We start from the raw sequence: 230,686 nt of genomic DNA on the forward strand, positions 1-230,686 counted from the left end.
GGTGACCTCGGCGCCCAGGCCCGTCAGGTCGGCGACCAGCTCGGCCGCGCCCGGCGCGTCCGGCCCGCGCCTGCTGGTCAGGACGAGGTGCCGCACTCCGTGCTCGGTCACCAGGTGCCGGGCGAGGGCCCCGCCGAGGTCCCCGGTGCCGCCGGTGATCAGCACGGTGCCGTCCGGCTCGGGACCGGCCGGGATCGTCAGCACCAGCTTGCCGATGTGCTTGGCCTGGCTCAGGAAGCGGAACGCCTCCGGGGCGCGCCGCACGTCCCACACGCGGGTCGGCAACGGCGTGAGCACGCCGCGGTCGAACAGCTCGACCACCTCGGACCACATCCGGGTGAGCAGCTCGGGCTCGGCCTCGATCAGGTCGAAGGGCCGGTAGAGAACCCCGGGATGCCGCGCGGCGACCTCCTCCGGGTCGCGCAGCCCGGCCTTGCCCATCTCCATGAACCGGCCGCCCCGCGGCAGCAGCCGCAGCGAGGCGTCGACGAAGTCACCGGTCAGCGCGTCCAGCACGACGTCGACGCCCCGCCCACCACTGGTGGCCGTGAAGTGCTCCTCGAAGCCGAGCGTGCGGGAGTCGGCGATGTGGCCGTCGTCGAGCCCGGCCTCGCGCAGGACGTGCTGCTTGCCGGTGCTCGCGGTGGCGTAGACCTCCGCGCCGAGGTGGCGGGCGATCTGGACGGCGGCCATGCCGACGCCGCCGGCGCCCGCGTGGACCAGCACCGACTCGCCCGCGCTCAGCCCTGCCAGCTCCTTGAGCCCGTAGTAGGCGGTCAGGAACACCAGCGGGACCGAGGCCGCGGTCTCGAACGACCAGCCCTCCGGAACGCGCGTGAAGTAAGGGCGGGGAGCGATGGCGACCGTGCCGACGCCGCCGGCGGCCACGCCCATCACGGCTTCGCCGACCGCCAGGTCCGTCACCCCGGATCCGATCTCGACCACCACGCCCGCCACCTCGTTGCCGAGGGGGCCGGGCTCGCCGTCGAACATGCCGAGCACGTTCAGCACGTCGCGGAAATTCAGGCCGGCCGCGCGCACGGCGACGCGGACCTCGTTGGGCGCCAGCGGTTCCGATGCCTGCGGGTGCGGCTCCAGGCGCAGGTTGTCCAGGGTGCCGCGACCGGTCATGCCCAGTCGCCAGGCCGGGCCGGCCGGGGCGACGAGCTCGTCGGCCGCCGGCAGCGCGGCCAGGCGCGGTGCGGCGAGTTCACCACCGCGGGAGAGCAGCTGCGGCTCACCGGTGGACAGGGCGGCCGCCAGCTGTGCGGCGGTCGGCTCCGCGTCGGTGTCGATCAGCACGAACCGGCCGGGGTACTCGGACTGCGCCGAGCGCACCAGTCCCCAGACCGCGGCGGCCGCCGGGTCGACCCGGTCCGTGCCGACCGCGTCGCGGGTGAGCACCACCAGGGTGGTGCCGTGCAGGCGCTCCTCGGCGTTCCACCGCTGGAGCACGGCGAGAACCCGGTTGGTCTCGGCCAGCGCGGTGCCCGCCACGTCGGTGCCTCCGGGGCGCACCGGGAGCACGACGACCGGCGGGGGCGGGACGTCGTCGTCCAGGTCGTCGGCGTACGCCCACTCGACTTCGTTGCCACCAGTAGTGGATAGCGCTTTCCACTCAAGGTGGAACAGCGAGTCCGATCCCCCGGTTCCGGCCGTTCCGAACTGGTCGGCGCTGATCTCGCGCAGCAGCAGCGCACCGATGGTGGCCACCGGCGCACCGACGCCGTCCGCGACCCGGAGCGTGACGGCGTCCGACCGGCCGGGGGTCAGCCGCACCCGCAGCGTGGTGGCGCCGACCGCGTGCAGGGCGACGTCCTGCCACAGGTGGGGAACCCGGGGACCGGAGTCCTCGGCTGCCGTGAGACCGATGGCGTGCAGGCAGGAGTCGAGCAGCGCGGGGTGCAGGCCGAACTTCTCCGCGTCCTTGCGCGCCTCCCCCTCCTCCGGCAGCCGCAGTTCCGCGTAGACCTCGTCCCCGAGGCGCCAGGCCGCCCGCAGGCCGCGGAACACCGTCCCGTACTCCAGGCCGTTGCGGGAGAACGCTTCGTACACGCCGTCCAGGTCGACGGCGGTGGCGCCGCGCGGCGGCCACTCGGCCAAGTCGAAGTCCGGCGCCGCGACGGACGGGGTCAGCGTGCCGGAGGCGTGCCGGGTCCAGGGTCCCTCGCCCGCACGGGAGTGCAGGGACACCGACCGGCGGCCCGACTCGTCCGGCGCGGCCAGCACGACCTGGACGTCGCGCGGACCGTCGAGGAACACCGGCTCCAGCAGGGTGAGCTCCTCGAGGTGCGGGCACCCGGCCTCGTCGCCCGCGCGGAGCGCCAGCTCGACCAGCGCCGTTCCCGGCAGGAGCGCGGTGCCCGCGACGACGTGGTCCGCGAGCCACGGGTGGGTCGTGAGCGAGACCCGGCCGGTGAGGACGACCCCGGAGTCGTCGGCCAGCGCCACCGACGCGCCCAGCAGCGGGTGGCGGGCGTCGGACAGACCCAGCCCGGCCGGGTCTCCCGCGCCGCCCGCGGACTGCAGCCAGTAGCTGGCGTGCTGGAACGCGTAGGTGGGCAGCTCCGCCGTGCGAGCCCCGGTGCCCTCGTAGAACGTCCGCCAGTCCACGCGTCCGCCGCGCACGTGCAGTGCGGCCAGTGCGGTCGTCGCCGTCACCGGCTCGGGGCGGCCGCCCCGCAGCATCGGCACCGCGAGCACGTCCTCGTCGGGCAGGACCCGTGCGACCAGCGCGGTCAGCACCGAGTCCGGTCCCAGCTCGACGAACCGCGAGACGCCCTCGGAGCGCAGCCAGGCGATCGAGTCCGCGAACCGGACGGGCTGGCGGACGTGCCGCGGCCAGTACCCCGGCGCGGTGACCTCGTCGGTGCCGGCGAGCTTGCCGGTCACGTTGGACACCACCGCGATGCTCGCGGCACCGTAGGAGACGCTCTCCGCGACCGCGGTGAACTCGGCGAGCATGCCGTCCATGCGCGCCGAGTGGCACGCGTGCGTCATGCGCAGCCGCTTGGTCTTGCGGCCCTGCCGGGCGAACGACTCCGCCACCGCGAGGACCGCGTCCTCGTCGCCGGACAGCACGATCGCGTCCGGGCCGTTGACCGCACCGATCTCGACACCGTCGACGAGCGCGGCGCGGACCTCGTCCTCCGCGGCCTGGACGCTCACCATGGCGCCACCGGCGGGCAGCGCCTCCATGAGCCTGCCGCGCGCGGCGACCATCTTCGCCGCGTCCCGCAACGTCCAGACACCGGCCACGTGCGCGGCGGTGAGCTCACCGATGGAGTGACCGGCGACGAAGTCGGGACGCACGCCCCAGGACTCCAGCAGCCGGAACAGCGCGACCTCGACGGCGAACAGCGCCGGTTGCAGGTAGCTCATCCGGTCGAGCAGGTCCTGGTCGTCGCCGAAGACCACGTCGGCCAGCGACCGGTCAAGGTGCTCGTCCAGCGCCGCCACCACCGTGTCGAACGCCTCGGCGTAGGCGGGAAAAGCTTGGTACAGCTCACGGCCCATGCCGCAGCGCTGGCTGCTCTGCCCGGTGAACAGGAACGCCGTGCGCCCGATCAGCGGCGTGCCCGTGACGACGGCGGGGGAAGGCGTCCCCTGCGCCAGCGCGGTCAGACCGGCCACGAGGTCGTCCCGGGTGGCGCCGACCACCGCGGCCCGACGGTCGAGCGTGGACCGGCCGGTCGCGAGCGAGTGGGCGACGTCGAGCGGATCGGCTCCGCCCACGGCGTCGAGCAGGCGGGAAGCCTGTGCCCGCAGGCCGTTCTCGTTCTTGGCCGACAGCACCCACGGCAACACCGGAGGAGGCGTCCGTTCGACGTCCTCCCGCTCCTCCACGACCTGCTCCAGGATGACGTGGGCGTTGGTCCCGCTCAGGCCGAACGACGACACCGCACCACGGCGGGGCCGGTCGACAGCGGGCCAGGGACGCTCGCCGGTGAGCAGTTCCACCGCACCCGCCGTCCAGTCGACGTGGGGCGACGGCTCGTCGACGTGGAGCGTGCGCGGCAGCACCCCGTGCCTCATGGCCTCGACGACCTTGATGATCCCGGCGACGCCGGCGGCCGCCTGGGAGTGGCCGATGTTGGACTTGATGGAACCCAGGTACAGCGGCACGTCGCGGTCCTGGCCGTAGGTGGCCAGCAACGCCTGTGCCTCGATCGGGTCACCGAGCCGGGTGCCCGTGCCGTGCGCCTCGACGAAGTCCACGTCCGATGTGGACAGACGGGCGTTCTTCAGCGCCTGGCGGATCACCCGTTGCTGGGACGGACCACTGGGCGCGGTGAGGCCGTTGGAGGCCCCGTCCTGGTTGACCGCAGAACCGCGGACGACCGCGAGAACGCGGTGCCCGTTGCGGCGGGCGTCGGACAACCGTTCCAGCAGCACCACACCGGCGCCCTCGGACCACCCCGTGCCGTCGGCGGCGGCGGCGAACGCCTTGCACCGCCCGTCGACGGCCAGCCCGCGCTGGCGGGAGAACTCCACGAACGTCTCGGGCGTGGACATGACCGTGACCCCGCCGACCACGGCCAGCGAACACTCACCGGTGCGCAGGGCGTGCCCGGCCAGGTGCAGTGCGACCAAAGAGGACGAACAGGCGGTGTCGACGGTCACCGCCGGCCCTTCCAGGCCGAACGTGTAGGACACCCGGCCGGACAGCACGCTGTTGGACGAGCCGGTACCGATGAAGCCCTCGATGTCCTCGGACACCGACGTCAACCCGGACACGTACTCCGCGCGCATCGCGCCGGCGAACACCCCGGTGGCGCTTCCCCTCAGCGAGGAGGGGGCGATCCCGGCGCGTTCCAACGCCTCCCACGTGACCTCGAGCAGCAGGCGCTGCTGCGGATCCATGGCCAGCGCCTCGCGGGGGGAGATCCCGAACAGCTCCGCGTCGAACCTGTCCGCCTCGTGCAGGAAGCCGCCCGCGGTGGTGTACGTGGTGCCGCGGTGGTCCGGGTCGGGGTGGTAGAGCGCGTCGGCGTCCCAGCCCCGGTTGTCCGGGAAGCTGGTCACGCCGTCACCGCCCCGCGCCACCAGTCGCCACAGGTCCTCCGGCGAGTCCACCCCGCCGGGGTACCGGCAGGCCATCCCGATGACGGCCAGCGGCTCGGATGCGCTCTCCTGGACCTCGTCCAGGCGACGCCTGGTGTCGCGGAGCTCGGTCGTCAACCGCTTCAAGTAGTCGAGCGTCCGGTCGTCGCTGGTCATGCCGCTTCCTCCTTGTGACGGCGTCCTGTGTGGACGCCGCCACGAACGGAAAGGTCGAAGTGGGTCAGAGTTCGTTGTCGAGCAGGGAGAACATGTCGTCCAGCGTGGCGGCCTCGATGTCCGTCCCGTCGTCCGCGCCGGAACGGGTCTTGTCCCGCCACAGCGCGACCAACCGGCGCAGCCTCGTCTCCACGTGCGCCCCGTCGGTGGTCGCCGGGTCGAGCGCGGTCAGCGCCGCCTCCAGGTGGGTGATCTCGCTGTCCACACCGGACATTGCGGCGGCGGCCGCGGGTACCACCTCGGCCTGGAGGAACTCCGCCATCGCGTCCGGGGTCGGGTAGTCGAAGATCAGCGTCGCCGGCAGCCGCAGACCCGTCGCCTCGCCGAGCTGGTTGCGCAGCTCGACCGCGGTCAGCGAGTCGAAGCCGAGGTCGGTGAACGCCCGCTCGGGCTCGATCGTGTCCGGCCCGGCGTGACCGAGCACGGCCGCCGCCTGGCGGCGGACCACGTCGAGCAACGCCTGCCGGGCGTCGGCCTGCGACAGCCCGGCCAGGCGCCGCCTCAGCTCCTCCGCCTGTCCCGCGTTCTCGGCCGAGGCCGCCCGGCGGGCGCGCTGCGGCCGCACCAGCGCCCGCAGCAGCGGTGGCAGGGAGGCGTTCTCGGCGATCGCCCCGAGCCTCGCCACGTCGAGCTTCACCGGCACCGTCGCCGGTGCGGCCATGGACGTGGCCAGGTCGAACAACGCCAGGCCCTCGGGCGCGGTGAGCGCACCGAAGCCCTCGCGCGCCATCCGGCCGGCGTCCGTCGCCGCACCCATGCCGTCGGCCCAGAGGCCGTAGGCGAGGGAGGAGGCGGGCAGGCCGAGCGAGCGCCGGTGTTCGGCGAGCGCGTCGAGGAAGGTGTTCGCCGCGGCGTAGTTCGCCTGACCCGGCGTGCCGAGGACACCCGCGGCCGAGGAGAACAGGACGAACATCGTGAGGTCCCGCCCCAGGGTCAGCTCGTGCAGGTTCCAGGCCGCGTCCACCTTGGGGCGCAGGACCTTCTCCAGCCGGTCCGGCGTCAGCGAGGTGAACAGGCCGTCGTCGAGCACGCCGGCCGCGTGGACGACGCCGGTGAGCACCGGGATGCTCTCCAGCAGGTCCTCCAGCTGGGACCGGTCGGCCGCGTCGCACGCGACGACGCGAACCCGGGCACCGAGCCCGGCCAGGTCGCCGGCCAGCTCCGCGGCACCCGGCGCGTCCGCGCCACGCCGGCCCACGAGAACGAGGTCCCGCACGCCGAGCTCGGTCACCAGGTGCCGGGCCACGACGGCGCCGAGGCCACCGGTACCGCCGGTGACGAGAACCGTCCCGCTCGCGTCGAGCACCCGCGGCACGGTCAGCACGACCTTGCCGGCGTGCTCGGCGTGACCGAGGAAGCGGGCCGCCTCGGGAGCCTCGCGGATGTCCCAGGAACGGATCGGCAGGGGGTTGAGCACTCCCGACTCGAACATCGTGACCAGCTCCTCCCACATCGCCGCGATCCGTTCGGTGCCGGCGTCCTCGACGTCGCACACCCGGTGAGTCACATCTGGATACTGCCCTGAGAAATCGCTCGCCGGGCGAAGATCGGCCTTCCCCATTTCCACCATCCGCCCACCGCGCGGCAACAGCCGCATCAACGCGTCGGTGGTGCCGCCGCCGAACACGACGTCGACGCCGCGGCCGCCGGTGGAGCCGAGGAACCGCTCCTCGAAACCGGGAGCCCGCGAGGAGTCGATGCGGCTGTCGGGCAGACCCGCCGCGCGCAGGACGTCCCACTGGCCTTCCTCCGCCGTGCCGTGGACCTCCGCACCGAGGTGGCGGGCGATCTGGGTGGCGGCCATGCCGACGTCCCCGGCCGCACCGTCGATGAGCACCGACTCCCCGGCGGACAGACCGGCCAGGTCGTGCAGCGCGTACCAGGCGGTCAGGAACGCCCGCGGCACGGAGGCCGCCTGCTCGAACGTCCACCAGTGCGGAACCCTGGTGACGAGCGAGCACCCGGTGCGCACGACCGGCCCGAAACCGTTGGGCACCAAGCCCATCACCGGATCGCCGACGCGGAGGTCGGTGACGCCCTCCCCCACCTCCACGACGATGCCCGCGGCCTCGCGGCCGAGCAGGCCTCCGTCGCCGACGCTGACGCCGGCGGCACGGACACCGATCCGGACCTCGTGCGCGTCCAGGGGCGCGGCGGCTTCCGGGAACGGCTGGAACGTGAACCGGTCCGGCGTCCCCCCGTCCGCCGGGTCCAGCAGCCAGGTGCGCTCACCCGGCGGCGGGACCAGTTCCGGCGCGCTGCTCGCCCGGACCAGGCGGCAGGCGTGCACGACGCCGTCGCGCACGGCCAGCTGCGTCTCGTCGCCGAGCCCGGCGAGCGCGAGGTCGACGTCCTGCTCGGAGGCGTCCACCAGCACCAGCCGGCCGGGGTTCTCCGCCTGGGCACTGCGGATCAGGCCCCAGACCGAGGCCGCGACCGGGTCGACCTCGTCGCAGCCGTTCACCCGCACCGCGTCGCGGGTGAGCAGGACGAGCCTGCCGTCCGCGTTGCGCTCGTCGGCCAGCCACGCCTGGACGGTGGCGAGCGTGCTCGTCAGCACGTCGTGCACGGCGCGCGGGAGCTCCTGGGAGAGCGGCCGGACCCTGAGCACCGCCACCGGGGGCGCGGTCTCCCCTGCCTCGTCGTGGAAGGCCCAGGCCACCAGGGCACCGCCACCCGCGACCGGAACCCAGTCCGCCCGGAACAGCCAGTCCGAAGTGGACGGACCGCTGCCGAGCTGGTCCGCGGAGACTTCGCGCAGCAGCAGGGATCCGACGGTGAGCACCGGTGCGCCCGCGGTGTCGGTGAGCTCCAGCCGGACCGAGTCGGGACCGGTGGGCGTCACCGTCACGCGCACCGCGGTCGCGTTGGTGGCGTGCAGCGAGACGTCGCGCCACAGGAACGGCAGGCGTGCGGTCGCCTCCCCGTCGAAGCCGAGCAGCCCGATGGGGTGCAGGGCCGCGTCGAGCAACGCCGGGTGGATGCCGAAGCGGGCCACGTCGCCGTGCGCCGCCTCCGGCAGCACCACGTCGGCGAAGATCTCCTCGTCGCGCAGCCAGGCGGAGGCGAGGCCCTGGAACACCGGGCCGTAGCCCAGGCCGGTGGCCTCCAGGTCGGAGTAGAGGCCTTCCACCTCGAGGACTTCCGCGTCCGCGGGCGGCCATGCGCCCGCCGCCTCCGGGAGGCGGTTCTCGTCGGGCACGAGCACACCCGCCGCGTGCTGCGTCCACGGTTCCTCGACGGAGGCGTCCGCCGGCCTCGAGTACACCGCGACCTCGCGCCCGCCGTCCTCGGCCGCGGCGCCGACCACGACCTGGACGGCCAGCCCGCCCTGGTCAGGCAGCACCACCGGGGCCGCGAGGGTCAGCTCGGCCACCCTCGGGCAGCCGAGCTCGTCACCCGCCCGGACGACCATCTCGACCAGGGCCGCGCCGGGGACCAGGACCGCGCCGAGCACGGTGTGGTCCACGAGCCACGGCTGGGCGGCGCGGGACAGCCTGCCGAAGCAGACCAGCCCGTCGCCGTCCGGCGTCGACGTGATGGCGCCGAGCAGCGGGTGCTCGGTCGTCGTCAGTCCGAGCCCGGCGGCGTCGCCGGTCGCCGGACCGCTCTCGAGCCAGTAGCGCTCGCGCTGGAAGGCGTAGGTCGGGAGGTCGACGCGGCGTGCACCGGTGCCCGCGAAGAACGCCTCCCAGTCCACGGTGACGCCCGTCGCCACCAACCGGCCGAAGGCGGCTTCCGCGGACTGCCGCTCGGGGCGGTCCTTGCGCAGCAACGGGACGAACACCGCCGCGTCGCTCGCGCAGTCGTGGCCCATCGCGGACAGCACGCCGTCCGGACCCAGCTCGACGAACCTGGTGACGCCCGCGGCTTCCAGTTCGCGGACGCCGTCGGCGAAGCGGACGGTGTCCCGCACGTGCCGCACCCAGTAGTCCGGGTCGGTCAGCCCGGTCGCCAGCCGGCCCGTCACGTTCGACACGACCGGCACCGCGGGCTCCCGGTAGTCCAGCGAGCGCGCGACCTCCGCGAACTCGGCGAGCATCGGGTCCATCAGCACCGAGTGGAAGGCGTGTGAGACCGCCAGTCGCCTGGTGCGGCGGCCCTGTGCGCGGAAGCTCTCGGCCACGGCCAGCGTGGGAGCCTCCACACCGGACAGCACGACGGCGGAGGGACCGTTGACGGCGGCCAGGCCGACCTCGGCGGTGAGGTGCTCGCGCACCTCGTCCTCGGTGGCCTCGACGGCCACCATCGCACCACCGGTGGGCAGCGCCTGCATCAGCCGTCCGCGCGCCTCGACCAGTTTCGCCGCGTCCGGAAGCGACCAGACGCCGGCGACGTGCGCCGCGCTCAGCTCGCCGATGGAGTGACCGGCCAGGTAGTCCGGCTTCACGCCCCACGACTCGACCAGCCGGTACAGCGCGACCTCCAGCGCGAACAACGCCGGTTGGGCGTTGCCCGTCCGGTTGAGCACCTCGGCGTCGTCGATCTCCCGGATGCCGGGCAGCAACGCCGCGATCTCGTCGTACGCCTCGGCGAAGACGGGGAACGCCTCGTACAGCTCACGACCCATGCCCAGGCGCTGGGAACCCTGCCCCGTGAACAGGACGGCGAGTTTGCCCGTGACGGCGCGGTCCACGGTCAGGTTCGCCGCGGGCTGCCCCTCCGCCAGGGCCGCGAGCCCCGCGCGCAGGTCGGCGGGACGTCCCGTCACGACGGCACGCCGCTCGTGCACGGTGCGGCTGGTGACCAAGGAGTACGCGACGTCCACCGGTTCCGCGAGCTCGGCGTTGAGCAGACGCTCCGCCTGCGCCCGCAGGGCTTTCTCCGTCCGTCCGGAAAGGACGTACGGCAGCATCGCGGGCGTCTTCACCTCCCGCGCGGGCGCCGGGACGTCCGGTCCCTGCTCGAGGATGACGTGGGCGTTGGTGCCGCTGATGCCGAAGGCCGACACGGCCGCACGGCGGGGGCGGTCGTGCCGCGCCCACGGCCGCGCCTCGGTCGCCAGCTCGACCGCGCCCCCGGCCCAGTCCACGTGCGGGGACGGCGAGTCGATGTGCAGGCTCGCCGGGATGGTCCCGTGCCGCATGGCCTCGACCATCTTGATGATCCCGGCGACACCGGCCGCGGCCTGGGTGTGCCCGATGTTGGACTTGATCGAGCCGAGCACTAGCGGCACGTCCCGGTCCTGGCCGTAGGTGGCCAGCACCGCCTGCGCCTCGATCGGGTCGCCCAGCGCGGTGCCGGTGCCGTGCGCCTCGACCGCGTCGACGTCCGAAGTGGACAGACCGGCGGCCGCGAGGGCCTGGCGGATCACGCGCACCTGGGACGGGCCGTTCGGCGCGGTCAGGCCGTTCGACGCGCCGTCCTGGTTCACCGCGGAACCCCGGACCACCGCGAGGACGCGGTGACCGTTGCGCCGGGCGTCGGACAACCGCTCCAGGAGCAGGAACCCGGCGCCCTCCGACCAGCCGGTGCCGTCCGCCGCCGCGGCGAACGGCTTGCACCGGCCGTCGGCGGCCAGGCCGCGCTGCCGGGAGAACTCGATGAACGGGTTCGGCGTGGCCATCACCGTCGCGCCACCGGCCAGCGCCAGGTCGCAGTCACCCGACCGCAGCGACTGCGCCGCGAGGTGCAGTGCCACGAGCGACGACGAGCACGCGGTGTCCACCGACACCGCGGGACCCTCCAGCCCGAAGGTGTAGGCGACGCGGCCGGACAGGACGCTGTTCGCGCTGCCGGTGCCGAGCAGGCCCTCGAACCCGTCGGGGGTGCTCGTCAGGCGGGAGGCGTAGTCGTTGTACATCACGCCGGCGAACACACCGGTGGAGCTGCCCTTGAGCGCCGCCGGGTCGATCCCGGCGCGTTCGAAGGCTTCCTGGGCCGTCTCCAGCAGCAGGCGCTGCTGCGGGTCGACGGTCATCGCCTCGCGGGGCGAGATGCCGAAGAACTCGGCGTCGAAGTCCGCCGCGTCGAGCAGGAACCCGCCCTCGCGGGTGTAGCTCTTGCCGGTGCGGTCGGGGTCCGGGTCGTACAGGTCCTCGAGGTCCCAGCCCCGGTCGGACGGGAACGGCGTGATCGCGTCGGTGCCCTCGGAGACCAGTCGCCACAGGTCCTCCGGCGAGCGGACGCCACCGGGGTAGCGGCAGCTCATCGCGATGATCGCGACGGGCTCGTCCGACACGGCGGAGCGCGCCGCCGGGACGGCCTCGGTGGCCGTCGCGCCGAGGAGCTCGGTGCGGACGTACTCGGCCAGCGCGAGGGGCGTCGGGTAGTCGAAGATCAGCGTCGCGGGCAGCCGCAGGCCGGTCGCCTCGCCGAGCCGGTTGCGCAGCTCGACCGCCGTGAGCGAGTCGAAGCCCAGCTCCGTGAACGCACGTCCCACCTCCACCGCGGCCGTCGCGCTGTGGCCGAGGACCTCGGCGACGCGCGTCCGGACCAGGTCCGTCACGTGCGTGCGCTGCTCGGCGTCGGAGAGCCTGGACAGCGTCTCCAGCAGTGCCGACACCGCCTGGGCGTTGACGGCGCTGCGCAGGCGCGGAACCCGCACCAGGCCGCGCAGCACGGCCGGGATCGGCGAGGTGCGGGCGTGGACCTGCAACGTCGCGAGGTCCAGCTTCACCGGCACCGGCACCGCCGTCTCCGCGGCGAGCGCGACGTCGAACAGCGCCAGACCCTCCTCCGTGGACAGTGCGCCGAAGCCGTCCCGGCTCAGCCTGTCCACATCGGACCCGTTGCCCATGCCGTCGGCCCACAGGCCGTAGGCCAGGGACCGGGCGGGCAGGCCTTCGGCGACCCGCAGCTCGGCCAGGGCGTCGAGGACCGCGTTCGCCGCGGCGTAGTTCGCCTGCCCCGGGCCACCGAGGAGGCCGGAGACCGAGGACAGCAGGACGAACTGGCTCAGCGGCCGGTCGCGGGTCAACTCGTGCAGCGCCACGGCCGCTTCGGCCTTCGGGCGCAGCACGGTGTCCACCCGCTCCGGCGTCAGTGCCGTGACCACGCCGTCGTCGAGCACACCGGCGGCGTGCACGACCCCGGTCAGGTCGGGGATGGAGTCCAGCAACGCCTTCAGGGCGTCCCTGTCGGCGACGTCGCACGCCTCGACCACCGCGCCCAGCTCGGCGGCGAGTTCCGCCGCACCGGGCGCTTCCAGACCTCGGCGGCTGGTCAGGACCAGCTTCGTGACGCCGTGCACCCGCGAGAGGTGCCGGGCGACCGCGGCGCCGATCCCACCCGTGCCACCGGTGACGAGGACGGTGCCCTCGCCCCACACGGCCGGCTCGGCCGCGCGCGCCCGGACGAGCCGGGGCGCCAGCGCCTCGCCGTCCTGGACGCGGACCTGCGGCTCGCCCGTCGCGAGCGCCGTGCTCACGTCGTCGCCCTCCACGAGGACGAACCGGCCGGGGTTCTCCGACTCCGCGCTGCGGACCAGGCCGCGCACGGCCGCGCCGGACAGCGACCCGTCGGTCACGACGACCAGCCGCGCATCGGCGAACCGCTCCTCGGCGAGGAACTCCTGGATCGCCGCCAGCGTGCTGTGCAGGACCTCCCGGGGGTCGCCCGCCGCGACGTCCAGGACCAGCGCCGGGGGAACGTCGTCGCCGGCCTCCCTCAGCGGCAGGTGCTCGACCGGGGTCCCCTGTGCGGGCACGGGAACCCAGGACAGCTCGTACAACGGCTCGTCGGTCGCGCGCAGCTGCTCGGCGGAGGCGGCGCGGACGACCAGCGAGCCGATCGTCGCGACGGGGGCGCCGGTGCTGTCGGCCACGAGGACGGACACCCTGTCGGTGCCGGTCGAGGTCACCCGGACGCGCAGCGTGGTGGCGCCGGTCGCGTGCAGGGTCACCGAACCGAACGAGAACGGGAGACGGGTCTCCTCCCCCATCAGCCCGATGGTGTGCAGCGCCGCGTCGAGCAGCGCCGGGTGCAGGCCGAACCTGCCGGCCTGGTCGTGCTCCGCCTCGGGCAGCGCGACCTCGGCCCACACGTCGTCGCCGGAGCGCCAGGCGGCCCGCAGGCCCTGGAACACCGGTCCGTAGACCAGTCCGGCGGCGGCGAGGTCGTCGTACACGCCGTCGAGCTCCACGGCCTCGCCCGCGGGCGGCCAGGCCGCCAGGTCGATCGCCGGGGCGGACGCGACGGGCGACAACGTGCCCGCCGCGTGCTCGGTCCACGATCCGTGCGCACCTCGGGAGTGCACGGATACCGGTCGTCGGCCGGCGCCGTCGGCCGCGCCGACGAGCACCTGCACGTCCAGCGATCCGGACGCGGGCAGCAGCAGCGGTGCCTGGACCGTCAGCTCGTCGACCGTGCCGCACCCGGCTTCGTCGCCGGCGCGCACGACCAGTTCCAGCAGCCCGGTTCCCGGCATGAGCACGGAACCGAGCGCGGCGTGGTCCGCGAGCCACGGGTGCGTGGCCAGCGACAGCCGGCCCGTGAGGACCCAGCCGTCACCGTCGGCGAACGGCACGGCCGCACCGAGCAGCGGGTGCTCGGCGGGCACGAGACCGACGGCGGAGACGTCCGCGCCCGCGCCGGTGGAGGCGAGCCAGAACCGCTGGTGCCGGAAGGCCGACGTCGGGAGGTCCACGACCCGCGCGCCGCTGCCCGCGAACACCGCGGACCAGTCGACCTGCTCACCGCGGGTGTACGCGGCGGCCAGCCCGGCCAGCGCGGACGTGGCCTCGTCGCGGTCCCTGCGCAGGAACGAGGTGAAGAGGCCGTCGGCACTGTCAGCGCCCATCGCCGACAGCACGCCGTCCGGACCGACTTCGAGGAACCGCGTGACGCCCTTGTCCCTCAGGCAGGACACGGCGTCGGCGAACCGGACGGTCGCCCGCACGTGCTCGACCCAGTGGCCGGGATCGGTCAGCCGGTCGGTGACGAGCTCCCCGGTGACCGTGGAGACGACCGGGATCGACGGTGCCGCGTAGGTCAGCGACTCCGCCACCGCGCGGAACTCGTCGAGCATCGGCTCCATCAGCACGGAGTGGAACGCGTGCGAGACGGTCAGCCGCTTGGTGCGGCGGCCGAGCTTCTCGAACTTCTTGGCGACCTTGAGGGTCTGCGACGCCGCGCCGGACAGCACGACGGCGTTCGGGCCGTTGACCGCGGCCAGCGACACCTTGGGCGACAGGTGTTCCCGGACCTCGTCCTCGGTCGCCTGAACGGCGACCATCGCGCCACCGTCGGGCAGCGCCTGCATCAGGCGACCGCGTGCGGACACCAGCTTCGCCGCGTCCGGGAGCGACAGGACCCCGGCGACATGTGCCGCCGCGATCTCGCCGATCGAGTGCCCGGCGAGGAAGTCCGGCGTGACACCCCAGGACCGGACCAGGCGGAACAGCGCCACTTCCAGCGCGAAGATCGCGGGCTGGGCGTTGGCGGTCTGGGCGAGCACGTCCGCATCGGTGATGTCCCTGATGCCGGGCAGGTGGGCGCAGACCTCGTCGTACGCCTCCGCGAACACCGGGAACGCCTCGTACAGCCCGGAACCCATGCCCAGCCGCTGGGAACCCTGACCGGTGAACAGCACCGCCGTCCGTCCGGAAAGGACCCTGCCGGTCGTGACCGACGTCGCGGTCTCCCCCGCCGACAGCGCCGTCAGACCGGCGCGCAGCTCCTGCGGGGTCGAGCCGACCACCACAGCGCGGTGGTCGTGCGAGGTGCGCGTGGTGGCCAGCGACAGGCCGAGATCGGCGTGCTGACCGTCGACGGCCAGCAGCCGGGCCGCCTGCTCGCGCAGTGCCTCCTCGCTGCGCGCGGAGAGCACCCACGGCACGGCCGGGAGCTCCGGGTCCTCGCGCGGCGGCACGGGCTCGTCCGGAGCCTGTTCCAGGATCACGTGCGCGTTGGTGCCGCTGATGCCGAAGGACGACACGGCGGCGCGGCGCGGGCGGTCGACCTCGGGCCAGGCGCGCTGCTCGGTGAGCAGGCTGACGTCACCGGACGCCCAGTCGACGTGCGGGGTCGGCTCGTCCAGGTGCAGCGTCGCCGGCAGCACGCCGTGGCGCAGCGCCTGCACCATCTTGATGACACCGGCGACACCGGCCGAAGCCTGGGTGTGGCCGATGTTCGACTTGATCGAACCGAGGTAGAGCGGCTCCTCCTCACGCTCCTGGCCGTAGGTGGCGAGCAGCGCCTGGGCCTCGATCGGGTCGCCCAGCGGGGTGCCGGTGCCGTGCGCCTCGACGACGTCCACCGTGGACGACGGGATGCCCGCGCTGGCGAGCGCCTGGCGGATCACCCGCTGCTGCGACGGGCCGTTCGGCGCGGTCAGGCCGTTCGACGCGCCGTCCTGGTTCACCGCGGAACCCCGGACCACCGCGAGGACGCGGTGACCGTTGCGCCGGGCGTCGGACAACCGCTCCAGCACCAGCACACCGACGCCCTCGGACCAGCCGGTGCCGTCGGCGTCGGCCGAGAAGGACTTGCACCGGCCGTCGGCGGCGAGACCGCGCTGGCGGGAGAAGCCGATGAACGTGTCGGGAGTGGCCATGACGGTGACACCGCCCGCGAGCGCCATCGAGCACTCACCGGAGCGCAGCGCCTGCATCGCCCAGTGCATGGCGACCAGCGAGGACGAGCACGCCGTGTCGACCGTGACCGCGGGGCCCTCCAGGCCGAGGGTGTAGGCCACGCGCCCGGACAGCACGCTGCCGGACGTGCCGGTGCCGATGAAGCCCTCGACACCGTCGGGCAGCACGCCGAGGCGCGCGCCGTAGTCGTGGTACATCAACCCGGCGAACACACCGGTCTGCGAGCCCTTGAGCCCGCTCGGGTCCACCCGTGCGTGCTCCAGCGCCTCCCACGAGACCTCCAGCAGCAACCGCTGCTGCGGGTCCATGGCCAGCGCCTCGCGCGGCGAGATGCCGAAGAACTCCGGGTCGAAGTCGCCGGCGTCGTGCAGGAACCCGCCCTCCCGCGTGTAGGTCTTGCCCTGCGCGTCGGGGTCGGGGTGGTAGATGCCGTCGACGTCCCACCCGCGGTCCTCGGGGAAGCGGGTGACCCCGTCGCGGCCGTGGAGGACGAGGTCCCACAGGTCCTCCGGCGACCCGACGCCACCGGGGTAGCGGCAGGCCATGCCGACGATGGCGATCGGGTCGTCGGCGAGCGCCACGGGGGCGAACGCCGGCGTCGCCGGATCGGCCAGCTCGTCGACGAACTCGGCCTGGACGAACTCGGCCAGCGCGAGCGGCGTGGGGTAGTCGAAGATCAGCGTGGCGGGCAGCCGCAGACCGGTGGCCGCGTCGAGGCGGTTGCGCAGCTCGACCGCAGTGAGCGAGTCGAAGCCCAGGTCGCCGAACGCGCGGTCGGTCTCGACCGCGTCCGGGCTGGTGTGGCCCAGCACGAGCGCGACCTCGGTGCGGATCAGTTCGAGCAGCTGCCGCAGCCGTTCCGCCGGCGGAAGCGCGCCCAGCCGCTGGCGCAGCCCGGCACCTTCCTCCGTGCGCGCGGTGCGGCGTGCACGCACCTTGACGAGGCTCCGCAGGACGTGCGGGACCACGCCGGTGGCCTTCGCGCCGTCCCTGACCGCGGCGACGTCCAGCCGCATCGCGACCGGGTTGGCGTCGTCGCCGAGGGCGACCAGGTCGAACAGCGCCAGGCCGTCCTCCGCGGACAGCGCCGCGAATCCGGCCGCGCCGGTGGTCTGGCCGTGGCCCATGCCCTCGTCCCACAGGCCGTAGGAGATCGAGGTCGCCGGCAGCCCCTGCGCGCGGCGGTGAGCGGCCAGCCCGTCGAGGAAGCCGTTCGCCGCGGCGTAGTTGGCCTGGCCCGGCGCGCCGAGCGTGCCCGCGATCGAGGAGAACATGACGAACAGGTCGAGGCCGTCGGTCAGCTCGTGCAGGTGCCAGGCGGCCTCGGCCTTCGGGCGCAGCACGGCTTCCACGCGCTCACGGGTCATCGCGTCGAGCACGCCGTCGTCGAGCACACCGGCCGCGTGCACGATCCCGCGCAACGGCTGGTCGGCGGGAACGAGGGCGAGCGCGGCCTGCAACTGGCCGCGGTCGGCGACGTCGCACGCGGCGACCGTCACCTCGGCACCGAGCGCGGTCAGCTCCCGCACCAGCGCGGCCGCGCCGGGGCTGTCGCCGCCGGAACGGCTGACCAGCAGCAGGTGCCGGACGCCGTGGTTCTCGACGAGGCGGCGGGCGACCAGCGCGCCCAGGCCGCCGGTGCCACCGGTGACCAGGACGGTCCCGTCGAGCGACCAGTCGTCGCGGCCGGTCGCCTTGGCGCGCACCAGGCGGGGGGCCTTGAGCGCGCCGTCGGCGAGCAGGACCTCCGGTTCACCCGTGCTGACGGCGGCGGCGACGTCACCGTCGCCGTGCACCAGCACGAACCGGTCGGGGTGCTCGGCCTGCGCGCTGCGCACGAGTCCGCTCACCGCGGCGTGCGCGGGAACACCGGGGGTCGTGCGCACGACCAGCTTGGCCTCGCGGTCCTCGGCCAGCCACGACTTCAGCAGGTCCAGGACCTCGGCGGTCAGGTCGCCTGCCGTGCCCTCGGGAACGGTGTGGACGACCGCGTCCGCCGCGACCTCCCGGGCGGCGGCCGTGACCGGCACCCACTCCACGGTGAACAGGGCCTCGCGCTCCGCCGCGTCGGCGGGGCGCAGCTGCTCCTCGCTGATCTCCCTCAGCGCGAGCCGGTCGACCGACAGCACAGGAGCGCCGGTGAGGTCGGCCACGTGCAGCGACAGAGCCGAACCCGCCGGGGCGAGCCGGACCCGCAGGGCGGTCGCACCGGCCGCGTGCAGGGTCAGACCGGCCCACGAGAACGGCAGCCTCGCCTGACCGCCGGAGAGCCCGACGGCGTGCAGCGCGGCGTCCAGCAGGGCCGGGTGCAGGCCGAACCGGCTGACGTCGGTGCCGTCGGGCAGCTCGACCTCGGCGAACGTCTCCTCGCCCCGGCGCCAGGCGGCACGCAGGCCGCGGAACACCCCGCCGTAGTCCAGTCCGGCCTCGGCGAGGTTCGGGTAGAAGCCCTCGAGGTCGACCGGTGCGGCGTTCTCGGGCGGCCACACGGTCTGCGGCTCTCCCGGCTCGTCGTCACCGCGGACCAGCGTCCCGGTGGCGTGCAGGGTCCAGTCGTCGTCGGCGCCCTCGGGTCGCGAGTGGACGGTCACCGTGCGGCGACCGTCCTCTTCGGACGCCGAGAGGGACACCCGGAGCTGCAGGGCCGCGCCGCCCAGCACCAGTGGCGTCTGGAGGACGAGCTCCTCCACCGTGTCGCAGCCGACCTCGTCGCCCGCGCGGACGGCCAGTTCGGCGAACGCGGTGCCGGGCAGCAGGACCGTGCCCATCACCCGGTGCCCGGCCAGCCACGGCTGCGCGTCCAGCGACAGCCGGCCCGTCAGCACGAGTCCCCCGCTGTCCGGGAGCGTGACGGTGGCGCCGAGCAGCGGGTGGTCCAGAGCGCCGAGACCCAGGCTCGGGGCGTCACCCGCGCCGGGCGTGGAGTGCAGCCAGAACCGCTGCTGCCGGAACGGGTAGGTCGGCAGGTCGACGACCTTCGCGCCGCTGCCGGCGAAGTACTCCTCCCAGCCGACCTCGACGCCGTTGCTGTGCAACGTGCCCAGTGCCGACACCAGCGAGGTCGCCTCGTCGCGGTCCTTGCGCAGGGACGGGACGAAGACGGCCTCCGCGGTGTCCTGCCCGAGCCCGGACAGGACGGCGTCGGGACCGATCTCCAGGAAACGGGAGACGTCGAGGCCCGCCAGCGCCGTCAGGCCGTCGGCGAACCGCACCGGTTTGCGGACGTGCTCGACCCAGTACTCCGGCGACGTCACCACACCGGGCTCGACCAGCGCGCCCGTCACGGTGGACACGATCGGGACGGCCGGTTCGCGGTACTCGATCGTCTCGGCCACCGCGCGGAACTCGGCGAGCATCGGCTCCATCAGCACGGAGTGGAACGCGTGCGAGACGGTCAGCTGCTTGGTGCGGCGGCCGAGCTCCTGGAACTTCGCGGCGACCGCGAGCGTCGGCGCCTCCACACCCGACAGCACCACGGCGTTCGGGCCGTTGACCGCGGCCAGGGACACCTCGTCGGACAGGTGTTCCCGGACCTCGTCCTCGGTCGCCTGGACGGCGACCATCGCGCCACCGGCGGGCAGCGCCTGCATCAGACGGCCTCGTGCGGACACCAGCTTGGCGGCGTCCTCCAGTGACATGACGCCGGCGACGTGCGCCGCCGCGATCTCACCGATCGAGTGCCCCGCCAGGAAGTCCGGCGTGACACCCCACGACCGGACCAGGCGGAACAGCGCCACTTCCAGCGCGAAGATCGCGGGCTGCGCGTGGGCGGTCTGGCCGAGCACGTCCGCGTCGGAGATGTCCCTGATACCCGGAAGATGGGCGCAGACCTCGTCATAGGCCTCGGCGAAGGCCGGGAACGCCTCGTACAGACCCGAACCCATGCCCAGTCGCTGGGAACCCTGGCCGGTGAACAGGAACGCGAGCCTGCCGGGAGCGGCCAGACCGGTGACGACGCCGGGGGCCTGGCCGGTGGCGGCGAAAGCCGAGAGCCCGGCGAGCACGCTCTCGTGGTCGGCGCCCACGACGACGGCACGTCGTTCGTGCGACTGGCGGGACGTGACCAGCGAGTAGGCGACGTCCAGCAGGGACGCCGGGTCCGCGGCGGCGGCGAGCCGACCGGCCTGCTCCCGCAAGGCGTCCTCGGAGCGGGCGGACAACACCAGCGGCACGACCGCGGGCGGAGTGGTCTCCGCCTCCTCGGCGGCCGGTGCCGGGACGTGCTCGAGCACGACGTGCGCGTTGGTGCCGCTGAAGCCGAACGACGACACGCCCGCCCGGCGCGGCGCACCGCTCTGTGGCCACTCGACCTGCTCGGTGAGCAGCCGGATCGCGCCCCTGTCCCAGTCGACCTGGCTGGACGGCTCGTCGATGTGCAGCGTGCGCGGCAGCACGCCCCTGCGCATCGCCTCGACCATCTTGATGACACCGGCGATGCCCGCCGCCGCCTGCGTGTGGCCGATGTTCGACTTCACCGACCCGAGCCACAGCGGTTCCCGCCGGTCCTGGCCGTAGGTGTTGAGCAGCGCCTGCGCCTCGATCGGGTCGCCGAGCCGGGTGCCGGTGCCGTGCGCCTCCACCGCGTGGACGTCCGAAGTGGACAGACCGGCGTTCGCCAGCGCCTGCCGGATCACCCGCTGCTGCGACGGACCGTTCGGCGCGGTCAGACCGCTGGACGCGCCGTCCTGGTTCACCGCGGAGCCCTTGAGCAGGGCCAGCACCGGGTGGCCGTTGCGCCGCGCGTCCGACAGCCGCTCCAGCAGCACCATGCCGACGCCCTCGCCCCAGCTGACGCCGTCGGCGCCGTCGGCGAAGGCCTTGCAGCGGCCGTCGAGCGCCATGGCCTGCTGCTTGCTGAAGTCGATGAACGGGCCGGGCGTGGACATGATGGTCACACCACCGGCGAGGGCCAGCTCGCACTCGCCCGAGCGCAGCGAGTGGGCCGCCATGTGCAGCGCCACCAACGACGACGAGCAGGCGGTGTCGACGGACACGGCCGGCCCCTCGAAACCGAAGGTGTAGGCGATCCGTCCCGACATCATCGAGCCCGAGGTCCCGGTGCCGAGGAACCCCTCGACGTCGTCGGGGATCGTCTTCAGCTGCGAGGCGTAGTCGTGGTAGATGGCGCCCGCGAACACACCGGTCGCGCTGCCGCGCAGGTCCGCGGGCTTCAGCCCGGCCCGCTCGAAGGCCTCCCAGGAGACCTCCAGCAGCACCCGCTGCTGCGGGTCCATCGCCAGCGCCTCGCGCGGCGAGATGCGGAAGAACTCCGGGTCGAAGTCGCCGGCGTTCTCCAGGAACCCGCCGACCCTCGTGTTGGAGACGCCCTGCTTGCCCGGCGTGGTGTCGAACAGCGCCGCCAGGTCCCAGCCGCGGTCGTCCGGGAACGGGGAGATGCCCTCGCGGCCCTCGGCCACCAGCGACCAGAGGTCCTCCGGCGAGCGCACCCCGCCGGGGAAGCGGCAGCTCATGGCGACGATCGCGATGGGGTCGTCGGAGGCGGCGACCTGCGCCCGCACCTGCGGAGCGCCCGCCACCCCCAGCTCGCCCAGCAGCTCGGCGCGCAGGAAGCTCGCCAGCGCGACGGGCGTCGGGTGGTCGAAGGTCACGGTCGACGGCAGGCGCAGGCCGGTCGCCGAGCTCAGGCGGTTGCGCAGCTCGACCGAGGTCAGGGAGTCGAAGCCGAGGTCCAGGAACCCGCGGCCGGGCTCGATGCCTCCCGGCGTCACGTGGCCGAGCACCAGCCCGACCTCGGTGCGGACCAGGTCCAGCAGCTCGTGGTCCTGCTCGGCCTCGGTGAGCGAGGCGAGGCGGCGCGCGAGCGAGGAACCCCGCCCGGCGCCGGACTGCGCGACGCGCCTGCGCGGCGTGCTCACGAGGCCGCCGAGCACGGCCGGCAGCGAGGTGCTCCGCGCGGAGGCGCGGAGCGCGGGCAGGTCCAGCTTGATCGGGACGGCCACGGGCGCGTCGGCCGCGATCGCGGCGTCGAACAGCGCCAGGCCCTCCGGCACGGTGAGCGCGGGGGTGCCGCCGTTGCGCAACCGGGCGAGGTCGGCCTCTCCGAGCGCCTCCCCCATGCCGGCGGCCCACAGGCCCCACGCCATCGACTGGCCGGGCAGGCCGAGGGCGCGCCGGTGCTCGGCGAGCGCGTCGAGGTAGGCGTTCGCGGCCGCGTAGCTGCCCTGCCCCGGAGCGCCGAGCACGCCGGCGGCCGAGGAGAAGGTGACGAAGAAGGCCAGGTCCTGACCGGCGGTCAGCTCGTGCAGGTACCGGGCGGCGTCGGCCTTCGGCCCCAGCACGCCCGCCACCCGCCGCGGGGTCAGCGAGTCGACCGTGCCGTCGTCGAGCACGCCCGCCGCGTGCACCACGCCGGTCAGCTCGACGCCGTCGAGCAGTGCCGCGAGCGCGTCGCGGTCCGCGACATCGCAGGCCACGGCCGACACCTCGGCGCCCAGCGCGGTGAGCTCCTCGGCCAGCGCCGCCGCACCGGGGGCGTCGAGCCCGCGGCGGCTGGTCAGCAGCAGCTTGCGCACGCCGTGGGTGGCGACGAGGTGCTTGGCCACGACAGCGCCCAGACCGCCGGTGCCCCCGGTCACCAGCACCGTCCCGCCCGGCTCCGCGGCCCGCGGCATCGACAGGGCGACCTTGCCGATGTGCTTGGCCTGGCTCAGGTAGCGGAACGCCGCCCGTGCCTGGCGCACGTCCCACACCTTCACCGGGAGGGGTTCGAGCGCCCCCCGGTCGAACAGCTCGACGAGGGCGGTCCACATCTGCGCCGTGCGCTCGGGCCCCGCCTCGCTCAGGTCGAACGCCTGGTAGCGCACGTCCGGGTGGTGCACGGCCACGTCGTCGCGGACGTCGGCCTTGCCCATCTCGAGGAAGCGGCCGCCCGGCGCCATCGTCCGCAGCGAGGCGTCCACGAAGTCGCCCGCCAGCGCGTTGAGCACGACGTCGACCCGGCCGAACCGCTGTTCGAAGTCGAGCGTGCGGGACGAGGCGATGCGCTCGTCGGCGATGCCCGCCTCCCGCAGCACGTGCTGCTTGCTCTCGCTCGCCGTGCCGTACACGACGGCGCCGAGGTGGTGCGCCAGCTGCGTCGCGGCCATGCCCACACCACCGGCGGCGGAGTGGATCAGGATCGACTCCCCCGCCTTCAGCTCGCCGAGGTCGCACAGCGCGTAGTAGGCGGTGAGGAACACCAGCGGCACGGTCGCGGCCTGTTCGAACGTCCACGCCGCGGGCTTGCGGGTGATCATCTGACGCTCGACCACCGCCGCCGGGCCACCGCCACCGGCGACCAGGCCCATCACCTCGTCGCCGGGCGCGAGGTCGGTCACGGACGCGCCGACCTCGGTGACGACGCCGGCGAACTCGCTGACGAGCAGTCCGGCCTCGCCGCGGTACATGCCCAGGACGTTCAGCACGTCCCGGAAGTTCAGGCCCGCCGCGCGCACGGCGACGCGGACCTCGGTCGGTTCGAGCGGCTGGGCCGCCACCGGCTCCAGCACCAGGTGGTCGACCGTGCCCTTGCCGGACATGCCGAGCCGCCAGCCGCCCGCGGGCGGGACCAGGCGACCGGTGGTCTCCGCGGCGACCAGGCGCGGTACCAGCAGTTCGCCGTCGCGCACGGCCAGTTGCGGCTCGTCGGACGCGAGGACGGCGTCGGTGATCTCGGCGGCGTCCACCAGCGCGAAGCGGTCGGGGTGCTCGGACTGCGCGGAGCGCACCAGGCCCCAGACCGCGGCCACCGCCGGGTCGACGGCCGGGTCGTCCGGGCCCGCCGAGACGGCGCCGACGGTCTGCACGAGGAGCTTCGCGTTCTCGAACCGCTCGTCGGCCAGCCACTGCTGCAGCACTCCGAGGGTGGCGGAGACCGCGTCGTGCACGTCCTCGCCGCCGGCGCGGTGCACGACGACCGGGGGGACCTCGTCGCCCAGGTCGTCCCACCACGTCCAGCCGGGTGCGTCACCGGAAGCGGGGGTGACCGGGTTCCAAGCGAGCTCGTAGAGGCCGTTCTGCTCGGCGGACGTGCGGATCTGCTCGGCCGACACCGGCCGCACGGCCAGCGAACCGACCGTGGCGATCGGCGCGCCCTCACCGTCGGCGACCCTCAGGGTGACCGCGTCGGTGCCCGCCGGGGACAGCTTCACCCGCAGGTCGGCGGCGCCGGCGGCGTGCAGGGTGACGTCCGCCCAGGCGAACGGCAGCCGGGCCTGGCCGCCCTCGTCGGCGGCCAGGGCGTGCAGGGCGGCGTCGAGCAGCGCCGGGTGCAGGCCGAACCGGCCCGCCTGGTCGCGCGCCCGCTCGGGCAGCGCGACCTCGGCGAACGTGTCCTCGCCGCGCCTCCACACCGCGCGCAGGCCCTGGAACGTCTCGCCGTAGTCCAGTCCCAGTGCGGCGAGCTCCCCGTAGTGCCCGTCGAGTCCGACCGCCTCCGCACCGGCCGGCGGCCACTCGGCGAGGTCCCAGTCGGTGCTCGGGCTCGCGGCGATCAGCGAACCGGAGGCGTGCAGCGTCCACGCGCCGTCGACCGCGGCGCCGCTGGGGCGCGAGTGCAGGGTCAGCGGACGACGGCCCGCCTCGTCCGCGGCGCCGACCCACAGCTGCACGTGCACACCCGCGTTCTCGGGCAGCACCAGCGGGGCCTGGAGGGTGAGCTCCTCGATGGCGGTGAGGCCGGTCTCGTCGGCCGCGCGCACGGCCAGTTCGACCAGCGCCGTGCCGGGCACGACCACCGCGCCCATGACGACGTGGTCGGCGAGCCACGGGTGGGTCCTGGTGGACAGGATGCCGGTGAACAGGAACCCGTCGGCGTCGGCGACCGAGACGGCGGCACCGAGCAGCGGGTGGTCGAGCGAGCTGAGGCCGAGCCCGGACGCGTCGCCCGCGGGCGCGGTGACGGGCAGCCAGTAGCGGTCGCGCTGGAACGGGTAGGTGGGCAGGTCGACCACGCGGGCACCGGAGAAGTACGCGGCCCAGTCGACCCGGCCGCCGTGGACGTGCAGCTGCGCGAGACCGGACAGGATCGTCGCGACCTCGTCGCGGTCGCGGCGCAGCGCGGGGACGAACCGGCCGTCCGCGCAGTCCTGGCCGGCGGCGGACAGCACGCCGTCCGGGCCGAGCTCCAGGTACCGCGTGACACCGGCCGCCGCCAGGGTCGCGACGCCGTCGGCGAACCGGACGGCCTCGCGGACGTGCCGGACCCAGTAGCCGGGGTCGCGGATCTCCTCGGTGCGGGCGAGCCGACCGGTGACGTTGGAGACCAGGGCGATCTTCGGCGTCTGGTAGGTCACCCCGCGCGCGACCTCGGCGAACTCGTCGAGCATGGCGTCCATCAGCGACGAGTGGAACGCGTGCGAGACCGCGAGGGCCTTGGTCCTGCGGCCGGAGGCGGCGAAGCCCGCGGTCACCTCGGCGACGGCGTCCGCGTCGCCGGAGATCACGACCGATCGGGGACCGTTGATCGCGGCGATGTCGACGCCGTCGCGCAGCGCGGCCCTGACCTCGTCCTCGTCGGCCTGGATCGCGGTCATGGCCCCGCCGGTGGGCAGCGCCTGCATGAGCCTGCCGCGCGCCTCGACCAGCTTGGCCGCGTCCGGAAGCGACCAGACGCCGGCGACGTGCGCCGCGGCCAGCTCGCCGACCGAGTGGCCGATCAGGAAGTCCGGCTTCACGCCCCACGACTCGACCAGCCGGTACAGCGCGACCTCGAGGGCGAACAGCGCGGGCTGCGCGTTGCCCGTCTGGTTGAGCACCTCGGCGTCGTCGATCTCCCGGATGCCGGGCAGCAACGCCGCGATCTCGTCGTACGCCTCGGCGAAAACGGGGAACGCCGCGTACAGCTCACGCCCCATGCCCAGGCGCTGGGAACCCTGCCCCGTGAACATGACGGCGAGCTGGCCGCCCACGGCCTCGCCGGTGGTGACGCCGGGGGCGCCGGCCCCCCGGGCGACGGCGCGCAGGCCCGCGCGCAGCGAGTCGAGGTCGGTGCCGGTGACGACCGCGCGGCGCTGACCGGTCGCCCGCGTCGCGGCCAGCGAGTAGCCGATGTCGACCGGGTCCTCGTCGACCCGCAGCAGTGCCTCGGCCTGGGCGCGCAGAGCGGCGTCGGTCCGGCCGGACAGCACCCAGGGGATCAGCGCGGGCGCGGGCCCGCGGTCGGGCAGCTCCGCCGGCTCCGGTGCCTGCTCGAGGATGACGTGGGCGTTGGTGCCGCTGATGCCGAACGACGACACACCCGCGCGGCGGACGCGGTCGGCCGGCCACGTGCGGTTCTCGGTGAGCAGCGAGATCGAGCCGGACGACCAGTCGACCTGCGGGGTGGGGGCGTCGATGTGCAGGCTCGCGGGCAGCACGCCGTGGCGCAGCGCGAGGATCATCTTGATGACGCTCGCGACGCCGGCGGCGGCCTGCGTGTGGCCGATGTTCGACTTGACCGAGCCGAGGTGCAGGGGGCGGTCCGCCTCCCGGTTGCGGCCGTAGGTGGCCTGCAGCGCCTGGACCTCGATGGGGTCGCCGAGGGTGGTGCCGGTGCCGTGCGCCTCGACGGCGTCGACGTCCTTCGCGGTCAGGCGGGCGTCGGTGAGGGCGGCGCGGATGACGCGTTGCTGCGACGGGCCGTTGGGCGCGGTGAGGCCGTTGGACGCGCCGTCGGAGTTGACCGCCGTGCCGCGGATGACGGCGAGGACCCGGTGGCCGTTGCGCTGGGCGTCGGACAGCCGCTCGAGCACGACCACGCCCGCGCCCTCGCCCCAGCCGGTGCCGTCGGAAGCGGCGGCGAAGGCCTTGACCAGACCGTCGCGGGACAGCCCGCGCTGGCGGGAGAACTCGACGAAGGCGCCGGGGTCCGACATCACCGTCGCGCCACCGGACAGCGCCAGGTCGGATTCGCCCGCGCGCAGCGAGCGGACCGCGAGGTGCAGGGTCACCAGCGACGCCGAGCACGCCGTGTCGACCGTGACCGACGGACCCTCGATCCCCAGCACGTAGGAGATCCGGCCGGACAGGACGCTGCCCGCGGTGCCGGTGCCCAGGTAGCCCTCGACGCCTTCGACGCCCCTGGGGATGTCGCGCGCGTAGTCCACGCCGTTCGTGCCCATGAACACGCCGGCGCGGCTGCCCTTGAGCGAGGTGGGGTCGATCCCCGCCCGCTCCAGCGCCTCCCACGAGGTCTCCAGCAGCAGGCGCTGCTGCGGGTCCATCGACACGGCCTCGCGCGGGGAGACGCCGAAGAACTCCGGGTCGAACTCGTCGGCGTCGTGCACGAAGCCGCCGAGCCGCACGTAGCTCGTGCCCAGGTGGTCGGGGTCGGGGTCGAACAGCGCGTCGACGTCCCAGCCCCGGTTCACCGGGAACTCGGTGACCCCGTGCCGGCCGGTGACCAGCAGGTCCCAGAACTGCTCGGGTGTGCGCACGCCGCCGGGGAACCGGCAGCCCATTCCCACGACGGCGATCGGCTCGGCTTCGCGGTCCTCGACCTCGGCCAGCCGGTTTCGGGTGCGCTGCAGCTCACCGGTGACCCGGGTCAGGTAGTCGCGCAGCTTGGCGTTCTCATCCACGGTTGCCCCACTCATTGGTCAAGATCACGAGCGCCGGCTCAGGTGCCGAGCTGTTGGTCGATGAAGGCGAAGAGCTCGTCGTCGGACGCCTCGGTGAGGTCGGTCCGCGCCACAGCTCCGCGGGAAGGCACTGGTGCGGAGCCGAACTCCGCGACGAGCGCGTGCAGGCGCTCCAGGACGGCGGCGCGCGCCTCGCTGCCGGCGTCGAGGCCGCCGAGCACGTCGGCCGCCCGGTCGAGGTCGCGCAGCAGGGCGTCCGCCGCGCGCTCGGGGCCCGCCAGCTCGCCCCACAGGTAGTCCGCGAGCGCGAGCGGTGTCGGGTGGTCGAAGACCAGGGTCGACGGCACCGACAGCGACGCCGCCGCGTCGAGGCGGTTGCGCAGCTCGACGGCGGTCAGCGAGTCGAAGCCGAGCTCGCCGAAGGCGCGGTCCGGTTCGACCGTCGCGCTGCTCGGGTGTCCGAGCACCTTCGCGACGACCTCGCGGACCAGGTCGAGCAGCAGGCGGCGCTGCTCGGGCTCGATGAGCCCGGCGAGCCGTTCGCGCAGGTCCGGTCCGGCCGTCGCGGCAGGGGTCTCCGCCCGCGGGCGGGGGATCTCCGCGAGGACCGGTGCCGGTCGCGAGGTGTCGAGGTAGGCGGGCCAGTCGAAGTCGGCCACCGTCACGGCGGCGTCGCCCGCGGCCAGCGACTCGACCAGCGCGTCGACGGCGGCCCGCCGAGCCATCGGCCGCAGTCCCATCCGGCGCACGCCCTCGTCGAGCGAGCCGGCCATGCCGCCCTCGGCCCACGGTCCCCAGGCCACCGCCGTGGCGGGCAGGCCGTCGAAGCGCCGCTGCTCGGCCAGCGCGTCGAGGTGCGCGTTGGCCGCGGCGTAGGCGGCCTGGCCACCGTTGCCGAGCACCCCGGCGACCGAGGAGTACAGGACGAACGCGTCCAGTTCGAGGTGCCGGGTGAGGTCGGCCAGGTGGTGCGCGGCCTCGACCTTGGGCTTCGCGACGGCGGCGAACCTCTCCGGGGTGAGGCTCGCGATCAGGCCGTCGTCCAGCACGCCGGCGGTGTGCACGACGACCCGCAGGTCGTCGAGCTCCGCCACGACCGAGGCCAAGGCCTCGCGGTCGGCCGCGTCACAGGCGTGGACGTCGACGCGCGCACCGAGTCCGGTGAGTTCCGCGGCGAGCTCACGCGCGCCGGGGGCGTCCTCTCCCCGGCGCGACAACAGGACCAGGTGCCGCGTGCCCGCCTCGACCAGCCGCCGGGCGACCACGGCCCCGAGCGCACCCGTGCCACCGGTGACCAGCGCGGTGCCGCTCGTGGTCCACGTGCCGGTGGCGGGCTCGGAGGGGACGAAGCGCCGGGCGTGCACGCCGGACGGGCGGATCGCGACCTCGTCCTCGCCGCCGGACAGCACCTCCAGCAGCCGCGCGACGGAGCGGGCGTCCGGGACCTCCGGCAGGTCGACGCAGCCACCCCAGGACCGGGGTTGCTCGATCGCCGCGACCCGGCCGACACCCCACACCTCGGCCTGCCGCGGCGAGGCGACCCGTTCGTGCCCGCCGACCGCGACCGCTCCGCGCGTGGCGCACCACAACCGGGTGTTCTCCCGCAGCAGCGCCGCGGCCGCCACGCCGTCGCCGACGAAGGCGAGGACGTTGCCCTCGCGGGCCTCGGCGGCGCTGACGACGGTCGTCCCCAGCGCTCGCGCGGCGGCCTGCGCCCAGGCGTCGTCCTGCTCCGCCACGACGGTCCAGGGTCCGGCCGGGCGGCCTGCCGAGGTCGGGACGGGCGTCCACCGGACGTGGTGGCGCCAGCCGCTCGCCCGCTTCGCCGGTGCGGGCGCGAGCCAGAACCGCTCCCGCTCGAACGGGTAGGTCGGGAGGTCGACCGGTTCGGCACCGGTGCCCGCGAAGATGCCGAGCCAGTCGAGCTTGACGCCGTTCGCGAACAGGGTGGCCTGCGCGTGCGCGGCGGTGGTGACCTCGTCGCGGTTCTTGCGCTGCACGGGCAGGAACAACCCGTCCGGCACGCAGTCGGCGCCCAGCGCGGACAGCGCCGAGTCCGGGCCGATCTCGACGAAGCGGCGGACTCCCGCGCCGTGCAGGGCGGTCACCCCGTCGGCGAAGCGGACGGTGCCGCGGACGTGCCGCACCCAGTACTCCGGGTCGGTGACCTGGTCCGCAGTGGCGAGGGCGCCGGTGAGGTTGGAGATCAGCGGGATGCGCGGCGCGGAGTACTCGACGTCGCGGGCGATCTCCCGGAACTCGGCGAGCATGCCGTCCATGTGGTGCGAGTGGAAGGCGTGGCTCACCGCGAGCCGCTTGGAGCGCTCGAACCGGGAGGCCATCCGGAGGACGGCGTCCTCGTCACCCGACAGCACGAGCGACTCGGGGCCGTTGACCGCCGCGATGCTCACGCCCGGCAGCAGCTCGATCCCGGCCTCCGCGGCCCTGACCGCGACCATCGCGCCGCCCGCGGGCAACGCCTGCATGAGCTTGCCGCGGGCGGCGACCAGCCTCGCCGCGTCCTCCAGCGACCACACGCCCGCGAGGTGCGCGGCGGTCAGCTCGCCGATGGAGTGGCCGAGCAGGTAGTCGGGCCGCACGCCCCACGACAGGACGAGCTCCGCCAGCGCCACCTCGAACGCGAACAGGGCGGGCTGGGTCACCGCCGTCTGGTCGAGGGCTTCCGGCACGGTGCCGTGCACGACGTCGAGCAGGGAGAAGCCGGTGTGCTTGTCGAGGTGTGCCGCCACCTCGGCGAGCTTGCCCGCGAAGATCGGGTACGCGGACAGCTCGCGTCCCATGCCGAGCCGCTGCGCCCCCTGCCCGGTGCACAGGAACGCGACCTTGCCGGTGCTCTGCGTGCCGGTCACCACCTCCGGCGACTCCGCACCGGACGCCAGGGCGGCCAGCCCGTCCTCGCCGAAGACCACCGCGCGGTGCGCGAGCGCGGCGCGGCCGGTGGCGAGCGTGAAGGCGACGTCCACGGGGTCGAGGCCGGGCACCCGGCCCGCCAGGCGCCCGGCCTGGCGGCGCACGGCCTCCGCGCTGGTCCCCGAGAGCACCCAGGGGACGCGGGCGGGCGGTGCGGGCGGTGCGGTCGTGCGCTCGGGGGCCGTGCGCGGCGGCGCCTCGCGGAGGATGACGTGGGCGTTGGTGCCGCTGATGCCGAAGGACGACACCGCCGCGGTGCGGGGGTGCCCGGTGGCGGGCCAGTCGCGGTGCTCGGTGAGCAGGCGCCCGTTGCCCGAGCTCCACGAGACGGCGGGCGAGGGCTCGGTGACGTGCAGCGTGCGCGGCAGCTCGCCGCGGCGCAGCGCCTCGACCATCTTGATGATCCCGGCGGCGCCGGCGGCGGACTGGGTGTGCCCGATGTTGGACTTGATCGAGCCGAGCCAGAACGGCTCCTCGCGGTCCTGGCCGTAGGTGGCCAGCAGGGCGTCGGCCTCGATCGGGTCGCCCAGCCTGGTCCCGGTGCCGTGCGCCTCGACGACGTCCACCTCGGTCGCGGGCAGCCGGGCGTCGGCGAGCGCGGCACGGATGACGCGTTGCTGCGACGGGCCGTTAGGTGCGGTGAGGCCGTTGGACGCGCCGTCCTGGTTGACCGCGGAGCCCTGGATCACGGCGAGCACGCGGTGACCGTTGCGCTCGGCGTCCTCGAGCTTCTCCAGCAGCAGGATTCCCGCGCCCTCGCCGAAACCGGTGCCGTCGGCGGAGGCGGAGAAGGACTTGCAGCGGCCGTCCGGGGACAGCGCGCGCTGCCGGGAGAACTCGACGTAGGTGTCGGCGATGGGCATGACGCACACGCCCCCGGCGAGAGCCATCGAGCACTCCCCCGTGCGCAGCGCCTGAACGGCCAGGTGCACGGCGACCAGCGAGGACGAGCAGGCGGTGTCGACCGTCAGCGCCGGTCCCTCCAGGCCGAGCGTGTAGGCCACCCGGCCGGACAGGACGCTGCCCTGGGTCCCGTTGCCCAGGAAGCCCTCGACGCCGTCGGGCAGCTCCCCGACGCCGGTGCCGTAGTCGCTGTACATGAGCCCGGCGAACACGCCGGTCGCGCTGCCCTTGAGCGTCGTCGGGTCGATGCGGGCGTGCTCCAGTGCCTCCCAGCTGATCTGGAGCATGAGCCGCTGCTGCGGGTCCATGGCGAGCGCCTCGCGCGGCGAGATCCCGAAGAAGCCCGGGTCGAAGTCGCCGGCGTCGTGCAGGAAGCTCCCCTCGCGGGAGTACGAGGTGCCGCGGTGGTCGGGATCGGGGTGGAACAGCTCGGCGAGGTTCCAGCCGCGGTCGGCCGGGAACTCCGACACCGCGTCGGTGCCGGAGGCGACCAGGTCCCACAGCTGCTCCGGCGACTCGACGCCGCCGGGGTACCGGCAGGCCATGCCGATGATCGCGACCGGTGCGTGGGCGTCGTCGACCAGCTTCCGGTTGCGCGCGGCCAGCCTGGTGCTCTCCTTCACCGACTCCCGCAGTGCCGCGACAAGTTCTTCGTTGGAGGGCATCAGGAGTTCTCCGAACCAGAGGTGAGTGACACGGTCTTGTCCCCGGCGGCCGCCATGACGCGCTTCACCAGTTCGTCGGCGTCCAACTCGTCGACCAGGTCGTCCGCGGGGGCCACCGCGTCCACGAGCTCGGCGGCGGCCTGGTCGTTCGCCAGCCGCACCAGCGCGTCCAGCACCCCGGCCGCCCGGAGCCGGTCGAACGGGACCGCGGCGAGCACGCGGCGGATCCGCTGCTCGTCCACCGGACCGTCGTCGGCCGGCTCGTCGAGGCCCGGCAGCAGCGACAGGACGAAGACGGCGATCGCGCGGGGTGACGGGTGGTCGAAGACGACCGTGGCGGCGAGGCTCAGCCCGAACGTCGTGTTGAGCCTGTTGCGCAGGTTCACCGAGGACAGCGAGTCGAAGCCCAGCTCGGTGAACGCGCGCTCCGGGTCGATCACCGCTCCGGAACGGTGCCCCAGCACGTCGGCGACCAGTTCGAGCACGACCTCCAGCACCGCGTCCCGCCGTTCGGGGGCGGGCAGCGCGGCGAGCCGTTCGAGGAGGGAGAGCTCCCCCGCCTCGGTCGTCGTCGCGTTCCGGCGGCCGGCCGTGCGCACCAGGCCGCGCAGCACGGGCGGGATCTCGGTGGTGCGCGCCAGACGGTTCAGGACGGTGAAGTCGAGCTTCACCGGCACCGCCAGCGCGTCGCCGGCCGCCAGTGCCGCGTCGAACGCGCGCATGCCTTCCGCGCGGTCCAGCGAGGAGAAGCCGTCCCGGCCGAGGCGGTACGCCTGCGCCTCGTCCAGGTGCACCGTCAGGCCCCGGTCCTGCTGCCACGGTCCCCACGCGAGCGACCGGGCGGCGAGACCGCGGGCACGGCGGTAGCCCGCCAGCGCGTCCAGGAAGGAGTTGGCCGCGGCGTAGCCGCCCTGCCCGGGAGAGCCCAGGACGCCGGCGGCCGACGAGTACAGGACGAAGTGCTCGAGGCCCATGTTCTGCGTGAGCTCGTGGAGGTGCCAGGCCGCGTCGACCTTCGGGGTGAGAACTGCGGCGAGCCGTTCCGGGGTGAACGCGGTGACGACGCCGTCGTCGAGCACGCCCGCGACGTGGACGACGCCGGTCAGCGGGTGCCCGTCCGGGATGCGGCCCAGCACGGCGGCGACGTCCCGGCGGTCGGCGGCGTCGCAGCGCTCCACGACGACCCGGGCGCCCAGGGCGGTCAGTTCGTCGCGCAGCTCCGCCGCTCCCGGTGCGTCGATCCCGCGGCGGCTGGTCAGGACCAGGTGCTTCACGCCGTGCTCGGTCACCAGGTGCCGGGCGGCCAGCGCTCCCAGGTCTCCGGTGCCACCGCTGATCAGCACGGTGCCCTCCGGGTCCCACGTCGCCGGGTCCCCGGCGGCCGCGGCGGGGACCAGGCGCGGCACGACCAGCTCACCGCCGTGTGCGGCGACCTGGGGCTCCCCGGTCGCGACGGCCTCGCCGACCGCCTCGGCCGGACCGTCGAAGAGGACGAACCTGCCGGGGTGCTCCGACTGGGCGGAGCGGACCAGGCCCCACACCGCGGCGGCGGCCGGACCCGGTTCGCCGGGCCCGGTCGCGCCGCTGGTGCGCACGACCAGGGTCGCCGCGGCGAACCGGTCGTCCGCGAGCCAGGTCTGCAGGACGTCCAGCACGGTCGCGGTGAGCCGGTGCGTGTCGGCGACCGGGTCGTCACCGGTCGGCGCGGAGAACACGACGTGCCCGGCGACGGGGCCGTCCGCGGGCAGGTCGGCGTAGTCCGTCCACGGCTCGGCGGCGCGGGCCGGCGTGCTCGACCATTCGACGGTGTAGAGGTTCTCCGGCGCGTCCGCGCCGCGCAGCTGGTCCGCCGCGACGGGCCGGACGACGATCGATTCGACGGTGAGCACCGGCTCGCCGGCGTCGTCGACCGCGGAGAGCGTGCCCGAGGTCCCGTCGGTCCCCGTCAGCCGCACCCTCAGCGTGCGCGCACCGGTGGCGTGCAGCGAGACACCGCCCCACGAGAAGGGCAGAGCCGGGGACTCCTCCGCGCCGGGAACCAGGAACAGGGTGTGCAGCACCGCGTCGAGCAGGGCCGGGTGGACCGTGAAGCCGTCGGCGCCGGCTTCCGGCAGGGCGACCTCGGCGAAGATCTCGTCGCCCCGCCGCCACGCCGCCCGCAGCCCCTGGAACACGGGGCCGTAGTCGAACCCGGAGTCGGCCAGGCGCCGGTAGAGGTCGGTGACGGCAACCGGGTCAGCCCCGGCGGGCGGCCACTGCACCGGTGTCCAGTCCTGGTCGGTGGCGGTGGGCCGCAGCCAGCCGTCGGCGTTGCGGGTCCAGGCGTGCCCGGCGGGAGCGCCGCGGTGGCGGCTGTGCACGGAGATCGGCCGCCGGCCGTCCTCGTCGGCGTCGCCCACGACCACCTGCAGCGCCAGCGAGGCGTCGGAGCTCAGCAGCACCGGCGTGTGCAGGGTCAGTTCCTCGACCGTCCGGCAGCCGACCTCGTCACCGGCGCGGATCGCGAGTTCGACCAGCGCCGCCCCCGGCACGATCACGGTGCCCAGGACGGCGTGGTCGGCCAGCCACGGGTGGGACGACAGCGACAACCGGCCGGCGAACAACGCCCCGTCCCCGTCGGCGGGCAGGATCGACGCCTCGAGCACCGGGTGTTCCGCCGAGGCGAGCCCGATCGAGCTCAGGTCGGCGGGAGCGTCGTCGTTGGCGAGCCAGTACGAGCTGTTCTGGAACGCGTAGGTGGGCACGTCGACGCGACGGGCACCCGTGTCGCCGAAGAACGCCGTCCAGTCGATCGGCGCGCCGCTGATGTGCAGCCGCGCCACCATCGTCGCCAGGTCCAGGCCCTCGGCGTGGTCCCTGCGCAGCGACGGGACGAACGCGGCGGCGTCGGGCCGCTCCACGATCTCCATCGCGGCGGCGGTCAGCACGCCGTTCGGGCCCACCTCGACGTAGCGGGTGACGCCTTCGCGTTCGAGCACGTTCACCGCGTCGGTGAACCGGACGGGCCGGCGGATGTGCCGCACCCAGTACTGCGGGTCGCCGACCTCGTCCGCGCCGGCCTGCTTGCCCGTGAGGGTGGAGATGATCGGGATGCGCGGCGCGGAGTACGTGAGCTCCGCGGTGGCGCGGCCGAACTCGTCGAGGATGTCGTCCATCAGCGCGGAGTGCGACGCGTGGCTGACGGCGAGCTTCTTGGCCTTGCGCCCCCGGTCCTTGAACCGCTGGGCGATGGCCGTGGCGGTCTCCTCGTCACCGGAGATCACGACCGACGTCGGCCCGTTCAGCGCCGCGAACCCGACCAGGCCGGTCAGCTCGGGCGCGACCTCCTCCTCGGAGGCCTGGATCGCCACCATCGCACCGCCCGGCGGCAACGAGTTCATCAACCGGCCGCGGATCGCGACGATGCGCGCGGCGTCGGCCAGCGACCAGACGCCGGCGACGTGCGCCGCGGCGAACTCGCCGATCGAGTGCCCCGCCACGAAGTCGGGGACGACGCCCCACGACTCCAGCAGCCGTGCCACCGAGACCTCGATGGCGAACAACGCGGGCAGCATGTAGTCGATCCGGTCGAGCAGCGCGGAGTCCTCGGCGAACACCACCTCGCGCAGCGGTCGCGGGAGGTGGGCGTCGAACTCCGCCGTCACGGTGTCGAAGATGGCGGCGAACGAGGGGTGGGTCGCGCAGAGTTCCCGGCCCATGCCGAGGTACTGCGCCCCTCCGCCGGTGAACAGGAAGGCGGTCTTGCCGCCGCTCGCGCCGCCCCGCAGGACCTGGTCGCTCCTGCCTCCCTCGGCGAGGACGGCCAGGCCGTCGAGCAGGCCGTCCCGGTCGGTGGCGAGGACGGCACCGCGCTCGGCGAGTGCGGTCCGGCCGGTGGCGAGCGAGTACGCGAGGTCGAGCGGGTTCGCGGCGGGGTCGGCCTCCACGGAGGACCGCAGCCGCCGGGCCTGCGCCGCGAGCGCTTCGCGGTTCGTCCCGGACAGCACGACGGGAACGGGCGGGTGCTCGCGGTCACCGGAGGAGCCCTCGGCGTCCGCTTCGGCGGGAGCCTCTTCGAGGATCAGGTGGGCGTTGGTGCCCGAGATGCCGAAGGACGACACGGCGGCGCGGCGCGGCTGGTCGCGCCGGGGCCACTGCTGAGCCCGCGTCAGCAGCTCGACGGAACCCGACTGCCAGTCCACGAACGGCGTCGGGGTGTCGACGTGCAGGGTCTTGGGCAGCGTGTCGTTCTGCAACGCCATGACCATCTTGATGACGCTGCCGACACCCGCGGCGCACTGCGTGTGGCCGATGTTGGACTTGAGCGAGCCCAGCCACACCGGCCGGTCGCCGGGGCGGTCCTGCCCGTAGGTCGCGAGAACCGCCTGCGCCTCGATCGGGTCGCCGAGCCGGGTGCCGGTGCCGTGCGCCTCGACCACGTCGACGTCCCTGGTCGAGAGCCGGGCGTCGGCGAGGGCCTGCGCGATGACGCTCTTCTGGGCGGGTCCGCTGGGCGCGGTGAGCCCGTTCGACGCACCGTCCTGGTTGATCGCGGAACCGCGGATGACCGCGAGCACGCGGTGGCCGTTGCGGCGGGCGTCGGAGAGCTTCTCGAGCATCACCATGCCGACGCCCTCGGACCAGCCGGTGCCGTCGGCGGCCTCGGCGAACGACTTGCACCGCCCGTCGGGCGACAGGCCCCGCTGACGGGAGAACTCGACGAAGACGCCGGGCCCGCCCATGATGTTCGCGCCGCCCGCCAGAGCGAGGTCGCACTCACCGCTGCGCAGTGCCTGCACGGCGAAGTGCATCGCCACGAGCGACGACGAGCAGGCGGTGTCCACCGAGATGGCGGGGCCCTCGAGGCCGAGGCTGTAGGCGATCCGGCCGGAGTGCACGGAGCACGTGGTGCCGGTGAGGAGGTATCCCTCCACCTCCAGGGCCTGCTCGTGCAGACGCGGTCCGTACTCCTGCGACGAGACACCGGCGTAGACGCCGGTCCTCGTGCCGGCCAGGGAGCCGGGGGCGATGCCCGCCCGCTCGATCGCCTCCCACGTGACCTGCAGCAGCAGGCGCTGCTGCGGGTCCATCGCCAGTGCCTCACGCGGGGAGATGCCGAAGAAGTCGGCGTCGAACTGGTCGGCCGTGTGCACGAAGCCGCCGGTGGTCGCGTAGCTGCTGCCGGAGCTCTCCGGATCGGCGTCGAACAACCCGTCCAGGTCCCACCCGCGGTTGGTGGGGAACGCGGAGATCCCCTCCCGCTCCTCGTCGACCAGCCGCCACAGGTCCTCGGGGCTCTCGACGTCACCGGGATAGCGGCAGGCCATCCCGATGATCGCGATCGGCTCCCTGTCGCGGGACTCCGCCTGGCGCAGGCGCGTCCTGGTCTGCTGAAGGTCCGCGGTCAGCTTCTTCAGCAGACCGACCAGCTTCTCTTGATCCGCCATCTCACAACCTCAAAAGGAATGTTGACCAGGACAGGGGCGTGCTCGGTCAGGACAGGCCGAGCTCTCGTTCCAGGTAGTCGACGAGCTCGTCGGCCGACGCGTCCGCCAGGTCGCCGCCCCCGGCGTCGACCGGCCCGGCCGCCGTCGCCGAGAACGTCGACAGCAGCTCCTCCAGCCGCAGCACGATCGTCAGGTGACCGTCCCCGTCGACGGCCGACAGGCTCGTCTCCAGGCGGTCCAGTTCGGCGAGCACGGCGGCCGCGGACAACTTCGCCGCACCTTGCGGAGCCAGCAGCTGCTTCAGGTGGGACGCGAGCGCGACCGTCGTGGGGTGGTCGAAGACGGCGGTCGCGGACAGCCGCACCTCCGCCGCGGTGTTGAGCCGGTTGCGCAGCTCGACCGCGGTCAGCGAGTCGAGGCCGATGTCCGTGAACGGCTTGGTCGTCTCCAGCGCGGCCACGTCGCTGTGCCCGAGGACGGCGGCGGCGTGCCCGCGGACCAGGTCGACGAGGAAGGCGTTCTGCTCCGTCTCCGTCAGGGAGGCGAGCCGTTCCGCGAGTGAGGACGACTGGGGCGCCTCGGTGACCCGGCGGGCCGCGGCGCGACCGAGGTCGTGCCACATCTGGTTGATCTCGTTGTGCTTGGCGAACCGGCGCAGTGCGGCGCGGTCGAGCTTCACCGGGACGGCCAGGGGCTCGTCCGCGCGGAGCGCTTCGTCGAACAGGGCCATGCCCTCGGCGAGGGCCAGCGCGCCGAAGCCCTCCTGCTCCATCACGTCCAGGTCGGCGCGGGACAGGTTGGCTCCCATGCCGTCCTCCCAGAGGCCCCACGCGTGGGCCTGGCCGACGAGACCGTGGCCGCGGCGGTGCTCGGCGACGGCGTTGACGAACGCGTTGGCCGCGGCGTAGTTCGCCTGTCCCTCGGTGCCGGTGATGCTGCTGATCGAGGAGAACGCGACGAACCGCGCCAGGTCGAGGTCCCGGGTGAGTTCGTGCAGGTGCCAGAGCGCGTCCACCTTGGCGCGCTGGACCGCGTCCAGCCGTGCGGGCGTGAGCGATCCGAGCAGTCCGTCGTCGAGCACACCGGCGGTGTGCACGACGGCGGTCAGCGGCCGGTCCCGCGGGATGCCGTCCAGCACGCCGGCCAGCGCCTCGCGGTCGGCGGTGTCGCAGGCGGCGATGGTCGCGGTGGCACCGAGCCCGGCCAGGTCGGCGCGCAGCTGCTCCGCGCCCGGCGCGTCCGCTCCGCTCCTGCTCATCAGCAGGAGGTGGCGGACGCCGTGCTCGGTCACGAGGTGACGGGCGACCGCGCTGCCGAGCGCACCGGTGCCACCGGTGACCAGGACCGTTCCGCCGGGGTCGACCGGCCTGGGCAGGGTGAGCACCACCTTGCCGACGTGCTTGGCCTGGCTGATGAACCGGAACGCCTCCTGCGCCTGGAAGACGTTCCAGCTCCGGGTGGGCAGCGGCGTGAGCTCCCCGCGCTCGAACAGCTCGTCGAGCTCCGCCCAGATCTCCGCGATCCGGTCCGGTCCGGCGTCGATCAGGTCGAACGCGCGGTAGGTGACGTCACCGTGGTCCGCGCCGACCTCGGCGGCGTCGCGGACGTCGGTCTTGCCCATCTCCACGAAGTGGCCGCCGGGGGTGACCAGGCGCAGCGACGCGTCCACGAACTCGCCCGACAGCGCGTTGAGCACGACGTCGACGCCGCGTCCGAGGGTCGCCGCCGTGAAGACGTCCTCGAAGTCGAGGTCGCGCGACGACGCGATGTGCAGGTCGTCCAGCCCGGCCGCGCGCAGGACGTCCTGCTTGCCGGCGCTCGCGGTGCCGAAGACCTCCGCACCGAGGTGGTGCGCGATCTGGGTCGCCGCCATGCCGACACCGCCCGCGGCGGCGTGGATCAGCACGGACTGGCCCTTCTCGAGCCGGCCGAGGTCGCGCAGGCCGTAGTACGCCGTCAGGAACACCAGCGGCACCGCGGAGGCCTGTTCGAACGTCCACCCCCGCGGCATGCGGGTGACGAGCCGGCGGTCGGCGTCGGCGACGGGACCGATCCCGCCGATGACCAGTCCCATCACCCGGTCGCCGGGGCGCAGGTCGGTCACGTCCGAACCGACCTCGAGCACCACTCCGGCGGCCTCGTTGCCGATCGTCCCGGCGTCGCCCGGGTACATGTCGAGCACGGTCAGCACGTCGCGGAAGTTGAGCCCGGCGGCGCGGACGCCGATGCGCACGTCACCCGGCGCGATCGGTTCCAGCACACCGGGGTTGGGCGTCAGGACGAGGTGGTCGAGCGTGCCCTTGCCCGACATCCCCAGCCGCCACGCGTCTCCCGGCGGGGGCGACAGCCGGTCCTTGGCCGCGGGCACGAGCCGCGGCGCGAAGGCCTGGTCGCCGCGCACCGCCAGCTGCTGTTCCCCCGACCCGATGAGCCTGCCCAGCAGCTCGGGCCCGATCGCCGCGCCGGGTTCGGCGTCGACGAGCAGGAAACGGCCGGGGTACTCCTGCTGCGCGGTGCGGACGAGGCCCCAGACGACCGCGGTCGCCGGGTTGTCCACCGCGGAGTCGACGGCGACCGCGCCCTCGGTCACCACGACCAGCCGGGAGCTAGCGAACCGGTCGTCCGCCACCCAGCGCTGGACGACGTCGAGCGTCCGGTGGGACAGCCTGCGCGCCGCCTCCGGCACGTCCACGTCGCGGTCCACCGGCAGGTGCAGGACGACGTGCGCGGGAGCCCGGCCGTCGACCGCCTCGTAGTCCGTCCACTCGACGGCGTCGCCGAGCACCGCCGGCGCCCACTCCACGCGCAACGACCAGTCGCTCTGCCGCTGCGGCTGCAGCCCGTCGGCGGAGACCTCCTTCAGCACCAGGGACTCCACGGTCATCACCGGCTCGCCGGCGCTGTCCGCCACCCGGATCGACCAGGCGTCGCCGCTCTCTTCGCGCAGCCTGACCCGCAGTGCGCCGGCACCGGAGGCGTGCAGCGTGACGCCGTTCCACACGAACGGCAGCGACAACGGCCTGTCCTCGGCGAGGCCGATCGCGTGCAGCGAGGCGTCCAGCAGTGCCGGGTGCAGCCCGAAGTCCGCGTGGCTCGCGTCGTCGGGAACGACGACCTCGGCGAGGACGTCGTCACCCAGCCGCCAGGCCGCGGTCAGGCCCTGGAACGCGGGACCGTAGGACAGACCGGTGGCGGCGAGCTCCTCGTAGCGGCCGGTGACCGCCACCGGCTCGGCTCCGGCCGGCGGCCACTCCCGCAGGTCGAAGTCCGGCGCGGGCGCGGCGGGCACCAGGGAGCCCGTGGCGTGCCGCGTCCAGGGGTCTCCGGTGAGGGAGCTGGCCGGGCGCGAGTGCACGCTGATGGAGCGACGGCCGTCCGCGGCGGCGGGACCGACCTGCACCCGGATGTCCACGGCGCCGGACTCCGGCAGCACCAGCGGGGTCTGCAGCGTCAGTTCCTCCACGGTGCCGCAGCGGACCTCGTCCGCGGCGCGGACGGCCAGCTCGACCAGGCACGCGCCGGGGACGATCACCTGGTCCAGCACGACGTGGTCGGTCAGCCAGCCGTGGGTCGCCCGCGAGAGGCAACCGGTGAAGAGGAACCCGTCCCCTTCGGCGAACTCGACGGCCGCACCGAGCAGGGGGTGCTCGGCGGAGGCGAGCCCGAGGCCGGTCGTGCCGGCCTGCGTGCGCGGCTCCTGCAGCCAGTACCTCTCGTGCTGGAAGGCGTACGTCGGCAGCGGCACCCGCCGGGCACCGGGGAACATGGTGTCCCAGGCGATGGTCACGCCGTGCGCGTGCAACCGCGCGAGCGCCGTGGTGAACGACTTGACCTCGTCGTGCTTCTTGCGCAGCAGCGGAACGAACACGCTCTCCTCGGCGCTCTCCGCGCCCATGCCGGACAGGGAGCTGTCCGGGCCCAGCTCGACGAACCGCGCCACCCCGAGCTCCGCGCACGCGGCCACCGCGTCGGCGAACCGCACGGGCTGCCGCGCGTGCCGGACCCAGTACTCCGGTGACGTCACCACACCGGGCTCCACCAGGGCACCCGTCACGGTGGACACCATCGGCACCACCGGCTCGCGGTACTCGATCGTCTCGGCCACCGCGCGGAACTCGTCCAGCACCGGCTCCATCAACACCGAGTGGAACGCGTGCGACACGGACAACCGCGTGCACTTGCGGCCCCGCGCGGTGAGCTCCTCGACCGCGGCCAGCACCGGACCCTCCACACCGGACAGCACGACCGAACCCGCGCCGTTGACCGCGGCCAGCGACACCTCGTCCGACAGGAACTGCCCGACCTCGTCCTCGCCGGCCCGCACCGCCACCATCACGCCGCCGGACGGCAGGTCCTGCATCAACCGCCCGCGCGCCACGACCAGCCGGGCCGCGTCACCGAGCGACATCACGCCGGCCACGTGCGCGGCCGCGATCTCGCCGATCGAGTGCCCCACCAGGAACTCCGGCCGGACACCCCACGACTCCACCAGCCGGAACAGCGCCACCTCGACGGCGAACAACGCCGGCTGCGCCACCGCGGTCCGGTTCAACGCCTCCGCGTCGGTGCCGAACACCACCTCGCGCACGCCCGGCAGCAGCTCGCACACCTCGTCGAAGGCCGAGGCGTAGGCCGGGAACTCGTCGTACAGCCCGCGGCCCATCGCCAGCCGCTGCGAACCCTGACCTGCGAACAGGAACGCGACAGGTCCACTGAGGACAGAGCCTTCCACCACGTCGGTGCCGGCCCCTCCGTCCGCGAGGACGTCCAGGGCGGCCACCAGTTCCTCGCGGTCCGCTCCGGTGACGGCGGCGCGCGCCTCCAACGCGGCACGGGTCGTGACCAGCGAGAAGCCGACGTCCGCCGGGGAGAGGGTCTCGTCGGCGGCGACGAAGGCGCTCAGCCGCCGCGCCTGCTCCCGCACCGCCGCCGGCGTCTTGCCCGACAGCACCCAGGCGATCCTGGAACCGGACGTACCCCCGCCCGTCGCGCGGACGCGAACGTCCACCGCGTCCACCGACTCGAGGATCACGTGCGCGTTGGTGCCGGAGATGCCGAACGAGGAGACGGCCGCCCGCCGCGGCCGGTCCCCCGCGGGCCAGGGAACCTGCTCGGTCAGCAGCGACACCGCGCCGGTGTCCCACTCGACGTGCGGCGTCGGGGCGTCCACGTGCAACGTCGCGGGCAGCGTCTCGTTCCGCATCGCGAGCACCATCTTGATCACGCCCGCGGCGCCGGCGGCGGCCTGGGTGTGGCCGAAGTTGGACTTGACCGAGCCCAGCCACAGCGGCGGCCGCCCGTCGCGGTCCTGCCCGTAGGTGTTGAGCAGCGCCTGCGCCTCGATCGGGTCGCCGAGCCGGGTGCCGGTGCCGTGCGCCTCCACCGCGTCGACGTCCGAAGTGGACAGACCGGCGTTGGCCAGCGCCTGCCGGATCACGCGCTGCTGCGACGGACCGTTCGGCGCGGTCAGACCGTTCGACGCACCGTCCTGGTTCACCGCGGAGCCGCGCACGACGGCCAGCACCTCGTGGCCGTTGCGCCGCGCGTTCGACAACCGCTCCAGCACGAGCACGCCCACGCCCTCGGACCAGCTGGTCCCGTCGGCGGCGGCGGCGAAGGACTTGCTGCGCCCGTCGGCGGCCAGGCCGCGCTGGCGGGAGAAGTCGACGAACGTCTCGGGGGTCGCCATGACCGTGACCCCGCCCGCGAGGGCCAGCCCGCACTCCCCCGACCGCAGCGCCTGCGAGGCGAGGTGCAGGGCGACGAGCGACGACGAGCAGGCGGTGTCGACGGTGACCGCCGGACCCTCCAGCCCGAGCGTGTAGGCCACCCGGCCGGACAGCACGCTGGCCGAGGTGCCGGTGCCGATGTAGCCCTCGACCTCTTCGGGGATCGAGTGCAGGCTGTGGGCGTAGTCGTAGTACATGACCCCGGCGAAGACGCCGGTCCTGCTGCCCTTCAGCGCCAGGGGGTCGAGACCGGCGTTCTCGAGTGATTCCCACACGACTTCCAGCAGCAGGCGCTGCTGCGGATCCATCGCCAGCGCCTCGCGCGGGGAGATGCCGAAGAACTCTGCGTCGAACGCGTCCGCCTCATGCAGGAACCCACCTTCGGTCGCATAGGAGGTACCCCTGTGGTCGGGGTCGGGGTGGAACAGGGTGTCGAGGTCCCAGCCGCGGTTCACCGGGAAGCCGGAGATGGTGTCCGTGCCCGACGCGACGACGTTCCAGAGGTCCTCGGGCGAGCCCACCCCTCCGGGGTAGCGGCACGCCATGCCGACGATCGCGATCGGCTCGTCCGTCGCGGCGGTGGTGAGGACGGGGGCGGTCGGGTCGGGCTCGTCACCGGAGAGCTGGACGTGCAGGAACGTCGCGAGCGCGGCGGGCGTCGGGTGGTCGAAGACGACCGTGGCCGGAAGCCGCACGCCGGCGGCGGCGCTCAGGTTGTTGCGCAACTCGACCGCCGTGAGCGAGTCGAAGCCGAGGTCGGTGAAGGCCTTGTCCTGGTCGACGCGGTCCGCGGTGGAGTGTCCCAGCACGGCGGCGACCTGCGCGCGCACCAGGCCGAGCAGAGCCGCCTTCTGGTCGGACCTCGTCGTGCCGGCCAGCGGGCTCGCGGCGGGCGAGCCACCGGCGGCGCGCCGCAGCCTCGTCTTGACCAGCCGCTCGAGCAACGGCGGGAGGAGGGCGTCGCGGGACCGTGCCTCCACAGCGGCGAGGTCGAGCCGCGCGGCGACCGTGAGCGGCAGGTCGCGGGCCAGCGCCGCGTCGAACAGCGCGAGGCCTTCGTGCTCCTCCAGTGCCGGGAAGCCCTGCCTGGCCGCCCGGTCGGCTTCGGCCGGCGTCAGGCCGCCGCCCATGCCGAGCTTCCACAGCCCCCACACGAGGGACTGGGCCGGCAGGCCGTTCGCGCGGCGGTGCAGCGCGAGCGCGTCGAGGAAGCTGTTGGCGGCGGCGTAGTTGCCCTGCCCGGCGCCGTCGAAGAGCCCGGACGTGGACGAGTAGAGGACGAACAAGCTCAGGTCGAGGTGACTCGTCAGCTCGTGCAGGTGCCAGGCGCCGTCGACCTTCGGGCGCAGCACGCGTTCGACGCGCTCCTCGTCGAGCGACGTGACGACGCCGTCGGCGAGAGAGCCCGCGGCGTGCACCACGCCGACGAGCGGGCGGTCCGCCGGGATGGCTCCGATGACGGAGGCGAGTGCCGCGCGGTCGGCGACGTCGCAGGCGCTGATCGTGACGTGCGCACCGAGTTCGGTCAGCTCTGCGCTCAGCTCGGCGGCTCCCGGCGACCGCGTGCCGCGGCGGCTGGTCAGCACCAGGCTCGTCACGCCGCAGGCGGACACCAGGTGCCTGGCCAGTGCCGCGCCGAGCCCACCGGTGCCACCGGTGATCAGGACGGTGCCGTCGGCGGGCAGGACCCGTTCGGTGCCGGCCGCGGCAGGAGCGCGCACGACACGGGGCGCGAGCAGAACGCCTTCGCGCACGGCCAGCTGGGGTTCACCGGATCCGGCGGCGGCACCGGCGAACTCCTGCGGGCCGTCGAGGAGGACGAACCGCCCGGGGTGTTCGGCCTGCGCCGCGCGCACCAGACCGCACACCGCCGAGGACGCCACGTCGGTCACGTCCGGCCCGGCCGCGCCGCTGGTCACCACGACGAGGCGGGAGTCCGAGTACCGGGCGTCGGCGAGGAAGTCCTGCACGGCCGCGAGCACGGTGCGGGTGGCCTCCCGCGCACCGGCCGGACCTCCGCTCTCCGGTGAGACGGCCAGGGCGAGCACGCCGGGGGCGGCGTCCACCGCGCCGTAGGTCGTCCACGCCGGCGAGTCCCCGGCGGGCACGGACACCCAGTCCACCGTGTACAGGCTCGTGGGCGACGTGACGGTCGCGGACGGTGCGCGGGACACCAGCGAGTCGACCGTGAAGACCGGTGCGCCCGCCGGGTCGACGGCGTGCAGGCTGACCTCGTCGGCGCTCTTGACGGTGATCCTGACGCGCAGAGACGTCGCGCCGGTCGCGTGCACCGACACGCCGGACCAGGAGAACGGCAGCCGTGCCCGCCCGTCGTCGTCCCCGGCTCCGCCGAAGCCGATCGCGTGCAGGCAGGCGTCCAGCAGGGCGGGGTGCACGGCGAAGTCCGCCGCGGTCACCGCGGCCGGCTCCGGCAGGGCGACCTCGGCGAACACCTCGTCGCCGGCGACCCACGCGCCGCGCAGCCCGCGGAAGACGGGGCCGTAGGCCAGGCCGGTGGCGGCCAGGTCGTCGTAGACGCCGTCGAGCGCGACCTCCCGCGCTCCGGCGGGCGGCCACGACGTCGTGGTCCAGCCGTGCGGTGCCGACGGCTCCACGGCCAGAGCGCCCGAGGCGTGCAGGACCCACTCGTCGGACCCGGGCAGCCTGGAGTGCACGCTGATCGCGGACCTGCCGGCGGGGTCGGTGGGGCTGGACCGCAGCTGCAACTGCACCGAGCCGGACTCCGGGAGCACCAGGGGTGCCTGCAGGGTCAGCTCTTCGACCGAGGCGCACCCCGCTTCCCCGGCCGCCCGCACCGCGAGGTCGAGCAGCACGGCCCCCGGAACGACGACGCGGCCGAACACGACGTGGTCGGCGAGCCACGGGTGCGTCGCGAGGGACAGCCGTCCCGTGAGCACGTGGCCCTCGCCGCCGGCCAGCGCGACGGTCGCGCCCAGCAGCGGGTGGTCGCCGGGCTCCAGGCCCAGCGTGGCCGCGTCGCCCGCGGCCGCTCCGGACAGCCAGAAGTGCTCGCGCTGGAAGGCGTAGGTGGGCAGCTCGACGGTGGCCGCGGACGCCGGGAACACCGCGGGCCAGTCGACTCGCGCTCCGCGCAGGTGGGCGTGGCTCACGGCGCTGAGCGCCTCGACCTCCTCCGGGCGGTCGCGGCGCAGCACGGGCCGGACCAGCACGTCGGCCTCGTCCGGGAGGCAGTCGGCGGCCATCGCGGAGAGCACGCCGTCGGGGCCCAGCTCCAGGCACGTCGTGACGCCGGCCGACTCGATGACCCGCACGGCGTCGTGGAAGCGCACGGCCTCGCTGACGTGCGCCACCCAGTAGTCCGGTGTGGACAGTTCGTCCGGGCCCACGAGGCGGCCCGTGACCGTGGAGACGAACGGGATGGCCGGGGCGGAGAAGCCGAGGAACTCGAGGAGCGTGCGGAACTCGTGCAGCATCGGCCGCATCAGCGGCGAGTGGAAGGCGTGGCTGACGTTGAGGCGCTTGGCCTTGCCGCCCTCGGCCTGCCACCGGTCGGCGATCCGCAGGACGACGTCCTCCGCGCCGGAGATCACGACGGAGCGAGGCCCGTTGACCGCCGCGATCCCCGCGGCGTGCTCGTGCCCGCTCAGCAGGCTCAGCGCTTCCTCTTCCGTGGCGCGCAACGACACCATCGCGCCGCGCACCTCGAGCTCCTGCATCAGCCGTCCGCGGGCGGCCACCAGGGTCGCGGCGTCCTCGAGGGTGAGCACTCCCGCCACGTGCGCCGCGGCGATCTCGCCGATGGAGTGCCCGCTGACGTAGTCGGGCTTCAGGCCCCACGACTCGAGCATCCGGTACAGCGCGACCTCGATCGCGAACAGCGCGGGCTGGGCGTAGGAGGTCTGGTCGACCAGGGCGGCGTTCTCGCTGCCCTCCTGCGCGAACAGCACCTCCCGCAACGGGATGTCCAGCTGGATGTCCAGGTAGCCGAACGCGTCGTCCAGCGCACGGGCGAACACCTCGTTGCGCTCGTACAGCTCGAGTCCCATCGCGCGGCGCTGGGAGCCCTGGCCCGCGAACAGGAACGCGAGGCCGCCGGTTCCCGCGACGTCCCGCAGAGCAGGGGGGGCCGGGTCGATCACGGCGTCGAGGCCCGCGAGCAGCTCGTCGCGACCGCGGCCGACGACGGCGGCGCGGTGGTCGAGGGCGGCACGGGTGGTGGCGAGCGACAGGCCGATGTCGGCCGGGCTGAGCGCGGGGTTGTCGCCCACGAAGGCCTTCAGCCGTTCGGCCTGGGCGCGCAGGGCTTCCTGCGTCTTGCCCGACAGCACCCACGGCACGGCGACGCCATCGGTGTCCCGGGCGTCACCGATCCGCTCGCCCTCCGCGGGCGGCGCTTCCTCGATGATCACGTGGGCGTTGGTGCCGGAGATGCCGAAGGAGGAGATCCCGGCACGGCGCGGGCGGCCGGTCACCGGCCACGGCTGCGCTTGCGCGAGCAGTGAGACGGCGCCCGCCGACCAGTCCACGTGCGGCGTCGGGCTGGTGAGGTGCAGCGAGCGCGGCAGGGTTCCCCGGCGCATCGCCATGATCATCTTGATCACGCCGGCGGCACCGGCGGCCGCCTGGGCGTGGCCGATGTTCGACTTGATCGAACCGACCCACACCGGCTTGTCCGCCTCGCGCTCCCGGCCGTACGTGGCGAGGATCGCGTGTGCCTCGATCGGGTCTCCCAGCCGGGTGCCGGTGCCGTGCGCCTCGACGGCGTCGACGTCGGCGGCGGTGAGCCGGGCGTTGGCCAGCGCCTGGCGGATCACGCGCTGCTGGGCGAGACCGTTCGGTGCGGTCAGGCCGTTGGAGGAGCCGTCCTGGTTGATGGCCGACGCACGCACGACCGCGAGCACGGGGTGGCCGTTGCGCCTGGCGTCGGAAAGCCGTTCCAGCGCGAGGATTCCGACGCCCTCACCCCAGCCGGTCCCGTCGGCCGACTCGTCGAACGGCTTGCACCGCCCGTCCGGCGCGAGCCCCCGCTGCCGGGAGAAGGCGATGAAGTTGCCGGGGCTCGCCATGACCGCGACACCACCGGCCAGCGCGAGGTCGCACTCACCGGACCTCAGCGAGTGCGCGGCGAGGTGCAGGGCGACGAGGGAACCCGAGCAGGCGGTGTCCACGCTCAGGGCGGGGCCCTCGAGGCCGAGGACGTACGCGATGCGGCCGGACACCACACTCGGCGTGTTGCCGGTCAGCAGGTGCCCTTCGAACCCCGCGGGGGCGTTGGCCAGCCTCGGGCCGTACTCCTGCGGTTCCACGCCGATGAACACACCGGAACGGCTGCCGCGCAACGAGGTCGGGTCCACACCGGCGCGTTCCAGCGCCTCCCAGGCGACCTCGAGCACCAGGCGCTGCTGGGGGTCCATGGCGGTCGCTTCACGCGGGGAGATCCCGAAGAACTCGGCGTCGAACTCGCTCGCGGCGTCGAGGAACCCGCCGTGCCGGCTGTAGGTCTTCCCCGCCGCGTTCGCGTCCTCGTCGAAGATCCCCTCGACGTCCCAGCCCCGGTCGGACGGGAAGCCGGTGACGGCGTCGACACCCTCGTCGACCAAGCGCCACAACGCTTCCGGCGAGTCGGCCCGCCCCGGGAACCGGCAGCCGACACCCACGATCACCACGTCGTCGTCGTGCTCCACGACCGGGAACGCCGGAGCGGTACCGAACTCGTCGCTCTCCCCTCCCAGGCGGGCGGCCAGGGCCACCGGGCTGGGGTGGTCGTAGACGGCGGTCACGGGGAGCTCGAGACCGGTGGCCGCGACGAGACGCGCGTGCAGCTCGACCGACGCGAGCGAGTCGAACCCGAGGTCGAGGAACGACCGCGTGCCGTTCCCCAGCGCCGGTGCGCCGGGAACCATGTCGGCGAGGACTTCCGCGGTCACCCGCAGGACGAGATCGCGCATCGACTGTGCCGCCACCGGATTTCCCGCAGGCAGCTCGTTTCCCCGGTCCACCACCTCACCGGCAGGACGGAGGTCATCGAACTCGCTCAAGAGTGCACTCCCCAACTACTCCGTGGGACGTCAGTGGTGGCGAACGACAGCGCCGGCCGATCCCGCCAAAACACATCGGGACGCAGAACTGGCGTAACGTAATCACAGGACGGGGAATCCGGGGGATGTGCGCATTCCACCAGGCGACCACCGGGAGAGAACTCCTCGTCCACCTGAACCGGCCACTGCGGCGCAGAATGGATCGGCAGCGATCACCGCGATTACCTGTCGATGACCGATGCGCGGAATCGCGACATCGATCGGCACGCCTGCCACTTCATAGGATCCAGCCTTATTTCTCCTCGGCCGCTGAAAGCAGCTTCCCGCCCGTGCGGCACAGGCTGAGACGAGGTGGATCACATGCATCTGGAGGCGTCGCCGTGAGCCGTGCAGCAGTTGTCTTTCCGGGAATGGGTCCGTCGAGGTTCGCCGATGTCGGCAGGTTCATGACCGTCAGCCCGTTCGCCAGGCGGAGACTGGCGGAGGCGGATGCCGCGCTCGGGTACTCGCTGCTCGAAGCGCTGCGCTCCGGTCCCGACGAGTACAGCGCCGCGCAGCAGATCGCCTTCCTGGTCAACTCCGTCGCGCTGGCCGACTGGATGGAGAAGTCCCTGGGCCTGCGCCCGGACCTGTGCGTCGGCTCGAGCTTCGGCGAGCGCGCCGCGGTCGCCTACTCGGGGGCCATGCCGTTCGCCGAGGTCGTCCGGCTCACCGCCGAGCTGGCGCGGTGCGAGCTGGACTACTTCCGGGAAGAGCACCGGGACCTGGTCAGCCAGCTGGTCGTGCGCACGCCCTCGGACCGGCTCGCCGACGTCCTCGCCACCATGGCGCAGGACGGCGAGTGGCACGAGATCTCCGGGTACTTCGACGACACCGTGCACCTCGTCACGATGCACGAGGAACACCTCGCGGGGTTCAAGGCGAAGATCAGCGATCGCGGCGGCTACTGCCTGACGACGATGCGGCCCGCGGCGCACGCCCGGGTGTTGGCGCCGTTGCGCGCCCGATTGCGAGAAGAAGTTCTGCGGAATTTCTCCTTCGCCTCGCCGGCGGTGCCGATCATCTCGGACCAGGACGGTTCGCTCGTGAGCGGAGCAGCCGAAGTCGGCGCGATGCTCGACGCGGCCACCGTGAACCCGGTGCAGTGGGGGCACATCCACGACCGGCTGGTGGACGAGGGGACGACGAGGATCTGCGTGGCGGGTCCGGACTACCTGATCCACCGCCTGGACCTGCTGAAGAAGAACTTCGAAGTGGTGACGGCCAGCCCGAAGGACGCTTTGAAGCCCCGTCGGCCTTCCCAATAAGCCCTCGTACGCGCGCGTTGCGCCGTCCAGCGCATTCACCCACCGATCCGCAATTCCGTCGAACCGCTGAAACCCGACGAATCATCGAGGTCGCACAATGGGATTCACGTCGATTGTCACAGACGACGAGCCGGCACCAACCACAGGTTTGTCCCCCGACTTCCCCTTCGTCTACGACGAATGGCTGAGCCACCCGGCGGGACTGGGTGCGGTGCCACCGGATCGCCACGGCACCGAGATCGCCGTCATCGGCGGAGGGATCTCGGGCGTGGTGACCGCCTACGAGCTCATGAAGCTGGGTCTGCGCCCGGTGGTCTACGAGATCGAACAGCTCGGTGGGCGGATGCGCACCGTGGGGTTCGAGGGCCACCCGGAGCCGAGGGCGGAACTGGGGGCGATGCGCTTCTCGCCGTCGGCCACGTTGTTCCACTACGTGAACAAGTTGGGCCTGAAAGCCGTGCCGTTCCCCAATCCGCTGGCCGAGGCCACTCCCAGCACGGTCATCAACCTGCGGGGGCAGACCCACTGGGCGCGCGGCCCCGAGGACCTGCCCCTCGCCTTCCAGCAGGTCTCCGACGCGTGGTCCAAGGCGCTGTACGAGAAGGCGGACCTGCCGGTGATGATGGGCGCGATGGAGCGCCGCGACTTCTCCGTCATCAAGGCCTTGTGGAACCGCACGGTCCGGGAGTTGGAGAACCAGTCGTTCTACGGTTTCCTGTCCTCCACAGCGGCTTTCTCGTCGTTCGAGCAGCGGGAGATCTTCGGCCAGGTGGGCTTCGGGTGCGGCGGCTGGGACACCGACTTCACCAACTCCGTGCTCGACGTCCTGCGCGTCGTCTACACCGAGGTCGGCGACAAGCAGTACCGGATCGTCGGTGGCAGCCAGCAGATCCCGACGGGACTGTGGCACCACGAGCCGGACGACCTCGTGCACTGGCCCGCGGGCACCTCGCTCGCCCGGCTGCACGACGGGACTCCGAGGCCCGGCGTGATCGGCATCGGCCGTGCCGCCGGCGGAACCGGGTACGTGGTCGAGGACGTGTCCGGCAGCGTGCACGAGTACCCGGTGGCCGTCTTCACCGCCCAGAGCTGGAACCTGCTGTCGCGGATCAAGTGCGACCCCGAGCTGCTGCCGTCCGACCTGTGGACCGCATTGGAACGAACGCACTACATGGGCTCGTCGAAGCTCTTCGTGCTGACCGACCGCCCGTTTTGGCGCGACCGCGACGAGACCGGCCGGGACGTCATGGGGATGACGCTGACGGACCGGCTGCCGCGGGGCGTCTACCTCTTCGACGACGGCCCGGACCAGCCCGGCGTGATGTGCCTGTCGTACACGTGGAACGACGACTCCCTGAAGGTCGCCACCCTCACCGCCGAGGAGAGGCTGGACGTGGTGCTGGCGTCGCTCGCCCAGATCTACCCGGACGTCGACATCCGCTCGCACATCATCGCGCCGCCGGTCGCGGTCACCTGGGAGACCGAGCCGAACTTCATGGGCGCGTTCAAGTCCAGCCTCCCGGGGCAGTACCGGTACCAGCGCGCCCTGTTCACCCACTTCATGCAGGACGGGTTGGACGAGAAGCACCGGGGGTTCCTCATGGCGGGCGACGACATCTCCTGGCTCGGGGGTTTCGCGGAGAACGCCGTGGAAACGGCCTTGAACGCGGTCTGGGGCGTGGTGCACCACCTCGGTGGCGCGTCCCACCCCGACAACCCCGGACCCGGTGACCTCTTCGACGAGCTGGCACCGGTCGTCATCTGAGACACGTCCCAGGTCGTGGCCGCGGGTCCGGCCAGGACCTGGGACAGGTCTCAGTACAGCTCGGGACGCCGGTCGGCGAGGTAGGTGGTCCCGGCGCGGGCCTCGGCGATCAGCGAGACGTCCACTTCGGACACCAGCAGCCCGTCCCGGGTCCCGGCGTCGATCGCGGCGACCCGGCCGTCCGGTCCCACGACCCTGGTGAGGCCGCAGTACTCCAGGTCGTGTTCCCGTCCGGTCCAGTTGGTGTACGCGACGAACAACTGGCTCTCGAAGGCGCGAGCCGGCACCACCGTCTCGGCGACGAAGTGCCACGGGGTCATCAGAGCGGTAGGCACCACCAGGAGTTCGGTGCCGCGCAACGCATGCGCGCGAACCAGTTCCGGGAACTCGACGTCGTAGCAGATGACCAGGCCGACGGTCAGTCCGTCGAGGACGGCCTGGACGACGCCTGTTCCACCCGCGCTGAAGCTCGACCGGTCGATGTCGCCGAACAGGTGCGTCTTGCGGTAGGTGGCCAGATGCGTTCCGTCGGCACCGACCAGGCGCACGGAGTTGTGGACGCGCTCTCCGGCCAGTTCCGGCCAGCCGTGCACGATCGCGATCCCGGTCTCGGCGGCGATGCGCGCGACTTCGCCGCACATCGGCCCGTCCTCCGGCTCGGCGAGCTCGCGCACCGCCCGGCTGCCGATGTTGTAGCCCGACAGCGACATCTCCGGTGTGACCAGCAACCGCGCGCCGGCCGCCGCGGCCTCCCCCGCACGCGCCCGCAGACGGGCGAGAGCACCGGCCACGTCCGAAGGGTGCGTGGAAGCCTGCCAACAGGCGATTCTCATCACGGATGTCCTCCTGCGCCGCACCACCGCGTCCGGCGCGGTGACGGCGGAGGGCGGTGGCGCGGTCAAGGTCGATGATCAGCCGATGTGCGTCTTGTGGAAGCCGCTGCGCGGACGCGGCGGGCGAATCGTGGTCAGGAGCGGACCGAAGACGAACCAGGCCGCACCCGTGCCCGTCATGATCGGCATGGCGACCTTCCACATCACCTCGGTCTGCGCGGGCGTGCTCACGAAGAAGACCAACGCCGCCATGATGACGACCGAGATGAGCCACGCGACCACGAACCGGCCGAACTGCTTCCACTCGTACCGCACCTTGGCCCGGCCGTACTTCGGCGGGGCGACGGGAGGCGGGCCGCCGGCGAAGCGGTGGTGGAAGCGCTGGTCGGCCCACCGCATGATGCCGTGGCCGAACCCGAGGGTGAGCCCGAGGTAGATGGCGGCCGCCGCGTGCGCCCACGTCGCCTCGCCGCCCGAGCGCAGGTCGAACACCGTGACGACCAGCAGCACCACGTCCACGAGCGGCGTGCAGAGCAGCAGCGCGGCGCCGAGCCGGGGGCTCCGCATCGGATAGCGCACGACGAGTCCGGCGAGCAGGAAGACCCAGAACGCGATCTCGCATCCGATGATGAGTGCGAGGATCAGGTTGTCGCGGGCATGACCGAGAATGTCCACCATTCCTCGATCTTGACATCGCGATCTATTCTTTTTCTATCGTTCCATTCTTCTGCTGTTCGCCCCAGGCGCCTGGACGCTTTTCGCGGGCACCGGGAGCAAATCACTCGCCGCCCCACCCACGGCGATCCCCTCGCACACCGCCCCGCCAGGCACTCCTCCCGAGTGCGCTCCCCGTCGCGGAACTCGGCCCGAGCCACGAGGAGGTCTTCGCAGAAACACCGTCGCGGCTCGGGCGAGTTGTCTTTAGTCGTAGCCGCGAACGTGCCCGTCCTCGTCGGCGAGAATCTCATATCCGTCCATGGCACCCTCCTCTCGACAGTTCCCGGTCTCACAGGTCGGAGCCACCCGGCATCTGCGGAAGAGGAACGGCTACGCGAGGAGCCGGAGCCGCGATTCCGCGGCGGTTCGTCGGCCTCACCCTCAGTTGTCGCAGTGCGGTGTAACCCCGATCACACCATTCGACCCCGCGCGGCCATCAGCCGACTATCCATCCGCCATCGACGCGCCCGACGCTCGTTCCCCGCCGCACGCCTGCGGCGGGGAAGGACCGACGACCCGCTCGTGGCTCACCCCAGAACGTTGCCGGGCGAATCCGCGGTCAGCCGGGTACGTCGCGATGCCGCCCCACGTCGTCATACCGGTTGTACGGGAGCGTGGGGCGGTGCGGCGAAACGCCCGCTGAGCGTGAATCACCCAGCCGACGTTCTCGGTCGACCCGTCAGATCCGGCCGAGCAGGTGGCGGGCGGCCTCGAAGTCGCGCTCCCCCACCAGGAACTCGCGCAGCGCCTGTTCCAGCTCGTCGCCGTGGATGGTGCCGTCACCGTCGTGGTCGAGTTCGCGCATGGCGGCGATCAGTTCGTGACGGCGCGGGCTGCGGTCGAGCAGGCGGGTGTACTCGTCCTGCCGCACCTCGCCGTTGCCGTCGCGGTCGATCAAGCGGCGGACCGTCGCCGCCACGGCACCGCAGCCCCGTTCGCGGTCGGGCGGGCCGGGGTAGGTGCCGTCGGCCAGGGCCGCGTTGTACGCGGCGGCGGTCACCGAGCCGTCCACGGGCGTGCCGGTGACCGTGGCCAGCTGTTCCCACCACGAGTGGAAGGCGTCGTGGACCGCGTCCTCGTCCTTCTCGTCCAGATCGAGGTGGGTGCTGATCTCCCGGGCCATCGCGAGCAGGTCGCTCCACCGCAGCACGCCGTCGCCGCTCTGGTCGAGCACGGTCTCGAAGAACGACTCGGGGACGACCTCGGCCCGGCGCACCCCGGCGGCCCTGATCGACGCGGCGGCGATCGGCTGGTAGCGCCACGGCTTGGGCAGCAGGTCGGTGACCATCCGCACGGCCAGGTGCAGGCCGTGCACCACCAGGTCCGCGCCGGGGACCGACGGCAGCCGCAGCCGTTCGCGGTACACCGGCGGCAGCGTGGCGGCGGTGGCCTGCACGGCGGCCGTGACCAGCGCGAAGCGCACCGGGGCCCAGAGGAGTTCCGGGATCGGCAGCCCGGGCGGTGGTGGCACGCGGTAGACGCTGCCGGACAACAGGTCCCTGACGGTCGCGTTGTCCTCCAGGACCTCGGCCACCACGCGGTCGAAGTAGGTCCGGAACTCCTCCGGCGTCGCGGGCAGGTCTTCCTCGTGCAGGCCGAACTGCCGGCCGACCCGGCGCCACTCGTCGTAGAAGCGAGCGGTCTCCTCCGCCGGCAACGGGTCTCCGCCGAGCCGCTGCATGGTCAGCACGGCCTCGAACAGGGTCAGGTGCACCCACGCCCTGGCCCTCGTGTCCCCCGCGTCGAACGCCCTGCCGTACCCGTCCTGGCCCTGCATGCGGCGGTGGAGACGTTCGAGGCGGGCGAGCTCACGGCGTTGTTCGGAGGCACTGCCGTAGACGTAGGTGTGCAGGCTTTCGATGGTGCGGAACAACCTCCGCCACGGCCGGGCGTTGTAGACGGAGAACTCGGCGACGGCCGCGCCGACAGCCGGATGCGCTGACTGGAGAACCAGCGCGCGGTGCATCACCAGCAGGAACCGCCACTGCCCGAGACGTTCCCACGTGCTCGACCCCGGTCCCAGCGCCACTTCGACAGTCATTGCGCCGAAGCTAGTCGTGGCGCCGGGCCCGGAGAACGATCTTGCTCGCGATTCACCTCATGAGGTGGCGGACTCCACCCGCTTGAAGCAGAGGATCACCGCCGGTAGATCCCGAACTCGTACAACGAGTAGCCCCACCCGGTTCCGCGCTGCGTGGCGTGCAGGCGGACGTACCGGCCGGTCGCCGTCACGTCGATCGAGTCCACACCACCGTCGCCCGACGTCGTTCCGCTCACGGAGCGCCAGCCGGTGCCGTCGTCGGACACCTGGATCTCGTAGGCGCGGCCGAAAGCGCCCTCCCACACCAGGTGCACGTGCTGGAAGGTGGTGACGGCGCCGAGGTCGACCCTGATCCACTGCGGGTCGGACCAGTCGGTGGCCCAGCGGGAGGCGGCGTCGCCGTCCACGGCGTTGGACGGCGGGTAGGGGGCGCCGTCGCCGGTCTGCTGGTGCGACGAGGCGGTCACGGGCCTGCCCCGCGCCACGTCCACGCCGGCCGGCTGCGGCGCGACGACCCGCACCGACCGGGTCTCGATGCCGATGTTGCCGCGGCCGTCCTCGGCCAGGACGTAGACCTTCCACACGCCCAGGCGGTCGGGAGCCGTGACGGTGAGCCGGTTCCCGCCGACCCGCACGGGAGTTCCGGCGAGACCGCCGCTGTCGTCGATGTACCTGCTGTTGAACGCGGCCGACCAGGAGAGCGGGTCCCCGTCCGGGTCGGAGGCGGCGACGTCGATGGTCAGCGGGGCGCCCGCGGCGACGGTCCGGGGCACCGTCATCGACGAGATCACCGGCGGCGTGTTGGCCGGGGTGGCGCCGCCGAACGCCCGTTGCACCGCGTAGAACGAGAGCCGCTTCTTGCCCGCGGGCGTCAGGTTGAACCAGACCGCGCCGAAGTCGTGCTCGGTGCCGTAGTGGAAGAGCGTGCCGCCCAGGGAGACCCCGGTGTGGCCGGTGATGCAGTTCCACGCCTGCGTGTAGCCGTCGCGCTTCTGCACGTCGGTCGGCTCCGCCGGAACGCCGTTGGCGTCGTTCGGCACCTCCCACTCCCCCGCCGGACCCGCCTCGGTGAGGAGGTACGGCTTGGTGTGGCCGCCGGAGATCCAGTCCTGGCGCACCTGGCAGACGTTGCCGTAGGAGTTGACCGAGTACAGGTCCAGGTCCGGGGTGTGCGCTTTCAGGTACGCCCACGCCCCGGTCCACGCGTCCGTGCTCGTCACGGGGTGGTGGGCGTCGATGGCGTGGATCGCCCGCGCGGCCTCGTTGAGGAATCGGGCATAGGCGACGCGCTGGTTCTCGAGCTGGGTGCCGGAGTAGCAGTTCTGCAGGCCGAGGAGGGACTCGTTGCCGACGTTCCACATGAGCACGCCGGGGTGGTCCCGGTAGGTCGTGACCCAGTGGCGGATCTGGCCGAGCACGTCGTTCTTGTAAGCGGTGCCGGTGACGTAGTCGACGCAGCCACCCGAGCCGGGACCGCCGCCGGGTTGCAGCCAGAAGCCGTTGACGACGCGCAGCCCGTGGGCCGCGGCGGCGTCGAGCAGCGGGCGGGTGGAGGCGTCCGTGCCCCAGGTGCGCAGGGTGTTGACGCCCATCGACGTCAGCTCCGGCATGTACCGGGCGGCGTCGGCCGCGGGTGGCCCCCAGGTCAGGCCCTTCACCGTCCACGGCCGGCCGTCGACCACGAGCCGCCAGTCGCCCTGCGAGCCGGTGACGTGCACGCCGCTGCCCGGAACCGGGCCTTGCGTGCCGTGGACGCGGAACTCCCAGAGCGAGACGCCGTAACCGCCGGCCCGCTGGGTGGTGTGCACGCGGACGTACCGGCCGGTGCCGGTGACGTCGTAGCCCTGCCGGCCGCCGGCCGCACCGGTCACGGAGCGGATGGTCTGCCACGTGTCGCCGTTCGCGGAGACCTGGATCTCGAACGCCGTGGCGTACGCGGACTCCCAGTCGAGCTCCACGCGCGTCAGCGACGAGGAGGCGCCGAGGTCGACGCGCAGCCACTGCGGGTCGCTCCACGCGCTGGACCAGCGCGTGCCGCCGTCACCGTCGACCGCCGCCGAGGCGGGGGTTCCGCCGTTCTCGGTGGACGACGCCACCGCGGGTTTGCCTTGCGAGAGCGGAACGGGCGCGGCCTGCGCCGGGGCCACCGCCAGGCCGAGCAGCACGGCGAGCACCGTGCCGATGGAGCGGACGCGAGCCATCGCGCCTCCTGCCACAGGTAGGGATGTAGGAGGAGAGCGCTCTCACAACCCTGCCGACGAACGGTACGACCAGACGCGGGCGGTGTCAAAGAACCGGTCTTGACACCTCGCGCGGCCTGGCGGGACGCTGTTTCGGAGAGCGCTCTCCAAGCCGGTTCCCCACGTCGGCAGGAGGACACAGGTGTCCAGAAAACTCAGCGCGATGGCGATGTCGGCTGCCCTGGTGGCAGCGGTCGTCGTGGTGGCGACGCGGTCGGCGCAGGCCGACGACCTCGTCACGCACCACGAGTTCCAGGCGAACTGCTCGGTCACGACGCACCTCCCGGACGACCCGATCGTCTTCCCGGGACTGCCGGGCGCGTCGCACCTCCACACGTTCCTCGGCAACAGCTCCACCAACGCCCGCAGCACCAACGACTCGCTCAAGGCGGGGCAGACCAACTGCCGGACGCCGGACGACAGGTCCGCGTACTGGTTCCCGTCGGTCCTCAACGGCGACCAGGTGGTGCCGCCGAACTTCCCGCAGGTCATCTACTACAAGTCCGGCATCCTGAGGTACCAGGACGTCGTGCCGTTCCCGCCGGGCATCCGGTTCGTGGTCGGCAGTCCCTCGGCGTCGCAGGAGGAGTTCCGCACGGCACCGGGCGCTGTCGAGGGCTGGGAGTGCGGCGACAGCTTCCACAACTGGGACATTCCCGCCCACTGCACGCCCGGCAGCCAGCTCAACGTCCGCTACCAGGCGCCGAGCTGCTGGAACGGCCGCGACCTCGACTCCGCGGACCACAGGTCCCACATGGCCTACCCCGACCGCGCGACGCTGGCCTGCCCGCCGTCGCACCCGGTCGCGGTGCCGATGATCGAGTTCAAGATGGCGTTCCCGGTGTCCGGTGACATGTCGCGCGTCCGGCTCTCCAGCGGCCGCGGCTACACCTGGCACTACGACTTCATGAACGCCTGGGACGCGCCCACGCAGGCCGCGCTGGTCCGCCATTGCATCAACGGCGGCCTGCAGTGCGACCCCCGCGGGTACGACCTGTACAAGCCCCACCGGGGAGCCGCGCTCGGACCGGACTACCGGTTGCCGCGGTAGAGGACGAACATCCCAGGGCGCGTGTCCGCGTCCTGGGATGCTCTGCGTCCTGGGATGCTCCGGGCCGGGGATGGACCACTACGCGGCGGGCACCAGCACGATCGCGTTGATCTGCGGCTGGTTCACCGCACCGCGCACGAGGTCGACGCGGACCTTGCCGTCCGCGTCGGCCGTGACGGCGAAGTCCTCCTCCACGCCGAAGGCGGTCAGAGGGGCGTCCGCTCCCGCGGCGACGGCGGTCCCGACGATGTCGAAGTCGCTCAGCACGCGCCGGCCGTTCACGTCGACGTCGAAGATCCGCTGGCCGGGACGGGTGAAGTACCAGTCGAGGAAGTACAGCCGCAGCTCGTACGACGCGCCCGCGGTCAGGCCGGTGAGCTCGTAGGACGACTCCAGGTACCGCGAGGTGTTCCAGAGCGAGCTGTCGATCCGGTTCCGGACGGTGCGACTGAAGACCACGTTCGACCGCTTGTCCGCTGGCTTGGTGTCCGTGAGACCACCGACGCCGATGTCACCGGGACCGCCGGCGTCCACCACGACGGGGTCGGCCGCCAGCGAGACCTGCGCCGTGCCGAGCAGCAGAGCGGCCGCCGCGGCGGTCGCCGCGACCATCCGGATGAAGTTGCGCATGCGTGAAGAGCACCACCTTGTTCGAGTTCAACGGAAGGCTCGGCGTCGCTGCCGATGTCGTGCAGCAGTCGGTGAGAGCGCTCTCGCAGGCCTGATCCTCAATGCTATGAACCACCTCGGACGCTGTCAAACGACCGTTCTCCGCGCCGGAACCCCAGACGTGGCAACGGTCAGTGCCGCATCGGTGCCGCCCGTGAAGTCGCAGCTCCCGACGAAGCCGAGGACGGCGCACAGGCGCGGGTCGCTGCCCGCCCCTGTGCGCCGCGTGTCCGATGCCCGTCGGAGAGCGGGTGCTCTCAGATCAGGCTCACGGGTAGTTCACGACGTACCGGACCTGGTTCGCCAGGTCCGCCTGACCGCCCGTGCCGTTGATGACGTTGGCGATGGTGCCCACGCCACCCAGCGACACCGCCACGAGGTGCGTGAACCGCACACCGGGCCGGTTCGGCGCCTCGAACGCGTTGTCCGTGACCACGCTCGGGTTCGCCTGGTTGAAGCAGTACACGCCGACGCCGAACGCCTGGTGCGTCGTCACGGAGTCGGCGACCTTGTAGCCGGCCCAGCCCCGCTGGGACCCGTTCATCCACGCGGCCTGGTTCGGCGGGTCGTACGGCAGCTCGTTCTGGTACAGGTAGACGCGGCCGCCGTTGCCGTTCCAGACCAGGTTGTGCTGCTGGTAGTGCTCGACGAACAACCCGTACGCGGTGACGTTGTCGCCGTTGACGACCACGCCGTTCTGGCCGGGGTTCGCGGTCCAGCCGACGCCCTCGCCGTGATCCGCCCGCCACACCCAGGTGTGGTCGATCAGCGTGTCGCGGCTGTTGACGCGCATGCTGACCGTCGCCTTCCCGGCCTGCGACCCGCCGACGCGCAGGTACACGTCGTGCAGCGAGGTCGGGTTGGCCGCGTGGGAGTTCGCCCCGGAGTCACCGATCTCCAGCAGCACCGGGGAGTTCTGCACGCCCGCGTCGACGAGGAACCCGGCCAGCCTGACACCGTCCACATCGGACGTCGTCAGCGCGGCCCTGCCCGTGGTCGGCGTCAGCGTCGCGAGACCGAGGCCCAGGACGACGGTGTTCGGGCGCGTGACCCGGATGGTGTCGTCGAGCTGGTGGACGCCCGGCGTGAGCAGCAGGTGCTTGCCCTGCTGCAGCGCCGCGTTGATCGTCGCCGCGGGGGTGCCGGGCTTGACGATGAAGAAGTCCGCGAGCGACACCGACGAGCCGGGGTTGCCGTTCTCCCAGCTCGTGCCGCGCGAGTTCTGGCGCAGCGCGGGCAGGAAGACCCGGTACTCCCCCGAGCCGTCGAGGTACAGGTACGGCTTCTCGCGCGTCACCGGCGAGGTGTCGACGGTGGTGTGCGACGGGTTCGGGAAGTGGTTCGCGGGTGCGCCCTGGGTGCCGGCGAACACCATGTTCCACACCGAGCCCGACCAGCCGCCCGCCAGGTTGCTGTTGCGGGTCAGGAACTGCTGCTGCGAACCGGAGACCACGACGCCGTCGATCTTGCTGTCCACGATCAGACCACCGCTGGCCCAGCCGTCGTAGCCGTTCCACAGGTGCGCCTGGCCGCGCAGGTGCATCCGCCGGTACGCGGTGGCCTGCGAGACCGCCCAGCGCTCGATCTGGTTGGCGGGCAGGGTGACAGAGAGGTTCTCGGTGCCGCGCCAGAAGTTCTGCGTCGCGTTGCCGAGGTTGTTCGGGTCGTCGCCCTGCTGCAGCCAGTCGGCCTCGACCCGGATGTGACCGTTGATGTTCACGTCGTCGGGCATCAGCCCGAGACCGGCGATCTGCGTGTAGAACCGCAGGTTCACGTCGGCGTTGTAGGTGCCGGGCTTGAACAGCACGGCGTAGCGCTGCGGCCCGAACTGGTTGGTCTTCATCTGCGCGGCGATGGAGTCGAGCCGCGACTGCATCTCCGACTGCGACGAGCCCGGTCCGTAGACGAACACGTTCGGCCCGAAGTCGGGGTTGCGCGGGTCGGTCGGCGTCACGGCCGGCGTGTCGGGCGTGGTGGCGAAGACCCCCAGCTCCCACAACGAGTAGCCCCAGCCGGTGGCGCGCTGGGTGCCCAGCACCCGCACGTACCGGCCGGACCCGGTGACGTCGAGCGACTGGGTGCCGCCCGTGCTCGTCGTGGTCGAGTAGACGTCACGCCACGAGTTCGCGGCGGCCGTGTCCGACACCTGGATCTGGAAGGCCTTGCCGTACGCGCCCTCCCAGCTCAGGGAGACGCGGCAGACCTGCTGGGTGGAGCCGAGGTCGACCTGGAGCCACTGCGGGTCCGAGAACTGCGACGACCAGCGGGTGCCCGCGTTGCCGTCGACGGCGGCCGACGCCGGTGTACCGCCGTTCTCGGTGGAGGACGCGGTGGCCGGGCGGTGGAGAGCGACGTTGCCGGTGCCGCAGGCGGCCGCACCGGCCTGCGACGCAACACTGACTGAGGTCACCGAACACAGAGCGGCAGCGGCGAACGCGGCGGCCCTGGACAGGGTCGAGCCCATGGTCCTGCCTGACGGGGAGGGGCTGAAAGCCTTGGACAGGGGCGTGAGAGCGCTCTCCCAAGGGACGTTAACGCCGGGTGCCGGCCAGGTCAATCATGCGGAGGCCCGTACGACGAGTTCCGGTTCGAAGATGACGGATCTCGGTCGTCGTCCCGGTTTTTCCAGGTCCGCCAGCAGCAGGGCGGCCATCTCCGCCGCCATCCGCTCGACCGGCTGCCGGATGGTGGTGAGCTGAGGCCGGCAGGCCAGGGCGGGAGCGCTGTCGTCGAACCCGATCACGGCGACGTCGCCGGGGATGCGCAACCCGTGCGCCTGCAGCACGTCCACGGCCGCCTGCGCCATCAGGTCGTTGGCGGCGAACACGGCGTCGAGGTCGGGGCACTCGGTCAGCAGCCGCTGCATGGCGGTGGCGCCGCTCTCGAACGTGAACCCGCCTTCCGCGCTCGGCACGTACGGGAACCCGTGGCGGGCCATGGCGTCGCGGAACCCGGCGTGCCTGTCCTGGCTCGCCAGGACGTCGAGCGGGCCGGAGATGGTGGTGACGTTGTACCGCCCCGCGGCCACGAGGTGGTCGGCGGCCATCCGGCCGCCCGCGCGGTGGTCCATGTCGACGTAGCTGACCGGCATCGGCCGGCCGGGCCGCGCGTAGAGCACCGAGGGGACGCCCGCGTCCAGGAGCCGGGCGGGCAGCGGGTCGGCGGGGTGGGTGGAGACCAGCAGCGCGCCGTCGGCGCTGCCCTGTCTGAGGAACTCGACGACCTCGGTGCGCGCCGGGTCGGAGTCGGCGAGCATGAGCACGGGGTGGACGCTGTGGCCGCGCAGGAAGTCGACCACGCCCGCCGTCACGCGCCCGAAGAACGGGTCGGTGAACACGTCCGATCCCCCGCCGGCACCGGAGATCACCAGGGCGACGGTGCCCGTGCGCCGGGTGACGAGAGACCGGGCCGCGCGGTTGGGCGTGTACCCGGTCTGCTCGATCGCGTTGCGCACCGTCTCCTGGATGCCGGGGTCGACGTTCCGCGTGCCGTTGACGACACGGGAGACCGTCGCGCGAGACACTCCCGCGACTCGCGCGACGTCCTCCAGCGTGGGCGCAACCTTGCTCATGCCACGGTTGTACCACGCCGGAGAGCGTTCTCCCGTGATCAGGAGGTGACGCGCACGTCCTTCACGGCACCTCGCCAGAAGTCGACGTTCTGGCCGTTGTACTTGGCTCGTCCCACCGCGAAAGCGCCCGTGCTCTCGACAGCCGGTCCGGCGGTCGCGGTGGCGACGAGCGCGCCGTCCACGTAGAGCCGGATCTCGCTCCCCTTCCGCTCGCCCTTGAGCTCGTACCAGCGGCCGATCTCCGGCGTGGTCTCGAACCGGGCGCGGTTGCCGCCCGGCGTGCTGAACGCGAAGGCGCCCTGGCCGTACTGCAGGTAGAAGGGGTTCTCCGCCTGACGGCCGTCCTGGCTCACCGCGGTGGCGTAGTTGCCGGGCAGCTCGTCCAGCCGCACCTTCGCGGACACGGTGTAGTCCTTGGTCGTGTCGACGACCGGACCGTAGGTCTCCGCCGAGCCGTTGCGGAGTTCGAGCGCGCCGTCCTTCCACGTGGCGCCGGTCGGGCTGAGGGTCAGCGGGTTCTTGCCCGTCGAGTCCTCGGCCGTGGTGCCCCTGGTCTCGTCGAGCTTCCACTCGCCGCTGCCCGCGTACGGGTAGGGCTTGCCGGCGTCGGCACCGGCCTGGATCACCCGCCGGTTGATCTCGCGCACGGGACCGGGGTCGACCTTGATGCGCTTGCGGTCGTAGGTCCAGAGCCCGTTGAGCTCGCCTTCGAGGTCGGTGACCTGGGTGTAGACCGACGCGGACATCTCCGCGCGGGCCTGGCCGAGGTAGAACGTGCGGGTGTTGTCGACGTACTTCGCCGTCAGCGCCGCCTTGTCCGCCACGCCGCTGTAGATGGCGATCGGGGCGCCGGGCCACTGGTGCCCCGGCGTGCGCAGCGTGAAGCCGCCGTGCTCGCCGTCCACCACAACGCGCTTGCCGTCCGGCCGGGCCGGGTCGGTGTTGTTGTAGTCGTGGTGGTCGATGACGTCGCCCCGGCCGCTGTCACCCTTGGAGGCGCAGCAGTTCACCCCGCTGTGCGCGTTGACGACCCGGCTCGGGTCGGCCGCCTTCACCTGGTCGGCGATCTGGCCGGTGGCGGTGCGGTCCCACTCGCCCCAGCCCTCGTTGAACACGATCCACGAGTAGATGGACGGGTAGTTGTGCAGCTGGTCCATCAGCTCGCGGCCCTCCTTGACGAAGGCCTGCTGGGCGGCGGGGTCGCTGCCGTCCTCGAGGGACACGAAGTCCTGCCACACCATGAGTCCCAGCCGGTCGGCGTGGTAGTACCAGCGGGCGGGCTCGGCCTTGATGTGCTTGCGGACGGAGTTGAAGCCGAGGTCCTTCTGCGCCTTGAGGTCGAAGACCAGCGCCTCGTCGCTCGGCGCGGTGTTCAGGCCGTCCGGGTAGAAGCCCTGGTCGAGCTGCATCAGGTGGAAGATCGGCTTGCCGTTGAGCGTGAGCTTCGGCGTGCCGCCGACGTTGGCGACGCCGGTGGACCGCATGCCGAAGTAGCTCTTGACCCTGTCCCGGCCGAGCGTGACGTCGATCTTGTAGAGGTACGGGTCGTCCGGCGTCCACAGGTGCGCGTTCGGCACGGGCAGGCTGAGGGCCGTGTTCGCCGGTCCGGTGACGGTGCCGACCTGCCGGCCCGCGACGTCCCTGGCGACGGCCGTGACGGTGGCGTTCCCGGCGGACCGGACGGTGACCGTGAGCGAGCCGGTGGCGAGGTCCGGCGTCGTCTTGAGGTCGTCGATCCCCTGCTCCGCCACCGGTTCCATCCACACCGTCTGCCAAATGCCCGACGACGGCGTGTAGAAGATGCCGCTGGGGTTCGGCGACTGCTTGCCCTTGGGCTGGTGCGGCCCGGTGGTGTCGGTGACCGCGACGACGATCTCCTGCTCACCGCGCTTGAGGGCGTCGGTGATGTCGGCGCTGAACGCCGTGTAGCCGCCGGTGTGCTCCGCGACGAGCTTGCCGTTGACCCACACCTTGGCGTGGTAGTCGACCGCGCCGAAGTGGAGCTTCAGCCGCTGGCCGCCGCCGATCCGCCAGTCGTGCGGGACGGACACGGTGCGGCGGTAGAACATGTGGTCCTCGTGCCGCTCCAGCCCGGAGAGCTGCGACTCGATCGGATACGGCACCACGACCTTCTCGCGCAGCTTCTTGCCGAACACCGGCTGCTCGCCCGCCTTGGCGGCCGCGAACTCCCACAGACCGTTGAGGTTCAGCCACTTGTCGCGTTCGAGCTGCGGGCGCGGGTACTCCGGCAGCGGGTTGCGCGCGTCGAAGTCCTCACCCCACGGCGTCCGGAGCCGTTCGGTGGAGACGTTCCCGGTCGTGCGGGCGGTCTTGGCGACCTTCCGGCCGTCGACCGCGAGCGCTCCGGCACCGTCGTAGTAGATCCGGACCCGCTGGCCCTTCAGGACCCGCTCGCCCAGCCGGATCGTCGCCCGGTTGCGGCTCGTGGTGATGAGCGAGATCGGGAACGGGGTGGCGTCGACCTCGATCCGCAGGTGGTCCTCCAGGTCCTGCGTGCCGGTGACACGACCGCCGAAGTCCGCGGTGAGCGTGCGCCCGTCCCGGGAGACCTCGGCCGTGCGCGGCACGACCTGGAAGTCCGGGGGCGGCGTGAACGCGGTCGTGGGCACGAGCTGCTTGGCGGTGGTCGCGCTCGACCAGCGCAGGAACATGTTGGCGCCGCCGGTGTCCTGGAACATCTCCAGCTTGAACGCGTACTGGCGCCCGGCGGTGAGCGCCACCGGTGCGCTGGTCTGCTCGCGGTCCCAGTCGCCGACCCAGTGGTCGATCACCGGCTGGTCGTCGATCAGCAGCCGGAACCCGTTGTCCCCGATGGCGTGGAAGGTGTAGTCACCGGACTGCGGCACCGCGATCTGCCCGGTCCAGCGGGCGGTCGTGTGTTCGGTGCGGCCGTTCAGGAACCCGAAGACACCGGTCAGGTCGCCGTGGTTGACGTCGGCGTCCAGCACGGTGCCACCCAGCGTCGCGAAGTCCCGCGCGCCCGGTGCCGACATGCTGAAGTACTCGCCCTTCAGGCCGTGCACGGGCTCGGCGGCGCTCGCGGGTGACGTCCCGGGCGCTATGCCCAACGCCAGCAGCAGAGCGACGAGTACGGGGGCGGCTTTCTTCATCAGCGAAGATCCCCTTCGTTTTACAACGTTGTAAGAGCGCTCCCACACATCAACGCACACGATTCAACAGTCGGGCTACGGCCGTTCGGAGGCAACAGGCATGTCAAACCGGACAGGTTTCCGGGAAACCGCGCTGTTCGGCGCCGGGGTCTGGACGTGGTCCAGATCTCGGCGGGCGTGTGGTTCGGGAGGGGCCGCGGAGGTCCCCGACGCCGTGGCGCGGTCGGCGGTCGCTCACGAAGGCCGGCGGAGCTCCCCCGACACCTCGACCCCGTCACCGGCCCACCGGACCGAACGCAGATCCCGCACCACCACCGGCGCCGGCGTCCGCAGCGCGTCCTCACCGACCCCGACGACGGTGGCCGCCCCGGCGGCGAGGCCCGCCGCGATCCCGTTGCCGCTGTCCTCGAAGACCAGGCACTCCCCGATCGGCACGCCGAGCTTGCGCGCCGCGGTCAGGTAGCCCTCCGGGTCCGGTTTGCCGCGCGTGACGTCGTCGCCGTTGACCACCACCGGCGGCAACGGGATCCCGACGGCGGCCAGCCGGACCGCCAGCAGTGCGGGCGGGGCGGAGGTGACCAGCGCCCAGTTGCCCGGCAGCGAGTCCACCAGCTCGCGGGCTCCGGGGATCGCGGTGGTCGAGCCGGCGTCGGCGGTCTCGATGTCGTTGATCCGCCGCAGTGCGTCGGCGTGCGCGGAGGCGGGTACGTGCAGGCGGACGGTGTCCGTGGCGCGGCGGCCGTGCAGGCCGCGCAGGACCTCGGCCGGGTCGACGCCGTACTCGTGCGCCCACCGCGTCCACGCCCGTTCGGCGGCGACCGTGGAGTCGGTGAGCACGCCGTCCATGTCGAACAGGACGGCCCGGCAGGTCAGCGTGGTCGTCACGGCAGCGGGATCTCCAGGCTCACGGTGCCGCGCAGGTCGAGCCACGCGCGGTCGCGGCCGCGGACGAGCCGCAGCACGACCTCCTCGCAGTGCGGGCAGCGCGCGACGGCGCCCGGGGCGTCGCGGTAGACGCGCAGGGTCGCCACCGACCCCTTGTAGCCGCAGCCCGAGCACTGCCCGGTCGCCGCCGTCAGGTCCACCGCGAAGATCTCCCGCAGGTCTCCCGCCAGCGCGTTGCCGTCGACGTGGCCAGCGGCGTGGTCGTCGCTCATCGGTGCTCTCCTGTCAGCCGAAGCGTTCGGTGCGGACGCGGCGCGGGTCGTGCCCCAATGCCACGAGGACGTCGGACACCGTCTCGACGAACCCGGTGGGTCCGCACACGAAGACGTCGGGGGTGAACTCGGCGGGCCATCCGTGCGTGTTGAGGGTGGCCACACCCAGCCGGCCCGGCGGCTCCGGAGAACCCTCCGGGGCCTGCCGGGTGTACACGACCCGCACGTCCAGACCGGCGTCCTCACGGGCGCGGCGGCGCAGTTCGTCGGCGTAGAACACGTCCTCGGGCGTGCGCACCGAGTAGATCAGCCGGAACGGCACGCGACTGCCCTCGGCCGCACGCGTGCGGACCATCGCCATCAGCGGCGCGATGCCCGAGCCGCCCGCCACGAGCGTGACGGGTGACTGACCGGTCGCGCGCCACACGAACCAGCCGCCGACCGGGCCGCGCAGCTCGACCTCGGCGCCGACGGGCAGCACGTCGCACAGGTACGGCGACACCTCGCCGTCCGCGACCCGTTGCACGCTCAGCTCGATGCGCTCCCCGTCCGGCGCGGAGGAGATCGAGTAGCTGCGCTGCACCGAGTAGCCGTCCTCGGCGGTGAGCCGGACGTCGACGTGCTGGCCCGGCAGGTGGCCGGGCCAGCCGGGCACGTCGAACACCAGGCTGCGCGCGCTCTTCGTCAGGTCGGTGGCCTCGGCCAGCCGGGCCACCCGCCAGGTCAGTCGCCCTGGTACCGCTGCTCGCGCCATGGGTCTCCGTAGTCGTGGTAGCCCGCGCTTTCCCAGAAGCCGGGTTCGTCCTCGAGCAGCAACCGGATCCCGCGAACCCACTTCGCCGACTTCCAGAAGTACAGGTGCGGCACCAGCAGCCGCGCCGGGCCGCCGTGCTCGGGCGTGAGCTCCTCGTCGTCGTAGCGGTAGGCGATCCACGCCTGCCCGTCGAGCAGGTCCTCCAGCGGCAGGTTCGTCGTGTAGCCGCCGTAGGACTGCACGAGCGCGAAGTCGGCAGCCGTCTCCACGTCCTCCAGCAGCACGTCCAGCGAGACGCCCTTCCAACGGGTGCCGAGCTTGGACCACTTGGTGACGCAGTGGATGTCGGTCGTGATCTTCTCCGCCGGCAGCTCGACGAGCTGCTGCCACGACCAGTCGTGGCGCTGACCGGCCTCCGTGCTGACGGTGAACTGCCACCGGTCGGTCGTGACGCGGGGCGTCGGTCCCGCGGTGAGGACCGGGAAGTCCTCCGCCAGGTACTGGCCGGGCGGGAGCTGCGCGTCCGGTGACCGGCGTCGCCCGGCGAAACCGGGAGAGACGATTGGCATCGTGCCAGTAGACGACAACGGGGCGCCGGGCGCCACCGATGATCTCGGAGGTCACATGGACGTGCGGGTCGAGACGACCGGGACCACCACGGTGATCCGGATGAACCGCCCGGACCGGCGCAACGCGGTCGACGGTCCGATGGCGGCCGAGCTGCGGGACGCGTTCCTCGCGTTCGAAGCCGATCCCTCGCAACGGGTCGCGGTCCTCACCGGCGAGGGCGGCACGTTCTGCGCGGGCGCGGACCTGAGCTCGGTCGGTGATCCGGCGCGGCGCAACGAGCTCGACCCGTCCGGTGGCGGTGCGGGCCCGATGGGGCCGACGCGGTTGCTGCTGGGCAAGCCCCTGATCGCCGCCGTCAGCGGCTACGCGGTCGCGGGCGGGCTGGAGCTCGCGCTGCTCGCCGACCTGCGGGTGGTGGAGAGCGACGCGGTGTTCGGGGTGTTCTGCCGGCGGTGGGGCGTGCCGCTGATCGACGGCGGCACCGTGCGGCTGCCGAGGATCGTCGGGCTGGGTCGCGCGTTGGACCTGATCCTGACCGGACGGCCGGTGCACGCCGACGAGGCGTTGGCGATCGGGCTGGCCAACCGCGTGGTCGAGCCCGGCCAGGCGCTGCCCGCGGCGCTGGAGCTCGCCGCGCGGATCGCCGCGTTCCCCTTCGAGTGCGTGCTCACCGACCGGGCCTCGACCTACGCCGGGCTCGACCTGCCGCTGGCGGAGGCGTTGCGGGCCGAAGGGGCGGCCGGGGTGCCGGTCGTGGCGCGGGAGGGGGTGGCCGGCGCCGCCCGGTTCGCGGGCGGCGCCGGTCGTCACGGCGCCGGCGAAGGCGGCGCACGGTGAGGTCGGGGTTGCGGGCGATCCGGCGCCACGGCCACAGCGGTGGCCTGCCGGGGTCGTCGACGGCGTGGCCGCGCACGACCGGGACGTCGTGCTCGGCGGCCATGTCCGTCGCGGCCGCCGCCGGGCGCGTCTTGCCGATGCCCGCCTCCCGGCGACCAGCAGCGGCGTAGTAGCCGCTCACCCAGTCGATCATGCCTGAACTCCGCGTTCGCCGACCCGAGGCGCCGACCCGGACCCGAGGTCCTCGCGACCGGGGTGCCGCCGTGCCGACCACAGCGTCAGCGCGGCGGCGCCCAGGCCCAGCAGCAGTGACGTCCAGATGTTGAGGCGCAGGCCCAGAACCGTGTTCGCCGCGTCGATCCGCAGCGCCTCGATCCACAGCCTGCCCAGGGTGTAGAGCACCACGTACAGGCCGAACGCGCGGCCGTGCCCGAGCCGGAACCGGCGGTCCGCCCAGATCACCGCGGCGGCCACGCCGAAGGTCCACAGCAGCTCGTACAGGAACGCCGGGTGGAACGTCCCCAGCACCACCGGCTGACCGTCCGCGCCGACGACCGCGCGGCCGGCCCGCAGGTCCCACTCGTGGATCGTCAACGCCCACGGCAGGTCCGTCGGGGCGCCGTAGACCTCGTTGTTGAACCAGTTGCCGAGCCGGCCGATGCCCTGGGCCAGCGCGATTCCCGGCGCGGCGGCGTCCGCCAGCGGAGGCAGCGCCACGCCCGCGCGCTTCGCACCGATCCACGCCCCGAGCGCGCCGAGGGCGATCGCGCCCCACACGCCCATGCCGCCTTCCCAGATGTGGAGGGCTTTCACGGGATCGCCGCCGGGGCCGAAGTAGGGCTGCCACGTCGTCGCCACGTGGTAGAGCCGGGCGCCGACGATGCCGAGCGGGACGCCCCACGTCGCGATCTGACCGACGACCCCGGGCCTGCCGCCGCGCCGGACGTAGCGGCGTTCGGTCAGCCAGGCGGCGACGAGGACGCCCGCGATGATGCAGAACGCGTAGGCGCGGATCGGCACGGGACCGAGGTGCCAGACGCCCTGGGTCGGACTCGGGATGGCCGCGAGCAGCATCGCGCCAGGCTGGTGAAGCCGGGGCTCGCGCGAGGTGAAGTGCGCGGGCCCCGGCTCCCCCGGTCAGCCCACCGTTCCGCCGACGATCGGCAGCACCACCTTGCTGGCACCCAGCGACACGTCGAGCGCGACGCCGTTCGCCGCGGTGTCCGAGGCGATGTAGGCGTTGTGGTTGGTGACGAGCACGATGCCGATCCGGTGCCCCGCCGGGATGAGCGCGTCCCTGGCGTGCAGCTTCCAGGTGACGTCCGCGGTGGTCCCGCCGGTGGGCAACGGGGTCGCGGACTCCAGCGACAGGCGGTTCTTCGCGTCGATCGACCCCTTGGTCAGCATCGTCGCCGTGACGGCCTGGAGCGAGACGTCCGGCGGCCGCGCGCAGCCGGTGCGGTCGCGCAGGTCGTTCTTGCCGCAGACCTCGGTGGACAGCTGCAGCGGGCTGCGTTCGGACAACACGGCCCGGGTGCTCGGGCCGTAGTCCACCAGCAGCGCCGTGAGCGGCACCGACGCGCGGTTCGACGCGACGCGGACGGTCAGGCTGACCTCACCGGACAGCCGTGCGGCCTTCGTCAGCGGCGCCGTCACGTAGGCCAGCCGGCCGGAGGTCGCGGTCTCCGGGTTCGCCATCATGCTCGCCTCGTTGATGTTCGCGTTGTTCGCGAGGCGCTGCGTGCCGCTGCCGGCCGCGGTGGTGGTCAGCGAACCGGACATGCCACCGGACGCCGGACCGAAGTACAGCGTGGTGTTCTTCGTGTCCGGGCGCGGCCAGGACGCCGCCTGCTCCCAGCTGCCGTCGGGCTTCTGCACGTCGGCCATGGGCTCGTTCATGATCCCGTTGTTCGCGCCCTTGAGCCAGTGGTCCATCCACAGGCCCATCACGCGCTGCCACTCGGCCTGGCGGAACGAGATCGGGTCGAGGTGACCGCCGCGGTGCAGCCAGATCTTGCGCGGCACACCGCGGTCCGCGAGTTCCTTCCACCAGCGGCCGAACTGCGACGGCTTGACGTTCCAGTCCGCCTGTCCGTGCACGACGAACACCGACGCTGTCGTGTTCTGCGCCCCCGGCCGGTAGTCGCGGGTCTTCCAGAACGACGTGTAGTCCCAGGACTCGTCGCCGTCCTGGGCGGCGAGCCTGTCGAACACCGGCTTGCACCTGGCCTTCTGCGCCGCGCTCACGACGTAGCCTGCGAGGAACGACGGGTAGTTCGACTCCCAGCCCTTGTAGCCGATGCCCTGGTCGCGGGCGTACTCGTACCAGCTCGAGATCGCGGCGATCGGCACGATCGTCTTCACGCCGGGGATGTTCGCCGCGGCGGCCGCGTTGGGCAGCGTGCCGTTGTAGGAGACGCCGAGCATGCCGACGTTGCCGGTGCTCCAGCTCGCGACCGCTTCCCGGCCGTCCGCGTAGAACGCCTTCGCCCGGCCGTTGAGCCAGTCCACGACCGCGCGGACGCTCGCGGTGTCTTCCGGACCGCCGCTGGTCGGGCAGCCGGTCGAGCGGGAGGTGCCTTGCATCTCCATCTCGACCACGGCGTACCCGCGCGGCACGAAGTACTCGTCGTACCAGCGGCCGAAGCCGCGCGGCAGCGCCGCCGACGACGCCGCCGCGCCACCCAGCCCGTAGTAGGGACTGGCTTCCATCACGATCGGCACCCGGCCCGGCGTGTCCGGCCGCATGACGTCCGCGGCGATCCGGTCGGGCTTGCCGTCCGCGTCACTGTCAATTGTGGACTCGACGTAGACGGTCTCGGTGATCGCCGCCGCGGCCTCCGGGGCCGCGTTCGAGGCAGGCGTGTGGATCGTCGCGGCCGTGAGCAGGGCGGCCGCGACGAGGTAGACCCTTCGCATAGGTTCCTCCGTCGGAGGGCCCGATCGAGCAGCAGGGGTACAACGTCTCGGGCCCTACGGAGGAATCTCACCGGTTCCGGCGTGCCCGCCGGTACGGCCGAAAGATCTGAACCGCTGATTGTCCAGTCCAGGTCCGGCCGTCAGGCCGCGACGAGCTCCTTGTCGCGGCTCGGCGCCTTCACCTTGGGCTTGCGGTTCGGCAGCGACAGGCGGAACACCTTGCGCCACGCGGAGAAGACCTGCTTGGGCAGCGGACCGGTCACGTACTCCAGCTCGTACTTCTCGAACAGCGCCTTCACCTTGACCGCGACCTCGGCGTACCGGTTGCTCGGCAGGTCCGGGAACAGGTGGTGCTCGATCTGGTGCGACAGGTTGCCGGTCATGAAGTGCATCGCCTTGCTGCCGCTGATGTTCGCGGAGCCCATCATCTGGCGCAGGTACCACTGGCCGCGCGTCTCGCCCTTGATGGAGCGGCGCTCGAAGACCTGCACGCCCTCCGGGAAGTGACCGCACATGATCACCGAGTGCGACCACAGGTTGCGGATCAGGTTCGCGGTGAACGTCGCGGCGAGCGTGGTCAGGAACGACGGGCCCGACAGCAGCGGGTGGATCACGTAGTCCTTGAGCACCTGCTTGCGGATCTTGCGGCCCACGGCCTTGGCCCGCGCGCGGAACTCGGGGTTCTTGCGGCGGCGCTTGTGCAGGTTCTTGCCCAGCTCCAGGTCGTACGCGGCGATGCCGTACTCGAAGAAGCAGGCGTTGATGAAGTTCCACACCGGCTGCCCGAGGTGCATGGGGTGCCACTTCTGGTCCTCGTCGACGCGCATGATGCCGTAGCCGAGGTCGTTGTCCTTGCCGATCACGTTCGTGTACGTGTGGTGCAGCTCGTTGTGCGAGTGCTTCCACTGGTCGGCCGGCGAGACGTGGTCCCACTCCCAGGTGGTGGAGTGGATCTTCGGGTCGCGCATCCAGTCCCACTGGCCGTGCAGGATGTTGTGACCGATCTCCATGTTGTCCATGATCTTCGCCACGGACAGGCCGGCGGTGCCGATGATCCAGGCCGGCGGGAAGAACGAGAACAACAGGATGCCGCGGCTCGTCAGCTCCAGCTTGCGCTGCGCGGAGATGACCTTGCGGATGTAGGCCGCGTCCTTCTCGCCACGGCTCGCGATGATCTCGTCGCGAATCGCGTCGAGCTCGCGGCCGAGCTCCTCGATCTGCTCGTCGGTGAGGTGCGCGGTGGGGTCGATGGCGGTCATGAAGCTCTCTTTCGAGGGGTCCGTGGCTGGGGGGTGGCCACTTCGCGGAGAAGGAAACGTCTGTGGTGGGGTGCGCCGGCTAGCGTTCGAGCTCGCAGGGGCCCGCCGCGGCGGACACGCAGGTCTGGACGAGCACGCCGTCCTCGGCCTCGGTGATCTCGCCGGTGCGCAGGTCCCTCACCGCGCCGGACTTCAGCGGCGTCACGCAGCCGAAGCAGATGCCCATGCGGCAGCCGGACGGCATCAGCACGCCCGCCTCCTCGCCGACGTTCAGCAGCGGCGTGGCGCCGTCGGCCTCGACGGTCTTGCCGGTCTTGCCGAACGTGACCTCGCCACCCTCGCCCGCCACGACCACGGTCGGGCGGAAGCGCTCGGTGTGGAGCTTGTCGGCGATGCCGTGGGCGGCCCAGTGGGCCTCGGCGGCGTCCAGGAGACCGGCCGGCCCGCAGGCCCAGGTCTCGCGCTCGGCCCAGTCGGGCACGAGCTTCTCGAGCTCGGCGACGTCGAGCATGCCGTGGGTGTCGGTGTGCAGCTCGACGAGGGTGAGGGCCTTGTCCGCGACCAGGTCGTGCAGGTCGTTGCGGAAGATCACGTCTTCCTTGCGCGGCGCGGAGTGGACCATCACGACGTCGGCGAGCCTCGTGTCGCGCAGCATGCCCATCACGGGCGTGATGCCGCTGCCGGCGGTGAGGTAGAGGACCTTCGCGGGCGTGGTCTCCGGCAGCACGAACTCGCCGGTGGCCTGGTCGAGCTGGATGACCGTGCCCGGCTTCGCCCTGCGGACCAGGTGGTTGCTGACCTTGCCGTCCGGGATGGCCTTCACGGTGATCGTGATGCGGCCGTCCGCGCGGCTGGTCGGCGACGTCACCGAGTAGGCGCGCCACAGCCGGACGCCGTCGACGTCCACGCCGACCCGGACGTACTGCCCGGCGACGTGACCGCGCCAGCCCTTGCCGGGCCGGATCACGATGGTCGCGGCATCGTCTGTCTCGCGGTGCACGGCCTCGATGCGGCCGCGCAGGTCAGCGCCCGCCCTGAGGGGGCTGACCAGGTCGAGGTAGTCGGACGGCAGCAGTGGCGTCGTGACCAGCTCCAGGAACTTCCACGCCCTGCTGCGGAGGGCGGCACTCGTCATGACTCCAGCTTGATGCGCCTCAGGGCGTAAAGTCCTGTCCGCAAGACGTGAATTTATCCAGCCACATTGTTCGCGGGGAACAAATCGTGACTCACGCAATGCAGAGGGCCACCGAACTCGCCCTCGACGAGAAGACCGTGACCGCGTTGCGAGCGGTCCTGAAGACGACCGCCGACGAGGTCGTGCGCGCCATCATCGACGAGGTGCCGAGCTACGCCAACGCCCTCTCCGGCCGCATGGGCGGCACGATCCGGCGGGCCGTCCGCACCGCCCTCGGCCACTACCTGGACTTGGCGAGCGGCACCGGCGGTGGCGGAGACGCCAGCGACGCGGCCTACGAGCTGGGCCGCGGCGAGGTGCGGGACGGGCGTTCGATGGACGCTCTCCTGAGCGCCTACCGGGTGGGCGCCCGCGTCGCGTGGCGCGGCCTGGCCGCCGGGGCCGTGCCCGCCGGTCTCCCCGCCTCCGAGGTGGCGAAGTTCGCCGAGCTGACCTTCGCCTACATCGACGAGCTGTCCGCCGCCTCCGCCGCGGGTCACGCCGACGAACTGGCAGCCCGCGGCCTCGCCCACGAGCGCCACCTCGAACAACTGGCCCGCGACCTGCTCGCCGGCGCCACCCCCGAGGTGCTGCTGGCCGACTCGCAACGCGCCGGCTGGTCCGCGCCGACGACGCTGACCGTGGTGCTGCTGCCGTCGTTCCAGGCGCGACCCGCGTTCCGCCGGCTCGACCCCGGCACCCTGGTCCTGGACGACCTGCCCGACTCGACCGGCGTGCTGCTGGTGCCGGACACCGACCGCGCCCACCTGCTGCGCCAGCTGACGGGACGTGACGCCGTCGTCGGCCCTTCCCGCCCCTGGATGCGGGCGTCCGCCTCCTACGAGCGGGCGGCACGGGCCCGTGCGTTGTCGTCCCTGATCCGCGACACCGAGGAACACCTCCCCTCACTGGTGCTGAGCGCCGATCCCGAGGCCTACGCCGACCTGCGCGCCCGCGCGCTGGCACCGTTGCACGCCCTGCCGGCCAGCTCCGCCCGGCGACTGGAGGAGACGTTGCGGGCCTGGTTGCTGCACCACGGGCGGCGCGAGGAGGTCGCCGCCGCGCTGTTCGTGCACCCGCAGACCGTCCGGTACCGGATGCAGCAGTTGCGGGACATCTTCCCGGACCTGGGGTCTCCGCAGCGGGTGTTGGAGTTGACGCTGGCGGTGGGATTGCCGGTGGCGGCCGACTGATTCGTTTTGGTCAACACTGAAGCTATAGAGACAACTTGTTGAGCGCGCTCGATCTCCCGCGCCCACGGGGCGAGCAGACCGCAGTAGTGCCCGTAGGCCTCGGCCGGCCAGGGGCCTTCGCGGTGCAACGACGTCCAGCCGCAGCGCTCTCGCCTCCAACCAGGCGACGCCACACCAGCGCGTCGCCGTGACCCACACCACACCATCGCGAGAACCTGGGCCCACCACCCCGACGTCTTGCGGAGTGTGAGAGCCATCCGGGGTGAGCCGGCCGACCTCGACGAGGAACAACTCGTGCGCCGAGTCGCACGGGGTGACCGCCGCGCCTTCGAAGAGCTGTACCGGCGCACGTCGCCCTGGCTGGCCGTGCGGTTGCGCAGACGCTGCTCGGACGAGCAGATCGTCGCCGAGGTGCTGCAGGAGACCTATCTGGCGGTGTGGCGCGCGGCGGGCGCGTTCGCCGGTGCGGCCGCGGGTGGCAGCGCGGCCGGGTGGCTGTGGACGATTGCCGCTCGCCGACTGATCGACGCCTTCCGCAGGCGTGCGCACCACGCCGCGCCGCCCGTGGCCGCCGCGCCCCGGCACACCGCGCCCGCCGCCGACGAGGCCGTGCTCGACGGGGTGGTCGGGGACGAGGTCGGGGACGCGTTGCGGCGGCTGGCGCCGGAGTTGCGGCAGGTGTTGCAGGCGATGGTGCTCGACGGGTTGTCGGTGCGGGAGACGTCGTTGCTGCTCGGGGTGCCGGAGGGGACGGTCAAGACGCGGGCTCGGCGGGCTCGGATCGCGATGAGGGAGGCGTTGGCGTGAACGCACGACACGAAGACTCGACCGCCCATCCGAGCGAGCGGCTGGTGCGCCGGTACGCGCGGGGTGACGTGGACATCGCCGCCGACGAGCTGTGGGCCGTCGAGTCGCACCTCGAGGCTTGTGCGCCGTGCCGCGCGCGCCTGGCCCCCGACCCCGTCGCCGAGGCGGTGTGGGCGGAGCTCGCGCCGCGGCTCGCCCTCACCCCGCAGATGCCGCGAGCGGGGCGGTGGCGCGGGCGGGTCAACGGGTGGGTGTCGCCCGCGGCCGGGCCGTGGCTCGCGATGATCCTGCTCGTCACGGCCGCGGCGGTGGCGCTGGACAGGCTCGGGGTCGCGGTGGGCGACCGGGTGTCGCTCGTGCACCTGGTGGCGCCGGTGCTGCCGGTGCTCGGGGTGGCGGCGTCGTGGAGCCGGGCGCTGGACCCGGCGTACGAGCTCACGGCCGCCACGCCGCGGGCCGGGTTGCCACTCGTCTTCCGGCGCACGGCGGCGGTGCTGGCCGTGGTCGTGCCGGGGCTCGCGGCGGCCAGCCTGGTCACCGGTGCCGGGCTGACGCAGTGGCTGTTGCCGTGCCTCGCCTTCACGACCGGAACGTTGGCGCTGGGAGCGTTCGTGGGGATCACGAGAGCGGCAGCCGTGCTCATCGCGGCGTGGGCGGTGGTGATCGTGGCGCCGACGATCGCGTTCAGCCGCACCCCGACAGCGCTCGACGACGCCGCGGCACCGCTCTGGGCCGCGGTCCTCGCGCTGGCGGTCACCGTCATCGTCGTGCGCAGGATGGCGTTCACGCGACTGGAGGCCGGCCGATGACCGCACCGACCACCTACGCGTGGGAGGTCGAGGCGCTCGACCTGGAGGTCAGGGCAGGCCGCAGGACGGCGGTCGACGGCGTGACCCTCCACATGGGACGCGGCGTGCACGGCCTGCTCGGCCCCAACGGCGCGGGCAAGACAACGCTCATCCGCGCGCTCGCGACGGTGCTCCAGCCGGCACGAGGAGAGCTGCGGCTGCTGGGCGGCGGGAACCTCCGCGAGACGAGGAGGAGGATCGGCTACCTGCCGCAGGAGTTCGGGCACTACCGCCGGTTCACGGTCCGCGAGTTCGTCGCCTACGTGGCGTGGCTCAAGGAGGTGCCGGACCGGCACGTCCCCGCGGCCGTCCAGCGCGCGGTGGACAGGGTCGGGCTGGCCGACCGGGCCGACGACAGGCTCAGGACGTTGTCGGGCGGCATGCTCAAGCGGGCCGGCATCGCGCAGGCCATCGTCAACGATCCCGAGGTGGTGCTGCTCGACGAACCCACGGCGGGTCTGGACCCCGCGCAGCGCCTCAGGTTCCGCGAACTGCTCACCGAGCTCGGAACGGACGCGTGCGTGGTCGTTTCCACGCACCTGGTCGAGGACGTCGCCGCCGCCTGCACGGACGTGCTGCTGATGGACAAGGGAAAACTCGTCTTCCGCGGCACTCCGGCGCAGCTCGTGGCGAAGGGCTCGGACCACCACCCCGGCGACAGCCCCATCGAACGCGGCTACAGCGCCGTGCTCGCGTTCCCGGACAAGCACGGGACGTGGTGACATTCCACAAAGGACAGCGTGTGCCACGTCACAGCGATCGGAGAACCGCGGCGGCCGCACCACCGTCTTCCCGGTCGTGAGCATCGACTCGAAGGAGAACGGGATGCGGGCGATCGAAGCCGACAGCCTGGTGGTGCGCGTGGGCGGCAGGCGGGGCCGCACCGCGGTGAACGGGCTCGACCTGCGGCTCGGGCGAGGCGTGCACGGGCTGCTCGGCCCCAACGGCGCGGGCAAGACGACGTTGATCCGCACGCTGGCGACGGTCCAGAAGCCCACCGCCGGAACGCTGTCGCTGCTCGGAACCCCGTTGCGGGGCACCGGCATGCGACCGCTGCGCAGGAGGCTCGGCTACCTGCCGCAGCACTTCGGCTTCTACAAGCGGTTCAAGGTCAGGGAGTTCGTCGAGTACCTGGCGTGGCTCAAGGAGGTGCCGGCGGCCGAGATCCCCGGCGCGGTGCACCGGGCGCTGGACAGGGTCGGGCTCGCCGACCGCGCCGAGGACAGGATGAAGTCGTTGTCCGGCGGCATGGTCCGGCGCGTCGGCATCGCGCAGGCCATCGTCAACGAGCCGGAGGTGCTGCTGCTCGACGAACCGACGGTCGGCCTGGATCCCGCGCAACGCCTGAGGTTCCGCGAGCTGGTGGCCGAGCTGGGCCGGCAGTCGTGCGTGCTGATCTCCACGCACCTGGTCGAGGACGTCGCGGCGGCGTGCACGGACGTGGTGCTCGTGTCGGAGGGATCTCTCGTCTTCCAGGGAACCCCGGCGGAGCTCGCCACCAGGGGCACGCGGGAGCACGTGGGTGACAGCCCCATCGAGCGCGGCTACTCGGCGCTGATCAGCTCGGGGGGTGCCTGGTGACCGGACTGCGCGTCGAACTGCGCCGCTCGGCGGCGCTCTGGGCCGGGCTGGTCGTGCTCGTGTCCGGCGCCGGCATGCTCTGGCTCGTCACCTCGGAGAGCTCGCGGTGGAAGGCGAACAGCACGTCCGCGGTGCTGGAGCTCAGGCTGCCGCTGGCCTACGTCTGGGCGCTGGTCGTCGGTCTCGCCGTCCTGCAGGGCATGCGGGACAGCCGGGCGGGCGTCACCGAGCTGTTCACCGCCACGCCCCGGCCCGGCTGGGTCCGGCTCGGCGCGCTCGCCTCGGCGGTGAGCGGAGCCGTCGCCGTCGCCGCGGTCCTGCTGTGCGCCGCGGTGGTGGCGACGGTCGCGTTCGGCGGTGGGCTCGTCTCGGCCGGGTTCGTGCCGCTGGTGGTGACCGTGGTGCTCGGCCTGGCGTCGAGCGTCCTGGTCGGGCTCGCGATCGGCAGGCTGCTCCCCCACCCGCTGACCGTGCCGGTGGCGCTGGTGGCCACGTTCATGGTCGCGACCACCGCGGGCCGGGCCCTGGAAGTCCGGTCACCGGACGACGAGATCTCCAGGTTCGCGCTGCTCACGCCGGTCATGGACGCGCCGGACACCGACCTGCTCACCACGTCGGCGCCGGTGGACCTCGGCCAGGCCGCGTGGTTCACCGGCCTGGGCGTGACGGCGTTCCTGCTGCTCGCCGCCCGCACCTGGCTCGGCCGGCTGGCCGCGCTCGCACCGGCGGGGCTGGCGCTCGTCCTGGCGCTCTCGATCGTGCCGGCCAGGTACTCCGACGTGCTGGTCGTGGACTCGACCGCGGGTGAGCAGGTCTGCGACGGCGCCGTGTGCGTGAGCCGGGTGCACGCGGACCGCCTGCCCGTCGTGGCCGCAGCGGGCAGGGCCGCGCTGGCCGAGCTCGCGGCGTTGCCGGACGCGCCCACCGGGGTCCGCGAGGACACCTCCGCGATGGCGCACCTCACCGCGCCCCGACGGGATTCGAAGATCGTCTACATCAGTGCGTCGGGTCACCCGCGCGTGCTGACGATGTCCGAGGACGAGGTGCGGCTCGAACTGCTCGCCGGAGCGGGTGTCCCGAGCTGCTCTGCTCCGAACAGCGTGAACTACTGGGAGGCCGCCGTCCGGTACGTGACCGCCGGCTACTTCAACGGTGGTCTGGCCGAGCTGGCGTCCGAACGCCTCATGTGGAACAACGAGCGGATGCGCGCCGAGGTCGACCGGGCGTGGCAGCGGTTCAGCGCCGCCTCCCCGCAGGAGCAGCGGGATCGCGTCGTGCGGGCGCGTCAGATGTTGCTGACCTGCCAGGACGCCGAACGCGTGCTCGAGGTGCTGAAGGCCGGCCGATGAGGCCGCTCGCGCTGTACGCGCACTCGCGCGGCGTCCCGGCCGCACTCGTGCTCCTGCCCGTCGTGGTGCTGCTCGCCTGGGCGGCGCTGCACACACCGTGGTCACCGCTCAGCGCGTCGCTGACCGCGCTCGCCGCCGTGCTGGTCGGCACGACCGGCTTGGCGGGCCAGGACCCGGAGCTCGACGCGTCGACCGCCTTCCCCTGGCCGTGGTGGCGCTTCGGGCACCTGGTCTTCGCCGCGGTGGTGGCCGCGTCCGCCGTCCTGCTGGTGCAACGGCTCGGGGACGAGCCGTTCCCGGCGGCGTTCGTCGTCCGCGACGTGGCGGGCCTGACCGGTCTGGCCGGACTCGCGGCGGCACTCGCCGGGGCGAGGTTCGCCGCCACCGCACCGGTGCTGTGGTGGGCGGTGGCGGCGATCATGCCGCCCGCCGGGTCGGTGCCCGGCCGGATCGTCACGTGGCCGCTGGGGGCCCCGGACGACCCGGCGACCACGTGGACGGCGGGTGTGCTGGCCGTGAGCGGGATCGCCGCGTACAGCGCACGCGGCGCACGCCGCTAAGCGATCGTCTCCAGGGCGATGTAGTCGGCGATCGCCTGCTGGCCCCTGATGTTGGCGTGGACGCCGTCGCCGGTGTCGTACGGGGCGTTGATGCTGTTGGGCCGGAGCGGGTCCTCCAGCACCTGGTCGAAGTCCTGCACCGTCGCGCAGGTGTCCGAGCAGTCGCCGCCGCGCTTCACGAAGTCGTTGACGGCGTGGCGGTCCAGGTTGTTCTGGTCGCTGTAGCCGGGCCGGGGCGTGATCGGCGTGACGTGCACGGCGATCCCGGCCTGGCGCAGCCGCCCGAACACCGCGCGGTAGCTCGCGGTGATGTCCGCGGCCGAGCAGCCGTTGGCCAGGTCGTTCGTCCCGTAGTAGTAGATGACGTCGGTGACGCCGTGCAACGCGAGAACATCCCTTTCCAGGCGCGACAACGCGTCCAAGCCGACGAACGGCGCCGGGGTGCGCGGGCACACGGCACTCGTCGTACCGCTGATGCCGGCGTTGGCGACGGCGAGCTGGGGCCGCGAGGAGGCGACGATCCGGCGGGCCAGCACGTCGGTCCACCGCTTGTCGGTACCGAGTTCCGTGCAGCCAGGCCCGCAGTTGGTGCTGCCCACGCCGTCGACGACTGAGCTGCCGAACGGCACGACCGTCCCCCTCAGCCGTGGGTTGAACACGTCGACCGCACTGACCACATAGGTCGATTGCACCTTTTCGGTGTAGGCCGTGCCCGCATCCGCGGTGTGGTCGCCCGAGCCGGCCGGGGTGAGGTAGTTGTCGCGGAACGCCGACTCGTGCCGTCCGGGCACGACGTCTCCGGCGACGTGCATGCTGATCGCGAGGTTCGTGTCCGGCAGGGTGGCGAGCGACGTGCGGTCGCTCCACACCGACCCGCCCGCGGGGACGGTGACGGTGCGGGAGCCGCTGAACGTCACCTCCCGCACCGACTCGACGGCGGAGCCTCCGGTGCTCAGGGCGACGGTGGTGCGGTCGATCGTCAGCGGCCCCGTGCCGAAGGTGTTCTGCACGCGGACGCGGACCGCGCTGCCTCCCTGGCTGAGGTGCGTGATCATCCGGAGCGACTGGTCGTGCAGGGTGACGGGGGCGAGGTTCTGCTGCGACTGCGCCCAGGAGGTGAACCAGACGGGGCGGTCGGCTTCGGCGGCGGGGGTCGAGAGCGCTCCCACGACGAGCACGGCCGACAGCAGAGCAGGGATTCGGGTTCTCATACCCCTGGTTCTTACCGCTTCGTGACGATCACGTCACCACCTGTGACCACAGGTGTGGACTCAGGTCACCAGCCCGCGGCGGTACGCGTAGACGACCGCCTGCACCCGGTCGCGCAGGTCGAGCTTGGTGAGGATGCGGGAGACGTACGTCTTCACCGTCTCCTGGCTGATGACCAGCGCCGCGGCGATCTCGCTGTTGGACAGTCCTTCCGCGATCAGCCGCAGCACCTCCAGCTCCCGCGGCGCGAGCTGCGTCTCCGCGGCCTCCTCGGCGGGCCGGATGCGCGAGGCGAACCTGCCGACGAGCTGGCGCGTCACCTCCGGCGCGAGCAGCGCGGCACCACTCGCGACGGTCCTGATGCCCTGCAACAACTGCGCGGGCGGGGCGTCCTTGAGCAGGAAGCCGCTCGCCCCGGCGCGCAACGCCTCGTAGACGTACTCGTCGAGGTTGAACGTCGTCACGACGAGGACCTTGACGGGATCGGCGACGCCGGCGCCCGCGAGCAGCCGGGTCGCCGCGATCCCGTCCAGGACGGGCATCCGCACGTCCATCACGACGACGTCGGGCCTCACCCGTGCGGCGAGGTCGACCGCCGACCGGCCGTCCCCGCACTCCCCCACGACCTCCAGGTCCGGCTGCGCTCCGATGATCGTGGCGAACCCCGTGCGGATGAGCGCCTGGTCGTCGCACACCAGCACGCGCACCGGTGCCGTCACGCCGGGTTCCCCGCCGGGATGCGCGCGCGGACCACGAAACCGCCGTCCCGCTGCCCCGCCGAGAACTCGCCGCCCAGCACGTCGACGCGCTCCCGCAGCCCGGCGAGACCCCGCCCGCTGCCGCCGACCTGAGCGGACGTCGTGGCGCCCGAGGTGCCGACCTCCACCGTGATCTCCCTTTCGCCGTACCGAACGCTGACGTTCGTCGGATTTCCGTGCGCGTACTTGAGCGCGTTGGTCAACGCTTCCTGCACGACCCGGTACGCGACGGCCTCGGCACTGCCCGCGTCGCGCGACGCCCGGCCCTCCTCGGCGAACTCGACCGGCTGCCCGGCCAGGCGGGTCTGCTCGACGAGACCCCGCAGGTCGCCGACGGACTCCGGCCTGTGGTCGGGGTTCAGCAGGTCGAGCAGGTGCCGCAGGTCCGCGAGCGAGCGCCGGCCGGTGTCGGTGATCGCCTGCAGCGTCTGGTCGAGGCGCTCGGGAGCGGCCGTCAGGTACCGGGCCGCCTCGGCCTGCACCACCATCGCGGTCACGTGGTGGGTCACCACGTCGTGCAGCTCGCGGGCGATCGAGGTCCGTTCCGCGGCGCGGGTGGCCTCGGCGACGTGCCGGCGGCGTTCCTCCTCGGCGCTGCGCGAGAGCCGCAGCCACGCGCCGATCGCCCAGGCGGACGCCACCGCGAGGTAGAAGGTGACGAACCCGGCGACGCCCTCGGTGGCCCCCAGCAGGTCCAGCCAGACCGCCAGTCCCGCGTAGGCCGCGGTCAACGCGATGACGGTCGCGCGGCGGTGGTGCGCCAGGTGCGCGCCCGCGCTGATCAACGCGACGAGCAACGCCGTGCCGCCGACCGTGTGGTAGCCGCGCGCCTGGTCCACCGCGAACGCGACCGACACCAGGACGAGGCAGACCAGGGGCCACCGGCGGCGCACGACCAGCGGCAGGCACTCGAAGGCGATCACGGCGATCGCGAGCGCGTCGAACGGCCGGTTCGGCAGCCCGCCGAGCTGGGTGCCCTTGTCGTGCAACGCGGGCACCACCGATCCCAGGGCGAGCAGCAGCGCGAGTGGCGCGTCCTGGACGCGGACGTCCCAGCCGCGCCACCGCTGGAGGCTGATCACGCGCCGAGCGTAGCGGCCGGCACGGCGCGGCCTCGGCGCGGCACGAGGTTGCCCCGGCGCTTCGCCAGCCACAGGAACGCCACCGTGAGCACCACGCCCGCCAGCACCGAGTAGGCACTGGCCTCGGGCCCGAACCCGCCACCGGTCACGATCGCGGGACCGGACGTGACGCCGTCGAGCAGCCCCTTCGGGGCGTCCTGACCGGACACGCTGGTGCTGAAGATGCCGCCCTGCGCGAAGTTCCACGCGAAGTGCACGCCGATCGGCACCCACAGGTTGCGCGTGGCGACGTACGCGGCGCCGAGCATCAGCCCCGCCTCGATCGCGATCGCGACCGAACTCCACACCGTCGCGTTGGGGTTGAAGATGTGCGCGAAGCCGAACACCAGACCGCTCAGGACGAGCGCGAGCCACGTGCCGAGCTTCTCCTCGGCGATCCGGAACAGCACGCCCCGGTACAGCAGCTCCTCGGTCACCGCCACCGCCACCATGAACCCGAGGATCGCGATCGCGCCCGTCGCCGAGCCCCAGCCGCGCACCTCGTAGCCGCCGAGGAAGGCGATGTTCGCGATCACCGCCCCGAACATCGCGAGTCCGATGAGGACACCGCGCGCCAGCGCCCCCGGCGCCGTCTTCCACGAGACCTCGGTGGCTTCGCGCCGTTCGGTCCTGCGCACCACCCACGCGTACGCGGCCAGCGCCAGCGCCGCCGCCAGGAACCCCGCGACCAGGGTGAGCGGCCAGTTCCACCCCAGCGCCTGCACTCCGGTCCCGCCCACGAACGACACGACCACCACCACGACCAACTGCTGCACGAATCGCATGGCCGCAACGCTAGGGATTTCGTGGCGCCACAACGTCCCCACGCGGTGGACATCCGCGTGTAGCTCTCCCGGGGGACAAGGCGGGTGACGCGGCCGTCTCACCGAGCGCGGTCCCTCGTCTCCCCCGACGCCGGGAGGTGAAACGTCGAGCCGGCTGAGATGCTTCCCACGATCGGCTTACTTGAGCATTACCATTCCTTTACCTATGCTCTCCGGCGAGGGGAGTACTTCCCAAAGCGTCTGCCCGGTCAGTACGGACACCCGGACGGTGTCCTCGGGAGACCGCCCGCGCACGGGTGAAGGAGACCTCGAACGCAGGAGTTCGAGGAGGTTCCGTGTCCGTCGAATCCGTGGCGTCGCCCGGACTGTGGTTCATCAGCATCGCGGTGCTTCTCGGCCTGCTCGTGGTCGACTTCCTCGTCACCCGGCGCCCGCACGAGGTCTCCCTCAAGGAGGCCACCGGCTGGTCGGTGTTCTACCTGGCCCTCCCCCTCGTGTTCGGGCTCTGGCTGTGGCTCGAGTTCGGCAGCGGCCAGTCGGTCGAGTTCATCACCGGCTTCGTGGTCGAGAAGTCGCTGTCGGTGGACAACCTGTTCGTCTTCATGCTGCTGCTGACCGCTTTCGCGGTCCCGTCCGAGGTCCAGCAGCGCGTCCTGCTCTACGGCATCGTCGGCGCACTGGTGCTGCGGGGCGTCTTCATCGCGGCCGGCGCCGCCCTGCTCTCCGCGGGCACCTGGGCGTTCCTCGTGTTCGGCCTCGTCCTCTTCGCCTCGGCGATCAAGATCCTGCACGCCGCCCTGTCCGGTGAACCGGCCGAGAAGGACACCTCGCAGATGCGCTCGGTGCGGCTGCTGCGCAGGCTGATGCCGGTCACGGACGACTACCGCGGCACGAAGATGGTCGTCCGCGAGCACGGCCGCCGCGCCCTGACGCCCCTGGCGATCGTGGTGGTGGCGATCTTCGCGACCGACGTCGTGTTCGCGATCGACTCCGTGCCCGCCGTGTACGGCATCACCGAGGACCCGTACCTGGTGTTCACGACCAACGCGTTCGCGCTGCTGGGCCTGCGCGCACTGTACTTCGTGCTGCAGTCCGTGCTGGCGAAGCTGGTGCACCTCAACCACGGTCTCGCGATCATCCTGGCGTTCATCGGCGTGAAGCTCGTCCTGCACTGGGCCCACGGCGTCTGGCCCGCCGTGCCGGAGATCCCCACGCCGGTCTCGCTCCTGGTGATCATCGTCGTGCTGGCCACCGTCACGTTCACGAGCCTGCGCTCCCGTCGCGGGGCCGACACCAGTCCGGTGTGACGGCATGGCCACCGCACGCCTGATCGGCTTCCTCGTGGACCTGGGCGTGACCCTCCTGGTGCTGACCGCCCTGGTGGTCGCGTGCATGGTCCTGGTCTCCCGGCCGTGACAGGACGGGCAGGGTGGGACACCTGCCCGCACCCATGAGCGGCCCTCGGGGGCAACGGGCGGACGCGATCTCGTCCGCCCGTTGCGCGACGGACGGCGTGCTGACCAACCACGAGTTCGTGCCGCTTTCCGACGTCACCGAGGTAAGGCACCGCAGGTCCCGGGGCCGGACCGTGCTCGCCGCGCGGTCCCGCGCCGAAATGCGGAGATGATCATCACGTGCCACCATCGGCCGGGTGGAACGACGCAGGTTTCTGAAAGTCGCAGGGCTGGCGGGCGCCGGCGCCGCACTCGCGGCCTGCGGCTCGCCCACCGCCCCGCCCTCTCCGTCCTCCCCGCCTCCCCCGGTCGTCCCTCCGTCCGGTTCGTCCGTTCCGAGTGGACCGCCCGACTGGGTCGCGCTGCGCTCGCGGCTGTCCGGCGAGCTCGCGCTCCCGAGCGACGACGGGTTCGCCTACCAGGGCTTCAACCCGGTGTGGGACGGCAGGAGGCCCGCCGCCGTCGCGAAGGTCACCTCCCCCGCCGACGTGCGGGCCTGCGTCGAGGCCGCGCGGCGGCGCGTGCCGATCGCCGCGCGCAGCGGTGGTCACAGCTACGCCGGGTACTCGTCGCCGTCCGGCGGTCTGCAGGTCGACGTGCGCGGTCTGGCGGCCGTCGAGGTGCTGCCGGGCAACCAGGTCCGGGTCGGCGCGGGCGCCACCCTCGGGGACGTCTCCGCGACGCTGGCGGAGTCCGGCCGGTGCCTGCCGACCGGCACCTGCCCGTCGGTGGGCGTCGCGGGTCTCACGCTCGGCGGCGGCATCGGCGTGCTCTCCCGCAAGTACGGCCTGACCTGCGACCACCTGGTCTCGGCCCAGGCCGTGACGGCCGGGTGGTCACCGCGTCGGCCGAGCAGGAGCCCGACCTGTTCTGGGCGCTGCGCGGCGGTGGGGGTGGCAACTTCGCGATCGTCACGGAGTTCGTGTTCTCCACCGTGCCCGCGCCCCGGGTCACCGTCTTCTCGCTGTCCTACAGCGCCGGCACCGCCGACGTGCTCGGCGCGTGGCAGACCTGGATCGCGCAGGCACCGGACGAGCTGTGGTCCAACGTCGTGGTGCGCGGCGGCCCGCAGCCGACGTGCAAGGTGGGCGGCTGCTTCGTCGGCTCCGCCGGCGAGCTCTCCGCGCTGCTGGCCCGGCTCCCCGCGCCCGCCGACAGGTTCGTCCAGCAGAAGAGCTACCCCGAGGCCACGCGGTACTTCGCGGGCGGGCCTGTCGCGCGCGAGTCGGCCGTGGCGTCGTCGCGGGTGGTGCGCGAGCCGATCGGCGATCCCGCCAGGGCCGTGGGGCTGCTGACCGGCCGGTCCGACGAGACGTACCTGATCTTCGACGGCCTGGGTGGGGCGGTGGCCGCCGTCGCGCCGGACGCCACGGCGTTCCCGCACCGCACGGCGCTCGCCAACGTCCAGATCTACCTCAAGACGCCGCCCGAGACCGCGGACGCCGCCCGCGCTGAGCTCGCGGAGATCCGCGACGGGCTCGGCGCGCTGGTCGGCGACACCGGGTACGTCAACTACATCGACCCGCAGCTCCCGCGCTGGGCCGAGGCCTACTACGGCGCCAACCTCCCCCGGTTGAAGGACGTGGCGAAGCGCTACGACCCGGACGGCGTGTTCGCCTTCGCGCAGTCGGTGCCCCGGTGACACCGGGCCGGTGGTCGTGACCGGCCCGGTGTGACACGGGGTCCCGTCAGCCGATGCGGGCGCCGACCGCGGCCAACGCCCTGGTGACGGGCTGGAAGAACGTCACGCCGCCGGTGCGGCAGTTGCCGCTGCCCCCGGAGGTCAGGCCGATCGCGGTGCCGCCGGCGGTGAAGAGCGGCCCGCCGCTGTCGCCGCCCTCCGCGCACACGGTCGTCTGGATCAGGCCCGTGACGCGGCCCTCCGGGTAGTTGACCGTGGCGTTCAGGCCGGTGACGCGGCCGGCGCGCAGCCCCGTCGTGCTGCCCATCCGCTGGACCTGCGTGCCGACCCGCGCCTCGGCGGCGCGCTGGATGCGGACCCTGCGGCCGTTGCCGGTGTCGACCTCGCTGGGAGCGGCGGTGCCGCGGTCGTTGTAGGTGAGCAGGGCGAAGTCGCCGTTGCCGGGGAACGTCGAGTCCACGACGGTGGCGGCCGCCCTGCCACCGGGGGTCAGGGAGAACTGCCTGCCCGCGGCCGTGCAGTGGCCCGCGGTCAGGATGCCGGGGCGGCCGTCGCCGGTCACGACGTTGAAGCCGAGCGAGCACCGGCTGCCGCCCGCGAAGATCGCGTCTCCGCCCTCCGCGAACAACCGGAACGTGCCGGTCGTGCGCCGCAGCGTCACCCCGGCGCCCATCGCGTCCACCGTGGACTTCAGGTTGTCCCACCTCGCCCCGGTGACGGTGTCGTCGGCGGTGACCAGGACCTCGTCGGTGGCCGGGTTGACGGCCCACGCCGTGCCCGGCACCGACGCCTTCTGCCGCAGCGTCTCGGTGGCCTGGGCGGGAGCGGTGCGCTGCTGCGGAGCCGCCTGGCTCGCGGTGAACGTCATGGCGGTGATCACCACGGCCACCAGCCCGACGGCGCCCGCGATCACCTTCACCCGACGGTGGTCATCGTGGTGCTTGCCCATGTGGCGCCCTCTCGTCACCGGACCGAGATGTGCTCATGTCCAGGTGTACGTACAGCGGGGCGCACCGGTTTAGGTCAATGGCCGGGATGACGCGGTGAGCACCGGCCCGCGCCGCTGCTCGCCCGGCGCCGTCAGAGCTTCCGGACGAAGTGGAACGCGGTGATGTCGTACCCGGAGCCGAGGTAGAGCCGGTGCGCGTGGTGCCGCGGCGTGCCGGAGTCGAGGTGGACAGCCGTGCACCCGAGACGGCGGGCCTCCTCGTCGACCCAGCGCAGCAGCGCGCCCGCGTGGCCCTGCCTGCGGGCGGACGGGAGCGTGCTGAGGTCGTCGACGTAGAGGTGGGAGCCGGCGTAGAGGTTCGTCATGTGCCGGAACCCGGCGACGGCGACGACCCGGCCGTCCGCGTCGAACGAGGCGGCGATGCGGTAGCCCTCCCGCCGCTGGGCGCGCACGATCTCGACGAACTCGCCGACGTCGGTGAGGTGCGGCCGGAGCTCGCGCAGCGCGTCGAAGGCCAGGGCGGTGTCCTCGCCGTCGAGCTCGGCGATCCGGGTGGTGTGCTGACTGGTCACGCCGGTGATCGTCACCCGAGAAGTGGCATCCCAGAAGGCCCAATGCAGGCCTAAACCAGGATGCCACTTCTCACCGGTGCTACGGGGTCAGGTTCAGGCTCCACGTGTCGAGCGTGCCCACGTCGGCGGGACCGGAGTCCTGGACGCGGAGCTTCCACGTGCCGTTCGCGGTCTCGCCCGCCACGGTGACCGAGAAGGTGCGGTCGATGTTGTCCGCGCTGCCGCCGCTGCGGTTGTGCAGCGTGTACGACGAGCCGTCCGGCGCGACCAGGGCCACCGTGAGGTCACCGACGTACGGGTGCACGATCCGCACGGTCACGACCGAGGCGGAGGACGGCGTGGCGGAGCACCCGGAGATCGCGATGGTGCTCTCGACCGCGGCACCCGCGTCCGGGATCGCGACGTCGTCGGGGTTGGTGCCGGTGCAGGACCCGCCACCGCCGCCCGTGACGGTGAGCGCGTAGGTGGCGGTGCGCGACGCCGTGCCGGCCGCGGTGATCGTGACCGGGTAGGTGCCCGCGGCCACCGACGCCGTGGTGCTGATCGTCAGCGTCGACGCCGAGCCCGTCGTGACGGACGCCGGGCTGAACGACGCCGTCGCCCCGGCGGGAAGTCCCGAGGCGGACAGCTGCACGGTCTGCGGGTCCCCGCTCACCGTCCGGGTCGCGACCGTCGCCTGGACCGACGAGCCCGCCGCCACCGAACCGGACGCGGGTGACACCGAGACCGAGAAGTCGGCGCCGGGGGTGCCGGTGCCGACCGCGGACTTCCAGACGGTGTAGGCGATGCCGTCGACCGCGCGGTTGAGGTGCGTGTCGCTGATGTTCGCGGTGGTGTCGCAGGACGCGTGGTAGCAGGGGTCGAACGCGCCGCCCGCCGTGCCGCCCCACTTGTTCGCCTGCGCGGTGGTCTTGCGCGCGCTGGCGCCCATCGCGTAACCGGACGCCGGGATGCCCGCGTTGGTGAAGGACGCGTCGTCGGACCGGTTGCGGCCCTCGGTGTTCTCCTCCGGCTGCAGGCCCAGGGAGTCCCAGTACGCCTTCATGTGCACGGACTGGGCGCTGGTGATGTTGTTGATGAAGTAGCCGCCGTTGGTCGACCCGACCATGTCGAAGTTGTGGTAGGTCTTGATCTTCGCTCGCTCGGTGGACGGGAGCTGCGAGACGTAGAAGCGGGAGCCGTTGAGACCCTGCTCCTCGTCGGTCCACCAGGCGAACCGGACCTTGTTGACCATCGACGGGGTGCGCTGGGCGAGCACGAGCGCGGTCTCGAGCAGCGCCGCCGAGCCGGAGGCGTTGTCGTTGATGCCGGGACCCGCGGACACTCCGTCGAGGTGGCCGCCGAACATGTAGACGTTGTTCGCGTCGCCACCGGGCCACTCGGCGATCAGGTTCGGACCGGCGCCGGTGGTGCAGCCGGACGTGCAGGGCTGCTCGGTGACGGCGTAGCCGGCGGCCGTGAGCTTGTCCTTCACGTAGGCCACCGACGCGCGGTAGCCCGCCGAGGTGGACCGGCGGTTGCCGCCGTTCTGCGCGGCGATCGTGCCGAACTGCGCGAGGTGCGCCTTGACCGCGGCGATGTCGACGTCCGGGATCTGCGGGCCGGTGCCGCCCGTGACCGTCAGCGTGTAGGTCGCCGTCCTGGTCGTGGCACCCGCGGCGCGCACGGTGATCGGGTAGGTGCCCGACGGGACCGTCGTCGTCGTGCTGATCGACAGGGTCGAGCCGGAGCCCGTGGTGACGGACGCCGGGCTGAACGACGCCGTGGCGCCGGCGGGCAGGCCGGTGGCGGTCAGCTGCACGGTCTGCGCCTGGCCCGCCGTGGTCTGCGTCTGCACGGTGGCCGAGGCCGCCGACCCCGCCGCGACGGAACCGGACGCGGGCGAGACGGCGACGGAGAAGTCGTCGGCCGGGGTGGAGCCGCCGAGGTTCAGCGACCAGGTGTCGATCCGGCCGACGTCGTTGGCCGCGTTGTCGTTGACGCGGAGCTTCCAGGTGCCGTTGGAGGTCTCACCCGACAGGTCGACGGTGTAGGTCTGGTCGATGTTGTCCGCGGAGCCGCCGGACCGGTTGTGCAGGACGTAGGCGGAGCCGTCCGGCGCGACGAGGCTGACCTGGAGGTCGCCGACGTAGGTGTGGACGATCTTCACCGGCACGGTGGCGGTGGCGGACGGGGCCGACGCGCACTCGCTGATGGCGATGGGCGACTCGGCCGTCTGGTTGTCGCCGATCGCCACGTCGCCGTCGTTCGTGCCGGAGCACCCGGCGGCCAGGGCGGGGGCCGCGGGAGAGGCCAGCGCCGCGGTGGTCACCGCCACGAGTGCCGCGGTCAGCAGGGATCTTCTTCTTCGCACTTCCGGGCTCCTTCGCAGGGATGCAGGGTCAGGCGACCGTAGCCGCCGCGGTCGTGGCCGGCATCCGGTCGTTCGGAGGGTTTGCCGGCACCTCCGGCCTCGATGTCCGGTTTCGCCTCCACGGCACGGATTCGTTGCGCCACAAGGGGGATGGCCTCGGCGCGATTCCGCGCACAAGACAACGATGTCGCGTCTGCCATGCGGCTTCAGCCCGTGGCGGCGCGGCTTCACCGCTTCCACCGGCACGGTCAGCCGCTGCAACGCCTGCTCCACGGTGCCGTCCGTGCCGGCGGTCGCCGCGGCACGGCGCAGGTGGTCCCGCAGGCCGTCCGCCGCGTCCAGCACGGTCAGCAGCTGCGCCTGGTCGACGCACGCGGTCGCGGCTTGTCCGCGAGCGCCGACCCAGGCTTTACATCAAACTCATTTGATGTAGTTTGGAGGCATGGTGGCCCCGGAGTTCCTGCGGATGGCCTCGCATCCGCTGCGCTGGCGCCTGCTGACCGAGCTGGCCGCCGGCGACCACCGCGTGCGCGAGCTGACCGAGCGCGTGGGCGAGCCGCAGAACCTGGTCTCCTACCACCTGCGGCTGCTGCGCGACGGTGGTCTGGTGCGCTCGCGGCGCAGCTCGTCCGATGGCCGGGACACCTACTACCACCTCGACCTCGACCGGTGCGCGAGCTCGTTCGCCGCCACCGCGGCGGCTCTGCACCCCGCCCTAGAGACGACACCGGTGGCCACGCCCCTCGACGACGTCCGGGTGTTGTTCGCGTGCACGGGAAACAGCGCGCGTTCGCCTATCGCCGAGGCGCTGCTGCGCCGCCACGGGGCCGACGCGTCGAGCGCGGGCAGCGAGCCCCGGGCCCGCGTCCACCCGCACGCCGTCAAGGTGCTCCGCGAGGAGTTCGGCCTCGACCTCGACCAGGCGCCCCGGCCGTTCCCCACCGACCGGTACGACTACGTGATCACGTTGTGCGACAGGGTCCGCGAGGTCTGCCCCGAGTTCGAGGGCCGGCACGCGCGGATCCACTGGAGCATCGCCGGCCCCGTCGGCTACCCGGAGTTCGTGCGCACCGCGCGCGAGCTCGACACCCGCATCCGCCACCTGCTGCCGGTGCTCGCCGCGGCAGCCCGCCAGAAGGGGTGAACGATGACCGACCAGCAGGCCTGCGTCCGCTACCTCGTCGACGACGTGCAGTCCGCCGCCGACTTCTACACCGTCCACTTCGGATTCACCGTGCACACCCGCGCCGGAGCGGCATTCGCCGACGTGGTGCGCGGGCCGTTGCGGCTGCTGCTGTCCGGGCCCGCGAGCTCCGGCGCGCGCGCCACGCCGCCGGACTCGCTCGCCCCCGGCCGCAACCGCATCCACCTCGTCGTGGACGACCTCGACGCGGAGGTCACCCGGCTGCGCGCCGCCGGGGTGCCGTTCGCGAGCGAGGTGGTCAGCGGGCCGGGCGGCCGCCAGGTGCTCGTCACCGATCCGGCGGGCAACCTCGTCGAGGTGTTCCAGCCCGCCGGGTGACGCTCAGCGCGGCCAGCGCACGTGGTCGTCGTTGATGCGGAACTCGTGCGCGTGCGTCCACACGGCACCGTCGAGGTCGCGGTGCTCGTGCTCGACGACCACCGGGTCGTGCGCGGGCCAGAACCGCAGGGCGCACGACGCCCCTGCCGCGGCCAGCACGCCGAGCACCACGAACGCGGTGGTGGTGCCCGCGGTCGTGGCGAGCCAGCCGGCGAGCGGGTAGCACAGCAGCCAGCAGGCGTGGGACAGCGCGAAGTCCGCGGCGAACAACGACGGCCGGTCGGCGTCGTCGGCGGACCGGCGCAGCAGGCGCGCACCCGGCGTGAGGGCGAGCGAACACCCGGCGCCGATCAGGCCCCACACCAGCAGCAGCGCAGGCCAGTGGTGCGCGAACAGCGCACCGGCCGGCAACGCCACCACAAGTGTGGTGGCCGCACGCGTCACCACGACGCGGTCCGTGAAGCGTTCGAGCAGTCCGGGCAGGGCCAGCGCGGCGACGAGCGAGCCCGCACCGTTGGCCGCCAGTGCCACCGCGACGTCCGCCGCGTCACGCCCGAGGCCGTCCCTGACGTGCGCCACGGTGTTGACGAACACCATCGACCCCGCGGCCGCCGCGGCGAAGTGCACGGCGAGCAGCCCGCGCAGTCGCGGTGTGGCGAGATAGATCCGGATGCCCTTGGTCGTCGCGTCGTACCGGCGCCCCTTTCGCGGCAACGGTGCCGGGCGGGGCAGGACGACCGAGAGCACGAGCAGCGCCGACGCGGCGAAGCCGAGCGCGGTGCCGAGGAAGAGCTGGTGGAAGCCCAGCACCGCGAGCGCCGCGGCCGCCAGTGCGGGGCTGAGCAGGCTTTCGAGGTCGTAGGCCATGCGGGACAGCGTGATCGCGCGGGTGTAGTCGCGTTCGCCGGGCAGGACGTCCGGGATCGTCGCCTGGAACAACGGCGTGAACGCGGCGGACCCGGCCTGCAGCAGGAACACCAGGACGTAGACCTGCCACACCTCGCCGACCCACGGCAGCACCGCCGCCACCGCGACCCGCAGGACGTCGAGCGACACCAGCACGGCCCGGCGGGGCAACGCGCCGAGCAGCGCCGTGGCGATCGGCGCGATCCCGACGTAGGCGATCATCTTGATCGCCAGTGCCGTGCCGAGCACCGACCCCGCCTCGGACCCCGCCAGGTCGTAGGCCAGCAGCCCGAGCGCGACCGTGGCCACTCCCGTTCCGGTCAGCGCGGCGACCTGGGCACCGAACAGGGCCCGGTAGACCGGATCGCGGAGAACGGAAATCACCGCGGAACTATAAGCACCACAACAGGTTTGCGTCGACGGTGCAACAGCCGCCCACTGGCAACAGCGAAACTCCGACACCGGCCTCACCGGGGCAATAGGGTTCCGCCGTGACCGATCCGCTCGAGGCCACCCGGACCTCTTACGACGCTGTGGCGTCCCTCTACGCCGAGATGTTCGGCGACGTGCTCGACACCCGTCCGCTCGACCGCGCGGTGCTGGCGGCGTTCGCCGAGCTCTGCCGGAGCGCGGGCCCGGTCGCCGACCTCGGCTGCGGCCCCGGGCACCTCACCGCGCACCTGGCCTCGCTCGGCCTCGACGTCTTCGGCCTCGACCTCTCCCCCGCGATGATCGCCCTCGCCCGCAAGGCGCACCCGGACCTGCGGTTCGACGAGGGGACGATGACGGCCCTGGACCTCGCCGACGGCACGCTGGGCGGCATTCTGGCGTCCTACTCGGTCATCCACACGCCGCCTTCCGAGGTGCCGGCGGTCTTCGCGGAGTTCCACCGCGTGCTGGCGCCCGGCGGTCACCTGCTGCTCGGGTTCTTCGCCGGGGACGACGCCGATCCCCGGGCGTTCGACCACAGGGTGACCACCGCCTACCGGTGGTCGCCGGGTGGTCTGGCGGAGGTGCTGGGCGAGACGGGGTTCGCGGAGGTCGGGCGGGTGGTGCGCCCGCCGGTCGAGGGCGAGCGGTTCCTGCAGGCCCAGCTGCTGGTGCGCAAGGCTCAGGCGGTTCCGGGAGCTGTCACCTCCGCCAGGTGCTCGACGCACGCGTCGCAGAGCCAGGCCGCGAGGTAGCCGGCGAACGACGAGCGCACCAGGACGGTGAAGGCGTTCTCGCCGGTCACCTGCAGGACGATTCCCGTCCGCGCGAGCAGCGTCTGCACGCAAGTGCCGGCGGGAGCCGAAGACGGGTGCAGGTCCACGGAACATCCGTGGGCCAGCACGTCCCGGACGAGCGGCCCTTCGAGGACCACCGTCGTGCGCTGAGCCGAAGTGTCCACCACGGACCCCCTGGCGGTCCCGAACGCGTCACGCACCACCTCCTCGATCGCGATCTGCAGGCCGGGCCCGGCCACGACGAGGAACTCGCCGGGCCCGAGCCAGAGCACCTCGACGTCCCCGAGCGGCCCGGAGCCCGTCGTGAACGTGCAAGGGGCGGCGGGGAACGGCACCCCGAGTGCCGATCCCGCCGCCGAGATGGCCTCCGGGTCGGACACGCGCACGGTGAGCTGCGAGCGGAACGGCCGCTCCGCCACGGCCAGCACGGGGGCGAGCGCCGCCAGCCTGCCGGCCCAGGCCTGCAGGGGGCTGGTCGGTTCAGCCGTCACGTCGGGCACCTCCCTCGTCGTACAGCACGGATCCGGTGACCGTGACCGGCACCAGCGAGTCCTCGACGGGCACGTACACCGTCTCGCCGATGCGGTCGCGGCCCGAGCGCACCAGCGCCAGCGCGAAGGTGCGGCCCAGGGCGGCGCTCGGGTAGCTGGACGTGACGTGGCCGAGCATCCGCACCGGCGGTCGCGGCAGCCGGTCGGTCTCCACGACCTGCGCCCCCTCCGGCAGCAGCACCGAGGGGTCGACGGGCAGCAGGCCGACGAGCTGCTTGCGGTCCGCCCGGTTGTTCTCGGCACGGGCGAACGACCGCTTGCCGATGAAGTCGGCCTTCTTCTTCGACACGGCCCACGCCATGCCGAGGTCCTGCGGCGTGACCGTCGCGTCGGTCTCCTGCCCGATGATCGGGTAGCCCTTCTCGGCGCGCAGCACGTGCATGGTCTCGGTGCCGTACGGCGTGATCCCGTACTCCTCCCCCGCCGCCATGAGCGCCTCCCACACGGCGATGCCGTGCCAGGCGGTCACGTTGATCTCGTAGGCCAGCTCGCCGGAGAAGCTGATCCGGCACACCCGCGCCGGCACACCGGCGACCACGGCGTCGCGCCAGGTCATGAACTCGAACGCCTCGGTCGACACGTCCAGCCCGGGGGCCACGGCGGCGAGCACGTCCCGGGACCTCGGGCCCACCAGCGGGATCGTGGCCCAGTGCTCGGTGACCGAGGTGCAGTGCACGTCGAGGTGCGGCCACTCCGTCTGCAGCCACTCCTCCATCCAGTCGAGGACCTTGGCGGCGTTGCCCGTCGTCGTGGTGACGACGTACCGCTGTTCGGCGACGCGGATGACCGTGCCGTCGTCCATCACCATCCCGTCGAGGCCGCACATGACGCCGTAGCGGATCCTGCCGACCTTCAGCGTGCTCATCATGTTCGTGTAGAGCATGTCGAGGAACTCGCCGACGTCGGCGCCCTGCACGTCGATCTTGCCCAGGGTGGAGCCGTCCATCATGCCGACGCTCTCGCGCGCGGCCTTGCACTCGCGCAGCACGGCCGCGTGCATGTCTTCGCCGTCCGTCGGGTAGTACCGGGGCCGCTTCCACTGGCCGACGTCCTCGAACAGCGCGCCGTGGGCCACGTGCCACGGGTGGAGCGCCGTGACGCGGACGGGGTCGTGCAGCTCGCCGCGGTCACGTCCGGCCAGCGCCGCGAACGACACCGGGGCGTAGGGCGGGCGGAACGTCGTGGGCCGCTGTTCGGCGAGCTCCACGCCCAGGGCCTCGGCGACGATGCCCGCCGCGATCATGCCGGACGTCTTGCCCTGGTCGTGCGCGGTGCCGATGGTGGTGTAGCGCTTGATGTGCTCCAACGACCGCAAGCCCGCCCCGGTCGCCCGCAGCACGTCCGCGACCGTGGCGTCCCGCTGCAGGTCGACGAAGCTCGTGTCCTCGTCGCCCGGCACCCGCCACAGCACCAGGCCGGACCGCGCGGTGCACCGCGAGTCGGAGACGGGCAGCGGGACCTGGCCACCGGAGGCGAACCCGGCCGCCGCGGCGGCAGCGGCTCCGGCGTCCCGTCCCTGCCGCGCACACGCGGTCAGGTCCAGCTCACCGGTCGCGGATCCCGCCACCGCCACGGAAGGCAGCTCCTCCCCCGGCACGAAGGCACCGAGCCCGGCGTCGTAGCGCAGCTTGCCGCGCGCCTGGCTGAACAGGCCCACCACGGGGTTCCAGCCACCCGACACCAGCACGGTGTCGCACGCGACGGTGTCCGGGGCCCCTGGGGCCCCGCCGAACGGGGCGACGTGTGCGCCGGTCACCCGCCCCGCGCCCACGGTCCCGGTCACGACGTGCCCGGCGCGGACCTCGACGCCCCGCGCCGCGCACTCCGCCGCCAGCCGCGCGGGTGCCTCCGGGCGGGCGTCGACGACCAGGGCGATGTCCACTCCGGACTCGGCGAGGTCGATGGCCGCGCAGTACGCGCTGTCGTTGGTGGTGAACACGACCGCCCGCGAGCCCGGCAGCACGCCGTAGCGGTGCAGGAACGTGCGCGCGGCCGACGCCAGCATGATCCCCGGCCGGTCGTTGCCGGCGAAGACCACCGGACGCTCGTGGGCACCGGTGGCGAGCACGGTCCGCTTGGTGCGGATCCGCCAGACCCGCTGCCGTGCCGCCGTCGCCGGTGCGGCGAACCCGAGGTGGTCCGTCCGCTTCTGCAACGCGAGCACGAACCCGTCCTGGTACATGCCGAACGCCGTGGTGCGCTCCAGCACGAGCACACCGGGGGTGCTCTTCAACTCCGCGACGACGTCCGCGACCCACTCGGCGGACGGCCGGTCGTCCAGGTACTCGTCCACGCCCAGCAGTGCGCCACCGGCCTGGTTCCGCTCGTCGGCCAGCACCACCCGCGCACCACTGCGGGCGGCGGTCAGGGCCGCGACCAGACCGGCCGGACCGGCGCCGACCACCAGCACGTCGCAGTGCTCGTGCTTCGCGTCGTAGCGGGCCGGGTCCGGTTCGGTGGACAGACGTCCCTGACCGGACAGCCCGCGGGCCTCCAGGCCGTCGTACAGCTCCACGGTCGTGGCGAGCAGCATGGGTTCGGAGAACGGCGCCTCCACCTGCACGAGCGAGGTCGGGTCCTCGGAGCCCGCCGCGACGACACCGCGCGGGCGGCCGAGTTTCACACTGCGGCCGATCTCGTGCACGCCGTGGGCGAGCAACGCCGACGCGAGCGTGTCACCGGGGTGCCCGGTGTAGGCGCGGCCGTCGAAGGTGAAGCGCAGCAGGGTGTTCCGGTCGATCGAGCCACCGGTGGGCGTGCGGAAGGTCACGGGGTCACCTCGGGCATCGGCTCGCCGACGCGGTACACGGCGAGCAGGTCGTGGGTGCGGGTGTCGCGCACGGCGTTGAACCACCGCCGGCACCCGGCGCTGTGGCTCCAGCGCTCGGCGAACGGGCCGCTCGGGTTGTCGCGGAAGAACAGGTACCGCGCCCATTCCTCGTCGGTCAGCGCCGAGGGGTCCTCGGGGTACGCGACGTGGGCCTGGCCGCCGTAGTGGAACTCCGCTTCCTCGCGCGGGCCGCACCACGGGCACGGGATGAGCTGCATCGTCAGCGCTCCTAGTGGGCCACGGCGGCGGCGCCGTGCTCGTCGACGAGAGCGCCCGTGGTGAAGCGCTCGAGGGTGAACGGCTCGTTGAACGGGTGCGGCTCGTCGTTCGCGATCGTGTGCGCGAAGCAGTGGCCGACCCCCGGCGTGGCCTTGAAGCCGCCGGTTCCCCAGCCGCAGTTCAGGTACAGGCCCGCGACCGGGGTCAGCCCCACGATCGGCGAGGCGTCCGGGCTGACGTCGACGATGCCCGCCCACGTGCGCAACAGGTGCGCCCGCGCGAAGACCGGGAAGAGCTCCAGCGCCGCCGACATCTGCTGCTCGATGACGTGGAACGAACCCCTTTGGCCGTAACCGTTGTAGCTGTCGATGCCGGCACCCATGACGAGTTCTCCCTTGTGCGCCTGGGAGACGTACACGTGCACGGCGTTCGACATCACGACGGTCGGGTGCACGGGTTCGAGGAGCTCGGACACCAGCGCCTGCAACGGGTGCGAGGCCAGCGGCAGCCTCAGGCCGGCCATCTCCGCGAGCACCGAGCTGTGCCCGGCCGCGCACAACGCGACCTTGCCCGCCAGGACCCGCCCGCGGGAGGTCCGCACCGCGCTGATCCGGCCGCCCGAGATCTCCAGCCCGGTGACCTCGCAGTCCTGGACCAGGTCCACACCCATCGCGTGCGCGGCCCGCGCGTAGCCCCAGGCCACGTGGTCGTGCTTCGCGATGCCCGCGCGCGGCTGGTAGGTCGCGCCGAGCACCGGGTAGCGCACGTCGGGCGAGGTGTTGACGATCGGGCAGATCTCCCCGACACCGGCCGGGTCCACCCACTCCGCGTCGATGCCGTTGAGGCGGTTGGCGTTGACCCGCCGGACGCCGTCCCGCACGTCCTGGAGGCTGTGCGCCAGGTTCAACACCCCACGCTGGTCGAACAAGATCGGGTAGCCGAGGTCGTCCTCCAAGCCCTCCCACAGCTTGAGCGAGTGCTCGTAGATGCCGGAGCTCTCGTCCCACAGGTAGTTCGACCGGATGATCGTGGTGTTGCGGGCCATGTTGCCGCCCGCGAGCCAGCCCTTCTCGAGCACGGCGACGTTCGTGATGCCGTGGACCTCGGCGAGGTAGTAGGCGGTGGCGAGACCGTGACCGCCACCACCGACGACCACGACGTCGTAGGAGGCCTTGGGTTCCGTGTCGTCCCACAGGAAGTCGGGGTGTTCCGGCAGGTGCGCTCCGGGCGGCTGGGCCGAGCTGCTCATGCGCGACGCCTCCAGCGTGGTCGAACACTGGTATATCAGTTTGTGCGTTACCGTAGGACACATGAACGCACGGGTCAACGACGAGCCCGCCTCGGCAACCCTGACGGAGCAGGCGTACGCCGTTCTGCGGGACCGCCTGGTGATGCTGGAGATCAGGCCGGGCGAGCCCATCAACGAGGAGAGGCTGCGCACCGAGCTCGGCGTCGGCCGCACCCCGATCCGCGAGGCCCTGAAGAGGCTCGAGCAGGAACGGCTCGTCGTCGCCTTCCCGCGCCGCGGCACTTTCGCCACCGACGTGAACATCTCCGACCTCTCGCACATCTCCGAGGTGCGCAGGACGCTGGAACCCCTCGCCGCGGCAGCCGCGGCGGAGCGCGCCACGGCCGAGGACAGGGCCTTCCTCACCGACCTGCGCTCGCGGCTCGACACGGCGACGCCTCGTGGCGACAACACCGAGCTCCTGCGCGCCGACGTGGGCGTCCACCGCGCCGTCTACCGGTGCGTGCACAACCCGTTCCTGGAAGACACCCTGGTCTCCTACGACAACCTGGCCACCCGCATCTGGTGCGTGTTCCTGCCGCGGCTGTCCGGGATGGCGGGCCACGTCGACGAGCACGTGCCGCTGCTCACCGCGATCGTCGAAGGGGACGCCGAGAAGGCGTCCGAGCTCTCCGCCGAGCACGTGATCAGATTCGAACGCGCCATCCGCGCGCTGATCTGAGCCGCCGGCCGAGTGCCGCCGGGCGGAGTCCTCGGCCCGCAGTTGCACCCGCGACGACACCCGGGCTTCCGCAGCACCCGCGCGGCGTGCTGCTCCACGGTCCGGGGCGACGGGAACGGCACGTCGGCGATCTTCCGGTTCGTGTGCCCCCGCCGCCCGCAGCCGCGTGGCGCCGAGAACGTCGAAGGTGCCGACCAGGGTGGACAGGACGTCGGTGGCCTGCGGAACTTCCTCGCGGTCAGGGCCTGCGGAAGATCGTGATGGAGTGCCCGACCGAGTCGATCGGCGCGCTGGTGTCGAGCAACGCGCGGAGGCGGTCGCCCGCTCGGGCGATGGCGGTGTTCGACACGACGAGCAGCCCGTGCACGTCGTCGGGCTCGGTCTCGCGCGGGTCGGCGGCGTGGACGCCGTAGTGCTCGGGCACGCCGGCGCCCTTGTACACGAGCCACAACCGCTCGCCCGGGTAGCGCTTCAGCCGTTCCGCGAGCCTGCCCAGGTCCTGGCCCCAGTCGACGTTCGAGTCGTGCAGGTGCAGGTGGGTCTTCGACGGGCCGCCGAACACCTCGTTGGAGTACGGCAGGTAGTACGGGAACGTCCACAGGGAACTGACGGCGACCAGCGCGGCCGCGAGCACGGCCCAGCGCCGGTGCGCGACCACGGCGGCCGCCACGGCGAGGAAGACCGGCACGGCGATCGCGTACCGCACACCGAGGTCGCGGTTCCCGCTCATGGCGACCAGGAGCAGCACCGCCGCGGGGGCCAGCAGGTGCAGGGCGGCCTCGCGCTTCTCCCTGAGCAGCGCCACGACCCCGGCGCACCACAGGAGCAGCGCGCCGACAGGTGTCTTCACCAGCAACGCGGCCGGCAGGTAGTACCAGTGCGAGCCCTCGTAGCGGGTGCCGAACAGGTAGCCGCCCCACACCCGGTTCTCGAACCCGATCTGCGCGCGCAGCCCGTCGAGGTACGGCTCGGGCAGCGGCAGCCAGCCGACCGGCGCGGACGGCAGGTCCGGCGGGCTTTCCCAGCGCAGCAACGGATCCACGGCGAGGTAGGACGCCCACACGACCGCGAGCGCGACCACCACGAGCCAGGCTGCCTGGGCCCGGTGCCGCCAGACCGCGAGGACGAGCAGCACCGCAACGGCGGCCAACGCGTTCATCTTCGTCGCCACGGCGGCGCCGAGCGCGAGTCCGGCGAGCGGCAGGTGGAGCGCCGGGTCGTCGCGCGCCCTCCACAGCAGCCAGGCCGACGTCAGCAGGAAGCCGGTCACCGGGACGTCCGGCGTGGCCAGTGATCCGTGCGCGATGACGTCCGGGGAGAACGCGTACAGCGCCAAGGCGAGCAGGCCGCCGGTCCTGGTCGAGATGTCCGCGGCGAACCGGAAGACGACCAGTCCGAACAGCAGCGTCAGCACGATCATCGGAAGCCTGGCCAGCAGCAGCACCTCCCCCGGGTCGTTGCCCTGCTCGTAGAGCACGTGCCGGCCGAGCTCGGTCTGGTCGCCGGAGAAGCCCTGGTCGAGCCGCAGGCCGGCGAACGCGAGCCCGGTCGCCATCACGAGCTTGCCCAGCGGCGGGTGCTCGGGGTTGTAGCGCAGGCTGTGCTGCTCGAGGTAGACGGCCGCGGCACCGATGTGGACGGGTTCGTCGACGGTCGGGGTCTGCCGCACCGCCGTCGTGACCATGGCGATCGCCATCTGGGCCAGCAGCGCGGTGACGGCCAGCGTGAACGGCCACCGCCGCGGCGGTGGTGCGCCGGTCCGCACCTCGGCGGTGCGCTGGAGCGTGGCGTGCGACAAGACCGGGTGGTCCCTTCCCGAGTGCCGACTGACCCGACACTGTCCGAAACGGGATGCCCGCGCGATCGGTTGCCCGGCGATCGCGGCCGGCCGGGCGGAAATCCGTTTCGGCGCGCCCACCCGCCGGGTCTAGCCTGCGCCAATGGCGCGCGAGGACATCGACAGGATCGCCGGGGACACCGGCTTCTCCGGCGTGGTGCGGATCGACCGCGCGGGCGAGGTCGAGTTCGAGAAGGCGTACGGGTTCGCCCACCGCGCCCACCGCGTGCCCACCACGGTCGACACCCGGTTCGGCATCGCCAGCGGCGGCAAGGGGTTCACCGCCCTCACGGTGCTGTCGCTGGTCCGGGAAGGCGCGCTCAGCCTCGGCACGACGGCCCGGTCGCTGCTCGGCGACGACCTCCCGCTGATCGCCGGCGACGTCACGGTCGAGCACCTGCTCACGCACACGTCCGGCATCGGCGACTACCTCGACGAGGAGGTCGACTGGGAGGCCGACGACTACGTCATCAGCGACGTGCACCGGCTCACGACCACCGAGGCGTTCCTGCCGCTGCTCGACGGACATCCCACGAAGTTCGGCGCCGGTGAGCGCTTCGGCTACTGCAACGGCGGCTACGTGGTCCTCGCGCTGCTCGCCGAACGGGCCTCCGGCCGGGGCTACCACGACCTCGTCCGCGACCGGGTGCTCGACCCGTTCGGCCTGACCAGGACCGGGTTCCTCCGGTCGGACGAGCTGCCGGCCGACGCGGCGGCGGGCTACCTCGACGGCGTCGACCGGACCAACGTCTTCCACCTGCCCGTGCTCGCGAACGGCGACGGCGGCATCCACACCACCGCGGGCGACATGACGAAGTTCTGGCGCGCGCTGTTCGCGAGCGACTACGCGGACGAGGCCGTGCGGCCGCGCCACGACGTTCCCGAGGAGTCGTTGCGCTACGGCCTCGGCTTCTGGCTGCACCAGACCGGCGACACCGTGCTCCTCGCCGGGTACGACGCCGGGCAGTCGTTCAAGTCCACCCACGACCCGCACACCGGCACGACCACGACGGTTCTGTCCAACACCGCGCCTGGCGCCTGGCCGATCGCCCGCGCGATCATGTGACCGCACTGTTCTGATCGGGTGATGGATGCGAACATGCGTTCGTGAGCACCCCGATCCTGCACGCCGACCTCGACGCGTTCTACGCGTCGGTCGAGCAACGGGACGACCCGGGCCTGCGCGGTCGTCCGGTGATCGTGGGCGGCGGGGTGGTCCTGGCCGCGAGCTACGAAGCCAAGGCGTTCGGCGTCCGCACCGCGATGGGCGGTGCGCGGGCGCGGCGGCTGTGCCCGCACGCGATCGTCGTGCCACCGCGGATGCCGGCCTACTCCGCCGCGAGCAAGGCGGTCTTCGAGGTGTTCCGCGACACGACGCCGCTGGTCGAGGGCCTGTCGATCGACGAGGCGTTCCTCGACGTCGGCGGCCTGCGCCGGATCGCGGGCCCGCCGGAGGTGATCGCCGCACGCCTGCGGGCGGCCGTGCTGGAGCGGGTCGGCCTGCCGATCACGGTCGGGGTGGCGCGGACGAAGTTCCTCGCCAAGGTCGCGAGCGGCGTCGCGAAGCCGGACGGCCTGCTGGTCGTGCCCGCCGACCACGAGCTCGACTTCCTGCACCCGCTGCCGGTCGAACGGCTGTGGGGCGTGGGCGAGGTGACGGCCGCCAAGCTGCGCGGCCTCGGCATCCGGACGGTCGGCGAGGTCGCCGGCTTCGACGAGAAGGCGCTGGTGTCGCTGCTCGGCCGGGCCGCGGGCCGGCACCTGCACGCGTTGGCGCACAACAGGGACCCGCGACCGGTCCAGGCAGGACGGCGCCGCCGGTCCATCGGCGCGCAACGGGCGCTCGGCCGGCGGGAACGGACGCGGGAGGACCTCGACGCCGTCCTCGCTTCGCTGGTCGACGGCATCGCGCGGCGTCTGCGCACCGCCCGCCGCGCGTGCCGGACCGTGGTGCTGCGCCTGCGCTTCGGCGACTTCGGCCGCGCGACCCGGTCGCACACCGTGCGGTACCCGACGACGGAGACCGAGGTGCTGCTGGCGGCGGCCCGGCAGCTGCTCGACGCCGCGATGCCGTTGATCTCCAGCCGCGGCATCACGTTGCTGGGCGTGTCGCTGACGAACCTGGAGGACGACACGCCGGTGCAGATGGCGCTGCCGTTCGAGGAGCGGAAACCGGCGGCGCTGGACGCGGCACTGGACCACGTGCGGGACCGGTTCGGGTCCCGGTCGGTGACGCGGGCGACGTCGATCGGGCGCGATCCCGGGATCTCGGTGCCGCTGCCGCCGGACTGACCTGGGCGTCTTTACGGCTGATGGCCCCTTGTAAACTGAAACGTGTTCTAGTTAGTCTACTCGCATGATCGCCACAGTGGTGTGGGGCACGGGAAACGTCGGGCGCGCCGCGATCCGGGCCGTCGAGGCCCATCCGGGGCTGGAGCTGACGGCCGTGGTCGTCCACAACCCCGAGAAGCAGGGCCGGGACGCGGGCGATCTCGCGGGACTGGACCACGAGCTCGGAGTCGTGGCCACCACCGACGTCGACGCGGTACTGGCCACCGGACCGCGCGCCGTCGTCTACGCGGCGTCGGGCGACATCAGGCCCGACGACGCACTCGCCGACATCACCAAGGCCATCAGGGCGGGCGCTGTCGTCGTCACGCCGTCGCTGTACGCGTTGTACGACCACCGCAGCGCGCCACCCGAATTGCGAGAACCGGTTCTAGCGGCGATCGCGGAGGGCGGCGGGTCGCTGTTCGTCTCCGGCGTGGACCCCGGCTGGGGCAACGACGTGCTGCCGCTGATGGTCAGCGGGCTCGGGCACACCGTCGACGCGGTGCGGTGCCAGGAGATCTTCGACTACTCCACCTACGACCAGCCCGACGCGGTGCGGTGGCTGATCGGGTTCGGGCAGCCGCTCGACTACCAGGCGCCGATGCTCATGCCGGGCGTGCCGACCATGGTGTGGGGCGGGCAGATCCGGCTGATGGCGAGAGCCCTGGGCGCGGAGGTCGACGAGATCCGCGAGACCGTCGACCGGCGCGCGCTCGACGAGACCGTCACGACGCGGTCCATGGGCGAGTTCGAGGCGGGCACGCAGGGCGCGATCCGGTTTGAGGTCCAGGGGATCGTCGGCGGTGAGCCGTTGATCGTCATCGAGCACGTGACGCGCATCCACGCTTCCTGCGCGGCGGACTGGCCGATGCCCCCGTCCGGCGACGGTGCGCACAAGGTGATCATCGAGGGCCGGCCGCGCATCGAGGTCTCGGTCGAGGCCGTGGACGAGGGCGAGAACCGGTCGGCGGGCGGCAACGCCACGGCGGTCGGCCGCATCGTCAACGCCGTCGACTGGCTGGCCGAGCAGGAACCCGGGCTCTACGACGCGCTCGACGTCCCGTTGCGGCCCGTCGCGGGCAAGCTCGGAAGGGGCAAGCCGTGAACATCGACATCCCCGAGGGCAAGGACCCGATCGGGTACGTGTGGGGCGAACTGGTGCCCGGCATCGGCGTCGCCGCCGCGAACCTCTCCCTCGCCGTGTACCAGCACACCACGCTGGGCCTGCGCGAGTTCGAGGCGGCGCGGCTGCGGATCGCGCAGATCAACGGCTGCCTGTTCTGCCTCGACTGGCGGACCGAGCGCGACGGCGTGAAGGTCGAGGACGGCTTCGTCGACGCGGTGGCCCAGTGGCGCACCACCGACGCCTTCGACGACCGGGTGAGGCTGGCCGCGGAGTACGCCGAACGGTACGCACTGGACCACCACGGTCTCGACGACGAGTTCTGGTCGCGCATGACCCGGCACTACAGCCAGGTGGAGGTCGTGGAGCTCACGATGAGCATCGGGGCCTGGCTCGTGTTCGGCCGGCTGAACCGGGTGTTCGGCCTCGACGCGCTGTGCGTGCTCCCGAAGCTCTGACCGTCCGGACAGGACCGGGCGTCAGAAGTCGGTGGCGATGATCTTCTCGATGTTCCTCTCGGCCAGTGCCGTGATCGTGACGAACGGGTTCACGACGGTGCAGCCGGGGATGAGCGCTCCGTCCACGACGTACAGGCCCCGGTACCCGTGCAGGCGCCCGTGGTTGTCGGTCGCCCTGTTCAGCACGGCGCCGCCGAGCGGGTGGTACGTGAGGTGGTCGCCCCAGATCTTGTAGACGCCGAAGAGGTCGGTCCGGTAGATCGTCCCCTCCTTCGAGTTGATCCTGTCGAAGATGGTCTTGGCGGCGTTGATCGAGACGCCCTTCCACGCCGTCTGCCAGTCGAGGTCGACCTTGCCCGCGGCGGCGTTCCAGGTGAACCGGGCGCGGTGCGGGGTCCTCGTGATGGACAGGTAGAACGACGCGTAGGTCTCGATCCCGGTCGGCAGCGGCGCCACCTCGGCGAAGGCGCCACCCGCCGCCCAGTTGTCGATGCCCAGCGTCGGGATCGACGACTGCAGCTCGCCGGTCGGGTCCCACATGTGGTTGGCGCGGCCGCACATGACGTTGCCGTTGTCGCCCCAGCCCTTGCCGACCTCGCCGTTCAGGTTCGGCAGCGCGCCCGTGGCCTTCAGCTTCACCAGCAGCTTGCTCGTGCCGACGCTGCCCGCCGCGAAGAACACCTTCGCCGCGGTCACCTCCTTGACCGCGATCGGGTCACCGGTGGTGCCGAGCTGCTCGACGGTGACCCGGTAGCCGCCCGTGGCGGGCCTGACGTCGACGACCCTGTGCAGCGGCGAGATGGTGACGCGGCCGGTCGCCCTGATCTTGGGGATGTACGACTTCTGCAACGACTTCTTGCCGTGGTTGTTGCCGTAGAGGATCTCGCCGACGAGAGCGGACTTCGGGACCGTCCCGGCGGCCTCCTGCTCCATGTAGTTCCAGTCGTACACCGTGGGCACGAAGACGTACGGGAAGTTCGACCGCTGCGCGTGCTTCCTGCCGACCCGCGCGTACTGGTAGGCCTTGGTCGTGTCGAACCACTCCGGCCGGATCAGCCCGACCCCCAGCTCGGCGTTGGCGCGCGGGTAGTAGGTGCCGTACATCTCGTCGGGGTTCACGGACGGCAGGACGTCGGCGAAGTTCTCCCGCCTGGGCGTCACGGCCATGCCGCCGTTGACGAGCGAGCCGCCGCCGACACCGCGTCCCTGGTAGACGGTGATGCCGGCGAACTCCTCGGCGTCGAGGATCCCGGTGTACCTGGGGATCGTCTTGTCGATCGGGAAGCCGAGGAAGTTGCTCAGCGGCTGTTTCGTCTTGGTGCGCAACCAGAACGAGCGCTGGTCGGGTGTGGTGGTGTTGGCGAAGACCTTGCCGTCCGCGCCGGGGGTGTCCCACGCCATGCCCATCTCGACCATGTGGACGTCGACTCCGGCCTGGGCGAGGCGCAGAGCCGTCACGGAACCGCCGTAGCCGGTGCCGATCACGAGAGCGGGAACGACCGCCGCGTCGGAGATCGCGGCCGCGGCCTGGGCCACCGGCGCGACGCCCCCGAGGGCCGCCACGCCAAGAATAGAACTTGTTCCAGCAATGAACGAACGTCGTGAAGGACCCTTTAAACCGTTGTCACACGTCATTGTGTGGGTCATGTGATCTTCCTCACTCCGACAACATGAGAACAAGTTATACCTGCGCTTGTGAGATCAAGTCACTACCTGGTAGTTCCGCTTCCCCCGGGGAGCGCAGCGCAGGTAAGGGTCTCGGTGCCGAGATTCCGGGCTCTCACGGATAACACGGACGGCCCGGTCCGGCCGCACGATCCGGGAAGGGTCCGGACACGCGTGGCCGCCCGGCGATCGAGCGATGCCCGAGGTGTCTGGAGGCGGAGGCGCCGGACCCGGCGTCTTGGTGGTGGGTGCGGGGATCGCCGGTCCGGCGGGGAGCTTCCTGTACGCGTCCCCCGACGTGATGATGCTGATGCTCGCGGACCTCGTGACGCGGTGGGAGCAATCGGAGACCGTGCTCGGGCCCGCACCCCTGCGGAAAACGAATGGAACGCCACCACCGCGAGCCGCTACCTTCCTGCCCGACTGAGCCGCCGAGGCAGGGACGTGCCGTTGTACACCTCGTGAGTCTTCCCAAGCGCTGGTCTTCGTTGCGCGCCGCTCTCTGAGCGGCGCGCTCCCCTTGCTGCGGATTTCTCACCGAACGGTGTACTCCTGTGCTCAACACCTGGGCCGTCGTGCCCACCTGCCTTCCGCTCGTCCGCCGCCGCTGCCACGTGTGCGCGGCCGACCGCTTCCGGGCGAGCGGCAAGTTCCGCGTCAACGCCAACCACAAGGTCCTCGACGCCTGGCTGCTCGTGCTCTGCACCGGCTGCGGGGACACGGTCAAGCTCACGATCTTCGAACGGACGCACGTCCGCTCGGTGCGTCCCGAGCTGCTGGACCGCCTGCACGACAACGATCCCGGCCTGACCGCCGAACTGCTGCGGGACCCGCTCCTGCAGCACCGCAACCGCGTCTCGCTCGACTGGGACGGCGCCTGGCGCCTCGACACCGCCGACTCCGACCTCGACCAGGAGGTGGTGGACGTGGCGGTGCGGTTCGAGGCGCGGATCCCGGTGCGCCCCGTCCGGCTGATCGCGCTGGGGTGCGGTCTGTCCCGCGCCGAGGCCGGGCGTCTCGTCGCCGACGGGAAGGTGGTGTCGGCGGTCCGGTTGAGCGGCAAGGTCTCCGGCGACTTCACCTTCACGCTCAAGCGCTGAGCGGTCCCGTCACCGCGGCTGGTGCGGCGGCCACGCCCGGTGGGCCGCCGCCGCACCGGCCGCACGTCAGGTGAGGGGCAGCGGCGTCCCCGGGGTGCGGGCGACGACGGCCGCGGTGGCGATCAGGTCCCACCCGGCCGCGTACTCGTTGCCCGTCTCCATCTGGGGAGCGTGCTTCTCGTAGCGGTCCAGCAGCTCCCACACGGACTCGAAGACGGCCTTGTGCGGGTGGCCGGGCGGGACGTGGCAGCAGTGGCGGGCGAGGTCGAGCGTCTGTCCCGGCGACTCGCCGCGCTTGGTGGCCTCCACGCCCGCGCAGAGGTAGACGAAGAGCCGTTCCAGCAACGGGTCGAGCGGCGGCACGCGTCCCGGAGCGGGTCCGAGGTCGGCGGGGTCGGCCCGGTCCACCAGCCGGCGGGCCTGGCCGCCCATGACGCTCGCGACCTGGTCCGGTGCGAGGCCGGCGTACTGGGCACAGCGCGCCGTGGCGTGCGCGCCCCAGGTCGGCGTCGAGTACGGGACGTCGCTGCCGAGGAGCACCTGTCCGGGAGGGATCGTGCCGAGCACCGTCACCACGTCGGTGGCGCTCCACCAGGACGTGTCGAAGAACAGGTTGGGCTTCGGGTTCCCGGCCAGCCACGCCAGGTCCGTCAGCCCGGCGTGCGCCAGCACGAACCGGGCTCCGGGGAACCGGTCCAGCACGTCCGGCAGGGTGGCCCCGTACGGGTCGATCTCCGGCCCCGCGTGGAGCAGCACCGGCAGGCGCAGCTCGTGCGCGAGGCCGAAGACCTCCTCCAGCCGGTCGTCGCCCAGGGCGAACTCGTCGCTCGCCGGGTGGAGTTTGATGCCCGCCGCCCCGGCCTCCACGCAGCGGCGGGCCTCACCGGCGTCGTCGGGCGTGACCCGGCAGAACGCGACCAGCACCTCGTCGGACCGCGCTTCGGCGAGGACCGCGTCGTTGGCGTCGCGGTAGCCGTCCGGCTCGGTCAGGGGGAACACGGCGGCGCGTGCGTCCACACCGGCCAGGGCTTCCCGCAGCTGGGCCGCGGTGGCAGAGAACCCGCTCGGGTCGTTCGTGCCCAGGTGCGTGTGCACGTCGAACAGCGGATCTTCCACCTGCAGGGCGTCCCACCAGGGTCGCACCAGGTCGTCGGAGTACATCCACCCCTCCTGTCGTCACCGACGTGGTGCCCGTACGGGCAGCGGGCAAACCGGTGATCCGTTCGCCGGTGGCCGATGTGGGCCAAGTGGAGTCTTGATCGCTCCACACGGTCAGGCCAAGGTGAGGAACGTTCAGCTGCTTGAACACCTCGGAAGCCGACGGCGTCAGACGAGGAGCACCATGCGGAAACGCGCGACCGTCATCCCCCTACTAGCTCTGGTGACACTGGCCCTCCCCGCTCCGGCGACCGCCCAGCCCACCGGCACGGTCACCTCGGGTCAGGCCCGGTTCCAGATCCTCTCCCCCACCCTCGTGCGCAGCGAGTTCGCCGGCGACCGCAGGTTTGAGGACCAGGCCACTTACAACGTTGTAAACCGCACCTTCCCCCGTACCCCCTACACCTCGCGCACCGAGAACGGCTGGCTGGTCATCACCACGTCGGCCATGACGGTGCGCTACCGCGTGGGCTCCGGCCCGTTCCGCGCGGACAACCTGGAGATCAAGACCGGCGGCACGACCGCGTCGCCGTGGCGGCGGGTGGTCTGTGCGACCGGACAGCTCTGCGAGGCAGAGGACCAGCAGCGCGAGGGCATGCTCGTGGCCGCCGACCACCCCGGTCACACCGGCTACGGGTTCGTCGCGGGCTTCTCCTACGCCAACAACTCGGTCACGGCCACCGTCCGCGCGGCCACCGCGGGCAGGCACCGGGTCGTCGTGAAGTACGCGAACGGCCAGGGCGGCGACGGCCGGCACGAGGACCGCACGCTCGGGCTCGGCGTCGACGGGCAGGCGGCCCGGCAGGTCACGCTGCCGCGGACGGCGGACTGGCGAGACTGGCGGCAGGCGGAGTTCGAGGTCGACCTGACCGCCGGCGAGCACCGCGTCTCGCTGACCCGGCGGTCGGGCGACTCGGGCAATGTCAACGTTGACAGCCTCGCCCTGCTCACCGCCGGCCAGGCCTACCCGGCCGAACGGGCGGTGGACGACTGCCGCTTCGGCACCACCTGCGAGGCGGAGAACGGCCGGATCAGCGGTCCGGCGGGCATCGCGGACGAGCACGCGGGCTTCGCGGGCACGGGCTTCGTCGCCGAACTGCGCGGCGGCACGACCTTGACCCAGCGCGTCACCGGCGTCCCGGCCGCGGGCACCCACCCGGTCGTGCTGCGCTACGCCAACGGTGCCGGTGGCGACGGCAAGCACGAGCCCCGGACCGTGTACCTCAACGGCCAGGCGGTCACGTTGCCCACCACGGCGAACTGGGCGACCTGGGCCACGGCGACCGCTCAGGTGGCGTTGCCCGCAGGCACCTCGGACCTCAGCCTCACGTGCCCGGACGCCGGCTGCCACGTCAACCTCGACAGCGTCGGTCTCAACAGCACGGCGCAGCACGTCGCGCTGGGCGGCTACCGCCGTTCGCTCGACGGTTACACCGGCACCAACGGTGACCCGAAGCTCTACCCGGGCCTGATGCACCGCGACGGCTGGTACCTGCTGGACGACACGATCTCCGCCCTGCGCGGCGGAACCCCCCGCGCGGACCGGGGTGCGCAGCCGTACCAGGACGGCTACCTGTTCGGCTACGGCCAGAACTACAAGGCGGCGCTCGGCGACCTGGCGGCGCTGACCGGCGGGTCGAAGCTGTTGCCGCGCTGGGCCTACGGCGTCTGGTACTCCGAGTACATCGACAGGACCGCGGCCGACTTCCGCGACCGCATCCTGCCCGCGTTCCGCCAGCACGGCGTTCCCCTGGACGTCCTCGTGGTCGACACCGACTACAAGGCGCACAACCTGTGGAACGGCTGGCGGATGGACTCCTCGAAGTTCCCCGACCCGCAGGGCTTCCTCGACTGGGCGCACGGCGAGGGGCTGCACAGCACGCTGAACATCCACCCGAGCATCCAGGGCGACGACCCGGACTTCGCCCAGGCCCAGGCCACGGCGAAGGGCAAGCTCGCCAAGGGCAGCTGCGCGAACTGCTACGTGTTCGACTGGGGCGACCCGGACCAGCTGCGGGCCTACCTCGAGCTGCACCGCAAGATGCCGACCGACTTCTGGTGGCTCGACTGGTGCTGCGACGGCTCGGGCTCGTCGTTGCGCGGCGTCACGCCGGACACGTGGATCAACGAGCAGTACGCGAAGATCGGCGCGTTCGCGTTCTCGCGCGGTTTCGGTTCCCTGCAGGCGGGCGGGTACAGCGGCGCCGGTCCGCTGCAGACCGGTCCGTGGGCGGAGAAGCGCAGCACCCTGCACTTCACGGGTGACACGTCGTCGACGTGGGGCGTGTTGAAGGGCACCATCGCCTACACCTCGGCCGAGGGCGTGGCGACGGGCATGTCGAACATCAGCCACGACATCGGCGGCCACAACGACACCACGGGCCTGCGCGGGTCGGAGACCTACCTCGACAACGGGCAGGTCCGCTACACCACCAAGATGCCGGACGACATGTACGCGCGGTGGGTGCAGCTCGGTGCGTTCCAGCCGATCACGCGCCTGCACAGCAACCACGGCGACCGGCTGCCGTGGCAGTACGGCCCGGCCGCGCAGGCGTCGGCGACGAAGTTCCTGAACCTGCGCGAACGCCTCGTGCCGTACATCTACACGCTGGCCGAGGAGGCGAACCGCACCGGCGTGCCGATGGTCCGTCCCGCCTGGCTGGAGCACCCCGGCAGCCCGGAGGCGTACTCCACTGTGGACAGCCAGTTCATGCTCGGCTCCGACGTGCTGGTCGCTCCGATCACCACGCCCGGTGACGTGGGCGAGACGCGCGTGTGGTTCCCGCCCGGCCAGTGGACCGACTACTTCACCGGCCGCGTGTACCAGGGCAACTCGTGGGCGACCGTCAGCGCGGGCTGGGACACCATGCCGGTGTTCCTGCGCTCGGGCGGGATGCTGGTGGAGCGCACCTCGGACGTGGCCAACGACGTGAAGAACCCGGCGGACGAGCTGACCGTGCACGTGACGGCCGGCGCCAAGGGCGAGTTCACGCTGTACGAGGACGGTGGGCGGAAGCTGTCGTCGCGGACGCGGATCGTGCAGGACGGCGACACGGTCACCGTGCACCCGGCTCGGGGCTGGTTCCCGGGCAAGGTGTCCAAGCGGGACTGGACGGTCGTGGTGCACGAGGCTGACGGGACGTCCCGCACGGTGAAGGCGGCCGGGAAGCCGGCGCAGCAGAAGGTGGTGATCCGGCTCCGCTGACGGGTGCGGGTGCCGCGCCGGGGTGTCGTGCGAGCGGCACGTCCGGCGCGGCACCGGCGGCTCAGTCCTCGGGCACCCACGTCAGCAGCCGCACCTTCGCCACGGTGCGCACGTGCTTGCGCATCGCCGCCGCGGCCTTCTTCCCGTCACCCGCGGCGATGGCCTCGTAGATCGCCGTGTGCTGCGCCAGAGACCGGGACGGGCGCCCCGGCTGGCGCAGCGACTCGGTGCGGCTCTCGGTGATCTGCCGGGCGATCGTCGTCATGAAGTCGGCCAGCAGCGAGCTGTGCGCGGCGGCGGTGACGGCGGCGTGGAAGCGGCGGTCGCCCTCCACGCCGTTCGCGCCGCCGGCGATCTCGTCGCGCATGAAGTCGAGGGCGAGCCGGATGGTCTCCAGCTCGGCTTCGGTGCGGCGTTCGGCGGCCAGTTCGGCGAGCTTGGTCTCCAGGGCCTCGCGGGCCTCCAGCACCTCGGGGAGGCGCTTGCGGCGTTCGACGAGCTGCTCGACCGGTTCGACGTCGAGGGTGTCGCGCACCAGGTACGTGCCGCCGCCGTGGCGGGCCTCGACCAGGCCCTGGACCTCCAGCACCACGATCGCCTGCTTGACCGACGCGCGGCTGACGCCCAGGCTCGCGGCCAGGTCCCGTTCGGCGGGAAGCCTGTCCCCCGCCTTGAGGCCGGCCTCGCCCACGTACGCCCGCAGGCGCTCGAGCACCTGCTCGTACAGGCGCGATTTGACCATGGGCCGCAGTGCCTCGGACATCGCCCCAGGATAACCGGTCAAGTGGCTCAGCCACTAGGCCACCTCTTGACAGCCGGTGGACCGTGGGCGGAAAGTGGCTCAGCCACTTGGCCACTGTGCCGAATCGGACAGCCCCAACGACGGGAGCCCCGCATGTCCGCTGAACTGATCTCGATACTCGTGCTGGTCGTGGTGTTCGTCATCGCCACGACCAGGTCGATCAACATGGGGGCGCTCGCCTTCGCCGCCGCCTTCGGGGTCGGCACGCTGGTGGCGGACATGAAGACCGACGACATCTTCAAGGGCTTCCCCGGTTCGCTGTTCGTCGTGCTGGTCGGGGTCACGTTCCTGTTCGCGATCGCCCGCGCGAACGGCACCACGGACTGGTTGGTGCACAGGGCGATCCGGCTCGTCGGCGGGCGCATCGCGTTGATGCCGTGGGTGATGTTCGCGATCACCGGCGTGCTGACCGCGATCGGCGCGGTGAGCCCGGCGGCGGTCGCCATCGTGGCGCCGATCGCGATGGGCTTCGCGGCCAAGTACCGGATCAGCCCGCTGCTGATGGGCGTGATGGTCGTGCACGGCGCCCAGGCCGGCGGGTTCTCCCCCATCAGCATCTACGGCACGATCGTCAACGGCATCGTCGACAAGGAGGGCCTGCCGGGCAGCCCGGTCGTGCTGTTCCTGGCGAGCCTGGTGGTGAACCTGCTGATCGCGGTCGTGGTGTTCGTGGTGTGCGGCGGCATGAAGCTCGCCCGCCAGCCCCTCGACGTTCCCGTGCCGGCCCGCACCGGCGGCGGCGGGAGCGGCGGTGACGAGCCGGGCGACGACGAGAGCACCACCCTGACGGCGCCCCGGATCGCCACCCTCCTCGGCCTGGCCGCGCTCGTGGTCGCCGCCCTCGTCTTCGACCTCGACGTCGGCCTCGCCGCGATCACCGTCGCCGTCCTGCTCAGCGTGGTGTGGCCGGAGACCTCGAAGGAGGCGATCACCCAGATCACCTGGCCGACCGTGCTGCTGATCTGCGGCATCCTGACCTACGTCGCCGTGCTGCAGACGATGGGCACGATCAAGTGGGCGGGCGACTCGGTCGCGGGCGTCGGCGCTCCCCTGCTCGCGGCGCTGCTGATCTGCTACATCGGCGCGATCGTCTCCGCGTTCGCCTCGTCGGTCGGCATCATGGGCGCGCTCATCCCGCTGGCGGTGCCGTTCCTGCTCCAGGGCGAGGTCAGCGCGATCGGCTTGATCGCGGCGCTGGCGGTGTCGGCGACGGTGGTCGACGTGAGTCCGTTCTCCACCAACGGCGCTCTCGTGCTGGCCGGTGCGCAGGACGTCGACCGCGACAGGTTCTTCAAGCAGCTGATGGTCTACGGCGGGATCATGGTCGCGGCGGCGCCGCCGCTGGTGTGGCTCGCCCTCGTCGTCCCGGGAATCTGGTGAGTTGATGTTCGCCTCGCAGTCCGACCGCGTCGCCCTCCGCTTCGGCGACCGCGCCCTGACCCACTCCGAGCTCGCGGCCCGCGCGGGAGCCCTCGCACAGCAGCTGTCCGGGCTCCCCCGCGTGGCGGTCTGGGCGACACCCACGATCGAGACGTGCGTCGCGGTCGTCGCGGCCCTGCTCGCCGGGGTGCCGGCCGTGCCGCTCAACCCGAAGGTCGGCGAACGGGAGCTCGCCCACATCGTCGCGGACAGCGCGCCCGCGTCCGTGCTCGCGGCACCCGGCGTCACGCTGCCCGATGGCCTGGGCTCCGTGCCGCGGCGGGACGTCACGCTCGACGGCGACTGCTCGGAGACGTTCGCCGATCCCGGTGACGAGGCTCCGGCCCTGATCGTCTACACCTCGGGCACCACGGGCTCCCCCAAGGGCGTCGTGCTGCCGCGCCGCGCCATCGTGTCCACTTTGGACGCCGTCGCGGAGGCGTGGCGGTGGACCGCGGACGACGTGCTGGTGCACGCGCTGCCGCTGTTCCACGTGCACGGCCTGATCCTCGGCGTGCTCGGGCCGTTGCGGCGCGGGGGAACGCTGCACCACCTCGGCAAGTTCTCCACCGAGCAGCTCACGAGGGCGCTCGACGGCGACGGCACGATGATGTTCGGCGTCCCGACGATGTACCACCGCATCGCCGAGGAGGTCGGCGGCAACCCCGCGCTCGGCAGGGCCCTGGCCGGGGCGCGGCTGCTGGTGTCGGGCTCGGCGGCGCTGCCGGTGCGCGACCACGAGCGGATCGCCGCGGCGACCGGGCAGCGGGTCGTCGAGCGCTACGGCATGACCGAGACGCTGATGAACACCAGCGTGCGCGCCGACGGCGACCGCCGGCCGGGAGCGGTCGGGGTGCCGCTGCCGGGAGTGCGGGTGCGGCTCGTCGACGACGCCGGGCAGACCCTGGACGAGGCCGGCGCGATCGGCGAGATCCAGGTGCGCGGCCCGAACCTCTTCACCGAGTACCTGAACCGGCCCGACGCCACCGCGGAGGCGTTCGCGGACGGCTGGTTCCGCACCGGCGACGTCGGCACGCGCGACCCCGACGGCTACTTCCGCATCGTCGGGCGCAAGGCCACGGACATCATCAAGAGCGGCGGCTACAAGATCGGCGCGGGCGAGATCGAGAACGCGCTGCTGGAGCACCCGTCGGTGAAGGAGGTGGCGGTGACCGGTGAGCCCGACGACGACCTGGGCGAACGGATCGTCGCCTGGGTCGTGCCCGCGGGCGCGGCACCGCCCGCCGACGAGCTCGCCGGCCACGTGGCCCGGTTGCTCACCCCGCACAAGCGCCCCCGCGTGGTTAGGTTCGTGGAGTCGTTGCCGCGCAACGACATGGGCAAGGTGATGAAACGTGCCCTCGGGACGTGAGACCGCCCGCGAGGTGATCGGCGACGTGACGTCGTCGTTCACCGAGCTGCCGGACGAGCTGGTGCCGTCCGGGGTGGACGGGCCGCTCGGGTGGCCGGGGTACGGCGACCAGCTGGCCCGTGCGGCCGAGTCGACCGGGGAGAGCGAGTCGGTCGTCTGCGGGGTCGCCGGCATCGGTGGCGTCACCGCCGTGGTCGTGGCGTTCGAGTTCGGGTTCCTCGGCGGCTCGCTGGGAACCCGGACCGGCGCCCGGATCGAGCGGGCCTTCACGCACGCCCGTGAACGGCGGCTGCCGGTGGTGTCGCTGGTCGCGACCGGTGGCAGCCGCATGCAGGAGGGCACGCTCGCGTTGCTGCAGCTGTCCGGGATCGCCCGCCAGATCACCCTGACCCGCGAGGCCGGGCTGCCGCACGTCGCCGTGCTGCGCGACCCCACGACCGGCGGCGGCTGGGCGACGCTCGGGGCGGGCGCGGACGTCGTGCTGGGGCTGCGCGGTGCCCAGGTGGGGTTCGCCGGCTCGCGGGTGCGTCCGCCCGGCTACACGGTGGCGCAGCAGTTCGCGGCCGGGTCGGTCGACCAGCTCGTGCCGCGGGAGGAGCTGCGCGACCGCCTGGAGCGGTGGCTGCGGCTGCTCACCACGTCCGCCCGCGCCGCCGCTCCCCCACCGGTGGCGCTGGGCGAGGCCCTGCTGCCGGCGACGGGGTGGGACGCGGTGGTGCGCGCCCGGACTTTCGGCCGTCCGCGCGCCAAGGCCTACCTCGGGTCCTACTTCGACTGGCACGAGCCGATCAGCGGCGACCGCGCCGGCGGCGTCGACCCCGGGGTGTTCTGCGGGTTCGGCCACCGCGACGGCGAGACGTTCGCCTACGCGGCGCAGGACGGCACGGCGACGCGACCGGCGGGGTTCCGCACGGCGGCGCGCCTGGTCCGGCTCGCCGACCGGCTCGGTGTGCCGGTGCTGACGCTCGTGGACACGCCAGGAGCGGCCAACGACGAGGCGGCCGAGAAAGCGGGCGTGGGTGCCGCGATCGCCGACCTCTTCACGGCCATCGCGTCCGCGCGCGTGCCGGTGACGACGCTGCTGATCGGCGAGGGCGGATCGGGTGGCGCGCTGGCGTTCGCCGCGCCGGACCGGATGTGGGTGACGCCGGACAGCTACTTCGCGGTGATCTCACCGGAGCTCGCGACCGGGATCCTGAAACGGGATCCCGCGCAGGCCCGGCGCACGGCCGACGAACTGCGGCTGCGGCCGCAGGACCTGGTCGAGCTGGGGGTCGCGCGCGGCGTGGTCCGGCCCGGCCGGTCCTCCGGCCAGGCCACGGCGATGTAGAAGGCCTGCGGTGGGACGCAGATCGTGAGAAGCCGCCCTCGGTGCCCCTGCTCGTCCCCGGCCTCCTGCTCCCCGGGCTTGGCCGTGCTCAGGCCACGCGAGGAACGGTGAACACGCGCAGGAACGTGTCGAGCAGCGCGCGACGGCCCTTCAGCTCCACCTCGCCGTCCCGCGCCGCCGTCATGATGGCGCGGTAGGAGGCCAGTTCGTCGTCGGCGAAGGTCGCGGTGATCGTCAGGTCGGGCTCGGCCGGAGCCGGGCCGAGTCCGGTGACCAGGTCGCCGTCGGTCAGGACCGCGTGCACCACCACGTCGCGGACGTGGATCTCCCACGAGGCGGTGAGGCCTGCGGCTTCGGCCGGCTGGAAGACGGCGCGCAGGTTCAGCACCAGGCCCTCGGGCGTCACGACGTCGCCGCGCTGCGGCTCGCCGAGCTGCGTCGCGCCCCAGCGGGCCAGCGACAGCAGGGCCGGCTCCAGCGAACGACCCACGTCGGTCAGGTCGTAGACGACGCCTCGCGCCGGGGCCGGGGCGACCCGGCGTTCCACGATTCCGGCCTGCTCCAGCTCTTTCAGGCGCGTGGCCAGCACGTTCGTCGGGATGCCCGCCAAGCCGGTCTGCAGCTCCGTGTACCGGCGGGGGCGCACGAGCAGGTTGCGGACGATCAGCAACGCCCACCGCTCGCCCACCAGCTCCAGCGCGCGGGCGAGGCCGCAGTACTGGCCGAAGTCACGTCGCTTCACATCCCCGAGCGTAGCAAGCTTGCCAACGCGTAGCTATCTGCACTGTTCGAAGTTTACTTGCAAAAACGAAGTGGACGGGTTTACCGTCGTCGCACTCCGACGACACCGAACTCAGAAGGACGTGCGATGACCGCCCTGCTCGAACGTACGGAGACGGCCGCGCGGCGGCCGCTGCTCTCCCGCGGTGCCGGCTTCGCGGGCATCTCGGCCGCGATGGTCGCGATCCTCGTCGCGGCCGGCGCGCCGACGCCGTTGCTGCCGATCTACCAGCACCAGTGGGGGTTCGCGCCGTGGGTGCTGACGCTCGCGTTCGGTGTCTACGCGTTCTCGTTGCTCATCGCGATCCTGGTGGTCGGGTCGCTGTCGGACTACGTGGGACGGCGGCCGCTCATGATCGGCGCGCTCGCGGTGGACCTCGTCGCGATGGTGATGTTCCTGCTGGCACCGGACATCGGCTGGGTCATCGCGGCGCGGGTGGTGCAGGGCATCGCGACCGGCGCCGCGTCCGCCGCGCTCAGCGCCGCGGTGGTGGAGCTCGCGCCGGAGCGGTTCAAGAAGCTCGGCGCGCAGATGACCAGCATGGCGCCGCTGGGCGGGCTGGCGATCGGTGCGCTGTTCGCCGGGGTGCTGGCGGAGTTCGCCGCCACGAACGCCGCTTTCGAGGTGTGGTTCGTGCTCGCGGTCGTCATGGCGGCCGGGACCGTCTTCGCGACCTTCACGCCGGAGACCGCGACGCGCAAGCCCGGCGCTCTGGCCTCGCTGACCCCGCGCCTCTCGCTGCCGCGCCAGGTGCGCCGGCTGTACTGGACGTCGGTCCCGGGCATCCTCGGCGGGTTCATGACCATGACGGCGTTCATGGGGCTCGTGCCCGCGCTGCTGGTCGCGATCTTCGCCGTGCGGAGCCCGATCGTCGGTTCACTGCTGGCCTTCGTCGCGCTCGGAGCGTCCACGGCGGCCTCCGCGTTCACCGGCGGGATGCGCGCCACGGGGCTGCGGCTGGGCGGCCTGGTGGCGATGGCCGCCGGCGCCGCCCTGTTCGTCGGCAGCATCGGTGCCACGTCGCTGCCGCTGCTGTGGGCCGCCGCGGCCGTGGGCGGTGCGGGGATCGGCGCGTCGTTCGCCGGCACCACGCGCGGCCTCGTGCCGGAGGTCGCGCCGCACGAGCGGGCCGCGCTGTTCACCGCGATCTTCTTCGTCGGCTACCTCGCGATGGGCAGCTCGGCGATCATCGCGGGCCTCGCCATCGGCGCGGTAGGCGCGGTCCCGATGGCGGTGGGCTACGGGGTGGTCGTCGCGCTCGTCACCCTGGCCGGCGCGGTGGCGACCGCGCGCTTCACCCGGAGGTGACGCGGTCGGCGTGGACGTGCGTGCGCACCCCCTGGGGGTCGAACAGGATCAGCAGTTCGACCGCACCGCCGTCCGCGCTGCCCAGCCAGTGCGGCTTCGAGGTGTCGAACTCGGCGGCCTCACCGGGCGGCAACGTCAGGTCGAGGTCGTCGAGCACCAGCCGCAACCGTCCGTTGAGGACGTAGAGCCACTCGAAGCCGTCGTGCGTCTGCACCGTCGGCTCGAGCGGTCGCGGCACGGCGGGGATCAGCATCTTGAACGACTGCACCCCGCCCGGCCGCCGCGACAGCGGGACGAACGTCATGCCGAACCTGTGGATCGGCTTGAGGTGGATGCGCGGGTCACCGGTGCGCGGAGCGCCGACGAGGTCGTCCAGCGGCACGTCGTACACCCGCGACAGCGGGAGCAGCAGCTCGAGGGTCGCGCGCCGCTGCCCGCTCTCCAGCCGGGACAGGGTGCTCTCGGAGATCCCGGTGGTCGTCGCGAGGTCGGCGAGCGTGATGCCGCGGTGCCGCCGCAGCGTCCGCAGCCGCGCACCCACCCCGTCCAGCACCTGTTCGGTCTCGGCGTTCACGACCCGCAGTTTGCCACATCGGCAAGTTTCCGTGCCGGGAAGAGCAAGTCCGTCGCAGGCTGAGGCCATGAAACGCCTCGCAGTCGCTCTCCTGCTCCTGCTCACCGCCTGCTCGGCCGCTCCGGACCCCGCGTCGGCGCACGCCGCCGTCACCCGGAACGACCCGGCTTTCGAGAAGACCTTCCGGCACGAGTTCGCCGACGTCGACGGCGTCCGCCTGCACTACGTCACGGGCGGCAGCGGTACCCCGGTCGTGCTGCTGCACGGCTGGCCGCAGACCTGGTACGGCTGGTGGCCGGTGATGCCGGACCTCGCCGGACGCCACACCGTCTACGCCGTCGACCTGCCCGGCCTCGGCGACAGCACCGGCACACCGACCAGCTTCGCCAAGGCCGCGCTCGCGCGGTACGTGCACGCGCTGACCGAGAAGCTGGGGCTGCGCGACGCCTCGATCATCGGTCACGACCTGGGTGCCGCCGTCGCGTTCCAGTACGCCAGCCAGTTCCCGCAGGACACCGCCCGGCTCGGCTACCTCGACCTGCCGCTGCCGGGTCCCGCGATCGACGCGCGCACCTACCGCTCGCTGAGCTGGCACATCGCGTTCCACTCGCAGCCAGGGATTCCCGAGGCGCTGGTCGACGACGAGGTCCGCGACTACCTGAAGGCCTTCTATCCGCAGGTCTCCCACCAGGGCAGCGCTTTCGGTGGCACGGCGACGAGGTCCCCGTTCACCGACGCCGACATCGACGAGTACGCGCGGACCTACGGCAAGAACCTGGCCAACGGCTTCGAGCTCTACCGCGCCCTGGAGCAGGACGTCCGCGACACCGAGGCCGCCCGGCCGGTGGGGGTGCCGACCCTGGTGATGGCCGCGGAGGGCCAGGCCCGGGCGGTCCAGGGCACCGCGGCGCCGCGGATGACGAACGTCGTGCGGGCGGTCGACGTGCCGGAGGCGGGCCACTGGCTCGTCGAGGAGAACCCGGAGTTCGTCACCGCGGAGCTGCTGCGCTTCCTCAGCTCATGACCGGGAAGCGCTCCGCCCACGGCGCCGCCTGCTCCAGCTGGGCCGCCAGCTTGATCAGCAGCGACTCCCCCGCCAGCGGCGCCACGAACTGCACGCCGAGCGGCAGCCCGTCGGCCGTCCAGTGCAGCGGCAGCGACAGCGCGGGCCGGCCGGTGATGTTCGCGAGCTGCGTGTACGGCACCCAGCCGAGGTTGTCCCTGATCATGTCGTCGACCAGGCCCGTGTGCCGCAGGAACCGGGCGGTGCCGGTCTTGAGCACCGCGTCCGTCGCCCGCCGCAGCGACACCGGCAGGTCGAACTGGCCGACCTTCGGCGGCGGGGTCGCCAGCGTGGGCGTCAGCAGCAGGTCGTAGGACTCGAAGAACGTGCTGAGGCGGCGGGTGTGCGCGTGCCGCCGCTGCACGGCGTCCACGTAGTCGACGCTGCTCGTGGCCCGTCCCAATGCGGCCATGAGCAGCGTGTCGCGTTCGAACGCCGCGTCCGGCGCCCCGGTCAGCCGCTGGGCGTCGGCCACCTTCCAGGCGAGGTTCACGAACCACGTCAGCAGGAAGTCCTTGGCCAGCACGGCGTCGTCGAACGGCGCCTCCGGCAGTTCCTCGACGTGGTGCCCCAGGTCGGTGAGCACGCGGACCGCCGAGGCGACGGCCGCGACCGCCTCCGGGTGCGGAGCGGGGTTGATCGCCGACGGCACCCGCACGCCGATCCGCAGCTTTCCGGGCTCCTGCCCGACGCACGAGGCGAACGACGACTCCGGCAGCGCGACCGAGTACGGACCGGCGAGCTCCCCTCCGCAGATCACGTCGAGCATCGCGGCCGTGTCGCGCACGGTCCGCGACACGACGCCCTGCACGGCCGCGCCGTGCATCATCTCGGCGGTCTCGGGGCCGAACGGCGTGAGGCCGCGCCCCGGCTTGAGCCCCACGAGCCCGCAGCACGCCGCCGGGATCCGCGTCGAGCCGCCGCCGTCGTTGGCGCCGGCGCACGGCACGATCCCGGCGGCGACCGCAGCCGCCGACCCGCCCGACGAGCCACCGGGCGTCCGGTCGAGGTCCCACGGGTTGCGCGCGGGACCCCAGACCGCCGACTCGCTGATCGCCTTCGCGCCGAACTCCGGCAGGTTCGTCTTGCCGAAGATCACCAGGCCGGCGTCGATCCACCGCTGGACCACGGTCGAGTGCTCGGTGACCTTCTTGTTCACGAGCGACCGCGAGCCGTTCGACGTCGGCAGGCCCGCGTAGTCCTGGCCGAGGTCCTTGATCAGGAACGGCACGCCCGCGAACGGGCCGGTGAGGTCGTCGGACGGATCGGCGGGCACGTCCCGGACGATCGCGTTGAGCCTCGGGTTCACCTCGGCGGCGCGCTTGCGCGCCACCTCGAGCAGTTCGGCCGCGGACACCTGCCTGTCCGCGACGAGCCGGGCCAGCCCGGTCGCGTCGTACTTCCGGTACTCGTCGAAGTCCACGCGCACAAGCTAGCCGGTCGGCCGCGGCGAGCACGCCGTCACAGGTGCCCGTTGCCGAGGTGGCTCATCGCGGCCGCCACGCCGACGTCGAGGGCCTGCTGCATGACGTGCGGACGCCGTTCGGTGCGGCCGATCACGGCGCTGCCCAGCGGCGGCCGGATCTGCAGGCACGCGGGGTGCGACGCGAGCATCTCCTCGTCCTTCGCCCGGATCTCCTCGCGGCGCAACCAGTTCGAGACGACCCCCGGCGCGTGCCGGGCGAACCAGCGCGACAGCACCAGCCGTTCGCCCCGCGACGGCGGCACGCCCAGGAACTCGTCCTCGCGGCGGGTGCGCAGCGCCACGACGTGGGTGGCGCCCTGCGCGACCGCCGTGCCGACCGGGATCGTCTCGCTCAGCCCGGCGTCGACGTACGGGCGGCCGTCGATCACCACCGGGTCGCCCGCGAGGAACGGCATGGCGGTCGACGCCCGCAGCGCGGTCTGCAGGCTCGCGGTGTCGCGGACGTACCCGTGCAGGTCGGCCGGCTCGCCGGTGAGCCCGTCCGTGGTCATCGGGTGGAACTCGACGGGGTTGTCGACGACCTCCTGGAAGCCCATCGGGTGGACCTGCGTGTAGATCGTGTGCACGAGGTGGTGGGTGTCGACGACCGGCCGCCGGGTGAACGCGCGCCGCGGGTTGATGGTCGTGCGCATCACGGCCGGGTCCCACCACGCGTGCTTGCTGCTGTCCGCCCGCCCGCACAGCAGCCAGGCGGCGTTGAGCGAGCCCGCGGAACTGCCGTACACGGCGTCGAACAGCGGCAGCAGGCCGAGCCGTTCGATCGCGACGGTCATCCCGCTGGAGTAGACGCCTCGCGAGCTCCCGCCTTCCACCAGCAGGACGAGACGGGCGTCGTCGGTGCGCCGACCGGGGGTGCTCCGCTGCCGCCGGCGCTCCCGCAGCAGCTCCAGAACCGTTGTCACACAGCCGAGTGAACCACGACCGCACTATCCACTTGCGAACGGCTGCTAGCGTGGAGGTGAGATCAACCGCCTCGACGAGGAGTTCGACGTGCTGGTGGGTGAAGACGACATCTCAGGGTGAGCCCTGGATGTGACAGGCCATCCCTCGCGATGGCCGTTTCGTCGTCCCTTTTTCCCTCACGCGCGGTGGTTCCGCGCGCGGCACATCCCGAGGTCTCTCACCCATGTCCGACGCTTTCATCGTCGTGTCGTCCCTGTCGTTCTCCTGGCCGGACGACACCCCCGTCTTCGACGGCCTGTCCGTCTCGGTGCCCGGCGGCCGGACCGGTCTCGTCGCCCCGAACGGCGCCGGCAAGTCGACGCTGCTCAAGCTCGTCGCCGGAGCGCTGACCCCGTCCGCGGGCAGCGTGTCCGTGACCGGCGTGCTCGGCTACCTTCCCCAGGACCTGCCGCTCACCGCCGGGCTGACCGTCGCGCAGGTGCTCGGCGTCGCGGACGTCCTGAGCGCGATCCGCGCGGTCGAGTCCGGTGACGTCGCCGAGGAGCACTTCACCACCATCGGCAACGACTGGGACCTGGAGGAGCGCACGCGCGCCCAGCTCGACCGGCTCGGCCTCGGCGGCCTGGCCCTCGACCGCGTGCTCGGCACGCTGAGCGGCGGGCAGGTCGTCTCGCTGGGGCTCGCGGCGCAGTTGCTGAAGCAGCCGGACGTGCTGCTGCTCGACGAGCCGACCAACAACCTCGACCTCGACGCCCGGCACCGGCTCCACGACGTGCTCGACGACTGGCGCGGGTGCCTGCTCGTGGTGAGCCACGACCGCGCGCTGCTCGACCGGGTGGACCGGATCGCCGAGCTCGACGGCGGCGAGGTCCGCTTCCACGGCGGCAACTTCACCGCCTACGAGGAGGCGGTCGCGGCCGAGCGCGAAGTGGCCGAGAAGAACGTCCGCAGCGCCGAGCAGGAGGTCAAGCGCGAAAAGCGGGAGATGCAGCAGGCCCGCGAACGCGCCGCGCGCCGGGCGTCCACCGCGCAGCGCACCCTCTCGAACGCGGGGCTGCCGAAGATCTTCGCGGGCACCATGAAGCGCAACGCGGAGGTCTCGGCGGCCAGGGCGGACGGCACGCACGCCGCCCGCCTCGGCGCGGCCCGCTCGAAGCTCGACCAGGCCGAACGGGCGTTGAAGGACGAGCAGAAGATCAGCCTGGAGCTGCCGCGGACCGCCGTTCCCGCCGGTCGCACGCTCTTCCTCGGCTCCGGCCTGCGGGTGCGCGACCTGTTCGCGGACCTCGACCTCACGATCCGCGGCCCGGAACGCATCGCGCTGGCCGCCCCGAACGGCGCCGGCAAGTCGACCCTGCTGCGCCTGGTCCACGGGTCGCTCACCCCGGACAGCGGTGAGGTGAAGCGGGCCGACGGGCGCATCGCGTACCTGTCGCAGCGGCTCGACCTGCTCGACGACTCCCGCACGGTGGCCGAGAGCCTGGCGGACTTCGCCCCGGCGATGCCTCCCGCGGACCGGATGAACCTGTTGGCGCGCTTCCTGTTCCGAGGTGCACGGGCACACCTGCCGGTCGGCGTGCTGTCCGGTGGCGAACGGCTGCGGGCGACGCTGGCGTGCGTCCTGTTCGCCGAACCCGCGCCGCAACTGCTGCTGCTCGACGAACCGACGAACAACCTCGACCTCGTCAGCGCCGGACAGCTGGAGAGCGCGCTGAACGCGTACCGGGGCGCGTTGGTGGTGGTGAGCCACGACGAGCGGTTCCTGGACGAGGTGAGGATCGACCGCCGGCTGCGCCTCGACGGCGGCAGGCTGCTGGAGGCCGCCCGTGGCTGAGGCGGCACCGGTCGCCGACGACCCGGTGCACGGCTTCGCCGACAGGCGCGTGTTCGACGGGTGTCGCTGACAGCCGCGCCCGGCCGGTGCATCGGCTGATCGACGAGAACGGCGTGGGCAACTCCACGCTGCTGCGGCTGCTCGCGAGGGCCGAGCAGCCCAGCTGCGCTGCCCAGTCGGCGGCGATGTCGAAAAAGCCGTGACGGATTCGACCTGGGTGTGCAGGAACCAACCACACCACGGAGGAATCGTCATGACCGGACTCCCGCCCGTCGCCGACCTCGCCACCTGGCAGAAGGCCCGCGACGAGCTCCTGGTCCGCGAGAAGGCCCACACGCGCGAGGGCGACGCGATCGCGGCCGAACGCCGGAAGCTGCCGATGGTCGAGTTCGACGGGAAGGTCGAGGTCGTCGGAGCGCAGGGGGCTGTGCCGTTCGTCGAGTTGTTCGAGGGGCGCGAGGAACTCGTCGTCTACAAGCACATGTGGTGGGACGGCGCGCCACACCAGGGACAGTGCGAGGGGTGCACGCACGTGCCGTGGCACTTCCAGGACGCCGCCTACCTCCACGCGCGCGGTGTTTCGTTCGCCGTGCTGACGACCGGCGCGTGGGAGGAGGTGGCGCCGTTCGTGGAGTTCATGGGCTACACGCAACCGTGGTACTCGGTGCGGGGCCTGGACGAGCCCGTCGGCGGGGAGATGGGGTACCTGACCAGCTACCTGCGCGACGGCGACCGCACGTTCCTCACCTACTCGACGACCGGGCGCGGGTGCGAGCTCGTCAACGGGTCGCTGGCGCTGCTCGACATCACCGCGCGCGGGCGGGGCGAGCAGTGGGAGCGGCACCCCGAGGGCTGGCCGGAGGGGCGGCAGGCCGGCTGGTTCTGGCGGACGAACGCGGACGGGCAGTCCAGCTGGGACGAGGACAGCCGGCCCGTTCCCCAGTGGACGCGGCCCGGCGTCACGCCGGTGCGGACGCTCGGCAGGCAGGGGCACTGCCACTGACGTGGGCGGTGGCGAGGACGCGGCGCTTCCCGTCGAACGTCGACAGGACGCTCCGCGCCTCGCCCTGCAGCGACACCACCGCGGGGTCGTCCGGCGCTTCGAGGGTGAGCGCCTCTTCCCAGAGGCGCTTCTCGGCCGCCCGCCACTCCGGCCTGTCGCGGACCTCGACGCCGGTGAAGCCGGCCTCGGGCAGTTGGCGTGCGAGGTCCAGTTCGCGGATCGGTCCCCAGATCGACGTGTCGGCGGGGTCGACCGCCTGCCAGCCGGTGACGACGAGGCGGCCGCCGGGCCGGAGCACGCGCCGGCACTCCCGCAACGCGTCCGGCTTGGACTCCGCGAACTGCACCGAGTCGACGACGAGCACCGCGTCCACCGACGCCGGGGCGAGGCCCGTGGCGGTCAGCGATCCGACGCGGAAGTCACCACCGCGCTGCCGGGCCTGCTCGATCGCCACGGCGGAGAAGTCCACGCCGACGAGCCCGCAGCCGGTGCGCCGGGCGATCTCGCGGCCGAGTCCGCCCCGGCCGCACGCCAGGTCCAGCAGGACGTCGCCGGACGAGAGGCGCAGGGCCGTCACGACCTCGTCCAGTCCCGCTCCGCCGAGCATGCCGGTGGACTCGACGCCGGCGGGCAGGCCGAGCATCCGCGCCATCAGCTCGTCGACCAGTGGCGACCCGTCACGATCGGTGTACCAGCGGTCGAAGACCTCGGCGCTCATCATCCAGTCGATCATGCCAGGCTTCCTCGGGAGAGCCGGGCCGTTCGCGAGAAGAACCGCGAACGCTGACGCTCCGCTCCGGACCGGACGCCCTCCGCAGCGGCCCGGTGACGCCTGGACCAAAGTATGACGGCGCGTTAGGCCAGGGTATGACGACGCGCGAGCGGCGACGTCGTTATTGTCCGTTCCGATGGGGTTGACCTGGTCCTAAACCCCTTTTCCGCCGAAGGGACAGCCGCGTCATGTGGGAAGTTCTGCAGTCAGCGACCGACGTGCGGTCGCGCGTGACCGAGTGGATGGGGAAGCGGTTCCTCGCCCACCTCAGCAAGACCGGGTTCGACCTCGAGTCGTCCTGGTTCGTGCCGTCGCGCGTGCTGGCACCCCTGCGGCGCACCGGGCTGGACCCGGTGCCCGAGATGGCGCGGATGCAGGCCACCGCTCCGCTGACGCGGCTGCCGCTGCCCGTGACGGTGTGGCTGGTGACGGGGTACGAGGCGTCCAAGCAGGTGCTCGTCGACTCCGAGGCGTTCAGCAACGACTTCGGCCACCTGCGGGAGCTCGGGCTGTTCTCGGACGAGGCGCCGGGCGGGCTCGGGTTCAGCGACCCGCCGGAGCACACGCGGCTGCGCAGGGTGCTGACGCCGGAGTTCACCATGCGGCGGCTGTCGCGGCTCGTGCCGCGGATCGAGCAGATCGTCGCGGACCAGCTCGACCTGATGTCCATGAAGGATGGCGCGGTCGACCTCGTCGAGCACTTCGCGATGACGGTGCCGGCGCTCACGATCTGCGAGCTGCTGGGCGTGCCCGCCAGCGAGCGCGAGGAGTTCCAGCGGCGCAGCGTCTCGCGCTTCGACCTCGGCGGGGCGGCCACGACGTCGTTGTCCGCGGTGTCCGAGTCCATCGTGTACTTCCGCGAACTCGTGCGGGCGCAGCGGCTCGCACCGACCGACGGGCTGCTCGGTGAGCTCGTGCGCAAGCACGGCGACGAGCTGGACGACGACGAGCTGGCCGGTCTGGCGGACGGGCTGCTGACCGGTGGCTTCGAGACAACCGCCAGCATGATCTCGCTCGGCACGCTCGCGATGCTGCGCAACCCGGTGCTGTGGGAGCAGGCGCTCGGTGACGACAAGGCCGTGAACGGGCTGGTCGACGAGCTGCTGCGACACCTCAGCGTCGTGTCGGTGGCGTTCCTGCGGATCGCCCGGCGCGACATCGAGATCGCCGGGACGAAGGTCAGGGCGGGCGACATCGTGGCGTGCTCGCTGTCGCAGGCGAACCGCGACCCGAGCGTCTACGCGACCCCCGAGCAGATCCTCCCGGAGCGGGCCGCGGGTCAGCACCTCGCGTTCGGCTACGGCGCGCACCGCTGCATCGGGGCCGAGCTCGCCAAGATGGAGCTGCGGATCGCCTACCCGGCGCTCGCCAAGCGGTTCCCGGAGATGCGGCTCGCGGTCGAGCCGGGCGACCTCGCGTTCCGCAAGCTCTCGATCGTCTACGGGCTGCACTCGATGCCGGTCCACCTCGGTCAGCAGCCCAGCCCCATCCAGCAGGTTCTTTGACGGAGTCGCGTGGGGGACGGCCTGGTGCAGGGCACGAACCTCGCGAACCTGCGGACCGCGTGGACCGCAGCGACCAAGCCGGCGCGGGACGCGGGCCGGGCCGCGGTCACCCCGGCTTCGGCGATGGGATGGCGAAGAAGCCGGCCCGCGGCCCGGTGCAGATGATCTACGGCCGGTACTCGGCGGGACCGCGGAACAGCCTGCGGCGCGACGCTGACGAAGAAGGCCGTCTACCAGTGCTCCCCGGTGACCGACGACCCGGACACCGACGTCGGCGAGAGCCTCACGCCGGCCACCTACCGCCGGGTGACGCGCTGGCAGCTGACCACGCCGGGCTCGACCGCGACGACCACGCAGCTCGTGGAGGGCTTCAACTGGTTCGACATGGCCCCGCAGGTCGGCTGACGACGACGGGGAAGGGCCACCTGGACGTCCAGGTGGCCCTTCCCCGTGTTCCTACTCCCTGATGCCGATGGCGTCGATCGGCTTGGCGCGCAACGACAACCGCGTCGAGATCGCGATCGACACCACGCCGAGCACCGCGGCGCCGGCGAGCGCGCCCAGGTAGACGGTGATCGGGCCGGAGGGCAGCGGGGTGCCGGTGAGGCCGGCCGCCAGCACGGCCAGCGGAACCGCCGCCACCAGCGAGCCGAGCACGGCGGCCAGTCCGACCGTGAGTAGGGCCTCGATCCGCATCATCCGCACCACCTGCCGCCGTCCGGTGCCGACGAGCCGCAGCAGGGCGAACTCGCGGCGGCGGGCCGCTGTCGACATCACGAGCGTGTTCGACACCGAGATCGCCACGTAGCCGAGGATCACGCCCACGGCGACGAGGTTCAGCAGGAACTGGGTGTGCTCGGCGTCGCGGTCCTGCGCCGCCACCCGGTCCGTCACCCGCAGGCCGGGATAACGGCCGGTCAAGCCTTGCAGGGCCGTCGTGTCGGCGGCCCGCACCAGGACGGCGCTGTCCATGCCCGCGGTGGTGTGGGCACGGGCGTCGGCGGCCGAGAGCACGTAGTCGCCGAACGCCAGGTCGTGGTCGTAGGTCGCGACCACCCGCAGCTTCGCCGGGCTGCCGTCGGCGAACCAGAACTCGACGGTGTCGCCGATCTTCTTGTCCTCCCAGGAGGCGTGCGAGTCGCTCAGCGCCACGGTGCCCTCGGCGAGGTCGCCGAGGCTGCCGGAGACGACGCCGAGGTCGACCAGCCCGCCCGCGGTGCGGTCGAGGCCGTTGGCCGGGCGGCTCTGCACCTCGACGGTCTCACCGGTCCTGCTCGCGGTGATCACCTGCGTGCGCACCAGCGAGGTGGCGGTGACACCGGGGAGCCGCCGTGCCGCGTCCGCGACCTCGGCCGGCACTCCCGCGACACCGGTGACGACGTGACCCGCGGTGATCGACCTGGTGGTCTCCTGGCCGACGGCGGCGGTGAACGTGGTCTGGCTGTAGTAGTTCACCACCGCGAAGCCGATCGCGAGCATCAACGGCGTCACCGCCGCGGCGAGGCGCCGGGAGTTCTTCAGCACGTTCGCCGCCGCCAGGTAGCCGCTCACGCCGGACGACCTCGCGAGCACCGGGGCGATCACCCGCACCGCCGCCCCGATGACGCGCGGACCGGTGAGCGCCAGGCCGATGATCAGCACGAGCGCCGCCATCACCGACATCGCCGCGCCGAGCTGGCCGCGCAGGAACAACGGCAGCGTCGTCGCGCCGAGCCCGAGACCGACCAGCGCCCAGCCGATCGCGAGCCGGATCCTCCCGGCGTCGCGCTTCTGCACCGCGGCCTCGCCCAGCGCCTCGACCGGGTTGATCGACGACGGCCTGCGCGCGGCGCTCCAGGCGGCGAGACGTGCCGCGCCGACCCCGATCAGCAGTGCCGCGACCAGCGGGATCGGGCTGATCGAGAGCGCGAAGTCGTCCGGCACCACGCCGATCCTCGCGAACGCGGCGCGCAACCCCTGGCTGACGAAGACGCCCAGCAGGCTGCCGGCCACACCGGCGACCACGGACACCACCGTCGTCTCCACGCCGATCAGCCTGCGGATCTGCCGCGGCGTCGCGCCGACGGCCCGCAGCAGGGCGAACTCGCGGCGGCGCTGCTCGACGGTCAACGCCAGGGTGCTGGCGACCACGAAGATCGCGACCAGGACCGCGTACCCGCCGAACGAGCCCGCCAGGATCGCGAGGATCGACTTGGTCCGGCTGACGTCGTCGAACTCGGCCGCGCTGCGGTCGGCGCCCTCCGACACCGTGACGCGCTCGCCCTTCAGCGCCTCCTCGACCCGGTCCGCGTGCGCACCGAGCACCCCGATGGCGCTCACCTGGTCCGCACGCCCGGCGAGCTCGGCCGCCTTCGCCTCGCCGAAGAACATCGCCGCCTGACGCGCACGGCCGGGTGCCTCGGCGATCCCGGCGACGCGGTGGGTCACGGGCGCCGACCGGGTCATCACCCGCACTTCGTCCCCCACCGCGACCCCCGCCTCGGCGGCGAGCGCCGAGTCGAGGACGACCTCGTCGCCCTTCGGCGCGTTCCCCTCCTTCAGCGTGAACGGCGCCAGCACGGCGGAGTCCCAGTTGTGGCCGAAGGACGGCTTGCCCGCGAGCGGCTGCCCGTCGGGCCCGACCACCACGGCCTGGAAGGTCCGCTGCGGCACCGTGGCCTTCACCCCGGGCACGGCGGCGATCCGGGCCGCGAGGGCGGCCGGGATGCCCGGCTGCTCGGCGGCGTGCTCGAACGCCAGGACGTCGGCGCCGGGCGGCCGGACGATCCGGTCACCGGTGACGACCACGTCGGCGGCGGCGTAGCGCTGCGTCGGGACGCCGCCGCGCAGGCCGGACTCCATGAGGATCCCGCAGGCCGCGACGAGCGCGGTGCCGCAGAGGATCGCGACGAAGGCCCCGGCGAACCCGCCGGTGCGGGCCTTGACGGTTTGCCAGGCGAGGGTCAGCACGACTTCTCACTCCCCACGAGCCGCGCCACGAGGACCGTCGCGCGGACCGGCGACTCGACGCCGAGCACTCCGCCCGGCTGCGTCAGCTCCAGCACGCTCACCACTCCCCCAGGTGCGTCATCCGCTCGGCCACGCGCTCCGGCGTCGGCCCGGCGAGCTCGCCCGCCAGCCGTCCGTCGGCCAGGAACAGCACGCTGTGTGCGGCAGAAGCGGCGACCGGGTCGTGCGTGACCATCAGGACCGTCTGGCCCATGTCGTCCACAACGGACCGCAGCAGCGTCAGGACCTGGTGCGCGGTGCGCGAGTCCAGGGCACCGGTCGGTTCGTCGGCGAGCACCACCTCGGGCCTCGCCACCAGGGCGCGGGCGATCGCGACGCGCTGCTGCTGGCCGCCGGACAGCTCGGCGGGCAGCCGGTCGAGCCGTCCGTCGAGACCGACCCTGCCGACCACCTCGCGCAGCCACCGCCGGTCGGCGGCCCGGCCGGCGAGGCGCAGCGGCAGGGTGACGTTCTGCTCCACGGTCAGCGACGGCAGCAGGTTGTAGGCCTGGAACACGAACCCGATCCGGTCGCGGCGCACGGCGGTCAGCGCGGCCTCCTTCAAGCCACCGAGGTCGGTGTCGCCGAGCAGCACGCGCCCGGACGTCGGCCGGTCCATGCCCGACGCGCAGTGCAGGAAGGTGCTCTTGCCCGAGCCGGACGGGCCCATCACCGCGGTGAAGGTGCCCCGCCGGATGCCGACGGTCACCTCGTCCAACGCCGTGACCGCTCCCGCACCCGAGCCGTACACCTTCCGCACCGCCTGCAGCGACAGCGCGTCTGCCCTCATCACGTTCTCCTTGCTCAGCAACGACTTCCTGAGGCAAGAACGTAATTTCGCCGGCCGCGCGGAACGATCACGCAGACTGCCCGGCCGGAGGTGGAGCAGGCTCCACCCGCGACCGGCTTCGTCCGCGCCGACAGATCGCGGCGACCAGATTCGTCGGCCGGGACGAGGTGCGCGCGGGGGCGCCGGCCCTAGCGTTGCCGATGACCGGAGTCACGTCGACGTGGATGAGGCGCGGATGTCCCAGCTCAACGAGATCAGCGACTGGCTGCAGGAGAACCTGCCGCCACTGGTGGCCGAGCACGGCGTGCCCGGTGCCGCGCGGTACCCCGGGAAGTACGAGCGGGCCTCCGCCACGCTCGACGTGCTCCAGGGCGAGAACGGTCTCGTGCTGGACATGACGCCGACCGGTCCGCTTGCGGGGCTCTTCCCCACACCGCCCCGGGTCGACCTCGTGCCGGTCGACGACTCGACGTTCCTGTTGCGGGAGAACGAGGACAAGACCTGGTCGTCCCTGGCGTTCCACGCGCTGCCCACTGGAGAGGAGTACGTGCACATGGGTGTCCGCGCGACGCCGGAGGTCTCCCGATGAACCTGCTGAACGACATCGAGCGGCTCGTGACCTGCGAGTCGCCGTCCACCGACCTGGCCGCGGTCGCCCGCAGCGCGGAGGTCACCGCCGAGGTGGGCTCCGCGCTGCTCGGCTCGCCGCCCGAGCGGATCGTGCTCGACGGCCGCACCCATCTGCGGTGGCGGCTGGGCACCGGACCGCGCAAGGTGCTGCTGCTCGGCCACCACGACACCGTGTGGCCCATCGGGACGCTGGAACGCATCCCGTTCGGCGTGCGGGACGGCGTGCTGCGCGGGCCCGGCTGCTTCGACATGAAGACCGGCGTCGTGATGATCTTCCACGCCATCGCGTCGCTCGGGTCCCCCGACGGCGTCACGGTGCTGATCACCGGTGACGAGGAGATCGGCTCGCCCTCGTCGCGCGGGCTGATCGAGACCGAGGCCGTGGAGCACGCGGCCGTCCTCGTCTGCGAAGCCTCGGCGGACGGCGGCGCGCTCAAGACCGAGCGCAAGGGCACCTCGATGTACGAGGTGACCCTGCACGGGCGGGCCGCGCACGCCGGGCTCGAACCCGAGCGCGGCGTGAACGCCGCGGTCGAGGCCGCGCACCAGGTCCTCGCGGTCACCCGGCTCGCCGATCCGGCCACCGGGACGACCGTCGTGCCGACCGTCGTCTCCGCCGGCACGACGACGAACACCGTTCCCGCGCGAGCGAGGTTCATGGTCGACGTGCGCGTGCAGACCACCGCCGAACAGCTCCGCGTCGACGAGGACTTCCAGGCGCTGCGGCCGGTGCTCGACGGCGCGAAGGTGGAGGTGACGGGAGGCCCGAACCGCCCACCGCTCGATCTGTCGGCGTCCGGCGCGTTGTTCGACCTGGCGTCGCGGTTGCTGCCGGGTCTCACGCAGGCCTCGGTCGGGGGTGCCTCGGACGGCAACTTCACGGCGGGCGTGGGCGTTCCGACGCTCGACGGGCTCGGCGCCGTCGGTGGAGGAGCGCATGCTGAGAGCGAGCACGTGCTGGTGTCGGAGATCGGTCCGCGCACCGAACTGCTCGCGGCGCTCGTGAGGGAGCTGACATGACCCTGGTGACCCGGAACGTCGTGGTCCGGCAGCTCACGGACTACGCGGAGCTTCTCGCCACGCAACGGCTGTACGAGTCGATCTGGCGGCCGACCGGACCGGGCGGTGCTCCCCCGGTCACCGCGGAGCTGCTGCGCGCCCTGACCAAGGCGGGCAGCTACGTCGCGGGCGCGTTCGACGGCGACGACCTGGTGGGTGCCTGCATCGGCTTCTGCTCACCCCCGGCGGCGGGCGCGCTGCACAGCCACATCGCCGGGGTGGCGGCGGGCATGCGCGGCCGCAACGTCGGCTACGCGCTCAAGCTCGACCAGCGGACGTGGGCGCTCGAACGCGGGCTGAGCGAGATCACCTGGACGTTCGACCCGCTCGTGCGCCGCAACGCCCACTTCAACCTGGGCAAGCTCGCCGCCCGCGCGACCGAGTACCTGCCCGACTTCTACGGCCACATGGACGACGACATCAACGGCGGCGGCGAGACGGACCGGCTGCTGATCAGCTGGAAGATCGCCTCCCCCGAGGTCGTCGCCGCGTGCGCCGGGCAGCCGCGCACCGTGAGCGCGTCGGGGGTGGTCGGGCTCGGGATCTCCGAGGACGGCCTGCCGGTGCGGGGCGTGTGCTCCGCGGACACGGTGATCGTCGCCGTGCCGCCGGACGTGGAGGCGCTGCGGGCGACGAACCCGGCCGCGGCGACCGAGTGGCGTTACGCCGTGAGGGAGGTGCTCGGTGGCCTGCTCGCCGCCGGCGCCCGCGTCACCGGGTTCGACAGGTCGGGCTGGTACGTCGTGGAGAGGAGTGGTTCGTGAAGCTGGACGGGGTGGAGATCCGCTGGGTCGAGATGCCGCTGAGGTCGCCGTTCCGCACCTCGTTCGGCACGCAGACCGTGCGGCAGCTGTTGCTGCTGCGCGCCGTCACGGACTCCGGGGAGGGCTGGGGCGAGTGCGTCGCCATGTCCGAGCCGGTGTACTCCTCGGAGTACCTGGAGGGCTGCGCCGACGTCCTGCGGCGGTTCCTGGTGCCCGCGCTGACAGGTCCCGTCGACGGCATCTCGGTGGCGCCGCGCCTGAAGAAGTACCACGGGCACCGGATGGCCAAGGCCGCGCTGGAGATGGCCGTGCTCGACGCCGAGCTGCGGGAGCGGGGGGTGTCGTTCGGCCGCGAGCTGGGCGCCGTCCGCGACCGCGTGCCGTGCGGTGTGTCGGTCGGGATCATGAACTCGATCCCCGAGCTGCTGAGCGCGGTGGGCGGGTACCTCGACGAGGGCTACGTCCGGATCAAGCTCAAGATCGAGCCGGGCTGGGACGTCGAGCCGGTGCGGGCCGTGCGCGAGCGGTTCGGTGACGACGTGCTGCTGCAGGTCGACGCGAACACCGCCTACGCGCTCGGCGACGCGCGGCACCTCGCGAAGCTCGACCCGTTCGACCTGCTGCTGATCGAGCAGCCGCTGGACGAGGAGGAGCTGCTCGCCCACGCGGAGCTCGCGAAGGTGGTGAAGACGCCGATCTGCCTGGACGAGTCGATCACCTCGGCGTCCTCGGCCGCCGACGCGATCCGGCTCGGCGCCTGCCAGGTCGTCAACGTCAAGCCCGGCAGGGTCGGCGGGTACCTGGAGGCACGGCGGATCCACGACGTCTGCGCCGCGAACAACATCGCGGTGTGGTGCGGCGGGATGCTCGAGACGGGCATCGGCCGGGCCGCGAACGTGGCGCTCGCGGCGTTGCCCGGCTGCACCCTGCCCGGCGACACCTCGGCGTCGGACCGCTACTACTCGATGGACGTCACCGAGCCGTTCGTGCTCGACGACGGCCATCTGACCGTCCCGACAGGACCCGGCCTGGGGGTGACGCCGCTGCCGGAGGCCCTGGACGCGGTCACGGTGAAGACGGAGTGGATTCCCATGGCGCCAGGGACTTCGGGGTAACGCTGTTCAGGTGGCTACTCCAAGCCGACGCCGACAAAGGCACCAAACCTGGTGTGAAAAGGAGCGACTTGTCGGCTGAGCGGTCGCGCTCCTGCCTGGGGATCGGCTGAAAGGTCAGAGACGACTCTCATACCCAGGCGGCCCCGCCTCGTTGCACACGTCTTGGATCATGGTGCGAAGCCAGTGGTGGGCGGGGTCGGCGTGCAGGCGGGTGTGCCAGAGCAGGGAGATGGTCACCTGCGGTGGCGGGAACGGCAAAGCGAAGGTGTGCAGGCCGTCGCGCAGCGGGGCGGTGTGGCGGTCCGGGACGGTCGCGACCAGGTCCGACCCCCCTGCCAGCGCCACAGCCGCGGCAAACCCGTCGACCACGGTCACGACGTCGCGGTGCGCTCCGCCCGGGTGCAGCGCCTGGTCGACCAGGCCTTCGGTCAGGCCGCGGCGGGAGACGTTGACGTGCCGTGCGGCGGTGTAGCGGTCGATGGTGACGGGGCCGTCGGCCAAAGGGTGTTCGGGACGTACGACCCCGACGAAGGTGTCGCAGAACAGGGGTGCGGCCAGGACGTCCGGTGGCAGCGGATCTTCGACCACCGCCGTGTCCAGGTCGACGGTGTCGCGCAGCGGAGCGGTGCCCTTGCTGGCCTTGCGCAGGAACCGCAGCCGCACGCCGGGGGCCACCACGCCGACCTGAGCGACCAGGCGGGGACCGAACGCCTCCACGAAGCCGTCGCTGCTGCGGATGGTGAAGGTGCGCGACAGCGTGGCGAGGTCGAGGTGGTGTGCCGGGCTCAGGACGTCCTCGGCCTCCGGACCAGGGCGTGGACGCGGTCGCGCAGTTCCAGGGCGCGCGGAGTCGGGACCAGGCCGCGACCCGCCTTGACGAGCAGGGGGTCGCCGGTCGCGCGACGCAGTCGGGCCAGGGCTCGGCTCATCGCCGATGAGCTCAACGCCAGGCGGCGGCCGGCGAGGGTCACGCTGCCCTCTTCGAGCAAGACGTCGAGGGTGACGAGCAGGTTCAGGTCGGGACGGGCCACACGGCCGACGATACCTGGCGTCGGGTGCACAGGTGAGTTGCGATCTGTGCGTCTTCCGCCAGGAGTGTGGCGAACATACGTTCCGAGCGTGAAATCATCCGCTGTCGCGCTCACCGCGCTCTCGCTGTCGATGTTGTTGCCGTCACTGGGCATCAGCATCGCCAACGTCGCTCTGCCGACCCTCTCTTCCGCGTTCGACGCCTCCTTCACGGCCGTGCAGTGGGTGGTGATCGCCTACCTGCTGACCACCACTGTGCTGGTGGTGGCGATGGGCCGCTTGGGTGACCTGTTCGGACGGCGCAGGCTGCTGGTGGGTGGCGTCGGCGTGTTCACCGCCGCGACGCTGCTGTGCGGCCTGGCCCCGAACCTGCCGCTACTGGTGGTCGGCCGGGTGCTGCAGGGGGTGGGCGCGGCGTGCATGATGGCGCTGACGGTGGCGTTCGTCGGCGAGACGGTGCCGAAGGGCCGCACCGGCAGCGCGATGGGGCTGTTGGGGACGATGTCGGCGGTCGGCACGGCGACCGGTCCAGCGGCGGGCGGGCTGCTGGTCGAAGTGCTGGGGTGGCGAGCGATTTTCCTGGCCGTGGTGCCACTCGGGCTGGTCGCGTTGGTGCTGACACATCGGGTGCTACCCGCGTCACCACCGCGCCCGGCCTCTGGGCACACGGGCGCACTGCTACGGGAAGTGTTGCGGGACAAGCTGTTGGCGGCGGGGTTGACCACAAGCGCGCTCGTATCGGCGGTCATGATGACCACCTTGGTCGTGGGCCCGTTCCACTTGTCCGGGGTGTTGGGCCTGACGCCGGCACTGGTGGGTGTGGCGATGTCCGTGGGACCGGCCGTGTCGGCGCTGACCGGTGTGCCGGCGGGCCGGGCCACGGACCGCTTCGGCACCCGCGCGATGGTGGTCGCGGGGCTCATCGGGATCATCGGCGGGGCGCTGGTGCTGGCGTTCATGCCACCCTCGGCGGGCACCGCGGGGTACGTGCTGCCGCTGGTCGTGATCACCGCGTCGTACGCGGTGTTCCAGGCGGCCAACAACACCGCCGTGATGAAGGACGTGCCGCCCTCCGACCGCGGCTTCGTGTCAGGATTGTTGACCTTGTCGCGCAACATCGGCCTGATGAGCGGCGCGTCGCTGATGGGCGCGATCTTCACCTGCGCCGCCGGCACCAACGATGTCGTGGCGGCCGCCGCCGAACAGGTGGCACGTGGGACGCGATGGACGTTCGTCGTCGCGGCAGGGCTGGTCATGGCCGGACTGTTCGCGGTGCTGCGATCACGGTCCAGGATGCCGATGGCATGAGCGTCGATACCGCGTCGTCGCGAGTCACTCACGAGAACCGGTGTCTCAGGTGAGATCACACCACGGTGTCCTCTTCAGCGACAATGCGGTCGTCATCCGCCGTGTTCACGCCGCGGACCTGTACCCGGTGGCTCACCGCTTGCAGCGGCGACATCACCGGAAACACAGAACATCCGCTCAACGTTCGAGCAACGAGCCGTCCTGCGACCTGCAACGGCGACATCGGCACGACCGACGTGGCAGCAGTCGGTGTCGGATGCCGATGACGTGCTGATCCTGTCTGATTCGGGTCGGACACGTGGCACGGACCGCGGCTCGTGGAGCACTTCACGATGAGCTGAGGCGTGCTCCGGGAAAACCGAACACATCGTGGGCAGACAGCTCACGCGCGCGGTGGATTTGCTCGATCGGCATGGTGAGGCCGAGCAATCCGCGCCGATTGGATCGGCCGTAGCTGGGTACAAGAGCGTTACCGTGCACGCGTGCGCTATGCGCGGTAGGCCACCTCGCGTGGCCGGCTGGAACCGGTGCGGGCTGTTGAACACTTCCAGCACCCGCACCGGTTCAAGCTTCTCTCACCGAACTGGCAGAGCCGCCGGAACCGGTGCGCCGTATCATTCGCTGCGAGCGTTGAGCATCCAGCGCCGTGAACTCGTTCCCGGCGGAAGGTGATGCTTCATGGACGACCTGACCACCCTGGCCGGCCAAGACGCCTCACAACCCGCGGACGCGGACCGGCAGGACCCGGTGGAGCGCCTGGACGAGGCGGCCGCTGCGCTGGCGGTGCTGCGCGACGGGATCTCCGGCGAGGAGCCCCTCGACGAGGTCTTGCAGCGGCTCGCCGAAACAGCGACACGAGCGATCCCGGACGCCAACGCCGTGACCATCACCATCGGGCCCGAACAGCCGCGCACCGCGGCCGCCAGCGACACCACCTTGATCGAGATCGACGAGAAGCAGTACGCCGCCAACCGCGGCCCTTGCCTGGAAGCCGCCCGCACCCTGCAGGCCGTCCGCGCGGTTGTCGGCGAGAACAAGGACTCCTGGCCTGAGTTCGAAGCCTCAGCAGACCACCACGGCGTCCGCGCCTACCTGTCCGTGCCCATCGTGCTCCCGGCCTCGCAGCAAAACGAAACCAAGCACGCCGGGTCGGTCAACATCTACAGCTACGCCGCGACGGCGTTCGACCCGTTCGACGAAAGCGTGATGCGGCTGTTCACCACCGCCGCCAGCGCGGCGATCGCCGACGCCCACCGGTGGCAGCGGGCAAGAGACCACATCAAGCACCTCGAAGCGGCCCTCTTCTCCCGCGGGGTGATCGACCAGGCCAAGGGCGTTCTCATGGCAGTGCACACCTGCAGCGCCGACGAAGCCTTCGCCATGCTCGTTCAGCGATCCCAGCAGGAAAACGTCAAACTCCGCGACGTCGCCAAGAACCTGCTGGACGAGGTGACCGGTCGCTGACCGGGCGCAGTACGAAGCCGCGATGCCTGTTCGGTCCGGACACCGAGGCCCTGCGCTCATCTCCCGACATGTCCGACACACCTGCGCCTGGATGGCGAGCAACTCGGCATCGAGCAGGTCGAAGTGGATCTTCCCTCGAGCGTGGCAACGGACCTGGACGACCTCAGCCGCGGACAGGGCCGGCACTCACCACGATCACCCTGTCGCCGTCCCGCAGTGCCGCCACCGCCGGATCGTCGACCCAGAGACGCCGGCCGTCTCGTCTCACCGCGACCACCTGGTCTCCGCAGCCGAGTGGTGGCCGATCAACCTCGTCCTGCGTCACCGCGCGTTCGGTCAGGGTTGGTTCGAAACCGGCGAACCCGCCGCCATCGTCCTGCGGCGGCTCCGCGCCGGGCGCCCACTCATCGACCCTGCGGATGTTCACGACATGATCGGCGCCTGCGTGTTCGACCAGCCGGTGGATCTCAGCGCTGCGGACGATGGTGATGATCATGGCTGTTGCGTTGAGCGAACGCACGGCGGAGGTGGTCCGCACCGCCATCTCGTCATCCGGCACCGCGACCACGACATGATCGGCGGTGTGCACGCCGGCCAACCACAAAGTGCGCAAGCGCCAACAGGGACCGACGATGGCGGGAACGCCTTCCAGCACCGCCTGCTCGGCCCGCACGGGATCAGGGTCGACCACCGTGAAGCCCGTCGCGAGGCCATTCTCGCGCAACGCTGCTACGACGACTCGCCCGCGGACGCTGTAGCCGATGAGCACGGTTTCAGGACCCACCGGCACCCCCGTCACTTCCGCCGCACCCAGGCTGCTGCACGACTCCGCCTGACGCGGCCGCCCGAACGGCTACCGGCAGATGTTCTCCTACCGGTAGCCGCCTTCCCCGAAGCGGTCTGGCGCGGACGCTCACCACGACCGGTTCACGTCCGCCTTCGCAGTGTGCCGGAATTCCGCACCGCGCAACCTTGCGAGGTCCTTTCGATGACGTTCAGCGCCCTGGATCAGCCGTCACCGCGGATCATGAGGACGAGACCTGCCGTGAAAATCACTGCGATCACGGCCATCCCTGCCCATCCGCCCCACGACGCCAGCGCCAGCACGGCCACCGGCACCGCCAGGAGCAACCCGGCCAGAACCGCGGGACGGAGGACTCCGCTGGAGTCGAACAGGAACCGACGCATCACGACAGCCTGGCAAACGTCCTCAAGGGACACTCAGCCGGGTGAACGCACGGCACCGCAACTCCTGCGGCGTTGAAGTAGCCTTCGCACGAGGAGGCTCGACGCAGATGGAATCATCCGAGCAGGAACCCGACTACAGGTTCACGCTGGCCAACGAGCGCACTTTCCTCGCCTGGATCCGCACCGCGTTGGGTCTGCTCGCGGCAGGCGTCGCCGTCCGGCAACTCGTGCCTCCTTTCGCGGTGCCGGGCGCCACGACCGGCCTCGCCCTGGGGTGCATCGGGCTGGCTTCGGTCGTCGCCGCGGTCAGCTTTCCGCGGTGGCGGCGAGTTCAGCAGGCGATGCGCACTGGCGCTCCCCTGCCGCACAGCCGGATGATCGTCGTCCTCGCTTCCGGCGTGGTGCTGTTGGCGTTGTTCGCGGCGGCGCTGGTGATCGTCGGATGAACCGGGACGCGGGCTTGCAACTCGAGCGCACCGCGTTGGCATGGCACCGCACCGCGCTGGCCGCGGCCGCGTGCTCGTTGCTTCTGCTGAACTCGGCGGCACGCCACGGCTGGGGTCCGGCGGTCGTTCCTGCTGTGTGCATAGCGGCCGTCTCCGCGATTCTCTGCCTGTCCCGCCGTCGGCGCCCAAGCGGGACGCGTCCGCGCACCTTCCTGCTGATCAGCGCTCTGGTGAGCATTGCGTGTGTCTTCGCGGCGCCGCTTGTGGCGGATCGCTGAGCGCACGCGGACAAGATCACAGCCACGGCGCGCCACACCCGATCGTGAGATACGGTCGGGTGGTTGCCGTTGCTGACGGCCCGCACGAGCCGCACCGGCCAGGTTCGGCGCGGCGGGACCGCTCCACGCCATCGCAGTCCGCGCGGCACAGCGACTTGCACAGCACAACCTGGCCGTCACCACCTCGCCCCTCCGCTCGGCCCGGGTTCCGCTGACAGCACCGCCACCGCGCACGACGCCCTGTCGACCACCGCGTGGCTGACCGAGCCCATGAACGCCCGGCGCACCGCGCCCTTGCCGTGGCTGCCGACGACCAGCAGGGATGCTTCAGCGGACGCGGAGAGCAGGGCATCCACCGCAGGGCCGCCGACGGACGTCAACCGGTGCCGGACGCCGGGCAACCTCCGGGCGCGGACAGCCAGCTCGGCACCCACCGGGCCCCGGTCCGCGTCCAGCGCTTCCTCGCCGGTGATCTCGACCGGCTCGGCCACGGAGGTGGCCCCTCCGCCGGCGGCGTGCAGGACGACCACCTCGGCGGCATGCCGGGCGGCGAACTCGAACGCGAACCGGAGAGCCCGCCGGCTGACCTCGGTCCCGTCCACACCGACCACCACGGGTCCTCCGTCGTGCCGCCCGTCGACCGCGACCTCGTCCCGGACCACGACAACCGGCCACGGGCACGACCGCGCGAGTCGCTGCGCGGTGGACCCGAGCAGGAACTCGGCCACACCACCGTGGTCGGAGTGGCCGACCACCACGAACGCCACCCGGTCCGCGGCCAGGACCACCGCGTCCGCCGGTTCACCCGAGAAGATCTCGGTGCGCACGTCCACACCGGTCGTTCGGCGGCAATGCCCGGCCAGCGTTTCGAGCACGTCCCGCGCCGACGCCGCATCGGCTCCTCGTCGAGCCCGGGGTCCAGCGCACCCATGCCGACAGGGGCGTGCAGATGCGCGCGGGTGTGCACCAGCCACTGCATGGCGTACACCAGCAGCAGAGGTTCGCCGAAGACCGCCGCCTGCCGCGCCGCCCACCGGGCAGCCCGCTCCGACGGCTCCGTCCCGTCCACGCCGACGACGATCGCGCCATCGTTCGGCTTCTCCACGTTTCTCCTTCCCTCCATCAGCTCTACGGTGCGGTGATCCCTACAACGCCACCGATCCGGCCGAAGCCGAACCGCGCTCACGTCCTGTCGCGGGTCTCCTGCACGGCGGGCGACTTGGCCACCACCAACGAACCGGCCAGCGCGCACCCGGTGCCCAGCAACACGACGGCCGCACTGCTGACCAGGAGTCCGAGCAGCAGCAGGACGGTGCCGAAGACGGCCAGCACCATCCACGGCCACACCGGTCGGCGCACCGGCGACAGGGCGCTCAACGCGACCGCCAGTGCCGGATCCGCTGCGGCCAGTTCACGCTCGATCTCGGCCAAGCGACGCTCGTCGTCGTGGTCGGTCGTCCTGTCCACCTCTGGTACCTCCCGTTCGAGCGGTCAGCGGACCGGTCGCACCGCTCGGCACGGCCGATGCGACGGCGGTCTCGCAGGGCGTGGCACAGACGTTTTCGGTGCAGGCAGCCGGCGATGACCGCGGCCCCCGGTCGCCGACGTGATCGCGGTTGGTGGTGTACCGGCTCCGCACGCCGGCGACTCGGCCGCTCCGCCTCTGCCGGTAGGTCCGGACCTGGTCTTCGTTCCCGCCCGCGTTCCGCTCATGCCCTCTGACGGGTTCCCGCGGCGCGGTGCCGAAACCTTGCGAACACCTTGCGCCTGCCGGACGTTCCTGTGGAGCGGTCGAAACCGGCTGGACCGTGCACCGGTGCCGGTCGGGGACGCGACATGACATCTCGGACCGCACGCCGATCGTGGCGTGGAAGCGCTGTGCTCGTGGAAACGCATGGTGAAGCCGTACATCAGGCGTGCGCGGGCGAGAACTCGGCGACTGAGTTCTCAGCTGGCGTGAGGCTCACCGAACACGACAGGCACGACCTGAACGCGGTGCAACGACAACCGCAACGGACGGACCTCGTCGCTCACAAGCCGTCAGTCGGTGCGGGCGCGTCGGTCAACACGACCAACCTGTCATCGCCGCGCAACTTCCCGACAACGGGGTCCTCGGCCCAGATCCGCTGACCATCCCGCAGCACGGCCAGGACGTCGTTGCCGCACTCCAGTGGCAGCAGGCCGATCTCGTCCTCCACAACAGGGCGCTCGAGCACGACCCACTCGAGATGTGGCAGGTCGTCGAAAGGTGCGCTCGCCACCTCGAGCGACCACTCCCCTGCCCGGTCCTCGGTCACGACGTGGTCCGCGCCGAAGAACTCGATGAGCTCGTGGAGCTCCGTACTGCGGATCAGGGTGGTGATGGTGGCGGCCTCGTTCAGGCTGCGCACCACCGAGGTGATGCGCAGGGCCTGGGCATCGTCGGTCACCGCGACGACGACGTGCTCCGACGTGTGCACACCGGCGGACCACAGGACGCCCAGTCGCCAGCCTTCACCTGTCACCGCACGTATGCCGTCCACAGAGGCCTGCGCGACGCGATCGGGATCGGAGTCGATGACGGTGAAGTCCGTCGCGTGACCTTGGGCGAACAATGTGCTCAGGACGACGCGTCCGCGGACGCTGTATCCGATGAGCACGGCGTGTGGACGCATCCGGTGTTCCTCATCTTGCGCGGGCGGTGCCTACCGCCGATCCAGGTGCTGGCAGGCACCCGGATCTCCCCGTGGCGGTTTGGCGCGGACGCCCGCCCCGACCGGTGGCGTCCGCCTTCCCATTCTGGTCAATACCCGCACTGTGCAACCTTGCGGAGTTCTTTCGATGCGCTCGGGGAAGCAGGCACGGGATTGACGAGACGGCAAGGACCGTGCGCGCTGAACACGGAGGGATGCGAACGAATCGGCACGGCACGCTTATCGCACCATGCGAACGTCATCTAGCCGTCGTCGACGCAGATGGTGCAGTAGTGCGGACCCAACGGCCTGTCAGACCCCTTCCAACCGGCCTGGGAGGCCTGCAACCACAGCAGGTCCCAGGCGAACTTGTGGGAATCGGTGGTGCGGCGGGATCGGCCGCACCCGTCGCACACGAGAACCGTTCCCGTCGCGCCCTGCTCGGTGGTGGGCATCCCTGTCACGACTTGTAGTGCCTTTCGTAGTCAGAGACAGACGCCGGCCAAGCCTCGTCGGTCGACGTCCTACCTTCCCCGGGAGCGCGCGGGCGCGCGTCCACCACGGGCGTCGACCCGCGGCCACAAGCATGCCTGACGCGTGCATTGTGCAACCTTACGAACTCCTTTCGAAGGCATACATGTCCGTCGTCATGCGGTCACCATGGCAACGTGATAGAAGCAGCACTGGAAACCTACGAAGAAAAGCGGGACATGGATTTCTCTGTGCTGCTCGTCGACGACGACGAGCGCATCCGCCAGGCGCTCGGCCTTGCTCTCGCGGACGAGGGCTTCACTGTGGACGAGGCCGTCTCGGGCGAAGATGCGTTGAGCCGCCTGGACAACGACTCGTTCGACGTCGTGCTGCTCGACCTCATGCTGCCCGGCGTGGACGGTCTGCAGGTCTGCAGGAGACTGCGCGCTCAGGGTGACCTGCCGATCATCATCGTGACAGCCCGCACGGACACCCCCGACGTGATAGCCGGGCTGGAGGCGGGCGCGGACGACTACGTGACCAAGCCTCTGGTCGCCAGTGAGCTGGCCGCGCGCATCCGGGCGCTGCTGCGGCGGCGTGGTGGCCCCAGGGAGAACCTCTCCTACCGCGTCGAGGACCTGGAGATCTGGCCGGACGAAGGCGTCGTTCAACGCGGCGGCGAGGAGATTCGATTGACCCGCACCGAGTTCCGCCTGCTGGCGGAACTGGCGGCGGCGGGCGGGCGCATCGTCACCAGGGAGCAGCTGCTGCAGCGGGTGTGGGGGTACGACTACTACGGCGACACCCGGCTGCTCGACGTGCACATCCGGAGGTTGCGCACCAAGGTCGAGCACAATGCCGAAGATCCGGTGTTCGTCCTGACCGTGCGCGGGTCCGGGTACAAGATCGGCCCACCCAGGTGATGGTGCACCGCCTCTCCCTGCGCTGGCGGGTGGCCGCCGCGTTCGGCCTCGGCTCCGTGCTCGTCACGAGTCTGCTCGCCGTCGCGACGTGGAACCTGTCTTCGGAGTACATGCTCCGGCAGCGGGTGCAGGCGACGACCCGGCAGGCCGAGGTCAACCTGCGCCTGGTCGACGAGGCGGTCCGCAGCAACTCCGATGGGCTGACCGAGCTGCTCACGGGTCTCACCACCAACCCGGACTCGACGATCATGCTCTTCCGGGGGGACGAGGTGCTCACGAGCGGGCGACAGGTCGATCCCGCCGTCGTGCCGAGCAGGTTGATCGTGATGGCGCGCGACGGCACGCCCGCCAGGCAACGCCTTCGGGCCGACGGCATTCCCGTCATCGCCGTCGCGCAGTCGCTGGCCGACGGCAAGGGCGTCTACGTGGAGTTGTTCCAGCTCGTCCAGCTCGACCGCACGTTCCGCTTCCTGAGCGGTCTGCTGATCGCCGGAACCGTCCTGAGCGGCATGATCGGCGTCGGACTCGGTTCATGGGCCAGCAGACGCGCGTTGAGACCGTTGACCGAGCTGACCTCGGCCGCGTCGCGCATCGCCGGCGGCGACTTGAAAGCGCGCCTGCCGGACCAGGCCGATCCGGACCTCGGACCGCTCGCAAGCACCTTCAACACCACCGCCGACGCATTGGAGCAACGCGTGCTGCGCGATGCGAGGTTCGCGGGCGACGTCAGCCACGAACTGCGCTCACCGCTCACGACGATGGTCAACGCGGCAGCCGTGCTCAGGCGCCGGCAGGCTGAGCTGCCCGGTACCGCCGGCAAAGCACTCGGACTGCTCACGTCCGAGGTCGACAGGTTCGCGCGCATGGTGGTCGACCTGATGGAGATCAGCCGCGCCGACCAGGACGCCGACGAGGAGGACTTCGAGCCTTTGGACGTCGGCGGACTGGTGCGCGGTGCCGCGGGCCTCCGGCTGGACGAGGATGTCGAGATCGTCATCGAGCCGCCGCCACCACTGGTGCTCGGCGACCGGCGCCGCCTCGACCGGGTCATCGGCAACCTCATCGAGAACGCCGAGCAGCACGCGGGAGGCGCGGTCCGGCTCGCCGTGCTGCACCGGGACGGCGGTGTCCGGATCGAGGTCGACGACGCGGGACCCGGTGTGCCGCAGAACATGAGGGCTCAGGTGTTCGAGCGCTTCACCCGCGGCACCAGAGCGGGCAGCCGGAGCGCCGACTCCGGCAGTGGCCTCGGCCTGGCGCTCGTCGCCGAACACGTCCGCCGCCATCACGGCAGGGTGTGGGTCGAGGACCGTCCTGGTGGTGGGGCGAGGTTCGTCGTGGAACTTCCGGAGGCAGTCCTGTGAGAACCGTCCTGGCAGCAGCCGTCTTCCTCCTGGTCACCGCCTGTGGAGTCACCACGCAGGACGAGCCCGAACCACTGGGCACCACGACCACGCACAACGAAGCGCCGACGCCGGTGGTGACACAACGACGTCACTCGACACCGGCGCCCACAACCACCACGTCGAGCACGCCTGTCGCCCCGACCGCTCTCAAACCCTCCCCCGGCGCGACGGGCGATCGTTAGGCACTCGTCAGGAGCAGGTCAGGGGAACTGGGCGAGGATGGACGGAATCCGCCGGAAGGACCCCGTTTTGAGCCGAAGCCGTTCCGTGCCCGCCGACGCGGACGCCGTTTTCGACGTCCTCTCCGATCTCGACAACATCACCGCCTGGTTGCCCGACTCCGTCGAGGTGGAGCTGTCCGGTCCCAACCTCATCCGACTGTGGTTCCCGGGCCTGCACACCGATGTGGACTTCGAGCGGCGGATGACCATCGACTGGGAGCGGCTGCGCATCACCTGGGGCAGTGAGACCACGAACAGCTGCAGCGGCACCGTTCAGGTCCTGCGGCTCACCGAGGGCCGCAGCGCGGTCTGCGTGCGGCTGACTGGTCCACGCGGAGCACCGCGGAGCACGGTCGACACCTGGCTGGAAGCAGCGCTCGACGCTCTCGAGTCCGTTGTAGCTGCCGAATGTCATACGAAACAGGCGGTGCACCAACCAGCCGTGTGATCACCCCACCGGGCTTGCGGTAGAACAGTCGCATGACCCGGTCCAAGGTCGGCGCGAACGACGTCGACGCGCTCACCGACGCCGTGCTCACCGCCTCACGCCTGCTCGTGGCCGTGTCCGCGCGTTCCCTCGCGGCCACTGAGGAAACCCTGACCCTGCCGCAGTTCCGGATGCTCGTCGTCCTCGACAGCAGAGGCACGATGAAGCTCAGCTCCCTGGCCGAGCTCCTCGACGTCAACCCCTCCACAGTCACCCGGATGGTGGACCGCCTCGTCGCGACCGGCATGATCGCACGTCAAGCCAACCCGGCGACGCGCCGGGAAGTGGTCACCGAACTGACCGACGAGGGCCGCCGGGTCGTGCGCAGCGTGACCCGGCGCCGTCGTGCGGCGATCGGCAGGATCGTCGCGAAGATGCCGGAACGCGAACGACGCGGTCTCGTCGAAGCACTCAGCGCGTTCACCGAGGCAGGCAGCGAGCCCGCGGTGACCGCCGCCGACCTCGGCTGGATCTGACCGGGCTCACCCCAGCCGCCTGCCGCCATCGGCGGCCACCACCAGCGACACCACCGCGACCGCGGCTCCAGCCACCACTTGGTTGACGAGCACCGCCGAACTGATGCCGGCGTCCACCAGGAAGGCCGCCGCGACGAGCGACACCGCGAGCCCGATACTCACCGTGCGCAGGCCAGGTACGTCCAACAGCGCCAACGCGCGCACCATCCCGATCAGCATGACCACCACCGCCAGGCCGAGCGGCAACCAGTACGGCCGGAAGAGGTGCTGCGAGGCCTCGAAGTCGAGCAGTGGCGGAGCCGCGATCAACCACACCCCCACGAGGAGCGTGAAGGCTCCTGCTCTGGCTTCGGTCCGTCGGCGTCGTTCTTCACGCACAGGGCGATCCTTGCGCCTGACAAGCGAGCAGCCGATCGCTTTCGCACTTCGTAGGGAGGTCGCAACATCGGCCGTCCTGCCTTCGAGTACCCGATCGCACCGTCTCAGGACGGCATGCGGCCAAGTCGCCGGCGATCCAGCACGTCACCGATCGGCGGCAGCACGGAGGTGAGGATCCGGGTCCGGACGGGCGGAAGAGCCGCGAGCCTGAACATGCAGTCACGCAGCACGATGCGCCACCTCGACGAGGGTGCCGTCCACTCGGTGAACCGCCTGCCGAACTCCTGTGTGCGCACCACCGGCGGCCTCGTCCGGTCCTGGTACCGCGCCAACGCCTCGGCGACGTCGCCGTCCGCCAGTTCTCCGGCCAGCACGTGAGCCCCGGTCATCGCGAGCGACGCGCCATGACCTGCGGACAACAACACCGCACCACAGGCATCTCCGACCAGCACAGCCCGATCGCGGTACCAACCGTCCATCTCGACGTGTGCCATCGGCAGCAGCACGCGGACCCCGCGATCGACCCGCTCGAGCGCCTCCGTCGTCGGATCGAACCGGATCGGTGACCCGGCTCCGTCGCGGAGCCGGCGGGAGGTCACCACGCAGGAAACTGATCACCCCGCCCGCTATCTCCGCGTACGTCGCGGCGCTGAGTTCGCTTCGTCGCCGTCCACGCCCGGTGACGGAGGTGGTGCTTCCGATGGGGCGCGCCGGCGCTCCAACTCGGACAGCGGTCCCATGCGCGCCACCGCCTCGTGACCGGGCCGAAGAAGTCGGTCAGATAGCCTCGGCGCGGAACTCATCCGCCCGCTTCACCACCTCCACGTGCCACCCGACTTCGCCCACCACTCATCCGGTCACTTCCGCACTGGTCACGCGGAGTGGGATGCCCTGCATGCACGTGGTCGGCTTCTCCAGTGCGGCCGTGCCTTCGACCGTGACCTCAGCACCTGCCCGCAGGACCTCGGCATCTCCACCGAGGAGCAGGAACTGCCTGCCGTCATCGGCGTTCAGGAGCACGCAACCCGGTTCCACACCGCTCTGCACGACGCCGGTCAGGCTGATCGGGTCCGGTGTGCAGGAAGGCGGGAGGCTGGCGTCCCCATCTCCCGACGCCTCCACGACCGCGTCCAAGGTCGTCTCCCCCGCTCGGTCGAACTCGAACGTGACCGGCACGGTCGTCCCCGCGAGGACCTCCTGGGAGAAGTCGACCAGGCGCAGGTGGTAGGCGAGCTCGTCACCGGCTGCACCGGTGACCCCGCCGTCCGCCCCCAGCGGCAGCCGCTCGACCTGTTCCCCCGCACCGTCGCAGTCGCGGTCCCAGAAGATCTCGACATCGGCCGCGACCGGCGTCCGCACGTCGACCAGCGCGTCCGAGTGGTCGGCGCGGTTGAACAACGCGAGGCGGACCACGCCGTCGTCACCGGGCCGGAAAGCGTGGCCGTCGGGCGGACGGAGGTGGACATTGCGCAGCTGGATGTCGCCGAAGTCGGCGTTGGTGCCGATGGTTCCGCTCTCCAGCACCTTCTGCGGCTCGCCACACCCCGCAGCCGGCACGGCCAGCAGCACCGCCGCCGCGATCAATCCTCCTCGAACGATCCCTGTTGACGGCATGATCTCTCCTCACGTGGTTCGTCCGGTTTCGCCGCCCGCTCACGCCGATCCACAGTGGATGGTCGTGGCGGCCGCCGGTTCGTCTCGGTGGCGACCGACCGCCGGTGGGGTAGAACTGAGCCATGACTCGGTCCAAGGTCGGCTCCAGTGGCGTCGACGCACTCGCCGACGCCGTGCTCACGGCGTCGCGCCTGCTCGTCGCCGTGTCCGCGCGTTCGATCGCGGCTTCCGGCGACACGATCACGCTGCCGCAGTTCCGCACGCTCGTGGTGCTGCAGAGCAGAGGCGCGATGAAGCTGACGGCGCTGGCCGACCACCTCGGCGTCACCCCGTCGACCGCGACCAGGACCGTCGACCGACTGCTCGCGCTGGAGATGGTGGCGCGCCAGCCGAACCCCGCCTCGCGCCGCGAGGTCGTCATCGAACTCAGCGAGTCCGGCCGCAAACTCGTCCGTGACGTCACCCGCCGGCGCCGCGCCGCGATCAGGAAGATCGTCGAGCGAATGCCGGAAGACCAGCGGCAGGGTCTCGTCGACGCGCTCAACGCCTTCACCACCGCAGGCGGAGAACCGCCGGTGAACGGTGGCGATCTGGGTTGGATCTGACCTCGTCTTCCAGTCGGTGCCCACTCCCCGTGGGTACCGCACGATCCTCGTGACCCACCTCGCGCGACCAAGCCGTTACCAGTACAACGCCGATGCAACAGTTGCATGTACCAAACGTTGCAACCTCGCTGTTCTGGCTGAGGGGTGGTGATGACCTCCGATTCGGGGTAGGCGGGAGAAGACAGGCCACCCGAGAGGAGAGGTCATGATCGAGAACACCGGCGAGCACCTGCTGGCCCCGATGCCGGAGACTGAGCGGTGAGCGCCCCGAACGGTGAGAGCGCGTCACTCCACCGTGCGAAGGTGACGGCGGGGTTGACCAGCGTCGCGTTCCTGCTGGGCCTGCTGTGGGTGGCCGTGGACCGCGGCCCCAACGACGCCTACATCGCTCTGGTGGCGGTCACCACCGCCGGTCTGGTGACCGGCATCGTGGTCGGGACGCGCCGCCGCTCACGCCGACGCGGCGATCGGCTCGGCACGAGCGGAGAAGCCACTGGATTCGACACACACTTCGAGAAGGAGGCTCGTCCATGACCGTCGTGTCCGAGATGCCGGAAACCCATCCGGCTGACCTGAGCCGAGTCGATCAGGCGGCGCTCGTGAGGTGCGTCGAGGAATGCGTCGCTTGCGCTCAAGCCTGCACGGCCTGCGCGGACGCTTGCCTGTCCGAGCCCGACGACCAACTGCCGATGCTGCGCAAGTGCATCCGTTCCTGCGCCGACTGCGCGGACATCTGTGGCACCGCGGGACGGGTGCTGTCGCGACACACCGAGTACGACGCCACCATCGTCCGTGCCCTGCTCGAGGCTTGCGCCACGGCCTGCAAGACCTGCGGCGACGAGTGCGCTCAGCACGCGGGCCATCACGAGCACTGCCGGGTGTGTGCGGAGGTCTGTCGCAAGTGCGAACAAGCCTGCAGGGACCTGCTCGCCTCACTCGGCTGAGGCGTTGCGGGTGGTCGCGGTGCTCCCGCGGCAGGAGAAGACGAAGGATGAAGGTCGAGCCCCGGACGAGGGCGGGTCTGCTGTTCGCGCTGGTCCCACTTGCCTTCCTCACCGGCTTCGTCGCGTACGCCGACAACCGGTACGACGTCCCGTGGATCGTGCTGGTGGCGATCGCCGCCAGCGCCGCGGCCGTGCCGTTCACAGTGCTGCTGTTCAGCATCAGCGGGCGCTGAGTCACCGCGCCGTGCTCGTCTGGGCACCGGAGAGCATGCGCGCGGTGTTGATGAGGCCGACCAGGCTGAACGCCTGCGGTGTGTTCCCGACATGACGACCTGTCGTGACGTCGTACTCCTCGCTGAGCAACCCGACGTCGTTGCGCAGTGACAGCAGCCGTTCGAAGAGCTGCCTGGCCTCCTCGGTGCGACCGATGGCGTGCAGAGCGTCCGCCAGCCAGAAGCTGCACGCGAGGAATGCGCCCTCGGTACCAGGGAGTCCGTCGACCCCGCCATCTGAGTCGACGTGGTATCGGAGGAGGAAACCGTTGCAGGACAGTTGTTCCTGCACCGCCTCGACCGTTCCTACGACGCGCTCGTCCTTCCAGGGGAGAAATCCGACTCGCGGAAGCAGCAGCAGCGCCGCATCGACACCGGATGAACCGTAGAACTGGGTGAAGGTGCGGCGTTCGGCATCGTAGCCGCGTTCACATACTTCGCGGTGGATCTCGTCGCGGACGGACCTCCAGCGGTCGGCAGGGCCGTCGAGCCCGTGGTGTTCCACGGTGTGCACTGCCCGGTCCAGCCCAGCCCACGCCATGACCTTCGAGTGCACGAAGTGCCGTCGTGGTCCGCGCACCTCCCACAGGCTGTTGTCCGGCTCGTCCCAATGACCCTCGAGGTAGTCGAGCAACGCGCGCTGGAGGTCCCAGGCGGTGTCCGTCACCGCGATGCCCGCCTGACGTCCGAGGTGCAGGCCGTCGAGGACCTCGCCCCACACGTCGAGCTGGAACTGGTCCGCGGCGGCGTTGCCGATCCGCACCGGCGCCGATCCCTCGTAGCCCCCCAGCCAGGGCAACTCCTGTTCGGGCAACCGCCGGCTGCCGTCGAGGCCGTACATGATCTGGAGCTTGGCCGGATCGCCCGCGACCGCGCGCACCAGCCACTCGCGCCACGCCTTGGCCTCGTCGACGAAACCCGTGCCGAGCAGTGCCTGCAGGGTGAAGGTCGCGTCCCGCAACCAGCAGTAGCGGTAGTCCCAGTTCCGCACTCCCCCCAGCTGCTCGGGCAACGACGTCGTGGCCGCGGCGACGATCCCGCCGGTCGGCGCGTAGGTGAGGGCCTTCAACAGCACCAGCGAACGGCGGACCTCGCCCGACCACGGCCCGTCGTAGTCGCATCTGCCGATCCACGAGTGCCAGAAGGACTGGGTTTCCAGCAACGCCTCCTCCGCGTCCACGACCTGCGGACTCGGCAGGTGAGAGGCGGTGTGGGTCAGCACGAACGGGATTCGCTGTCCTGCCCGGACGGTGAACTCCGCGTGGGCGTCGTCCGGTGCCAGTTCGACCGGGCTGTGCAGCCAGGCGGCGTCCGGTCCCGCGATCGCGACGAGCTGGCCGTCGTGACGCCGGGTCCATGGTGCGACGTTGCCGTAGTCGAAGCGCAACCGGAGGTCCGTGCGCATCGGTACCGAGCCGGACAGGCCCTCGACGATCCGGACGACGTCCGCTGCTTCTCCGCGTGGGGGCATGAAGTCGAGCAGCCGCACGGAACCGTCGGGTGTGTCCCACTCCGTTTCCAGGACCAGGGTGTCCTCCCGGTAGCGGCGCCGGGTGCAGACCGCGCCGCTGGACGGTCCGAGCAGCCACCTGCCTGCTTCCTCGTCGCCCAGCAGAGCCGCGAAGCACGCGGGCGAGTCGAACCGCGGCAGGCACAGCCAGTCGATGCTGCCGCGCTTGTCGACCAGGGCAGCGGTCTGCAGGTCACCGAGCAGGGCGTAGTCCTCGATCAGCGACGCAGTCATGCTGCTCCTCCGTCCAGTGTGATCACGACCTTGACGTCCTCCGGTTGTGCGGTGAACGCCTCCTCTGCCTTCGCCAGTGGCACCTTCCGCGTGATGAGGCCGCCGAGCCAGCCGGGGTCGGCGGCGGCCAGCGCCTCCGCGGCCGCCCGGTAGTGGCGCAGGTTCGCGTTGACCGACCCGACCACGGCGTCGTTCTCGAGCACCAGTTCGCGGTTCACCGCGCCGACGTCGAACCGCAGCACTCGCCCACCCGAGGACACCCCGGTCAGGCACACGATCCCGTACGGCGCGGTACCGGCGAGGACGTCGACCACGACCTTGCCCGCTCCGGTCGCCTCGACCACCACGTCCGGCCGCAGGCGCGCGGCCACGGTTTCGGAGTCATCGTGGTGGTATGTCGCGCCGAGCTCCCGCACGAGACGCGGTTTCGGCCCGTCGCTCACCCTGTCGAGCACATGCACGTCCAGGCCTCGCTGCACGCCCAGCAACGCCGCCAGCAGGCCGATGGGTCCGGCCCCGGTCACCAGGACTCGCTCGGGCTCGAACCACGCCCGGTCACCGATCAGCTGGATCTGCTCCCAGGCTTTTGCGACCACGGACGTCGGTTCGACGAGCACACCGGACTCCCCCAGCGTGGGATCGAGCTTCACGACGCGTTCGGGCTCCGCACACCACATGTCACTGGCGAACCCGTGCAACTCCTTGATGCCGTGCTCGGTGTACTTGCCGTTGCGACACATGTCGAACTCGCCCGCGGCGCAGGCTCCACAGGGAACAGGATCAGGCCGGCGCACCAAACCGGTGACGAAGTCCCCCGCGGTGAAGCCGCTCCCTTGCGGCGCTTCCCGCACACGTCCGAGCGACTCGTGACCGAGCACGAGCCGCTCGGCTCCCTCCGGAGCCCTGCCGTAGTCTCCGCGCACGATCTCCTTGTCGGTGCCGCAGACGCCGACCGACAAGCTTTCGACCAGCAGGTCGCCCGGGCCGGGCGACGGATCGGGCAGCTCCACCACCTCCAGGCTGCCGGGCTTCTCGGGAATGACCGTGAGTGCGCGCATGCCACTGCCTACCCAGCTCGCCACGGGTCAACCACCGAGGAGCCGGTTGCCCACCTTGCGTCTCTCCAACGTTTCTCCAGAGCACGAATACCGCGAGTTTCGAGGTGTGACATGTGGGTCTGCTGCCGACCCGTTCGCAGAGCACGGCCGCCGAGGCGGCGTCGTAGCGGGCTTCGACGGCTCCGACCACGCGCGGGATGCGATCCTCCGGGCAGCGGCCGAAGCCGCTCACCGCCTTCGACCGCGGAGTCGCAGAGGTAGATCGTGAGGATGCCCTGCATCCCGCAGAACGAGCAGCGTTCCCGCAACTGTTGCCCACGGCAAGGATCGTCAGTGACTCGTCAGGTGGTGTTCGGCCGGACTCGCGGACGATGGGAGGTGCAGGAAGAGGTGAGGAGGAACGGGATGACCACCGCCGAGGTCGAATGGACCGACCGGCACGTGATGGAGGTGACGAACGGGCTCGCCGCGGAGTTCAGCGGCGTGCTGCCCAGGCCCGTCGTCTCGAGGACGGTGCTCGACGCACGCCAGGACCTCGAGGGGCAGATCGTGCCGGAGGCGCTCGGCGAAATGCTGCACCACCTCGCCCAACACCGCCTGGGATCCCTCTGCGAGGCCGGGGCCGGGCAGACCGGTAGCTGACTTGCGCCCGCGACCTCCGGGTGCCACCGAGAGCGCCGGGCACGAGACGGACGAGACCGGGAGATGGGGGAAAGGCCTCCACCTCCCGGTTCCTGTCAGGAGCCGCTGGCTTGCTGCGGCGGAGGGTTCGACGAGCGCGTTCTCCACGCTGTTGAACACCAGGAACATGTTCGACCAGGCGAACGGCGTGATGTCGCTGCCGAGCCGTGCATGCTTTTGCCGTCGAACATCACGCGGACCCGGCCGGGACGGTGAACTGCTCGAGAGCACGGGAACTGGCCGAGATGACGGGCTCTCGGAAAAGCTCGACGCCTAACCCCGCTCACCTCTCCAGTGGCAACGGCAATGCGTCGCGATCGCTGGCTATCTGGCCGGAGGTGCTGCTCGACGAGGTCACGTCGGCGCTGGACCACAACCTCGCCGCGGAGGTGCTCGACGTGCTCCGTGACGTCGCCAGGTCCACCGACGTCACGATGCTCCGCGTGACCCACGCGATGAGGTTCGCGCGAGACATCTCCGACCGCGTGCTGATGTTCAACGAGGGCCGGACCGTCGAGTCGGCACCTCCCGCCGAACTGTTCGACGCGCCGCAGCACGAACGCACTTGGAGATTCCTCCACTCGTTGTGCGACGAGACCTGACCGGGGCCGTTTCCTCAGATCCGGGTGTTGTCGGCTCCCGGCCGGACCGGACCGACCTCCAGGGAAGGTTCTTCGAGCGGCGCCGCGCACGCGGTGCCCTCATGACCGACGAACCGCGGCTGGATGCCGTTCGGCACGTAGACGCGCAACCCGCCTGCCTGCACCTGCTCGCAGCCCGGCGTCTTGTGCGGTGCGCTCGACAGGAACAGGGCCGCGGACGCCGTCTCGCCTGGCTTCACCGTCACCACCGGTCCGTCGGTGTGGCGCTTCGCGGGCAGACCGAGCTGCTGCCCGCTTTCCTCAGTGACATAGGAGACTCCTGGTGCACCTTGCAAAGTGCACGGCTCAGCCGAGGTGTTGGTGAACCGCAACGGCACGTGGGCTCCTCGCATGTCGTTGTCCCCCGGTCCCAGGTGCACGCGCAGCCGTTCGGTCGAGCACTGCTGCACGCTCTCAGCGTTGCGCGAGGCCTCCGCGGCCAACTCGCTGAACGTGGTGCTCGTGCTTTCCGGCTCGCTGCCCGGGGCTGTTCCGCACGCGGCGGACAGCACGACGACTAGCGACAACACTGCGGTCGTCTTCCCCGTTCGTAGACTCCTGCGAAACATCCGCTCGCTCCTTCTCACCGTCGGGTTCGCTGCGGGTGTACCCGGCCATCCGCCCTTTTCCCGGCCGTCGGACAATCGCAAGGTCGCAACACCCGATCGTGTTCAGCGAGGACTCCTCCGCCGGCGCGACTCGGGCAGGGCGTCAGCGGTGTGCTCGTGTCCGTCGCGTCCTTTGAACTGTCGCGGAGGCGAACGAACGCGGTGGGTTCGTACTGCAACGGCACTTGCGTACTCTGCAGTGGATCACATTGTGCGTGGTGGTCGATGTTGCTGTGGCGGAGCTGGACCGGTTGCATGATCGGATACGGGTTGGAGCGCAAGAACGGCTGGACACCGGCTGAGCGGGCTGGTGAAGCCTCGCCGGATGGGATGCAGCGGTTGTCGCGGCGGGCGGACCGGGACGTCGACGGTGTCCGTGACGATCTGCAGGTCGACGGCCTGCACCACAGCCCGGCGCGGCTCAGCGTGGGCTGCCGGCGTGGTCACCAAGTACGTCTTCGGATCATGGGCACTCCAACCGAACACACTCTGCTGTTACCGGCGCGGCACCGTTCATCCGGGTGCCGTAGCCCACTGCCCACGTGGAACAGCCAGCCACATTTCCGGCTCAGGTCGCCCAGTCATGCGAGTTGCCCCGGCCCCGTGCACAACGATCTCGCACGGGTTGGCGCCCTGCTGCGGATGCGGACTCGTGCGCGGCGTTGCGCGACCAGTACGCCAAGAGGGCGAGCGCTGGTGTCGCGCCAGCGCAGCACTTCTACAGCCTGCGGGCCAGAACGGTGTGATGCCGTCCGGCTCTGCTACCGGCAGCCGATCACACCCGCCGCGGACCACCCAGGTGCTCCTGCAGGCGGACGTGGCGGAACTGGTAGGCAGGACCGTTCGCCCGCAGGACACCACGTTGGCGTGCGTCGTCAAGGAACGTCATGAGCCGCCACGGGACTTCCGTCCTCAGTGCCAGCCACGCCCTGGCGACCAGGTACGACATCCACGCCGTGCGCCCGGCGGCGGCCACGCATCCGACAACGACCGCGAACAGCAAGGGCACAACGGAATAGCTGTTGCTGTGGAGCAGCATCGCATGAGCCGCTGCCGCGAGGACGAGCCACAGAACGCACAGGTTCCGGTCCTCGCGCAGCAGGATCCGGCTGTCGAGCAGCGTGACACCACGTGGGCGGAACCTCTCGGCGGACGCCATGCCACCGATCCAGGTCAGAACGCCGGCGCCTACCGCGGCTGGAAGCTCCACGGCGTGTAGCGGTGTCTGCCCGAAAGCACCGACTGCCGCGCCGCAGGCGGCTGCCGCGGTGACGGGTGCCGCGATCCACGTGATCGTGCGGAACAGGTGGTGTGGACTGAACCGGGTCACGGTCGGCCGCGTGGGGGCGATCGGCCTGCTGCGCGAGGTGATCGCCACGAACACGATCGCCGCGGTCACCAGCGCCGGCCACGGGCTCTGCCGTCCGTCCCACAGGAGCGGCGTGCACCCGATCATCAGCACCACCAGGCTCACCGCCGCGCCGGTGGCCCAGCGCGGTATGGCCAGCGCCAGGTGCCACCACGCGAACTCCTGGCCCGGCCACTTCGCGAGGAAGGTCAGCCAGCGCAGCACGTGCTCGACCGGCCACCTGGAGGTTCGCCGCCGCGGCCGATACGTGTCGACGACATCGACACGGGGTCCGTAGAGCGTTGGCACGTAGGCGCCGAGCAGATGGCGCTCGACCGCTTCCCGTGTCGAAAAGGTCAGCAGCTCACGGGGTTCAGTCCCTGGCGGCGAATAAGCGGTGCGTGCCAGATACGCCATCAGCGGACTCGACAACACCTCCGCGACGTCGTCGAACGGCTCTGCGACCAGCACGTCGGTGACCGGTCGCCACCTCGTGTCCGCGTCGAGCTGGGTCTCGGCGATGTGCGCGGCGACGGCCTCCACGGGGACCGGCGCGAGTTGCACCACCGCCGCACCGCTGAGGAACGTGCCGAAGTTCGCCACCGCCGCGTGGTACTCGTCGCTGCGGCACGTCAGCACGACCGGACGGATCCCAGCGGCCCTGCTCACACCGTCCAGCGCTGCCGCGTGCAGGTGTGCGGGCAGTTCGTCCAACCCGTCCGCCACGATCATCACGCGGCCCTCCGCCACCAGCCGGGCGGCGGCGTCCCGACCATGCGCACGGATGTCGCCCAGCGCCGGGTAGTCCTCTGTGAGCCGCCGGATCGCCCAGGCGTCGAAGTGTTCGGCCGTCGGATCCCATGACGCCGCAGCCAGCAAGATCGGCACCGGCTCGCCGCGGCGCGGATTCTCCAGCAGCTCCAACGTCAACAGCAGTGCTGCGACCGTCTTGCCCGCGCCGGGCTCGCCGAGCACGACGAGCTGCCGGCACGGGAGGTCGCGGAACATCGAGACGACCTGCCGCACGTCTCCCCTGACAGGTCCCTGCCTGCTGCCGGTCGTGCTCCAGAACCGGACCCGCAGCGGCGCCGGTTGCCGCACGGCCCGGTTCTCCGCCTCCGCCGTCCACTGCCGGCGCACGGCCGTTGCCAGCTCATGAGCCGCGAGGTCGAGCAACGTGCCGCCAGAAGCGTGCACGTGCACATCACCGCGGATTTCACCGGCCTGCACCACCGGAGCACTCACCTGATCGGTGTACAGCTCGTTGCGCACCTCGTAAGGCTCCACACGACCATTCTGCCGTACCCCCGTTCGGCCATACCGGCGATCAGTCGGACTCGACCTTCTCCCTTGGCCGCATCCACCGGCGCGTCGTGCGATGTGCAGCGACCTGGGGACGTCGAGAGGTCAAGATCGCGGTCTGGCCGGGTCTGTCAAACGAACGGCCCTGCTCGTGGTCGGTGGTGACGTGCAGTAGCGGTGAGGTAGGAGGATGTGGTGGCGGAGCAGGTCGGTTCTGCGCGACCGTGCATCTGTCTCATGGTTCTTTGGTGCGGGTGTTGACGCCTTCGGTGCGGCCGTTGCGGCAAGGCGAGGTGACGGTACCGTCCACAGTAGACCGACCCATCTCGAAGCCTTTGATGGGACTCTGCAGATGTGGCAGATCGACGGCGCGAGTCTGCGCGACCCACTCGGTGAGCTTCACGAGGCCACCCGCGGCTGGCGTCAGCAGTGCGGCGAAGCCGCGTACCAGGCCGGCGAGTGCGGTCCTCTCCGCGGGCAGTTCCGGGGCCGGGCACACCAGCCGCCGTGCCCGCGGGTCACCACCGACTACGGGCCAGAGCCCGACAGGACACCTGACCAGCCTGAACACGCCGGTGCGCCAGTAGGCTTCAACCAGTGAAGACGGAGTGGATTCCTCTGTAGACGGTGGGCAGGGTGGTGGACATGAGCCCGCGAACAGGCCTCACCCGCGTGCTGGACGACCTGGGCACCACGCTGATCGACCTCGTGCGCGGCGACCCCGGCCGGTCCGCGCACATCGGCGGCGTCGTGATCCACGACCCGGACGACGACCAGGCGCTGCCGCCGTCCGCGCTGGTGCTGGGCGTCGGCGTGCGCGAGCCGGCCGGGCTGCTCGACCTGCTGGGCGAGCAGGACGCGGCGGCGCTCGTCGTGCGCGGCCCGGTCGTGGTGACCGACGAGGTCGCCGCGGCCGTCGACCGGTCCGGGGTGGCGCTGCTCGGCCTCGCGCCGGGCGCGTCGTGGAACCAGCTCGCGGCGATGCTGCGCTCGCTGCTCGCCGAGGGCGAGGTCGACCCGTCCGAGACCCTCGGCGGCGTGCCGGCCGGGGACCTGTTCGCGCTGGCCAACGCCGTGGCGTCGTTGATCAGCGCCCCGGTGACGATCGAGGACCGCAGCTCGCGCGTCCTCGCGTTCTCCGGCCGCCAGGACGAGGCGGACGCGTCGCGCGTCGAGACGATCCTGGGCAGGCAGGTGCCGGCGCGCTTCTCCCGGCAGCTGGAGGCGCGCGGGGTGTTCCAGCAGCTCTACCGCAGCGACGAGCCCGTCACCATCGAGGGCCTGCCCGCCGACGACGGCACGTTCTGCCTGCCGCGCGTCGCCGTGGCGGTCCGCGCGGGCGACGAGTTCCTCGGCTCGATCTGGGCCGCCGTCCGCTCCCCGCTCTCGCCCGACAGCTCCGCGGCCTTCCGCGACGCGGCCAAGCTCGTGGCGCTGCACATGATGCGCCAGCGGGCGGGCGCGGACGTCGAACGGCGGCTGCGCGCCGACCTGGTGTCGACGGCGGTCGAGGGCGGTCCGGGCGCGGCGGAGGCGGTCCGGCGTCTCGGACTCGCCGACCAGGCGTGCGTGGTGCTCGCGTTGGCCCTGGCCCACTCGCACGGCGACGACCCGGCCGCCCACGCCCGTCTCCTCGCCGAACGCCAGCAGGTCTCCGACGCGTTCGCCATGCACCTCACGGCCGTGCACCCGCGCGCGGCGGCCGCGTTGATCGGTGACGTCGCCTACGCGATCCTGCCCGCCGGGTCCGAGGACCGGGCGTTGCGGATCGCGGCCGACTTCCGCACCCGCATCGGCAACCAGGTGCTCGTCGGCGTGGGCGAGGTGTCGGGCGGCCTGACGCTGTCGCGCTCGCGGGCCGGCGCCGACCTGGTGCTGCGGGTGTTGCGGGCCGGACGTGCCTCACGTCCGGTCGCGCGGGTGTCCGATGTGCACAGCGAGGGGTTGCTGCTGGAGCTGTCGGACCTGATCGCCGAACGCGGGGACGCGCTGACCGGGCCCGTCGCGCGGCTGATCGCGTACGACCGCAAGCACAACGCGTGCCTGGTCGAAACCCTCTCCGCGTGGCTGGACGCGTTCGGGGACGTGGCGGCCGCGTCCGCCACCGTGTTCGTGCACCCCAACACGTTCCGGTACCGGCTGCGGCGGTTGTCGGAGGTCGGGGGGATCGACCTGGGCGACCCGAACGCGCGGTTCGCGGCGATGCTGCAGCTGCGGTTGTGGCCGCCGGACCGCTGACCCGTCAGGGCTGGGGCGTCCGCACGTGCCGTTGTGCCAGCGCCACGAACGCCTCCGTCGACGGGTGCGCCGCCCCGGCCGGCCACGCCAGGTGCACCGAGACGGGGTCGGCGTCGGTCAGCGGCAGGTAGGTGATGCCGGGCTGCGGGTGGTGGTGACGGGTGCCCGCCGCCGTGACGCCGACCGTCGTGCCGGTCGCGATGGACGTCAGCCACTCGACCACGCCGGGCACGTCCACCGTCCGCGGCCGTGCGCCGGCGGGCCAGAGGTCGGCGCCGGTGGTCGCCGCCGTCTCGCACACCGCGACGCATTCACCCACGAGGTCGTCGAGCACGAGGGCTTCCCGGGACGCGAGCGGGTGGTCGTCCGCGACCGCCGCGATCCGCGGTTCCTCGACCAGCGCCACGTGACCGAGGCCCGTGCCGGCGGGTTCGGTGCGCAGGACGGCCACGTCGGCCTCGCCGCGCCGCAACGCCGCCTCGGGGTCGTCGGCCTGCCGGATGCGCACGAGGACGTCCGGGTGCTGCGCGCGCCACTCCCGCAGGAACGGGATCGTGAACCGGCCGAGCGCGGCCCACGCGAACGTCAGCCGGATCGGCTGCGGCCCGACGACCTGCGCCAGCGCCGAGTCGAGCGAGGTGAGGATGCGGTGGCTGTTTTCCCACAACCGGCGTCCGGCGTCGGTCAGGGCGACGTGCCGGGTCGTGCGGTCGACGAGCCGCACGCCCAGGCGCCGTTCCAGCTGCTCCAGCGTCCGGGAGAGCGCGGGCTGCGTGACGTGCAGCGCCCGCGCGGCCGCGGTGATCGACCGGTGGTCGCCGATCGCGGCGAGCGCCCGCAGGTGACGCAGCTCGACATTCATGACCACCGATCATAAGTGCTGCACGAACGGCATTTCACAGGCGCTTCGAGCGGACCTAGCGTCGACGGCATGAGGATTTTGCTCGTAGGAGCCACCGGCCTGCTCGGCACCGCCGTCCACCAGGCGCTCACCGAACGCAAGCACGACGTCGTGACCGTCGCGCGCACCGGAGGCGATCTGCGGTTCGACGTCACCGATCCGGCGCAGGTCGCCGAGCTCTACCGGGCTGCGGGGCGGGTGGACGCCGTCGCGTCGGCCGCCGGGCACGTGCCGTTCAAGCCGTTGCGCGACCTGTCGGTCGCGGACTACCAGGCCGGGGTGACCGGGAAGGTGCTGTCCCAGGTCGCGCTCGTGCGGGAAGGGCTCGCGCACGTCACCGAGTCGTTCACGCTGATCACCGGCGTGCTCGCCCGCGAACCGGTCGTCACGGGCGCCGCCGCCTCGCTGGTCAACGGCGCCGTCGAGGCGTTCGTGCGGGCGGCCGCCATCGAGATCGCGCCGCAGCGGATCAACGCCGTGAGCCCGACCGTGTTCACCGAGGCGCTCGACGTCCACGGCGACTACTTCCCCGGCATGAAGCCGGTGCCGCTGGCCGACGTCGCGCGGGCGTACGTCCGTTCGATCGAGGGTCGGCAAACCGGGCAGGTCTACGTGCCCTGAACCCGCACCCGGCTCAGCAGGCGGTCCACCAGGCCGGGCAGCTGCTGCTCCCCCGCCCCTTCGAGCCACAGCCCGATGCCGGTGCGGATCGTGGTGAGGAACGTCGCCGCCATCAGCCTGGCGACCTCCTCGTCCGGCTCGCGCGGGGCCAGCGCGGCGGTCAGGTCGCGTTCGAGCGCCACCTGACCGCCTGCCTGGCGCGCGAGCAGTGACGGGTGCCGGCGCAACAGCCGCAGCTGGGCCATCCACTCGACGTCCGGGAGCGGCCGGACGCGGTACAGCTCGGCCGTGGACGCCCGCAGGGCCTGCCACGCCTCCTCGTCCGCCGGCCGCGCCTCGACGAGCGAGATCAGCGCCCTGAGCCGTTCGCGGTCCGCCTCCAGCACCGCGTCCTCCTTGCTCGCGAAGTAGTTGGAGAACGTCCTGCGGGACACCCCCGCCTCGTCCGCGATGTCCTCGACCGTCACCCCGTCGAGCCCGCGTTCCACCGCGAGCCGCAGGGCCGCGCCGGCAAGCGCCCGCCTGGTCACCGCCTTCTTCTGCTCGCGCAGCGTGGTGGGGGTCTCCATGCGGATCAGCGTAGCGGGTGTAAGTTGCCCATTGCGCAAATTTGCACAGCACGCAAGAATTAGGGCGACGAAGGGGCGCACGTGACGATCGAGACTCGGGCGATGGGGCACCGGCAGGTGCTCGAGTCGCTGTCCGGACTGCTGCTGGCGCTGTTCGTGGCCATGGTCAGCTCCACGGTGGTCTCCACCGCGCTGCCGCGGATCATCGGCTCGTTGAACGGCACGCAGACGCAGTACACCTGGGTGGTCACCGCCACCCTGCTCACGGCGACGGCCACGACCCCGATCTGGGGCAAGCTCGCCGACCTGTTCAACAAGAAGACGCTGGTGCAGGCCGCGATCGTGATCTTCGTGATCGGCTCGCTGCTCAGCGGCTTCGCCCAGGACACCGGGCAGCTGATCGCCGCCCGCGCGTTCCAGGGCCTCGGCGTCGGCGGCCTGCAGGCGCTGGTGCAGGTCGTGATCGCCGCGATCATCCCGCCGCGCGAGCGGGGCCGCTACAACGGCTACCTCGGCGCGGTCATGGCCGTCGCGACGGTCGGCGGCCCGCTGCTGGGCGGCTTGATCGTCGACGTGTCGTGGCTCGGCTGGCGCTGGTGCTTCTGGGTCGCCGTGCCGATCGCCGCGCTGGCGTTCGGCGTGCTGCAGGCCACCCTGAAGCTGGAGACCGTGCGCCGCGGGAACGTCAAGATCGACTACCTCGGCGCCGTCCTGATCGCCGCCGGTGTCAGCGTGCTGCTGATCTGGGTCTCGTTCGTCGGCAACTCGTTCGACTGGCTGTCGTGGCAGACCGCGGCCATGGTCGGCGCCGGTGTCGTGCTGCTCGGCGTCGCGGTCGCCGTGGAGCTGCGGGTCGGGGAACCCGTGGTCCCGCTGCACATCGTCGCCCGCCGCACCCCCGCCCTGGCGATCGTCGCGAGCCTCGCGGTCGGCATGGCCATGTTCGGCGGCGCGGTGTTCCTCGGCCAGTACTTCCAGATCGGCCGCGGCTACTCCCCGACCCAGGCGGGCCTGCTGACCATCCCGATGATGGCGGGCGTGCTGGTGTCGTCCACGGTCTCCGGCCGCATGATCAGCCGCACCGGCAGGATCAAGCCGTACATCGTCGCGGGCACGATCATCCTGGTGCTCGGCTTCCTGGGCCTGGGCTTCGTCGACCACGCCACCGCGCTGTGGATCGTCGGTGTCGCGATGGCCGTCGTGGGCGTCGGCGTCGGCATGACGATGCAGAACCTCGTGCTGGCCGTGCAGAACAGCGTGCCGTTGAGCGAACTGGGCGCCGCGAGCGCGACCGTCACGTTCTTCCGCTCGCTCGGCGGCACGATCGGCGTCTCGGTGCTCGGCGCCGTCCTCGCCAACCGCGTCACCGCCGACCTCTCCGCCGCGCTGCACGTGCCGGCGGGCCAGTCGACCGGCAGCACCAGCGCCCTGAACCTGCAGGCGCTGCCGCCCCAGGTCCAGACCGTCGTGCACACCGTCTACGGCGACGCGACGGCCCACATCTTCCTGATCTCCGCCGCGGTCGGCGTCGTCGGCATCATCGCGGCACTGCTCCTCAAGCCGATCACGTTGCGCACGACGATCGACCTCGAGAAGAAGGAAGCAGACTCAGCGGTCGCGCGATGACCGAGGAGGAACCATGAGCGCCGGCCCGAACAACGCCTTCCAGTCCGCGGTGGACGAGTTCGGTCCCGCTCCCCTGCCGTCGTCGCGGACCATCATGGTCGGCGTCGACGGCTCGGACACGGCGATGCGCGCCGCGGCCGCCGCCTTCGGCCTGGCCCGCCGCCAAGGTGCCCGGCTGGTCGTCGCCTTCGTGGCGTACCACTCGTCCCTGGCGGCGTTCAGCCCGGCCGTGGCGTCGGTGTTCGAGCACGAGGCCACGGCCCGGTTGCACGCCGAGCTCAGCGACCAGACCCGTTGCGCCGCAGAGGAACTGGACGTGCCGGTCACGTTCGTGAAGGCGTTCGGCGACCCGTTCACGGTGCTGCGCGACTCGGCGGACCGGTGCCAGGCGGACATGGTGGTCGTGGGGGCGTCGCGGCAGGCGGGACACCGGTTCGCCGGGTCGGTCGCCACCCGGCTGGTCAAGACGGGGCACTGGCCGGTGCTCGTGGTGCCCTGACGCGGTTCCACCCCCGGCAGCCACCACCGGGACGACTTTGACCGGGACGGGACAGCCCGTGCGTTAGGACTGGACGCCATGGTCCTGCCCGCGTTCACCGCGCACCCAGCCCCCGAACGACCGACGAGCGACCCCCTCAACCCCACCCCGGCCACGCTCTGGTACCCGGCTCCCGCCGACGAGACGAAGATCATCGAGCAGGGCCTGCCGATCGGCAACGGCCGTCTCGGCGCCCTGGTCGGCGGTGGCGTCGAGAGGGACTTCCTGTACCTGACCGACGTCACCCTCTGGACCGGCGGCCTCAACGACACCCCCGACGCCGACGGCCAGCTCCCCTACGACTCCACCCACTTCGGCACGTTCTCGCTGCTCGCCAGGCTCTACGTCGAGATGCCGTCCCACGCCGGCGCCACCGGCTACCGCCGCGAGCTGGACCTCGGCAACGGCCTGGTCACCACGGAGTACGCGCACGGCGGCAAGCGGTACCGCCGCGCGATGTTCTCGAGCCACCCGGACGACGTGGTGGTCGTCCGCCTCACCGGCCCGGACCAGTCCGGCACCGTCACCCTGACCGGCGCGCACGGCGAACCGACCACCGGCGACGCCGCGCACACCGCCGCCGTCTTCACCGGTTCGTTCGCGAACGGGCTCGCGTACAGCGGCGTCGTCACCGCGTTCAGTCCGGACGGGACAGTCGCGGTCGACGGCGCGAAGCTGACCTTCACCGGCTGCTCGGACCTCGTCATCTTGTTCTCCGGCGGCACCAACTACGCCCCGGACGCCGCGACCGGCTTCCTCGACCCGCGTGCCGAACCGGCCCGGACCGCCCTGCGGAAGGCGGCCGTCCGAGCCACGCCCGACGACCTGGTCCGCACGCACGTGGCCGACTACCGCGAGAGGTACGACCGCCAAGAGCTCGACCTCGGCCGTTCCACCGACGCGCAGCGCGAGATGGACACGTGGACCCGCCTGCGGGCGAGGGCGGCCGGCCCCACCCCGGACCCCGAACTGGAGGCGAGCTACCTCCAGTTCGGCCGCTACCTGGCCATCACCGGCTCACGCGACACCCTGCCGATCGCCCTGCAGGGCCTGTGGCTGTCGGACAACGACCCCGCCTGGCACGGCGACCACCACACCGACATCAACATCCAGATGAACTACTGGCTGGCCGACCGAGCCGCACTGCCCGACACGTTCGACGCCCTCGCGAACTACTGCACCGCCCAGCTCCCGGCGTGGACCGGCACCACCCGATCGGTGTTCCAGGACCCCCGCAACAGGTTCCGCAACACCGGCAACCGCGTGGCGGGCTGGGCGGTCGCCTTCTCCACCAACATCCACGGCGGCAACGGCTGGTGGTGGCACCCCGGCGGCAACGCCTGGCTGTGCATGTCGCTCTACGAGCACTACGAGTACACCCTCGACCGCGACTACCTGGCCAAGATCTACCCACTGCTCAAGGGTGCCTGCGAGTTCTGGGAGGCCCGCCTCGTCGAGACCCCGCAAGGCCTGGTCGACGACCACGACTGGTCACCGGAACACGGCCCGCAGGACGCCCGCGGCATCACCTACACCCAAGAGCTCGTGCACCACCTCTTCGGCAAGTACCGCACCGCCACCGACGTCCTGCGCCGAGACCAGCCCTACGGCCGCAGGATCACAGCCCTGCGAGACCGCCTCCACCTCCCGGAGGTGAACCCGAAGACCGGAATGCTGCAGGAGTGGATGTCGCCGGACGACCTGGGCGAGACCACCCACCGCCACCTCTCCGCGCTGGTCGGCTTCTTCCCGGGCGACCGCATCAACCACGACGACTCCCCCACCACCCTGCTCGACGGCGTGCGGCAGCACCTGATCAGCCGGGGCATGGAGAGCTTCGGCTGGGGCCTCGCCTGGCGAGCGGCCTGCTGGGCCCGCCTGAAAGACGCCGACCGCTCCTACGAACTCATCCAGAAGGTCATCCGCCCGTCGATCGGCAACGCGAACGGCACAGCCCCGAACTTCTTCGACATGTACAGCTTCGGCGACAGTTCGACCTTCCAGATCGACGCGAACCTCGGCGCCCCCGCCGCCATGCTGGAAATGCTGCTGTACTCCCGCCCCGGCGTGATCGAGCTGCTCCCCGCCCTGCCTGCGGCGTGGAAGACGGGCTCGGCCACCGGCATCGGCGCACGCGGCGGCTTCTCGGTGGACATGGCGTGGAAGGACGGCGAGGTCACCAGCGCGACCATCCGAAGCGTGGGCGGCACGGAAACCGAGGTGCGCTTCGGCCCCCGGCGACGGCGGATCACCCTGCGAGACGGCGAATCCACAACCCTGCGCCCCTAGCCGCGAGGCCGAAGGCGAGCAATCCTGGCTTGCGAGGCCGAAGGCGAGCCACGCGACGGCGAAGCCGAGCCGCTCGTGGCCTTCAGCAAGGCCTGCCGGCGGGGTGCCCCGTCACGAGTCGCACCTCAGCTCTTGCTGCAGCCCGCTCTGGTTCGGCTCGGGACGGGACACCCCACCGAGACGCACACACCTGCGCAACCGGCAGCCGCCCAAAGCACCAGGCGTGCCATCACCCCGTTCGAGGCGCGGACCCCCGATCAGATTGCCGGGGGTCTGGGGGCGGAGCCCCCAGGACGACGCAACAGGAACTCGCACACAGGGGAACGCTAGGCAACCGCAGCAGTAGACCCCCGAACCACCAACCCGGTGGCCAGCTCGATGTGCAACGCCTCCAAAGCCTGCCCCTCCACCATCCGGATCAACTGGGCCACAGCGATCCGCCCCATCTCCTCCAACGGCTGCCGGACGGTGGTCAACGGCGGCGAGGTCGCCTCGGCCAGATCGATGTCGTCGAAACCGGCGACCGACAGATCGGCAGGCACCCGAAGCCCCAACTCCCGAGCGGCCTGCAAGGTCCCCACCGCCACCTTGTCGTTGAAGCAGACGACAGCCGAGGGCCGGGGCGAGCCCTGCAACAACTCGGCGGCGGCACGACGGCCGTGCGCGGTGGTCGGCTCCACGTGCCGCAACCGATCAGCCCGCAGCAGCACCCCGGCCTGGGCCAGCGCCGCCCGGTGCCCGGCCAGCCGAGCGTCTCCCGCCAGCCACTCCTCCGGTCCGGCGATCACAGCGATGTCCCGGTGCCCCAGCGAGATCAGGTGGTCCGCCACGGCCCGAGCCCCGGCGAAGTGCGCGGCGGACACCGAAGCGATGTCCGGCAACGGCGGCACCCGCGGATCCAGCACCACGAACGGGAACCCGGCCCGGGACAGCGCGAGCAGCTCCTCCCCGTCCTCGGGAGGCAGGATCAGGATCGCCGCGTCCACGTCACCGGTCTCGGGCAACGACCGCAGGACGGAGGACCCCTGCCCGGACTCCCCGGCGTCCAGCACCAGCCGCAGCCCGTGCAGCTTCACCCCTTCGGCGACCGAGGACACGAGCAACCCGAAGTAGTCCGTCAGCACGTACGGACACCGGACGTAAACGGTACGAGTCCGCTGCGAGGCCACCGCGCGCCGCTCCACGGCCCGCAGTACCAGGTCACGGGTCCGCTGGGCCACGTTCACGTGGTCGTTCAAAACGCGGGAGACAGTCGCGATCGAGACACCGGTCTCCGCCGCGATGTCCCGCAGGCTCGCGCGTTGTTTCACGTTCTCGATCTTGCGTTCCACCAGGTCACTGTACCGGAACTCCACCAGACCATTGACGCTCGCCACGACCCGGTGTTTCATCCTGGAACACAGACTTTTCACAGTGACGACCACCGTTACAAGCCGAAGGACGGCGATGAGAACTACCGCGATCGTGGCTCTGGTAGCCGCCCTGACGGCTGTGCCGGCCGCTGCGCCCGCTTCGAGCGCACCCGGTTCGGCGCGGGTGCGGGTGTGGGTCACCACGCCGGACCGGGCGGAACTGATGCACGAACGCCCGCACGTCACGTTCGGCAAGCAGCGGTCAGCGCACCCGACGATCGTGGTCGACCCCGGTCGCCGCTACCAGGAGGTCGACGGCTTCGGCGCGTCCATCACCGACTCGTCGGCGGAACTTCTCGCGAACCTCCCGCCCGCCGCCAGGGCCGACACGATGCGCAAGCTGTTCGACCCGAAGACCGGCATCGGCGTCAGCTTCCTGCGCCAGCCCGTCGGCTCGTCCGACTTCACGGCGGCCAAGGAGCACTACACCTACGACGACGTGCCCGCCGGGCAGACCGACTTCGCGTTGCGGCACTTCAGCATCCGGCACGACGAGGCGAAGATCCTGCCGTTGCTGCGCGAGGCGAAGCGGCTCAACCCGAGGCTGAAGGTCATGGCCACGCCTTGGAGCCCGCCGGCGTGGATGAAGACCAGCGACTCGCTCGTCGGCGGTCAACTCAAAGACGACCCGAGGATCTACGACGCGTACGCGCGTTACCTCGTGAAGTTCGTCCAGGCGTACGCGCGGGCCGGTGTGCCGGTCGACTTCCTGTCGGTGCAGAACGAGCCGCAGAACCGCACACCCGACGCCTACCCCGGCACCGACATGCCGGTCGCGCAGCAGGTGCGGGTGATCGAGGCGCTCGGCCCGAAGCTCGCGCAGGCGAGCCCGCGCACGAAGATCCTCGGCTTCGACCACAACTGGGCCACGCACCCCAACGACGGCACGGCGGAGGCCGACTACCCCTACCAGGTGCTGCGCAGCAAGGCCGCGAAGTGGGTCGCGGGCACGGCGTACCACTGCTACTACGGCGATCCGAGCGCACAGACCGCGTTGCACACCGCGTTCCCGGACAAGGGGATCTGGTTCACCGAGTGCTCGGGCTCCAGGGGCGCCACCGACCCGCCGGCCAAGGTCTTCGGCGACACGCTGCGCTGGCACGCCCGCAACGTCGTCCTCGGCACCACCCGCAACTGGGCGCGCAGCGCGGTGAACTGGAACATCGCCCTCGACAGCACCGGCGGCCCGCACCTCGGCGGCTGCGGCACGTGCACCGGTCTCGTCACCGTGCAGCCGGACGGCTCGGTCGTCACCGACGCCGAGTACTACACGATCGGGCACCTGTCGAAGTTCGTGAAGCCGGGCGCGCGGCGGATCGGGAGCACGTCGTTCGGCACCACCGGCTGGAACGGGCAGATCATGGACGCCGCGTTCCGCAACCCGGACGGCTCCACGGCCCTGGTGGTGCACAACCAGCACGACGACCCGCGCTCGTTCGCGGTGGACCTCGGTGACCGGACCTTCGAGTACACCCTGCCCGGCGGTGCGCTGGCGACGTTCACCTGGACCACCCAGCACCGGAGCAGGCTCGACCAGGTGCCGCTGACCGGTGCCACCGCGTCGCCCGACGGCGCGGCGGCCATCGACGACGACGCTTCGACCCGCTGGTCCAACGGCGCGGCCCAGGCCCCCGGCCAGTTCCTGCAGGTCGATCTGGGGCGTCGCACGGACTTCCGGCGCGTGGCGGTCGACTCCGGCGGCAACCTCGGCGACTACGCCCGCGACTGGGAGCTCTCGGTCAGCGACGACGGCACGTCCTGGCGCTCGATCGCGTCCGGCGAAGGCGCCGGCCAGCTGACCACGATCGACGTCCGCCGCACCACGGCGCGTCACCTGCGCATCACGTCCACCGGGAGCGCGGCCAACTGGTGGAGCATCGCCGACTTCCGCCTCTACAACTGAAAAATTCGCTGTCGGGCGCCCAAACCCCTGCAAGGAGCGCTTATGTCGAAGACGACACCACGGTGGCGCGGCATCGCACTGGCGGCAGCCGCGGTGGCGGCGGGAAGCACCCTGGTCTCCCCCGCCGCCACCGCCGCGACCAGCGCGAGCGTGTGGCTCACGACCGGTGACCGGTCCGCCCAGCTGACCCGGCAGGCGGACGTGGCGTTCGGCTCGGGCGGCTCCGGGTCGACGATCACCGTGAACCCGAACACCACCTACCAGTCGATGGTGGGCTTCGGCGCGTCGTTCACCGACGCGGCGGCGTGGAACGTCTTCAACTCCCCGCGCCGCAACGAGATCATGAGCAACCTGTTCGACCGGAACACCGGTATCGGCATGAGCTTCATCCGGCAGCCGGTCGGCGCGACCGACTTCTCGCGCAGCTTCTACACCTACAACGACGGCACGGCGGACCCGTCTCTCTCGCGGTTCTCGATCGACCACGACCGGCCGTACATCCTGCCGCTGCTGCAGCAGGCCAAGCAGATCAACCCGCAGCTCGCCGTGATGGCGACGCCGTGGAGCGCGCCCGCGTGGATGAAGAACAACAACAGCCTCATCCAGGGATCCCTCAACGACGGCCGGATCGGTGTCTACGCCGACTACCTGGTCAAGTTCGCGCAGGCGTACCGGGCCGCGGGCATCCCGATCGACTACCTGAGCGTGCAGAACGAGCCGAACTTCGAACCGCCGGGCTACCCCGGCATGAGGATGTCGGCACAGCAGCAGGTCAACGTCATCAACACGCTGGTGCCGAAGCTGCGTGCGGCCGGCGAGCAGGCCAGGGTCCTCGGCTACGACCACAACTGGGACGACACGACCTACCCGCAGACCGTGAACAGCGGCGCCGGCGGCAACGTGATCGGCTCCGCGTGGCACTGCTACGGCGGCAACCCGAGCGGCCAGTCGGTGGTGAAGAACAACCAGCCGGGCAAGGACATCTTCTTCACCGAGTGCTCCGGCACGAAGTCGGCCAACGACGCGGCGACGTTCCGCGACACGTTGCGCTGGCAGGGCATCAACCTCGCCATCGGCGCGACCCGCAACCACGCGCGCACGGTGACGACCTGGAACATGGCGCTGGACCAGAACAACGGCCCGGTGATCGGCAGCTGCACCAACTGCACGGGTGTCGTCACGACCAGCGGCGGCACCGTCACCTACAACGCCGAGTACTACGTGCTCGGCCACCTGTCGAAGTTCGTGCAGCCCGGCGCGGTCCGCATCGACTCGACCGGTTACGGCGAGGGCGGCGTCCAGAACGTGGCGTTCCGCAACCCGGACGGCCGGATCGTGCTCGTCGCGCTGAACTCGGGCGGGCAGCAGGACTTCCGCGTCTCCTACGGCGGCCAGACGTTCGGCTACACCCTCCCCGCCGGAGCCATGGCGACCTTCACGTGGCCCGGCACGCTCGACCCCGGCACGCCGCCGGCCGGGCGCACCGGCGCCATCACCGGCCTGGGCGGCAAGTGCCTCGACGTCACCGGCGGCTCCACCGCCAACGGCACCCTGCCGCAGCTGTGGACCTGCTTCAGCGGCCCGAACCAGACGTGGACGCTGTCCTCCGACGGCACGGTGCGCGGCCTGGGCAAGTGCCTCGACGTCACCGGCAACGGCACGGCGGACGGCACCGCGGTCCAGCTGTGGGACTGCTTCGGCGGCCCGAACCAGAGGTGGACCGCCACCAACGGCACCTTGGTGAACGTCGGCGCAGGCAAGTGCCTCGACGTCATCGGCCACAACACGGCCGACGGCGCGAAGCTGCAGATCTGGTCGTGCACGGGCGGGGCCAACCAGAGGTGGACCGTCCCCGCGTAGGTGACGGTGGGCTTGAGGTCGTGCCGTGCGGGTAACCGCGCGGCATGACCGATCCCGTGAACCCCGAAGCACCCCACTCCCCGGGAACGCCGAGCCTCGACGACCTCGAGACGCCGGAGCCGGAGATCCCGCAGGAGACGACCGAGGACGAGAGCGAACCGCCGGACTAGGCCGCCGCGCAGCGGCTATCCCGTGCCATGGACAACGACGAACTCCGGCGCTTCGTCCTCGACCGCCTGGCCGAGGACGAGCGGCGCCTGGCCGACGGCGAACTGCCCCTGCTCGACGAGGCCGAGGGCAGGGGCAGGCTGCGCATCACGCGGTCCGACGACGGCACCGGCCTGCTCCTGCTGCCCGGTCCGGTCCAGGCGGCGGAGGAACGGCACCCGGTGCCGTTCGGCGAGAAGGTCGCGCTGCTGCGCACCGAGGTCGAGCACACCGAGGACGAGGCCGCGCTGCGCCTGCTGGCCGAGGCCTTCGACACCCACCACGACTGGCAGGAGGAGTGGCGATGACCGCGCCCGAGCCCGATCGCGTGACCGCGGAGAGCGAACTGGAGGACGCGGACATCGGCGGCGAGCACACCCGCCCGACGTTCGCCGACGAGAACCCCGGTGGACCGCACCGGGGCCGTGACGAGTCGGAACCCCACGACGAGGGAGGCATGGACCAGCGGTAGGGCCACTCCCGCTCGTGCGGGGAAGGTGTCCTCAGGCGCGCGCGGCGACCATCGCCCGGCGACCGGGCAGGAAGCCGCGCGCCGCCGTGAGCAGCGTGCGCGCCTCCATCAGCTCGCCGTATTCGAGGTGTTCGTCGGCCGCCGCGATGTGCGCCAGCGCCTGCCGGGGCGCGTCCGGTGCGTTCGTGACCGCTCGGGCCAGGCACTTGCGCGCCTGCTCGGCCTGGTCGACGAGGTCCGCACCGGGCGTGGTCCGGATGAGGGCGAGTGCGTCGCAGAGGGCCCTGTCGAGTGCGCTGTGCATGGGATGGCCGCCTTGGGGCAGTCGGGAAGGGGACGCGCCGGCTGCTTGACGCGGCACCGGCTACCCCGGCCTCCGGCGCGCCAAACGCGAGGGGCGGTCCTTTTTCGCACGCGTCGCCGCGGTGCAGCGGCGGCACAGCCCCATCACGGGGGCGTCGGCGTCCGTCTCGGCCACCCACACCGCGTCGATCCACAGCACTCCGGGGAAGCGGGCGAGCCGCGCGCGACTCAGCGGCACCCCGCACAGCGTCTGGTTCTGGCCCGGCCACCACGCGTGGACGTCACCCGACGGCATGCGCGTGCCCTCGTCGTCGCGCCAGCTGCTCGACGCGGCCACCGACGGCGTCGCGGGCATCGCGTCAGCCTCCCAGGTTGTCCACCGCGGAGCTCAGCGCCGCGGCCGCCTCCTCGAGGGCGCGGTCGGACACCGGGCCCGCGCCGACGCGCTCGACCAGGTCGTCCTTGGTCACCACGGTCAGCGCCCCGCGCAGGGCGTCACCGTCCAGGTCCTCGCCTCCGGCCACCACGTAGTCGCCCTCGACGAGCACCAGCGCGGCGTCCGGGCGGGTCGACCCGAGCAGTCTCTTGAGGTCCTGCACCGGGACGGGCACGTCAGCCGTCCTCGCCGTAGCGGCCGCCGCCGTCCAGGCCGGCGCCGGGACCGGAGTCCCCCTCGCTCGGCGGTCGCTTCGACGCCTCCTGTTCGGCCGGCGTCAGCGGGGCACCGCTCCGCTCCTCCGCCGCACCGCGTTCTACGTGGTCGTGCTCGGGTTCGGTCATCGCTTCATCCTCTTGTCCTCGAAGGGGTTCGGGCCGCCCGCGCGACGCGGGCGGCCCGAACCGGTGTCACTGCCCGGAGATCCGCTGACCGGACTCGCGCGCGTGGCCGCCGACGTCCTGCGCGGCCTCCTTCGTGTGCGCGGCCGTGGTCTGGGCCGCGTCGGTGGCGACCTGCTTCACCTCGCCGGCCGCGTCGCTCACCGAGGACTTCACGTCCTCCTTGAGGCTCTGCGCCGACTCGGCCACCGCTTCCTTCGCCGGCTCCAGCACGTCCGAGAAGCTGTCGGAGAGCTGTTGCACCGCCTGCTGTTCCGCGTCCGTGCGGGGCAGCAGCGCCGCGAGCAGCAGACCGCCGCCGAACGCGATCAGGCCGGCCGCCAGAGGGCTGCCCTGCGTCTGCTGGGCGATGCGCTGCGGTGCCTGCTGCACGGCGTTCGCCGCCTGCTCGGCCCGTTCGCTCACGGCGTTCGCCGCCTGCCCGGCCCGTTCGGTCACGGCGTTGCCGGCGTCCTGACCCTGTTCGCGCACGGCCGACGTGGCCTGCGTGGCGGTTCCCATCACTCGCTCCTTCACCGAGACCAGCCCGCGCCGCACTCCTCGGACGCGCCGCTGGGCGATGGCCTTCGGACTCGTGTGGTCGACCAGGCGGTTGGCGTCGGCCCGCAGCTCGGCACGGGTCACTTCGATCTCACGCCTTATTTGGTCGGGTGTTTCGCCCATTCCGCGTCCTCCTTCAACGTTGCGACGGTGCGTTCCGGCTTCGGGTTGACGGTGCGCAGCTTGGCGCGGCCGGAGGTGTAGAGGACCGCTCCGGCGATGCCCCACAGCGCGGCGACGATCAGCGCGGCCCAGCCCAGCGGCATGACCGCGCCGAGCGCGAACACCAGCGCGAAGCTCAGCAGCACGGTCGTCAGGTAGCCCGCGAACCCCGCGGCGGCGAGCATTCCCGTCGCCTTGCCCGCCTTGGACGCCTCCTCGCGGAGCTCGGCCTTGGCGAGCTCCAGCTCCTGGCGCATCAGCTTGGACAGGTCACCGGTCAGCTCGCTGACGAGGTCGCCGAGAGATTCGCCGGTGGTGTCCATTGGCGACGGCGGCATCTCAGGGCTCGACATGCGGCACCCCCGCCGGGGGAACAGCGGGCGCCGGAGGAACAGCGGGCGCCGGCGGAGGAACGGCGGGTGCCGCGTTCGGCGTCAGAGGTGCGCCGTAACCCATTGGTACATCAGTGCGTTCCGAGGCCACGGGAACCACGCCGCCCTGCGGACGCTGCGGTTCCGGGCTTCCGCCGGACGTGCTCCCACCGGACGCGCTCTTGGCGACGCGGCCGATCAGGAAACCCGCCACGGCCGCACCCAGCAGGAACGTGCCGGGCTTGCGCCGGGCGTAGTCGCGCGCCGAGTCGAGCAGCCCCTGCGCACCCCGTTCGTCGAGGAAGCGGGCGGCCTGCCTGCTCGTGTCGGCCGCGCTCTGGATCGCTCCCGCCGACATCGAGTCGGGCGGCGCGCTGCCCGCCATCTCGCCCAGCTCGTCGGCGATGCGCCCGAGCTGCTTCGACACCCGCGTCGCCTGCTGCTCCGCTTCCGCGGCAACACGTTGCCGCACGTCGTGGACGACGTGGCGGGCCTGGTCCTTGGTCTCGCGGGTCACGTGGGCTGCCTGGTCGCGGACGGTGGACCCGACCTGACCAGCAGCTTCCTTGGCGTGCTGCGCGACCTCGGAGCCCTCCTCCTTGGCCGCCGTGCGCACTCCACCCATCTGGTTTTCCGTCACGGCTGACTCCTCAGCTCGTTGTCGTGTGCTGGCCATCGAGCTACCCGGACAGCGGCGGCGCAAACGACGCAGAGCGCCGAAATTCGTTCTTGTTCCGGCAAACGTGAGCGAGCCGGCTGTTTGGCCGCGCCTCGCCCGGCGAACTCCCACAGCACGCCGGAACACAGGAGTGAACACATGACGAGCACGACCGGACAGCTGCGGTCCCTGGCGCGGGAGCACGTCGCCGTCGCGGCACTCACGATCCCCCGCCTGCTGCGGCACCGGGTGTGGCGCGAAGCCGACCCGCACGAGGGCGCGGGTCTCGGCGTCGTGCTGGTGCCCGGCTTCGGCGCGGGCGAGTTCAGCCTCACCTTCGCCACGACGTGGTTGCGGGACAGGGGCTACGTGCCGGCGGGCGCCGGCGTCGGGTTCAACGTCGGCTGCACCTCCGAGCTGGTCGACCGCGTCGAACGGCGGCTGGAGGAGCACGCGGAGGAGACCGGCGGACCGGTCGTGCTGCTGGGGCAGAGCCGGGGTGGCGGACTCGCCAGGCTGGCCGCGGCGCGCAGGCCGGACCTGGTCCGCGGCCTCGTGATGCTGGGCAGCCCGCTGCTCGACCCGATGGGCGCGCATCCGCACGTGTTGCTCGCTGCTCGCGCGCTCGCCCAGCTCGCTTCCGTCGGCGTACCGGGTCTGATGAACGCGGAGTGCCTCAACGGCACGTGTTTCGAGGACAACATCGCCGCGATCACCGCACCGCTGCCCGACGACCTGCCCGCGGTGTCGATCTATTCCAAGTCGGACGGCATCGTGCCGTGGGAACTCTCCCTCGACCCGTCCGCCGAGTGGGTCGAGGTGCACAGCACGCACACCGGCATGGGTCTCGACCCGGACGTCTACCTGGCGCTGCGGCCCCGGCTGGCTTCGTGGGCGGCGGAACGCTTCGACCTGCGTTCCGCCGGGTGACACGTCAGCCCTGGTCCGGGTCGTCGGACGCGGAGTAGTCGGAGAGCCCGACGTTGCCCGTCGGGTTCGGTTCAGGGTGGACGGAGCCGGAGCCGCTGCGTCCGGGAACGGTGTCGTCGCTCTCCGTCGACTCGTCCAGCGGTGCCTTGCTCGTCGCTTCGTCGTAATGGCGTTCGGTGTTCATGGCGCACGGCTACCCCGGCGCGGCGGTCCTGAACGTGCGCCGGGGTTCGGGAGCGACGGCTCAGGAGAGAACGGCACCGCGCGGCGCCGGCACGAACGCGGTGAAGTCCCGGTTGCTCGGCTCGTGGGCGAACTCGGTCTGCAGGGGGCCGGCGACCCAGCGGGCCACGACGGCGGGCATCGGCATCGGGTCACCACCCAGGCGAGCCACCTCGACCAGCTGCCCGATGCGGTCCTCGACCGCGGCCGACCAGCCGGTCCCCTCCTTCCACAGCAGCGCCACGTCGTGGTCGGGGAAGTCGGGCATGCGCCCGTCGAGCGCCACGTAGGCGGCGGGGCGCGGGTCGACCTCGACGAACGAGCTGTCACCGCGCAGCCCGAGGCCAGTGACGACGTCGTGGACGTAGCGGGCGATGCGGCGAGCCGCCGAATCGTCGAAGTCGATGTCGAAGTGGATGTCGGTCTCGATGCTCATCTCACGGTCCATGGCTGCGGTGCCTCCATCGCCGAACGCCCTCACGATGCAGGCGTGGATACCCCGCCGGGGTGTCTTCAAACCTGATCGGGTGATGTGATCCGCGACGCTCCCGTCACCGGACCGGGTGGCGCTCCCGCAGGTAGTTGCCCGGTGTCGTGCCGTACCACCGCCGGAAGGCGTGGATGAAGCTCGCGGCCTCGGCGAACCCCAGCCGGGTCGCCACCTGGTCGACCGACGCGCCGGCCCCGGTGAGCAGCACGACGGCGCGCTCGGCCCGCACCTCGTCGAGCACGGCCTGGTAGCTCGTCCCGCACTCGGCCAGCCTGCGGCGCAGCGTGCGCGGGCTGAGGCCGAGCGAGCGGGCCACGACCGGCATGGACTCCCCGAACCGCTCGGACAGCTCCAGCACCCGCCGCAGCTCCCCCGCGACGCCCGGCCTCCTGCGGCGGCGGGCGGCCAGGTCCTCGCACTGCCGTTCGGACAGCGCGGTGCCCTCCGGGCTCGCGAGCGGGAGCGCCCGCAGCAGCACCGCAGCGTCCACAACGGACCTGTTGTGGCACTGGGAGAACCGGGGCCGGACACCGAACACCTCCTCGTGGTCGCCGGTGTCCGGCGGGGCGGCGTGGGCGAGGCCGACGGACAGGACCGGCACCTCTCCCGCCACCAGCTCGCCGATCACGGTGTGGATCGCGGCGAGGTCGCGTTCGACGAGGAACGGCGTCACGTCGGCGGGCAGCGCGCCGGGCTCCAGGGAGATCACCAGCCGGTCGCCGTCCAGCGCGGCCGTGGGGCCGGTGAAGGTGAAGCTCAGGTCGAGGTAGCGCAGGGCGATCTCGACCGCGTCCTGCACGGTGGCGGCGCTGAGGAAGGCGTGGCCGAGCACGCCGAACGTGGTGGCGTGGTAGCGGCGTCCCGCGGCGACGCCCGCGTGGGGCAGGTGGGCCGCCAGGTTGCGGACGACGGCCAGCTCCTGGTGCGCGCTGATCTCCGCCGCCGGGTCGGCCAGCTGGGCGGGCGTGAGGTCGCTGCCGGCGAGCAGCGCCTCCCGCGCCAGGCCGTGCTCGGCGCCGAAGCGCAGCAGCAGCGCGACGCTCGTGATGCCGCGGGGGAAGTCCCAGTGCCGGACCGCGGGATCGGACAACGTCCTCATGGCCGCGATTGTCAATCGCGCGGCCGCTGTTGTCCTGGTGCGAACGGGTGGTCCTTCCTACTTTCGAGACGTGCGAGTACACCCTGAAGTGATCGTCGTCGGAGCCGGGTTCGGCGGACTGGGCGTCGCGTTGTCGCTGCTCAGAGCGGGCTTCGAGCGGTTCACCGTGCTGGAGCGCGCCGACGACGTCGGCGGGGTGTGGCGGGACAACACCTATCCGGGCGCCGCGTGCGACGTGCCGTCCTCGCTCTACTCCTACTCCTTCTCCCCCAACCTCACGTGGCCGCGCCGGTACGCGGCGCAGCCCGACATCCTCGCCTACCTCCGCCGCAACGCCGAGGCCGTGCGCGACCGGATCCGGTTCGGCGCCGAGGTCGTCGCGGCGTCGTTCGACGGCGGCCGGTGGCGCGTGGAACTGGCGAGCGGCGAGGTCCTGGAGGCGGACGTCCTCGTGTCGGCCGTCGGCCAGCTGGGCACGCCGTCGACCCCGGCGCTGCCCGGCCTGGACCGGTTCACGGGTCCCGTCTTCCACAGCGCCCGGTGGCGGCACGACGTCGGCCTGCGCGGCCGGCGGATCGCGGTGGTCGGCACGGGTGCCAGCGCGGCGCAGTTCGTGCCGGAGATCCAGCCGCTGGCGGGGCGGCTGACCGTGTTCCAGCGGACGGCGCCGCACGTGCTGCCCAAGCCCGACGCCCCGCGCCACCGCCCGGCCCGCGCCCTGACCTCGCGGGCCGCCAGGGCCGGGGTGTGGCTCGCCGGCGAGGCGCTGACGGGACTGCTCAACGCGGGACGGTTGTCGCGCGGGATCGTCGCCGCCATCGCGCGTGCCCACCTCACCCTCCGGGTGCGTGACCGGGCGCTGCGGGAACGGCTCCGGCCACGCACCCCTGCGGGCTGCAAGAGGGTGCTGTTCAGCAACGACTGGTACCGCGCTCTCACCGCGCCGAACGCCGAGGTGGTGACCGAGACGATCACCGAGGTCACCGCGAACGGCGTGCGCACCGCCGACGGCCGTGAGCACGCCGTCGATGTCCTGATCTGGGGCACCGGCTTCGAGGTCGCGGGCTTCCGGCTGCCGATGCGGGTCACCGGCAGGCACGGCCGCGACCTCGCCGAGGTGTGGGCCGGGCGGCCGCGGGCGCACCTGGGCATGACCGTGCCGGGCTTCCCCGGGTTCTTCCTCGTCTACGGCCCGAACACCAACCTGGGCGGCAACTCGGTGGTCACGATGATCGAGGCGCAGTGCCGCTACGTCGTCTCGGCGGTCCGCCACCTCGCCGAGACCGGCACCGGGCTCGAGGTGCGGCCCGCCGCCGCCGAGGCGTTCGACGAGGAGATGCGCGCCCGGCTGCGCGACGGCGTCTGGAGCGGCTGCGCGTCGTGGTACCGCTCGGACGACGGGTCGATCACGACGAACTGGCCCGGCGGCACCGGGGAGTACCTGCGCCGCACGAGGCGACTGCGGCTCGACGACCACCAGCTCACCGGAGGTGCGTGAACCGTGGACTACGACGTGCTGGTCATCGGGTCCGGGTTCGGCGGCGCCGTGACCGCCCTGCGGCTGACCGAGAAGGGCTACCGGGTCGGCGTGCTGGAGGCCGGGCGGAGGTTCGCCGACGACGAGTTCCCGCGCACCTCGTGGCAGCTGCGCGACTACCTGTTCGCGCCGGCGCTCGGCTGCACCGGCATCCAGCGGATCACCCCGCTGCGCGACGTGCTGGTGCTGAGCGGTGCCGGTGTCGGCGGCGGTTCCCTGGTGTACGCCAACACCCTGTACGAGCCGCCGGAGTCGTTCTTCCGCGACCGGCGCTGGGCCGGCATCACCGACTGGCGGGCCGAGCTCGCGCCGCACTACGACCAGGCGAGCCGGATGCTCGGCGTCGTGGAGAACCCGTGCCGCACCGACGCCGACCGGTTGCTCCGCGAGGTCGCCGGGGAGCTCGGCGTCGGCACGACGTTCCGGCTCTCGCGGGTCGGCGTCCACTTCGGACGCGACGGCGGGGACCCGTTCTTCGGCGGCGCCGGGCCACGCCGCAACGGCTGCATCTCGTGCGGTTCGTGCATGACGGGCTGCCGCCACGGCGCGAAGAACACGTTGCCGAAGAACTACCTCCACCTGGCCGAGCAGGCCGGTGCCCAGGTCTGGCCGCTGACCACCGTCGTCGACGTCCGCCCCCGCCCCGGTGGTGGGCACGAGGTGCACACCCGGCGCACCGGCGGACGGGCGAAACGCGTGTTCACCGCCTCCCAGGTCGTGTTCGCGGCGGCGTCGCTCGGCACCCAGCGGCTGCTGCACGGCATCCGCGACCGGGGTGGCCTGCCCGGTCTGTCGCCGGCGCTGGGAACGTTGTGCCGCACGAACTCCGAAGCTGTCGTCGCCGTGCGGGTGCCCGGCGGCGGCATCGACAACACGCACGGCCTCGCGATCACGTCGTCGATCCACCCGGACGCCGACACGCACGTCGAGACCGTCCGGTACGGCCGCGGCAGCAACCTGATGGGCCTGCTGATGACCACCCTCGTCGACGGCGGCCCGTCCCGCTTCCGCCGGGGCATCGCCCAACTGCTCGCCGAACGCCGCACGGCGCTGAAAATGCACACACCCCGCCGGTGGTCGGAGGAGACGATCGCGCTGCTCGTCATGCAGAGCCTCGACAACTCCCTCACGACGTACACGCGGCGCGGACGCCTGACCACGCGGCAGGGCGAGGGGGCGCCGAACCCGTCGTGGATCCCGGCGGGCCACGAGGTGGCGCGCCGGCTCGCGGCCCACGCGGGCGGCGTCGCCAGGGGCGCGTGGAACGACCTGGTGGACGTCCCGCTGACCGGTCACCTCATCGGCGGCTGCGTGATCGGCGACTCCCCCGGGACCGGCGTCGTCGACCCGTACCACCGCGTCCACGGCCACCCCGGGCTGCACGTCGTGGACGGCTCGGTGATCCCGGCCAACCTCGGCGTCAACCCGGCGCTCACCATCACCGCGCTGGCCGAGCGCGCGATGTCGTTGTGGCCCAACAAGGGCGAACCGGACCCCCGGCCGCCGCTGGGCGCGGCCTACGCGCGGGTGCGGGTGGTGCGGCCGCGCAGGCCCGCGGTCCCGGCGGACGCGCCCGCGGCCCTGCGGCCCACCGGGGAGGCGAGCGATGTCCGCTGAGCACGGCACGACACCGCCGGGTGAACCGCGTCGCGGCCCGCGGGACGAGCAGGGCTCCGCCCCCGACCGGCCGGATCGACCGGCCGCCGAGGACTTCCCCCCGGCACCGTGGGACCTGTGCGGCCAGGGTTGGCTCACGGTGTGGACGGCACCACGCTCGGCGGTACCGCCGTCGCCGCCGGGCGTGGTGCCCCTGACCCTGTTCGGCCGCGTGCTGGTGGTGACGGCGTTCGTCGACTACCGCCCACCCGGCCTGCTCTCCTACCACGAGCTGCTGGCCGCGGTGGTCGTGCGCAAGGGGGTCAGCCCGGGACTGTCCATCACCCACATCTGGGTGGACGACGAGACGTCCCGCCGCGGTGCCCGGGCGATGTGGGCGATCCCCAAGCAGCCGGCGGACTTCACGTTCGACGCGGGCCACCTCACCGCCCGCACCCACGCCACCGCCGAGGAAGCACCGCTCAAGGCACCCGGGCTCCCCGCGCGGATCACGACGTCGGTGTGGCAGGCGAGGAACGGCACCGCCCACCGCACCGCGCTGCGCACCTCCGCCCGCGTCCGCCCGACCAGGTTGCGCTGGCACCTCCCCGGAACCGGCGGGATCGGCTGGCTCACCGCCGCCAGGCCGCGCCTGCACCTCGCCGTCACGAACCTGCGCATGCGGTTCGGCGAGCCCTGACGTCGCGGCGCCACCAGCGCCGCGGTTCCACCCCATCTCACGAGGAGCGGAAGATGCGAGTTCTCGCGATGACGCTTGCCCTGGTGGCCTCGGTCGTGGCCGCCCCGACCGCGTTAGCCGCGCCGCCGGACTACGGGCTCCCCGGCTCGTACCCGGTGGCGTACAGCGATGTCACCGCCGTGGCGGGCGGCCGGTCCGTGCCCGCCCGCGTCCACTACCCCGCCACCGCGGCCGGCGCGAACCAGCCGGTCGCGGCGGGACGGTTCCCCGCGATCGCGTTCGGCCACGGCTTCTTCCAGGCCACCTCCAAGTACACGAGCACCGGCAACCACCTCGCGTCGTGGGGCTTCGTCGTGGTGGTACCGACCACCCAGGGCGGGTTGAGCCCGAGCCACAGCGCGTTCGCCGACGACCTCAACACCGGCCTGACCTGGCTCGTCGCCCAGGACACCACCAGCGGGTCGCGGTTCCGCGACCACATCAGCACAGCGGCGCTGGGCGTGTCCGGTCACTCGATGGGCGGTGGGGCCGCCGTCCTCGCGGCCGCCCGCAACCCGAAGGTCAGGGCCGTCTCCACCTACGCCGCCGCCGAGACGACCCCGTCGGCCAAGGCCGCCGCGGCGACCCTGGCGGCACCGGCCCAGTTCCTCGCGGGGTCGCAGGACACCATCACGCCGGTCGCGGACCACCAGCGGCCGATGTTCGCCGCCAAGCCGCCGTCGAGGCAGCTGCGCACCATCACCGGCGGCTCCCACTGCGGGTTCATGGACTCCTCCGGCCTGTTCTGCGACAACGGTTCCATCACCCGCGCCGCCCAGCTCACCGCCGCGAAGCGGGTCATGACGTCGTGGTTCCGCCACTACCTCGCCCAGGACCCCTCGGCGCGCGACTTCGTGTGGGGCCAGCCCGCCCGCACCGACGCCGCCGTCGTCTTCGAGGGCACCGAGTAGCACCGTCCACACCACCCGGTGGTGAGCGGTGCCGTGACGTACGCCGCTCACCACTGGTCGTGCAACCGCCGTGAACACCGGGCACCCTGGACGGGTCAACACCTGTCGAGTCCGGTGGAGGGAACGGTCGGTGACGAGCTCTGACGACATCGGGCACAGACAGGACGAGCCCGAACCCGCCGGCGTGTTCGCCGGAAGCGGGGAGATCGGCCGCGACCTGGCCGCGGTGGACTGGGCCTCGACGCCCGTCGGACCGCCGGACGAGTGGCCGCAGAGCCTGCGGACGGCCGTGAGCATCCTGCTGTCGTCCCGGTTCTCCATGTGGATGGCGTGGGGACCGGAGCTGACGTTCTTCTGCAACAACGCCTACCGGCTCAACACGCTCGGCCGCAAGTACCCGTGGGCGCTCGGCAGGCCGGCGGCGGAGGTGTGGGCGGAGATCTGGGACGACATCGGTCCGAGGGTGGACAGCGTGCTCACCACCGGCAGGGCCACCTGGGACGAGGCGCTGCTGCTGTTCCTGGAGCGGTCCGGCTACCCGGAGGAGTCGTACCACACCTTCTCCTACAGCCCGCTGCGCGACGACAGCGGCGCGGTGGCGGGGATGTTGTGCGTCGTCAGCGAGGAGACCGACCGCGTCATCGGCGAGCGCCGGATGGCGACCCTGCGTGACCTCGGCTCCAACCCCAGCGTCGCCCGCGACGAGCGGGAGGTGCTGGCGTCCGCCTGCGACCAGCTCGACCGCAACCGGTACGACCTGCCGTTCACCCTGACCTACCTCTTCGACGACGGCCACGCGCGGCTGGCCGGGTCCACCGGGGTCGAGCCGGAGCACCCCGCGGCGCCCGCCGTCATCCGCGACGGGGAACCGGTGTGGCCGGTGGACGCCGCCCGGCGCGGCGAGTCCACCGTGGTCGAGCTGGGCGCGGCGGCCGATCTCCCCACCGGGCCGTGGCCGAGGCCGCCCGCCCAGGCGCTGGTCGCCCCGCTGCAGCGTCCCGGCGGCACACCGCACGGGTTCCTGGTGGCGGGCCTGAACCGGCACCGCCCGCTCGACGACGGCTACCGCGGCTTCGTGGAGCTGGTCGCGGGCCACCTCGCCGCCGGTGTCGCGGGCGCGAGGGACTTCCGCGCCCAGCAACGCCGTGCCGAGGAGCTCGCCGAGCTCGACCGCGCGAAGACCGCGTTCTTCTCCAACATCAGCCACGAGTTCCGCACGCCCCTGACGCTCATCATGGGCCCGGTGCAGGAACTGCGCGACCGGCTGTCCCCGCAGGACCCGCAGGCGGCCGGCGAGCTGGAGGTCATCCACCGCAACGGGTTGCGGCTCGGCAAGCTGGTCAACACCCTGCTCGACTTCTCCCGCCTCGAGGCGGGCCGCATGCAGGCGAGCTTCCAGCCGGTCGACCTCCCGGCGGTGACCGCCGAGCTGGCGAGCGTCTTCCGCTCGGCGGTCGAGAAGGCGGGGCTGGCGTTCGAGATCGACTGCGCTCCCCTGCCCTCACCGGTGCACGTCGACCTCGCCCTGTGGGAGAAGGTCGTCCTCAACCTGCTGAGCAACGCGCTCAAGTTCACCGTGGACGGTGCCGTCGGCGTCTCCGTGCGGGCCGGCGCGGGCGGGGCGGTCGTGACGGTCAGCGACACCGGGGTCGGGGTGCCCCAGCACGAGATGCCCCGGCTGTTCGAGCGCTTCCACCGCATCGAGCACACCTGGTCGCGGTCCAAGGAGGGCAGCGGCATCGGTCTCGCGCTCGTGCAGGAGCTCGTCGGCCTGCACGGCGGCACCATCCGCGCCGAGAGCACGGAGGGTGTGGGCACCCGCTTCACGATCGAGCTGCCGTTCGGCACGGACCACCTGCCCGCGGACGCGATCTCCCGGGAGCCGGCGCCGCCGGCGGTCACCGACATCGCGGCCCCGTACGTGCAGGAGGCCCTGCGCTGGCTGCCCGATCCCGGCCAGGCCCCCGACGAGCTGCCGCGCAGCACCTCCGCGGGCGGCGCGCCGGAGGTGCTCGCCACGGTCCTGGTCGCCGACGACAACGCGGACATGCGGGAGTACCTGACCCGGCTGCTGCTGAGGGCGGGTTACGAGGTGCGCACCGTCAACGACGGTGTCGCGGCGCTGGAGGCCGTGCGCGCCCAGCCGCCGGACCTCGTCGTCAGCGACGTGATGATGCCGCGCATGGACGGCCTGTCGCTGGTCTCCGCCCTGCGCGCCGATCCGCGCACCATGGCCGTGCCGGTGCTGCTGCTGTCGGCGCGCGCCGGGCAGGAGGCGTCCGGCGAGGGACTGCGGGCCGGCGCGGACGACTACCTGGTCAAGCCGTTCGCCGCGGCCGACCTGCTGGCCCGCGTGCGGGCGAACGTGGACCTGGCCCGGCTGCGCGGGCGGCACGCCCGCTGGCGCGACGCCCTGATCGACTCGTTGCAGGAGGCCTTCTTCGTCTGCGACGACGAGGGCACCGTGGTCGAGATCAACTCCGCGTTCACCGAGATCCTCGGCTACGGGCCGGAAGGCCTGCCCTATCCCGTGCCGCACCCGTGGTGGCCCGACGCGGAGACCGAACCAGAAGAGTGCAAGCAGTTCACCGACGCCTTCGAGGCGCGGTCCGGACATGACCACCACGGCCTCACGGTCCCGGTCACCCACCGGGACGGCCGGCGGCTGTGGATCAACGCCATGATGAACCCCGCCCGCGACCCGGACAGCGGCCGGACGATGACGGTGGGGACGTTCCGCGACGTCACCGCCGAGCACCACGCCCGCCGGCGCGAGATCGCGCTCGCCGAGATGAACATGAGGCTGTCCCGCGCGACCAGCGCCGCCGACGCCCTCACCGCCGCGCTGGAGCACATGGAGAGGCTCTGGCGGGCCGAGCACGTGCTGGCCGTCGTCTTCGACCGGCACTCCGCACCCCAGGTCAGCGGTGCCACCTCCCGCCTGGCCTGGGAGGAGCTGCCGGAGGACCGGCGTGCGGCGCTCACCGCGCTGAGCCGCAACGGCGCGCTGATCCCCGTGTTGCTGGAGGACGGAGCCATCGCCGTCACGGTCGAGCACCCCGACGGCCCGATGGTGCTCTGGCTGCGCCTCGACGCGCGGCACCACTTCACCGAGCAGGACGAGCTGCTGCTGGCGTTGCTCGCCGGTCACCTCACCCAGGGGCTGGCCCGCGCGCGGCAGATCGACCAGCAGCGGGAGACTGCCCTGGCGCTGCAGCGGGCGATCCTCGGCCCCTCGCGCCTGCCGGGAGGGTTCGCCGTGCGCTACGAGCCGGCCGCGCGCCTGGAGGTCGGCGGCGACTGGTACGACACGTTCCCGCTGCGCGACGGCAGGATCGGCATCGTCGTCGGCGACTGCGTGGGCCGCGGCCTGTCCGCCGCGGCGGTGATGGGCCAGCTGCGCAGCGCCTGCCGCGCCCTGCTGCTGCAGGAGAGCGGTCCCGCCCGCGCGCTCACGGCGCTCGACCAGTTCGCCGCCGGTGTTCCCGGTGCGCTGTGCACCACGGTGTTCTGCGGCGTCCTCGACCCCGCCACCGGCCGCCTCGTGTACTCGAGCGCCGGGCACCCGCCCGCGATCCTGGCGCTGGCCGACGGCACCACGCAGCTGCTGGAGGAGGGCCGGTCGATCCCGCTCGCGGTCAAGCTGGGCTTGCCGCGCACGGAGGCGCAGTGCGTCCTGCCGCCGCGCTCCACCCTTCTCACCTACACCGACGGCCTGGTGGAACGCCGCACGAGCTCGTTGACCGAGGGCATCGAGAAGGCCGCCCACGCCGTGCAGAAGGGTCGCGCGAACGGGCTGGAGGACCTCGCCGGGCAGATCATGGCGGACCTCGCTCCGGAAGGCGGCTACGACGACGACGTGGCCCTGCTGCTGTACCGGCACCCCGCGCCCCTGGAGGTGGTCTTCCCCGCCGAGGCCGGCGAGCTCCACGGCGCGCGGAACACGCTGCGCGCCTGGCTGGACCAGTGCGGCTTCTCCGCCTCGCTCACCCAGCGGGTGCTGCTCGCCGTCGGCGAGGCGTCCACGAACGCCATCGAGCACGCCTACCGGGGCGTGGTGCGCCAGGGTGTCCGGCTGCGGATCGAGACCGCGGGCGACCGCGAGTTGCTCGTGACGGTCGCGGACACCGGCACCTGGAAGACTCCGAGCGCCGAACCGGCTGAGCGACGCGGCCGCGGGACAGCGATCATGGAGAAGATGATGGACGAAGTCGCCATCCTCCCCGACCCCACCGGTACCACTGTGACGATGCAGGTGATGATTCCGCATGACGACGCCGTTGACGCTGACCAGATCCGAGGACTCGCAGGGCAGGTCCCTCATCACGGCGAAGGGTGAGATCGACCTGAGCAACACCGGAGCGTTCGCGAGCGCCCTCGCGGACGTCGAGGGACCGCTCGTGGTCGACCTCACCGGCGTGACCTACGTCGACAGCGCCGGGATGAGCGTGCTGTTCGCCGAGGCCGAGCGGCTGGAGATCATCGTCACCCCGCTGCTCGGCCCCCTGCTGGAGATCTCGGGCATCACCTCCATGGCCACGATCAAGGGCCTGGAGTAGCCAGTTCGGCGAGAGCCGTGGCGGTGTGCGCGACGATCCGCTCCTGAGCCTCGGCGCGTGAGGTCGTGGGCACGCCATCGCCCGGCTGGTCGCCGTAGTCGCCGAAGAAGGCGTGCACGGCACCAGGAACCAGTTCGTACCTCGTGTCCGCCGGCAACAGCTCCCGCGACTCGGCGACGTCCTGCGGGGTCGTGAACCCGTCCCGGTCGCCGTGGATCGACCACGCCCTGAGCCCGGTGCGGCCGGAGAGGTCGTCGACCGGGTAGGACGCCCAGAGCACGAGTCCGCGCACCGAGCCGTCGGCGGCGACGTCCCGTCCGGCGGCGACGCCTCCCAGCGAGTGCCCGCCGACCGCCCAGACCGGCACCTCGGGGTGCTCGGCGCGCAGGGAGGCCGTGTCACCGCCCAGCAGGGCGAAGTTCAGCGGCTCCTTCACCACCACCACGAGGAACCCTCGTGCCGCCACGCGCCGGAGCAGCGGAACGTAGGCGCGGTGGTCCACCCGGGCTCCGGGGTGGAACACGAGCCCGGCGCGCGCCGGCCCGTCCGGGCGCAACACCGTCGCGTTGTCGGTGTCGCCCGTGGCCGCGAACGGCTGGAGGTACACCAACGGTGCGACGAGGACGACGGTGAGCACGACCGCCAGCCACGACGGTGTGCGCTTCCACAGCACGACGGCTGTGCCCACGACGGCGACCACGCCGAGCAGCACCGGCTGTGCGGGATGTCCCGCGGTGAGCGGGCCCCACCCGGCGACGAGCAGGACGAGCGGCACGCCGAGGCACGCGGCGGCCGCCGTCCGGCGCGGCCAGGTCACCTCCGGACCAGGGCGGTGAGCCGGATGCCCGCCCAGATCAGCAGGGCGAGCACCGCCACCAGCAGGTACTCGATCGCCGGGATGCGCACCACCTCGTCGATCTTGCCGAAGCCGCGCCACGAGTAGACCGCGAGGGCCGCGACGACGAACGTGCCGCCGATCCACCACCGAGCCGTCGTGCTGAGTCCCACGCCGTGCATCTGGGTGAGCACGAAGATCGCCACGAACCCGAACAGGAACATCGGCCAGATGCCGTTCGGGCCGGAGTTCATCACCGCGACAAGCGTGCCGTGCAGGGCGACCATCAGTTCCAGCGTCATCGTCCACCAGCGGTTCGTGTGCGCACGGGTGAACATCAGGCTGCTCTGCACCAGCAACAGGAACATGTAGAAGAACCCGATGAGGTGTCCGCTGGACGACTCCATGGGGTGGTACCAGAACGTGTAGATCGCGGCCCAGCTGAACAGGTAGCCGTGGTAGCGGCGCGCGAACGAGACCACCTGCGCGGAGATCGGCGCGGACCAGGTGAGGACGAGCCCGCGGCGGCGGTTCTCCATCAGCAGGACCCACACGAGCAGCAGGACGACCGAACCCTGCGAGCTGAAGATCGAGACGTCCTGCGCGAGGCCGTCGTAGAACAGCTGCGTCTGCAGGGCGTGCAGGGCGATGAACCCGCCGTTCGCCGCGAGGGCGATGTAGTTGATGCGGTGCAACCCCGTCGTGTACCGGCGGATCCGCGTCTGGGCGTAGTAGATCAGGCCCCAGGACACCAGTTGGTGCGCCGCGTAGCCCACCCAGGCGGACGCCCTGGTCCAGGAGGTCGGATCGGGCAGCTTCCAGTAGTACCAGGACGCGCCCTGGTCGGGCAGCAGGGTGATGCCGTGCAACCGCTGTCCGAGCAGCCACACCAAGCCGGTGAGCAGCGCGCTCGCCACCACACCCCACACCAGCACGTCGCGGCCGGCCCGCGTTTCGTTCAGCACGCTGAGCATTATGCAGACGTTCAGCACGCTGAACAAACCCTTCCCCGCCGTGCTACGTTCAGCGCACTGAGCAAATCAGGAGGACCCCAGGTGGCCCGATACACGTTGCGCGTCAACGGTGAACGACGCGAGGTCGACGTCGACGGCGACACTCCCCTGCTGTGGGTGTTGCGCGACGAGCTGGGACTGACGGGCGTCAAGTACGGGTGCGGTGTCGGCCTGTGCGGTGCCTGCACGTCCCATGTGGACGGTGAGGCGGCGCGGCCGTGCGTGAAGACGACGGCCGAGAGCGTGCGCACGAGGATCACCACCGTCGAGGGGTTGTCGCGCGACGGCGACCACCCGGTGCAGCGGGCGTGGCGGGAGCTCGACGTGGCGCAGTGCGGCTACTGCCAGCCCGGCCAGGTGATGGCCGCGGCGGCGCTGCTCGCCCGCGACCCCGACCCCGACGACGCCGCGATCGAGGAGGCGTTGCGCGACAACGTCTGCCGCTGCGGCACCTACCCGCGCATCCGCGACGCCGTGCGCCGCGCGAGCCGGATCATGAGGGAGCAACGGTGATCAGCAGGCGGACCTTGTTGCGCGGCGCGGGAGTCGGCGCGCTGGTCGTGGCGGTGCCGATCCCCGCGCTCGCCGCCTCCGGCGGGCTGGTGCCGAACGTGTTCGTGCGACTGGACGACTCGGGCCGGATCACCGCGACCGTGCCCCGCCCGGACACCGGTCAGGGCGTGCGCACCGTGGTGGCCCTGATGGTCGCCGAGGAACTGGCGGTCGGCGTCCGCGACGTCGCACTGGAGCAGGCCACCGGCGACACGGAGCGGTACGGCTCGCAGGCGGTGGCGAACTCGACGTCCGTGCGGCAGCTCGCCACGCCGATCCGCACCGCCGCGGCGACCGCGCGCTGCCTGCTCGTCACGGCCGCCGCGCAGCGCTGGGGCGTGCCGGTGGCCGAGTGCACCGCTCGCGACGGCGCCGTGCGCCACCCACGCCGGGGCAGGCTCGCCTACCGGGCGCTCGTCCCCGCGGCGGCCGCGCTCGACCCCGCCACCGTGCCCGTCGAGCTCACGCCGCCGGAGAGGTGGCGGCTGCTGGGCAAGACCCGGGACGGGCGGGTGGACGCCCGCGACATCGTCACCGGCCGCACCCGGTACGGCATCGACTCCCGCCCCGCCGGCTCCCTGGTCGCGGTCGTGGCCCGTCCGCCGTGGATCGGCGCGACGCCGCAGTCCGTGGACGACACCGCGGCCCGCGGCCTGCCGGGAGTGGTCGACGTCCTGGCTCTCACGGCGCCCGCCGACGGTCAGGGCGGCGTCGCGGTGATCGCGAGGTCGACCCACCAGGCGTTGCGGGGCAGGGACGCCCTGAAGATCACGTGGGGTGGCGGCACCCCCACCGCGGACAGCCGCACGTGGCTCGCGGACCTGCGGGCGGCGTTGCCCGCGCAAAGCCCGGTCACCGGCTTCGAGCGCGTGTACGAGATGCCGTTGCTCGCACACGCGCCGATGGAGCCGATGAACGCCACGGCGCACGTCCGCCCGGATGGCGTGACCATCTGGGCGCCGACGCAGGACCCCGGCGGTCTCCGCACCCAGCTCGCCCGCCAGCTCGGTCTGCCCGCCACGGCCGTACGGGTGGAGACGACGACCTCAGGCGGTGCGTTCGGCCGGCGCATCGAGCCGGACCCGGTGCTGGAGGCCGTGGCCTGCTCGCGTCGCGTCGGCGCTCCCGTGCAGGTGTTGTGGACGCGTGCCGACGACATGCGGCACGACTCGTACCGGCCAATGTCGGTGCACCGCCTGTCGGCCGAGATCGGCGCGGGCGGCGTGCCCGTGCGGCGCGCGCACGAGGTCGCGACGTGGGGCCTGACCGTGCTGCCGTTCTTCAGCAACCCGGCGCTGGTCAAGGCCAGCGGCGACCACTTCCCGTACGGCGTGCCCGGTGACGTCACCGTCACCGTCCGGCCGGCGCCGCTGCGCACCGGGTTCTGGCGGGCCGTCTACGCGGGCCAGTTCGTCTACGCCGAGGAGAACTTCCTCAGCGAGATCGGCGCCCGGTCCGGCCTCGACCAGGTGGCGCTGCGCCGCTCGCTGCTCCCGGCGGACTCGCGCCTGCACCGCCTGCTGGACACCGCGGCCGAACGTGCCCGCTGGACGAGGCCTCCCGCACCAGGCACCCACCGCAGCGTCGCCTGCCTGGAGGAGTACGGCTCGGCGATCGCGGTGATCGCGGTGGCGGACCCGTCCGCGCGCCGGGTGCTGCGCGTGCACGCGGCCGTCGACGTCGGCGTGGCGCTGCACCCGTCCGGTGTCCGCGCGCAGGTCGAGGGCTGCGTGGTCGACGCTCTGTCCACTGTGCTCGGTGCGCAGATCACCGTCCGGGACGGACACGTCGCGCAGTCGTCGTTCGGTGACTACGCGTGGGCGCGAATCGGGCAAACACCCGAGATCGACGTGACCATCGTGCAGTCGAACGCCCCGCTCGGCGGTCTCGGCGAACTCGCCTACCCCCCGGCCGCCGCCGCCATCGCCGCGGCACTGGCGGGCGGAGGACCGGTGACCGGCATGCCGTTCGGGACCGACGTGGGGTGATCGGGCGGGTCTGGGATGATGGGGCCGTGGCCGAGGGAGACGAACTGGCGGTGGCGCACCGCCCGGACCAGGTGGGCGCGGACGTCGCCTCCTGGCCGACCGGCAGGCTCCTGTCGGTCGCGGCCCGCGTCGTCGAGAAGCGCTTCGAGGACTTCCTGGCGGGTCGCGGCCTCACCCACGCGGGCATGATCACCCTGCACCACCTGGCAGACGGCCCGCGTTCGCAACGCGAGCTGGCCCTGCTCTGCAGGGTCACCGACCAGACCATGAGCCGCACGATCGAGCACCTCGACCGCGGCGGTCACGTGGTGCGCAGCCAGGACCAGAAGGACCGCAGGCGGACGTCGGTGAAGATCACGCCGGCGGGCCGCCGCGCCCTGGCCGCCGCCCGCCGCGAGGAGCGCGAGTCGGACACGTTGCTCGGCGCGGTGGACGACTACGAGCACTTCCGGCGGCAGCTGATCGCGCTGATCGCGGCGGCGACGTCCACAGAGGACTGAGGGCGGGGCTCGCACCCGGCGGTCGCGCAGAGCCGGGCTCGGCCGGAGGCGGCTCGGCCGCAGGCACGCCCGGCCGCAGGCACGCCCGGCCACAGGCACGCCCCGCCGCAGACGGCTCGGCCACAAGCACGCTCGGCCACAAGCACCCCCCGCCGCAGGCGGGCTCGGCCGCAAGCACGCCCGCTCACAGGCACGCCCGCCGCAGACGGGCTCGGTCACAGGCACGCCCCGCCGCAGACGGCTCGGCCGCAGGTCGTCCAGCCGCAGATCGCCCGTGCCACCCGCGAAGGCGGCGGCGAACCGCGACCCGTCCCCTGCCGCACTCCCGCACAACCGGACTTTCAGCCCCCGCAGGACTCCCGCACCACCAACGTCGTCGGCAGCACGAGGGGCCCCTCCTTCTCCGCTCCCGTGATCATCGCCATGATCGCCTTGGCCGCCGCCACCCCGAACCCCGGCTTGTCCTGCGACACCGTCGTCAACGCCGGCTCCACCACCGACGCGACCTCGATGTCGTCGAACCCCACCAGCGCCAGGTCGCGCGGCACCCTCAGCCCGGCGGCACGGGCGGCGAGCAGCGCTCCCACCGCCATCTCGTCGCTCGCCGCGAACACCGCGGTGGGCGGCTCGTCCAACGCCAGGAGTCGTTGCATCGCGGCGGTTCCGCTGGCCCGGTAGAAGTCCCCGGACACGACGTAGTCGTCGCGCGACGCCACCCCCGCCTCCCGCAAAGCCCTGCGGTAGCCCGAAACACGAGCCCGTGAGGGCTGGTTCCCCACAGGCCCGGTGATCGTGGCGATCCGCGAGTGCCCCAGCGACAGCAGGTGCCGGACCGCCGACCAGGCGCCGCCCTCGTTGTCCGACGTCACGTACGTCGCCCGAGGCCCTTCGACCGCGACGTCCAGCGCCACGCACGGAACACCGGACTGGGCGAACGCCTCGAAGGCCTCGGCGTCCGAGCCGCTGTCGATCAGCACCAGCCCGCCGAGGTGGTGGCGCCGCGTCATGTTCACGTAACCGACGGGGTCGGCCAGGGAGGCGCCGACCTCGCGGGCGTCGCCGCTCGTCGCGAGCATCAGCAGGTGGTAGCCGTGCGCGCTCAGCGCGGACTTCAGGCCGATCAGGAGGTCCTGCAGGTACGGGTGCCGCCAGCCGGGCCTGCGGTGGTCGGTGTCCCAGACGAGGCCGATCATCGTCGACTGCTTGGTCGACAACGCGCGGGCGGACTCGTTGGGCCGGTAGTCCAGCTCTTTCGCGACCCGCAGCACTCGTTCACGCGTTTCCTCGTTGACCGTTCCCGGCTGGTTGAAGACGCGCGACACCGTCGCCACGGACACGCCGCAGAGCTGGGCGATCTCACGCCCGGTCGCCATCGGGCCTCCGTTTCACCGTAAGCGGTTACAGAGACCCTACGAGCAGCACTTCCGCTCGTCAAACCGCTGCGCCGCGAGTGTTGTTTATGAATCTGTTACTTGACTCATGGCGCGTAACCCCGTTGTCATAGTCGCCACACATCTTCGGCCGGCGATTTCCGATCCACGCCGGTTCACCTGTTCGAAAAGAACCACCTCCCCAGCTTCAACGCGCCCAAAAATCGACGGAGGCCTGGAACATGCGCCCCAAATCCCTCGCCCTCGGCTGCGCCGTGATGGCGACCGCCCTGGTGCTCAGCGGGTGTGGCAGCGGCACCGCGTCCGGTGGCAAGACCAAGCTCACGATCGGCCTGTTCGGCAACTTCGGGTACGCCGAGCTGCTGAAGGAGTACCAGGCCGCGCACCCCGACATCGAGATCAGCGACCGGACCGCGTCCTACTCGGACCACCACAAGAACCTCGCCGCGCACCTCGCGACCAGCAGCGGCACGGCGGACATCGAGGCGGTCGACACCGGCTACGTCAACCAGTTCAAGGCGACGCCGGACAAGTTCGTGGACCTCAACACCAAGGGCGGTGACCAGCTCAAGGACCGCTGGCTGCCGTGGAAGTGGGAGGGATCGCTGAGCAAGGACGGCAAGCAGATCGGCTACGGCACCGACATCGGCGGCCTCGCCATCTGCTACCGCCGCGACCTGCTGCAGAACGCCGGGCTGCCCGCCGACCGCGACCAGGTCGCCGCGCTGTGGCCGACCTGGCAGGACTTCATGGCCGCGGGCAAGAAGTTCCAGGAGAAGGCGCCGGAGGGCGTCAAGTGGTTCGACGGCGGCCCGACCGTCCTCAACGCGATCGTCGGCCAGGCGTCCGTCGGCTACTACGACAAGACCGACAAGATCGTCGTGGGCGACAACAAGGAGATCAAGGACGCCTGGAACCTCGTCGTCGACGGGGTGAACTCGGGGCTGTCCGCGAAGCTGCTGTTCTCGACGCCCGTGTGGAACACCGGCTTCAAGCAGGGCCAGTTCGCGACCGTGACGTGCCCCGCGTGGCAGATGGCGAAGATCAAGGACCAGGCCGGTCCCGAGGCCGCGGGCAAGTGGGACGTCACCGCGGTTCCCGGTGGCGGCGGCAACTGGGGCGGCTCCTACCTGACCGTGCCCAAGTCGGGCAAGAACATCGACAAGGCCGTGGAGCTGGCCGCGTGGCTGACCGCGCCCGAGCAGCAGGCCAAGGTCTTCAAGAGCGCCGGGCTGCTGCCGTCGACCCCGAAGCTGTACGAGGACCCGTCGATCGTCGACTACAAGAACCCGTACTTCAACGACGCCCCCATCGGCAAGTTGTTCACCGACGCGGCGAAGAAGCTGAACCCGCAGTACCAGGGCCCGAAGGCCGGCGACATCCAGACCGCCATCGGCAACGCGATGCAGCGCGTTGAGCAGGGCAAGCAGAACGGCGAGGACTCGTGGCGCCAGTTCGTCGGCGACGTGCAGAAGTGATCCGCTGACATGGCTGTGATCGACAAGACGGTCCGCAGGCACCGCTGGGACACGAAGTTCGCGCCGTACGGGTACGTGGCGCCGTACTTCCTGATCTTCGGTGTCTTCGGGCTGTTCCCCCTGCTCTACACGATCTGGGTCTCGCTGCAGGACCGCAACCTGCTCGAGTCCGACGCGGCGACCTTCGTGTGGTTCGACAACTACGCGGCGCTCATGGCGGACCCGTACTTCTGGAACGCCATGGGCAACACGCTGAGCCTGTGGCTGCTCACGACGGTTCCGCAGATCCTGTTCGCGCTGGTCATCGCGCAACTGCTCAACCGCAAGGTCCGCACCCGCACGCTGTTCCGGATGGGCGTGATCCTGCCGAACATCACCTCGGTGGCGGCGGTGACGATCATCTTCGCGCAGCTGTTCGGCCGGGACTTCGGTCTGTTCAACTGGCTGCTCGGCCTGTTCGGCGCCGGGCAGATCGACTGGCAGGCGGGCACCGCCACCTCGCACATCGCGATCGCCGTGATGGTGGTGTGGCGCTGGACGGGCTACCACGCGCTGATCTTCCTGGCCTCCATGCAGGCGATCTCGCCGTCGCTGTACGAGGCGGCCACCCTGGACGGTGCGAACGGCCGCCAGCAGTTCTGGCGCATCACGGTCCCGTTGCTGCGGCCGCAGATCATCTTCACGACGATCATCGCGACCACCGGCAACATGCGGCTCCTCGCCGAGCCGCTGCTGTTCAACCCCGGCGCCGCGGCCGCGACCGGCGGCTCCGACCGGCAGTTCCAGACCGCGGCGCTGTACCTCTACGAGCAGGGCTTCACGAAGTACGACTTCGGCTACAGCTCGTCGATCGCGGTCGTGCTCGCCATCGCCACCGTCGTCGTCGCCGGGTTCGGCTACCTGGTGACCAAGCGGATCCGGACGGAGTGACCCCATGACCGCAGTGCTGGAACGCCCGGCGCCGGCGCCCCCGGCCGGCCCCTCGACGAGGGCGCGCAGGCTCGCGAGGCGGGTGGCCGGGCCGTGGACCTACGCCGCCCTGATCGCGATCCTCGCCGGATCGGCCTTCCCCGTGTACTGGTCGTTCGTGGTGTCCTCGCAGACACCGGACGCGATCGACAGCGTGCCACCGGTGCTGGTGCCGGGCGGCAACCTCTTCGCCAACATCGCGCGGGTCTTCGACACCACGGACTTCGCGCTGGCGCTGATGAACTCGATCTTCGTGTCGGGCACGGTGACCATCTCGGTGGTGCTGTTCTCGACGCTCGCGGGGTTCGCGTTCGCCAAGCTGAAGTTCCGCGGCCGCAACGTCCTGCTGCTGCTCATCATCGGCACCCAGGCCATCCCGACCGAGCTCGGCATCATCCCGCTCTACATGATGATGGCCGAGTTCGGGTGGGCCGGTGAGATCCACGCGGTGATCGTGCCGGGGCTCGTGACGGCGTTCGGCGTGTTCTTCATGCGCCAGTACTTCGAGCGCGCGATCCCGGACGAGCTGCTGGAGGCGGGCCGGATGGACGGCTGCCACTCGCTGCGGCTGTTCTGGCACGTCGCGCTGCCCGCAGCACGCCCGGCGGCCGCGGTGCTGGGGTTGTTCACGTTCATGCAGGCGTGGAACGACTTCTTCTGGCCGCTGGTGGTGCTCACGCCGGAGAACCCGACCGTGCAGACCGCCCTGTCCACTTTGGCCAGTGGGTACACCACCGACTACACGCTCGTGCTCACCGCCGCGACCATCGGCACGGTGCCCGTGCTGGCCGTGTTCCTGTTGTTCGGCCGCCAGATCGTCGGCGGCATCATGTCGGGCGCCGTCAAGGGCTGACCCCTCGCAGAGGAGACTGTTGTGAGTTTTCCGGCCGGCTTCCGCTGGGGTGTGGCGACCTCGGCCTATCAGATCGAAGGCGCGGCCAGCCTCGACGGCCGCGGCCCGTCCATCTGGGACACCTTCGCGGCGGTGCCCGGGGCGGTCGCGAACGGGGACACCGGTGACGTGGCGGCAGACCACTACCACCGCTGGGAGGAGGACCTGCGCCTGCTCGGCGACCTGGGCGTCGACGCGTACCGGTTCTCCGTCTCGTGGTCGCGGATCCTGCCCGAGGGCAGGGGACGCCTCGAGCAGCGCGGCCTCGACTTCTACCGCCGCCTCGTGGAGGGGTTGCTGGGCAGGGGGATCGAGCCGTTCCTCACCCTGTACCACTGGGACCTGCCGCAGGCGCTGGAGGACGAGGGCGGGTGGCGCAACCGCGACACCGCGCACCGGTTCGCCGACTACGCCGCACTCGTGCACGAGTCGCTCGGCGACGTGGTCCGCAAGTGGACCACGCTGAACGAGCCGTACTGCTCCTCGATCGTCGGCTACGCCGAGGGCCGGCACGCCCCCGGCGCACGGGAGGGCCACGGGGCGCTGGCGGCGGTGCACCACCTGCTGCTGGGCCACGGCCTCGCCGTCGGGGCGATGCGGGCGAACGGGCTGGCCGAGCAGGAGTTCGGCATCGTGCTCAACCAGTCCCCGGCCGTGCCGGTGACGGACTCCCCCGCCGACGTCGCCGCCGCGACCCGCCAGGACGTCCTGCTGCGCAGGCAGTTCACCGACCCGCTGTTCGGCGGGGCGTACCCGGAGGAGTCGCAGTCGGTGTTCGGCGACATCACCGACTTCTCGTTCCGGCGGGAGGGCGACCTGGCGATCATCGGCGAACCGCTCGACTACGTGGGCCTCAACTACTACTACCGGCTGCACGTGGCCGACGCGCCGCACCGGGAGCCGGACCCGGCCAAGCGCACCGCCCACGACATCGGCGTCGACACGACCCGGCTCCCGGACGTGCCGCGCACGGGCATGGGCTGGCCGGTGGAACCCGTCGGCCTCACCACGGCGCTGACGGACCTCAAGCGGAGGCATCCCGGCCTGCCGCCCGTGTACGTCACGGAGAACGGCTGCGTCTACCCGGACGTGGAGGGCTTCCAGGACGACGACCGCATCTCCTTCCTGCGCGACCACATCGCGGCCGCCGAGGCGGCCGCGGAGGCGGGCGTGGACCTGCGCGGGTACTTCTGCTGGTCGCTACTCGACAACTTCGAGTGGGCGCACGGCTACAAGCACCGGTTCGGCCTGGTCCACGTCGACTACGCCACGCAGGAACGCACCCCGCGCGCCAGCTACCACTGGTACCGCTCGTTCATCGGGGCTCGCTAGCGGGACAGCCGCCCGCCGGTGGCTTCAGGGCAGGTCGTGGCGCGTGCCGAGGACGAAGGTCTTCGGCACGCGCCCTGCGTCCAGGCGGTGCGGCGGGGTTGGCGGGTGGCCCTGGCGGTGCGGCGGGTTGGCGGGCGACCCTGGCGGTGCGGCGGGGTTGGCGGGCGGCCCTGGCGGTGCGGCGGGGTTGGCGGGCGGCCTTGGCGGTGTGGCGGGTTGGCGGGCGACCTGGTGACGTGCGACCGAGGCCGCTGCGCTGCCCTGCGGCTCGTCCCGCCCCAGCGGCACGCCGAAGGTCCCGCACTCGCCGTCGGGGTCGTCCTGGCACGCCGCCCACTCGATCGGCACCGGCCCCACCGGCAACACTGCGGCCACAAACGCCGCCAGAGTCCTCCTGGCCCCCGCACAACGCCCCGGCCAGGCCGCCGAGCGGCGGTGCACGCCCCTGTCCGGCGGTTTCCACTTCGGTACGTCGGGTATGTACGTTTTCGTGACAGACCTGACTCTCGAATCCGCGGACCTGTCCGTCGAGGGCTACACCGCCGAGTTCCCCGACGCCGACGAACCGGTCCTGCGCCGCGCCGACGGCAGCGAAGTGCTGACGTGGCAGGAGAACTACCCGTTCACCGAGCGGATGGGCCGTCCGGAGTACGAGCGGCAGAAGCGGCTGCTGCAGATCGAGCTGCTGAAGCTGCAGTACTGGGTCACCGAGACCGGCCAGCGGCTCGTGGTCCTGTTCGAGGGCAGGGACGCGGCCGGCAAGGGCGGCACGATCAAGCGGTTCACCGAGCACCTCGACCCCCGCGGCGCCCGCACGGTCGCCCTGGGCAAGCCCAGCGAGCGGGAGCGCGGCGAGTGGTACTTCCAGCGCTACGTGCGCGAGCTGCCCACCGCGGGCGAGATCGTGCTGTTCGACCGCTCCTGGTACAACCGCGCCGGCGTCGAGCACGTCATGGGCTACTGCACGCAGGAGGAGTACGACCGCTTCATGCGGCAGGTGCCGGAGTTCGAGCGCATGCTCGTCGACGACGGCATCCTGCTGGTGAAGCTGTGGTTCTCGGTGTCCCGCAACGAGCAGCGGACCCGGTTCGTCATCCGGCAGATCGACCCGGTGCGCCAGTGGAAGCTCAGCCCCAACGACATCAAGTCGCTCGACCGCTGGGACGACTACACCGAGGCGAAGGTCGCGATGCTGCGCGCCACGGACACCGAGATCGCACCGTGGACCGTGGTCAAGAGCAACGACAAGAAGCGCGCCCGCATCGAGGCCATGCGCAGCGTCCTGTCCCGGTTCGACTACGCCGACAAGGACGAGGAGGCGATCGGCACCCCGGACGTGCGCATCGTCGGGCCGGCCGCCACGTTGCTGGAGGAGGGCGAGGACGACACCGCTCTCAGCCCCACCCCGATCGCTCCCAGCGCGGAGGCGGGTCCCGGCTTGCACCCGTGACGGCTGCGAGACCACAGCTCACCGCCGGGATGCGGCCACGGACCGCGCCCGCATCCCGGCGTGAAACCCCTTTACTCCCCCGGCCGCCGCAGCCTCTCCGCGGCCAGCCGGCCGGAGATCAGCACCGGTGGAATGCCCACCCCCGGCGTCGTCCCGCTCCCCGCCAGCACGACGTTGCCCCGCCGGAACGGCAGGTTGGTCGGCCGGAACGGCCCGGTCTGGGCGAAGGTGTGCGCGGCCGAGAACGGCGTGCCGGCGGCCTGGCCGTCCCGCGCCCAGTCGTCCGGCGTCACCACGGCGAGCGGTTCGGCGTCGACGAGCAGCTTGCGCGCGGCCATCTCCTCCATGACCTGCTCGGCGTACCGCTGCGCCATCGCGTCCCAGCGCAGTGGCGCGGCGTCGAGGTTCGGGCACGGCGCCAGCAGGTACTGCAGGTGCCTGCCCTCGGGGGCGAGCGCGGGGTCGGTCAGCGACGGCGTGGTGAGCAGCAGTGACGGATCGCTCATCAGCTTGCCCTGCCGGACGATCTCGTCGAACGTGCTGTTCCACTTGTCGCCGAACGAGATGGTGTGGTGCGCGAGGTCGTCCACCACCCGCCGGGCGCTCAGGTGCACGACCACCGCGGACGGCGACCACCGCAACGGCAGCACCCGGCGTGGTTCGCCGCGCAGCAGCCGCGAGCTCTGAGCGGGTCCGGTGGCGAGGACCACGGCGTCGCAGGGGATGCGCGCATCTGCCGTGCGCACCGCCGTGACGCGGGAGCCGGAGCGTTCCAGCTGCTCGACCTCCAGCCCGTAGTGGAACGTCACGCCGGCCAGCGCGGCGGCGTCCGCCAACGCCTGCGGCATGGCGCGCATGCCGCCGCGCGGGAACCACACGCCCGCGATGGTGTCCATGTAGGCGATGACGGCGTAGGCGGCGAGGGCGTCCTTCGGTGCGACGCCCGCGTAGAGCGCCTGGAACGTGAAGACGCGCCGGAGCCGTTCGTCCTTCAGGAACCGCCCGACCGCCTTGTCCAGCGAGCCGAACCCGCCGAGCCGGGTGAGCCGCACGAGGTCGCGGCCGACGAGGTCCAGCGGCGAGTCGAAGCTCGCGCCGATGAACCTGTCCTTCTCCACCTCGTAGAGCTTCGTCAGCCACGCCCGCAGCTCGCGGTACCCCTGCGCCTCCCGGTCGCCCGCGAAGTCGCGGACCGCCTGCTCCATGCGGCCGGCGTCGGTGTGCACGTCGAGCGCGCTGCCGTCGGCGAACGTCGCGCGGTACGCCGGGTGCAGCGGCAGGAGCTCGAGGTGGTCCTCGCGCTTCTGCCCGACGGCGGCGAACGCGTCGTCCAGCAGCTCCGGCATGGTCAGCACGGTCGGACCCGTGTCGATCCGATGCCCGTCGACGTCGAGACGGCCCGCGAGACCGCCCGGATGCGGGTGCCGTTCGAGGACGGTCACCTCGTGGCCCGCGCCGCGCAGGTGCAGCGCCGCCGACAGTCCCGACAGGCCCGCACCGACCACGACCACCCGGTCGGTGCGGCCTTTCACCACCTGAACCACTGCGTTCCTCTCGCTCAGGTCGTCCGCTGGACGGCCCGGTTGGCGAGGCGCACCAGTTCGCGGCGCGCCTCGTCGTCGATGACAGCACGGTCCAGCGCCGCCAGCCCGGAGGCCGCCAGCTTCTCGATGTGCTCCTCCACGGCGGCCACCGCGCCCAGCTCCACGAGCAGCGCGCGGACCTCGTCGACGGTCCGGTCGCTCACGCTGCTGCTCTCCAGGCACCGGCGAAGCAGCCGTTGCGCCGCGGGCATGCCCTGCGCGCGGGAGAACGCGATGGCCATCAACGGCGTCCGCTTGCCCTCCCGCAGGTCCTCGCCCACCGGCTTGCCGGTGACCGAGGCGTCGCCGAAGACCCCCATCAGGTCGTCGCGGAGCTGGAAGGCCACACCGATGTCGTGGCCGTACGCGCGCAGGCAGTCGACGACGTCCGCGTCCGCGCCCGCGAGGGCCGCCCCGAGGTGCAGCGGGCGTTCGACGGTGTACGCCGCGGTCTTCAACGCCGCCACGCGCACCGCGGCCTCGAGCGACTCCTCGCGGCGGGCGACGGCCAGCAGGTCCAGGTGCTGACCCATGATCATCTCGGTCCGCATGGCCTGCCACGGACCCCAGGCGCGGCTCAGCACGTCGCTGGGCAGACCCGCCGTGACCAGGGCGTCGTCCGCCCACGCCAGGGCGAGGTCACCGGCCAGGATCGCCGCAGAGTCGCCGTACTGGCGGGCGCTCGCGGCCCACCGCTCACGCCGGTGCTGCGCGGCGAACGACTCGTGCACGGACGGCCTGCCGCGCCTGGTCGCCGAACGGTCCATCACGTCGTCGTGCACGAGCGCGCAGCACTGCAGCAGCTCCAGCGCCACCATCGCCCGCACGACCGCGTCAGCCGGTGGCGACCCTCCCGCCGCGCGCCAGCCCCACCACGCGAACGTCGGGCGGATCCTCTTGCCACCGGCCAGGACGAGTCCGCGCAGCTCGGCGGAGAGCTCCGGCGCCAGGTCGTGCCTCGCGCGCAGGAACTCGTGCAGCGCCTCGTCGAGGAGGACGCGGAAGTCGTCCACCTGCGACGGGCGGACGTCCACGCTGGTCAGCAGCGACATCGGCGTTCCCTCTGGGAGTAGTCGGGCGTTCGGTGAACTGAGCTAAGCAGCGCGCCGGACGATCTGCATGATGAGCCGTGCCGTTGTGCGGAGCACAACGCGGGGACTTAGCTTGGAGACACCTTCTCCGCGAAAGGACCGCTTGATGTCGGCTGAACGCGAACTGGACGCCGCGGGCATCACCGCACCGGCGTTGCGCGACGCGTACCGGCGCTGCCGTGAGCTCAACGCACTGCACGGCCGTACCTATTACCTGGCAACGAGGTTGCTCAGCGCGGAACAACGCCCCGCCGTGCACGCCCTGTACGGGTTCGCCCGCTGGGTGGACGACGTGGTCGACGACGTCCACAGTGGACCTGACGAGAAGGCGCAGGCCCTGGGCGCCGTCGAGGTCCGCCTCCGGGACGCGTTCGAAGGGCGGGCGGGAGACGACCCGGTGCTGTCGGCGTTGATCGACACCGTGCACCGCTACGACATCCCCGTCCAGCACTTCCACGACTTCATGGCGTCGATGCGGATGGATCTCACCGTCACCGACTACCCCACGTTCGGCGACCTCGAACGGTACGTGCACGGATCCGCCGCGGTCATCGGCCTGCAGGTGCTCCCCGTGCTCGGGACCAGCACGCCCAGGGAGGAGGCCGAGCCCGCCGCGGCGGCCCTGGGCGTCGCCTTCCAGCTCACGAACTTCATCCGCGACGTCGGCGAGGACCTCGACCGCAATCGCGTCTACCTGCCCGCCGACGAGCTCGCGGAGTTCGGCGTGGACCGCGAGCGCCTGCTGCACGCCCGCGCGTCCGGCAAGGCGGACCAGCAGGTCAGGGCCGCGCTGCGCGACCAGGTGCGGCGGACCCGGCGGATCTACGAGCAGGCGTGGCCGGGCATCGGCATGCTCGCACCGCGCTCCCGGCCGTGCGTGCTCACCGCCTACCGGCTCTACGGGCGGATCCTCGACCTCGTCGAGGACGCGGACTGCGACGTGCTGTCGCGCCGCGTCGTCGTCTCCAACGGCAGGCGGCTCGCGGTCGCCCTGCCCGCGCTGGCCAGGGCGGTGTTCGCCCGTGCCGCCTGAGAAGAAGCCGATCCGCGACCGGATCCCGCTGCGGATCTACTCGAGCCCGCCGTGGCGCGAGCAGAGGCCGACGTGGCAGGACGCGAAGCCGGCGCTGATCGAGGCCGCGCTCAAGCGCGCCACCGCGCGCCCGTCCGGCAACTGGTTCGTCGCGGGCGCGAGCAGCGACGTCGTGAAGGGCAAGCCCTGCGGCCGCACGATCGCGGGTCAGGAGGTCGTGCTCTGGCGCGGGCCGCACGGTGTGCTCATGGCGGGTTCGGGCTCGTGCCCGCACCTCGGGGCACCCCTGTGCGACGGCGCGGTGGCCGAGGGCAAGCTGATCTGCCGCTGGCACGGCCTCGCGCTCGACGGCACGCGGTTCGGCGCGTGGACGCCGTTCCCGGCGCACGACGACGGCGTGCTGGTGTGGGTGCGCCTGGACAAGGCGGGCGGCGAGGACCCCCTGGACGCCCCGGTGCTGCCGGAGCGTCCGCCGGCCGGGTCGATCGACGCGGTGGCCACGCTGATCGGCCGGTGCGACCCCGAGGACGTGGTGGCGAACCGGCTCGACCCGTGGCACGGCGCGTGGTTCCACCCGTACTCGTTCGCGAACCTGCACGTCCTGGAGACTCCCACCGAGACGGAGGACCGGTTCCTGGTGGAGGTCACGTTCCGGCTCGCCGGGCGGGTCGGGGTGCCCGTCATCGCCGCGTTCACCTGCCCGGAGCCTCGCACGATCGTGATGCACATCGTCGAGGGCGAGGGCCGGGGCAGCGTGGTCGAGACCCACGCGACCCCGATCCGCGAGGGCCGCACCGCCGTGGTGGAGGCGACCATCGCGCATTCGGAACGGCCGGGGTTCGCGCTGGCCAGGCCGGCGGCGGGCGTGCTGCGACCGGTCATGAGGTGGGCGGCCGCCCGGCTGTGGCGCGACGACCTCGACTACGCCGAACGCCGGTACGCACTGCGCCGGACAGGGCGGTTCCCCGACTGACGGGCTGACCCGCGTCGTTCGTGCGCGATCAGCGGCAGCCGTGGCGAAGGCCATCTGCCGACGCTTCCCGGTCATGGGAAAATGTCGCACGCACGCGCTGGAGGTGCACGAGACCTCCGGCATCGGGGCGGACCGGGTGAGGGTGAGTTGAGGGCGATGCTCGCGAAACGCGTGCGCAGGACGTGACGTACACGCCGCGCGCGGTGGCGGGGATGCTGGGCATCGCCCCCACCACGCTGAGAACCTGGGACCAGCGCTACGGGCTGGGCCCCTCCATCCGCACGGACGGCGGTCACCGCCGCTACGAGGACGCGGACGTCGAGGTGCTGCGCAGGATGGTCGTCCTGACCTCGCAGGGCGTGTCGGCGGCGGCCGCCGCCGTGCTGGCGCGCCAAGAGCCGGTCGCGCCGTCCGACGGCCCGCGCACGCCGATCGCCCCCGAGGAAGCGGTGGTGGTTCAGCGGGGGTTCCTCGCCGCCGCGAACCGGCTCGACGAGCCGATGATGGCCGACCTCGCCTCGAAGCTCATCACCGGCCACGGCGTCGTGTCGGCGTGGGAGGACGTGTTCGTCCCGGCGCTGGTGGAACTGGGCGACCAGGTCGCCCGCACGGGGCAGGGTGTGGAGGTCGAGCACCTCGCCAGCGGGAGCGTGCTGCACGCCCTGCGCGCCATCCCCCGCACGAGCAGTCCCGGCGTGCTCGCCGCCCTGCTGTCGTGCGCCCCCGAGGAGCAGCACTGGCTGCCCCTGGAGGCGTTGGGCGCGGCGCTGTCCGAAGAGGGCTGCCTGTGGGGCAACCTCGGCGCCCGCGTGCCCGCCGAGGCGTTGCGCGACGCGGTGACCCGCCTGCGGCCCACCGTCGTGCTGGTGTGGGCGCACCGGCCCGACCTGGCGCGGCGCGTACCGCTGGAGCGGCTCGGCACCGGGTCGGACTCGGTGGTCGCGGTGGCCGGCTCCGGCTGGGAGGGCGTGCCGCTGCCGTCGTTCGTGCACCGGCCCCGGAGCCTGCGCGAGGCGGTCGAGCTGGTCCTCGACCGCGTGCGCGGCTAGAACACCTCGCGGTCGCGCTCCTGCACGCGCACCTCGTCCAGGTCGGGGAGCCGCCGCAGACCTTGCACGGCACGAGCCATCCGGTGGTTCCCGGCGACCTGCTCCTCGTGCCGGTCGAGCCACGCCCAGTAGCCCGCGGTGAACGGGCAGGCGCGGTCTCCCGTGCGCCGCCTGGGGTCGAACCAGCAGGTCCGGCAGTGGTCGGTCATGCGGTTGAGGTAGGCACCGCCGCCGAGGTACGGCTTGGTCGCGATCGTGCCGCCGTCCGCGTGCTGGCTCATGCCGATCACGTTCACCGGCATGACCCACGGGAAGCCGTCCACGAAGGACGTGACGAACCAGTCGTTGAGCGCGGCCGGGTCGTAGCCCCGTTGCAGAGCGTGGTTCCCCAGCACCATCAACCGTTGGACGTGGTGCACCCAGCCGTGGTCGCGGACACCCTCCAGGGCGGTGCGCAGGCAGGCCGCCCGCACTCCTCCCGGTCGCAGCTCGCTCCACCACCGCGGCAGCTCGGCCGTGGCGTGGAACTCGTTGCGCCGCCGGTAGTCCTCGCCGAGGTGCCAGTACAGCTGCCACACGTACTCGCGCCAGCCGAGCACCTGCCGGACGAAGCCCTCGACGCTCGCCAGCGGCGCGTGGCCGCCGCGGTAGGCGTCCTCCGCCGCGTGGACGACTTCGAGGGGGTGCAGGAGCCCGTGGTTGAGCGGCACGGAGAGCAACGAGTGGGCCATCGTCCAGTCGCGCGTCAGCACCGCGTCCTCGTGCGGGCCGAAATGCGGCAGGCGGTCGGAGACGAAGACCTCGAGCGCCCGCAGCGCTTCCGCGCGGGTGATCGCGAAGCGCCGCGGGCCGTCCTCGCCCACCGCGGGCAGGTCCATCGCGTCGAGGTCGGCGCGCACCCCGGCGTCGATCTCGTCCTCCTGCGGCCACCACGGGGCCGCGACGCCGAGCGCGCCCCGCTTCGGCGGCGGTTCGCGGTTCTCGGCGTCGAAGTTCCACCGGCCCCCGACCGGGGCCCCGCCCTCCACCAGCACGTCGAAGCGGGTGCGCTGGTAGCGGTAGAACTCCTCCATCAGGAACCGCCGGCGCGTGCCGGCCCAGGCGGTGAACTCGTCGCGGGACAACGCGAACGCGGGCGTGGGCAGCACCTCGACGCCGAGTTCGGTCAGCATCCGCCGGGCCGCGTGCGAACCGGGCTGGTAGGCGGTGACAGGACCTTCGACCTTCCGGATCGCCTCCCCGTAGGTCTCCGCGCGGACCAGCGTGACGCGGCCGGGGAACTCGGCGGCGAGGTGGCGCATGCCGGACAGCACGAGGTGCAGCTTTTGCCGGTGGTAAGGCTTTCGGCGCAGCGCGGCGGCCGACTCGACCAGCAGGATCTCGTCGTGCGTCGTGCGTCGTGTGGAAGTGCGGCCCGAGCTGGTCGCCGAAGAGCAGCAACGTCACCGGGCACCGCGCAGGTCGGCGAGCACGGCGCCGGCCGCCCGTCGTCCCGAGTGCAGCGCCCCCTGGATCGAGCTGGTGTCGCGGTGGTCACCGCACACGTACCGCCGATCGCCCGCGCGCACGGACTGCTTCAGCCTGCGCGGCGCGGTCATGGCCGGGATCGCCCGAGGGATGTCGTAGCGCCGCAGCACCTCCCACCGGCTGGTGTCCGTGCCGTACAGGCGGGCCAGGTGCCGGCGCACGTCCTGCTCACCGGCCTCGCCGACCACGGAGGCCTGCACCAGCGGGGCGTGCGGCGAGTACGGGCGCGACACCTCCGACATCACGGCGGTGTTCACGACCGGACCGCCCCCGGCGTCGACGACCAGGCAGCCGTCCCGCAGCGGGGAGCGCGGCGGGCGGAAGTACCACGTCGTGACGCCGTTCCAGAGCGGGTCGACGAGGCCGGGCAGCAGGCGCGCCGCGGTCGTGCCGTCCGTCGCGACCACCACGGCGTCGGCGGTGACCCGTCCGCCGTCCTCGAGGTCCACGCCGTTGTCGTGCACGGCCCGCACCGCGGTCTCCAGCTGCACCACGCCCCTCGGCAGGCGTTCCGCCATCGCCTTGGGCAGCTCTCCCATCCCCAGCGCGGGCACCGCCGCGCCGCCACGGGCGAAGCTGCGCCAGACCAGGTGGAAGAACCGCGACGACGTCGTCAGCTCCCGTTCCAGGAACACCCCGGACAGGAACGGGCGGAACACCGCCTCGATCCCGCGGTCGGAGACCCCCAGCTCCCGCAACGCCTCCCAGGTCGTGCGGTCGGGCGCGCCGAGCAGCGGCCGGACCGGGCCGAAGGCGTCCGGCACCGAGAAGCGCGCCACCGCTGCCACGTCCCGCGCGCTCAGGACGTGCTGGCGCAGGAACCCGTCCCACGCGGCGGGTCCGCTGCGCGGGTCGGCGAGCAGGTCGTGCCTGCCGTTGTCGTGCACGAACGCGCCCGGCCGGAAGTGCCGCAGCGGGAACGGGTCCAGCGCCAGCCGCTCCAGCTCGGGGTAGCCGGGCAGCAGGATCTGGAAGCCCCGGTCGAACCGCACGCCGTCCTCGACGTCGGTCCGCACGCGTCCGCCCACCTCGTCCGAAGCCTCCAGCACGGTGACCTCGAAGCCCGCCGCGGTCAGCTCCAGGGCGGCGTTCAGCCCGGCGAGACCGGCTCCCACGACGACGATCACAGCGTCCTCCAGCGACGGGCCGCCGAGCGCAACAACGGCACCCGGCCCTCGGTCGGCACGGTCCACAGGTCGGTGCCGGCGACGCCCCAGCGGCTCAGCAGGTGGTTCGCGGCGGCGAACCCCGTGGTGGCGGCGCGTTCCATGAGCGCGACCGGCAGGTCGACGCGCACGAGGTCGCCCGCGACCACCAGGTGGTCGTCCGGGGTGGTCACCCCCGGCCTGCCCGCGTACCCACCGGCCGGGAACAGCGGGCAGTCCTCGCGCAGCTCGTGCCGTTCGTCCACGATCCCCGCCCGCTTGGTCTCCGGGTAGACCTCGGTGAGCTGGTGCCACAACCGGGCCCGCGCGGACTGCTCGTCCACGTCGGACGGCAGCGCGTAGCCGTGCAGCTCCACGACGGCCCCGCCGGTCCGCGCGGCCCAGGCCCGTGCCTCGTGCTCGTAGTGGTTGAGCACGCTGACGTTGTCGAGCAGGTCGTGGCCGCCGGTGCCGAGGAAGCCGGGCCGGTCGGGGTCGACCGGGGTGTCCAGCCAGTACCGCGACACGAGGAACCGCGGCGCGGTGCGGAGTTCGCCGATCTTCTCGCGCCACGCGGCGTCGCCGAGCGAGGGCGAGCCGCCGACGAGCGCCCGCAGACCGGGGACGTCGGCGGCGAGCACGACGGCGTCCGCCTCGATCGCGCCGCCGCCGATGGTGACGGAGAACCGCTTCCGCTCGCCCGGCAGCACCGAGCGGACCTCGACGCCCGTGCACACCGTGGTGCCCAGCGACGTGAGGTGGCGCCGCAGCGGTTCCCACAGCCCGTGCGGGAACGGGTCGGCGGCCACGTCGAACAGCAGCCCCTCGGCCGAGCCGAGGAAGTAGATGTGGAACATCACCGCGAGCTCGGCGGCCGACATCCTGGTCGGGTGCGCGAAGAAGCTGCGGGAGAACACCTCGAAGGCGAGGGCGTGCGCGGCCTCGGGGAAGCGGATCCGCTCCAGGTACGTGGCGGCGTCGATGCCGTCGAGCTCCTCGTACACCCTCGGCACGGACACGTCGAGCAGCGAGAGCGCGGCCCGCGCGTTGATGCCGGGCAGGTCGCGCCACCGGAACGTGGGACTGCTGCGCAGGAAGGCCAGCGCGTTCCACGGCACGGTCGCCGGCAGGTTCGCGAAGCCGTCCCGGTGGCCGGAGGCGTGCTGCAGCGGGTAGGCCGGCATGCCGGCCAGGGCCCGGCCCGCCGGGTCGACGCGCCGCAGCAACGCCCGCAGGTTGTAGTACTGCCGGAAGAAGGCGTGGAAGCCGCGGGTCATGGTGACCTCGCTGCCGTCGGCGAGCCGGGTGCTCCAGCCGCCGACGCGCCCGCCGAGGTACTTCTCCCGTTCGCACAGCACCACCCGGGCGCCGCGCTCGGCGAGCAGCGTCGCGGCGGAGAGCCCGGCGATGCCACCGCCCACCACGGCGACCACGGGCGCGTTCCCGCCGAACTGCGCACGCCCGGCCGGCGCCGGGATCCGCACCGCCCTGCGATCCCTCACCGCTGCCCCTGTTCCGGCACGTGCCCGCGGAAGGTGTGCACCACACCGAGCTGCAAGCCGGGCAGCGGTGCGCTGCGCACGCCGTTGAAACCGTTGCGCCGCAACCGGTCGCGCAGCGCGGACGCGCCGTCGAAGTCCATCACACTGCGCCACAGGTAGGTGTAGAGCGAGCGGTCCCCGGTGGCGAGCCAGCCCGCGGGGACGATGAACCCGCACAGCGCCGTCCACACCGCCGTGCCGAGCAGCGAGTCGCGCACCGAGTACTCGTGCAGCACCAGCGTTCCGCCGGGCTTCAGCATCGAGCCGATCTTCCGCAGCGCCGGGTCCGGGTCGGGCAGGTTGCGCACGAGGTAGGCGGCGAAGACCGCGTCGAACCGGCCCTCGTCGACGTCCTCGGCACGGCTGTGCACGAACCTGACCGTCCTGGGCCAGCGCTTCCGCCGCGCCCGCTCGAGCATGCCCTCCGACGCGTCCACGGCGACGATCTCCACGCCCGGCGCGGCGGCGACCAGGGCCGCCGTGGAGGCGCCCGTGCCGCACCCCAGGTCGAGCACCCGCATGCCGGGCTTCAGGCCGAGCGCCATCGCCGAGCGGCGCAGCGCCTGGTGATAGCCGGGGTTGAGCCCGACGAGGAAGTCGTAGCCGCGGGCGGCGCGGTCGAACTTCCCCGGTACCTCAAGCTTGTTCACGTGCCAGCCTTCCCCGTTCCCACAACAACAACACGGCGGTGACCATCGCGAACCCGTAGAGGAAGTCCTCCACCGGGATGTCCCACGGCACCCGCACCCCGGTGATCGCCCAGTCCGCGTAGAGCACGATCGGCGCGTCGAGCTTCGTCAGCCACCCGTCCACCGGAACCTGGAAGCCGAGCACGATCGCCATCGTGACCCAGTAGGCGGGCCGCTTGAACAAACCGGTGCGCAACAGGCAGAACTCGAGCAGCAGCACCACCACGACCGCCGAGGTGGCGGCGAGCGAGTACTCCTCAACCATTGCGCAACCAACGTTCCGAATGGCCGCGCACGGCCTCGTACGTCAGCACCGCGCACAACGGGATCGCCACGAAGAACAGGATTTCCTCGACCGGGAGCACCCCACCGACCAGCACGCCGGTCGTGGCCTCGGGGTGGAAGTGCCAGTGCCCGCGCAGGATCGCGACGACGTCCCAGACCGCGAGCACGAGCAGCACCGGCGCGATGGCACGCGCGAGGTCCGGGACGCGCCGGTACACACCGCGCCCCATCCACTCCAGCGGCACCGTGATGAGCACGCACACGCCCAGCACCGCCAGGTACTCGTACTGGCTTCGCATCGCCGACCTCCTGTGACGACCGTATGGGCGGCGCGGCGACTCTGCACAACGGACGCGAGCACTTTCGTGTTCACCTGAAGCCGCGCAGGAAGTCCAGCACGACACGGGCCGTGGCGCCGGGGTTGTCGCGGTGCGCGAGGTGCCCGGCACCGGGGACGACGCGGTGCCGGACCAGCGGGTGCCGCCGCGCCCACTCCGGCGCCGCGGACGCGATGATGCCGGAGTGGGCGTGCTCGCCGTGGCAGACCAGCGTCGGCGCGGGTCGATGTGCCGGATGGCGTCGACGAAGGATCCCCGGGCGTGCACCAGTGTGCCGTCGCTGACGTGCCGCGCCGTTCGTTCGAGATGACCGCGTGCTCCTTCGGAACAAGTGCTGTGCCCGGCGGCGCGCCCACCGCTTCGGCGCGAGCCTCAGCAGGGTCACGGACAACCGCAACGCGATCATCGGCAGCAGCGAGGGCTTCGGGGTGAGACTGGTGGCACCGATCACGACCAGCGCGTCGAGCCGGTGCGGTGCCTCGATCGCCGCTTCCTCGCTGCTGTAGCCGCCCGGGGAGTGCCCGATCAGCACAGCCGTCGGCGCACCGATCTCGTCGAGCAACCCCAGCAGGTCGCGGGAGGCCTTCGTCAGGTCGAAGTGCTCGCCGTCCTCGCTGCCGCCGTGGCCGGGCAGGTCCCGCGTGACCGTGCGGTACCCGGCTTCCACGAAGAACGGAACCAGCGGGTCGAAGCTGCGGTGGTCGTCCAGGGTCCCGTGCGTGAACACGACCACCGCGCCGTCCGGGTCGCCACGCGTCCGGCACGACGAAGGGGCGGGGTCGGCGGGCACGCGCGGGGGTTGCCCCGCGGACTCGCTCGAACCACAGGGTGTCGTCAGCTCATCTCCGTCTTCGAGATCGCGTAGTAAGCGTCGACCGTGTCGCCGTCGATGCCCACATACGCGTCGATCCACGCCGCTGCGGCGCGCACCAGCGCCAGCAGGACGTCGAACTGCTCCTCCTCTCCCAGCACTCCCAGCACGAGCGCGACCCGTCCGTCGTCACCGGCCGCGAGCCCGCTCAGCACCTCCGAAGCCCGCGCGCGGGCTTCCTCTCCCCGCGCCGCCGGACCGTCCACCTCGATCCGCGTGCCGGCGCCGAGCGAGCCGCGGGGAACTCCGCGCAGCAGGATCGCCGCACACGTGTCGATCGCGACGACCTTCGTCCGCTCTTCCGCCGCCAGACACCGGACGGCGTCGGCGGACCACGGATGATCCCGCCTGTTGACCGCTCCCACAGCGGCCAGCGTCAGTTGCCTGGCCTGCACGTCGTCGAGCCGGTGCATCGACTCCCGCCTCCTCCGCGTCGACCCCGACCGGAATGCGCCCCCGCGCGATTTCTGTATTGCTACAACCAACTCGGACATGGTCAAACGATCCGGTGCGCGGTGCATGCCGACCGGGCAGCAGTTCACCCGTCCGCCGCAGCGCCAGTCAGGGGGTGTGCGGTTCCGGATGTCGTTATCATCGGGATGTTGTGGTCACTCGACTGAGTGGAGACGGCGTTGGCGACTCGCCACCTGTACCTGGTGCGGCACGGCGCGGCGGACCCGTTCGGCGAGCTCACCGCGACCGGCGCCCGCCAGGCGCACCTGCTGGGCGACCGCCTCGCCCGGCTGCCGATCGACGCGGTGTGGCACTCCCCGCTCCCCCGCGCCGCGCGGACCGCCGAGGTCCTGGGCCAGCACCTGCCGGGAGTCCCCGTGACCGAGGCGGCGGAACTGGTGGACCACGTGCCGCACGTCCCGGCGAACCCGCCACCCGCGTGGGCCGGCTTCTTCGACGGCTACGACGCCGCGGAGGCCGCCGCCGGCGCCCGCCTGGCCGAGGCCCTGGTCGACCGGTTCGCCCGCCCCGCGCCGTCCGAGACCCACGAGGTCCTGGTGACCCACGCCTACCAGGTGGCGTGGCTGGTGCGGCACGTCCTGGACGCGCCACCGGACCGCTGGCTGGCCATGAGCTGCGGCAACACCGCTCTCACCGTGGTCCAGCACCGCACGGGCACCCCTGCGGCGTTGCTGCTCTACAACGACATGGGTCACCTGCCGGCCGACCTGCGCTGGACGGGCTTCCGGCCGGGGCCCCACCCCTGACGTCCCGATCCGGATCGGGTGGGTTTCGGCGCCGCCGCCGGCGTCCGCTCTGCGAGCGGCGGTCGCGGCACCGCATCGCGGCCAGCCCTGGTGATCGCGTCGTGGCAGCCAAGGGCGGCGTGCGACCAGAGCGCCCGCTCAGCGCCGGAGCGTCCGGTAGCGCTTGAGCAGGGCGGTGATCCGCGCGGGGTCGGCGGCGCCGTTCAGCTCGGCGAGCAGGTCGTCGGGACACAGCTCGTAGTGGTCGCCCCACCACCGCCGCGCCTTGCCGTCCCAGATCCGGTACCCGCCGGGCACGCCCCTCGCCACGTACCGCCGCTTCGCCAACCGGCCCTCCCCGTTCCGCCGTCCGCCACCAGGATCGCACCGGACGGCGAGCGGCGTGCCGGGTTCGGGCTGGCCGCGCCTACCGCGAACGAGACCCGCGGGACAGACCCTCGGCGTTGCGCTGCCCACGCCACACCCAGACCACCAGGCCCGCGAAGACGCTCGCGCACACGACGGCGCCGAGCACGACCACCGGCACCGACGACCACGTCACCCCGGCGATCACGACCAGCAGGCCGCAGAGGAACGCGGCCACCACGCAGGCCAGGAGCAGGGTCCTGCGGGAGAGGAACACGAAGACCGACGGCTTCGTCAGTTTCGCGGCGAACTTGGGATCCTCTGCGAACAAGCGCTGCTCGATCTCCTCGAGCTCGCGCTTTTCGCGGTCTGCCAGCGCCATCACGAACCTCCTCGTCCGTCGTGCTCCGTCCGCCGCCGGATCCGGCGCCCGCGAGGAGCGCCGGAACCGCGGTCGCTCAGCTCACTCCTCGCCGAAGGCGAAGTCCTCGCCCTCGTCGAACACCTCGTCCACGACCTCTCCGAGCACCATGCCACCGACGACCCCTGCCGCGCCCGCCGCGACCACGCCACCGATGCCGGGACCGCTGCGGTGGCCGTGGTGGCCGTGCTGGTCGTATCCGTGGTGGCCGCCGTATCCGGGCTGGTGGCCGTACCCCGGCTGGCCTCCGAACGCCGGGTTGCCCCCGAACGCGGGGTTGGCGTGGCCGCGCTGCGCGACCTGGGCCAGCCAGCCGTTGACGGCCGAGGCCCAGTCGGTGCCCTGCGCCTCCTGGTGCGAGGCCCGGAAGTGCCCGAACGCGTCACCGCCCGACGAGAACATCCCGCCGCGCTTGTCGGCCTCCAGGATCACGTACAGCTCGTGCGGGTTCGCCACGAAGGTCAGCTCGACCTGGCTGACCGAGCCCGCGAACTGCGCGGGCGGGAAGAACTCGATCTCCTGGTAGAAACCGAGCTCCTGCGGCACGCCGTGCAGGCGGCCCGCCTCGACGTCGGCGCTGCGGAACGAGAAGCCGAGCTGACCGAAGGCGTTGAGCACCGCGTCCTGCGACGGCAGCGGGTGCACCTGGACCGGGTCCAGGTCGCCCTTGTCCGGCGCGCCCGCGATGACCAGTTCCGTGCGCACGCCGACGGTCATGCCCGGCAGCTGACCGCCGCCGACCGCGGTGATCGGCGTCTCCCACGGGAGCGGCAGCTGGAACGGGATCGCGACCAGCTGACCGGCCGGCACCCGCACGCCCTGCTGCACGACCGTGCGGAAGAACTCGGAAACGCCACCGAACTCGTGGTCGCCGTGCTCCACCTCGACCCGGGTGACCAGTGACAGCACGACCTGACCGATCTCGGCGTCCGCGCTGCCGCCCTGGATGCGCACCTGCCCGGTGACCAGCTGGCCAGGGGCGGCGTGTGGCGAGTCCAGCACCGTGTCGACGGACGGTCCGCCGACGCCGAACGCGCTGAGCATCCGCTTGAACAAGTCTCCTCCTGCGGGACTATGAGTGGATCAGTTCTGGCGCACCGCAACGCGCGGTGCGTCGGTCTCGTCGTCGAAGTCGCCGATGAGCTCTTCGAGCAGGTCTTCCAGCGCCGCGAGGCCGACGACGCGCTCGTCGCCGGACACCAGGGCGAGCTGGGCGCGGTCGGCCTTCATCGCGGTGACGGCCGCGGCGACCGGCATCCCGGCCTCCAGGGTGAGGACCGGGCCCATCAACGTGCGGGCGTCCGGGTCCTCGCCCCGCGCCGTCGCGCGCATGGCCTCGCGGATGTGCACCAGGCCGACGTAGCGGCCGTGCCGGTCGGTCACGGGGAACCGCGACCGTCCACAGGCGAGGCTGCGGCGCTCGATCTCGCGAGCCGTCGTGGTCTCGGTGACGGTCGAGGCCTCCTCCACCGGCACCATGACCTCGCGCAGCGTCGTCTTCTGCACCTGCAGCATGCGCGTCAGCAGCCGCTGCTGGTTCTCCGGGATCAGCCCGTGCTCGCCCGACTGCCGCACCAGCAGGCGCAGGTCCTCCGGCCGGTGCGCCTGCGCCAGCTCGTCCTGCGGCTCGACCTTCATCAGGCGCAGCAGGGCGTTCGTCGTGTTGTTGAGTCCACTGAGGACCCAGCGGACCGAGTGCGCGAACGCGCGGAACGGCAGCGCCAGCATCAGCGCGGACCGCTCGGGGTCCGAGATCGCCCACGACTTCGGCGCCATCTCGCCGACGACCATGTGCAGGAACACCACCAGCACCAGGCTGATCGTGAACGCGATGCCGTAGGCGACGGCGTCCGGCAGGCCGACCGCGGTCAGCAGCGGGTCGAGCAGGTCGGCGACGGCGGGCTTGGCCAGTGCGCCGAGGCCCAGCGTGCACAGCGTGATGCCGAGCTGGGCGCCCGCGAGCATCAGCGACAGCTCGCGCACCCCCGCCACGGCGGCCCGCGCCGCGCGGGACGTCTCGGCCTCCTGCTCCAGCCGGTGCCGCTTCGCCGCGATCAGCGCGAACTCGGCGGCGACGAAGAAGGCGTTGAGCGCCAGCAGGACGAACGAGATCGCGAGTGACATCCCGGTGCTCATCGGACCTCCTCCCGAACCCGTGTCGTCAGGACGACCGTCTCCGGCACGTTGCGCGCCACGGCGGTGACCAGCACCGTCACCCCGTCCAGGTCGACCTCGTCGCCCACCTCGGCGGTGCGGCCGAGCTGGTGCAGCACCAGACCCGACACGGTGTCGTACGCGTCGTCTTCCGGCAACGCGAGCCCGGTCGTGTCCTCGACCTCGTCCAGCCGCATGCGGCCGGGCACCCGCCACCGGGCGTCGTCGAGGCGCTCGATGGTGTCCTCGACCAGGTCGTCCTCGTCGTGGATCTCCCCGACGAGCTCCTCCGCGAGGTCCTCCAGCGAGATGATCCCGGCGAAGCCGCCGAACTCGTCGAGCACGCAGGCGAGCTGGCGGCGCTCGGTGCGCAGCCTCTCCAGGACGGCCGGCAGCGGCAGCGTCGCGGGAACGACGAGCGCCGGCGCCGCGACGGCGCCGATGGGGGTGGTGGGCCGCTGCTCTGGGGTGAGGGTGAGGACCTCGGCCAGGCCCACGACACCGCGGATGTCGTCCAGGTCGTCGCCGACCACGGGGAAGCGCGAGTGGCCGGTGTCGAGCAGCTCCACCACGCGGGAGGCGGGCTCGTCCGCGCGCACCGAGTGCACGTTCACCCGTGGCGTCATCGCCTGTTCGGCCGCCAGCTCGCGGAAGTCGAGGCCGCGGTCGAGCAGCCGGGCGAGCTCGGGGTCCAGGTGACCCTGCTCCCCCGCGTCGCCGACGATCTGCTTGAGGTCTTCCGGCGTGGCGCCCTGGGGCAGCTCCTCCACCGGTTCGATGCCGATCGAGCGCAGCAGCCTGGTGGCCGCCGCGTCGAACAGGCGGATGACCGGGCCGGCGATCTTGAGGTAGACCAGCGTCGACGAGCTCAGCCACTTCGCCAGGGCCTCGGGCTTCGCGATGGCGAGGTTCTTCGGCAGCAGCTCGCCCAGCACCATCTGCACGACGGTCGCGAAGATCAGCGCCACGGCCATCGCCAGCGGCACGCCGAACGACTCGGGCAGCCCCAGCAGGTTCGCGAGCCCCGTGCCCAGCAGGGGCTCGGCGACGTACCCGACCAGCAGGGCGGTGACGGTGATGCCGAACTGGGCACCGGAAAGCATGAACGACAGCTTCTGCGTCACGCGCAGCGCCCGTTCGGCGGCCCCGTCGCCCGCTTCGGACATCTGCTGCAACCGGCCCCGGTCGACCGCCATGTAGGCGAACTCCTGGGCGACGAAATATCCCGTGGCGGCGGTCAGCGCCACGATCGCCAGCAGGCCGGAAAAGATCAACACGGCGTGCTCACCACTTCGAGCCGGGTTCGCCCCGGCCCACTACTGCAGCCGTCCACGTCGGCATCATCAGGCATGTCCTTACAGTAACACGTAGCACTGTACGGTTGCCGAACGAGGTGCAGGTGGGCGGAGCATTGGCGCCTGCAGGACTCATCTGAGTTCAACGTCCGGCAGCCCGCGAAGTTCCCCGGGACGACATCTCGGCGGCGGCCCGGCAGACCGGCCCCACGGCGGTCCCCGATCGCGTCCGCCGAGCCGCGGGCCCTCCGGACACCTTGCGCCGCAGCGCTTCAGCTCACGTTTTGGTTTGAAACGTCAAGGGCACCCCTCTCACGACGCAAACGCATGACGTTCGGATGACAGGGAGAGGACATCATGGGCGCCGATGACAAGTTCGAGGCCAAGAGCGACCAGTTCACGGGCAAGGTCAAGGAAGGCGTCGGCGACGTCACCCACGACGAGGGTCTGCGCTCCGAGGGCAAGGCGGAGCAGGCCAAGGGCCACCTGAAGGAAGCGGTGGAGAAGGTCAAGGACGCCTTCAAGTAGCACTCGCTCCCCGGCGACAACGACGGAAGCCCCGCATCTGCGGGGCTTCCGTCGTTTCGGCTGAACTCCTTCGCAAGCGCCGGCAAGTCGAAGTCGGCGACGTTCACCCGGTCCTCTGTGGACCGGACGCCTCCAGGAAGAGGCCGGTGTAGGTGGGCTGGGTCGCGCCGGCCACCGGACCGGACAGGGATCCGGTGTCCACGTGCGGATGGCTGAAGAGTCCCTGCGCCGGCAGAGCGGACAGCGGCTGCGTGCGAACAGGCACCTGAGCGCGGCCGCCGGTGCGGCCGCTGTCCGCACCCGAGCGCGTGATGTGCTGGATCTGCAAAGTGTCGACTTCCTGTTCCGAGCGAGGTGGTGGATCCGCTTCTTCGCGAGCAGACCCTGCGCCCCTTCTCCGGCCTCCGTCGTACCGGCCGTCGGGTCGCGCGCACCGGGGTGCCCGTTGTCGCAAGAGATCAATCCTTCGGACTCGTCCGATTTCGACGGACGGGCCGCACACGCCGTCGCGGCGGGTCAGGTGCGGTTCTCGCCCGGTGTGCCGAACGCGGCGAGCGACACCGGTTGCCACTCGCGCCAGGTCCGCAGGCGTTCCCGGTACAGCTCCTCGATCACGGGGAACAGGCGGCCGAGGAGCAGCCTGCGGGGCGGGTGCTCCGCGTCGACCAGGGCGAGGACCGCCGGTGCCGTCGCGGCGGCCTCACCGATCTCGAACTCCACGGCGTTCCCGGCACGGGCCCGCGCGTAGTCCGGCGACTCCGCGCTGCGGCGCGATCCCCGGTCGAGCCAGTCGGTCGCGTACGGTCCGGGCTCGACGCAGGTGACGTGGACGCCGAACCCCTCGACCTCCTGCCACAGCGCTTCGGAAAGGCCTTCGAGCGCCCACTTCGAGGCGTGGTAGGCGCCGATGCCGGGGTAGGCGCGCACGCCGCCCTCGCTGGTCACCTGCAGCAGGTGCCCGCTGCCCTGGCGCCGCAGGACGGGCAGCACCGCCTGCGTGACCCAGACCGCGCCGAAGAAGTTGGTCTCCATCTGTTGGCGCAGCTCACGTTCCGAGAGTTCCTCGACCATGCCGAAGTGGCCGTAGCCCGCGTTGTTGACGACGACGTCGATGCGCCCGAAGTGCTCGGCCGCGCGGCCGACCGCCGCGAAGACGCCCTCCCGGTCGGTGACGTCGAGTCGCAGCACCAGCACGGTGCCGGGGAAGCGCCCCTCCAGGTCCCGCAGCTTCTCGGGGTCGCGGGCGGTGGCCACCACGCGGTCACCCCGTTCCAGCGCGGCCTCCGTCCACAGGCGACCGAAGCCGGTCGACGTTCCGGTGACGAACCGGACTTTGCTCATGACCCGAGTCTGGGCGCCGGATCGACATGCCACCAGAGAAAGTCGATCAACGCAGGTATTCCGCCCTGGCATACTGAGCACGTGCTCGACGTCCACCCCCAACTGCTGCGCGCGCTGCGGGCCGTGGTGGAGGCCGGTTCGCTCACCGCGGCCTCCGAGCGCCTCGGGTTCACGCAGTCGGCGTTGTCCAAGCAGATCGCCGCGCTCGAAGCCGCCACCGGCACGCGGCTGTTCGACCGGGGACCTCGCGGGGTCGAGCCGACGGCGGCGGGCAGCCGGCTGGCGGTGCGCGCGGCGGTGATCCTCGACCAGTACGAGGTCGCCCACCGCGAGCTCGAAGACCTCCCGGCACCGCTCGGCGGCCGGATCGCGCTGGGCGGGTTCCCGACCACGGCCCTGCGCCTGGTGCCCCGCGCGATCGCCCGCGTGCGCGCCGACCACCCGTCGGTCGAGGTCGAGTTCCTGGAGTCGTCGACGCCGGTGCAGGTCCGGCGGTTGCGGGCCGGGCGGGTGGACCTGGCGATCCTCGCGTCCGGGGAGGACCTGCCGGACTGGGACCTCACCGGCGTCGAGGTGCACCCGCTGCTCTCCGGCGCGTTGCTGCTCGCGGTGGGACGCCGGCACCGGCTCGCCGGCGCGCGGAGGGTGCCCGTGGCGGAGCTCGCCGGGGAGGGGTGGGTCGTCGGCAGAGGAGCACGCGGGGAACCGCAGTTCGGCGCCTGGCCCACGGTGCCGCGGCCACGGGTGGTGGCCGAGCTCGGTGACTGGTCGGCGCGGTTCGGGTTCGTCGCCGCCGGACTCGGGATCACGACGATCCCCGGTCTCGCCGCCTCCGCGCTGCCCGACGGGGTCGTCTGCGTGGAGGTGGACGACCCGGGGTGGGCGGGGCGCTCGATGAGCCTCGCGTGGACCGGGAGCCTCACCGCCGCGGCCGCCGCTGTCCGTGCCGCGCTGGTCGAGGAGGCACGGCTGATCGCCGAGCGCCGTTAGCCCAGGACGAGCCGCGCGGTCGCCTCTCCCCTGCGGAACGGGAAGGTGTGCGCGCCGCCGACGACCTCCGACCGCGCGTCCCGCGCCGCGGCGGCGAGGCGGTCGACCCAGGGCTGGGGGGCGAACGCGTCGTGCTCGCCGCGTGCCAGCAGCACCGGGCAGTGGACCTCGGTGATGACGTCCTCCGGCGCGTCGTGCTGTGCCGACCGGATGAAGCGCGTGATCTCCGCCGGCCCGCCGCGCAGGTAGTCGGGCACCGTCGCGGGCACCAGTGCGGGCGACTCGTGCAGGAAGTTGCGCACGAACGCGCGGACCAGCTCTTTCACGCCGCGTTGTTCCGGTGGGAAGGTCGGTCCGAGCAGCACCAGTGACCGCACGAGGTCCGGTCGTGCCGCGGCGACGTGCAACGCCGCCTGGGCACCCGTCGAGTGCCCGACGAGGACCACCGGGGCGCGCGGCACCTCGTCGATCCAGCCGCGCACCGCCCCGGCGACGGCGTCGATCCCGGCCGGGCACACCCGCGCCGCCCGGTGCCCGAAGCCCGGCACGTCGAGCAGGTGCGCCGTGGTCCTGCCGCCGCAGGCGTCGAGGGTGTCGACCAGGTAGCCCAGCGCCCCGAGGCCGGGCACGAGGACGACGTCCGGCGCGTCGCCGTGCCGCCGTCCCGCTCGCAGGCTGCGGAACTCGCGCCCGCCGACCCGGTCCCACCGCTCGCGCACGTCCCGCCGGCGGTCCGGCATGGCAGGCCTCCCTTCGTCCCGCTGGAACTACCGCGGCGGGGGCCGCCGGAAACATGGGGGCGCCGGTTGCGAGCGGGCTCACGAAAGAGATCGATTGGCCGCGCGCCCGCCGGGTACACGGCCGTCATGGCAACACATGACTCGAACCAGGGAGACGACCTGGCGTCCTACGCGCCACCTCACGACACCGGCGCCCCCGACGCCGTCGAAACGGATCCCGCCGCCCTGAACAGCGCGGAGGACCTCGACGAGGACCGCCTCCGGCTCGACCCGCTCGAGGCGGGCATGGACCCGCCCGAGCGGTGGAGCGGCGTCGACAAGTACGGCATGACGCCGTACGAGCAGGCCCACGCCCGTCCGCTGGAGGACCGCCTCGCCGAGGAGCAGCCCGACGTGCCCGTCGCACCGGAACCGCTGGACGAGGAGGTGCTGGCGGAGGCCGCGGGACGCGGGCAGCTCGCCGACGAACCGGGCGGCTCGATCGCCAGCACGGCGCGCACCCCCGACGAGCCGGTCTGAGCCCGATCGGATCTGGAGCGGGTGTCGCGCGGTGGCCCAGGCGCCGCGCGACACCCGCCACCGGTTTTCGCTCCGCTCCGCGTTCGAGGCGTGGCGACGCGGGCACAGGCTGCCCAGGGAGGTGCGAGGACGTCGCTGGGACCAGTCGTTGCCCGCCGCTGTCTCTGCACCGCTTACCGTTCGCACCAGTTCTACGACGTCGAGAAGGAGGAGGCCCGGCGGCACATCCGCGTCGTCGGGACGGTGCCCAACGACCGGCAGTGGGTTCCCGACCGCGTCTGCGAGTGCCTCGGCTGCGGTAAGCGCTTCCAGGTGGAGCAGGGCGAGTACCACCACCCCTGGTGGAAGTGGACCGAATCGAAGGCGCCCAAGACGATCGTCTGACCACTAGGCTCGGATCGAGGTCTCATCGAACTCTCCGGCCCGTGCGGCCGGCGCGGATCCGAGGGAGCTACCGACGTGGTCGAGACGCACGACATCGTTCGCCCGCCCGCCGAGCTGAGCGCGGCCCTCGCCGCGATCGGCAGCGCGACGGCCAGTGCGGAGCTCAGCCGCATGGGCATCCGCAGCGCGTTCATCCGCGGCCCGGTCTCGGTGACCCCCGGCGTGCGCGTGGCCGGGCCGGCGCTGACGCTGCAGTTCCTGCCGAAGCGCGAGGACCTGTACCCGGTGGACGAGTACGAGGAGCCGGAGAAGCAGTTGCACCGGCACGTCATGTACCACGCGCAGCCCGGCGACATGATCGTCGTCGACGCGCGCGGGGACATGAGCAGCGGTGTGTTCGGCGAGATGATGCTGACCTACTTCAAGGGCCGCGGTGGCGCGGGCGTGGTGGTGGACGGGTGCCTGCGCGACACAGGTGAGGCCAAGAAACTCGGTCTCGGCCTGTGGATCCGGGGCGCCACACCGAACTTCCACGCCCAGACCGACATCGTCCCCACCGCCGTCAACGTGCCGGTGGCGTGCGGCGGCACGCTCGTCGAGCCGGGCGACATCGTGGTGGCCGACGACGACGGGGCGGTCGTGGTGCCGGTCAAGCTCGCGCCCGCCGTGCTCGCCGTCGCCCGCGAACACGCGGAGTGGGAGGAGTTCGCCCGGCTGCGCCTGGCCGAAGGGGGCGACCTGCGGCGGTACTACCCGTTGTCGGACGAGGCCCGGCCCGAGTACGAGCGGTGGCGCGCCGAGCAGGGGCGGGCCTGACTCAGCTCCACAACCGGTCGTGGCTCGTCTCGGCGTCCCAGTGCGTCGTCTCGGCGAAGAACACCGGATCGCGCGGGTCGAGGTGCTCTCGCAGCACCTCCTCGTCGAGGTCGCCGAACCCCAGTCCCGGCGTGTCCGGCACCGCGATGTGGCCGTCCTGGATCAACGGCCGGGGCAGGCCGGTGACGAGGTCGCTCCAGAACTCCACCTCGGCCGCGTGGTGTTCGAGGGCGAGGAAGTTCTCCGTGGCGGCGGCGAGGTGCACGCACGCCATCGTCGCGATCGGTGACGCCGCCAGGTGCAGCGCCATCGGTATCCCGCGTTGCTGGGCGTGGTCTCCGATGCGCTTGGTCTCCGCGATCCCGCCCGCCGTCGCCGGGTCGGGGTGCACGACGCGGATGGCGCCCGCGTCGAGCAGCGGCCGGAAGCCGTCCAGCAGGTAGATGTCCTCCCCCGTGCAGGTCGGGACGGCGACGGCCTCGGTGAGCCGGCGCCACTGGTCGGTCAGCTGCCACGGGATCAGGTCCTCGATCCACGCCAGGGTGAACGGCTCCAGCGCGCGGCCGATCCGGATGCACGAGTCGAGGGCGATGTGGCCGAAGTGGTCGGCGGCGAGCGCGACGTCGTAGCCGACGACGGACCGCACGGTGTCCACGTAGGACGCCAGGTGGTCGATGCCCTTCGCGGTGACCTGGATGCCGGTGAACGGGTGCATCGTCGTCGAGTCCGCGCGGGCGCCCGCGGGTGCGATCAGCGCCCCCGGCACGTCCCACAGCAGGTCGACGCCGACGTCCATCTTGAGCATCGTGAACCCGCGCTGCCGGCGCTCCAGGAGGCGGGCGCCCATCGCGTGCGGGTCCGGCAGCGACGGCGTGTCCGCGTAGCAGCGGACCTCGTCGCGGAACCGGCCCCCGATCAACGCGTGCGCGGGCACCCCGTAGGCCTTGCCGGCGAGGTCCATCAGCGCCATCTCGACGCCGGAGACCCCGCCGCCCTGGCGGCCGTGGTGCCCGAACTGCTTGATCTTGCGGAAGATCTTGTCGACGTTGCAGGGGTTCTCCCCCACGAGCCGGCTCTTGAGCACCAGCGCGTAGGTGGCGCTGGCCTGGTCGCGCACCTCCCCGTAGCCGGCCAGGCCCTGGTTGGTGTCGATCCTGATGATCGACGAGCGGAACGGCACCCCGGCGACGGTGGCGACCCGCAGGTCGGTGATGCGCAGGTCGCTCGGCCGCGACGCCGTCGCGACGTGTTCCTCCGTGACCACGGGCGTCATCCCTTCACGGCCCCCGCGGTGAGGCCCTCGGTCAAGAACCGCTGCCCGAACGCGTACATGACCACGACCGGGACGCTGATCAGCAGCGAGGCCGCGGCCAGCTGGCCCTGCGGCACGACGTCACCGAAGATCATCGACTGCATTCCGACGGGCAGCGTCTTGTAGTCGTCCTTGGTGATGAACACGAACGCGAACAGGAACTCGTTCCACGCGTTGGTGAGCGTGAAGAGCGCCACCGCGAGCAGGCCCGGTTTCGCCAGCGGCAGCACGATCCGCAGGAACGCCCCGAACCGGGTGCAGCCGTCGACCAGCGCGGCTTCCTCGAGGTCGGCCGGGATCGACCTGAAGTACCCGACGAGCAGCCACGTCGCGAACGGCAGCGTGAACGTCGGATACGCGAGCACCAATGACCACAACGAGTCGTTGAGCCCGATGCCGCTCATCATCCGGTAGAGCGGGATGAACAGCAGCGCCCCCGGCATCACGTAGGTGAGCAGGATGGTCACGGTGAAGCTCTCCGAACCCCGGAACTTCAACCGTGCCAGCGCGTACCCGGCCAGCGCCGCGCAGACCAGCGCGATCGCGGTGGACGCCACCGACACCAGGACCGTGTTGACGTACCACGTGCCGAAAGCCCTGTCCGAGAACAGGTTGGTGAACTGCTCGGTGGTCCACGGCGTCGGCCAGAGGTCGTCGGTGCGCGCGACGATCTGGTCGTCGGACTTGAAGGCCGTGACCGTCATCCAGTAGAGCGGGGCGAGCACGAACCCCAGCAGGCCCAGGAGCGCGATCCCGCTGCCGGTGCCGCCGACCAGCCGGGCGGCGAACCGGTTCCCCCGCGCGGCGAGCACGGAGACCACCCGTCCCACGGCGGCCGCGAGGACCACGAACACGCCCAGCACGACCGCGGCCTTCCACACGATGTGCGGCGACGCCCAGACCAGCACGAGCACCGAGACGGCCACGACCACCCACGGCAGCGCCCGGCGCTGGCCGGGGGTCAGCCGCCGGCGCCCCAGGTCGCCCGCGCTCGGCAGGTCGCCACGGCGCATCATCCGCACGAGGACCACCACGAGGACGGCGATGACCGGCAGCATCACCAGCGTGACCGCGGCACCCGCGCCCAGCTGCAGCTGCTGGATCGCTTTGGAGTAGGCCACCATCACGTACGGCGCGGTCGCGTCCCCCGGCCCGCCCTGGGTCATCAGCCAGATCAGGTCGAAGTTGTTGAACGTCCAGATCGACGACAGCAGCACCGTGACGATCATGATGTTGCGCAGGCCGGGCAGCGTGATGTGCACGAACCGCTGCCACGGCGACGCACCGTCCACAACGGCCGCCTCGTACAGACCGGCGTCGATGGCCTTGAGCCCGGCGAGGAACGTCACCGTGAAGAACGGGATGCCCTTCCAGACGTTGACCAGGATGACCGCCGGCATCGCGAGGTTCGGGTCGGACAGCCACTCCGCGGGCCAGCGGTCGACGAGCCCGGCCGCGGCCAGGGCGGGCCCGATGCCGGAGTCGGTGAGCAGGACGTTGACGCTGCCGAAGATCGGGTCGAACAGCGACCGCCAGGTGAAGGCCGTGACGACCGTCGGCACCACCCACGGCAGCAGGATGATCCCGGCGAAGAACGCCCGGCCGCGACGCATGTGGTGCAGCATCAACGCCGCGATGAGCCCGAGGACCACCTTGAAGATCTCGGCGTACGCGGTGAAGACGAAGGAGTTGAGCACGCCCTTGTGGAACAGGGCGTCGTCCACGAGCGCGGTGTAGTTGTCGAGCCCGACGAACACCGTCTCCGCGCCGTGCCGTTCGGTGGTGCTGGTGAGGACCGAGTCGAGGATCGGGAACAGGATCAGGCCGGCGACCAGCACCAGGGTCGGCCCGATGAACACCGCGGCGAGGCGCCAGTCCCGCCCGAGCAGCCGCTGCGACGTGGAGAGCGAGGGGGACGGACCGCTCGGCGCCGGACCGGGCGGCGCCGGCCGCGTCCCCAGCACGGTCACTGCCGGTAGCCCTGCTGCTCGAAGACCTGGACGATCCGGGCGTGCGTCGCGGCGACGGCCTCGGCGGGCCGGGTGCCCTGGATGACCGACTGCATCATGTCGGTGAGCAGGTAGGCGGCGGTGGCGGCCTGTTCACCGGGGCTGGGCGCCTGCGGGAACGCGAACCCGGTCTTGGTGGTCACCGGAAGCTGTGTGCGGGTCTGCTCCCGCAAGGCGGGGAAGGCGGGGTCGCCGCTCGAGTAGTACGGGTCGGAGTCCCACACCTCGTCCCACGAAGGGTTGACGAGGCACGGTGCCCCTTTCGCCACACCGAGCAACGCGCTGCCGCTGACCATGTACTTCGCGACCAGCTTGGCGAGGTCGGGGTTCTTGGCGCCCTTGAACACGACGAACGAGTTGGACTCGCCGAACGCGAGCGGCTTGTCGAGCGCCGGTCCGGTGGCGCCGTTGAACACGTGGGTGTTGCCGTAGACGGGGTTGTTCTTCGTCTTCGAGTCGGCGTAGACGCTGAACTGGTTGAGCGTCAGCCCGAGGATCTGGGCCAGCCAGTTCTCGTTGTTGCTCGAGTCGGTCCAGCTGCCGATCCCCGGCGGCAGCATGGGCGTGTACTTCGGGTTCGTGTAGATGTCGCCGATGAACGTGACGGCGGCGACGGTCTCCGGCGAGTTGAACACGACCTTCGTGCCGGTGTTGTCCGCGATCGCACCGCCGTAGCAGTTGATGACGTTGGCGATGAAGCCGTTGGCGTCGCCCGAGCGGTTCACGGTGAGGCCCCAGCCGAAGCGCTTCTTCGCCGGGTCGGAGACCTCCAAAGCGTTGTCGCGCAACTCTTCCCACGTGTAGTGGGGTTTGAGCGGGAGGCCCTTCTCCTGGTACCAGTCCTTGCGCAGGTACATGGCGGAGGCGATGAAGTGGTACGGGATGGCGAACCACCGCCCGCCGAACACGCAGTAGGTGGTCGCCTCCGTCGCGGGATCCCCGTAGAGCTCGCGCATCTCCTCGACGACGTCGGTGACGTCGGTGAGGGCTCCGAGGTTGTGGAGCTGGCCGACGAAGCGCCGATCGCTCACGAAGGCGAAGTCGCGACTGGTGCCCGCCCTCACCTCGGCGTCCATCTTCGCCACCATGTCGCCCGCGTCGCCGGAGACCA

182 protein-coding genes and 4 pseudogenes (2 of these 186 cut by a window edge) are annotated in these 230,686 nt (G+C 72.0%); 87 read left to right on the top strand and 99 right to left on the bottom strand.

Annotated features, from left to right (window positions below):
- From L6E10_RS08470 to L6E10_RS08490, 5 genes are all read right to left on the bottom strand, one after another.
- Positions 1–5,220: the 5' portion of a type I polyketide synthase gene (locus L6E10_RS08470; RefSeq protein ID WP_236218474.1), read on the bottom strand. It extends 1,125 nt beyond the left edge of the window; 5,220 of the gene's 6,345 nt are visible here — the first part of the coding sequence; it begins with the start codon at positions 5,218–5,220; the stop codon falls past the left edge of the window.
- 64 nt (positions 5,221–5,284) lie between these two features.
- Positions 5,285–27,373 (bottom strand): type I polyketide synthase, encoded by a 22,089-nt coding sequence (locus L6E10_RS08475; protein ID WP_236218476.1) that lies wholly within the window; start codon positions 27,371–27,373, stop codon positions 5,285–5,287.
- A gap of 38 nt (positions 27,374–27,411) precedes the next feature.
- Positions 27,412–31,872, bottom strand: a complete 4,461-nt coding sequence (locus L6E10_RS08480) for a type I polyketide synthase (RefSeq protein ID WP_236218478.1) — start codon at positions 31,870–31,872, stop codon at positions 27,412–27,414.
- Positions 31,872–37,298, bottom strand: a complete 5,427-nt coding sequence (locus L6E10_RS08485) for a type I polyketide synthase (protein WP_236218480.1) — start codon at positions 37,296–37,298, stop codon at positions 31,872–31,874. Before L6E10_RS08485 ends, L6E10_RS08480 begins: the two co-directional genes overlap by 1 nt.
- Before the next feature lie 46 nt (positions 37,299–37,344).
- Entirely contained in the window at positions 37,345–49,008 is an 11,664-nt protein-coding gene (locus L6E10_RS08490; protein ID WP_374236205.1) for an SDR family NAD(P)-dependent oxidoreductase, read from the bottom strand.
- 449 nt (positions 49,009–49,457) lie between these two features.
- On the opposite strand from L6E10_RS08490, the gene L6E10_RS08495 reads away from it, so the two are divergent.
- Together L6E10_RS08495 and L6E10_RS08500 are read left to right on the top strand one after the other, a co-directional pair.
- A complete protein-coding gene (locus tag L6E10_RS08495) occupies positions 49,458–50,354 on the top strand; it encodes an ACP S-malonyltransferase (protein WP_236218484.1) in 897 nt (298 codons plus the stop codon).
- Positions 50,355–50,451: 97 nt separating this feature from the next.
- Positions 50,452–52,119: an NAD(P)/FAD-dependent oxidoreductase gene (locus tag L6E10_RS08500; protein WP_236218486.1), complete on the top strand. Its 1,668-nt coding sequence runs from the start codon at positions 50,452–50,454 to the stop codon at positions 52,117–52,119.
- 50 nt (positions 52,120–52,169) lie between these two features.
- Here the strand turns inward: L6E10_RS08500 and L6E10_RS08505 are convergent, their stop codons facing one another.
- The 4 genes from L6E10_RS08505 to L6E10_RS08520 all read right to left on the bottom strand — a co-directional run bounded on the left by L6E10_RS08505 (position 52,170) and on the right by L6E10_RS08520 (position 57,911).
- Complete coding sequence (locus L6E10_RS08505) at positions 52,170–52,952, bottom strand: carbon-nitrogen hydrolase family protein (RefSeq protein ID WP_240010287.1); 783 nt, start codon at positions 52,950–52,952, stop codon at positions 52,170–52,172.
- A 78-nt stretch (positions 52,953–53,030) separates the two neighbouring features.
- Positions 53,031–53,630 (bottom strand): hypothetical protein, encoded by a 600-nt coding sequence (locus L6E10_RS08510; RefSeq protein WP_236218490.1) that lies wholly within the window; start codon positions 53,628–53,630, stop codon positions 53,031–53,033.
- Positions 53,631–54,348: 718 nt separating this feature from the next.
- The gene (locus L6E10_RS08515) at positions 54,349–55,710 is read right to left on the bottom strand and encodes an oxygenase MpaB family protein (protein WP_236218493.1); all 1,362 of its coding nucleotides are present in this window, start codon (positions 55,708–55,710) and stop codon (positions 54,349–54,351) included.
- A gap of 95 nt (positions 55,711–55,805) precedes the next feature.
- Positions 55,806–57,911 (bottom strand): discoidin domain-containing protein, encoded by a 2,106-nt coding sequence (locus L6E10_RS08520; RefSeq protein ID WP_236218495.1) that lies wholly within the window; start codon positions 57,909–57,911, stop codon positions 55,806–55,808.
- A gap of 181 nt (positions 57,912–58,092) precedes the next feature.
- Between L6E10_RS08520 and L6E10_RS08525 the strand changes: the two genes are divergently transcribed.
- Positions 58,093–59,001: a DUF1996 domain-containing protein gene (locus L6E10_RS08525; protein WP_236218497.1), complete on the top strand. Its 909-nt coding sequence runs from the start codon at positions 58,093–58,095 to the stop codon at positions 58,999–59,001.
- 78 nt (positions 59,002–59,079) lie between these two features.
- Here L6E10_RS08525 and L6E10_RS08530 read toward each other — a convergent pair whose 3' ends face one another.
- From L6E10_RS08530 to L6E10_RS08565, 8 genes are all read right to left on the bottom strand, one after another.
- A complete protein-coding gene (locus L6E10_RS08530; protein ID WP_236218499.1) occupies positions 59,080–59,631 on the bottom strand; it encodes a malectin domain-containing carbohydrate-binding protein in 552 nt (183 codons plus the stop codon).
- A 307-nt stretch (positions 59,632–59,938) separates the two neighbouring features.
- The gene (locus L6E10_RS08535; RefSeq protein ID WP_236218501.1) at positions 59,939–62,134 is read right to left on the bottom strand and encodes a discoidin domain-containing protein; all 2,196 of its coding nucleotides are present in this window, start codon (positions 62,132–62,134) and stop codon (positions 59,939–59,941) included.
- Between the two features lie 93 nt (positions 62,135–62,227).
- Positions 62,228–63,241, bottom strand: coding sequence for a LacI family DNA-binding transcriptional regulator (locus tag L6E10_RS08540; protein WP_236218503.1), 1,014 nt, complete (start codon positions 63,239–63,241; stop codon positions 62,228–62,230).
- A gap of 38 nt (positions 63,242–63,279) precedes the next feature.
- Positions 63,280–66,372: a PA14 domain-containing protein gene (locus L6E10_RS08545; RefSeq protein ID WP_236218505.1), complete on the bottom strand. Its 3,093-nt coding sequence runs from the start codon at positions 66,370–66,372 to the stop codon at positions 63,280–63,282.
- 234 nt (positions 66,373–66,606) lie between these two features.
- A complete protein-coding gene (locus L6E10_RS08550; RefSeq protein WP_236218507.1) occupies positions 66,607–67,257 on the bottom strand; it encodes an HAD-IA family hydrolase in 651 nt (216 codons plus the stop codon).
- Complete coding sequence (locus tag L6E10_RS08555) at positions 67,254–67,529, bottom strand: DUF6510 family protein (protein ID WP_236218509.1); 276 nt, start codon at positions 67,527–67,529, stop codon at positions 67,254–67,256. Before L6E10_RS08555 ends, L6E10_RS08550 begins: the two co-directional genes overlap by 4 nt.
- Before the next feature lie 13 nt (positions 67,530–67,542).
- Entirely contained in the window at positions 67,543–68,283 is a 741-nt protein-coding gene (locus L6E10_RS08560; RefSeq protein WP_236218511.1) for a ferredoxin reductase, read from the bottom strand.
- Positions 68,253–68,852, bottom strand: a complete 600-nt coding sequence (locus L6E10_RS08565; RefSeq protein WP_236218513.1) for a sulfite oxidase-like oxidoreductase — start codon at positions 68,850–68,852, stop codon at positions 68,253–68,255. The genes L6E10_RS08560 and L6E10_RS08565 overlap by 31 nt, the downstream gene beginning before the upstream one ends.
- Positions 68,853–68,907: 55 nt before the next feature.
- Between L6E10_RS08565 and L6E10_RS08570 the strand changes: the two genes are divergently transcribed.
- Positions 68,908–69,690 (top strand): crotonase/enoyl-CoA hydratase family protein, encoded by a 783-nt coding sequence (locus L6E10_RS08570; RefSeq protein WP_236218841.1) that lies wholly within the window; start codon positions 68,908–68,910, stop codon positions 69,688–69,690.
- A 189-nt stretch (positions 69,691–69,879) separates the two neighbouring features.
- Here the strand turns inward: L6E10_RS08570 and lgt are convergent, their stop codons facing one another.
- The 4 genes from lgt to L6E10_RS08590 form a co-directional block, all read right to left on the bottom strand.
- Complete coding sequence (gene lgt / locus L6E10_RS08575; RefSeq protein ID WP_236218515.1) at positions 69,880–70,764, bottom strand: prolipoprotein diacylglyceryl transferase; 885 nt, start codon at positions 70,762–70,764, stop codon at positions 69,880–69,882.
- A gap of 63 nt (positions 70,765–70,827) precedes the next feature.
- Positions 70,828–72,609 carry a CocE/NonD family hydrolase gene (locus L6E10_RS08580; protein WP_236218517.1) on the bottom strand — a complete coding sequence of 594 codons (1,782 nt, stop codon included), beginning with the start codon at positions 72,607–72,609 and terminating at the stop codon, positions 70,828–70,830.
- A gap of 140 nt (positions 72,610–72,749) precedes the next feature.
- A complete protein-coding gene (locus L6E10_RS08585; protein WP_236218519.1) occupies positions 72,750–73,868 on the bottom strand; it encodes an acyl-CoA desaturase in 1,119 nt (372 codons plus the stop codon).
- 79 nt (positions 73,869–73,947) lie between these two features.
- A complete protein-coding gene (locus L6E10_RS08590) occupies positions 73,948–75,003 on the bottom strand; it encodes a ferredoxin reductase (RefSeq protein ID WP_236218521.1) in 1,056 nt (351 codons plus the stop codon).
- An 86-nt stretch (positions 75,004–75,089) separates the two neighbouring features.
- Between L6E10_RS08590 and L6E10_RS40720 the strand changes: the two genes are divergently transcribed.
- From L6E10_RS40720 to L6E10_RS08625, 7 genes are all read left to right on the top strand, one after another.
- Entirely contained in the window at positions 75,090–76,235 is a 1,146-nt protein-coding gene (locus L6E10_RS40720; RefSeq protein ID WP_236218523.1) for a CdaR family transcriptional regulator, read from the top strand.
- 255 nt (positions 76,236–76,490) lie between these two features.
- Complete coding sequence (locus L6E10_RS08600) at positions 76,491–77,042, top strand: RNA polymerase sigma factor (RefSeq protein WP_236218843.1); 552 nt, start codon at positions 76,491–76,493, stop codon at positions 77,040–77,042.
- The gene (locus L6E10_RS08605) at positions 77,039–77,851 is read left to right on the top strand and encodes a zf-HC2 domain-containing protein (RefSeq protein WP_236218524.1); all 813 of its coding nucleotides are present in this window, start codon (positions 77,039–77,041) and stop codon (positions 77,849–77,851) included. The genes L6E10_RS08600 and L6E10_RS08605 overlap by 4 nt, the downstream gene beginning before the upstream one ends.
- Complete coding sequence (locus L6E10_RS08610; protein ID WP_236218526.1) at positions 77,848–78,612, top strand: ABC transporter ATP-binding protein; 765 nt, start codon at positions 77,848–77,850, stop codon at positions 78,610–78,612. Before L6E10_RS08605 ends, L6E10_RS08610 begins: the two co-directional genes overlap by 4 nt.
- Before the next feature lie 103 nt (positions 78,613–78,715).
- The gene (locus tag L6E10_RS08615) at positions 78,716–79,471 is read left to right on the top strand and encodes an ABC transporter ATP-binding protein (RefSeq protein WP_236218845.1); all 756 of its coding nucleotides are present in this window, start codon (positions 78,716–78,718) and stop codon (positions 79,469–79,471) included.
- A complete protein-coding gene (locus tag L6E10_RS08620) occupies positions 79,468–80,820 on the top strand; it encodes a hypothetical protein (RefSeq protein WP_236218528.1) in 1,353 nt (450 codons plus the stop codon). The genes L6E10_RS08615 and L6E10_RS08620 overlap by 4 nt, the downstream gene beginning before the upstream one ends.
- Entirely contained in the window at positions 80,817–81,380 is a 564-nt protein-coding gene (locus tag L6E10_RS08625) for a hypothetical protein (protein ID WP_236218530.1), read from the top strand. Before L6E10_RS08620 ends, L6E10_RS08625 begins: the two co-directional genes overlap by 4 nt.
- On the opposite strand, the gene L6E10_RS08630 is transcribed toward L6E10_RS08625, so the two are convergent.
- The 4 genes from L6E10_RS08630 to L6E10_RS08645 are packed head-to-tail and all read right to left on the bottom strand — an operon-like array spanning position 81,377 to position 85,253.
- Positions 81,377–82,591, bottom strand: coding sequence for a GDSL-type esterase/lipase family protein (locus L6E10_RS08630; RefSeq protein ID WP_236218532.1), 1,215 nt, complete (start codon positions 82,589–82,591; stop codon positions 81,377–81,379). The genes L6E10_RS08625 and L6E10_RS08630 overlap by 4 nt on opposite strands.
- A 60-nt stretch (positions 82,592–82,651) precedes the next feature.
- Positions 82,652–83,308 carry a response regulator transcription factor gene (locus L6E10_RS08635; protein WP_236218534.1) on the bottom strand — a complete coding sequence of 219 codons (657 nt, stop codon included), beginning with the start codon at positions 83,306–83,308 and terminating at the stop codon, positions 82,652–82,654.
- Positions 83,305–84,429, bottom strand: coding sequence for a sensor histidine kinase (locus tag L6E10_RS08640; RefSeq protein ID WP_236218536.1), 1,125 nt, complete (start codon positions 84,427–84,429; stop codon positions 83,305–83,307). The genes L6E10_RS08635 and L6E10_RS08640 overlap by 4 nt, the downstream gene beginning before the upstream one ends.
- On the bottom strand, positions 84,426–85,253 hold the full coding sequence (locus L6E10_RS08645; RefSeq protein ID WP_236218538.1) for a CPBP family intramembrane glutamic endopeptidase: 828 nt from the start codon (positions 85,251–85,253) through the stop codon (positions 84,426–84,428). The genes L6E10_RS08640 and L6E10_RS08645 overlap by 4 nt, the downstream gene beginning before the upstream one ends.
- A gap of 335 nt (positions 85,254–85,588) precedes the next feature.
- On the opposite strand from L6E10_RS08645, the gene L6E10_RS08650 reads away from it, so the two are divergent.
- The 3 genes and pseudogenes from L6E10_RS08650 (at position 85,589) to L6E10_RS40730 (ending at position 88,349) form a co-directional block, all read left to right on the top strand.
- Positions 85,589–86,560 carry a TerC/Alx family metal homeostasis membrane protein gene (locus L6E10_RS08650; RefSeq protein WP_236218540.1) on the top strand — a complete coding sequence of 324 codons (972 nt, stop codon included), beginning with the start codon at positions 85,589–85,591 and terminating at the stop codon, positions 86,558–86,560.
- Between the two features lie 344 nt (positions 86,561–86,904).
- A pseudogene (locus tag L6E10_RS40725) lies at positions 86,905–87,477 on the top strand (FAD-binding oxidoreductase); the annotation flags it as partial.
- Positions 87,478–87,539: 62 nt separating this feature from the next.
- Complete coding sequence (locus tag L6E10_RS40730; protein WP_308102711.1) at positions 87,540–88,349, top strand: BBE domain-containing protein; 810 nt, start codon at positions 87,540–87,542, stop codon at positions 88,347–88,349.
- 46 nt (positions 88,350–88,395) lie between these two features.
- On the opposite strand, the gene L6E10_RS08660 is transcribed toward L6E10_RS40730, so the two are convergent.
- From L6E10_RS08660 to L6E10_RS08670, 3 genes are all read right to left on the bottom strand, one after another.
- A complete protein-coding gene (locus L6E10_RS08660; RefSeq protein ID WP_236218542.1) occupies positions 88,396–89,298 on the bottom strand; it encodes a S1 family peptidase in 903 nt (300 codons plus the stop codon).
- A 131-nt stretch (positions 89,299–89,429) separates the two neighbouring features.
- Positions 89,430–89,870, bottom strand: coding sequence for a GNAT family N-acetyltransferase (locus tag L6E10_RS08665; protein ID WP_236218544.1), 441 nt, complete (start codon positions 89,868–89,870; stop codon positions 89,430–89,432).
- 79 nt (positions 89,871–89,949) lie between these two features.
- Positions 89,950–92,223 (bottom strand): proprotein convertase P-domain-containing protein, encoded by a 2,274-nt coding sequence (locus tag L6E10_RS08670; protein ID WP_236218546.1) that lies wholly within the window; start codon positions 92,221–92,223, stop codon positions 89,950–89,952.
- A gap of 442 nt (positions 92,224–92,665) precedes the next feature.
- Between L6E10_RS08670 and L6E10_RS08675 the strand changes: the two genes are divergently transcribed.
- Together L6E10_RS08675 and L6E10_RS08680 are read left to right on the top strand one after the other, a co-directional pair.
- Positions 92,666–93,367 carry a metalloregulator ArsR/SmtB family transcription factor gene (locus L6E10_RS08675; protein ID WP_236218548.1) on the top strand — a complete coding sequence of 234 codons (702 nt, stop codon included), beginning with the start codon at positions 92,666–92,668 and terminating at the stop codon, positions 93,365–93,367.
- A 3-nt stretch (positions 93,368–93,370) separates the two neighbouring features.
- The gene (locus L6E10_RS08680; RefSeq protein WP_236218550.1) at positions 93,371–93,745 is read left to right on the top strand and encodes a VOC family protein; all 375 of its coding nucleotides are present in this window, start codon (positions 93,371–93,373) and stop codon (positions 93,743–93,745) included.
- A gap of 3 nt (positions 93,746–93,748) precedes the next feature.
- On the opposite strand, the gene L6E10_RS08685 is transcribed toward L6E10_RS08680, so the two are convergent.
- Entirely contained in the window at positions 93,749–95,035 is a 1,287-nt protein-coding gene (locus L6E10_RS08685; protein ID WP_236218552.1) for an MFS transporter, read from the bottom strand.
- 107 nt (positions 95,036–95,142) lie between these two features.
- On the opposite strand from L6E10_RS08685, the gene L6E10_RS08690 reads away from it, so the two are divergent.
- On the top strand, positions 95,143–95,835 hold the full coding sequence (locus L6E10_RS08690) for a class I SAM-dependent methyltransferase (RefSeq protein WP_236218554.1): 693 nt from the start codon (positions 95,143–95,145) through the stop codon (positions 95,833–95,835).
- On the opposite strand, the gene L6E10_RS08695 is transcribed toward L6E10_RS08690, so the two are convergent.
- The 4 genes from L6E10_RS08695 to L6E10_RS08710 are packed head-to-tail and all read right to left on the bottom strand — an operon-like array spanning position 95,763 to position 100,726.
- On the bottom strand, positions 95,763–96,368 hold the full coding sequence (locus L6E10_RS08695) for a sarcosine oxidase subunit gamma (RefSeq protein ID WP_236218556.1): 606 nt from the start codon (positions 96,366–96,368) through the stop codon (positions 95,763–95,765). The two genes, L6E10_RS08690 and L6E10_RS08695, sit on opposite strands and share 73 nt — an antisense overlap.
- Positions 96,358–99,198 (bottom strand): 2Fe-2S iron-sulfur cluster-binding protein, encoded by a 2,841-nt coding sequence (locus L6E10_RS08700; protein WP_236218558.1) that lies wholly within the window; start codon positions 99,196–99,198, stop codon positions 96,358–96,360. The genes L6E10_RS08695 and L6E10_RS08700 overlap by 11 nt, the downstream gene beginning before the upstream one ends.
- On the bottom strand, positions 99,195–99,476 hold the full coding sequence (locus L6E10_RS08705; protein WP_090096928.1) for a sarcosine oxidase subunit delta: 282 nt from the start codon (positions 99,474–99,476) through the stop codon (positions 99,195–99,197). The genes L6E10_RS08700 and L6E10_RS08705 overlap by 4 nt, the downstream gene beginning before the upstream one ends.
- 11 nt (positions 99,477–99,487) lie before the next feature.
- Positions 99,488–100,726 (bottom strand): sarcosine oxidase subunit beta family protein, encoded by a 1,239-nt coding sequence (locus L6E10_RS08710; protein WP_236218560.1) that lies wholly within the window; start codon positions 100,724–100,726, stop codon positions 99,488–99,490.
- A 61-nt stretch (positions 100,727–100,787) separates the two neighbouring features.
- Here L6E10_RS08710 and L6E10_RS08715 point away from each other — a divergent pair, with 61 nt between their 5' ends.
- Positions 100,788–101,447: a GntR family transcriptional regulator gene (locus L6E10_RS08715; RefSeq protein ID WP_236218561.1), complete on the top strand. Its 660-nt coding sequence runs from the start codon at positions 100,788–100,790 to the stop codon at positions 101,445–101,447.
- 238 nt (positions 101,448–101,685) lie between these two features.
- On the opposite strand, the gene L6E10_RS08720 is transcribed toward L6E10_RS08715, so the two are convergent.
- The gene (locus L6E10_RS08720) at positions 101,686–103,245 is read right to left on the bottom strand and encodes a glycosyltransferase family 39 protein (protein WP_236218562.1); all 1,560 of its coding nucleotides are present in this window, start codon (positions 103,243–103,245) and stop codon (positions 101,686–101,688) included.
- Between the two features lie 142 nt (positions 103,246–103,387).
- Between L6E10_RS08720 and L6E10_RS08725 the strand changes: the two genes are divergently transcribed.
- From L6E10_RS08725 to L6E10_RS08740, 4 genes are all read left to right on the top strand, one after another.
- Positions 103,388–104,350, top strand: a complete 963-nt coding sequence (locus tag L6E10_RS08725) for a serine hydrolase (RefSeq protein ID WP_236218564.1) — start codon at positions 103,388–103,390, stop codon at positions 104,348–104,350.
- 41 nt (positions 104,351–104,391) lie between these two features.
- Positions 104,392–105,576, top strand: coding sequence for a DNA polymerase IV (gene dinB, locus L6E10_RS08730; RefSeq protein ID WP_236218566.1), 1,185 nt, complete (start codon positions 104,392–104,394; stop codon positions 105,574–105,576).
- 64 nt (positions 105,577–105,640) lie between these two features.
- Positions 105,641–106,720, top strand: coding sequence for a dihydrodipicolinate reductase (locus tag L6E10_RS08735; protein ID WP_236218568.1), 1,080 nt, complete (start codon positions 105,641–105,643; stop codon positions 106,718–106,720).
- A complete protein-coding gene (locus L6E10_RS08740; protein ID WP_236218570.1) occupies positions 106,717–107,196 on the top strand; it encodes a carboxymuconolactone decarboxylase family protein in 480 nt (159 codons plus the stop codon). Before L6E10_RS08735 ends, L6E10_RS08740 begins: the two co-directional genes overlap by 4 nt.
- Before the next feature lie 21 nt (positions 107,197–107,217).
- Here L6E10_RS08740 and L6E10_RS08745 read toward each other — a convergent pair whose 3' ends face one another.
- On the bottom strand, positions 107,218–108,831 hold the full coding sequence (locus tag L6E10_RS08745; RefSeq protein ID WP_236218847.1) for a GMC oxidoreductase: 1,614 nt from the start codon (positions 108,829–108,831) through the stop codon (positions 107,218–107,220).
- A 584-nt stretch (positions 108,832–109,415) separates the two neighbouring features.
- Here L6E10_RS08745 and L6E10_RS08750 point away from each other — a divergent pair.
- Positions 109,416–109,961, top strand: coding sequence for a DUF1062 domain-containing protein (locus L6E10_RS08750; protein WP_236218572.1), 546 nt, complete (start codon positions 109,416–109,418; stop codon positions 109,959–109,961).
- Positions 109,962–110,027: 66 nt separating this feature from the next.
- Here L6E10_RS08750 and L6E10_RS08755 read toward each other — a convergent pair whose 3' ends face one another.
- A complete protein-coding gene (locus L6E10_RS08755) occupies positions 110,028–111,122 on the bottom strand; it encodes an amidohydrolase family protein (RefSeq protein ID WP_236218574.1) in 1,095 nt (364 codons plus the stop codon).
- A 181-nt stretch (positions 111,123–111,303) separates the two neighbouring features.
- On the opposite strand from L6E10_RS08755, the gene L6E10_RS08760 reads away from it, so the two are divergent.
- Positions 111,304–114,324, top strand: a complete 3,021-nt coding sequence (locus L6E10_RS08760) for a TIM-barrel domain-containing protein (RefSeq protein WP_236218576.1) — start codon at positions 111,304–111,306, stop codon at positions 114,322–114,324.
- 61 nt (positions 114,325–114,385) lie between these two features.
- Here the strand turns inward: L6E10_RS08760 and L6E10_RS08765 are convergent, their stop codons facing one another.
- A complete protein-coding gene (locus tag L6E10_RS08765; protein WP_236218578.1) occupies positions 114,386–115,087 on the bottom strand; it encodes a FadR/GntR family transcriptional regulator in 702 nt (233 codons plus the stop codon).
- 132 nt (positions 115,088–115,219) lie between these two features.
- Here L6E10_RS08765 and L6E10_RS08770 point away from each other — a divergent pair, with 132 nt between their 5' ends.
- From L6E10_RS08770 to L6E10_RS08780, 3 genes are read left to right on the top strand one after another with little or no spacing between them, the layout of a single operon-like run.
- A complete protein-coding gene (locus L6E10_RS08770) occupies positions 115,220–116,506 on the top strand; it encodes an SLC13 family permease (protein ID WP_236218579.1) in 1,287 nt (428 codons plus the stop codon).
- A gap of 4 nt (positions 116,507–116,510) precedes the next feature.
- Entirely contained in the window at positions 116,511–117,917 is a 1,407-nt protein-coding gene (locus L6E10_RS08775) for an acyl-CoA synthetase (RefSeq protein ID WP_236218581.1), read from the top strand.
- On the top strand, positions 117,901–119,247 hold the full coding sequence (locus tag L6E10_RS08780) for a carboxyl transferase domain-containing protein (RefSeq protein WP_236218583.1): 1,347 nt from the start codon (positions 117,901–117,903) through the stop codon (positions 119,245–119,247). Before L6E10_RS08775 ends, L6E10_RS08780 begins: the two co-directional genes overlap by 17 nt.
- Positions 119,248–119,335: 88 nt before the next feature.
- On the opposite strand, the gene L6E10_RS08785 is transcribed toward L6E10_RS08780, so the two are convergent.
- Positions 119,336–119,989: a helix-turn-helix domain-containing protein gene (locus L6E10_RS08785; RefSeq protein WP_236218585.1), complete on the bottom strand. Its 654-nt coding sequence runs from the start codon at positions 119,987–119,989 to the stop codon at positions 119,336–119,338.
- A gap of 126 nt (positions 119,990–120,115) precedes the next feature.
- On the opposite strand from L6E10_RS08785, the gene L6E10_RS08790 reads away from it, so the two are divergent.
- Positions 120,116–121,336 carry an MFS transporter gene (locus tag L6E10_RS08790; protein WP_236218587.1) on the top strand — a complete coding sequence of 407 codons (1,221 nt, stop codon included), beginning with the start codon at positions 120,116–120,118 and terminating at the stop codon, positions 121,334–121,336.
- Here L6E10_RS08790 and L6E10_RS08795 read toward each other — a convergent pair.
- Positions 121,323–121,910: a helix-turn-helix domain-containing protein gene (locus L6E10_RS08795; RefSeq protein WP_236218589.1), complete on the bottom strand. Its 588-nt coding sequence runs from the start codon at positions 121,908–121,910 to the stop codon at positions 121,323–121,325. The two genes, L6E10_RS08790 and L6E10_RS08795, sit on opposite strands and share 14 nt — an antisense overlap.
- A gap of 67 nt (positions 121,911–121,977) precedes the next feature.
- Here L6E10_RS08795 and L6E10_RS08800 point away from each other — a divergent pair, with 67 nt between their 5' ends.
- Positions 121,978–122,934: an alpha/beta fold hydrolase gene (locus L6E10_RS08800; protein ID WP_236218591.1), complete on the top strand. Its 957-nt coding sequence runs from the start codon at positions 121,978–121,980 to the stop codon at positions 122,932–122,934.
- Here L6E10_RS08800 and L6E10_RS08805 read toward each other — a convergent pair.
- Both L6E10_RS08805 and L6E10_RS08810 read right to left on the bottom strand, forming a co-directional pair.
- Positions 122,924–124,396 carry an amidase gene (locus L6E10_RS08805; protein WP_236218593.1) on the bottom strand — a complete coding sequence of 491 codons (1,473 nt, stop codon included), beginning with the start codon at positions 124,394–124,396 and terminating at the stop codon, positions 122,924–122,926. The genes L6E10_RS08800 and L6E10_RS08805 overlap by 11 nt on opposite strands.
- Before the next feature lie 38 nt (positions 124,397–124,434).
- The gene (locus L6E10_RS08810) at positions 124,435–125,361 is read right to left on the bottom strand and encodes a patatin family protein (RefSeq protein WP_236218595.1); all 927 of its coding nucleotides are present in this window, start codon (positions 125,359–125,361) and stop codon (positions 124,435–124,437) included.
- Between the two features lie 224 nt (positions 125,362–125,585).
- Between L6E10_RS08810 and L6E10_RS08815 the strand changes: the two genes are divergently transcribed.
- Both L6E10_RS08815 and L6E10_RS08820 read left to right on the top strand, forming a co-directional pair.
- Positions 125,586–127,196 carry an ABC-F family ATP-binding cassette domain-containing protein gene (locus L6E10_RS08815; RefSeq protein ID WP_236218597.1) on the top strand — a complete coding sequence of 537 codons (1,611 nt, stop codon included), beginning with the start codon at positions 125,586–125,588 and terminating at the stop codon, positions 127,194–127,196.
- Positions 127,197–127,449: 253 nt separating this feature from the next.
- Positions 127,450–128,199, top strand: a complete 750-nt coding sequence (locus L6E10_RS08820; RefSeq protein ID WP_236218598.1) for a DUF899 family protein — start codon at positions 127,450–127,452, stop codon at positions 128,197–128,199.
- On the opposite strand, the gene L6E10_RS08825 is transcribed toward L6E10_RS08820, so the two are convergent.
- Complete coding sequence (locus L6E10_RS08825; RefSeq protein ID WP_236218600.1) at positions 128,156–128,932, bottom strand: class I SAM-dependent methyltransferase; 777 nt, start codon at positions 128,930–128,932, stop codon at positions 128,156–128,158. The genes L6E10_RS08820 and L6E10_RS08825 overlap by 44 nt on opposite strands.
- A 227-nt stretch (positions 128,933–129,159) precedes the next feature.
- Here L6E10_RS08825 and L6E10_RS08830 point away from each other — a divergent pair, with 227 nt between their 5' ends.
- Together L6E10_RS08830 and L6E10_RS08835 are read left to right on the top strand one after the other, a co-directional pair.
- Positions 129,160–130,476, top strand: coding sequence for a cytochrome P450 (locus L6E10_RS08830; protein WP_236218602.1), 1,317 nt, complete (start codon positions 129,160–129,162; stop codon positions 130,474–130,476).
- Positions 130,477–130,722: 246 nt separating this feature from the next.
- Positions 130,723–130,881, top strand: coding sequence for a hypothetical protein (locus tag L6E10_RS08835; RefSeq protein WP_236218604.1), 159 nt, complete (start codon positions 130,723–130,725; stop codon positions 130,879–130,881).
- Positions 130,882–130,932: 51 nt separating this feature from the next.
- On the opposite strand, the gene L6E10_RS08840 is transcribed toward L6E10_RS08835, so the two are convergent.
- Both L6E10_RS08840 and L6E10_RS08845 read right to left on the bottom strand, forming a co-directional pair.
- Complete coding sequence (locus L6E10_RS08840; protein WP_236218606.1) at positions 130,933–133,425, bottom strand: FtsX-like permease family protein; 2,493 nt, start codon at positions 133,423–133,425, stop codon at positions 130,933–130,935.
- A 97-nt stretch (positions 133,426–133,522) separates the two neighbouring features.
- Positions 133,523–134,254 (bottom strand): ABC transporter ATP-binding protein, encoded by a 732-nt coding sequence (locus L6E10_RS08845; RefSeq protein WP_090097224.1) that lies wholly within the window; start codon positions 134,252–134,254, stop codon positions 133,523–133,525.
- Positions 134,255–134,489: 235 nt separating this feature from the next.
- On the opposite strand from L6E10_RS08845, the gene L6E10_RS08850 reads away from it, so the two are divergent.
- Genes L6E10_RS08850 through menC form a run of 4 tightly spaced genes read left to right on the top strand, consistent with a single transcriptional unit; the run spans position 134,490 to position 137,822 of the window.
- Positions 134,490–134,843 (top strand): hypothetical protein, encoded by a 354-nt coding sequence (locus L6E10_RS08850; RefSeq protein ID WP_236218608.1) that lies wholly within the window; start codon positions 134,490–134,492, stop codon positions 134,841–134,843.
- On the top strand, positions 134,840–135,904 hold the full coding sequence (locus L6E10_RS08855) for a M20 family metallopeptidase (protein ID WP_236218610.1): 1,065 nt from the start codon (positions 134,840–134,842) through the stop codon (positions 135,902–135,904). Before L6E10_RS08850 ends, L6E10_RS08855 begins: the two co-directional genes overlap by 4 nt.
- Positions 135,901–136,707, top strand: coding sequence for a GNAT family N-acetyltransferase (locus tag L6E10_RS08860; RefSeq protein WP_236218612.1), 807 nt, complete (start codon positions 135,901–135,903; stop codon positions 136,705–136,707). The genes L6E10_RS08855 and L6E10_RS08860 overlap by 4 nt, the downstream gene beginning before the upstream one ends.
- Complete coding sequence (gene menC / locus L6E10_RS08865; RefSeq protein WP_236218613.1) at positions 136,704–137,822, top strand: o-succinylbenzoate synthase; 1,119 nt, start codon at positions 136,704–136,706, stop codon at positions 137,820–137,822. Before L6E10_RS08860 ends, menC begins: the two co-directional genes overlap by 4 nt.
- Before the next feature lie 114 nt (positions 137,823–137,936).
- On the opposite strand, the gene L6E10_RS08870 is transcribed toward menC, so the two are convergent.
- Positions 137,937–138,611: a LysR substrate-binding domain-containing protein gene (locus tag L6E10_RS08870; RefSeq protein ID WP_308102745.1), complete on the bottom strand. Its 675-nt coding sequence runs from the start codon at positions 138,609–138,611 to the stop codon at positions 137,937–137,939.
- Positions 138,608–138,853, bottom strand: coding sequence for a LysR family transcriptional regulator (locus L6E10_RS40735; protein WP_236218616.1), 246 nt, complete (start codon positions 138,851–138,853; stop codon positions 138,608–138,610). The genes L6E10_RS08870 and L6E10_RS40735 overlap by 4 nt, the downstream gene beginning before the upstream one ends.
- An 88-nt stretch (positions 138,854–138,941) precedes the next feature.
- On the opposite strand from L6E10_RS40735, the gene L6E10_RS08880 reads away from it, so the two are divergent.
- Positions 138,942–140,159, top strand: coding sequence for an MFS transporter (locus L6E10_RS08880; protein WP_236218618.1), 1,218 nt, complete (start codon positions 138,942–138,944; stop codon positions 140,157–140,159).
- A gap of 678 nt (positions 140,160–140,837) precedes the next feature.
- Complete coding sequence (locus L6E10_RS08885; RefSeq protein ID WP_236218620.1) at positions 140,838–141,623, top strand: GAF and ANTAR domain-containing protein; 786 nt, start codon at positions 140,838–140,840, stop codon at positions 141,621–141,623.
- A 163-nt stretch (positions 141,624–141,786) separates the two neighbouring features.
- Here the strand turns inward: L6E10_RS08885 and L6E10_RS08890 are convergent, their stop codons facing one another.
- Complete coding sequence (locus L6E10_RS08890; RefSeq protein ID WP_236218621.1) at positions 141,787–142,392, bottom strand: NAD(P)-binding protein; 606 nt, start codon at positions 142,390–142,392, stop codon at positions 141,787–141,789.
- A gap of 239 nt (positions 142,393–142,631) precedes the next feature.
- Positions 142,632–142,811: a hypothetical protein gene (locus L6E10_RS08895; RefSeq protein ID WP_236218623.1), complete on the bottom strand. Its 180-nt coding sequence runs from the start codon at positions 142,809–142,811 to the stop codon at positions 142,632–142,634.
- 107 nt (positions 142,812–142,918) lie between these two features.
- On the opposite strand from L6E10_RS08895, the gene L6E10_RS08900 reads away from it, so the two are divergent.
- On the top strand, positions 142,919–143,257 hold the full coding sequence (locus L6E10_RS08900; protein ID WP_236218625.1) for a YidH family protein: 339 nt from the start codon (positions 142,919–142,921) through the stop codon (positions 143,255–143,257).
- On the top strand, positions 143,254–143,535 hold the full coding sequence (locus L6E10_RS08905; protein WP_236218627.1) for a DUF202 domain-containing protein: 282 nt from the start codon (positions 143,254–143,256) through the stop codon (positions 143,533–143,535). Before L6E10_RS08900 ends, L6E10_RS08905 begins: the two co-directional genes overlap by 4 nt.
- A 176-nt stretch (positions 143,536–143,711) precedes the next feature.
- Here L6E10_RS08905 and L6E10_RS40235 read toward each other — a convergent pair whose 3' ends face one another.
- From L6E10_RS40235 to L6E10_RS08925, 4 genes and pseudogenes are all read right to left on the bottom strand, one after another.
- Positions 143,712–144,569 carry a universal stress protein gene (locus L6E10_RS40235; protein WP_308102722.1) on the bottom strand — a complete coding sequence of 286 codons (858 nt, stop codon included), beginning with the start codon at positions 144,567–144,569 and terminating at the stop codon, positions 143,712–143,714.
- A pseudogene (locus L6E10_RS41160) lies at positions 144,518–144,658 on the bottom strand (universal stress protein); the annotation flags it as partial. The pseudogene L6E10_RS41160 and the gene L6E10_RS40235, both read right to left, overlap by 52 nt.
- Positions 144,659–144,717: 59 nt before the next feature.
- A complete protein-coding gene (locus L6E10_RS08920; RefSeq protein ID WP_236218629.1) occupies positions 144,718–145,002 on the bottom strand; it encodes a DUF3040 domain-containing protein in 285 nt (94 codons plus the stop codon).
- A 563-nt stretch (positions 145,003–145,565) separates the two neighbouring features.
- Positions 145,566–146,189: an NAD(P)-binding protein gene (locus tag L6E10_RS08925; RefSeq protein ID WP_236218631.1), complete on the bottom strand. Its 624-nt coding sequence runs from the start codon at positions 146,187–146,189 to the stop codon at positions 145,566–145,568.
- Between the two features lie 728 nt (positions 146,190–146,917).
- On the opposite strand from L6E10_RS08925, the gene L6E10_RS08930 reads away from it, so the two are divergent.
- From L6E10_RS08930 to L6E10_RS08945, 4 genes are all read left to right on the top strand, one after another.
- Positions 146,918–147,601, top strand: a complete 684-nt coding sequence (locus tag L6E10_RS08930; protein ID WP_236218632.1) for a response regulator transcription factor — start codon at positions 146,918–146,920, stop codon at positions 147,599–147,601.
- Positions 147,601–148,965 carry a cell wall metabolism sensor histidine kinase WalK gene (locus L6E10_RS08935; protein WP_236218634.1) on the top strand — a complete coding sequence of 455 codons (1,365 nt, stop codon included), beginning with the start codon at positions 147,601–147,603 and terminating at the stop codon, positions 148,963–148,965. The genes L6E10_RS08930 and L6E10_RS08935 overlap by 1 nt, the downstream gene beginning before the upstream one ends.
- A 291-nt stretch (positions 148,966–149,256) precedes the next feature.
- Entirely contained in the window at positions 149,257–149,676 is a 420-nt protein-coding gene (locus L6E10_RS08940) for an SRPBCC family protein (RefSeq protein WP_236218636.1), read from the top strand.
- Between the two features lie 32 nt (positions 149,677–149,708).
- Entirely contained in the window at positions 149,709–150,191 is a 483-nt protein-coding gene (locus L6E10_RS08945; RefSeq protein ID WP_236218638.1) for a MarR family winged helix-turn-helix transcriptional regulator, read from the top strand.
- A gap of 6 nt (positions 150,192–150,197) precedes the next feature.
- Here L6E10_RS08945 and L6E10_RS08950 read toward each other — a convergent pair whose 3' ends face one another.
- From L6E10_RS08950 to L6E10_RS08960, 3 genes are all read right to left on the bottom strand, one after another.
- Positions 150,198–150,500, bottom strand: coding sequence for a hypothetical protein (locus tag L6E10_RS08950; RefSeq protein ID WP_236218640.1), 303 nt, complete (start codon positions 150,498–150,500; stop codon positions 150,198–150,200).
- Positions 150,501–150,673: 173 nt separating this feature from the next.
- Positions 150,674–151,063 (bottom strand): hypothetical protein, encoded by a 390-nt coding sequence (locus tag L6E10_RS08955; RefSeq protein WP_236218642.1) that lies wholly within the window; start codon positions 151,061–151,063, stop codon positions 150,674–150,676.
- Positions 151,064–151,418: 355 nt separating this feature from the next.
- Positions 151,419–152,183: a copper chaperone PCu(A)C gene (locus L6E10_RS08960; RefSeq protein ID WP_236218644.1), complete on the bottom strand. Its 765-nt coding sequence runs from the start codon at positions 152,181–152,183 to the stop codon at positions 151,419–151,421.
- 122 nt (positions 152,184–152,305) lie between these two features.
- Here L6E10_RS08960 and L6E10_RS08965 point away from each other — a divergent pair, with 122 nt between their 5' ends.
- The 4 genes from L6E10_RS08965 (at position 152,306) to L6E10_RS08980 (ending at position 153,965) form a co-directional block, all read left to right on the top strand.
- Positions 152,306–152,788, top strand: a complete 483-nt coding sequence (locus L6E10_RS08965; RefSeq protein WP_236218646.1) for a MarR family winged helix-turn-helix transcriptional regulator — start codon at positions 152,306–152,308, stop codon at positions 152,786–152,788.
- A 303-nt stretch (positions 152,789–153,091) separates the two neighbouring features.
- Positions 153,092–153,322 (top strand): hypothetical protein, encoded by a 231-nt coding sequence (locus L6E10_RS08970; RefSeq protein ID WP_236218648.1) that lies wholly within the window; start codon positions 153,092–153,094, stop codon positions 153,320–153,322.
- Positions 153,319–153,732, top strand: coding sequence for a four-helix bundle copper-binding protein (locus L6E10_RS08975; protein ID WP_236218650.1), 414 nt, complete (start codon positions 153,319–153,321; stop codon positions 153,730–153,732). Before L6E10_RS08970 ends, L6E10_RS08975 begins: the two co-directional genes overlap by 4 nt.
- 47 nt (positions 153,733–153,779) lie before the next feature.
- Positions 153,780–153,965 (top strand): hypothetical protein, encoded by a 186-nt coding sequence (locus L6E10_RS08980; RefSeq protein ID WP_236218651.1) that lies wholly within the window; start codon positions 153,780–153,782, stop codon positions 153,963–153,965.
- A 1-nt stretch (position 153,966) separates the two neighbouring features.
- On the opposite strand, the gene L6E10_RS08985 is transcribed toward L6E10_RS08980, so the two are convergent.
- Entirely contained in the window at positions 153,967–155,748 is a 1,782-nt protein-coding gene (locus L6E10_RS08985; protein WP_236218654.1) for a glycoside hydrolase family 15 protein, read from the bottom strand.
- Positions 155,745–156,806 carry a glucose 1-dehydrogenase gene (locus L6E10_RS08990; RefSeq protein ID WP_236218656.1) on the bottom strand — a complete coding sequence of 354 codons (1,062 nt, stop codon included), beginning with the start codon at positions 156,804–156,806 and terminating at the stop codon, positions 155,745–155,747. The genes L6E10_RS08985 and L6E10_RS08990 overlap by 4 nt, the downstream gene beginning before the upstream one ends.
- A gap of 405 nt (positions 156,807–157,211) precedes the next feature.
- On the opposite strand from L6E10_RS08990, the gene L6E10_RS08995 reads away from it, so the two are divergent.
- The gene (locus L6E10_RS08995) at positions 157,212–157,448 is read left to right on the top strand and encodes a hypothetical protein (RefSeq protein WP_236218658.1); all 237 of its coding nucleotides are present in this window, start codon (positions 157,212–157,214) and stop codon (positions 157,446–157,448) included.
- A gap of 102 nt (positions 157,449–157,550) precedes the next feature.
- Here the strand turns inward: L6E10_RS08995 and L6E10_RS09000 are convergent.
- A pseudogene (locus L6E10_RS09000) lies at positions 157,551–157,710 on the bottom strand (ectoine hydroxylase); the annotation flags it as partial.
- A 115-nt stretch (positions 157,711–157,825) separates the two neighbouring features.
- Here L6E10_RS09000 and L6E10_RS09005 point away from each other — a divergent pair.
- Positions 157,826–158,089, top strand: a complete 264-nt coding sequence (locus L6E10_RS09005; protein ID WP_308102726.1) for a hypothetical protein — start codon at positions 157,826–157,828, stop codon at positions 158,087–158,089.
- Positions 158,090–158,103: 14 nt separating this feature from the next.
- Here the strand turns inward: L6E10_RS09005 and L6E10_RS09010 are convergent, their stop codons facing one another.
- Complete coding sequence (locus tag L6E10_RS09010) at positions 158,104–158,658, bottom strand: DUF4232 domain-containing protein (RefSeq protein WP_236218661.1); 555 nt, start codon at positions 158,656–158,658, stop codon at positions 158,104–158,106.
- A gap of 293 nt (positions 158,659–158,951) precedes the next feature.
- Here L6E10_RS09010 and L6E10_RS09015 point away from each other — a divergent pair.
- Positions 158,952–159,126 (top strand): annotated as a pseudogene (locus L6E10_RS09015) (IS701 family transposase); the annotation flags it as partial.
- Positions 159,127–159,511: 385 nt separating this feature from the next.
- Here the strand turns inward: L6E10_RS09015 and L6E10_RS09020 are convergent.
- On the bottom strand, positions 159,512–161,371 hold the full coding sequence (locus L6E10_RS09020) for a hypothetical protein (protein ID WP_236218663.1): 1,860 nt from the start codon (positions 161,369–161,371) through the stop codon (positions 159,512–159,514).
- A gap of 250 nt (positions 161,372–161,621) precedes the next feature.
- On the bottom strand, positions 161,622–161,789 hold the full coding sequence (locus L6E10_RS09025; RefSeq protein WP_374236165.1) for a hypothetical protein: 168 nt from the start codon (positions 161,787–161,789) through the stop codon (positions 161,622–161,624).
- A 242-nt stretch (positions 161,790–162,031) separates the two neighbouring features.
- On the opposite strand from L6E10_RS09025, the gene L6E10_RS09030 reads away from it, so the two are divergent.
- Positions 162,032–163,624, top strand: coding sequence for a CdaR family transcriptional regulator (locus L6E10_RS09030; RefSeq protein ID WP_236218664.1), 1,593 nt, complete (start codon positions 162,032–162,034; stop codon positions 163,622–163,624).
- A gap of 4 nt (positions 163,625–163,628) precedes the next feature.
- Here L6E10_RS09030 and L6E10_RS09035 read toward each other — a convergent pair whose 3' ends face one another.
- On the bottom strand, positions 163,629–164,486 hold the full coding sequence (locus tag L6E10_RS09035; protein ID WP_236218666.1) for a LysR family transcriptional regulator: 858 nt from the start codon (positions 164,484–164,486) through the stop codon (positions 163,629–163,631).
- 69 nt (positions 164,487–164,555) lie between these two features.
- Here L6E10_RS09035 and L6E10_RS09040 point away from each other — a divergent pair, with 69 nt between their 5' ends.
- On the top strand, positions 164,556–165,146 hold the full coding sequence (locus L6E10_RS09040; RefSeq protein WP_236218667.1) for a short chain dehydrogenase: 591 nt from the start codon (positions 164,556–164,558) through the stop codon (positions 165,144–165,146).
- On the opposite strand, the gene L6E10_RS09045 is transcribed toward L6E10_RS09040, so the two are convergent.
- Positions 165,134–165,715 (bottom strand): TetR/AcrR family transcriptional regulator, encoded by a 582-nt coding sequence (locus L6E10_RS09045; protein WP_236218669.1) that lies wholly within the window; start codon positions 165,713–165,715, stop codon positions 165,134–165,136. The genes L6E10_RS09040 and L6E10_RS09045 overlap by 13 nt on opposite strands.
- 102 nt (positions 165,716–165,817) lie before the next feature.
- Here L6E10_RS09045 and L6E10_RS09050 point away from each other — a divergent pair, with 102 nt between their 5' ends.
- From L6E10_RS09050 to L6E10_RS09060, 3 genes are all read left to right on the top strand, one after another.
- Positions 165,818–167,341 carry an MFS transporter gene (locus L6E10_RS09050; protein ID WP_236218851.1) on the top strand — a complete coding sequence of 508 codons (1,524 nt, stop codon included), beginning with the start codon at positions 165,818–165,820 and terminating at the stop codon, positions 167,339–167,341.
- Positions 167,342–167,354: 13 nt separating this feature from the next.
- The gene (locus tag L6E10_RS09055; protein ID WP_236218670.1) at positions 167,355–167,840 is read left to right on the top strand and encodes a universal stress protein; all 486 of its coding nucleotides are present in this window, start codon (positions 167,355–167,357) and stop codon (positions 167,838–167,840) included.
- Positions 167,841–167,918: 78 nt separating this feature from the next.
- On the top strand, positions 167,919–170,168 hold the full coding sequence (locus tag L6E10_RS09060; protein WP_236218672.1) for a glycoside hydrolase N-terminal domain-containing protein: 2,250 nt from the start codon (positions 167,919–167,921) through the stop codon (positions 170,166–170,168).
- A 326-nt stretch (positions 170,169–170,494) separates the two neighbouring features.
- On the opposite strand, the gene L6E10_RS09065 is transcribed toward L6E10_RS09060, so the two are convergent.
- The gene (locus L6E10_RS09065) at positions 170,495–171,499 is read right to left on the bottom strand and encodes a LacI family DNA-binding transcriptional regulator (RefSeq protein WP_236218674.1); all 1,005 of its coding nucleotides are present in this window, start codon (positions 171,497–171,499) and stop codon (positions 170,495–170,497) included.
- 115 nt (positions 171,500–171,614) lie between these two features.
- Here L6E10_RS09065 and L6E10_RS09070 point away from each other — a divergent pair, with 115 nt between their 5' ends.
- From L6E10_RS09070 to L6E10_RS09085, 5 genes are read left to right on the top strand one after another with little or no spacing between them, the layout of a single operon-like run.
- Positions 171,615–173,483 carry a discoidin domain-containing protein gene (locus L6E10_RS09070; RefSeq protein ID WP_236218676.1) on the top strand — a complete coding sequence of 623 codons (1,869 nt, stop codon included), beginning with the start codon at positions 171,615–171,617 and terminating at the stop codon, positions 173,481–173,483.
- 42 nt (positions 173,484–173,525) lie between these two features.
- The gene (locus L6E10_RS09075; RefSeq protein WP_236218677.1) at positions 173,526–175,343 is read left to right on the top strand and encodes a ricin-type beta-trefoil lectin domain protein; all 1,818 of its coding nucleotides are present in this window, start codon (positions 173,526–173,528) and stop codon (positions 175,341–175,343) included.
- 44 nt (positions 175,344–175,387) lie between these two features.
- The gene (locus tag L6E10_RS40240; RefSeq protein WP_275676299.1) at positions 175,388–175,513 is read left to right on the top strand and encodes a hypothetical protein; all 126 of its coding nucleotides are present in this window, start codon (positions 175,388–175,390) and stop codon (positions 175,511–175,513) included.
- Positions 175,514–175,540: 27 nt separating this feature from the next.
- Positions 175,541–175,858: a hypothetical protein gene (locus L6E10_RS09080; protein WP_236218679.1), complete on the top strand. Its 318-nt coding sequence runs from the start codon at positions 175,541–175,543 to the stop codon at positions 175,856–175,858.
- On the top strand, positions 175,855–176,022 hold the full coding sequence (locus L6E10_RS09085; RefSeq protein ID WP_236218681.1) for a hypothetical protein: 168 nt from the start codon (positions 175,855–175,857) through the stop codon (positions 176,020–176,022). Before L6E10_RS09080 ends, L6E10_RS09085 begins: the two co-directional genes overlap by 4 nt.
- 31 nt (positions 176,023–176,053) lie before the next feature.
- Here the strand turns inward: L6E10_RS09085 and L6E10_RS09090 are convergent, their stop codons facing one another.
- The 7 genes from L6E10_RS09090 to L6E10_RS09120 form a co-directional block, all read right to left on the bottom strand.
- Positions 176,054–176,326 (bottom strand): hypothetical protein, encoded by a 273-nt coding sequence (locus L6E10_RS09090; RefSeq protein ID WP_236218683.1) that lies wholly within the window; start codon positions 176,324–176,326, stop codon positions 176,054–176,056.
- Between the two features lie 60 nt (positions 176,327–176,386).
- Complete coding sequence (locus tag L6E10_RS09095) at positions 176,387–176,680, bottom strand: hypothetical protein (RefSeq protein ID WP_236218686.1); 294 nt, start codon at positions 176,678–176,680, stop codon at positions 176,387–176,389.
- A 4-nt stretch (positions 176,681–176,684) separates the two neighbouring features.
- Positions 176,685–176,936 (bottom strand): hypothetical protein, encoded by a 252-nt coding sequence (locus tag L6E10_RS09100; protein WP_090096971.1) that lies wholly within the window; start codon positions 176,934–176,936, stop codon positions 176,685–176,687.
- Position 176,937: 1 nt separating this feature from the next.
- Complete coding sequence (locus L6E10_RS09105; protein ID WP_236218688.1) at positions 176,938–177,105, bottom strand: hypothetical protein; 168 nt, start codon at positions 177,103–177,105, stop codon at positions 176,938–176,940.
- 66 nt (positions 177,106–177,171) lie between these two features.
- Positions 177,172–177,786 carry a hypothetical protein gene (locus tag L6E10_RS09110; protein WP_236218690.1) on the bottom strand — a complete coding sequence of 205 codons (615 nt, stop codon included), beginning with the start codon at positions 177,784–177,786 and terminating at the stop codon, positions 177,172–177,174.
- A gap of 14 nt (positions 177,787–177,800) precedes the next feature.
- Complete coding sequence (locus L6E10_RS09115) at positions 177,801–178,217, bottom strand: phage holin family protein (protein ID WP_236218692.1); 417 nt, start codon at positions 178,215–178,217, stop codon at positions 177,801–177,803.
- Positions 178,204–178,875, bottom strand: a complete 672-nt coding sequence (locus L6E10_RS09120) for a hypothetical protein (protein WP_236218693.1) — start codon at positions 178,873–178,875, stop codon at positions 178,204–178,206. The genes L6E10_RS09115 and L6E10_RS09120 overlap by 14 nt, the downstream gene beginning before the upstream one ends.
- Positions 178,876–179,052: 177 nt before the next feature.
- Between L6E10_RS09120 and L6E10_RS09125 the strand changes: the two genes are divergently transcribed.
- Positions 179,053–179,823, top strand: coding sequence for an alpha/beta fold hydrolase (locus tag L6E10_RS09125; RefSeq protein ID WP_236218694.1), 771 nt, complete (start codon positions 179,053–179,055; stop codon positions 179,821–179,823).
- 4 nt (positions 179,824–179,827) lie between these two features.
- On the opposite strand, the gene L6E10_RS09130 is transcribed toward L6E10_RS09125, so the two are convergent.
- The 3 genes from L6E10_RS09130 to L6E10_RS09140 form a co-directional block, all read right to left on the bottom strand.
- The gene (locus tag L6E10_RS09130) at positions 179,828–180,007 is read right to left on the bottom strand and encodes a hypothetical protein (RefSeq protein ID WP_236218696.1); all 180 of its coding nucleotides are present in this window, start codon (positions 180,005–180,007) and stop codon (positions 179,828–179,830) included.
- Between the two features lie 60 nt (positions 180,008–180,067).
- Positions 180,068–180,481, bottom strand: coding sequence for a DUF6292 family protein (locus L6E10_RS09135; protein ID WP_236218698.1), 414 nt, complete (start codon positions 180,479–180,481; stop codon positions 180,068–180,070).
- 115 nt (positions 180,482–180,596) lie between these two features.
- A complete protein-coding gene (locus L6E10_RS09140; protein ID WP_236218700.1) occupies positions 180,597–181,634 on the bottom strand; it encodes an AraC family transcriptional regulator in 1,038 nt (345 codons plus the stop codon).
- A gap of 70 nt (positions 181,635–181,704) precedes the next feature.
- On the opposite strand from L6E10_RS09140, the gene L6E10_RS09145 reads away from it, so the two are divergent.
- From L6E10_RS09145 to L6E10_RS09170, 6 genes are all read left to right on the top strand, one after another.
- Positions 181,705–183,132 (top strand): NAD(P)/FAD-dependent oxidoreductase, encoded by a 1,428-nt coding sequence (locus L6E10_RS09145; protein ID WP_236218702.1) that lies wholly within the window; start codon positions 181,705–181,707, stop codon positions 183,130–183,132.
- Positions 183,133–183,135: 3 nt separating this feature from the next.
- Positions 183,136–184,788: an FAD-dependent oxidoreductase gene (locus L6E10_RS09150; RefSeq protein ID WP_236218704.1), complete on the top strand. Its 1,653-nt coding sequence runs from the start codon at positions 183,136–183,138 to the stop codon at positions 184,786–184,788.
- Positions 184,778–185,467, top strand: coding sequence for an acetoacetate decarboxylase family protein (locus L6E10_RS09155; protein ID WP_236218706.1), 690 nt, complete (start codon positions 184,778–184,780; stop codon positions 185,465–185,467). Before L6E10_RS09150 ends, L6E10_RS09155 begins: the two co-directional genes overlap by 11 nt.
- Before the next feature lie 53 nt (positions 185,468–185,520).
- The gene (locus L6E10_RS09160) at positions 185,521–186,417 is read left to right on the top strand and encodes a dienelactone hydrolase family protein (RefSeq protein WP_236218707.1); all 897 of its coding nucleotides are present in this window, start codon (positions 185,521–185,523) and stop codon (positions 186,415–186,417) included.
- Between the two features lie 130 nt (positions 186,418–186,547).
- A complete protein-coding gene (locus tag L6E10_RS09165; protein ID WP_236218709.1) occupies positions 186,548–190,756 on the top strand; it encodes a SpoIIE family protein phosphatase in 4,209 nt (1,402 codons plus the stop codon).
- Positions 190,686–190,976, top strand: coding sequence for an STAS domain-containing protein (locus L6E10_RS09170; RefSeq protein ID WP_236218712.1), 291 nt, complete (start codon positions 190,686–190,688; stop codon positions 190,974–190,976). The genes L6E10_RS09165 and L6E10_RS09170 overlap by 71 nt, the downstream gene beginning before the upstream one ends.
- Here L6E10_RS09170 and L6E10_RS09175 read toward each other — a convergent pair.
- Both L6E10_RS09175 and L6E10_RS09180 read right to left on the bottom strand, forming a co-directional pair.
- A complete protein-coding gene (locus L6E10_RS09175; protein WP_236218714.1) occupies positions 190,960–191,793 on the bottom strand; it encodes an alpha/beta hydrolase in 834 nt (277 codons plus the stop codon). The two genes, L6E10_RS09170 and L6E10_RS09175, sit on opposite strands and share 17 nt — an antisense overlap.
- Positions 191,790–192,776 (bottom strand): hypothetical protein, encoded by a 987-nt coding sequence (locus L6E10_RS09180; protein WP_236218716.1) that lies wholly within the window; start codon positions 192,774–192,776, stop codon positions 191,790–191,792. The genes L6E10_RS09175 and L6E10_RS09180 overlap by 4 nt, the downstream gene beginning before the upstream one ends.
- 90 nt (positions 192,777–192,866) lie before the next feature.
- On the opposite strand from L6E10_RS09180, the gene L6E10_RS09185 reads away from it, so the two are divergent.
- From L6E10_RS09185 to L6E10_RS09195, 3 genes are read left to right on the top strand one after another with little or no spacing between them, the layout of a single operon-like run.
- On the top strand, positions 192,867–193,337 hold the full coding sequence (locus L6E10_RS09185; protein WP_236218718.1) for a (2Fe-2S)-binding protein: 471 nt from the start codon (positions 192,867–192,869) through the stop codon (positions 193,335–193,337).
- Positions 193,334–195,364 (top strand): molybdopterin cofactor-binding domain-containing protein, encoded by a 2,031-nt coding sequence (locus L6E10_RS09190; protein ID WP_236218720.1) that lies wholly within the window; start codon positions 193,334–193,336, stop codon positions 195,362–195,364. The genes L6E10_RS09185 and L6E10_RS09190 overlap by 4 nt, the downstream gene beginning before the upstream one ends.
- Positions 195,365–195,390: 26 nt before the next feature.
- On the top strand, positions 195,391–195,864 hold the full coding sequence (locus L6E10_RS09195) for a MarR family winged helix-turn-helix transcriptional regulator (RefSeq protein ID WP_236218722.1): 474 nt from the start codon (positions 195,391–195,393) through the stop codon (positions 195,862–195,864).
- A gap of 341 nt (positions 195,865–196,205) precedes the next feature.
- On the opposite strand, the gene L6E10_RS09200 is transcribed toward L6E10_RS09195, so the two are convergent.
- Positions 196,206–197,237 (bottom strand): LacI family DNA-binding transcriptional regulator, encoded by a 1,032-nt coding sequence (locus L6E10_RS09200; RefSeq protein ID WP_236218724.1) that lies wholly within the window; start codon positions 197,235–197,237, stop codon positions 196,206–196,208.
- Positions 197,238–197,476: 239 nt separating this feature from the next.
- On the opposite strand from L6E10_RS09200, the gene L6E10_RS09205 reads away from it, so the two are divergent.
- Genes L6E10_RS09205 through L6E10_RS09220 form a run of 4 tightly spaced genes read left to right on the top strand, consistent with a single transcriptional unit; the run spans position 197,477 to position 201,926 of the window.
- On the top strand, positions 197,477–198,733 hold the full coding sequence (locus L6E10_RS09205; RefSeq protein WP_236218726.1) for an extracellular solute-binding protein: 1,257 nt from the start codon (positions 197,477–197,479) through the stop codon (positions 198,731–198,733).
- 9 nt (positions 198,734–198,742) lie between these two features.
- Positions 198,743–199,663, top strand: a complete 921-nt coding sequence (locus L6E10_RS09210) for a carbohydrate ABC transporter permease (protein ID WP_090096988.1) — start codon at positions 198,743–198,745, stop codon at positions 199,661–199,663.
- Positions 199,664–199,667: 4 nt separating this feature from the next.
- Positions 199,668–200,555, top strand: a complete 888-nt coding sequence (locus tag L6E10_RS09215) for a carbohydrate ABC transporter permease (protein ID WP_236218728.1) — start codon at positions 199,668–199,670, stop codon at positions 200,553–200,555.
- A 21-nt stretch (positions 200,556–200,576) separates the two neighbouring features.
- A complete protein-coding gene (locus L6E10_RS09220) occupies positions 200,577–201,926 on the top strand; it encodes a GH1 family beta-glucosidase (protein ID WP_236218730.1) in 1,350 nt (449 codons plus the stop codon).
- Positions 201,927–201,950: 24 nt separating this feature from the next.
- On the opposite strand, the gene L6E10_RS09225 is transcribed toward L6E10_RS09220, so the two are convergent.
- Positions 201,951–202,274 carry a hypothetical protein gene (locus L6E10_RS09225; RefSeq protein WP_236218732.1) on the bottom strand — a complete coding sequence of 108 codons (324 nt, stop codon included), beginning with the start codon at positions 202,272–202,274 and terminating at the stop codon, positions 201,951–201,953.
- Positions 202,275–202,416: 142 nt separating this feature from the next.
- Between L6E10_RS09225 and ppk2 the strand changes: the two genes are divergently transcribed.
- Positions 202,417–203,376, top strand: a complete 960-nt coding sequence (gene ppk2 / locus L6E10_RS09230; RefSeq protein ID WP_236218734.1) for a polyphosphate kinase 2 — start codon at positions 202,417–202,419, stop codon at positions 203,374–203,376.
- 71 nt (positions 203,377–203,447) lie between these two features.
- Here ppk2 and crtI read toward each other — a convergent pair whose 3' ends face one another.
- Positions 203,448–204,908, bottom strand: a complete 1,461-nt coding sequence (gene crtI / locus L6E10_RS09235; RefSeq protein WP_374236182.1) for a phytoene desaturase family protein — start codon at positions 204,906–204,908, stop codon at positions 203,448–203,450.
- Positions 204,909–204,934: 26 nt separating this feature from the next.
- The gene (locus L6E10_RS09240) at positions 204,935–206,011 is read right to left on the bottom strand and encodes a polyprenyl synthetase family protein (protein WP_236218737.1); all 1,077 of its coding nucleotides are present in this window, start codon (positions 206,009–206,011) and stop codon (positions 204,935–204,937) included.
- 145 nt (positions 206,012–206,156) lie between these two features.
- On the opposite strand from L6E10_RS09240, the gene L6E10_RS09245 reads away from it, so the two are divergent.
- From L6E10_RS09245 to L6E10_RS09260, 4 genes are read left to right on the top strand one after another with little or no spacing between them, the layout of a single operon-like run.
- Positions 206,157–207,083, top strand: a complete 927-nt coding sequence (locus L6E10_RS09245) for a phytoene/squalene synthase family protein (protein ID WP_236218739.1) — start codon at positions 206,157–206,159, stop codon at positions 207,081–207,083.
- A complete protein-coding gene (locus tag L6E10_RS09250; RefSeq protein ID WP_374236184.1) occupies positions 207,073–208,056 on the top strand; it encodes a DUF5914 domain-containing protein in 984 nt (327 codons plus the stop codon). The genes L6E10_RS09245 and L6E10_RS09250 overlap by 11 nt, the downstream gene beginning before the upstream one ends.
- A 4-nt stretch (positions 208,057–208,060) precedes the next feature.
- Positions 208,061–208,207: a WhiB family transcriptional regulator gene (locus L6E10_RS09255; protein WP_240010336.1), complete on the top strand. Its 147-nt coding sequence runs from the start codon at positions 208,061–208,063 to the stop codon at positions 208,205–208,207.
- Positions 208,208–208,238: 31 nt separating this feature from the next.
- Positions 208,239–209,105: a MerR family transcriptional regulator gene (locus L6E10_RS09260; RefSeq protein ID WP_236218743.1), complete on the top strand. Its 867-nt coding sequence runs from the start codon at positions 208,239–208,241 to the stop codon at positions 209,103–209,105.
- On the opposite strand, the gene L6E10_RS09265 is transcribed toward L6E10_RS09260, so the two are convergent.
- The 8 genes from L6E10_RS09265 to L6E10_RS09300 form a co-directional block, all read right to left on the bottom strand.
- Positions 209,102–210,484 carry a cryptochrome/photolyase family protein gene (locus tag L6E10_RS09265; protein ID WP_308102747.1) on the bottom strand — a complete coding sequence of 461 codons (1,383 nt, stop codon included), beginning with the start codon at positions 210,482–210,484 and terminating at the stop codon, positions 209,102–209,104. The two genes, L6E10_RS09260 and L6E10_RS09265, sit on opposite strands and share 4 nt — an antisense overlap.
- Before the next feature lie 63 nt (positions 210,485–210,547).
- The gene (locus L6E10_RS09270; RefSeq protein ID WP_236218745.1) at positions 210,548–211,759 is read right to left on the bottom strand and encodes an FAD-dependent oxidoreductase; all 1,212 of its coding nucleotides are present in this window, start codon (positions 211,757–211,759) and stop codon (positions 210,548–210,550) included.
- A complete protein-coding gene (locus L6E10_RS09275; protein ID WP_308102736.1) occupies positions 211,756–213,279 on the bottom strand; it encodes an FAD-dependent oxidoreductase in 1,524 nt (507 codons plus the stop codon). Before L6E10_RS09275 ends, L6E10_RS09270 begins: the two co-directional genes overlap by 4 nt.
- Positions 213,276–213,968: a class I SAM-dependent methyltransferase gene (locus L6E10_RS09280; protein ID WP_236218747.1), complete on the bottom strand. Its 693-nt coding sequence runs from the start codon at positions 213,966–213,968 to the stop codon at positions 213,276–213,278. Before L6E10_RS09280 ends, L6E10_RS09275 begins: the two co-directional genes overlap by 4 nt.
- Positions 213,955–214,272, bottom strand: a complete 318-nt coding sequence (locus tag L6E10_RS09285; RefSeq protein WP_236218749.1) for a lycopene cyclase domain-containing protein — start codon at positions 214,270–214,272, stop codon at positions 213,955–213,957. Before L6E10_RS09285 ends, L6E10_RS09280 begins: the two co-directional genes overlap by 14 nt.
- Complete coding sequence (locus L6E10_RS09290; protein WP_236218751.1) at positions 214,265–214,591, bottom strand: lycopene cyclase domain-containing protein; 327 nt, start codon at positions 214,589–214,591, stop codon at positions 214,265–214,267. The genes L6E10_RS09285 and L6E10_RS09290 overlap by 8 nt, the downstream gene beginning before the upstream one ends.
- A gap of 70 nt (positions 214,592–214,661) precedes the next feature.
- The gene (locus L6E10_RS09295) at positions 214,662–215,420 is read right to left on the bottom strand and encodes an alpha/beta fold hydrolase (protein WP_236218753.1); all 759 of its coding nucleotides are present in this window, start codon (positions 215,418–215,420) and stop codon (positions 214,662–214,664) included.
- Between the two features lie 44 nt (positions 215,421–215,464).
- Positions 215,465–215,914 carry a hypothetical protein gene (locus L6E10_RS09300; RefSeq protein ID WP_236218755.1) on the bottom strand — a complete coding sequence of 150 codons (450 nt, stop codon included), beginning with the start codon at positions 215,912–215,914 and terminating at the stop codon, positions 215,465–215,467.
- Between the two features lie 219 nt (positions 215,915–216,133).
- On the opposite strand from L6E10_RS09300, the gene L6E10_RS09305 reads away from it, so the two are divergent.
- Positions 216,134–216,721, top strand: a complete 588-nt coding sequence (locus L6E10_RS09305) for a histidine phosphatase family protein (RefSeq protein WP_236218757.1) — start codon at positions 216,134–216,136, stop codon at positions 216,719–216,721.
- A gap of 138 nt (positions 216,722–216,859) precedes the next feature.
- Here the strand turns inward: L6E10_RS09305 and L6E10_RS09310 are convergent, their stop codons facing one another.
- The 5 genes from L6E10_RS09310 to L6E10_RS09330 form a co-directional block, all read right to left on the bottom strand.
- Complete coding sequence (locus L6E10_RS09310; protein WP_236218759.1) at positions 216,860–217,048, bottom strand: hypothetical protein; 189 nt, start codon at positions 217,046–217,048, stop codon at positions 216,860–216,862.
- A 79-nt stretch (positions 217,049–217,127) separates the two neighbouring features.
- Entirely contained in the window at positions 217,128–217,448 is a 321-nt protein-coding gene (locus L6E10_RS09315) for a DUF3040 domain-containing protein (protein ID WP_236218761.1), read from the bottom strand.
- Between the two features lie 81 nt (positions 217,449–217,529).
- On the bottom strand, positions 217,530–218,543 hold the full coding sequence (locus L6E10_RS09320) for a sporulation protein (protein WP_236218763.1): 1,014 nt from the start codon (positions 218,541–218,543) through the stop codon (positions 217,530–217,532).
- 27 nt (positions 218,544–218,570) lie between these two features.
- Entirely contained in the window at positions 218,571–219,623 is a 1,053-nt protein-coding gene (locus L6E10_RS09325) for a hemolysin family protein (protein ID WP_236218765.1), read from the bottom strand.
- A complete protein-coding gene (locus L6E10_RS09330) occupies positions 219,620–220,918 on the bottom strand; it encodes a hemolysin family protein (RefSeq protein WP_236218767.1) in 1,299 nt (432 codons plus the stop codon). Before L6E10_RS09330 ends, L6E10_RS09325 begins: the two co-directional genes overlap by 4 nt.
- 375 nt (positions 220,919–221,293) lie before the next feature.
- Here L6E10_RS09330 and L6E10_RS09335 point away from each other — a divergent pair, with 375 nt between their 5' ends.
- Positions 221,294–221,464 carry a CsbD family protein gene (locus tag L6E10_RS09335; RefSeq protein ID WP_236218769.1) on the top strand — a complete coding sequence of 57 codons (171 nt, stop codon included), beginning with the start codon at positions 221,294–221,296 and terminating at the stop codon, positions 221,462–221,464.
- Positions 221,465–221,567: 103 nt separating this feature from the next.
- Here the strand turns inward: L6E10_RS09335 and L6E10_RS09340 are convergent, their stop codons facing one another.
- Complete coding sequence (locus tag L6E10_RS09340; RefSeq protein ID WP_236218770.1) at positions 221,568–221,792, bottom strand: hypothetical protein; 225 nt, start codon at positions 221,790–221,792, stop codon at positions 221,568–221,570.
- Positions 221,793–221,980: 188 nt separating this feature from the next.
- On the bottom strand, positions 221,981–222,805 hold the full coding sequence (locus L6E10_RS09345) for an SDR family NAD(P)-dependent oxidoreductase (RefSeq protein WP_236218772.1): 825 nt from the start codon (positions 222,803–222,805) through the stop codon (positions 221,981–221,983).
- An 81-nt stretch (positions 222,806–222,886) separates the two neighbouring features.
- Between L6E10_RS09345 and L6E10_RS09350 the strand changes: the two genes are divergently transcribed.
- Positions 222,887–223,795 carry a LysR family transcriptional regulator gene (locus L6E10_RS09350; RefSeq protein WP_236218774.1) on the top strand — a complete coding sequence of 303 codons (909 nt, stop codon included), beginning with the start codon at positions 222,887–222,889 and terminating at the stop codon, positions 223,793–223,795.
- Here the strand turns inward: L6E10_RS09350 and L6E10_RS09355 are convergent.
- Positions 223,792–224,535, bottom strand: coding sequence for an alpha/beta fold hydrolase (locus L6E10_RS09355; RefSeq protein ID WP_236218776.1), 744 nt, complete (start codon positions 224,533–224,535; stop codon positions 223,792–223,794). The two genes, L6E10_RS09350 and L6E10_RS09355, sit on opposite strands and share 4 nt — an antisense overlap.
- A gap of 126 nt (positions 224,536–224,661) precedes the next feature.
- On the opposite strand from L6E10_RS09355, the gene L6E10_RS09360 reads away from it, so the two are divergent.
- The 3 genes from L6E10_RS09360 (at position 224,662) to L6E10_RS09370 (ending at position 226,254) form a co-directional block, all read left to right on the top strand.
- The gene (locus tag L6E10_RS09360) at positions 224,662–225,054 is read left to right on the top strand and encodes a hypothetical protein (RefSeq protein ID WP_236218777.1); all 393 of its coding nucleotides are present in this window, start codon (positions 224,662–224,664) and stop codon (positions 225,052–225,054) included.
- A gap of 90 nt (positions 225,055–225,144) precedes the next feature.
- Positions 225,145–225,438 (top strand): hypothetical protein, encoded by a 294-nt coding sequence (locus L6E10_RS09365; protein ID WP_236218779.1) that lies wholly within the window; start codon positions 225,145–225,147, stop codon positions 225,436–225,438.
- Positions 225,439–225,513: 75 nt separating this feature from the next.
- Positions 225,514–226,254 carry a ribonuclease activity regulator RraA gene (locus L6E10_RS09370; protein WP_236218781.1) on the top strand — a complete coding sequence of 247 codons (741 nt, stop codon included), beginning with the start codon at positions 225,514–225,516 and terminating at the stop codon, positions 226,252–226,254.
- A 1-nt stretch (position 226,255) separates the two neighbouring features.
- On the opposite strand, the gene L6E10_RS09375 is transcribed toward L6E10_RS09370, so the two are convergent.
- The 3 genes in view from L6E10_RS09375 to L6E10_RS09385 are tightly spaced (at most 5 nt apart) and all read right to left on the bottom strand, a layout consistent with a single transcriptional unit that may run on beyond the window.
- Positions 226,256–227,518, bottom strand: a complete 1,263-nt coding sequence (locus L6E10_RS09375) for a mandelate racemase/muconate lactonizing enzyme family protein (protein WP_236218783.1) — start codon at positions 227,516–227,518, stop codon at positions 226,256–226,258.
- A 5-nt stretch (positions 227,519–227,523) separates the two neighbouring features.
- The gene (locus tag L6E10_RS09380; RefSeq protein WP_236218785.1) at positions 227,524–229,536 is read right to left on the bottom strand and encodes an ABC transporter permease subunit; all 2,013 of its coding nucleotides are present in this window, start codon (positions 229,534–229,536) and stop codon (positions 227,524–227,526) included.
- Positions 229,533–230,686: the 3' portion of an extracellular solute-binding protein gene (locus L6E10_RS09385; protein ID WP_236218787.1), read on the bottom strand. 268 nt of this gene lie beyond the right edge of the window; only the last 1,154 of its 1,422 coding nucleotides appear in the window; its start codon lies beyond the right edge, outside the window — the gene reads right to left on this strand; its stop codon occupies positions 229,533–229,535. Before L6E10_RS09385 ends, L6E10_RS09380 begins: the two co-directional genes overlap by 4 nt.

Origin of the sequence: Lentzea sp. CC55 (assembly GCF_021056325.1) — a bacterium.
In the GTDB taxonomy this organism is placed as follows: domain Bacteria; phylum Actinomycetota; class Actinomycetes; order Mycobacteriales; family Pseudonocardiaceae; genus Lentzea; species Lentzea jiangxiensis.

Coding starts and splice junctions, on each gene's coding strand:
- L6E10_RS08480 (WP_236218478.1), bottom strand. CDS start 31,872: ATGCCCTCCAACGAAGAACTTGTCGCGGCACTGCGGGAGTCGGTGAAG.
- L6E10_RS08485 (WP_236218480.1), bottom strand. CDS start 37,298: ATGGCGGATCAAGAGAAGCTGGTCGGTCTGCTGAAGAAGCTGACCGCG.
- L6E10_RS08495 (WP_236218484.1), top strand. CDS start 49,458: ATGGGTCCGTCGAGGTTCGCCGATGTCGGCAGGTTCATGACCGTCAGC.
- L6E10_RS08500 (WP_236218486.1), top strand. CDS start 50,452: ATGGGATTCACGTCGATTGTCACAGACGACGAGCCGGCACCAACCACA.
- L6E10_RS08505 (WP_240010287.1), bottom strand. CDS start 52,952: ATGAGAATCGCCTGTTGGCAGGCTTCCACGCACCCTTCGGACGTGGCC.
- L6E10_RS08510 (WP_236218490.1), bottom strand. CDS start 53,630: ATGGTGGACATTCTCGGTCATGCCCGCGACAACCTGATCCTCGCACTC.
- L6E10_RS08515 (WP_236218493.1), bottom strand. CDS start 55,710: ATGACTGTCGAAGTGGCGCTGGGACCGGGGTCGAGCACGTGGGAACGT.
- L6E10_RS08520 (WP_236218495.1), bottom strand. CDS start 57,911: ATGGCTCGCGTCCGCTCCATCGGCACGGTGCTCGCCGTGCTGCTCGGC.
- L6E10_RS08530 (WP_236218499.1), bottom strand. CDS start 59,631: ATGCGCAACTTCATCCGGATGGTCGCGGCGACCGCCGCGGCGGCCGCT.
- L6E10_RS08535 (WP_236218501.1), bottom strand. CDS start 62,134: ATGGGCTCGACCCTGTCCAGGGCCGCCGCGTTCGCCGCTGCCGCTCTG.
- L6E10_RS08540 (WP_236218503.1), bottom strand. CDS start 63,241: ATGAGCAAGGTTGCGCCCACGCTGGAGGACGTCGCGCGAGTCGCGGGA.
- L6E10_RS08545 (WP_236218505.1), bottom strand. CDS start 66,372: ATGAAGAAAGCCGCCCCCGTACTCGTCGCTCTGCTGCTGGCGTTGGGC.
- L6E10_RS08555 (WP_236218509.1), bottom strand. CDS start 67,529: ATGAGCGACGACCACGCCGCTGGCCACGTCGACGGCAACGCGCTGGCG.
- L6E10_RS08560 (WP_236218511.1), bottom strand. CDS start 68,283: ATGGCGCGAGCAGCGGTACCAGGGCGACTGACCTGGCGGGTGGCCCGG.
- L6E10_RS08565 (WP_236218513.1), bottom strand. CDS start 68,852: ATGCCAATCGTCTCTCCCGGTTTCGCCGGGCGACGCCGGTCACCGGAC.
- L6E10_RS08570 (WP_236218841.1), top strand. CDS start 68,908: ATGGACGTGCGGGTCGAGACGACCGGGACCACCACGGTGATCCGGATG.
- lgt (WP_236218515.1), bottom strand. CDS start 70,764: ATGCTGCTCGCGGCCATCCCGAGTCCGACCCAGGGCGTCTGGCACCTC.
- L6E10_RS08580 (WP_236218517.1), bottom strand. CDS start 72,609: ATGCGAAGGGTCTACCTCGTCGCGGCCGCCCTGCTCACGGCCGCGACG.
- L6E10_RS08585 (WP_236218519.1), bottom strand. CDS start 73,868: ATGACCGCCATCGACCCCACCGCGCACCTCACCGACGAGCAGATCGAG.
- L6E10_RS08590 (WP_236218521.1), bottom strand. CDS start 75,003: ATGACGAGTGCCGCCCTCCGCAGCAGGGCGTGGAAGTTCCTGGAGCTG.
- L6E10_RS08610 (WP_236218526.1), top strand. CDS start 77,848: ATGACCGCACCGACCACCTACGCGTGGGAGGTCGAGGCGCTCGACCTG.
- L6E10_RS08615 (WP_236218845.1), top strand. CDS start 78,716: ATGCGGGCGATCGAAGCCGACAGCCTGGTGGTGCGCGTGGGCGGCAGG.
- L6E10_RS08625 (WP_236218530.1), top strand. CDS start 80,817: ATGAGGCCGCTCGCGCTGTACGCGCACTCGCGCGGCGTCCCGGCCGCA.
- L6E10_RS08630 (WP_236218532.1), bottom strand. CDS start 82,591: ATGAGAACCCGAATCCCTGCTCTGCTGTCGGCCGTGCTCGTCGTGGGA.
- L6E10_RS08645 (WP_236218538.1), bottom strand. CDS start 85,253: ATGCGATTCGTGCAGCAGTTGGTCGTGGTGGTGGTCGTGTCGTTCGTG.
- L6E10_RS08660 (WP_236218542.1), bottom strand. CDS start 89,298: ATGGGCAAGCACCACGATGACCACCGTCGGGTGAAGGTGATCGCGGGC.
- L6E10_RS08675 (WP_236218548.1), top strand. CDS start 92,666: ATGGTGGCCCCGGAGTTCCTGCGGATGGCCTCGCATCCGCTGCGCTGG.
- L6E10_RS08680 (WP_236218550.1), top strand. CDS start 93,371: ATGACCGACCAGCAGGCCTGCGTCCGCTACCTCGTCGACGACGTGCAG.
- L6E10_RS08705 (WP_090096928.1), bottom strand. CDS start 99,476: ATGCAGCTCATCCCGTGCCCGTGGTGCGGCCCGCGCGAGGAAGCGGAG.
- L6E10_RS08710 (WP_236218560.1), bottom strand. CDS start 100,726: ATGAGCAGCTCGGCCCAGCCGCCCGGAGCGCACCTGCCGGAACACCCC.
- L6E10_RS08715 (WP_236218561.1), top strand. CDS start 100,788: ATGAACGCACGGGTCAACGACGAGCCCGCCTCGGCAACCCTGACGGAG.
- L6E10_RS08725 (WP_236218564.1), top strand. CDS start 103,388: ATGGCGCGCGAGGACATCGACAGGATCGCCGGGGACACCGGCTTCTCC.
- L6E10_RS08735 (WP_236218568.1), top strand. CDS start 105,641: ATGATCGCCACAGTGGTGTGGGGCACGGGAAACGTCGGGCGCGCCGCG.
- L6E10_RS08745 (WP_236218847.1), bottom strand. CDS start 108,831: ATGACGTGTGACAACGGTTTAAAGGGTCCTTCACGACGTTCGTTCATT.
- L6E10_RS08755 (WP_236218574.1), bottom strand. CDS start 111,122: ATGTACTCCGACGACCTGGTGCGACCCTGGTGGGACGCCCTGCAGGTG.
- L6E10_RS08760 (WP_236218576.1), top strand. CDS start 111,304: ATGCGGAAACGCGCGACCGTCATCCCCCTACTAGCTCTGGTGACACTG.
- L6E10_RS08765 (WP_236218578.1), bottom strand. CDS start 115,087: ATGTCCGAGGCACTGCGGCCCATGGTCAAATCGCGCCTGTACGAGCAG.
- L6E10_RS08770 (WP_236218579.1), top strand. CDS start 115,220: ATGTCCGCTGAACTGATCTCGATACTCGTGCTGGTCGTGGTGTTCGTC.
- L6E10_RS08775 (WP_236218581.1), top strand. CDS start 116,511: ATGTTCGCCTCGCAGTCCGACCGCGTCGCCCTCCGCTTCGGCGACCGC.
- L6E10_RS08790 (WP_236218587.1), top strand. CDS start 120,116: ATGACCGCCCTGCTCGAACGTACGGAGACGGCCGCGCGGCGGCCGCTG.
- L6E10_RS08800 (WP_236218591.1), top strand. CDS start 121,978: ATGAAACGCCTCGCAGTCGCTCTCCTGCTCCTGCTCACCGCCTGCTCG.
- L6E10_RS08815 (WP_236218597.1), top strand. CDS start 125,586: ATGTCCGACGCTTTCATCGTCGTGTCGTCCCTGTCGTTCTCCTGGCCG.
- L6E10_RS08820 (WP_236218598.1), top strand. CDS start 127,450: ATGACCGGACTCCCGCCCGTCGCCGACCTCGCCACCTGGCAGAAGGCC.
- L6E10_RS08825 (WP_236218600.1), bottom strand. CDS start 128,932: ATGATCGACTGGATGATGAGCGCCGAGGTCTTCGACCGCTGGTACACC.
- L6E10_RS08830 (WP_236218602.1), top strand. CDS start 129,160: ATGTGGGAAGTTCTGCAGTCAGCGACCGACGTGCGGTCGCGCGTGACC.
- L6E10_RS08845 (WP_090097224.1), bottom strand. CDS start 134,254: ATGAGGGCAGACGCGCTGTCGCTGCAGGCGGTGCGGAAGGTGTACGGC.
- L6E10_RS08850 (WP_236218608.1), top strand. CDS start 134,490: ATGTCCCAGCTCAACGAGATCAGCGACTGGCTGCAGGAGAACCTGCCG.
- L6E10_RS08855 (WP_236218610.1), top strand. CDS start 134,840: ATGAACCTGCTGAACGACATCGAGCGGCTCGTGACCTGCGAGTCGCCG.
- L6E10_RS08860 (WP_236218612.1), top strand. CDS start 135,901: ATGACCCTGGTGACCCGGAACGTCGTGGTCCGGCAGCTCACGGACTAC.
- L6E10_RS08885 (WP_236218620.1), top strand. CDS start 140,838: ATGGACGACCTGACCACCCTGGCCGGCCAAGACGCCTCACAACCCGCG.
- L6E10_RS08895 (WP_236218623.1), bottom strand. CDS start 142,811: ATGCGTCGGTTCCTGTTCGACTCCAGCGGAGTCCTCCGTCCCGCGGTT.
- L6E10_RS08900 (WP_236218625.1), top strand. CDS start 142,919: ATGGAATCATCCGAGCAGGAACCCGACTACAGGTTCACGCTGGCCAAC.
- L6E10_RS08905 (WP_236218627.1), top strand. CDS start 143,254: ATGAACCGGGACGCGGGCTTGCAACTCGAGCGCACCGCGTTGGCATGG.
- L6E10_RS08925 (WP_236218631.1), bottom strand. CDS start 146,189: ATGCGTCCACACGCCGTGCTCATCGGATACAGCGTCCGCGGACGCGTC.
- L6E10_RS08930 (WP_236218632.1), top strand. CDS start 146,918: ATGGATTTCTCTGTGCTGCTCGTCGACGACGACGAGCGCATCCGCCAG.
- L6E10_RS08935 (WP_236218634.1), top strand. CDS start 147,601: ATGGTGCACCGCCTCTCCCTGCGCTGGCGGGTGGCCGCCGCGTTCGGC.
- L6E10_RS08945 (WP_236218638.1), top strand. CDS start 149,709: ATGACCCGGTCCAAGGTCGGCGCGAACGACGTCGACGCGCTCACCGAC.
- L6E10_RS08955 (WP_236218642.1), bottom strand. CDS start 151,063: ATGGCACACGTCGAGATGGACGGTTGGTACCGCGATCGGGCTGTGCTG.
- L6E10_RS08960 (WP_236218644.1), bottom strand. CDS start 152,183: ATGCCGTCAACAGGGATCGTTCGAGGAGGATTGATCGCGGCGGCGGTG.
- L6E10_RS08965 (WP_236218646.1), top strand. CDS start 152,306: ATGACTCGGTCCAAGGTCGGCTCCAGTGGCGTCGACGCACTCGCCGAC.
- L6E10_RS08975 (WP_236218650.1), top strand. CDS start 153,319: ATGACCGTCGTGTCCGAGATGCCGGAAACCCATCCGGCTGACCTGAGC.
- L6E10_RS08980 (WP_236218651.1), top strand. CDS start 153,780: ATGAAGGTCGAGCCCCGGACGAGGGCGGGTCTGCTGTTCGCGCTGGTC.
- L6E10_RS08985 (WP_236218654.1), bottom strand. CDS start 155,748: ATGACTGCGTCGCTGATCGAGGACTACGCCCTGCTCGGTGACCTGCAG.
- L6E10_RS08990 (WP_236218656.1), bottom strand. CDS start 156,806: ATGCGCGCACTCACGGTCATTCCCGAGAAGCCCGGCAGCCTGGAGGTG.
- L6E10_RS08995 (WP_236218658.1), top strand. CDS start 157,212: ATGACCACCGCCGAGGTCGAATGGACCGACCGGCACGTGATGGAGGTG.
- L6E10_RS09030 (WP_236218664.1), top strand. CDS start 162,032: ATGAGCCCGCGAACAGGCCTCACCCGCGTGCTGGACGACCTGGGCACC.
- L6E10_RS09035 (WP_236218666.1), bottom strand. CDS start 164,486: ATGAATGTCGAGCTGCGTCACCTGCGGGCGCTCGCCGCGATCGGCGAC.
- L6E10_RS09040 (WP_236218667.1), top strand. CDS start 164,556: ATGAGGATTTTGCTCGTAGGAGCCACCGGCCTGCTCGGCACCGCCGTC.
- L6E10_RS09045 (WP_236218669.1), bottom strand. CDS start 165,715: ATGGAGACCCCCACCACGCTGCGCGAGCAGAAGAAGGCGGTGACCAGG.
- L6E10_RS09050 (WP_236218851.1), top strand. CDS start 165,818: ATGGGGCACCGGCAGGTGCTCGAGTCGCTGTCCGGACTGCTGCTGGCG.
- L6E10_RS09055 (WP_236218670.1), top strand. CDS start 167,355: ATGAGCGCCGGCCCGAACAACGCCTTCCAGTCCGCGGTGGACGAGTTC.
- L6E10_RS09060 (WP_236218672.1), top strand. CDS start 167,919: ATGGTCCTGCCCGCGTTCACCGCGCACCCAGCCCCCGAACGACCGACG.
- L6E10_RS09070 (WP_236218676.1), top strand. CDS start 171,615: ATGAGAACTACCGCGATCGTGGCTCTGGTAGCCGCCCTGACGGCTGTG.
- L6E10_RS09075 (WP_236218677.1), top strand. CDS start 173,526: ATGTCGAAGACGACACCACGGTGGCGCGGCATCGCACTGGCGGCAGCC.
- L6E10_RS40240 (WP_275676299.1), top strand. CDS start 175,388: ATGACCGATCCCGTGAACCCCGAAGCACCCCACTCCCCGGGAACGCCG.
- L6E10_RS09080 (WP_236218679.1), top strand. CDS start 175,541: ATGGACAACGACGAACTCCGGCGCTTCGTCCTCGACCGCCTGGCCGAG.
- L6E10_RS09085 (WP_236218681.1), top strand. CDS start 175,855: ATGACCGCGCCCGAGCCCGATCGCGTGACCGCGGAGAGCGAACTGGAG.
- L6E10_RS09090 (WP_236218683.1), bottom strand. CDS start 176,326: ATGCACAGCGCACTCGACAGGGCCCTCTGCGACGCACTCGCCCTCATC.
- L6E10_RS09095 (WP_236218686.1), bottom strand. CDS start 176,680: ATGCCCGCGACGCCGTCGGTGGCCGCGTCGAGCAGCTGGCGCGACGAC.
- L6E10_RS09105 (WP_236218688.1), bottom strand. CDS start 177,105: ATGACCGAACCCGAGCACGACCACGTAGAACGCGGTGCGGCGGAGGAG.
- L6E10_RS09115 (WP_236218692.1), bottom strand. CDS start 178,217: ATGTCGAGCCCTGAGATGCCGCCGTCGCCAATGGACACCACCGGCGAA.
- L6E10_RS09125 (WP_236218694.1), top strand. CDS start 179,053: ATGACGAGCACGACCGGACAGCTGCGGTCCCTGGCGCGGGAGCACGTC.
- L6E10_RS09130 (WP_236218696.1), bottom strand. CDS start 180,007: ATGAACACCGAACGCCATTACGACGAAGCGACGAGCAAGGCACCGCTG.
- L6E10_RS09135 (WP_236218698.1), bottom strand. CDS start 180,481: ATGAGCATCGAGACCGACATCCACTTCGACATCGACTTCGACGATTCG.
- L6E10_RS09140 (WP_236218700.1), bottom strand. CDS start 181,634: ATGAGGACGTTGTCCGATCCCGCGGTCCGGCACTGGGACTTCCCCCGC.
- L6E10_RS09155 (WP_236218706.1), top strand. CDS start 184,778: ATGTCCGCTGAGCACGGCACGACACCGCCGGGTGAACCGCGTCGCGGC.
- L6E10_RS09160 (WP_236218707.1), top strand. CDS start 185,521: ATGCGAGTTCTCGCGATGACGCTTGCCCTGGTGGCCTCGGTCGTGGCC.
- L6E10_RS09170 (WP_236218712.1), top strand. CDS start 190,686: ATGACGACGCCGTTGACGCTGACCAGATCCGAGGACTCGCAGGGCAGG.
- L6E10_RS09200 (WP_236218724.1), bottom strand. CDS start 197,237: ATGGCGACCGGGCGTGAGATCGCCCAGCTCTGCGGCGTGTCCGTGGCG.
- L6E10_RS09205 (WP_236218726.1), top strand. CDS start 197,477: ATGCGCCCCAAATCCCTCGCCCTCGGCTGCGCCGTGATGGCGACCGCC.
- L6E10_RS09210 (WP_090096988.1), top strand. CDS start 198,743: ATGGCTGTGATCGACAAGACGGTCCGCAGGCACCGCTGGGACACGAAG.
- L6E10_RS09215 (WP_236218728.1), top strand. CDS start 199,668: ATGACCGCAGTGCTGGAACGCCCGGCGCCGGCGCCCCCGGCCGGCCCC.
- L6E10_RS09240 (WP_236218737.1), bottom strand. CDS start 206,011: ATGTCGCTGCTGACCAGCGTGGACGTCCGCCCGTCGCAGGTGGACGAC.
- L6E10_RS09245 (WP_236218739.1), top strand. CDS start 206,157: ATGTCGGCTGAACGCGAACTGGACGCCGCGGGCATCACCGCACCGGCG.
- L6E10_RS09285 (WP_236218749.1), bottom strand. CDS start 214,272: ATGGTTGAGGAGTACTCGCTCGCCGCCACCTCGGCGGTCGTGGTGGTG.
- L6E10_RS09290 (WP_236218751.1), bottom strand. CDS start 214,591: ATGCGAAGCCAGTACGAGTACCTGGCGGTGCTGGGCGTGTGCGTGCTC.
- L6E10_RS09300 (WP_236218755.1), bottom strand. CDS start 215,914: ATGCACCGGCTCGACGACGTGCAGGCCAGGCAACTGACGCTGGCCGCT.
- L6E10_RS09315 (WP_236218761.1), bottom strand. CDS start 217,448: ATGGCGCTGGCAGACCGCGAAAAGCGCGAGCTCGAGGAGATCGAGCAG.
- L6E10_RS09325 (WP_236218765.1), bottom strand. CDS start 219,623: ATGAGCACCGGGATGTCACTCGCGATCTCGTTCGTCCTGCTGGCGCTC.
- L6E10_RS09335 (WP_236218769.1), top strand. CDS start 221,294: ATGGGCGCCGATGACAAGTTCGAGGCCAAGAGCGACCAGTTCACGGGC.
- L6E10_RS09345 (WP_236218772.1), bottom strand. CDS start 222,805: ATGAGCAAAGTCCGGTTCGTCACCGGAACGTCGACCGGCTTCGGTCGC.
- L6E10_RS09355 (WP_236218776.1), bottom strand. CDS start 224,535: ATGCCGGACCGCCGGCGGGACGTGCGCGAGCGGTGGGACCGGGTCGGC.
- L6E10_RS09360 (WP_236218777.1), top strand. CDS start 224,662: ATGGCAACACATGACTCGAACCAGGGAGACGACCTGGCGTCCTACGCG.